Origin of the sequence: Halopiger goleimassiliensis (genome assembly GCF_000455345.1) — an archaeon.
Taxonomy (GTDB): domain Archaea; phylum Halobacteriota; class Halobacteria; order Halobacteriales; family Natrialbaceae; genus Halopiger_A; species Halopiger_A goleimassiliensis.
Window position 1 is genome coordinate 645,114 of the sequence record NZ_HG315690.1, and the last position, 174,602, is coordinate 819,715.

Genomic DNA, 174,602 nt, shown 5'->3' on the forward strand with positions numbered 1-174,602 from the left:
GTCGACCGGTTGAGTAAAATCCCTACCGGTGGTGTGTGGGACGGTAGCGCGGTCGTGCTCGGCCGGTCGCCGACGGCGGGCCGTGGGCGATCAGTCCGACGCGTACTCGCGTTTCAGCGAGAGGACCGTCCGGTCGAACTCGCAGACGAGGTCGTCGTGCTGGTTGAACACCTCGACGTGCATGGTCACGATTCCGCGTTCGCCGTCGCTGGTCTCGCGTTTGTCCGTCACCGTCGACTGGACGCGGATCGTATCGCCGTGAAAGACCGGATTCGGATGCTCGACCTCGTCGTACGAGAGGTTCGCGACGATCGTGCCGTCGGTCGTCTCGGGGATCGTGATCCCGACCGCGAGGCTCATCGTGTAGAGGCCGTTGACCAGCCGTTCGCCGAACTCCGTCTCGGCGGCGAACTCCCGATCGAGGTGCAACGGCTGCTGGTTCATCGTCATGTCGCAGAAGCGCTGGTTGTCGCTCTCCGTGATCGTCCGCCGTCGCTCGTGTTCGATCGTCTCGCCGACCTCGAACTCCTCGTAGTAGAGCCCGGTCATACCTTCAGGATCGATCAGCCGGAACAAAAGGGTGGCGGGCAATCGCTCGAGTCGGGCTGCCGGGCTGGATAGCCCACCGAACACAAGGCCCGCTCCGAAAGACGGGTTACTCGACAGACGCGGTCTCCTCGCCAGCCTTGTGCTGCACCCAGATCGTCTTGCGGTTGACGAACTCGAGGATGCCGTCGCGGGCGAGTTCGCGGCCGTAGCCCGAGTCCTTGACGCCGCCGAAGGGCAGGCGCGGGTCGGACTTGACGAGTTCGTTCACGAAGGCCATCCCGGACTCGAACCGCCGGGCGACGCGCTCGCCGCGCTCGAGGTCCTCGGTCCAGACGCTCGCGCCGAGGCCGAACCGGGTGTCGTTGGCCTTCTCGATCGCGGCCTCCTCGTCGGGGACGCGGAAGACGGTCGCCACGGGACCGAACAGTTCCTCGCAGTCCGCCGGGGCGTTTTCGGGGACGTCCGAGAGCACCGTCGGCGGGTAGAACGCGCCGTCGCGGTCGAGCGGTTCGCCACCGAGGCGGACCTCGCCACCCATCTCGACGGTCTCCTCGACCTGGTCGTGCAGTTCCCGCATGAGGTCTTCGCGCGCCTGCGGCCCGACGTCGGTCTCCTCCTCGAGTGGGTCGCCGATAACCTGGTCGGACATGGCGTCGACGAACCGGTCGACGAACTCGTCGTAGACGTCCTCGACGACGATAAAGCGCTTCGCCGCGATGCAGGACTGGCCGGAGTTGAGCAGTCGCCCCTGGACCGCCGTCTCGACGGCCCGGTCCATCGGCGCATCCTCGAGGACGACGAACGGATCGCTGCCGCCCAGTTCGAGCACGCTCTTCGTGAGTTCGCTGCCCGCGGTCTCCGCGACGGCCCGTCCCGCACCCTCGCTGCCGGTGAGGGTGACCCCCTTGACCCGATCGTCCTCGATGACCGCGTCGACCTCGTCGGAGCCGATCAGCAACGAGGTGAAGACGCCCTCGGGGTAGCCGGCCTCCCGGAAGACCTCTTCGATCGCTCGCGCACACCCGGGGACGTTGGAGGCGTGTTTCAGCAGGCCGACGTTGCCCGCCGTGAGATTGGGCGCGGCGAAGCGAAATACCTGCCAGAACGGGAAGTTCCAGGGCATGATCGCCAGGATCGGCCCGAGGGGCTGGGAGACCACTTTCGTCTCGGCGTCGGGTTCGCCCGCGAGGTGCTCGTCCTCGAGGAACTCGGCGGCGTGTTCGGCGTAGTAGTCACACACCCACGCACACTTCTCGACCTCCGAACGGGACTGGTCGATCGGCTTGCCCATCTCCCGGGTCATCAGTTCGGCGTACTCGTCGGCGTTCTCCCGCAGCACGTCACCCGCCGCCGCGATGCGTTGCTGGCGTCGCTCGATCGGTACCTCGCGCCACGCCTCGAAGGCGTCGGTCGCGCGCTCGAGGTGGGCTTCCCGTCGGTCGGAATCCGACTCGTACGTGTCGACGACCGCTCCGGTAGCCGGGTTGGTACTTTCGATGGCCATACAGGAAATCACGACGAGCACACGCTTGAAACACGGGCCCGGGTACACAGCAAGCGGGTGTGCAACTATTGCCCCAACCGGAACGTAGTAGCAAGGGCTTTACTTCGGGGGGACACAATCGAAGCCATGGACCCGCGAAGCGACGCCGCCGTCCGAACACCGTCGTCTGGCCTGCGGAGTCGTTTCGACGGGCAGCAGCTCCGATTATGACTACAGCCGACCCTACAGCCGAACCCGAGCCGGAGAGTGCCGTCGAAACGGCCCGTCGCCAGCTCGAGCGTGCCGCCGCTCACCTGGACGTCGACGACGGGATCGTAGAGCGACTGCGTCATCCGACGAGCGTCTATCGCGTGACGATTCCGGTCGAACGCGACGACGGTTCGACGGAGATGTTCACGGGCTATCGCGCCCATCACGACAGCGTGCGCGGTCCGTACAAGGGTGGGCTGCGCTACCACCCCGACGTCAGCGAGGAGGAGTCGATCGGGCTCTCGATGTGGATGACCTGGAAGTGTGCGGTGATGAACCTGCCCTTCGGCGGCGCAAAAGGTGGCATCGTGGTCGATCCAAAGGAACTCAGTTCCGACGAGAAAGAACGGCTCACCCGCCGGTTCGCCGAGGAACTGCGTCCCATCATCGGTCCGATGAAGGACATCCCAGCGCCGGACATGGGTACCGATCCGGCGACGATGGCCTGGTTCATGGACGCCTACTCGATGCAGGAAGGCGAAACGACGCCCGGCGTCGTCACCGGTAAACCGCCCGTCGTCGGCGGCTCCTACGGCCGTGAGGAGGCACCCGGTCGCAGCGTCGGGATCATCACCCGGGAGGCCGTCGACTACTACGGCTGGGACCTCGAGGACCTCACGGTCGCCGTCCAAGGGTTCGGGAGCGTCGGAGCCAACGCCGCCCGGTATCTGGACGACCGGGGTGCGTCGGTCGTCGCCGTCTCCGACGTCGACGGTGCGATCTACGATCCGGACGGCCTCGACACGAACGACGTCGAAGACCACGACGAGACGCCGGGAATGGTCTCGGGCTACGACGCCCCGGAGACGATGAGCAACGAGGAGTTGCTCGAGCTCGACGTCGACGTTCTCATCCCGGCCGCGATCGGCAACGTCCTCACCGCCGAGAACGCCGCCAACGTACAGGCCGACATGATCGTCGAGGGCGCGAACGGGCCGACGACCTCGACGGCCGGTCAGATCTTCGAAGAGCGGGACATTCCCGTCATCCCGGACATCCTCGCCAACGCGGGCGGCGTCACCGTTTCGTACTTCGAGTGGCTCCAGGACATCAACCGCCGCGCGTGGTCGCTCGAGCGCGTCAATCAGGAACTCGAGGAGGAGATGCTCGAGGCCTGGCGGGCCGTCCGGGAGGAGTACGACTCTCGCGACGTCACCTGGCGCGACGCGACCTACATCGTCGCCCTCTCGCGGATAGCCGAGGCCCACGAGGCCCGCGGTCTCTGGCCGTAACGCCGTCGCCGTCGGTCCACGCCAGCAGCCGAGTGTCGACGTTCGGACCAGAACACTTGTTATTCACACTCCGTTAGGTTCGAACGAACGATGGGATCGGAACGGGAGTCGATCGACCGCCGGACCGTCCTCGGAGCTCTCTGCGCCGGTAGCGTCGGCGCTGTCGCCGGCTGTCTGGGGGGCGACGAGAGCGAAGACGACGAGGAAGAGGAGGGAGTCGAACCCCAGCCCGTATCCGTCGATTCCGATGCGGACTGGTTGACGGCGTCGATCACCGACGTCACGACCGAGGAAGACGTGCGGATCGCCGATGCGAACCGACCGACGATGCTCCACACGTTCGCGACGGGGTGTGCGGCCTGCCAGAGCCAACACCGGCAGTTCGGTATCGCCTACGATCGGATCGGCGACGACGTGACGATCCTCGATCTGACGATCGATCCCGACGCCGATCCGGAGGACATCCGCGAGTACGCGGTCGAAGACGGCTACGAGTGGCGCTTCGGGATCAGTACGCCGGACCTCATCGGGAGTCTGGTCGACTCGTTCGGTAGCGACGTCCGAACCAGCGCGGCGTCACCGGTCGTCCTCGTCTGTTCGGACGATGAGGTATACACCCTCGACAAGGTCGTCTACGCCGACGAGTTCGAATCCGTCCTCGAGGAGGTCTGTTGACCGTCGTGGCGATGGCGTCGACGAGCGCGGCGCTCCTCGAGTTTTTCCTGCTGGGGCTCGCGACGCCGCTGACGGCGGCGTGTGTCATCCCGCTGTATCCCGGGTTCCTCGCGTATCTGACGTCGGTCGGCGGAGACGACGACGGTGGCAGATCCACTCCCGTCGCTCTGCTTGGCGTTCTCGTGGTCGCGGGTGTGCTGGCGTTCATGGCGGTCGTCGGACTGCTCTGGACCGCCGTCTTCGGGGGCGGCGTAACCGACGCGGTCGAGCGACTCTCGCCGCTGGCGTTCGCCGTGCTGGCCGTCGTCGGCCTGGTACTGGTCGTCTCGCCCGGCGGCTTCTCCCGACTGCCGACGATCGAGCCACCCCACTCGCGGTATCCGACGGCGTCAGCGTTCGCCTACGGCTTCTTCTTCGGCGCGATCGTCATCCCCTGTAATCCGGGCCTGGTCGCGCTGTTCGTCAGCCGATCGACGGTCGCGTTCCCGGCGTTCGACGCCGGGTGGGAGGTCCTGCTCGGCTTCCTCGCGTTCGGCCTGGGCATCGGCGCACCGTTGCTGGCGTTCGCACTGCTCGATCAAGCCTCCAGCCGGCGGATCACGCGAACGCTCGCGCGGCACAGCGGCGCGATCAACCGCGCCGTCGGCGTCGTATTGCTTGCCGTCTCCGCCTACTACCTGGTGTTCGTCTTCCAGGTCGTGCCCGGTACCGCCGGCCTCGAGCCACCCCTCGAGTATCCGCCGGTCTGACCGGCCGTCATCGGCGATCGATCGGCGAGAACCAACCGGCCTGAACGCCTGTCGGTTGTCTTCCGACTGACACTAGTCATTTACCGGTTGCCAGTCGAGTGTGCGTATGGTTCGCAGAAGCGTCCTGTTCACGCCGGGTGACCGGCCCGAGATGCTCCGAAAAGCACCCGGTTCGGGGGCCGACGTGATCGTCTTCGACCTGGAGGACGCCGTCGCCCCCGGCCGAAAGGACGAGGCGCGGGAGACCGTTCGCGAGGTACTGACGGCCCCGGACTTCGATCCCGACTGCGAGGTGTGCGTCCGGCTCAACGCCGATCCGGACGCGATCGCCGCCGACCTCGAGTCGGTCTTCGACGGTGGCACCGACGAACTCCGCCTCGATAGCGTGATGCTGCCGAAAGTGGCCGGCCCGGAAGACGTCGACCGACTCGCGGGCGATCTGGCGGCTTACGACGCCGACCTCCCGGTGTTGGCGCTGCTCGAGAGCGCGGCCGGGATCCTCGCAGCACCCGAGGTCGCGGCCGCCTCAGCGACCGACGCCGTCGTATTCGGCGCGGAAGACCTCGCAGCGGACGTCGGCGCTACCCGTACTGACCGGGGGACCGAAGTGCTATACGCCCGCGAGCGCGTCGTCCTCGCCGCCGCGGCCCACGACTGCGAGGCCGTCGACACCGTCTACACCGACTTCGAGGACAGAGACGGACTCGTCGAGGAGGCGTCGTTCGCCGTCCAACTGGGCTACGACGGCAAGTTGGCGATCCACCCGGCGCAGGTCGAGCCGATCAACGAGGCGTTCACGCCGTCGGCCGAGGATCGCGAGTGGGCCAGCCGCGTCCTCGCTGCGAAACGCGAGGCCGACGCCGCCGACCGGGGCGTGTTCGAGGTCGACGGCGAGATGATCGACGCGCCGTTGATCGCCCGCGCCGAGCGGATCCGCCGCCGGGCCGAGGCCGCCGGCGTGTGGACGAACGCCCAGTATAATGAGTAGTCAATGTCTCCTAGGTCTATAGATATCCGTACCCATGGTAGATATTCGCTACGCTTATCCTTGGGGTGGGTAAAGAGGCAAGTATGGCCGAGGAAGTGAACCCGTTCGACAGTTTGCAGTCCCAGATCGACGAGGCTGCGGCCCACCTCGACGTCCCCGACGACGTCATCGAGCGACTGAAACACCCCGAGCGCGTCCTCGAGACGAACCTCACCGTCGAACTCGACGACGGCTCCCTCGAGCGATTCACGGCGTTCCGCGCGCAGTTCAACGGCGACCGCGGACCCTACAAGGGCGGCATTCGCTACCACCCGCAGGTGAGCCGCGACGAAGTGAAGGCGCTGTCCGGGTGGATGACTTACAAGACGGCGATCGTCGACGTCCCCCTCGGCGGCGGAAAAGGCGGGATCGTCGTCGATCCCGCCGACTACTCCACGGCGGAACTCGAGCGACTGACCCGGGCGTTCGCGAAGGAACTCCGGCCCATGATCGGCGAAGACCGGGACATCCCCGCACCCGACGTGAACACGGGCCAGCGGGAGATGAACTGGATCAAAGACACCTACGAGACGCTCGAGAACACCACCGAACCGGGCGTCATCACGGGCAAGAACCTCGCCAGCGGCGGCAGCGAGGGACGCGTCGAGGCGACCGGCCGCTCGACCGTCATCGCAGCCCGCGAGGCGTTCGACTACCTCGACAAGGACCTCGAAGGGGCGACCGTCGCGGTCCAGGGCTACGGCAACGCCGGCTGGATCGCCGCGAAACTGATCGACGAGATGGGCGCGACCGTCGTCGCCGCCAGCGACTCCTCGGGCGGCATCTACGACCCCGACGGCTTCGATCCCGTCGCCGCGAAAGAGCACAAGAACGAGACCGGCAGCGTCGTCGGCTTCGAAGGCAGCGAGGAGGAGATCACTAACGAGGACGTGCTGACGATGGACGTCGACCTCCTCATCCCGGCCGCGCTCGAGAACGCCATCGACGCCGACCTCGCCGAGCAGGTCGAGGCCGACGTCATCTCCGAAGCGGCGAACGGGCCGCTGACCCCCGCCGCCGACGAGGTCCTCGAGGAGAAGGACGTCTTCGTGATTCCGGACATCCTCGCGAACGCCGGCGGCGTCACCGTCTCGTACTTCGAGTGGGTTCAAAATCGCAACCGCTTCTACTGGAGCGAACGGAAGGTCAACGAGGAACTCGAGAGCCACATCGTCGACGGCTTCGACGCCCTCGTCGGGACGCTCGAAGAACACGACCTCGAGAACCCTCGGACCGCCGCCTACGTGGTTGCGATCCAGCGCGTCGCTGACGCCTTCGAGGAAGCCGGAACCTTCCCCTGACCGGCCGCTCCCGTATTTTCGAACCGGTTCGCGCCGTCACGACGGTTGGATGCCGCGCCGCGACCAGTGGGCCGCTGCCGATCCAAGAGCGGAGTATTCTCGGCCCATTGTTATTAGTAACTTGTCAATATATTTGTTGTAGAAGCTACCATTGTCGGTGGTAGGGTGAGAAACCCCCTCGTTCGAGAGGTCAGTACGGCGGATAGTGTTTCGATTCGATATTAGAACGCTGTCAGACGATTCAGAATCCAACAAACACTTATGAACTGACGTCCGATTGGTTCCCTAATGAAACGACGAACAATGTTGGGTGGACTCGGTGCGGTCGGACTCGCCGGCGTCGCCGGCTGTCTCGGTGCCCTCGGACTCGATAAACACGAATCGACGCCAGGTGGGGTCGATCCGGGCGTGCTCGAGGAGACCGGCTACGAACGGTCCGGCGTCGAGGAACTCGCCATCGAAGAGACGTTCGAACTCGGGCCGTACTCGGAGGAAATCGTCGTTCGGAACTACCTGACCGAGTACGACAAGTCGGTCGGCCTCGAGCCGGTGGCCGACCAGCGGGCAGCCGTCTTCGTCGTCCTGACGACTCCGAAGGTCGACGTCCTCGGGCAGAACTTCAACCCGGTCGAGGAGATGGACGCGGCGGAACTCGTCGAACTGGTCGCCTCGAACTACGACGACATGGGGAACGTCAGTTCGGACGGCGAGGAGACGATCACCATCCTCGGCCAGGAGACGACTCGCGCCCAATTCACGGCGGAGGCCTCCTTCTCGGGGACGAACGTCGACGTTCACCTCCACGTCAGCGAGGCGGTCGAAACCGAGGACGACCTCGTCGTCACCATCGGGGTCTACCCCGAGGAACTCGCCTTCCGGGAGGAAGAACACGTCCGCCAACTGATGGGCGGCGTGACCCCCGACCTCGAGGGCGAAGCCGCCGACGGCGATGCTGGTGGCGACGGGAGCGACGAGTCAGCCGACGACGGCACAGCCGACGACTCGGATGCCGAAAACGGGGACAGTGACGCATCAGACGACGGTGACGACGGATCCGACAGCGACGGCACCGACGAAGGAACCGAGGGCGGCGATAGCGACGACGGCGACGACGAGGAGTCGGACGGCCTGCTCGGAATCGAAGTCTGAGATCGGTCGACGAAGCGTCGGTCTTCAGCCGTCCACGGTCGCGCGATCAAAGGCCGAGTTCCCGACCGATGACCATGTGCTGGATCTCGCTCGTTCCTTCGCCGATCTCCATCAGTTTGGCGTCCCGGTAGAACCGCTGGGGGGCGAAATCCGTCGTGTAGCCGTAGCCGCCCAGCACCTGCACCGCGTCCTCGGCGACCTCGCGGGCCGATTCGCTGGCCTCGAGTTTCGCCAGGGCCGACTCGCGGGTGACCGGTTCGCCGGCGTCGTACGTGCGGGCGGCCCGGTAGGTCAACAGCCGGGAGCGTTCGACCTTCCGGTGCATGTCGACGATCGTATCCCGGACGGCGTCGAACTCGCAGATCGGCTGGCCGAACTGCTCGCGCTCCTGGCTGTAGGCCTTGGCGTGGTCGTAGGCACCCTGGGCGAGCCCCGTCGAGAGTGCGGCGATGGAGATTCGCCCGCCGTCGAGCGTCTTCTTCGTCTGCTCCCAGCCGTCGCCTTCCTCGCCGAGCAGGCGATCCTCGGGCAGTCGAACGTCGTCGAACCGGATCTCGCAGGTCGGCGAGGCGTTTAGCCCCATCTTCTCCCAGACCGTCGTCACCTCGAAGCCGTCGTCCGCCTGGGGATCGACGATGAACGTGGAGATGCCGTCGTAACCCGCGTCGGGGTCGGTGACGGCCTTGACCAGGATCGAACCGGCCTCGCTCGCGTTCGTGATGAACTGTTTGGTGCCGTCGAGCACCCACTCGTCGCCGTCTTTCGTCGCGGACGTGTCCATATCGGACGCGTCGGAGCCGCTCTCGGGCTCGGTCAGCGCCCAGCCGCCCAGGTACTCGCCTTCGGCCAGCGGCCGCAGCCAGCGTTCTTTCTGGGCCTCCGTACCGAACCGTTCGATCGGCTTCGAGGCCAGCGACGTGTGTGCGACGTACGAGAGCCCGATCGATCCCGAGACGCGACCGAGTTCCTCCGCGACGAGCGCGTACATGAGCGTGTCCCCGCCGAGGCCGCCGTACTCCTCCGCGATCGGCACGCCCATCACATCCAGCTCGGCGAGTTGGTCGAAGATCTCCGCGGGGAATCGGTGCTCGTCCTCGATCTCCTGGGCGATCGGCTCGATCTCGGCCTCGCAGAAGTCCCTGACCGTCTCCCGGATCATCCGGTGTTCGTCGGGTACGGCGAAGTCCATACGCAATACTTGCCGGCATGATGAATAAACGCACCGCCGATCGGGCGACTCTGCAAGACCCGGGGCGCTACCAGCCCCTGCCGGAATCGGATTCGTCGTCCTCGGTGTCGGTTTCGGAGTCGCCCGCTTCCCGGTCGGCGTTTCGGGCGTCGTCCTCCCAGCGGCCGTCGTCCCAGTCGTTCGAGGAGCCCCAGCCGGCCCCGGACTGATCGTCGTCCCGTCGGCCCTCCGTCGATTCGTCACCGGGCGATCCGCGCTGCTCCCAGCCGCTATTCGGTCCGTCACGGGGCTCGTATCGGGGACTGGCCGACCGGCCGTTTCGCGCCCGCACGGCCGCTCGCTGGTCCGGCACGAGGTCGAGATCGGGGTTCGTATCGCCGAGAACCAACAGCGCGTAGTACTGGAAGTACGTCCGGACCGGCATCTGGACCAGCGCGACGACTAACAGCGCAAGGACGATCGCCAGCATCCCGAGAGGGAGCATGAGGACCAGTCCGAGCTGTCCGAGCGGCCACAGCAGCAAGAAGAGGATCACGAACGGAATCGCCAAGACGATGAGACCGACGGCAATGAGGAAGGCGACCCCGATGTTGATCACCAACTGGAGGATCCAGACCAGTACGAGGTAGACGGCGTACTCCACCCAGTTCGCCCGGAGCGTCGGCCAGAACCGCCGCCAGCCCCCCAGCACCGACCGGGACTCGAGCAGCATGATGGGGGCGACGAACTCGGAGGTAAACCGCATCAGGAGTGCGAACGCGAGAGCGATCGGGACGCCGACGGCCGCGATAGTCAGGAGCGTCCCGGCCGCCGCACGGAGGCTCGGGGCCGTCCAGATCGTATACAGCATCGGAATCCCGACGAGCGAGCCGACCACGAGCAAGCCGGCGAGACGGAACAGGAACAGCCGGATGCCACGTCCCAGATTCTCCCTGGCGTACCGACGAATCCGGACCTCTTCGGAGCGCAGCGACTCGACGAAGACGAACTCCATGATCGCAGCCACCAGTCGGAAGGCCAGCCAGAGGACGATCCCGATTGCGGCGACAACGAGCAGGAACGGGAGGACGTTTTCGATGAGTTCCTCCACCTCGGGCGTCGGCGCTGGGACGGGCTCGTCGGGACCAGCGTAGATAGTCGGATCGGAGACGGCGACTCCGCCGAAGCCGAAGCCGCCGACGAACAGGACGACGACGGTGAGCTTGAGCCATCGGCGTAATCGGAACGGTAACAACAGCTCCCGCGTGACGTCGATCGCATCCCCGAGGTCGTCGACAGCGTCCATTGCTAACTCGTGATTCCGATGCGACGGTGAAAACGGTACTGCTATCGGAGCCACCGAACGTCAGTGCACATCTGCCCGCAGCGTAGAACTCGTTTCATACGGAGGCTGTACCGATCTACCGGCGCACCCGCCGCCCGGGTCGCGGATGCGCCAGCTTACAGTCCTCGTATCAGTTCTGCACACGCCGGCGGCGATCGACCGGGTACCTCGTCGTCTCGCGGCTCCGACATTTCGGGATGCATTTAACCCCCGCACCCCTGACTCGGACGTATGGATATCCGCCAGCTCGCACGGGGGACCGTCGAGTGGGACCGCATCGAGCGCGTGATGCGGACGCTGGCGGACCACTACGACCGGGAGGTCGTTCGCGTCGAGTTCCTCGAGGCGAACAACTGGCTGTCGACCCCCTGCGTCGTCGACGACGACCTGTTCGTCAAACTCGTCTCCAGGCAGAACACGCTCGTCCATACGCTGTTGACGACCGGCCGGAACGTCGGCGCGGTCGCGGCCGGCACGGGACGGTTCTTCGACCGGTTCGACACGCCCCTGGAGATGGTCGAACACGAGTACGAGGCGACCCAGCGGATGCGCGAGATCGGTCTCAACGTGCCCAAACCCCTCGATGCCTTCGAGGCCAACGGTCTCGGGGTCCTCGTCATGGAGTATCTTCCCGAGTTTCGGACCCTCGAATCGGTCTCCGACGAGACGCTGGCACGGCTGGCACCGGAACTGTTCGAGATGCTCGCGACGCTGCACGACCACGACCTCGCCCACGGCGACATCAGAGCCGAGAACGTCCTCCTCTGTAACGACAGCCTCTATTTCATCGACGCGACCTGCGTGCACGAGGACCGCGTCTCGGAAACGACCGCGTACGATCTGGCCTGTGCGCTGGCCGTCCTCGAGCCGCGGATCGGTGCCCGGCAGGCCGTCGAGGCGGCGGCGTCGGTGTACGGGCCGGGGGAACTGCTCGCTGCACGGCGGTTCCTCGAGTTCGTCAGGCTGCGGCCCGACCACGAGTTCGACTCGACGCACCTTCGCAGCGAACTCGAGAAAGCGGCGGAACTCCATCGAACCTAGGGGTAGCGGTCGAAACGCGAATGCGTCGCTCGTTCGGGCTGGGACGTCGGTATCGAGCGGATCGAAGGCCGGTCGCTTGTCGCTGGGGGTCGCGACAGGGCCGTATCAGGCCCCCGTCGGCGAGGCTCGCGTGGAGCCGCTCGTCAGGTAGCTGACGACGATGATGAGCAGTCCACCGACCGGAGCCGCGACGATCACCGCGTCGAGTCCGTACGGACTGGCGAGGACGGTATCCCAGGTGATCGCCAGGATGGCACCGACGATCATCCCCGTGAGACCGCCGATCTTGGTCAGTCGACCACGCATCAGGAAGATCGCGAGCAGCGGGGGTGTGATCGCGGCTCCGTAGGCCGTATAGGAGTACATCTGGACCTCGAGGATCGTCGGGAAGTACTGGCCGAGAACGAACGCGAAGACCCCGAGGACGACGACGAAGGCACGCGTCAACCAGAAGACTCGTTTGTCAGAGGCGGCCGGGTTGATGAAACCCTTGTAAAGATCCTGCGAGAGGTTCGTGCAAGCCGACAGGAGGTAGGAACTGCCAGTGGTGATGACAAACGCCGCGGCGGCGGCCAGGAGGACGCCGCCGACCCAGGTCGGAATCTCGGTCGTCGTCGCGATCAGCGCCATTCCCGGGTCGAGTTCGGGGAACATTGCTCGCGAGGCGAACGCGATAACGGGAACGAGCGTCATCGTCGCGACGACGCCGACGAACCACGCGACCAGTCCCGCGTCGGTTCCTTCGTCGCTTTTTCCGGCGATGATCCGCTGGTACATGTTCTGGTCGGCGAGGATCAACAGCAGCGGCGGCGCCCAGAGGGCGAAGAACTCGAGCGCGGAGAGGTCGCCGAGGACCGCGAGGTGACTCTCCGGCACGCTCGCAGTGATCCCCGACCAGCCGCCGGCCTCGAGGACGACGAACGGAACTGCGATGATGAGTCCGACCAGCATCAAGAGGGCACTGATCGCGTCCGTGTACGCGACCGACATCAGGCCACCCATCGCGGCCAGCACGATGATAACGGCGGTTCCGATGAGCGTTCCCTGGGCCACCGGGATGCCAGTGGTGACGTTCAGTACGAATCCCAGGCCGATGAACTGGTAGGAGACGATACCGACGTACGCGAACGCGATGACGAGCAGGCTGATGACCCGTCCTTCCTTCCCCAGTTCCGACTCGATCATCTCGGGGATCGTCAGTTTGTCGAAGCCTCTAATTCGAGGAGCGAGTGCCTTCAGAACGCCGATGCCGATGAGCGCAGCAGTGCCGAAGAGGATCGCCGGTAGCAGTCCGTTGTCGTATGCGACCGAGTTCGCGCCACCGGTCACCGTTCCGGATCCCATCCACGTCGCAAGCAGGGTCCCGGCGATGACCGCCGTGCCGAGACTCCGCCCGGCGACCATAAAGTCCTCCGCCGTCTCCGTTTTGCCGTACGCCCAGACGCCGACGCCGAGCATCACGATCAGATACGCGGCGACGATGTACAGTAACGTTATGTCGGGTTGTACCTCCATGTGGTGCGTGTACAATACTCGGTAGTTAAATACCCTCCCGACCGATTGTTTCTGTAATGTGGTGACAAATACCAAATATGATGGGTGAGGCGACCATCGGTCGGTCCCGGTTTTAATATCGATAGTCGACTGGTGGCGCGTGATGACGAACCTCACGATCGGCGAATCGGAACACCGTGATCGCACGCGAACCCTGCTCGAGCGCGCCAGCGAGGACGGTTACGACGGCGTCGTCCTCTTCGGCGCGTTGAACATCCACTACGTGAGCGGGATGTATCACCTTCCGACCGAGCGCCCGGTCGCGCTCGGCGTCACCGACGATCGAATCGACGCCGTCGTCCCCCGACTCGAGCAGGAACACGCCTCCCGCGACGACTTCCTGATCGACGAGGTGACGACCTACTTCGAGTATCCGCAGGGGGAGCCGATGGAGCGGGTCGCGGAGATGTGCGACCGACTCGGGATCGCGGACGGGTCGATCGCCGTCGACGCCGACGGGAGTCCGCCTCGTAACGGGTACACTGGGCCGGCGCTCTCGGCGCTCGTCTCCGCAGACGTCGGCGTCGAGGACTACGTCACCGACATGCGGGAGACGAAAAGCGACGCCGAGATCGACCTCATCCGGGAGGCAAGCGTCTGGGCAAACCTCGGTCACCGGCTCCTCCAGGAGCGAATCGAGGTCGGTCGCCGACCGATCGAGGTCCGGGCGGAAGTCGAGGCCGAGGCCGTCAAGACGATGCTCGACGCGCTCGGCGACCGCTTCGAGATGCGCTCGTGGGCGAATCCGATGCAGTGTCTGTTCACGACCGGGGAGGTGACCGAACTCCCCCACAGCATGGACCAGACGACCCGGATCGAACGCGGGGACAACGTCGTCACCATCGTCAAGCCGAACGTCGGCGGCTACACGACCGAACTCGAGCGGACGATGTTCGTCGGCGAGGTCTCCGACGCGCAGCGAGATTACTTCGAGATCATGAGGGAATCACAGGAGATCGCGATCGAAACCATCGGGCCGGGCGTCGAGTACGCCGCCGTCGAGGAGGCCGTCGTCGACTACTTCGAGGAACAGGGCGTCGCGGAGTACACGCAACACCACGTCGGCCACAACATCGGCATGGAGGGCCACGAGCGGCCGTTCCTCGACGTCGATCAGGAGGGAGAGATCCGCCCAGGCGAACTGTTCACCGTCGAACCGGGGTTCTACGTTCCCGACGTAGGTGGGTTCCGACACTCCGATACGGTGGTGGTGACCGACGAGGGCACGGAGACGCTCACGTATTATCCCCGTGACCTCGAGAGCCTGATCGTTCGATAGCTCCAGCCCTGACACTCGAGATGCTGTTCTTCGGGCGTCGTCGGACGAATACGAATCGGCGATACAATTTTTCGGATCTCTGTTCCGAAATCACAACATAGAAGCCTCCCCTTGAGACACGTACCCACATGAGCTTAACGGGAGAGGTATCGAGCGTTCGATTGACCCTCGATCTGTGGCATCCGAACTGCTGGGCGATCGAGGCGACCGATCGAACGGGCGGTGGCGTGCTCGCTCACGCGGTCTACAACTCGCCGACGACCGGCGAGAGTCCCGAAACGGTCAGGGGACTGTTCACGGCGTTCGGCGAGACGTCGGCGGAGGTCGAGCAACTTCTGGACGCAATTCGCGAGTCCGAGCACTCGGGCGAGGTGTTCGAACTCCAGGAACGGTTCGGCCGTGCCCGCAACGCGCCGGGCAACGTCGTCCGCGAGTTCTTCCTCGAGTACGACCCCAGCGAGATGGTCTGTCCGACCCTGCTCGAAAACGGGTTCGTCCACAGCGCGCCGGTTCGGATCGAGGACGGCAGCGAGGAGTGGAACCTCTGTTTCGCCGGCGACCGGTCCGCGATCGAGGCGTCGCTCGACGACGTGCGCGAACAGTCCGGAGCCGAGGTGACGATCACCTCGATCACGACCGCGGACTCCCCCGACCGATCGACCAGGGAACACCGGCTCGATACCCTGACGAGTGCCCAGCGAGAGGTCTTCGAACACGCCCGCGAGGCCAGCTACTACGAGTGGCCCCGCGAGATCACGACCCGCGAACTGGCCGACGACCTCGACCTCGCGAAGTCGACGCTACTCGAGCACTTGCGACGAGCGGAGTCGAAACTGCTCGATCCCGACTAGGATAGGATCGCCCGCAGTGCGAACAACGCGTTCTCCTTTCGCTCCCGAACCCGCCGGTAGAAGTACGAGAACCACTTGGAGCCGTAAGGGACGTACTGGTAGACGTCGACGTCGTCGGCGGCCAGTTCGTACTGGGCGTCGGTGCGGACGCCCATCAGCATCTGGATCTCGTAGGGGGTGCCGTACTCGTCGTGTAACTCGCGGGCGAGGGAGACGAACGTCGGATCGTGACTGCCGACGGCGATGCCGTCGTCGAACGACTCGAACATGAACTCGATGCAGTCGTGGTACGCCTCGTCGACCCGTTCCTTGTCGGTGTAGGCGACGGATTCGGGTTCGTCGTATGCCCCTTTGACGATCCTGACCGTGCCAGGGGCGTCGGCCAGTCGCTCGAGGTCCTCGCGCGTGCGCTTGAGATTCGCCTGGAGGCAGACGCCCATGCCACCGCCATGGCGACGGACGAGGTCCTCGTAGGCGTCGAGCGTCGCGTCGGTCGTCGTGTGATCCTCCATGTCGACCCAGACGAACACGTCCTGCTCCGCGCCGCGGTCGGCGATTTCGGTCAGGTTCTCCTCGAAGGTCTCCGCACCGACGTCGAGGCCGATCTGGGACGGTTTCACCGAGATGCAGGCCTCGAGGTCCGAACTACCCACGTCGTCGATCAGCGCGAGGTAGGCCTCGGTGTCGGCTGTCGCGTCGGCCGGATCGTCGTAGTGTTCGCCGAGGAGATTCAGGATGGCCGTCACGTCGCGCTCCTCGAGCGTCCGGGCGTACTCGAGCGCTTCCGCCGGCGTTTCGCCCGCGACGAATTTGCTCGCGATTGGGGGAATCATTCGTTCGTATTCCTCGAGACGGACCCCATAAGCCACCACCCGACCAATGAGTTAGCGTCCGATCGTGGTGAAATAATCCTCTCGGGCGACCATGATCGGTGGGGATTACATGGAATCAGCGAGTAATGACGAACTATGTCGCAGCAAACCGGGACGCAACCGAACCAGCACTACATCGGCGGCGAGTGGACCGAGGGACGCGGCTCCGAGACGTTCGCGAGCGAGAATCCGGCGACGGGCGAGACGCTCGCGGAGTTCCACCGCGGCACCCAGGACGACGTCGACGCTGCGCTCGCGGCCGCCGACGAGGCGTTCGAGGAGTGGCGGGAACTCTCCTACATCGACCGCGCGGAGTACCTCTGGGACATCTACCACGAACTGCGCGACCGCCACGAGGAACTCGGCGAGATCGTCACGAAGGAGTGTGGCAAGGAGATCTCGGAGGGGAAGGCCGACGTCACCGAGGCCTGGCACATGGTCGAGTGGGCGGCGGGCAACGCCCGGCATCCTCACGGGGACGTCGTCCCGAGCGAGATCGGGAGCAAAGACGCCTACATGCGGCGCAAGCCCCGGGGCGTCGTCGGCTGTATCACCCCCTGGAACTTCCCGGTCGCCATCCCGTTCTGGCACATGGCTATCGCGCTGGTCGAGGGCAACACGGTCGTCTGGAAGCCCGCCGAACAGACGCCGTGGTGCGGTCAGATCATCGCCGAGATGATGGAAGACGCCGGCATCCCCGACGGCGTCTTCAACATGGTCCAGGGGTTCGGCGACGCCGGATCGGCCATCGTCGACGACGAACGCGTCGACACGGTCCTCTTTACGGGATCGGCGGAAGTCGGGCACGAGATCTCGAGCAAGGTCGGCGGCGAAGCCGGCAAACTCGCGGCCTGCGAGATGGGCGGCAAGAACGGGATCGTCATCACGGAGGAGGCGGACCTGGACATCGCCGTCCACTCGGCCGTGATGAGTTCGTTCAAGACGACCGGCCAGCGCTGTGTCTCCTCCGAACGGCTGATCGTCCACACCGACGTCTACGACGAGTTCAAGGAGCGGTTCGTCGAGGTCGCCGAGAGAGTCGCCGTCGGCGATCCGCTCGAGGAAGACACCTTCATGGGCCCGGCGATCGAGGCCGACCACGTCGAAAAGATCCGCAAACACAACGAACTCGCCCGCGAGGAGGGTGCGAACGTGCTGGTCGACCGGTTCGAACTCCCCGACGACGAGATTCCGGACGGACACGAGGACGGCCACTGGGTCGGCCCGTTCGTCTACGAGATCGACTACGACACCGACCTGCGCTGTCTGAAAGAGGAGTGTTTCGGCCCACACGTCGCGCTCCTCGAGTACGAGGGTGACATCGAACGCGCCCTCGAGATCCACAACGACACGCCCTACGGTCTCGCCGGGGCGGTCATCTCGGAGGACTACCGGCAGATCAACTACTTCCGCGATCACGCCGATCTCGGTCTCGCGTACGCCAACCTGCCCTGCATCGGTGCCGAGGTCCAGTTGCCCTTCGGCGGCGTCAAGAAGTCCGGCAACGGCTACCCGAGCGCCCGCGAGGCCATCGAGGCCGTCACCGAACGCACCGCCTGGACCATGAACAACTCGAAGGAGATCGAGATGGCCCAGGGCCTCTCGGCGGACATCACGACCCGGGACGACTGAGACGGGTCACTGTACCGATGTACCGGCGCAACCGCCGGGATCGCGGTCGTGCCGGAACCGAGGGACAGCAGTCCGTCTGAGAATTCTCCCCCTGTTCGACGCCAAGCGAAAATCGTCGAACGTTTATCACTGAACGGCGTCGATCCGATCAGTATGTGGCCGCTGGGACACGTCGCCGTCGCGTACCTCTGTTATACGCTCGCGACGCGCCATCGGTTCGACGCCTCGCCCGGACAACTCGCCGCAGTCGCCGTCGTCTTCGGCAGTCAGTTCCCGGATCTCGTCGACAAACCGCTGGCGTGGTACGCCGCCGTGTTACCGACCGGCCGTACGCTCGCACACACGCTGTTCGTTCTGGTCCCGCTCGCGATCGGTCTCTACGCCCTCGTCAGTCGATCCGGGCGCGGGGAGTACGCGATCGCCTTTGCCATCGGTGCGCTCTCACACAGTCTCGTCGACGCGGCCCCCGCACTCTGGGGCGAGCGCGTGGCAGCCGAACACCTCCTGTGGCCCCTCACACCCGTCACCCCCTACGAAAGTGGATCTCCGTCGATCCTCGAGTTGCTCCGTGGCTCGGCGAGCGATCCGTTCTTCCTCGCGGAGTTCGTCCTCGCGGCGCTCGCGCTCGCACTCTGGCGACGCGACGGCTATCCGGGGCTGGGGTTGCTCCGGACGACGCTCGCACGGCTTCGACCGACGCCGACAGACGGCTAACGACAGAACGGACGATCGGAAAGGGAGAGGTGTGGACGTGGACGCGGACGAGAGCGCTCGAGGTCGCTCGATTCCCGGGAATCGAGCGTGCGGCGGGCCGGCGTGGCGTGTCTGCCGGTACTGACGTGAAAAGCGTCGTTCCCGGCACCTCCTCGTACGTCGTCCGCGGACAAAAAGTCGGCGGTTGCACCCCCTTCTCAGAGCCGTCGATCCCGCAGCGCCGGGAACTCCTCGCGAACGTCGGCGACGCGCGCGGGATCGACCTCCGCCGTCACCAGTGCCGGCTCGTCGCCGCTCGAGGCGAGCGCGACGCCCCAGGGGTCGTAGACGGTCGAGCGGCCGAGGAGAGTCGCGTCGTCGAAGGTGCCGCTCCCGTTGATCGTCGCGACGTAACACTGGTTCTCGATCGCACGCGCCCGCGAGAGCGTCTCCCAGTGCTCGATCCGCGGATACGGCCACGCGCTGGGCACGAGAAGAAGTTCTGCCCCCGCGTCGACGAACCGGCGGAACAGTTCGGGAAAGCGGAGATCGTAACAGGTCGAGACGGCGACGCAGACGCCGCCGACGGTCGCCGTCTCGAGGCGCTCGCCGGGGACGAGCAGTTCCGCCTCGGCGGACTCGTAGCCGAACAGGTGGTGTTTCCGGTAGACGAGCTGCCGTTTTCCGTCGGCGTCGAACAGCACCGCGGTGTTCGCCAGTCCCTCCGCTGCGGGCGTCTCGACGGCGGTCGTCGCCGCCAGGTCTTCGACGATCGTTCCCGCGAGGACGGCGACGTCGTGGGCCGCGGCAGCCTCGCTCACCCGCGTGAGCGTCTCCCCCTCGACCGGTTCGGCGGTTCGTTCGTACAGATCGAACGCGAAGTAGCCGACGGTGAACAGTTCCGGGAGGGCAACGAGGTCGACCCCGCGGGCGGCGGCCCGCTCGATCGCCTCGAGCGCGCGGTCGACGTTGGCCGGCCGCGCACCGGGTTCGATCTCGAGTTGGGCGAGTCCGATCCGCAGGCTCTCGGTTGCGTCGGCTCGGTCCATCGGTCACCCCTCCGTCGGCGTCCGGAGGTCCCGCTGGAGCGCCCGGCGGAGGTTCTCGATCTCGGCGTCGAGGTTGCGCTTGAAGAAGGTCTCGACGCCGGGAAGCTTGCCATCGACGACGAACACGTTCTCGAGTCGCGCCCCGGTATCGGTTTCGACGATCGTGTGTTCGCCGGTGACATCGAGCACGCGGGACGTGCCGACGAACTTGACGTACTCCGGCCGCCGTCTGGTGACGTCCTCGGTCTCGACGGAGACTGTCCGTCGAACGACCGGGATCGGTAACGCGACCTCCCAGGTAACCTTTCGACCCTCCGGATCGTTCGTCGAGAAGTCGTCGACGACGCTAATCGCCCGCGCACGGTTTTCCGGATCGGCGATGAACTCCCAGATCCGTTCGGGAGCGGCCGACAGCTCGAACGACCGCTCGACCCGTACAGTCATGGCTCACAGTCAGGGGTTCACCGGTAAAAAGGCGATGGACCGTCCGCCGGAACGCGAGCGGCCGCCACTCAACTGAGGGTGACTTTCCACGTCGTCGACCGGGCACGACCCCACTTCTCGATGTCGACCTCGTCGGATTTCTCCGCGAGGTGGGGCAGTCGTGCACCGACCTGTTTCGACGAGAGGCCGATCGCGTCCGCGATGTTCTTCGCCCGGAAGTACCGCTCACCACGGGCAGCACTCTCCCGGAGATACGAGAGAATGCGCTGCTCTTCGTCGGAGTACTCGGTCATCGTCCGTACCCCCGGCTACGGTCTCGTCGGTCTTAACTTTTGTAGACACGACCCGGCGAAGCGACGGTGACACGACCCAGAGTCGGCGGGTTGAAGCGATTCGACCGGACCGTCAGAAGAGGGTGCGGCGATTCGGATCGTATCGACCTCTCCGCGAGTCGATCCGATTCGACCAGTGGGCCGTCGGCTCAGTCCCAGTAGAGGTGGATCGCCACGACCGCGAGACAACTGAAGAGGACGGCCGCGCCGAATCCCCAGGCCGCCGTGAGGTCCGGCGCGCCGACAAACATCAGTCCCGCGCCGATGACGGCGACCGCACCGAGCACCAGCGCCAGTCCAACGCCCATGTCCGTCGACGACTCCGTTTGCGTAGCCATGCTCGAGGGTTGTCAGTCAGGTCTCTTAATAGCATCCGTTTCGAACGACGTGACCGTTTCACACGGTCAGCGGGAGAGTCGTCCGTCGGGCCAGCGGCCCCGGTACCGGTCACTTGATGGTCGTGTGTTCGGACTCTTCGTTGAGCGCGAGGTTGGCCGCGATCTCGGCGTTTCGCATCGCGTACTGGGCGGTCTGCTGGAGGCTGACGAGGACCTCCCGGACCCGGAGCAGTTCCTCGTTGGGCATCTCGGGGAGGTCGGCGAGGATCTCCTGTTCCCGTTCCGAGATCTCCCGGAACAGGCCCCGGACCTGATTCGACTTGTCGTAGTCGGCCTCGACCGCCGCCTCGACGGAGATCGTGGTGATCTCGTCGACCTGTTCGTTCAGTTCCCGGATGTCACGCATGACCGAACTGTCGACGTCCAGCGAGTGACCCTGCGTCTCGATGACGATTTCGGCGATGTCCTCGGCGTTGTCGGCCGTTAGCTCGAGGTTCTTCGCGATCGAGCGGTAGCCGATCAACGGGAAGCCACTGTTCAATCCGACGGCGCGTGCGAGGTTGGGGTTCTGGTAGGCGGTGAAGATCAGCCGCAACAGGAGGACGAAGATCTTGTTGGCCTGTCGCTCCCGATTGAGCGCCCGCTGAGCGAGGTCGGGATTGCCGTGGGCAAGCGCCTTGATTCCCTCGCCGCGCATCGTCTGCCCGGTCCGTTCGAGGCGCTCGAGAAGGTTGTCGAGGGTGAAGTCCTCGGGGTCGACCGAGCACCGGATGGAGATGCTCTCCGGCGTCTCCTCGATGACGCCCAGCCCCATCAACTGCGTCTCGGCCTGATAGACCGCGTTGATGTGCTCGGAGTCCAGCGCGCCGTCCTGTCGTTCGATCCGGATGATGCGCCGGCCCAGCACGTACTGGGCGACGATGGCGCGCTCGACGGCGTCGGCGTCCAGGTCGTCCGTGTGGATGATGGCTTCCGTCTCCTCGGTGCTGGCGGATTCGGGCATCACGGTCAGCGTGCCCTTGCCGCTGGTCCGAAGCGACACCTCGTCGCCCTTCTCGACGGCGTGTTCCGAGGCCCACTCGGCGGGGAGGGTCATCGCGAGCGTCGACGGCCCCAGTCGTTGCACTTTCCGGGTTTCCATGGCCGATCGTAGGGGCGACGCGACCTTAATATTGACTATATGGCCATTACGTCATCCAGTGATAGTTATACGGTTGGCCGAATCGGCCGGTACGAACCAGACCTTAAACAACCTTCACCAGTCGCGTGGTGAACCGGCCGGTCCGAACCTGGAGCCAGCCGCGAAGCGACTCGTCGATCGCCTCGTCGTCGGTGTCGACGCGCAGAACGTCGATATCGTCCAGTTTCTCGTCGGAGGCCACTACCTCGATCTCGTCGGCCCGTCCGATGACGTCGGGGGAGAGCTGGTGGTTGCCGCGCCCGAAGACGAAGCCCTGGCCCCCGATCGGCGAGACGACGATCGTCGTCGGCTCCTCGAGCGCCGCGAGGATGTCGCGTTCGGCCCCATCACGGACGAGCACCTCCCCGTCCCGCCAGACGTCGACGCCGAGCGGCGACGGGTCGATCCCGAGTTCGCGTTCGATCGCCCCGACCGTCCCCCCTGGACCGAAGACGTAGGTCCGATCGGACTCCACCTCGCGGGCGAACCCCGACGCCAGCGAGTCGACGCTGCCGCTGGCGATCTGCTTGCTCGACTGGACGTTCGGCGCGACGGGAACGGAGACGACCGCCTCGAGTTGCGTTCGGACCTCGCCCTCCCGGTAGGCCTCCTCGTCGATGTCGTTGACTTCCCGCGAGCCGACGCGGTCGAACTCGGCCGCGATCCGGCCCGCGTCCGCCGGCGTGACGGCGAACACCGACGAGTAGATCTTCACGCCCGCGGGTACGCCCAGCATCGGCGTCTCTTCGTCCGCGGACTCGAGCACCTCGGCGACGTCGACGGCGGTCCCGTCGCCGCCGACGAACAGCACGAGGTCGACGCCGTGCTCGAGAAACGCCTCGACGGCCCCACGCGTGTCCGCGGCGGTCGTCCCGGGTGCGGCCGGATCGACACGTCCGTCCGTCGTGGCTGCTGGCTCGTACACCACCGTCGGCTCGTAGCCGGCGTCGCGGACGGCGTCTTCGCCCATTACCGTCGCCGCCGTTACCACCGTCAGCGCCGGCTCACGGCGGTGAACAGCTTCGAGGGCCTCGCGCGCCCGGTCCGGCGCGCGCGGTTCCGCACCGCGGTCGCGGGCTTCCTCGAGTTTCCCGTCGGTCCCTTTCAGTCCAACGCGACCGCCCATTCCGGCGATCGGATTGACGACGACCCCCAGCGACTCCATACTACCGGGTACGAAGCCGACACGGAAGGATGTGGCGTCATACGGTATCCCATCCGTCATCTCCGGCGTACCCGCGACCCGGGCGGCGGGTACGCCGGTAGATCGGTACAACACTCCGTATCAGCGGGGCGGGATCTGAAAAACTAAGGGGGACGGGAACCGATCGCCGATCATGAACGAACTCATCCACGTACTCGAGGCGGAGCCGGTCCTGCCGATCGGCGTCGTCGGCTGGGGGACGCTGGCGCTCGCGCTGCTGGTAACGCTCGTCTGGCTCGTCTACGTCTACCGCTGATCGGGTCCGTCGACCCGCTCGCGAAGCCACGCCGCAGCCGCAGCCGCGGTCTCCTCGTCGTCGCTCTGGATCTCGATCCGGACGGCCTCGCCCGGATAGCTGCCGATCGAGACGTCGAACCGTTCGCGGAGGTCCGCGATCCGCTCGAGCAACGCGCTTTCGGGTTCGTCGGCGACGACGACCTCTCGAGCGGCAGGCGTTCCGGTGAACTCCTCCTCGATGCGCTCGAACATCGCCCGCATCTCCGCCGGCACACCGGGAAGGACGTAGACGCCCTCGAGCGCCGCGCCGGGGGCCACCCCCACGTCGTTGTGCAACGCCTCCGCGCCGGCCGGTAGTTCCGTAGTTCCCTCCGTGAGGTCCTGTCGGGAGTAACCCTGTTCCTCGAGCCAGGCGAGGGCGTCCTCGTGTTCGACCATCGAGCGACCGAGTGCGGCGGCGACGCCCTCCATCGTCACGTCGTCGTGCGTCGGCCCGAGCCCGCCGGTGACGATCACGGCGTCGTACTCCGCCCGGTACTCGTTGACGACGCGAGCGATGTCACCGATCCGATCCGGGACGGTAGTGATCCGCTCGACGTCGACGCCCCGTTCGGTGAGCCGTTCACAGAGCCAGGTGGCGTTCGTATCCGTCGTCCGTCCCGCGAGAAGTTCGTCACCGACCGTAACGACCGCGACCTTCATATCCAGTTCTACGAGCGGGGGCCCCAAAGGCGTCCCGTTCGGTTCCTCGACAACACCGGTCAACTGTCTTCGAATTCACAGATACCACAAGATTCACTTCTGATAATTAGTAACACCCACTCGATGTCCCGTTCGGACCGAACTGACGACGACTCGACCGCAGTGCTCTCCGCGCTGGGAAACAAGTACAGCGCGGAGATTCTGTGTGCAGCTGGCACCCCGAAATCAGCGCAGACGCTGAGCGAGGACATCGAGATCCCGATCGCGACCTGTTATCGACGGATCGAAGAACTCGTTGACGCGGGGCTGTTGACCTGTGAGGGGCGGCGGGTGTCCGACGAGGGGCGTCGGACCAACATCTATCGGCGAACCCTAGACGAGATCGAGGTCGACTTCACCGGTGATGCGCCGCGATTCTCCCAGAAGCGACGTACCGAGGCGAAGAACAAACTTCAGGACCAACTGCAGGACTGAGTTTTCGATCGGCCGCTCTTCCCTCCGTCCTCCTCTGTTCGTCCTCTCCTCTTCGGACCACCGGTTGCCCCACTGGCTGTTGCTGGGAACGGTCCACCCTGAACGCCCTCTCGGACGGGAGATCCGATCCGCTGGAGAGCACTGTCTTCGTTCGACCATCTTTAAGTATTCTCGAGAGAATACCCGAGTATGACGAATTCTACCGCTCCCCGAAATCACGAGCGAACTACGGACGTGGCAACGGAAACGACTTCTCCGACCGTCGGAACGCATCGACGACTTCGAATCGGCCACGACCGTCCGATCAGGATCAGTACTGGCCATCGACTTCTGCATCACGACGGTAAATGTGCCCGTCCACACGGACACAACTACGAGATCGCCGTTACCGTCGAGGGAGAACTAACCGCTGAGGGGTGGGTCGCCGACAAAGGAGATATTACCCAGATAATCGAGGAGTGGGATCACGTGTTCCTCCTCGAGGCCGGCGATCCGCTCGTCGAGGCGTTCGAGGCCGCGGGCGACGCCGACGGCGTCGTCGTGCTCGAGGAGCCGCCGACTGCCGAGGTGATGAGCGTCGTTCTGGAGGAAAAGCTCCGGAAAGCCCTCCCCGAAACCGTCACCGAGGTTCGGGTTCAGGTCAGCGAGACCAGCGAACTCTGCGGGGGTGGCGCGATCTGAGATGCCGGTCTCCGAATCGATCGATCGGACGGACGCCGACGGCGAGACCCTCCCGATCAACGAACTGTTCTACTCGCTACAAGGGGAGGGAACCCTCGCCGGCGTTCCGTCGGTATTCGTCCGCACGAGCGGCTGTAACCTCCGATGCTGGTTCTGCGACTCCTACAACACCTCGTGGGAACCGACCCACGCCCGGATGGATCTCGAGGAGATCGTCGACGAGATCGAAGGCTACGACGCCGACCACGTCGTCCTCACCGGCGGGGAACCCCTGGTTCACGAGCGCAGCGTTGCCCTGCTCGAGACCCTCGCGGACCGCGGCTATCACGTGACCGTCGAGACCAACGGGACGATCTACCGGGATGCGCCGATCGACCTGGCGTCGATCAGCCCGAAGTTGGCCAGCAGCACGCCGACCCCCGATCGCGCGCCCGACGGCGCGGAACCCGGACAGTGGGAACGTCGCCACGAACGCGACCGGATCGACCTCGAGGCCCTCGCGAAACTGGTCGAGTCGTACCCGTTCCAGTTGAAGTTCGTCGTCACCGACGAGGCGGACGTAACGGAGATCGAGGCGCTGTTGGCGGACCTCCGGGGAGTCACCGACGAATCGATCCGAAACGAGGACGTCCTGCTGATGCCGGAAGGCGCGACGCGAGAGGCACTCGCGGAGACGCGAACGCGCGTCGCGGACCTCGCGCTGGACCGGGGGTACCGGTACACGCCACGCCTGCACGTCGACCTCTGGAACGACGCGCCGGAAACCTGATCGACCGACGATTCCCGACGACGCCACGATAAACCACTATCCGCGATACGAAACCATGACCGACGACTACGACCCCACGACGAGCGAATCGACTTCAGAACGTGCCACGCGTCCCGAAACCGGAGGATCAGATCAATCAGACAGCGCAGTCGTCCTGCTCTCCGGCGGCATGGACAGCGCGACCGCGGCCTACGAGGCACGTGACCGGGGCTACGACCTCTACGCGCTGCATACCTCCTACGGGCAGCGGACCGCCGACCGCGAACTCGAGTGTGCCCGACGACTGGCCGACGAACTCGACGTCACGGAGTTCCTGCGAATCGAAACCGACCACCTCGCGGCCATCGGAGCCTCGAGTCTCACGGAGGAGGAGATCGCCGTCGAGGACGCCGACCTCGAGAGCGACGAGGTCCCGTCGTCGTACGTCCCCTTCCGGAACGCGAACCTGCTGTCGATGGCCGTTTCATACGCGGAGGCCAACGGCTGTAACGCCGTCTTCATCGGTGCTCACAGCGAGGACTTCTCCGGCTATCCGGACTGTCGACCCGAGTTCTTCGAGGCGTTCGAACGGGTCGTCGACGTCGGCACGAAACCCGACACCGAGATTTCGATCGAAGCACCGTTCGTCGAGGCCTCGAAGACGGACATCGCCGCCCGCGGCGTCGAACTCGAGGTCCCCTACCAACACACCTGGAGCTGTTATCGCGACGAAGCCCCGGCCTGTGGCACCTGCGACGCGTGTGCGTTCCGCCTGCAGGCGTTCCAGCGCATCGGCGTCCGGGATCCGATCGAGTACGCCGAGCGACCGAGTTACGTGGAGGACTGACGACGAGGGTCGGGCGGTTGCGTGCCGCGAGCGTCCCGCTCGAGGAAACGTTCAACACACGCGTCGTCGTATCGGTCGACGATGGTCCGGTTCCCCCGCTGGTGGTTCCGCGACGCCGACGGTGAGTGGACGATCCCATCCGGTCGACGCGGGGAACTTCTCGTTCTGCTGATCGGCCTCCCGGCGTTCGCCGGGTTCGTCTCCGCCGAGAGCGGACTTCCGACCGTCGGTAATCGATGGCCGATCGTCGCCGCTGGCGTCTGGTGTGGCTTCCTGTACGCTTCCCGCATGCGGGACCGGCTCGCCGAACGCTTCCCGAACGTGGACGTCTGGACGGTCGTCTCGGTAGTGGTCGGGGGAATGGGACTCTCCGTGCTGGAGCTCCTGCCGACCTCGGGCACGACGACGATAGCGATCCTCTCGACGAGTGGGACCGTCCTCGCAATCTACCTCCTCCGGGCAGCATCGCCGCTGCACGACGGTCTCGCACCGCCGGCCCGCGGTGTCGAGCCGCCGACCGACATCGAATCCGGCCGTCGGTGAGGCTCCGGGTCGTCACCAGGCCGCTTCGAGAACGTCCTCGATCTCGTCGACGGTGGGCTCGAGTCCCGGCGGCGCGTTCGTCACGAGCCGATCGGCCAGGATCGTCTCCGCGACCTCGGTGAAGGCCGCTGGCTCGGGGCCGTCCACGTCCCGGAGACGGGTCGGTACGTCGAGCGCGTTCCGGACCTCGCGGACGCGTTCGACGATCGCTTCACCCGGATCGTCGGCCTCGCCGACTCCGAGCGCGTCGGCCAGCAGCTCTCGCCGCACGGACGCGTCGCTCCCGAGCAGATACTCGAGCACGTGCGGGACGACCACAGCGTGGGCTGCCCCCTGCTGGACGTCGTAGCCCTCGGTCAGCCCGTGCCCGAACGCGTGGACGATCGAGAGCGTCGACTCGTCGGGTCTCGAGATGCCGAACTGGACGAGGACGAGTCCCTCGAGGATCGTCGCGACCGTCTCCGCGTCGCGCTCGCCCGCACCGAAGGCCTCGAGGCCGTCGGCCAGGACGCCCAGCCCGCGGGCGGCGGTCGCGTCGGTCACCGGCGTCGCGGTGGCCGCGTAGATCGTTTCGATCCCCTTGTCGAACCCGTTCATGGCCGACCCGGCGAGGACCGGCTCCGGCGTCGTCGCGACGATATCGGGGTCGTAGAACGCGGCCGCGGGCATCAACGACGGGTGGAAGACGCCCCCGCCGACGTGAGCGTCGACGAACCCGGATTCGGGTCCGGCGGTAATCCCGGCGGCGTTCGAGAGGTCGGCCCCCGCGAGCGTGGTCGGAATCGTGACGATCGGAACTACGCCCTCCTCGGGGACGTCGATCGTCCCCGTCTCGGCGAACGCCTCGTAGATCGACTCGCGGTCGCGGTCGGTCGCTGCGAGCACGCCGGCGACCGTCGCCACGTCGAGGCTACTCCCGCCTCCCACGGCTACCAGGACGTCAGCGCCCTCGTGCTCGAGGCGCTCGCACGCGTCGAACGCCGTCGCGAGCCGTTTCTCCGGCGTCGTCTCGTCGAAGACGCCGACGAGTCGGTCGCCCAGTCCGTCCGTGACGGGATCGATGACGGCGGGCGTCGAGCCGACCGTCGACCCGCAGACGACGAGCGCGCGCTCGAGGCCGTGGCGCTCGAGTTCGGTCGCGAGGTCCGCCACACAGCCGGGACCGAACCGGATCGTCGGAACGTCGTAGGCGAATCGAAACGAGGGGTCGCGATCGCTCGAGAACGGCTGTGTCATGCCCCATCCTTCGGTCGGCCGGAAGATAAAACGAGCGTGGGCGTCGGGGCGGCCGACCGGCTCCGTCACGTCCGTCGTCCCCGCCGTGATTCCCGACCCGCGGGAACCGCTCTGGGGATTTCCAACGGTCGAGGACGTAGCCGCTAGTGGAGGTGAGACCTATGCTCGACTACTACGACGCGATCATCGTGGCCATCGCCGCCAGCCTGGCCGCCGGGATCGCGTTGGGGCGCGTGACGTCCGTGGGGGTGCAGACAGGGGTCGTACTCGGTTCCCTCGCCGCCACCGGATTCGTCTACCACGCGCTGTTTCGCAACCCGCCGCTTCCCCGGACGAATCCCCGGGCCGTCGCGGTTGCGATCGTCTGGCACGCCGGGCTGATCGGCCTGCTGGGCGCGGTCGTGCTCGGCTAACGACGGCCGAGTCGGTGAACGGTGCGACCGAGTCGGAAGTCCGACGCGAGGCGTCGATCTGATACTCGTGGACGACGAATTATCGAGACGTATGTCCGACCAGAACGCAGTGGCCACGTTCGAGCAGGTCGCGGACGTCGGAGCGACCCAACCCACGCTCATCGAGGGACTCCCCGGACACGGTCTCGTCGCGGCGATCGCCGTCGATCAGATCACCGAGCAACTCGACCTCGAGCACTACGGGAACGTCGCTGCCGACGCGTTCCCGCCGGTCGTCACGTTCGAAGACGGTCTCGTCCAGGATCTGGTCCGGGTGTACGCGGGTACCGATCCGGACGTGCTGACCCTCGAGAGCGACCTCCCGTTGCCCCAGGCGGCCCACGAACCCCTCGCGAACTGCGTGCTCGAGGACCTCGCGGACGAGTTCGAACGGGCGATCTTCCTCGCGGGCGCGCCGGCCCAGTCCGAGGAGGAAATCGGCGACGTGACCGGCGTGGCGACGACCGACGCGATCAAGGCGGAGCTCCGGGAGGCCGGCATCGAGGTCCCCGAGGAACCCGGCCTCGTCGGCGGTATCACCGGCGCTCTCGTCCGGGAGTGTTATCAGGCCGACGTTCCGGCCGCTCTGCTCATCGTCCGCTCGCATCCGTATCTCCCAGACCCACAGGCCGCGAAATCGGTCATCGAGAACGCGCTCGAGCCCCTCGTCGAGTTCGATATCGACACGACGGCTCTGGACGAACAGGCCGAGGAGATCCGACAGCGGATGCAGCAGGTCGCCCAGCAGTACCAGCAGATGGCCGAAGAGCAAAGCGAGCAACAGCAGGTCCAGACCGGCATGTTCCAGTGACAGTCGGTCCGATCCGGGCCGAGTCGGCAGTTCCGGGAGGGTTCGAGAGCGCGGTTCGTCGACCGGGTAGCGAAAGCGGATCGTCGTGCGCACGGGCCCGCTCGGATCTGCGGAGCGTCGCCAGTCGTCACGACAGTTCCGCTCGTTCTCGTAGATGGATGCCGGTCCTAGTACTATCAGTCCGTCCGTCGTTCGTCCGTCGATGCGATACCTCGAGATCACCGTCCCGTCGAACCGACGGCGGACAGTGCTGGACGTGCTCGACGGCGAGGGAATCGAGTACGTGGTCACCGACGAGGCGACCGGCTCCGGAATCGACGACGCGACAGTGGTCCGCTTCCCGTTGCCGACGCGGGCCGTCGAGTCGGTACTAGATCGGCTGGCAGACGCCGGTCTCGAGGACGCCAGAGTCGTCGTCATCGACGCCCAGACGGTCGTCTCGAAACAGTTCGACGAATTGCTCGACCAGTACAGCCACGGCGGGACGCGCGGGGCACGGACCTCGAGACAGGTGTTGCGGACGAAAGCCGACGAGTTCACCCCCTCGGTGTCGATTTACCTCGTGATGCTGTTGATTAGCGCGGTCGTCGCCACCGCGGGGTTACTGTCGGACTCGCCCGCCGTCGTCGTCGGCTCGATGGTGATCGCACCGCTTCTCGGGCCTGCACTGGCGGCGAGCGTTGGCATCGTCACCGGCGACGACGACCTCCGGGCGACGGGATTTCGGTACCAGACGATCGGCGTCGTCGTCGTGATCGTCGCTTCGATCGGACTGGCGACGCTCGCGCGACTGGGCGGGTTCGAACCCGGCGGCGTCGACATCGTCGTCGTCGCCGAACTCGAGGAACGAGTGTCGCCGAACCTGCTGTCGATTATGGTCGCGCTCGGTGCCGGCGTCGCGGGGATCCTGAGTCTCACGCGTGGCTTCTCCGAGGCCATCGTCGGCGTGATGATCGCCGCCGCGTTGATCCCGCCCGCGGCAGCCGTCGGCATCACGACGGCCTGGGGGATGTACGGCGCGGCACTGGGCGCTTTCGTCCTCGTCGTCGTCAACGTCCTCTCGATCAACTTCGCGGCGCTGCTTACGCTCTGGATCGCCGGCTACAGGCCCCAGGGGCTGTTCGACGTACCACCGACGCGGAAGCCGACCTACGCCTACGGGGCGATATTCGGCATCGTGCTCCTGTTGCTGGCCGCTCCCCTCGCGGGCGTCACTCTAGTCGAGTTCCAGGCGACGCAACTGTCGTCGACGGCCAACGAGGCGGTCGACGACGCCCTTACCGAACCCGCTTACGCCGACCTCGAGCGCGAGTCGGTCGAGGTAACGCTGGACGACGACTACCCGTTGCGGTCGATAGACCAGGTCGTCGTGACGGTTTCAGGAGCCGACCCCGGGAACGACCCGGGCCTCTCCGAACGGATCCACGACGAGCTCGCGGCGACCGCCGACGAACCGGTCGCCGTCGAGGTCCGGTACGTCCTGGCAGAGGACACCGGTCTCGACGCCGACGACGAGCCGTCGACCGCGTCGGTCGGGTCTCGAAACGTCAGACCCGGGACTGCCATCGTACCGACGCTTGAGGCGACGACCTAACTCCTGGCCTTCGCCGACGCCTGTAGGTGGCCACCAACGTGAGGACGGGTGGTAGCCGCGGACGCTTGCGCCAGTGTGGAACGAGCCCGCGAAGTTATTGCACGCGGGGCCGATCCCCACACCATGACGTTCGTCGTTCCGTTCGATGGATCCGAGCTCTCGGAGGCGGCCCTCGTCCGGGCCGTGGAGTACGGGACCGCGCTCGAGGAACCGGTGACTGCCGTAACCGTCGTTCCCGAACGGAAACGGTACGCTCGAGAGAAGGGCTGGATCGGGGCGGACGAACCGTTCGACGTCGACGCCGTCGTCGACGGGCTCCGGGAACGGGTCCACGAGCTGGCACCCGACGCCGAGTTCGACGTCGAGCGGATCCGGGAGTTCCCGCCGGAGGATCGACTCGCAGACCACGTCGAACGGCTGGCGCGACGCCACGACCCGGACGTCCTCTTTCTGGGCAGCGACAACGTCGGCCGCGTGGTGACGCCGCTGGCCAGCGTCGGCGTCCACGTCGCCGCCGAGGAGTCGTACGACGTCTTCCTCGTCCGCCAAACCGGTCCACCACGGCTCGAGGCGATCGACCCCCACGGCGAGTTTTACGGGGAGGAGTGAGCGAGTTCCTCGACCTATCTAACGACGGCGACGGGTACCGGCGACCGACGAACGACCGTTTCGGCGACGCTGCCCAAAAGCGGCCTCGAGTCGCCCGGCCGACCGTGGCTCCCGACGACGACGGCGTCGTACTCCCCGTCTTCCGCCTCGGTGACGATCCGTCGGGCCGGTTTCCCGATCGCGATCTCGCGGTCGACGTCGCGGTCGTGGCCCGAGGCGACCCGCTCGGCCTCGTCCAGCACCTCCTCGGCGTACGATCGAGCGCGATCGCTGACCGGAACCGGCAGGCTCGGACCGCCCGCGTCGAGCCAGAACGGTTCGCCGACTGGAATCACGTAGAGGACGGTGACTGCGGCATCCGGGTACGTCTCGAAACAGAACTCGAGGGCGGCCCTCGAGAGCGGCGAGTCATCGTACGGCACGAGGATCCGATCGGCCATGCCGGTGGTACTGCACCGAACGGGAAAACCATGTGCACTGTCTAGCTCCCTGACAGTAACGTGCTCCCGCTGATCGAGGTCCGGGAACCGAGACGACGATGCGCACGCTCGAGGGCGGGACCGACGATACAACGGGGCGGTTCCGACCCCCGGCGCTGACGACCGTCATTTATGGGCAATCGCTGTGTACGGGGAGTACATGTACGATCGACTCCTGGTGCCCACGGACGGCAGTAACCACGCCGACGCTGCAGCGACGAAAGCGTTCGCTCTCGCGACCGCCATCGACGCGACGGTTCACGTGCTCTGTGTCGTCGAAACCGGGCCGCTGGGCTCGATCGATCTGCCGGGCGATACCGAAAGCGCCGAATCCGTCTTCGCGGACCGCGCACGGGGGTTCGTCGATCGGATCGCCGACCGCGGCCGGGATCGCGACGTGGCGGTGGAAACCGAGATCCGCGAGGGCGTCCCCGTCCGGGAGATCCTCGACTACGCCGACGAGATAGACGCCGACGCGATCGTGATGGGGTCCCGCGGCCGTGGCGGTATCAGCCGGATGATGCTGGGCAGCGTGACCGACGCCGTCACCCGCCACAGCGATCGGGACGTCATCGTCGTCGGTCACGGTGACGACGAGCAGCGGGCCTAACGCGGACGAACTCGAGCCGGCCACGTGGTCGCGGCAACCGGATCGTCGTCGCCGTCGAACTGTTCTCGAGGTCACCGTACAGAGCCCCCGGACGGCCCTCGATCGGACGAGTTACGCCGTTCGCTGGCTACTAACCCCTGCGGGCCGTTGGGGGAGCTATGCGCGTCGCAGTCGCCGGCACCTTCGGCCCGCTCCACGACGGTCATCGACGCCTCTTCGAACACGCCCTCGAGTTCGGCGACGACGGTATCGTCGTCGCCCTCACGAGCGACGATCTCGCCGTCGAAACTCGACACGAGCCACGTCCGATTCCGGCGCTCGAGGAGCGACGAGAGCGCGTTCGCGAGACGATTACCGATCTCGATCGGTGGGATCGAGACGTCGAGATCCGGACGCTAGCGGACGAACACGACATCGCGACCACCGACGCCTCGATCGACGCGCTCGTCGTCTCACCCGAGACGGCCGACGAACTGGTCGCGATCAACCGGAAACGGCGCGACCGCGACCTCGAGCCGCTGACCGGCATCCTCGCTCCCTACGTGCTGGCCGACGACGGTGAGCGCATCTCCTCGACCCGGATCGTCGCCGGCGAAATCGACGAACACGGTCGCGTCCTCGAGTAGCACTGCACATTAGTGAGGCAACTCGCATCGTCGAAACGACGTTTGCCGAGTGAACGACGTCGGTCCTCGAGCGGGGGATGAGCGAGCACTGGCGGTTCGCGCTGCGACAGAGGAAATCGGCAGGGGAGGCCGGACTGCGCCGAACCGTCCGGTCCCGCGAACTGATCGCACTGTTTCGCTCCGTGACACGGGGTGAACCCTCGAGATGGCGAACAGCGAGCCACGAAACTTGCGTTTCTCTTCCCGGAGCGCGTTCTCGAGCAGACGTCGTCATTGCTCCCGAAATTGCTGGTCGTGTTCGGGGCCGTCCGAGCAGTTCCGGGTGGACGTCGACACACGCGACGGCAGCGGTATACCCAGCCGCATCGGTCGCTTGGGGCTGCCGGCCCGACCGGAGCCGTTTCAGGGGATTGATTACGGTCAGGTGCCAGGTGCGGACGATGAGTATCCCGTCGTTCGCTATCGGTATCGCCGGCGGCACCGGGGCCGGGAAGACGACGGTCGCGCGAAACGTCGCCGAGGCCGTCGGCGAACCTGTCACGCGCATTCCGCTGGACAACTACTACGAGGACCTCTCGCATCTCGCGTACGAGGAGCGCACGGACGTCAACTACGACCATCCCGACGCCTTCGAGTGGGACCTCCTGCGCGAGCACCTCGATGCGCTGCTGATGGGCCAACCGATCGAGATGCCCCAGTACGACTTCGAGATCCACAACCGAAAGGACGAACGCGTCACCGTCGAACCCACCGACGTGATCGTTCTCGAGGGCATCCTCGCGCTGTACGACGAGCGCATCCGCGAGATGCTCGACCTCCGGGTGTACGTGATGACCGACGCCGACGTCCGGATCCTCCGGCGGATCGAACGCGACGTCGTCGAGCGCGGGCGCGAACTCGAGGGCGTCATCGACCAGTACCTCGAGACGGTCAAACCGATGCACGAACGGTTCGTCGCCCCGACGCGCAAGAACGCCGACGTCATCATCCCCGAAGGCGCGAATCGGATGGCCGTCGACCTGCTGATCGACAAGATCGAGGCCGAACTCGAAGAGGACGGACCGCCGCTCGAGGGCGACGGGCGACCGGACCTCGAGCGCGAGGAGACCGATCGCGAGCGAACCGATCGGAAACTCTCCCCCGATTCGTCGGCGAGCGAGTGAGCGACGGCCGTGACGGCTCGTCGCCATCGATCGGAGACCGCCGGTACTGCGGTCTAAAACAACGAGAGATCGCCCGTCACCCGATCGACGCGATCGTCGGCCCCCGGACCGACGGCGAGCGCGGTGACGGTGCCGGGCTCGAGCTGGGTGTGTCCGGCGTCGCGAACGACCGCGTTCGGGAGTCCCTCGCGGTCGGCGATCGTGGCCAGTTCGTGGAGTTGCCGTTCGCTCTCGCCTTTCAGGACGACCTTCTTCTGCCCGCCCTGTTTCCACTGCGTCCGACGCTGGTCGTCGGCCTTCTCGTAGGCGGACAGCGACGCGTGGGCGACCTGTGCGGCCAGTTTGCCCTGTCCCATCCCGATATCCGTGCGGGCGACGATGGCCTGTTTCATACGCCGGTAGTTGCGGGCGATCGGTAAAGCGTCGGCGATCCGCCGGTAACGTCACGCCTTTTTACCCCGAATCGCAACTGGGAGGTATGAAATTTACGCGACGGTCGTTTCTCGGCACCGCGGCCGCTACCGGCGTCGGGGCCGCCGGTGCTGGCTGTCTGGGAGGTAGCGACGCCCCGAATCCACCCGTCAACGGTGATCCGGACGCCGACGTCACGGTGACCGTCTACGAGGACTTCGCCTGTCCGCACTGCCTGCAGTTCAAACTCGGCGTTTACCCCGTTCTCGAGGAGCAGTTCCTGAATTCGGGAGAGATCCGCTACGAGTTCCGTGACTACCCGGTTCCGGTCGACCGCACCTGGTCGTGGGCGGTGGGAAGCGCCGCGCGCGAGGTCTACGAAACCGAAGGCAACGACGCGTTCTGGTCGTTCGCATCGGAGATATACAAGTACCAGATGTCATATAACTTCGAAACCATCGCTACCGTCGCCGACGAAGTCGGCGCGGACGGGGAGTCGGTTCGCGAGGCCGCCGAGGAGGACCGCCATCGGTCGACGCTCGAAGACAACAAGTCCCACGGTCAGGGAAACGGCGTTCAGGGCACGCCGTCGGTTCTCGTCGACGGCGAACTCGTCGAGTTCGTGGGGGAGGGAAGCTACCAGCAGGTGGCCCTTCAGCGGACGGTACAGGCGATCGAAGACGCCCTCGAGTGACGCGACCGGTAGGAGTGCGTTCCAGGGCGGTCAGTGGACGATTCCGTCGAGTCCGAATTCGTGCTCCGTTCGCTGGGCCTCCGGCCCCGCCTCGACGATGGTCGGTTCCGTTGCCGGTTCCGAGAAGCGGTCCGGGTCGGGGTCGACCCGGGTAACGACGGTCGAGAAGACCGAGCCGTGGCGGCCGTAGGCCGAGGCGATACCGCCGTACTTTCGTTCGTCGAACGGGACGTCGTCGGGATCGGGGAACTCCTGCCGGAACACGTCGGCCGCGTCCTCGAGGTAGCCGGCGGCCTCCCGTTGGGTGTACTGGCTCTCCGCGTAGTAGGTCTCGGCGTAGGCGTCGTCGCAGTCGACGCTCGAGTGTTCGGGCGACTCGTAGTGGATCGCTCCCGAGGCACAGTAGTCGCTGGCAAAGCGGATGTTCAGCGTGAAGCAGTCCGGATACCGCAGGAGCAACGGCGCGTACACCATGTCCGTGACGGTCGTCCGCTGCTGGATCCGCCAGGCCCCTTCGACGAAGTAGGCCGCGATTTCGGCGATTCGATCGTCGCGCTCGCCCCGATAGTACTCCATCGCGACCGACTCGTACTCCTCGCCGGCGATATTGCGGAGCCGTCGTTCGAAGCTCTCGGCCGCGTGTTCGAGTTCGATCTCGTGGGCAGTGAGGACGGGTACGTCCGGATCGGCCAACAGCCGTGCTTTCCGCTCGAGGGCGTCCGCCAGCGTCTGGACGTTCTCGTGGAAGGCGCGTTCGGCTTCCCGGTCGGGTAGCGGGATTCGAACGGCCTGCTGGTGGAGCACGCGTGCATCCCCGTAGAATCGCTCTTTCTGCCCACCCATGCTGTCCCTTTGGATATGGGGCCTACTAATCGATTCGGGCCGATAACCGAACATGTCGCATCGGTTTCGTTGCCGGAGTGAGAGGTCCAGCGGCGGAGACCGGATGATTTAGGATGAACCCGCTGGCTCCTACTCGGTATGATCCTCTCCGACGCGGACATCCTCGATCGGCTCGAGACGGGCGACCTCGTGATCGAGCCGCTGGACGACCCGGACCTGCAGATTCAGCCGGCCAGCGTCGATCTGCGACTCGGCCGCGAGTTCCTCGAGTTCCAGCGGACGAACATCGCCTGTATCCACCCCGACTCCGAACAGGAGGTCGACGAGTACGTCACCGAGACGGTCGTCGACGAGGACGACGAGTTCGTCCTTCACCCGGGCGACTTCGTGCTGGGGACGACTCACGAGCGCGTCGAGATTCCGCCGGACCTGATCGCCCACGTCGAGGGTCGCTCCTCGCTGGGTCGCCTCGCCGTCGTGGTCCACGCCACGGCCGGGCTCTGCGATCCGGGGTACAGAGGCCAGATCACCCTCGAGCTTTCGAATCTCGGGACCGCGCCCGTGGCGCTGACGCCCGGAATGCGGATCTCACAGCTCACCTTCACGGAACTCAAGACCGAAGCCGAACGCCCCTACGGCAGTGACCGCGGCTCGAAGTACCAGGGCCAGGAGGGGCCACAGGCCTCGCGCATCCAGAGCGACGACGAGTTCGGCGGTGACCAACTCGAGCGCGACGAGTGAGCGGCCAACGCGGGGATCCTTCTCGAGGCGCGAAGTAGCAGCCGATCACGACGTGGCGATTATGGGCTGAAGTGCCTACAGTTATCCGGTGCGGTGCCGTACGGTCGGCTACCAAATGCAATTCGTCGAAGAGATCGTCGTCGACGAGTTCCTCCCGACGGTGCGGTCGATGCTGGCGGGCGAACTCCGCGAGCGCGGACTGACCCAGAGCGAGGTCGCGGACGTCCTCGGCATCAGCCAGAGCGCCGTCTCGAAGTACGCCCACGGTGACGTGGCGACCAACGACCGGATCGCCGACGACGAGCGCGTCGAAGCCGTCGTCGGGGAACTCGCCGACGGCCTCGCAGCGGGTACGATCACGCCCGTTCAGGCGTTGATCGAGATCGAAGTGCTGATCCGCGACCTCGAGTCGGCCGGCGACCTGCTGGCGCAGTTACACGAGGAAGCGATCCCCGAACTCGCCGACCACGGCGCGAGCTTTCGGGTTCACGACCCCGAGAGCGAACTGCGGACGAGCGAGCGCGTGCTGTCGTCGCTCCGGCGCGGCCTGCGGATCCTCGAGAACGCCAGCGGCTTCGCGGACCTCATCCCGGCGGTCGGCTCGAACCTGGTCGCGTGTACGCCCGACGCCGAGGGCGTCGACGACGTGGCCGGCGTCCCGGGGCGCATCTTCGACGTCAAGGGCCAGGCAACGGTCCCGGCCGACCCGGAGTTCGGCGTCTCCGAGCACGTCGCCACCGTCCTCCTCGCGGCCCGCGAGCACGGTGGCGACGCCGGGGCGGCGATCAACGTCAGGTACGATCCGAAACTACTGGCCGAGTTGACCGAGCAGGGTCACGTGAGCGCGGAGTTCGACGAATCCGGCGACATCGCCGAGAGCGTCGCCGAGGCGCTCGAGGCCGAACCCGACGCGACGGTGCTGTACCAGACCGGCGGGATGGGTATCGAGCCGCTGATCTACGTCTTGGGTCCGGACGCCGAGTCCGTCGCGGATACGACCCGATCGCTCGTCGCCCATGGCACGTGACCGTCTCCGGGATCGCGTCGACCTCGACGACGGTGCTGCCCAGGAGTTCTACGGCCGCTGGGCCGGCCTCTACGACCTGATCGCCCGCTACACGCCCGGCGTCCCCGCGTTGCGACGCCGCGCGGCGCGGGCCTGCCGGCTCGAGCCGGGCGATACGGTCGTCGAGATGGGCTGTGGCACCGGCGCGAACCTGCCGTACCTGCGGGAGGAGGTCGGCCCCGAGGGGACGGTGATCGGGATCGACTTCACGGGTCCGGTCCTCGAGCACGCCCGCAAAGCGACGGCCGAATACGACAACGTCCACGTCGTCCGTGGCGACGCGACGCACCCGCCGCTCACGGGCGAGAACGGCCCTGTCGGTGATGGGGACGCCGACGCCGTCCTCGCGACGTTCGTCGTCGGCATGCTCGAGGAGCCTGCCGGTACGGTCGACGACTGGTGCGACCTCGTCGGTCCGGGCGGCCACGTCGTCCTCGCGAACGCCGCCCGCAGCGACGAGTGGTACGCGCCGCCGGTCAACGCCGTCTTCCGGGCGATCGTCGTCCTCTCGACGCCGCCGACGACGAAACTCCGCTACGAGAACGACCCCCACCGCCGGCTGGACGCGAAGATCGACGCCGCCCACGCGCGCCTCCGGGAACGGTCGAGTGCCGTGGCCGACGAGACCCACGTCTTCGGCGTCGTCCGACTCACCGGCGGCCGACTCGAGTGACAGCACTCGACCCCCTGCGTCCCGATCGCTGAGTCGAGCAGAAATAGTAATCCGCCGTCTCGACCCGGCTTTACCGGCGGTAGGTTACGAGGGGGACGTTCGAACGGAGGTCATCCTGCTGTTCGACCAGTAGGTCGAGATGTGGGGTTAGCTCGTCGAAACGGTGGCCCTGGGTTACGAGATCGTCGTCTCGATCCCACTCGACGAAGCCGTACGCCGTCAATTTCGGGAGGTGGACGTGGTGCATACTGAGCGAGTACTCGTCCGCGCCGGCGATCGTCCGAGAACTGGAAAGGTGTCGCTGGAGGAGGTTCTCGTTCGCTTCTGCTACCGTCCGGGAAACGCCGGACGGTTGTGGAACGCGTTGCGGACCGGAACGGAGTTGGAGGAGTAACCGCCGTCGCTGGCCGTCTGCCAACGCGTCGAATACCTCGTCGTGATTGACCATCTCATCCCCTCTACTTCATTATGGTGCCTCGTACGGGTAAATACGCCTCATTTTCACGGCTCACGGTTGTGTTGATTAACCGAGTGACTGCGTCTGCTCCGTTCAGTTCGACAGTCGACGAAACGAACGACGCACCTTCGTTGGCGAACCCGAGACGAGCGTCGACGAGGAGCTACCGCGAGGCGGACGCTTCGACGCGTTCGTACTCCCGGAACCGATCGCGCACGTCGTCGGACAGCGGCGCGGGTCCCTTCGAGTCCGGATCGACGTGTACGATCGTCGTCTCCGCCGTCGCCGCGACGCCATCGTCGACGCGGATCTCGTACGTCATCGTGCAACTCGAGTCGCCGACGTGGGTGATCCAGAGGGCGACCGTCGGTTCGTGCTCGGCGAGAATCGGTCGCTCGTAGTCGATCTCGAGGTTCGCGATGACGAAGGAGATGTCGGCGGGCGGGACGCCGAGGACCTCCTCGAGGAACTGCGTGCGGGCCGCCTCGAGATAGCTGGCGTAGACGGCGTGGTTGACGTGATCGAGGGGGTCGAGATCGCGATACCGAACCGGAACGTCGACGGTAAACGGGACACTCATCGTAGGCGGTCGAAGGGGCCTGTACCAAAAGAGCGCTCCGATCGAGGCGATCGCTTCCTCGTCGATTCGTTCGACGGCCGACCTCCCTGGGCGTCCCACATTTTTCGGGCCGGGCAACGCAACCGATCAGTATGGTCGACGCCCGCGAGTACCACGAGCGCACGAAACACAGCCCCGAATCGCTCCGCCGGGACGCGTTCTCGCTCGACTGGTCGAACAAGCCGCGGCCGTTCAAGGCCTACCGCGACCGTCCGCGACGACCGCTCGAGCGGATCCGACCCCCGTGGACGCCGACGCTTTCGCTCGTCGCCGAATCGCACGCGGATCCGCTCGCCGGGACGGCCCAGTCGACGCGACCGGCGATCGATCGCGACCTCGTCGCGACGCTGTGTTACGAGGCGGCCGGCATCGTCCAGCGCGTCGAGACCGACGACGGCCGCGAGTTGCCCTTCCGCGCCGCCTCCTGTACGGGCAACCTGCATCACGTCGATCTGTACCTCGCGTGTGACGACCTGCCCGGCCTCGAGGCGGGGCTCTACCACTTCGATCCACGGGAGTTCGCGCTCGAGGTCCTGCGCGAGGGGGACGTCCGCGGTGTGGTAGCCGATGCGGTGGGTGGCCGAAGTGGAACCGACGATTGGGGCGGCGTCGCCGAGGTACCCGTGACCGTGATCGCGACGTCGACCTGGTGGCGCAACGCCTGGAAGTACCGCGACCGGACGTATCGCCACGCCTTCTGGGATTCGGGGACGATCCTCGCGAACCTGCTCGCGGCGGCCCACGGACTCGACCAGCCCGCCGAGGTGGTCGCCGGGTTCGCGGACGACCAGGTGGCCGACCTCCTGGGAATCGATCCCGAGGAAGAGGCACCCCTGGCGCTGGTCCCGATTGGGACCGGTGACCAGGTGCCGGACGCACCAGCGGTCGAGCCGATCGATCCCGCGACGGAACCGCTCTCGGACGATCCGGTCGACTACCCGTTGATCCACGAGGCCTGGCGGGCGAGTCGCCTCCCCGACGGTGCGGTGGCCCGGGAGTGGCGCGGGTCGGCTCGAGACGTCCGGAGCGTCGGGACCGTCGATTCCGGCGACGGCGATCGGGTCCCTCTCGAGCCGGTCGACCACGAGACCGCGTCGGCCCGGCCGCTCCACCCGACCGTCGTCCGGCGGGGGTCGTGTCGCGAGTTCGCCGACGAGGGACCGAGTCGCCGTCAACTCGGAACCGTCCTCGACCGCGCGACGCGCGGGGTTCCCGGGGACTGGAACGCGGGGAGGGCCGACGGCCTCGCGTTCCTCGACGCTTACGTCCTGACGACCGGCGTTCACGGCGTCCCGGACGGGACCTATCAGTACCATCCGGAGGGGGACACCCTCGAGCGACTCGGCGACGTCGACCGCGGGACCAAAACGCGGCTCGCGCTGAACCAGAAGTGGGCCGGGGACGCACACGTCAACGTCTACCTGCTGGCCGACGTGGACGCCATCGTCGACCGGCTTGGAAACCGGGGCTACCGCCTCGCGCAACTGGAAGCCGGAATCGTGCTCGGTCGACTGTATCTGTCGACGTACGCGCACCGCAATCTCGGTGGCACCGGGCTCACGTTCTTCGACGATCACGTCACTGACCACCTGTCGCCGCGAGCCGACGGCCAGACGCCGATGACGTTGTTCGCGTTCGGTCGACGGGCGGCGTGATCGGCCGCGTTCGCGTTCGGCCGGTCGAGCGATCGGCCGTTCCCGCGTGTCGCTACTCGAGCGCGTATCGCTCGGCGTGGGTCGGACAGAACGCCGGCCCGCGCAACTGGGCGTCGATCAGGTCCTCGTGGTAGTGGGCGTTGAAGAGGCGACAGCCGGCCCGCTCGCAGAAGGCCTCGCCCGTCTCGAGATAGTGGTAGGCCTGCAGGACGTACCCCTTCAGGGCGTCGGTCGTGCGCGGGTCGTCCTCGATCAGGAACTCCCCGTCGACCTGGTTCTCGAGCACCTCTCGCGGCGGCGCGTCGCCCGAGAGCAGCGCGTGGCGTTGCTTCTCCTTGTAGTACGTCTCGGGCTTGGCGGGAGCCTCGTAGAGGCCAGGCACCGACACGATGGCGGGTTGTCCGAGGACGTTAACGCGCTTGTGCCACCGGCCATCGTGGTCGCCCCAGGTACCGACCGCTCGATCGAGGACGGCCACGTGCAGCGTCTCGAGGTCGCGTTCCGCGGGCGGGAGCGCGGCGTTGAGCGCCCGCTGGACCTGCACGCCGTCGTAGAGGACGCCCCCCTCGCGGTCCGGATTCTCGAGGGCACGTTCCTCGTACCGGATCGTCCCCAGCATCGTGTTGCCGGTGTCGCTGTCGTACGGCGACGTGACCCGGGCCGCGGCGAACCGCTCGGGGAGGTCGTCGGTCCGGTGTTCGTCGAGAAAGCGGTCCCGAACGGCGACGGCGGCGTCGACGCGGGACTCGAGCCAGTCCGCGATCGCCTCGACGTCGGCCTCGGTCGAGGGTGCCCGATAACAGACGACAGTATCGACCATGTACGAACTAGTGGTACCACCTGGTGAAACAGTTGCGGTCGACTGGAGTCAACGATCGAGGCCGAGCCGGCGACGGAGTCGCGGAACGGCGGCTACGACTGTCGTGAAGCGTCCGTCGCTTGCTCGAACAAGGAGTCGTCGAACGCATCGGGTGCGGTCTCCTCGCGTGCGAAGACGTAGAGGGCGACCTTCGCGACCCCACCGAGCGTGACGCCGATCAACAGGCCGATACCGGCGAGTGCGAGGCCGATTCCGGCAGCAACGATCGCCGCGTTGCCGGAGGCAACGACGAATAATCCGACCGCGAGGAGCACACCCGGGAGGGTCAACAGGGCGGTGACGACGCTGACGCCAAACTCGGAGCCAAGCGTTTCACCCCACGTCTCCCGGACCAGACGGCCGCTCTCCTGTATCATCGACGTCGGTCGTGCGTCCTCGAAGACGATCACGGGGACGACGAAGTACGTCAATGCGAACCAGCCCATGTTGAGCACCATCGCAACGATCATCCCCCCGATGTTGCTGGATTCCTCGAGCGCACGCAGGGCGACACCGACGAACGCGCTGAGGAGAGCCCAGCACGCGAGAGCCCAGACGTGGCCCGCTGCGGCACGGAACGCATCGAACGTCCCCGGGGTCCGTCCCGCGAACGTCTCCCGTGCCGCCCAGGCGAGCGCCGCGATACAGAACGACATAACGAACATCGATCCGGCGTACACTCCGAACAGGACGGCGATCAACACGGGAAGCGAGATCGATTCCGCACTGACGATTAGCCCACCGAAAACGGCAGTGACGTACGCAACGATGGCAGCTCCGGCGACCACTGGAAACACGAGCAGTCGCGGATTGTTGCGGAGAACGGCCGCGCTCCCGCCGGCGAGTTTGAAGCCGGTTCCCAGACGACTGCGAACGCTCATCGCTCGATCACCACCGTTTGCGTTACGATGACCGTACTGCCACAGTTCGTCACCAGCGGTCGGTAGCTCCGTCTCATATCCGGACCTTGTCCCGGCGGAATCATAAGCGGAACGTAAAGTTCGAACTGATTTTGAGTCACGAGTCGTCTTCCCGGTTTCCCGCCCGCACTACCACGGGACTGTGGAGAGTATCCAGCGAACGTCTTCGGACTGTTGAACGTCGGAACGGCGGACCGAACCGGCCGGTGAACACGTCCGATCGGACGAACCGTCGACGGCAGATCCAACGGGTCCGCGATCGGTCGCTGGATCGCCAGAACGGCGAAACACGCCGTCAACGACGACGACGGTTACTCGGCGAATACTACCCACGGTTGTTGTCTTAATACAATTCTCATAACAAGGGGAATTTATGTGTCCGGTTGTGGCGTATCGGTCAGGTGATGTCACACGAGACCAACGGCCATGGACCGAACGACGGTACCGAGACCCCTGTGGATGCTCGAGCGGATCGCGGCTGTAGTGAGCCGAACCGAACTGCGATAACCGGTGACGCTGACCGGGACGACAGCCGTACGCAGCGCGGGCGGACTCCATCGACCGGGCGACGAGGGATACTCGTCGGGCTGGCCGGGCTTGTCAGCGGTGCCGCGACGGTCGGCTCCGCGAGCGCCTTCGACCACGACTCGGACGCACCGCTGCCCGAGATCGAGGGGCCGATCGAGGGCGGAAGCCAGACTGGTGGTCCCCAGACGGCCGCCGTTCACGACCTCGATCCCTACGGGTACACCGAAGAAGAGTACTTCTTCTCCGGCACGGCGCGCGAGGACACCTACTTCGGGCCGTTCGGCTGGTTCGCGGACGAAGCCGACTACAAGACCCGGGCACTGGTCTATCGACCGTCCGACCCCGATGATTTCAACGGCCACCTGCTCGTCGACTGGAGCAACGTCAGCACCGGCATCGATATGCCGGTGACGTGGATCAACGCCTACGATTACCTGATGCGGGAGGGATACGCCGTCGCCGCCGTCTCCGCCCAGGAAGTCGGCGTCGACGCGGAGCCGCCGTTCGACGGCATCGTGACGCCGGAAGGCGAGAACCTGGTCAGCTGGGACCCCGAACGGTACGGCGAGTCACACCACCCCGGCGACGACTTCGCGCTCGACATCTTCTCGCAGGTCGTCGAGGGACTGCGCCACGGCGGCGAGGACGATTCCGGCTCCCCCTGGGACGACGGGGTAACGGATCCGCTGGACGGTCTCGAGGTCGAGTACGCGCTCGCGACGGGACAGTCCCAGTCGGCCGGCTACATGGCACAGCTACTCGAGGACGTACAGGAGGAGTACGGCAACATCGACGGCTACCTCCCGGCGACCAGCGCGGTCACCGATCCGCGGGACGACCTCGTGCCGGTCGTCTGGCTCAACAGCGAGGACGAAGCCGGCGGGCTGTTCGGCGGCATCGGTTCCGAACCGCCCGCGGACAGCGGCCAGTTCAGGCTCTGGGAGGTGGCCGGCGGCTCGCACGTCAACTACTGGCTCTCCTCGTGGAACGCGGCGATAGTCGCCCGCGACTTCGAGGGGGAGGACCCCGACTGGGACCCGGGCGCAGCCGGAAACTTCGGCGAACGAGAGGACGGCGAGTACGGCGACTGTCAGGGGAATCACTTCCCGATGCGCCACGCCTACCGCGCGGCCCTCGAGGCGCTTCGCACCTGGGTCGAGGACGGCACCGCTCCCGACAGCACGGCCCGCATCGAGCGCGAGGACGGAGAGGTCGTCACCGACGAGTACGGCAACGCCGTCGGCGGCGTTCGACTCCCGCCGATCGACGTTCCCGTCGCCGAGTACGACGCCAGAAGCTGTGACCTCGAGGGACAGACGGTACGCTTCGACGCCGGCACCCTCGCGGACCTGTACGGATCGACGGACGACTATGTCGACGCGTTCGCCGCGGCCGCCGACGAGGCCGTCGCGAACGGCCACCTTCTTCCCGAGGACGCTGACGACCTCGTTGCACGGGCCGAGACAGTTACCGTGGACGACGGGGACTGGCCCTCCTGAACGAGTACCAACCGGCCGGTGGCCGAATCGCCGCCCGATCGAATCGTCCCCGTGAACGCCACCGGTTACTCTACGACGATCCGACCGGTCTGGCCGGCCGCTTCGTGTGGGATACAACAGAACTCGTGCGTTCCCTCGACCTCGAAGGTGTGGACGTAGGAGTGACCCGAAACGATCGCACCGCGGCCGTCAGCCCAGCCGTCGCGGGCCGCGTCCTCGTCCTCGAAGTCCCCCGAAGCCCAGTAGGTCGCGTCCTCGGGTAGGTCGTCCTCGTAGGCCGTGACCGTGTGGGGTTCGCCCTCGACGTGTTCGAAGGCGACGGTATCGCCCGACTGGACCGTCAGTTCCTCGGGCTCGAACGAGGCCGCGTGTATTTCGACGACGTGATCGGCGTCGTCGGGGACGCCCTCGACGACGTTCGGCCCGCCCTCGAGGTCCTCGTCGGCGTGATCATCGTGGTCGTGCTCGTGTTCGCTCTCACCCGGCGCGTCCTCGAGCGCGTCGGCGACGGCGAACTGCGCCCGGAGCGCCGCCTCGGCGAACGACTCGGCCGCTTCGTCGACCCCGTCGTCGGTCGAGAGGGACCCGACGTACGCCTCGAGTTCGTCCTCGAAGGCCTCGTAGGTAGCGTGGTCGGCGTGTTCGACCGCGTCGTGGACGCGGGCCGACTCGAACCGCTGCAGCGTCCCTCGAGCGACGTCCGCGGCCGTTTCGGGATCGACCTCGAGCGACGCCAGGGTAGCGGCGTCCCACCCCCGCGCCTGCATCCCGGAAAGTACCGACGCGTGCGCGACGACCTCGTCCTCCGCCAGGACGTACGCCGCGTCGTAGGCGGCCGTAATCGCGTTCTCTGCGGCGGTCCGGACGCCCTCGAGGTCGCCGTCGGCTGCGGTCGACTCCAGATCGGGAAGTTCCCCCTCGAAGTCCGCGTACAGTTCCCCGTCGGCGGCGCTTACCTCGTCGTGGACGATCGATTCCTCCCAGCGCTCGTCGACTTCGTCCGCGATCGTCGCCGCGGCGTCGAACGCACCCGCGGAAGCCAGCGTCGCGACGTCACCGATACGGGCCGCGAACGCCCCCATGTCGAGCGCGAGTCCGTTCCGGTAGGAGAGTACCTCCTCCTGGGCGTTCTGCAGTTGTTCGTCGGCGATCTCGGCCTCCGTCGCCGCGCGTTCGACGTCTTCCTCCTCGAGCGCGTCCATCCGGAGTTCCTCGAGCGCCTCCTCGAACTCCTCGTAGGCGTCGTGGTCGGTCTCCTCGAGCCGCTCGTGCGCGCCCCACTCGTCGGTCGCCGCCTCGAATCGGGCGAGCGTATCGCCCGCGACCGCCGCGCCGGCCGCGAACTCCTCGGCGATCCCGAGCGCGTACGCGTCGTGGACCCGGGCCCTGATCGCGTTCCACTCCGCCGCGACGCCGACGGCAGGCCCGAGCGTCGTCTCGTCGCTCCCGTCGTTGGACTGTCCGTCACCGGTATCCGCCGGAGATTCCTCGTCGTCGCTCGTGCCGTCGGTGCAACCCGCGAGTCCGGTCCCCGTTACCGCTAGGACTGCTGCCAGGACGTTTCGTCTCGTCGGCATGATTTTAGGTCAGCCTAAAACACTGATAACCCTTTCGGGACGTCCCGTCGTGCGGGCACTGGTCGCGAACGGCCGGGCGGCTACCCGTCCAAAAGCGATCGTGTCTCGACTGTGGATCTCGAGCCCGATAGTTCCGATTCCGCCGTACTGCGGGGATTGAAAAGGAACGTGAACGAAGCCGACGCTCGAGGGAGGTGAACTGTGACGGCGAGTCGTCACTCGCCGGACTGCAGAATCGAAACGGGTCGGTCGCGATTAGTCGTCGGCGGGCGTCGCGCGACTGGTGATGTCGACGGGGTCGGCGTCGACGCCGAGTTCGTCGATGGCTTCCTGGGCGGCGCGCTTGCCGGAGACGAGCATGGCACCGAAGGTCGGGCCCATCCGCGGGAGGCCGTAGGTCGTCGCCGTCGCCATCCCAGTCGCGATCAGGCCGTCGTGGACGAGGCCGGTGTGTTCGACGACGGCGTCCTCGCTCTTGCCGACCCACATCGAGTCGTGGCCGGGGGAGTCGTGGCCGGGCGCGCCGTAGCTGTCGTCATCGGTCTGGTCCATGCCGGTCGAGGACTCCTTAGCGTCGGCGATGCCAGGCGCGTCCAGCACGCCGCGCTCGTCGAGTTTCTTGACGGCCATCGCGTCGTGGCCCGTGGCGTCGATGACGAGGTCGGCCTCGACGGCGATCGGATCGACGCAGGTGATCTCGCGCGGGAGCGCGTGGACCGGCGTCCAGTTCATCACGATCCCCGAGACCTTGTGGTCCTCGCGGATGACGATGTCCGTGAACTCGGTCATGTTCTGCATCTTCGCGCCGGCGTCGCAGGCCGCTTTGATGAGGCCGGAACAGGCTTCGGGTCCGTTCGCGATGTACAGCCCCTCGCTGTCCTCGGACTGCTTGTAGGAGACGTCGAGTTCCTCGAGGATCTGCTGGGCGGGGTCGCGAACGGTGACCTTGTTCATTAGGAAGCCGCCGAGCCAGAACCCGCCGCCGAGGTAGTTGTTCTTCTCGACGACCATCGTCTTGACGCCCCGCTCGGAGAGTTCCTTCGCGGCGGTGAGTCCCGACGGACCGCCTCCGACGATGATGACGTCCGAGTCCGAGAAGTCCATGAACTCCTCGGTCCACTCCTGTCCGATTGCACGCGTAACGTCGGCTTCGCCGACCTGGCTGAACTGATCGAAGTCGGTCATACAACTAGGTGGTAGCATCCGGTGGTGAAAAGGTTGTCGCGACGGCCCGCACGGAAATCGTGATGATTCGACGGCTACAGCTACCGATCTCGAGGGAAGGGCGGACGAGTACGCCGATCGTGACTCGAGAGTACCGAAGACTAGGGAACGAGGGCCGGTGACAGAGACGGAAGCGCGTCGCCGCCGCGATTCCGTATATCGATATACGATTCACGTCGGAACGTGGCGAGTCGGGGCCGCTCGAAACGGGGGTTCACTCGGCGCAATCGGCCAGAAACCGCGCCGATCACTCGGTGACGGTGATCGTGCCGACCATGTCGCTCCGGACGTGGGGGATGCAGATGTAGTCGTACGTGCCCGGAACGTCGAACGTGTATTCGTACGTCTCCCGCGTATTGATCCGCCCGCCCTGGTGGTCGTGCCACGCGTCGCGAGCAGTCTGTTCGTCCTCGTAGCCGCCGCTCGCGAAGTAGTCGGCCTCATCCGGAATGCCGCTCTCGAGCGCCGTCACGGTGTGGACCGCCCCGCTGGTGTTCTTCCAGACGACGGTCTCGCCGACGCTCGTCTCGTACTCCCGGGGGACGAACTCGTTTCGGGTCATCCCGATGTCGCAGTCGTCGCCGGCACAGAGGTCGGCGTCGTCGAAGACGCCGAGAACGCTGGAACAGCCCGCCAGACTCGCGGAGACGGAGGTCCCGACGGCGGCGAGGTAGACGCGCCGGTTCATACGAAGGGAGTTGGGAGACGGCAGGTAAAACCGCCCCGGTTCGTTCCCACTCGGTCGGAGCCGTCGAATGACGGGTATTCGGTGGGAGCCGGCTCGTTCGGACCGGCCGGCGGTCGTGTGGCGAAACGAAAACACGTAAGGAGGCCGGACGCCGAATCCGGGAGTATGCTTCCGCGGTTCGTCGGCCGCCTCGGCGTCGCCGACGCAGTGACGGTTTCCAACGCCGCTCTCGGGTTCGTTGCCTGCGTCGTCGCCTTCGTCGACATCGAACTCGCGGCTCGACTGATCCTGCTCGCCGCGGTCGCCGACGGACTCGACGGCATCCTCGCACGACGGTACGGCGGCAGCGACGCCGGCCCGTATCTCGATTCGTTAGCCGACGTCGCCTCGTTCGGGGTCGCGCCCGCAGTCCTCGCGTTCGTCGTTGTCAGCGACGGCCTCGAGATCGGGTTCGGGTCCGTTACTCCCGAACTGCTGATTGTGACGGGCGTCTGCGCGCTGTTCGTGGCGATGGCGGTCACCCGTCTCGGGATGTATACGGCCTACGACACGGCCGACGAGTACACCGAGGGCGTCCAGACGACCCTCGCCGCGACCATCCTCGGCGCGGCGATCCTCGCCGACGTCGCCGGGCCGGAGCTCGTGCTGGCGATCACCGGTGCGTTCTGTTACCTGATGGTCTCGCGGATCCGCTATCCCGACCTGCTGGCTCGCGATGCAGGTATCATGGGCGTCGTCCACGTGCTCGCGATCCTCGTCCCCGAGTTCGCCGACCGCTCGTTTCCGTTCGCGCTGTTGATCCTCGGGCTGGCGTACATGACGCTCGGGCCGTGGTTCTACTGGAGAACCTCGAGGGAGCCGGAACCGGCCGACGTGCATGGAAACGCTTAGGGCGCTCCTGAAACGAGATTTTCGTATGCAACCAGCCACGCGTCGGTGCCGTATCACGACGAGGGTGGTACCATGAGCGAGGACGAGCCGAACGGGGACGAGGAGGCCGCTCCCGAGGAATCGACGGCCGACCTCGAGGCCATTCGGAGCGACCTGGAGTCCGTCCGGGCCGACCTCGAGCCGATCGAGGAGGGACTCGAGGCCGCCGAAACGGAGGACGACCTCGACGTCGTCGAGGCCGACATCGAGTCGGTCCGGGCCGACCTCGAGGACATCGAGATTCCGGAACCGCCGGAGGAAGACGAGGACGAGGAGGACGACGAACCCGCGCCCGAAGAGGAACTCCAGGACACCTACGACGAGATCGAAAGCGACCTCGACGACCTCGCGGACGACCTCGAGGACCAGCGCGGTCCCTACGCCGAGGACGTCGTGAGCGAGATCGACGGCGTCAGCGGAACGATCTCGGGGACGCGCTGGACGATCGAGGGCGACGAAGAACTGATCGACGCCGTGGAGGCGTTTCTCGCGGACGTGAACGACCTGCTCGGGGCCGCCCTGACGCTGCCGGCGGACCTCGAGCCCGCCGAAGCGGCCGAACTCCCCGACGACGCCGTCGAGGGAACCGTCCCCGAAGAACTCGACGCGACGCTCGACGAGGTCACCGACGCCGTCGAGGCGGCCGACCTCGATCCCGACGACGACGCAGAGACGATCGCCGGCCTGCTCGAGGCGACCGACGACCTCGAGAGCGACGTCGACGACGCCACCGAGTGGACCGACCTCGAGATCCGCGAGCGGCTCCGCCGCGAGGGCTTCTACGACGTGCTCGATCACGTCAAGGACTTCCCGCCGGAGTGGCACGCGCTGAAGGTCCACGAGAAACGCGGCAACGTCGACTACATCCTCCTGGCTTACGATCTGATGGACTCGGAGTTCATGGAGGAACACTGCCTCGAGGCCTTAGCACGCATGGGGCCCGAGGAGGCGATCGAGCCGATGCTCCAGAAGGCCAACCGTCGCGACCAGGCCGCGATGCGAATTCTCGGGAAGATCGGCGTCGCCGACGACCAGGTGGTCGACACGCTGGTCGACTACGTGGACTCGAACCCGAACCTTCAACAGCCCGCGTTCCGCGCGCTCGGCGAAATCGGTGCCGAGGACGCAGTCGAACCGATCGCCCAGCAACTGGTCGCCGACGACCCCGACGTCCGTAGCTGGGCCGCTCGCTCGCTGGGACTGATCGGCGACACCCGCACCATCGAGCCGCTCGCGGACGTCCTCGCGGACGACGACGAGGCCCGCGTCCGGGCCAGCGCCGCCTGGGCGCTCAACCAGATCGGCACGGCCGAGGCCCTCGAAATCGTCGCCGAGCACGGCGACGACCGATCGTACCTCGTCCAGGCTGAAGCCGAGAAGGTCGACCTCGAGCCCGCCGTCTGAAGCGGGCCTCGCGGTCGGTCGTCCGACAGTTTATGTACGAGCGGGCGGCCAGATCCCCCAGACGTGACCCGACGGCCCGCCGGTCGCCCCCTCCTGCTCGTCGTTTTGGTTGCAGTCGTCTCTCTCGCCACGCTCCCAGCAGCGGCTCCGGGAGGTGCGCCGACGCCATCGCTCAGCGAGACCGAGGGAAGCGAACCGACGTGCTCGGTCGACGATAGCCCCGAATCGATCCGGGCCGAGTACAGCCCAAGCAAACCGGTTCCCCAGGACGAAACAGACGACGATTCCGGTCCCCACATCGTCGAACTCTATCCCAACCCGACCACCGACGGGAACGCTGGCGAATACGCGGTCCTCGAGACGCCGCGGGAGACCTCCCTCGCAAACTGGACGATCACCGACGGCCATACGACCGCCCGGTTTCCGAACGAAACCGTCTCGGGGCGGGTCGCCCTGAGCACCGATCCGAACGTCACCGAGTCGCTCACCGACGACCCTGTGATCGAACTCAAGGGGACCGTCAGGCTCGCGGCCGACGGCGACCGCCTCGTGGTTCGGAGCGGATCGACGTTCGTCGACGCGGTCGCGTACGACGACGCGCCGGAGGGCGAACGCTGGCATCGCACGACGGCTGGTGGGGCCGAGAGGTCACCCGAGACAGCCGATACGTCGGCGAGTACCGCCGATGCGGCCGCTCGGGGCGAGTGGCACCCGCGTGCCGCGACCTGTCTGCCAGTCTCGAGCCACGACCCCGAGGAAGCGACCGCGTTCGTCCTCCCCGACGCGCCGGAAGTGCCGTGGGAGACGCTACAACGGGCCGACGACCGGGTGCTGCTGGCGGCGTATACGATTACGTCCGAGCGAATCGCGGCGGACCTCGTGAACGCCGCCGAACGCGGAGCCGACGTCGCGGTCCTGTTCGAGTCCGGCCCGGTCGGTGGCACGCCCGTAGAGAGCGACCCGGTGCTCGAGCGCCTCGAGGAGAGCGACGTCGAGGTCCGTGCGATCGGCGGTGAGGGGGCTCGCTACCGGTACCACCACCCGAAGTACGCCGTCGTGGACGACGAGGTGCTCGTAACGAGCGAGAACTGGAAACCGGGCGGCGTCGGCGGCGAATCCAGCCGTGGCTGGGGCGCGCGCGTGGCAGACGCGGACCTCGCAGACGACCTCGCGGCGGTCTTCCGGGCGGACTTCGAGGGATGGGACACCCGCTCGAGCGCCGCGTTTCGCGACCGGACGACGTTCGTCGACGAGAGCGATCCGCTCGCGCCATCGCAGGACTTCGAGACGACTCACGAACCGGCGACCGTCCCCGTCGAATCGGTCGAGCTCCTGGTCGCGCCGGACAACGCCGAACCAGCGCTACTCGACCTGCTCCGGTCTGCCGAGGACGAACTGCTGATCGAGCAGGCCTCGATCGACCGGGACGCCGCCGTGCTCGAGGAGACGCTGGCGGCCGCCCGTCGGGGCGTCGACGTCCGAATCCTGCTCGACGATAGCTGGTACAACGCGGACGAGAACGCGGCGCTCCGTGCGGACCTCGAGCGGATCGCAGAAACCGAATCGCTGTCGCTCGAGGTCCAACTGGTCGGGGAGACGGACCGGTTCGAGAAGATTCACGCGAAAGGGCTCGTCGTCGACGGCGAGACGGCCGTCGTCGGCAGCGCGAACTGGAACGAAAACGCGTTTCGAAACAACCGGGAGGTCCTCCTCGCGCTCCACGGCGAGGCCGTCGCCGACTACTACGCGTCGGTCTTCGAGGGTGACTGGTCCGACGACGGGTGGTCGTTGCCGATCGACCTCTCGCTAACGGTCGTCGCCGCGCTCGCGCTCGCCGCCCTCGTGGGCCATCGCTACGTCAGATTCGGCTCGGAGCGAGCAGTCGAGGATCGTCCACGCGAGTGAACCGAAAACCACTCAGTCGGCCCGTCCGCTGACCTCGAGGCGTTCACAGCAGTCGCGTTCCGGATCGAAACAGTCCGGACACTCCTCGGGTCGGTCGATGATCGTATCGAGTCGCTCCGCGACGGTGTCGTCGATGACGCTCTCGAGCGCGCGGGCTTCGTCGCGGAACTCCTCGACCTCGAGCACGTTCGCGAGGAACCGCTCGATGATACAGTAGGTCTGCAAGGCGTCGTGGGCGCGTTCGAGTCCTTCGTCGGTCAGGGTAGCCCCCTTGTACTTCTCGTGTTCGACGAGATCGCGATCCTCGAGTTTGCCGACCATCTCGTTGACGCTCGCGGGGCTTACCTCGAGCAGGTCGGCGAGCGTTCCAGTCGAGGCGGGACCGTTCTCGATTCGTTGTGCCAGGTAGATCGCTTTCAGGTACTGATCGGCGGTGTTCATCGCTGCCCTCCGTCGGTGGTGGCCGCATCGATTGGATGGCGATACGCTCGCGGTGGGCGCGGTCGGTCGACGCCGATTCCCGTCAGCGTCGCGTCCCGGAACCGTGCCCCGATCATGCTCTGCGCTCCATGATCTCGGTGACCTCCTCGACGCCGTCGCGTTCCTCCTCCCGAATCTCGTAGAGGGTCTCGAGCAGTCGGTCGCGGTCGATCGCGAACGTCGCGTCGGACGCTTCCACCGCCTCGATCAGGTCGTCGTAGAACTTGTAGGCGGTCTCCTCGCTGGCCAGCTGATCGTAGAGGACGCCGTCGGTGTCCTCCGGCGGCCCGTACTGCGCGTCGACGAGTGCGTTGATCTCCTCGTAGGGTACGGTCTCCGCGTCGAGGTCGTCGACCAGCGCCTCGAGTCGCTCGCGGTGATCGGCCGACTCCTCGGCGGCCTCGGCGAGCAACTCCTCCACCGCCTCGTCGATCGCTGCCCGCTCGTCCGGCGACAGCGACTCGAGGTGGTGGGCGGCGCGTGACTCGACGACCTCCTCTAACACGACCCCGATCTGGAGGAGCCGTGCGAGTTGGTGGTCGCTCGAGACGCGCTGTCCCAGACTCATACTGATTCCTGGGAGTCGACGTTACTTAACTTCCTGCATCCGCGTCCGGCGTCCACCGGACGTGTGACCCGACACTACGGTCGGCTCGTCGGGTCGACGACGTCGAAAACGAGAGCGAAGTCGATTCGAACGCTCGAGCGACCGAACAGCGACGACTCCGCGTCAGTCGCGCTGACGGAGCCGGGCTGCGATCAGTTCCTCGAGATCGTCGCGCAGTTCGTCGACCGCGATCTCCTCGAGGACGGGCACGAAGAAGCCCTCGACGAGCATGTTGCGCGCGGAGCGCGGGTCGATACCCCGGGAGGTCATGTACAGCAGGTCCTCCTGGTCGATCTGGCCGACCGTCGCGGAGTGGGAGGCCTCGGTGTCGTGGTTGTTGATGATCAGCTTCGGGGAGGCGTCGGCCTCGCTCTCGTCCGAGAGCATCAGCGTGTTCTCACGCTGGTAGGAGCTTGTGTCCCAGGCCTCGCTACCGACGTCCTGGACGCCCTCGTAGACCGAGCGGGCGACGTCGTCGGTGACGCCGCGGGTGACCAGATCCGCGGTGGTGTGCTCGGCGCGGTGCCAGACTTTCGCGTCGAGGTCGAAGTGCTGGTCGTTGTGGCCGTAGAACGCGCCGACGATCTGGGTTTCCGAGGAGTCGCCGTTGAGTTCCGTCGAGACCTCGGTCTTCGTGAGCTGCGTGCCGAGGTTGGCCTCGATCCAGTCGATCGTGGCGTAGGTGTCGGCGTCGCCGCGCTTGAGCGTGAAATTGTAGGCCTCCTCCGAGAGGTTCTGGAGGCTACCGTACTGGACCGAACTGTTCTCGCCGGCGACGACCTCGACGATGCCGCTGTAGTACTGCTCGTCGCGCTCCTCGCCGGTGGACTGGCGCTCGAGGATCGTCACGGAGGACGACTCCTCGGTGACGACGAGCGTGTAGTTAAAGAGCGAGCGAGAGTTCTGCTCGGTCCGGATCGTCACGTCCTCGGCGTCGACGCCTTCGGGGACGTAGACGACGGTTCCGGTGCTAAAGAGCGCCGTCGACAGCGCGGTGAGGTAGTTCTCCTGCGGGTCGACGACGGAGCCGAAGTGCTCCCGGATGAGCTCCTCGTGCTCCTGGACCGCCTCGGCCCACGAGAGGACGTCGGCCTCGTCGGGGCCGACCTGATCCTTGTCCTCGGCCGCGTTCAGCGGATCCACGAGCGACTCGAAGTCCAGATCGTGAAGGTTCGTCCAGCTACGGCCCGGCGTGCGGATGACGTCGGGCATCTCGAGGTCCTCGAGCGCGTCGAGAGCCTCGAGACGGGTCTCGAGGAGCCACTCGGGCTCGTCCAAGTCGGCACTGATTTCGCGGACCTGTTCTTCCGTCAGATTGGCGTGTACCTGCGTCGTGCTCATATTATCCGAGGCTTCCCTCCATCTCGAGTTCGATGAGGCGGTTGAGTTCGACCGCGTACTCGATCGGCAGTTCCTCCGTGATCGGCTCGATGAAGCCGGCGACGATCATCTTCTTGGCGTCGTCGTCGTCCAGTCCGCGGGACTGGAGGTAGAAGATGTCCTCGTCGCCGATCTTGCCGACGGTCGCCTCGTGTGCGACGTCGACCTTCGACTCCTCGATCTCCATGTACGGCATGGTGTCCGACGTGGACTCGTTGTCGAACATCAAGGCGTCACACTCGACGGCAGTGCTCGAGTTCTCGGCACCGTCGGCGATGTGGACGAGGCCGCGGTAGTTGGTGCGACCGCCGTCCTTGGAGATCGACTTGGACTCGATGGTCGAACTGGTGTCGGGCGCGTTGTGATAGACCTTCGCGCCGGTGTCGATGTCCTGGCCCTCGCCGGCGAAGGCGATGGTGATGTGGGTGTCGGTCGCGCCGCGACCCTTGAGGATCGAGCACGGGTAGAGCATGGTCGCTTTCGAGCCCATGCTGCCCGAAACCCACTCCATCGTACCGTTCTCCTCGACGATGGCGCGCTTCGTGTTGAGGTTGTAGGTGTTGCGCGACCAGTTTTGCACCGTGGAGTACTGGACGTGGGCGTCCTCCTTGACGAAGACCTCGACGCCGCCGCTGTGGAGGTTGAAGGCGGAGTACTTGGGCGCGGAACAGCCCTCGATGTAGTGGACCTCCGAACCTTCCTCGGCGATGATGAGCGTGTGCTCGAACTGGCCCATTCCCTCGGAGTTCATCCGGAAGTACGCCTGAACGGGCATCTCGACGGTGACGTCCTCGGGGACGTAGACGAACGACCCGCCGGACCAGACGGCCCCGTGCAGCGCCGCGAACTTGTTGTCCGACGGCGGCACGCAGGAGGTCATGAAGTGCTCCTTGACGAGCTCGGGGTGTTCCTGGACCGCGCGGTCCATGTTCATGAAGATGACCCCCTTCTCCTCCCACTGTTCTTGCATGTTCTGGTAGACGACCTCGGACTCGTACTGCGCGCCGACGCCCGAGAGCGCCTTCTTCTCGGCTTCCGGAATGCCGAGCTTGTCGAAGGTGTCCTTGATCTCGTCGGGGAGGTCCTCCCAGTCGTCGGTTCCCTCGCGGGTCTCGACGTCCGGTCGGATGTAGGGGACGATCTCGTCGATGTCGATCTCGGAGAGGTCCGGCTGGCCGGGCCAGTCGGTCGGCATCGGCATCTCCTTGAACAACTCGAGCGCACGGAGACGGCGCTCGAGCATCCACTCCGGTTCGTCCTTGTCCTCGGAGATGAGCCTGATCGTCTCTTCGTTCAGGCCCTTCTCCGCCGCGAGCGCCGCTTCGTGGTTATTCTTGAACTCGAAGCGCTCCTCGGTGTCAGTCTGTTTGAGGTGGTCTTGTTCGGAACTCATGATTTGTATACGGTGTTGGTTACGGTCGTAGCTTCATTACGGTTTGCCTAGGCAGATACGGTTACGCCGTGCCGTAGACTTCCTCGCGGACCCAGTCGTACCCCTTGTCCTCGAGCTGCTCGGCGAGTTCGGGACCGCCGCTTTTGGCGATCTGACCGTCGAGCATCACGTGGACGTGGTCGGGCTCGACGTAGTCGAGGATGCGCTGGTAGTGGGTGATCTGGAGGATGCCGGTGCCCTGCTCGTCGCGCAGGGCGTTGATCCCGTTGGAGACGTCCTGCAGGCGGTCGATGTCGAGCCCGGAGTCGATCTCGTCGAGGACGGCGATCGACGGCTCGAGGATGGCGGCCTGCAGCACCTCGTTTTGCTTCTTCTCGCCGCCGGAGAAGCCGGCGTTGAGGTAGCGACGAGCGAACTTCTCGTCCATGTCCAGCTGCTCCATCTTCTCCTGGAGGATCTCCTGGAACTCCGCGACGCCGACCTCGCCCTCGTCCTCGGGGCCTTCCATCGGCGACGTTTCGAACCCTTCCTCGTCCTCTTCGTCCTCGTCCTCCTCTTCCTCGAAGAGTTCCTCGCGTTCCTCGATTTTGGCGTTCAGCGCCGTGCGGAGGAAGTTCGACATCGTGACGCCTTCGATCTCGGCGGGATACTGGAAGCCGAGGAAGATGCCGAGCGCAGCGCGCTCGTTGGGTTCGAGGTCCAGCAGGTCCCAGGTGCGCTGGTCCTCGTCGATCTCGATCTCGTCACCGAACTCGTCCTCCTCGAGGTGTAGCAGGACCTCTCCATCGGTGATCTCGTAGGCCGGGTGACCGGCGATGACCTTCGCCGTCGTCGACTTCCCGGAACCGTTCGGTCCCATCAGGGCGTGGATCTCGCCCGACTCAACCTCGAGGTCGACGCCCTCGAGGATCTTCTCGTCGCCCTCGGCCACTTCCGCGTGCAGGTTGTTCAGTTCGAGACGTGCCATAGTATTTGCTCGTTTGAAGGGTGGGTCGTCTGACTGATAACGGTTTCGTATCCGATTGGATACGATTTCGAATGACGAAAATAATTTATCGAAAGAGAAATCACGCATCGCGTCCACCGGATTCATCTGGCCATCACTCATCAGTTACTGGCGGATGGCGGTTTCAAAAGACCGTCAGTCGGGGATTGGCGGTAGCGTCTGTCGGTTGTCCTGCGGAGAGCCCTACATGAAGCTGTCCAGTCCCTTCTGCTCCTGGCCGCTCTTGACCTCCTCCCAGGAGACGCCGAGCGCCTCGAGAATGCGCGAAATCGGCCCCTTCAGGGTCTTCTCGAGCATCTTGTCGTAGTCGACCTCGAACGCTTCGGGAATCTGGTCCTCGTACTCGAAGCAGATGACGTCCGGATCGCGCTTGAACGCACCGTAGAGGGGATCGGTCTGAGGGTCGAACCCTTCCTCGGCTTCCATCCGGCGGAAGAACGCGGGATCGACTCGCTCGAGGTAGAGCCGCTTTGGCTTGGACCCCCGCTGGAAATTAGTTCCGAGGAAGCGGTTGGCGTACTTCGCACCCCGGACCTGTGCGGTGTCGGTATCGTAGTTGTCCAGGCGTTTGCCGATGCCGCCGGGGATGGCGAGCTCCTCGAGGCTTACCTCGCCGGCGCGGACGTCTTCGATGACCTCGTTGACGTACTGCTTTGCGCCCTCGACGTCGCCCTCGGTGACGATCATCTCGATGACCTGGTGTTGGACCTCCTTGGTGATCGGCGCGATGTCCGAGCGCTGGTACTCGAAGCCGACGATGTCGATGTCGTCGACGTCTTTCCCTTCCTTCCAGACGATGTGGCCGGCGTAGCGTTTCTTCTTGCCCGCCTGGAAGAAGCGGCGGTAGAGCTTCTCGAACTCGATCTGGAAGCGGTGGGCCTCGGCGTTCAGATCTTCGCGCGCGAAGTCGTCGTAGCGACCGTTGATGTGCTCCTCGATCTCGAAGGACGTCTCGAGTGCCTCGTCCTTTGAGACGTCCGGTCCGAGCTCGAGCATGACCGAGTCGGTGTCACCATATGTGACCTGATAATTAAGTTCGTTTGCGGCAGTCTCCGTAAATTCGATCACTTCGCGCCCAGTAGCGGTAATCGCGGATGCTGCTTCTTTGTCATATAGACGGAACTGTTCCCAACCTGACACTCCGTAGAGCGAGTTCATGATAACCTTTACCGCACCCTGCTGGCGATCGTACTGCTCGTACTCGGGGGTGCCGGGCTCGTGTTGATCCCGCAGTTCCTTCTTCTCCTCGCGCTCGGCGAGCAGTTCTTCGATCATCGTCCGGTTGACGCCGTCGGGCTCTTTCCGGAAGTGGGTCCCCGTCGGTGCCTCGTAGGTCTCGCCGTCGTACTCGTCGGGATCGACCTTCGTCTCCGGCGAGGCGTTGATCGTCACCATGCACATCGGGTACAGGCTCTTGAGGTCGAGCACGGTGACGTTCTCCTTGACGCCCGTGATCGGTTCGAAGACGGCACCGCCCTCGTACTCCTCGCCGCCTTCCTGCTGCCCCTTCGAGGGAAGGGCGAACTCGCCGTGAGCCTGGTGGAGGACGTACATGTCGACCGCGTCGCCGGGCGTGGGCGCGTCCTCGAGTTTACAGCCGACGAACGAGCGGACCTCGTCCCAGAAGGCGATGATCTCCTGCTGGCGGTCGAGTTCGACGCAGAGTTCGACGTCCCGGAGGTTGTACTCGAGTAGTTTCGTGGGGTCGTCCTCCCAGAGATCGCCGATGTCGCCGGCGTAGCGCTCCTTGCCGACGCCCAGCTCCTCCTCGCCGACGGCGTCGAGCCGGTAGGAGTCGAGTTCGGAGAACACCATCCGCTGGTAGCCATACAGCAGGTCGAAGACGACCCGCCCCTTGACGTCCGGCCCACCCCAGTTGCTGCGCCACACTTCGTCCACGCGCGAGAGCCGGTCGGGGTTCAGGTCGTAGTCGTGGTGTGGCCCCTCGAGTTCCTCGAGGCGATCCAGGAAATAAGGAGCGTCGAAATCCTCGAAGTTCCACCCGCAGAGAACGTCTGGATCGGTTTCTTCGATGTAGTCGATGAACGCCTCGAGCATCGCTTCCTCCTCCTCGAAGGCCCGCACCTCGTGATCGATCTCGCCCTCGATCGGCTCGTACTGGTCGATCTCGGTCGGGATCTCGCCCTCGCCGATCGGGGCCTCGTAGAGCCACATGACGTACTCGTCGCGGTAGGAATCGTGGCTGGTGAGACAGACGATCGGCTCCTCGCCGTCCTCGGGGAAGCCCGAGCGGTCGTCGACCTCGATGTCGAACGTGTTGACCCGGGGCGTCGCGTCCACGTCGGCCGGTTCGACCTCGTCGTGGGGAACGACGAGCGAGTCGTCGTCGGCGCGTCGTTCCGGGACCTGAATTCCGCTCCGGATGTCCTTGTCGATCAGAAACCGGTTCGGGAACAGGATGTCGGCCTCGTAGTGCTCGAAGTCGTCGCGCACCTGCCCGACGTCGCGGGGCGTCTGGCCGAAGATCTTCGTGAGTTTCTCCCCGCGGATGCTCTCGTAGGGCTCGCCGTTCCGATCGTGTTCGCGGCTGCCCGTCAGCCGATCGTACTGCTCCTCTGGCGGCCGCTCGAGCGTGTCGGTCGGCGCGTAGAAGTAGGGCCGAAAGCCGACGACCTGGACGTGTTCCAGTTCGCCATCGGGCGTTCGGCCGAACACGTGCATGATCGGTCGCTCCTCGTCGCCGTAGCCGGCGACGGTGTAGTCGACTTGCATCACCGCGAGGTCGAGTTCGCCCTGCGCCTCGGGCAGGGTCTCCTCCAGCACGTCGATTACCTCGGCTGCATCCCTGCCGCCGTTGCCGGCGACGGCGACTGCCTCTTCGTCCGGCCTCGAGGACTCCGACTCCGTCGCGTCGTCGGACGTGGAGAACTCCGCGAGTCCGGTCTGGCCCGCCTCAGTCATGGTGTCGGGGTTGGCAGTCGGCAACCAAAAACCCCCCGTCATTCCGACTGGCGTCCACCGGCGGACGCTTGCGAGAGCAACAAGACATATAATGTGGTAACACATAACACAGACATAGGTGATCGCTGTGTCTACTCTCGACGACGACCCAGACGGCGAACGTGAATCGAACGTCGATCCCGACGGGATCGCGACGATCGAGTCCTACGAAACCGACGACGGCGTCGTCTTCTACGACGCCCAGAACCCACTCGCGTGGGTCGAAACCTCCCGGACGCTGCCGCTCGAGGAGTGCGCCTGAGTTCGCGAAATACGAATCCTTTTTTCGACTGTCGCCGACAGTCACCCTGTGGTCTTCGAACGGACCGAGCACGAGCCCGAGGAATACGATCCCGAGGACGACTTCGAGGATCCCGACAGCGACTCGCTCACGATCCCCCGCGTCGAGACCGAGGAGGCCGGGTCGGGACTGCGAAGCGACCTCGAAGCCGACCTCGAAGTCCCCGAAACCGCGATCCGTGACGAGGACGTACCGCCGGACCTCGTGCGGACCTTCTGGGCGATCGTTCTCGTGATCAACGGCGCAGTGCTGGCCGGTTCGGTCGGCGGACTCCTGCTCCTGTTCGAGGGCGATACGAGACGTGGCGTCCCGTTGCTCGCCGGCGGAATTGTCCTCCTCGGGTTCGCCTACCGCCGCTACCGAACGTACAAGCGTTCGGCGACGTCGGACGGCGACGAGTCCGCTGATTCGGCCGACGCGGACCCACCCGATCCAACCGACGCCGATCCGGACGCGGTCGACGACACAACGGACCCGGACGGGGACGACACCGACGACAACTCGATTCACGAATTCGGGTAAACTACTTCAGGCCCGCAGCCCCAGTTGCCACCACCGGACGAGCGACCATCATGAAAACCGTCCAGGACGACACCGGCAAACGATATCTGTTGTGCAAGCAATCCGAACACGCGAGCCTCGTTCGGGATCCGGTAAGCGGGAACGAGTGTTACGTACAAAACGATCGCCTCGAGTCGATCGACGAGAGTCCGCTCGAGACGGCCGCAGGGACTGTCCCCGACGCCGTTCGGACGGTGCTGACCAACGTCCACGACGAGGCGACGCTGGGATTGCTGTTCGAACTCGAGGCCCGCGGGCCACTCCCCGTGCGGTCGCTGCTCGAGGGCTACGACTTCTGTGAGAGTGACCTCCACGGTCGGCTCGGGGTGTTGACGGCCGCAGGCCTGCTCGAGGAGACCGACGTCGCCGACGAGCGCGGCTACCGAGTCACTGACACCTGCACGGACGCACTCGAGGTCCTTCGCGCATCCGACGGCGAGTCAGCGGCCGACGAAGCGACCGCAACGCAGGACGGCCAAGTGGAGACGACCGAGGACGAGACGTCGACGACGGCGGAATCCGCGCCCGCCGAAGACGGGTCGTCCACGGACGAACCGACGGAAGTCGGTTCCTGATCAATCCGACGCCAGCAGTGCCGTCTCGGGCGGTTCGCCCCGTTCCAGTTGCGAGCGGTTCGAGGTCGCGTCTTTCTCGACGCGCACGAGCGAGTCCGCCGCGCCGACGAGTTCCTCGTCGTGGCTGACGACGACGATCTGTTCGACACCCAGTTCGCGCATCGACTCGACCAGCGAGACGAGTTGCGTCACGTGACCCGAATCGAGGAACACCGTCGGCTCGTCGAGGATGAGCGGCGGCATCGGTGCCGTCCCCTCGACCCCCTCGGCGAGCAACCGATAGATCGCACACCGGAGGCTCAGGTTGAACAGCGCCCGTTCGCCGCCCGAGAGCTGTTCCGGCTCGAGCGCCTCGCCGTCCTTCTGGTAGACCGTCAGCCGGTAGTCGCCGTCGAGTTCGATCGAGGCGTAGGAGTCGTTCTGGTAGACCAGCTCGAACGTCTCGTTCAGCAGTCGCTCCAGGGTCTCGACGTTGCGCTGGCGTAGCTCCGAGCGCAACTCGCCGTAGGTCGTCTGTAGCGTCTCGGCCTCGTCGTACAGCGACTCGAGCCGGTCACAGCGCGCTCCGACCGTCTCGAGGCGCTCCCTGAGTTCCTCGAGTTCTTCGATCTCGCGCTCGACCGCGCCGATCGCGTTCTGGATCTCGGTGCGTCGTTCCTCGAGTTCCTCGAGTTTCGCGTCGACCTTCTCGATGTACTCCTCGGCGTTTCGCTTGTCCTCGCGGGCCGCCTGGACGCGGTCCTCGTCGAACTCGGCCTCGAGTTCCCGTTTGCGCTCGCGCTTGCTCGAGAGCGTCTCCCGTCGCTCGTCGTTGAGCTGTTTCCAGTCCCGGCGGCGTTCGCGGAGGGTCTGGATCTCGCTCTCGAGGTCGGCACGTTCGGCGTCGACCTCGACGACGCGCCGGAGCGATTCGAGCGTCGCCTTGATATCGCTGCGCTCGCCGTTGATCTCGCCGAGTTCCGCCCGCTTGTCGTCGACGTCTTCCTCGAGTTCCTCGGCCTCGGCGCGTTTCGCTTCGGCCTCGGCCTCGTACTCGTCGGCGTCCTCGAGCAGTCGGTCTCGCTGCTCGCGTCGGTCCGCGAGACTCTCGCGTTTCTCCGCGACTAACTGCTCGACGTTGTCGCGGTTCTCCTCGAGCCGGTCGACCCGCCGCTCCGCTTCCCGAAGCGTTTCGGCGCGCTCGATCCGCTCGTCGAGGTCGTCGCGGTCGGCCTCGAGTTCCTCGAGCCGCTTCTCGAGCGCCTCGAGTTCCTCGTGCTTGTCGTCGAGGACGTCGACGTGCGGCGAGTCCTCGACGGACTGGCCACACTCCGGACACTTCCCCTCCTCGAGGAGGCGTTCGCCCTCCTCGATGGCGTTCTCGACCGTCCGGATCTCGGCGGTGACGTCGCCGATTTCGTCGGTGAGGTCCTCGCGCTCGGCCTCGAGGTCCTCGAGGTGGTCGGCGGCCTCGCCGAACGCGACGGATGCCGAACCGAACTCCTCGCGAGCGGACTCGATTTCGCTCTCGAGTTCCTCGAGCTTTTCCTCCCGGTCGGCGATGTCTTCCTCGTCGCGTTCGACGCGCTCGGTGAGGTCCTCGGCTTCCGAACGAGCTTCCTCGGCCTCCGAGTCGAGGTCGTCGGCCGCCTCGCGGAGCCGTTCGATCTCGCCGTTGGTCTCCGTGATCGCGACGCGGACGTCCTCGAGGTCGTCTCGGAGTTCCTCGTCGCGGGCCTCGAGGTCGGCGATTCGGTCTTCGACTGCGTCCGTGTCGGCCTCGGAACCGAGGTCCTCGAGGGCCGCCTCCGCGAGCAGTTCCGCCCGTTCCTCGGCGAGGGCCTCCCGCTGGCTCTCGAGGTCGTCGATCCGGTCGTTCGCGTCCTCGCGGTCGGCTTCGGTCTCCGAGATTTTCGATCGAAGCACCTCGATCTCCTCCTCGAGGTCCGCGATCTCCGCGCGAGTCTCCTCGTGGCGCTCGAGGACGTCCGCGGCGGTGTCGAGGGTCTCTTTCGCCTGTTCGCGTTGGGTCTCGTAGTGGTCGATCTCCTCGGTGACCTCCGCGCGTCTGGATTCGAGGCCGTTCAGGCGCTCGTGGAGGTCCTTCTCCGCTTTCGCCTCGACCTGCTTGCGGACGTCCTCGAGGACCTCCCGCTGGCCGTCGAGGACGGACTTGACGCCGAGGCGGGCCTCGCTGGCCCGCTCGCGGTACTCCTCGAGCGCACCGAGCTGGAGGAGGTCGTCGATCATGTCCTGCCGGTCACTCGGCGAGGCGTGGATGAGTTTGTTGACCTCGCCCTGGCGGACGTACGCGCAGTTGACGAACGCGTCGGCGTCCATCCGCAGCAGTTCGGTCACCTCTCGGCGGACGTCGCGGGCACCCTCGATCGTCCCGGCCGGCGTCTCGAGAACACACTTCGTCGTCGTCGCCCGGTCACCGCGGAGTTTCAGGCGACGCTCGACGTGGTACTCGCGGCCGTCGTGGGTGAACCACAGTTCGACCTCGGCTTCCTCCTCGCCGGTCGTGATGACGTCGTCCAGCGTCCGGTCGTCCAGCGCCTTCGAGCCGTACAGCGCGAAGAAGACGGCCTCGAGCAGCGTCGACTTGCCGCTGCCGTTGACGCCGTGGACGACGGTGACGCCGCGCTCGAGACCGAGGTCGGCGTCGCCGTAGCACTTGAAGTTCCGCAGGCGGATCCGCTCGACCCTCACGCGAAATCACCCAGCGAAGCGGTGTCGGCGTCCACAGGTTCCTCACCGTCGGCGGATTCACCGTCGTCGGCGACGGCAGTCTCGTCGCTCCCGTCGGCGACGGACGTCTCGCCACCCTGCTCGTCGGCGGTCGTCTCATCGGCCGAATCGTCGCTCGAGGACTCGGCGTCGGCCGCTCGGTCCGAATCGGTCGACTCGGCGTCGGTCGCCGACGCCCCCGTCTCCTCGAGTTGGTCGGCGACCGTCGTCACGCCCTCGTCGCCGGGCTCCCGTTCCGGGGCGGGGTCGAACGCCGACTCGTCGTCCTCGAGCAGGTCGCGGACCCGACGCTCGACGGTCTCGCGGACGTTCGAATCGGGCAGGTCGTCGTTGCGGACCGTCTCGTCGATCTCGAGGGCGGCGTCGCTCAGCCCCAGTTGGCGGACGCGGTCGCGGACGGCCTCGTCGGGATCGGCGAAACTGACGGAGACCTCCTCGTCCTCGTCGGGCAGGTCTCGGCGGTCGTTGACCCGGGCGACGAGCGCCCCGCGGTCGATCGCCAGTTCCTCGATCGCGGCGGGGGTGATCGGTCGTCCCTCGCCCTCGATGGTGACGATGACGACCGCGTCCTCGAGGTCGTGCTGGCGAACGCGTTCCTGAACGCGGTCGATCCCCTCGCCGTCCTCGAGTTCGACGTCGACGAAGACGAACTCGCGGGTGTCGGTAAGTCCCCGCCGGGTGATGGCGACTTGTTCCTCGAAGGTGACGAGGTTGTAGCCGCGGGGGTCGCGCTCGCTGGCGCTGGCGCGCTCGGTCGACCCGCAGTAGGTGACCCAGGTGTCCTCGACTTCTGCCGTGTCCGGGGCGTGGTTGTCGCCCAGCAGGACGGCGTCGAAGTCGACGGTCGACTCCGTCAGGAGGCGTTCGGTGTCCCAGTCGGCGTGGGGGAACGGCTCGAAGAGGCCGTGGCTCACGAGGGCGGTGTGGTTTGCCGTCTCCGGCGGCGCGGCGAACTCGTACTCGAGATCCTCGCGGCGTGAGCGAGGGACGAAGTCGAGGCCGTAGATCGCCACGTCGTCGATTACCACTGGGTCGGCCTCGAGTCGGGTGGCGAGGCCGAGGTCGGCGAACAGATCGAGCCACTGGGCGTCGCGTTTCCCCTCGTGGTTGCCGACGACGGCGAGAAAGGGAATGTCGGCGTCGGCGAGCGTCCGCAGAATCTCGACGGTTCCCTGGAGATCGACGAGACTTGGCCGCCGGTCGTGAAAGAGGTCCCCCGCGTGGACGACGGCGTCGACGTCGTCGTCGACGGCGTCCTCGGCGACGCTCCGGAAGGCCTCGAGAAAGTCCCGGCGGCGCTCGGGCGAGTTGTACTGCTGGTACCCGATGTGGGTGTCGCCCGTGTGTATCACCCGTGTCATTACCCCGTCGTTGACGGGCAGGCCCTAAATGGGTTCCGCGAGCGGAGTGAAACTAAAACCGACACGTCAGTTCGGACCTACTCGAGGCCCGGACACGTAGTCCCGGCTCCGTCTCTGGAGAGCCCCCGCTGGTCGGTTCACGATCGAACCGACGCGCGCGAGGATTCGGGGCGTCCATCCCGGAATCGGCGGCCGACAAACGACCAGTACCGGGGCCACCACCGGGTACTGACCGCGGACACGTATCCTTATACAGGTATAATGCTGTATAAGTTTTTTCGCGTCTCATACTGGGACACCCACATCCGACCATGTGTAAACGGCTATGTTTATATAGTTACGTCTGGTGAACTGTTCCCGAGCGGACCCCATGATCGTAACGCAATTAGGTGGATCAGGGAACGAATCGTACAGTAACGCTGGAAGTGCCTTCAGATACGTGAACGGGGGTGAGACCGGATGATCGAGGGGAAGTACAAGAACTTGCTGCTCGCGACGGCGATGTTCAACCTCGGGTTCGTCATCTGGTTCTCCTTCGCTCCGTTCACCGGCGGCATCGCCGACGAGTTCGGACTCTCGGTGACGCAACTCGGGATCGTCTCGAGCGCGGCCGTGATCGCCGTGCCGCTGGGCCGGATCGTCATCGGGCCGCTGACCGACCGGTACGGTGCGCCCGTGACGGCGTGCGTGACGATGGGTATCGTCGGGACGTTCGCCATCGTCAGCGCGTTCGCCCAGAGTTACGAGGTGTTCATCACCTCCCGGGTGATCGCCTCGCTGTCCGGGATCACGTTCGTGATCGGCATCCAGCACGTCTCGGAGTGGTTCGAGGAAGAGGAACTGGGCACCGCCGAAGGGATCTACGCTGGGATCGGTAACGCCGGTGCCGGCCTGGGGGCGTACTTCACGCTTCCGCGCATCTTCGGCGAGGGGTACGCCGGACCGATCTTCTCGACGAACTGGCGCGCCGCGTTTTTCTACACGGGCGTGCTGGCCATCGTCGTCGGCGTCTGTTACTACCTCTTCGGAGATGCGGCGAAGAGCCGGGCGAAACGCGAGGCGACCAAACGGGGCGTCTCGTTCGAACAGTGGCTCTACGTCGCCACGCGCCACGGCGCGGTCGTCCTCTCGGCCGCCTACGTCATGACCTTCGGCCTCGAGCTGGCGATGAACGGCTGGCTCGGCACCTACTACCGCAAAGGGTTCGGCCAGGAGGATCTCGTGATCGCGGCGACGTTCGCGGCGACGTTCTCGATCGCCGCCGGCCTCCTCCGTCCGATCGGCGGCTACGTAAGCGACCTCGCGGCACGCAAGAAGCGCGATTTCCTTCCCTGGTTCCCCGGCCGCTACCGCGAGCAGTGGACGTTCACGACGCTGGTATTCGTCGTGCTGACCATGTTCGGCATGACGGCAGCGGGCTACACTGGAAACATCTACGCGGCCGTGGCCGCCGCGTTCCTCGTCGGGATCGGTTGTGCGTTCGCCGAAGGGGCCATCTTCGCACAGGTCCCGTCGATGTTCCCCGACGATTCGGGGAGCGTCGCCGGGGTCGTGGGCGGCATCGGTTCCTCCGGCGGATCGATCTATCCGCTGATCTTCGCGGCACCCTTCCTGAACCTCCACCTGGGGTACGCCGTCGTCGGGGTCACGATGGTGCCGATCGTCGCGCTGGCTGCGTGGGTCTTCCAGCCCAGGATCGCCGAACGCGCCACCGAGGACGGGTGGATCGTCGGCGAACCTCCCGAACCGAGCGGTTCCGCCGTCTCCGCCGACGATTGATAGAATACTGTACCGATGTACCGGCGCAACCGCCGCCCGAGTCGCGGTTACGCCGGACCTGGCGGACAGGAACCCGTACGAACGACCTTCGAGCGACGATCCGAACCGATTCCGTCGACGAAAAACGAAGACGAGATTCAGCCGTTGACTCGCCGGCTCAGGCCTCGATGTCCAGACTGTAGAGCCGCTTGCGGGCGTCGGAGAAGGAAAACCGTGATTCGATGACGTTCTCGTCCTCGAGTCGATTCAGGGCGTACCGGACGGTCCGCGACGGCAGCAGCGTCTCCTCGGCGATCTGCTGTTGTGTCATCGTGTCGTTGTACTCGAGGACCTTCGCGACGAGTTTAGCGCTCGGTGGCAGGTCGCGGACGTCGTCCCAGGTACCGCGCTGGTCGGCGTCCTGACGGACGGGCTCTGATGCACTCATCGTGTGTCCATAACCGAATACGACATGATAATATTTTCCCTTTCGAACTATGCCTGTCAGTTATTTTCTACCCCAGTTCACCGACCCGAAGCCTCTTATGAACCAACCCCCAACAACGGGGTGATGAGCGACACTGTGGACGACGTCGACCTCCCATACGACGAGGACGAGGCGTCCCAACAGGAGAAGATTCAGGCGCTCGAGGAACGGCTGGAGGTCCTCGAGGCGCAAAACGAGGAGATGCGTGACAAGCTCCTCGACGCGAACGCCGAGAACAACAAGTACCAGCAGAAACTCGAGCGGTTGACCCACGAGAACAAGAAGTTAAAGCAGTCCCCGCTGTTCGTCGCCACCGTCCAGGAGATCACGGACGAGGGCGTCGTCATCAAACAACACGGGAACAACCAGGAGGCCCTGACCGAGGTCACCGACGAGATGCGCGAAGGCCTCGAGCCCGACGACCGGGTGGCGGTCAACAACTCCCTCTCGATCGTCAAGAGCCTCTCGAACGAGACCGACGTCCGCGCCCGCGTGATGGAAGTCACCGAGAGCCCCGACGTCAGCTACGAGGACATTGGCGGCCTCGACGAACAGCTCCAGGAGGTCCGCGAGACCGTCGAGATGCCCCTCGAGAAACCGGACATGTTCGAGGACGTCGGGATCGACCCGCCGAGCGGCGTCCTGCTGTACGGTCCGCCCGGGACGGGCAAGACGATGCTCGCGAAGGCCGTCGCCAACCAGACCGACGCGACCTTCATCAAGATGGCCGGCTCCGAACTGGTCCACAAGTTCATCGGCGAGGGGGCGAAACTCGTCCGGGACCTGTTCGACGTCGCCCGCGAACACGAACCCGCCGTCATCTTCATCGACGAGATCGACGCCATCGCCGCGAAGCGAACGGAGTCGAAAACGTCGGGAGACGCCGAGGTCCAGCGGACGATGATGCAGCTCCTGTCGGAGATGGACGGCTTCGAGGAGCGTGGCGAGATCCGCATCATCGCCGCGACCAACCGCTTCGACATGCTCGACCGGGCGATCCTCCGACCCGGCCGGTTCGACCGTCTCATCGAGGTACCCAAGCCCGATGCGGACGGTCGCGAACTCATCTTCCAGATCCACACCCGCGACATGAACGTCGCGGACGAGGTCGACTTCGAGTCCCTCGCGGACGAAACCGAGGAGGCCTCGGGTGCGGACATCAAGGCGATCTGTACGGAAGCCGGGATGTTCGCCATCCGCGACGACCGCACCGAGATCAGGATGGAGGACTTCGAAGCCGCCTGGGACAAGGTCCAGGCCGACTCCGACACCACCGACGACGTCTCGAAGACCTTCGCCTGATCCACAGTCGGCGTCGTCCACCGTTCTCGCGTTTCTACTCGTTTTCCGACGATTCACTCCCCGTCGAAAATCGACCGAGAAAAACGCTCCGGGCCTACAGCATCGCGAAGATGAGCCACGGAACGACGAACAGCGCCAGCGTCAACACGGCGAGAATGAGGCCGTAGCCGACCACCGTTCCCACAGCACTCGCCCACGCCGGGTGTTTGAACTCGTTGAGATCGACTGCCATACTCGTACCGTCCGGTGAAACCCGTATAAACGTACCGGAACTCGAGGCGAGTAGCCGACCGTGACGGGACACAATCCGCGGACGGGGAACGGAGGTGCGCCCTCGAGCGACACGTCGGGACCGCTCGTTCTCGAGCGCGCGTTCCGGACCGTTTTTACGGAGTGACTGGCTAGGCGTTCGCAATGACGAGGATCGTCGTGGTTGACAACCACGGACAGTTCACGCACCTCGAAGGCCGGGCGCTTCGCGACCTCGGCGTCGAGACGGAGATCATCGACAACGAGACGCCACCCGAAGACGTCGACGCAGACGGCGTCGTCCTCTCGGGCGGTCCCGACATGGATCGCATCGGTCGGTCCCCCGACTACCTCGAGGCCGACGTTCCCGTCCTCGGGATCTGTCTCGGGATGCAACTGATAGCCGAGGAACTCGGGGGACGCGTCGGGGGCGGCGACTACGGCGGCTACGCCGACGTCACCGTCGAGGTCGTCGACGAGGACGACCCGCTGACCGGCTCTCTGCACCCCGAGACCCGCGTCTGGGCCAGCCACGCCGACGAGGTGAAGGAGTTACCGCCAGGGTTCGAACTGACCGCCCGCAGCGACGTCTGCGACGTCGAAGCGATGAGCGACCCCGACCGAGACGTTTACGGCGTCCAGTGGCACCCCGAAGTCGCCCACACCGAGGAAGGCGAGGAGATCTTCGAGAACTTCCTCGAGATCTGCGAGAACCGATAAGATCGGCTCGAGTCGCGCTCTGCTACTCGAGAGATCGCTTCCGAGAGACCGTCTCGATCAGGACGGGTGCTGGTGTTTGATCTTCTCCGCGACGATCGGGGGAACCCGCGTCCCACACTGTTTGCAGTTCCAGCGCGCGACGGTGCCGCCGGATTCCTTCTCGAGGTCCTGTTTGAATCGCAACTCTGCCCCACAGGGACAGGTGTGGGTGGCACGGGACATGGATGGGACGTCGAGGTCGACGGCGATAAACGTCCTGCCCGGAACGGGCCGGCAACGTGGTGATTCCGGACAGGATCTCGAGACGGCGTCCGAAACCGAACCGCGCTCTAGTCCTCGAGCAGCCCCAGATCGGTCGCGACCATGTCGGCCAGCTGCTCCGCCACGTCGGGGTCGACGCGGGCGACGTCCTCGCCGTCGTGCAGTTGGTCGTTGTGTCGGTCGATCGCCGCCGCGACGTCCGGTAGTGGCACGCGCGAGGTCGTCTCACACTCGGGGCAGGTGATCGGCACGCGGGGATCGTCGTCGGGATCGGAGGACATACGTCTGGGCTATCTCGTGGGCACCCTCAAAACGTGATTGATTCGCTCGCCGACACCCCTCTCGGGCCGGATCCCGCCGACCGGATCGTCGGTTAGTCCCGAATCCGTGCGGCCACGGCTATCGTACCCGCGACCACCGCGACGAGCGCACCGAAGCCGGGGATGCTCTCGGCTTCGTCGGCGTCGGATGCGGTGTCGTCGTTCGCGTTCGAATCGGTCCCATCGTCCCCGTCCGAGTCGTCGGACGTCGAGTTGGCAGCCGAACCGACGCCCGTCTCGGGCAGTTCGCCGTCGCGGTCGAGTTGGACGACGGCGACCACTTGGCCGTGAGAGCCGCCCTCTCGATAGGTCCACTCGCCGCCGACTGCGTCGTACGGTTCGGCGTCGTCGATCGGATCGACGTCGCTGTCCCAGTCCTCGTGAGCCTGTTCGATGTAGCCGACGACCTCGAGGTCCTCGGCGTGTTCGCCCTCGAGTTCGACCGGGCTGTACTCGACGGTCTCGTCTTCAGGGAGCCCGTGCCACTCGACGCAATGGGAGTCGAGATAGCCGTCGCCCTGCGGGAGTTCGTCCGACGTCCCGAACTGGTCGGCATCGAGGGGGCGCTCGTAGTTCTCTGGCAGCGGGTACTCGACGACGAACGGATGGCCGTGGTCCTGCCACTCCAGTTCGTCGCCGGTCTCGATCGTCGCCGTCGTGTTCGGGATCGTCTCGCCGACGATCGGTTCGCCGGCTTCGTTGACCAACGCGACGCACATCTTCCCGGAGCCCTCGCCGAGATACGGCGACCGATACCCGTCCCGCGGGTTGACGTAACTGATCCACTCCCCGTCGCTGTCCTCGGCCTCGAAGTACGCGTCGCCCGGTTCGGGAACGGGCTCTCGAGCGGCTTCTTCGGAGACGGCCGTGCCGTTCTGGGTCGCCAGGGTCGGCTGCTGGCCGGCATCCGCTGGCCCGATCGTTGCCTCGGCGTCGACGAAGAGGCCGCCAGCGGCGGCACCCATCGCAGCGATTCCGAACAATCCGACGACGAGTACGGCCACGACAACCGGATTGATCCAGCGGCCGGTCATCGGTCGATTGCCTCCGTGAACGACCGCTCGAGCGGCCGATCGGTCACTGATCGTGACTGTCTTCGATCGCTGACTGTCATCGCCACGTGCTACCGAATCCGCCCCTATAGCTAAGGGGCGCGTACCCAGGCGTAGGCACCCCGTAACGCCGTGGAATCCCCCGACGGGTTCCAGCGGGTGACTTGCGATACCATCCCGAACCACCTTCCGGATCGGAACAGTACAGGTCCCGATGGGTCTTCGATCACCAGCGTCAGATCCGAGTACGGGGGCAGCGTCGGAGTCGACCGAAGCATCTTCGAGCGGGCGACTTCGAACACTGGTGGCGTCCGCCCTGGCTCTCGTCGCGATCGCGTACGTCGTCTCGAGGTACGCCGATCGCCTCGAGTCGGTGCCGAGCGTCGGGGAGCTTCGTGAGCGAACGCCGGCGGTCGAGACGGTGCGGGAGGGGGCAACCCAGGCCGTTCCCGGCGACTTCGAGGAAATCCCGATCACCGGCAGCGACGAGTCGACCGACGAATCGACGCCGTCCGGCGGCGAGGGCGGGACCGAACCGATCACCGACGCGGAGACGACCGTCGATCTGACCGATGAAGAGCGCTCCCCTGCCGAACTCGCCGAACGGGCCGACGAGGAGGTCCCCGAACCGGGAGAGATGGCGGTCGACGAGGACGTGGTCGACGACCTCGTGGACGAAGACGGTACCGACCAGGCACAGTCGGACGAAGACGAGTCCGCGGACGCCGACGACGCGAGCGAATCCGACGCGGGGTGATGCGAATCGAGCGCCGGCGGAGCCGTCTCGAGACCGTCGCCACCCGATTCGGTGGACGTCGGGTCACGGTGGCATCGGCGTCCCGAAGCCCCCGAACGTGGCCCTTATGCGTCGCTCGTCCCTAGTCGGGAGCGATGACCGACGGGGACGTCGCGGCGTTTACCCACCTCGGATCGACGGTCCGTGGAGCCCTCTCCGAACGCGGGTTCTCGACGCCGACGGCACCGCAACGGCTGGCCATTCCGCCGCTCGCCGCCGGGCAGAACACGCTCGTGATCGCGCCCACGGGGAGTGGCAAGACCGAGACGGCGATGCTACCGGTGTTCGATCACCTCGTCGCGGACGAGGGTGAGCCGAGTACGTCGGGGCGATCCTCGTCGGAGGAGGCCTCCGACCGTGGACCACCGGACGGATTCGGCGCGCTCTACGTGACTCCATTGCGGGCGCTGAACCGCGACATGCGCGAACGCCTCGAGTGGTGGGGCGAGTACCTCGACCTCGAGGTCGACGTCCGCCACGGCGACACCACCCAGTACCAGCGGGGGAAACAGGCCGAGAACCCGCCGGACGTCCTCATCACGACGCCGGAGACCCTGCAGGCGATGCTCACCGGCGAGCGACTGCGCGAGGCCCTGCAGGACGTCTCCCACGTGGTGATCGACGAGGTTCACGAACTCGCGGCCTCGAAACGCGGCGCACAACTCGCGGTCGGACTCGAGCGGCTCCACGATCTCGCCGGACGGTTCCAGCGCATCGGACTCTCGGCGACCGTCGGCGATCCCGAGGAGGTCGGTCAGTTTCTGACCGGTGGCCGGCCCTGCGAGATCCGCGAGATCGACGTCGGGAGCAACGTCGACGTGACGGTCCGACGGCCGGAGATCACCGACGAGGACGAGGACCTGGCCGGGAAACTGATGACCGACGCCAGCACGGCGAGTCACGTCCGGTTGATCCGCGACCTCGTGGCGGAGCACGAATCGACGCTGATCTTCGTCAACACCCGCCAGACGGCGGAGGCGCTGGGCTCGCGGTTCAAAGAACTGGATCTCCCGATCGGGGTCCACCACGGCTCGCTCTCGAAGGAGGCCCGCATCGAGGTCGAGGACCGGTTCAAGGCCGGCGAACTCGACGGACTGCTCTGTACCTCCTCGATGGAGCTGGGCATCGACGTCGGCAGCGTCGACCACGTCGTCCAGTACAAGAGCCCCCGGCAGGTGACCCGGTTGCTCCAGCGCATCGGACGGGCAGGCCACCGCCAGGACGCCGTCTCGAGCGGGACCATCGTCACGACCCGGCCCGACGACACCTTCGAGGCGCTGTCGATCGCCCGCCGAGCGCGCGACGGCGAAGTCGAGCGGGCGGCGATCCACGAGGGGAGCCTCGACGTGGTCGCGAACCAGGTACCGGCGATCGTCCAGAGCCGGGGCGACACCCCCGTTCGCCAGGCCTTCGAGACGATCACCCGTGCGTACCCGTTCCGGCACCTCCCCGAGAAGACGTTCCGCGAGGTGCTCTCGGAACTCCATCGCAACCGGATCGTCTGGTTCGACGAGGGCGCAGATCGACTGGAGACGACCGGGGGCACCTGGCAGTACGTCTACTCGAATCTCTCGATGATCCCCGACGAGGAGACCTACGAGGTCCACGACATCGCCTCGAGCCAGCAGATCGGGACCCTGGACGAACGGTTCGTCGTCAACTTCGCCCAGCCGGGCGAGGTGTTCGTCCAGCGCGGCGAGATGTGGCGGATCGCCGAGATCGACGACGAGGAGGGCCGCGTGAAGGTGAGTCCGATCGAGGATCCCGCCGGCGAGGTCCCCTCGTGGATCGGCCAGGAGATTCCCGTGCCCGCCGCGGTCGCCCAGGAGGTCGGCGAGATCCGAGGCGTCGCACGACCGCAACTCGAGACGGGTGCGAGCGCGTCCGCCGTCGGGCGGGAACTCGCGGGTCGGTATCCCGCGGACGACGTCACCCTCACCGAGGCCTGTGAGCAACTCGAGCGCCAGGTCGAGAGCGAGTCGCCGATGCCGACGGCCGACCGGATCGTCCTCGAGCGCCAGGGCCGAACGATCGTGATGAACGCCTGTTACGGCCACGAGACCAACGAGACGCTCGGGAGGGTCCTCTCGGCCCTGCTGGGCCAGCGGGCCGGCTCCTCGGTCGGCCTCGAGACCGACCCCTACCGGATCGAACTCGAGGTGCCGAGTTCGATCGCGACCAGTGACGTTCTCGAGGTGCTCGAGGAGACCGATCCCGACCACGTCGAGACTATCGTCGAACTCGGCCTGAAGAACTCCGACGCGCTCGCCTTTCGGCTCGCACAGGTATCGGCGAAGTTCGGCGCGCTCAAACGGTGGCAGGGCGAGGGCTCGGGTCGGCTCTCGAACGACCGGCTCCTCGCCGCGCTCGAGGATACCCCGATGTACGAGGAGGCGATCCGGGAGGTCTTCCACGAGGACTTAGACGTCGAGCGAGCGAGCGCCGTGCTCGAGGGGATCCAGTCCGGCGAGATCGACCTCGTGACCCATCGCGGTCGGACGCCGGTCGGCCAGGGCGGGCGCTCCTCCTCGGGCAAGGAACTGCTCGCACCGGAAAACGCCGACGCGAGCGTGATCGAGACGGTCAAGGAACGACTACAGGACGATCGAGTCATCCTGCTGTGTACCCACTGCAAGGAGTGGAAGGTGACGACGAAGGTCAAACGGGTCGCCGACCAGCCGGAGTGTCCCGAGTGTGGCTCGACCCGGATCGCGTCGCTGAACCCCTGGGCCGACGAGGTCGTGCAGGCGGTCCGCGCCGACGAGAAGGACGAGGAACAGGAGGAAATGACCGAGCGCGCCTTTCAGGCGGCGAGTCTCGTCCAGAGCCACGGCAAACGCGCAGTGATCGCGATGGCGGCCCGCGGGGTCGGCCCGCACAACGCCGCCCGGATCATCAACAAACTCCGCGAGGACGAAGACGAGTTCTACCGGGACATTCTCACCCAGGAACGCGAGTACGCTCGGACCCAGTCGTTCTGGGATTGACCCCATCATATAAAATAACAAACCAATCCGGAACGGTCGTGTCGGACGTCCAATTTGTCACCACAGGCCTTATCGGGACAACTCATCTATAACGACCGATGGATTCCGGTCCCCCTACTCGCCCGGCCGAGAGCGATCGGTCCGCCGCGGCGACGACCGACCGGCTGGGGTCACTCCTCGAGGCCGCTGACATCGCCTCGTTCCGGCTCTCCCCGGACGGTACGCTCGAGGCGGTCAACGACGCGTTCACCTCGGTGACCGGCTACACGCGGGACGAACTCCTCGGGACGTCCTTTTCGCGGCTCACCGACGACGAGTCGCCGACGCCGACCTCGATCGTCGCGAGCGCGGAGACGACGCCGGTGACGAGGACGCTGTCCCTCCGGACGAAAGCCGGCACCGAACTCACGTGTGACGTTCACCTCGAGCGGGTCGACGCCGGCGACGGGACGACCGCCATCGACGGACTCGTCGATCGACGTCCGGCGGCGTCGGCGACTGTCGATGCGGCGGGGCTCACCTACGGGAAGACGTTCCAGGCGCTCGCCGACGCGCTCCCCGACGGGATTATCGTCCTCGATACGGACAGCGACGTCCAGTACGCCAACCCGGCCGTCGAACGCATCCTCGGCTACACGCCGGACGAACTGGTCGGCTCGAGCAAGGTCCGGATCATCCCGCCGCGGCTCCAGCAGGCCCACCTGGATTCGCTCCAACGGTATCTGGAGACCGGCGAGCGGAACCTCAACTGGACCTACGTCGAACTCCCCGGCCAGCACAAGGCGGGCCACGAGGTGCCGCTCGGCGTCTCGCTCAACGACTTCACCTACGAGGGGGATCGGTACTTCGTCGGTCTCTTCCGGGACATCTCGCCGCGCAAGGAGGCCGAACGAACCCTCCGGGCCAAGGTCGAGCAACTCGAGTCGGTCGCCACCCTCGGGCGACACGCCCTCGAGAACGAGGGGATCGACGACCTGTTCGACGGAACGGTCGATCTGGTGGCCTCCTCGCTCGACGCCGACCACTGCGCCGTGCTCGAAGACCGCGACGGGGAACCGGGCCTCGTGCCTCGAGCCGGTACCGGAGACGCGTTCGACGTGGCCGGCGACGCCCTCGAGGCGCTCGAGTCGGTCGCCGCCGAGGCGCTGGCCGCGAGCGAGCCGATGGTCGTCGAAGACGTCACGGGGGCCGACTGGTTCGACGAATCGAGTGGTTCCGCCGCCGTGCGAAGCGTCGCCGTCGTCCCGATCGGCGCGACGACGCCAACCGGCGTCGTGGCCGTCTGGAGCCCGACCGAGACGGCGTTTGCCGACCACGACGTGGACTTCCTCGAGAGCGTCGGCACGATCCTGACGACCGGCATCGAACGCCAGGAGTACGAACGCCGGCTCAACGAGACCGTCGACGAACTCGAGGCCTCGAACGAACGACTCGAGCAGTTCGCCTACGCCGCGTCCCACGACCTGCAGGAGCCCCTGCGGATGATCTCGAGCTACCTCCAGTTGGTCGAGCGCCGTTACGCCGACCAGTTGGACGAGGACGGCGAGGAGTTCATCGCGTACGCCGTCGACGGGGCGGAGCGACTACAGGCGATGATCGACGGCTTGCTCGAGTACTCCCGAATCGACACCCAGGGCGATCCGTTCGAACCGGTCGACCTCGAGGCCGTCCTCGCAGACGTCCGAACCGATCTGCAGGTGCTGATCGAGCAACACGATGCGACGGTCAGGGTCGAATCGCTTCCGACGGTCTCGGGCGACCCCCGGCAGTTGCGGCAACTGTTCCAGAACCTGCTGTCGAACGCGATCCAGTACAGCGGCGACGAGCCACCGCGGATCGAGGTCTGGGCCGATCGAACGGGTAGCGGCTGGGAGATTTCGGTCCAGGACGACGGGATCGGCATCGATCCCGACGAGATCCACCGGGTGTTCCAGGTGTTCCAGCGACTGCACAGCCGTGAGGAGTACGACGGGACCGGTATCGGGCTCGCGCTGTGTCAGCGCATCGCCGAACGCCACGACGGCGACGTTCACATCGACTCCGAACCTGGCGTCGGAACCACCGTGACGGTCACCCTCCCGGCAGCCGAGTGAGGACGTCGACCGCGGCCGACGGCCCACGGGAGCGACCGACACGATTCCGGCCCGTAACCCCGTCACACCGGTCAGATGGCCGAAAGCTATTATACCAAATCGTGCCGGATCTAGGACGATGCCATCTCAGACCGTGCTCCTCGTCGAGGATAGTGATTTTCTCACCGCCCACGTCAGCGAAACGCTACGATCGGAGCACGGATTCGATATCGAAACCGCCGAATCGGCGGCGGAGACGCGATCCGTTCTCGAGGACGGTGGAATCGACTGCGTGGTCACGAACTACGAACTCCCCGACGAGACGGGGATCGACCTCGCAGCGTCGCTGGCCGAGATCGGTGGCGCAAGCGACGTCCCGGTCGTCCTCTTTACGGGAAATTCGATCGAATCCCTCGCAGAGGAGGCCCTCGAGGCGGGCGTCTCGGCGTTCGTCAGCAAGAGCAGTCGGGCGTCGGGCGACATGAACGTCTTCGCCAATCGTATCCGGCTCGCGATCCAGGCCAACGAGTGACCGTTCGGGCTTCGACCGGCAGGACGACTGTTCTCGAGACGCTGGTACGGCGTTATTCGACGAATCGGTACTTCCGCTCGCCCATGCGACCCCAGCCGTCGAAGACGAACTCCTGTTCGGGGGTCGTGAACTCCTCGACGTCGACGTCCATCTCGTGGTTGTGGGCGTCGTGGATCTCCTCGTAATCCTCCCAGGACATGTCGTAACGCTCCTCGAGTTGCTCGTCGACGTTCAGGGCCTCGATCTCCTCGGCCCAGCTATCGCGGACGGTCTCGGCGTGGATCTCCGCCTGGGCACCGCTCCCGTAGGAGCCGACCAGCAGCCTCGACCCGGCCATCTCCTTGCCCGACTCGAGGGCCTCCTTGAGCGTGCTCGCGCGGGCGAGGTGGACCGATCCGGTGTACCAGTTACCGACTTCGCGGGAGATCGATAGCGTCGGCTCGATCGTCTCGGCGTACCACTCCCGGTACTGGTCAGTTTCCTTCAACGAATCCATGTAGTCCCGGAGTGCGTCGCGGTACGCCTCGTCGGAGTCGAACCCTTCGGGGCGGGGCTGGCGACCGATGTCCGCGGCGAGGTCGTCCTCGATGGACGTGTTGCGGATCACGTGGCGATAGGCCAGCAGCGCGGCCCTCCGGACCATCCCCGGGAACGGGGTGTGGAACGGTGCGTACGCGAAGTCGTCGGGGTGGACGGCCCCGGCGACGCTCTCGTAGTCCTCGAGCGCTTCGCGCATCCGGGCGAGATACACCTGGACGGAGCGCTTCCCGTCGACGGAGGGGAACTGCTGGTTGGGCTTGAGGAAGTCGGTCTCGTCGGCCGAACCGTAGCCCTGGTCGGCGGAGAGTTCGACGAGGTTCGGCTCCTCGTCGATGTACATCGCGACGGCACCGGCTCCCTGGGTCGCCTCGCCGGCGTCGCCGCGGGCGTACAGCGCCGTGTCGGTCGCGATCACCAGCGCCCCGCGGCCGCGGTTGCGCCCCGCCTTGATCCAGTTGTAGGCGTCATCGAGGCTCTGAGTCCCCGCGATGCAGGCGAACTTCCGCTCGCCCTTGTTCGCGTGGTGGAAGTCGCCCTCGAACACCTGCTCGAGGCAACCAGCGACGTACGTCGAAACCGGTTTCGAGTTGTCGAACGCGCTCTCGGTCGCGACGTCGATCCGACCGATGTCGTCCGGCTCGAGGCCCTTGCGGTCCATCAGCCGGTAGGCGGCGTTGGCCGCCATCGTGACGATGTCCTCGTAACTGTCGGGGAAGGAACTGGCGTTGAGCCCGAGCCCTTTCGTGTACTTCTCGGGATCTTCGCCCTTCTCGGGCGCGAACGTGCCGGGAAGATCGAGTTTGAGATTCCCGGTCCAGATCTCGACCGCGTCGATACCGACTGCTGTCATATGCTGTTAGTATCGACACAGCCATAAGGTATTGTCGTTTGCGGTTTCGACGATCGTCTAATACAGAGGCCGGTCTCGTCTGAGTTCGTCGTCACCCGCTCACAGTGGTCGTGAACGTTTCTCCGTCGAGCAGGATCGTCACCTCTTCGGTCGCCATATCCACGTGACCGCCGTTTCGGAACCGATCCAGCGTGATCGTCGCCGTCTCTCCAGGTGCGATGGTCGTCGGTTCGATATCGACGGGAGGTTCGTCGGAACCGATCCGAATCGTTCCATCGAAGACCTCGGTGCCGTCGATAGCGACGCTGTCCTCGACGCGATCCGCTTCCGTCGTCGTCCCCGAAATTCCGATGGTCTCGAGTACGAAGTCGGTTTCCCCCGCGTTTTGGACGTCTACCGCGACGATGCTGTGTTGATTGTTCGTCGTGCGGGCGTTCGTCAGGTCGACGTTGTCCTCGGACACCGTGACGTACGCGGCGTCCGAGGTCTCACCCAACCAGCCCGTATAGGTGACCGAAACCAGTCGTTCGCCCACGTCGCTGGATTCGGTCTCCCACGTCAACGTTACCTCCTCCTCGGCCGGTCTCGTCTCGACCGAGTCGCCGTCGACGGCGAGCGTTACGGTCTGACCGAAGCCAGTCGGTCCGTCGACTTCCGCCGTCACTTCGACGGTATCTCCGGCGACGACCGGCGAGTTCGTTTCAGTTATCGTGACGTCCACGACGGGATTCCCGTCCTCCGAAACGGCGACGCTGTCGACTTCCCCGTCCGGATCGTCTTCCGTGACGCCCCGGACGTCGATGGCCGGTTCGTCACCCGACTGGGTCGTGTACGTCAGCGTAATCGTCTCAGTGGCACCACCGGAAACGGTGGCCTCGGCACTATCGACCGGTTGATACGCCCCGTTCTGCTCGGTATCGACTTCGAGCGAAACCGTCTGGCTCTTCCGAGTCGTATCGAGATTCTCGACCTCGACGTCGACGGTGACGTCCTCACCCGTCTGTACGGAGTCGTCGTGCGGGACGACGTCGGTCACCACGAGGTCCGAGGCCGGCAGAATCTCGAGCGGTGCCGTCCGGACGTCCGCCGGATCCGTCCAGACGCCACGCGTATCCATCGCGAGCGCGCCGACGGAGTACGATCCCGCATCGACGTCCATCTCGTCGGTATCGACGACTGCAGTATCAGTACGCGACCGGTCCTCGCAGCTACTGTCGGTCGTCAAGCTACCCCACTCGATGATCCCGCTGTCGTCCTGAACGAACCAGTCGGATTCGCAGATCGGAACGCCGCCGCGTTCCCCTTCGGTGGTGGCACGTGCCGTCTCGCCCAGGTTCGTAAACTCGGCCCGCACCTCGACGGACTCCCCCGAGTAGACCTCGGAGGTGTTGAGACTCACGTCCGACTCCGGCCCGGGGAGCGTACCGCCGTTCGTCTCCGTCGAGTCGTCCTCGCCGAGTTCCTCGAATCCGTTACCGGCCGACGCACCGTCGCCGATACCGACGCGAGCGATCTCGAGATCGAACGCCTCGAGCAGTTCGATGACGACTTCGTTCTCCCCCTCGTGGACCTCGATCTCGGAGACGGACTCGGACTCGATTTCGTCCTGCCATCGTTCGACGTCCGTCGTCGGTACGGTCACCTCACTTCCGGCCTCGAGTTCGACCGTCCGTGGACCGTCGAGCGGTTCGATGGATACCGATTCCGCCCGCTGTCCCGTCGCGGAAACGTCGCCGTCGACGAGGACGAGCGTAATTCGCTCCTGCTGGACGACCTGCTGGGACCCCACGGAGACGTTTGCAGCGTCGAACTGGTTGTACACCAGCGAGTGTTCGATCAGCGTCCGCGGGCCGTCGTACTCGTGATACGCCGGTTCGTACGCCAGAAATCGCGTTTCCTCCTCCAGGGGCTCCCCGTTCGCGGGATCGATGGTCACGTTCGATGACGGCCGGACGGTCTCGAGGGTCCCGTCCGGATTCGGCGGATTCATCGCGACCGACCGCGTGGGGTACTGCGTTCCGAGGGTCACCGCCGTCGACCGGCTGCTATCGGTAAGCCCTGCAGTCAGGATGTCGTTCCGGAGTTCCTGGAGTTCGTTCTGGACCTGCTGGTTGTGGTCGTACTCGACCTGGTAGTTCTCCGTGGGGACGACGTTGACCTGGTACAACGCGAGCGCCGAAATGAGGATACCGAGCAGTAGCACGGCCCCCACCTGCACAGTGACGGCTCGCTCGCCCCCACGCCGCATCATACCGACTGCTAGGCGTACCTCCCTATACGCTTGTTGGCTCGGAAACGACGGCCAAAACGAACTCCCCTACTCGTCCTCTTCGACGACCTCCGGATCGCTCATCGCGCTCTGGAGGCTGTCCAATCCGTTGATCCACTCGGTCACGAGGCCGTACTCGAGGTCCTCGGCGATCTCCATATCGAGGTCCTCGCCGTCGATGATCAGCGTGCCGGCCTGAGCGGCGTAGCCGAGGGCGGCATCGAGGTCCTCCTCCGCTTCGGCATCGGCCGCCGCACCGAGGTAGTCGGCGACGCTGCCCTCCTCGGCGGGACCGCTGGCGATGAACTCCTCGGCGGCGAAGAAGACACAGACCAGACTCGTCTGGACGCCGTCGACGAGGATCAGTTTCTCCTCGTCCTCGATGTCGACCTCCCCGAGGACGATCTCGCGGACGTCCTCGATCTCCGAAAGCGCTTCCTCCTCACCGAGTTCTCCGTCGTCGTAGGCGGCGACGATCTTGGCGACGGCGATGGCCGTGTCGTCCTGCAGGTTCAACAGGAGCCGGGCCGAGTCCTCGTCCTCCGGATCGATGTCCTCGTCCTTGATGCGGTCGATCCAGTTCTGCCAACGTTCCTCCGAGTAGAACTCGGTCGGGGGATTGCTCATACAGACACCTACACCGGCCGCTTGAAATGCCTTTCTCTACCTTCCGATAAAGCGACGAGAGCTATTCGGACGGTTCAGGCCCGCTCGAGCGTGGATTCGGTGTCGATCTCGTACACCCGTTCGGGCGTCTCGACGTGGGCGATTCGGACCGCCTCGTCGTAGCCGTTCTCGAGCAGCCAGTCGACCCGGCGAGGAACCGTTTTCGGCCCGAGGACGGCACCCGGCCGATCCGGATCGTCCACGTAGTCGGTCTCCATCAGGAACGGCTCGCCGCGTTCGGCGGCCCGCTCGAGGCGGTCCTTGTCGCTCATCACGCTCGGGACCGGTCCCTCGAGGCGACCGGCGGCGTAGTGTTTGACCACCTTGTGGGCGGGGAGGCCGGCGTCCTCGGCCCACGCCGCCACGTCGGTCATCTCCTCGCTGGCCTCGGTGTGGAGCTGGACGGCACACTCGAGGTCAGCGCCGAGGTCGAAGGCGTGGCGCATGACGGCGTTGGAGGCCTCCCAGACGGCGTCGTCGACGTCGTAGTGGGGACGACCGGACTTGAGCGCGAGTGCGTCGCCGGAGTCGACGTACTCGGCCGCGACGTCGAGACCGGCCTGCATCAGGTCGCGGGCCTCGTCCGGATCGAACTCGCGGTCGTCGACGAGTCGGGAGATCAGACCCGGGTGGACCCCCAGGACGGGCCAGGCGCGACCCGGCAGTTCGGCCGACGCCTGTTCGACGATCTCGATAGTGCGTTCGAAGACGGACCGAAAGTCCTCGCCGGTCTCGGCCTCGACGCCCAGGTGCCAGGAGGGTTTGTTCACCACCAGCAGGTGCGTGCCGCCGACTCGAGCGAAGTCGCGGACGGCGTCGATGCCGCGGTGATTCTCCGGATCGAGGTGGAGGTGGTTGTCGAGGACCGGCGTCTCGTCGTCGATCATATCCGACTGTGAACGGGCGAGGCGTGAAAACGCTCCGACTTCGAACGGACCTGGTGGCGATATCGATCATCCGACGCGAACTGACACTATATCGTGCGTCGGTACTGACACTGCGGACAGTAGACCGTCTGCTGGTGGACGATCAACAGCGCCTTACCGCACTTGCACGGCCCGGCGATCGAGACCTCGTTCAGCTCCCGGACGACGCCGCACAACGTGTTCTCGAGCTGGTCGACCTTCCGTTCGGTGTCGTCGAGTCGCGCCTCGAGATCGCGGAGTCGCCGGGAGTGCATGTGGCGTCCTCGCATGGATGGTGGAGTGGACCGGGTGCTGTGATCCATGCCTGGATAACGACTCGTGGGCGATTAAGCGTATGGGAGGTAATAACAAGGAGCGACGATAGCCTGCGTCGGCTGGAGCGGACGGGGCGACCGAACGCGTCGTTCTCCGACCGGGTTCGTCGACGGCGCTGCCGCTTCCGATCGACGGAGGTGGCCGTGATACGGATCGCTGTACGGATGTACCGGAACACCCGCGGCCTGGGTCGCGGGTGCGCCGGAACAGACGGACGGTACCGAATCAATCGCCCAGCGTGATCGCATCGTCGGCCGCATTCCGGAGCGCATCGGAGCGCCCGTGTGACCCAGGGGCGATCGCGATCGTCTCGATGCCGACGGTTCCGGCGTGCTCGAGGACGGGTTTGAAGTCGGTATCCCGGGAGGCGATCGCGAGGCGGTCGATCGTGCCGTCCTGAGCGAGCGCGGTCGCGTCGACGGCGAGTTTGACGTCGACGTCGCCGCTGGTCACGACGACCTCGAACCCGCGGGCCTCGGCCGCCTGGATGAGTCCCGGCGTCGCGTGTTCGTCGAGGTAGAGCCGAATCACGCCGACGCGGCCGAGGTCGCGTGCGGCGTCTCGAAGGTCGTTGAGATCGACGTCGAACTCGTCACGGAAGACGTTCGGCCCGTCGACGAACAGGCCGACCGCCGGCTCTCGGTCGGGCGGCGAGGACCCGAAGCGGGCGAGACGGTCGCGAACGGCATCGAGCATGGAATCCGGTTTCGGCGGCCGAAGGATAGGTGTAGCGAAACGGGTCCGCCGCCGTTTCCCCCTTCGATCACGCCGCATGCTGGCGAAAACGCTCCACGAGTTTTCGCGTCCCGAAACGTTCCCTAAGCAGTGACGTTAATTTGTTCGTGGTTTATATGCCACTAGTGTTGTGAATGACAGGTTAAAATAGAAAATATGTCCAAATAAATTTCCTCAAGTTCGCGAAGTTTTTAATAATTTCAGGAATACCTGATTGTCGTCCTATGGCACCGAACACACCCCCGGACGACGATCGGCGATCAGTGCTCAAGGCCGCCGGCGCACTCGGCGCGTTCTTCGGCACGACCGGCGTCGCCAGCGCGGACGACGGTGGCTCTGAAGCGACCGAACTGCTAGTCGGGCTCTCCCCGACCGTCGACGACGTCGAAACCACTGTCGCGTCGGCCCTCGCAGGCGAGGGCTCTGTCGTCCACTCGAACGAGGTTCTCGGCTACGTGACGATCGAACTACCCGAAGAAACCCCCGAGACCGCCAAGGACCGACTCGAGCGGACGCTCGGGACGCTCGACGCCGTCGACTACATCGAAGAGAACGCGACCCTCGAGGCAGTCGCGACGCCGAACGACACCTACTACGGGCAACAGGACGCGCCCCAGCAGATCGGGTGCGAGGCCGCGTGGGATCGTACCTACGGCGATTCGGACGTCGTCATCGCGGTCGTGGACCAGGGCGTCCAGTACGATCACGAGGACCTCGCCGCGAACGTCGACGACCGTATCGGCGAGGATTTCACCGGCCGCGGTAGCGATCCGTATCCCGTCAACACGAACGAGGATCACGGGACCATCGTCGCCGGGATCGCCGCTGGCGAGACGAACAACGGGACCGGCCACGCCGGGATCAGCAACTGCTCGCTGCTGTGTGCTCGAGCGCTCGACGAGAGCGGGAGCGGCTCCCTCTCGGACATCGCCGACGCGATCCAGTGGGCGGTCGACCAAGGAGTCGACGTCATCAACCTCTCGCTCGGTGCCAGTAGCGGCTACTACACTCTGAAGAACGCTTGCCAGTACGCCGTCGAGCAGGGTACCCTGCCAATCGCGGCGGCGGGCAACGACGGCGGAGCCGTCTCCTATCCGGCGGCCTACGACTCCGTGCTCGCGGTGTCGGCGGTCGACTCGAACGACCGACTCACTTCGTTCTCGAACTACGGTGAGGAGATCGACGTCGCCGCACCGGGCAGCCGCGTCGTCTCGTCGGACCTGAACGACAGCTACACCCGTGCCTCGGGTACGTCGATGGCCGCCCCCGTCGTCTCCGGCGTCGCGGGACTGGTTCTGTCGCTGTATCCCGATCTCTCGGCGGACGAACTCCGGACTCACCTCCGAGAGACGGCCGAAGACGTCGGCATCTCCCGGCTCGCACAGGGATACGGGCGCATCGACGCCGATGCGGCGGTCAACACCGTTCCCGACGGCCACGAACCGGACGACGACGGGAACGAAAACGACGGAGAAGAGGACGACGAGGGCACCGAGGTCCCCGACGACCTCCTCGCGCTCGTCACCGAAGCCGACGCCGGAGCCTCCTACTACGACTTCGTCACCGACGGGCCGGTCGAGTTCGCCGAGGCACCGTACGAGAGTCCCTCCGGCGAGGAGATCAAAGGCGGTACGTGGTCCGGCGATACGATCGACGAAACCGGCGACGGCACGTGGGCCGTCAGCGGCGGCACGAGCACGGGCCACGGCGACGCGTACCGACTCGAGGGTGCCGTGACGGCGATCGATCTCGACAACCCGTCGGAGATGTGGCTCGAACTCGGCGGCGAGCGGATGACGCCCGAGGAAGTCATCGAAGCGACCGGCGGGAACGACAGCGACGACGGGGACGACCGCGACGACGACCAGCAGGACGACGAGAACGACGGGAACGACGGCTGTGGAACCGAGACGAAACGGGTACAGGTCGAGGACAGCCTCAGTAGCGGCTGGTGGGGATACAGCGACCGCTGGACCTACTCGCTCCAGACGGCCGATCCGTGTGGGGGAACGATCTCGATCGACGGTCCGTCCGACGCGGATTTCGACCTCTACGTGACGACCGACGGCAGTCGTCCGTCCCGCTCGAGCCACGACGCGGCCTCGACCGGCAGCGGCAGCGACGAGTCGGTCACGGTGGATCTCGACGACGCCGACTCGATCCGCGTCCTCGTCTACGCGGAGTCCGGGAGCGGCACCTACACGCTAACGATCGAAGAGAACGGCCGGTAACCCGGTCGGCAGGCGCGAATCGACGTTACGGTCGGCCGCACGCACGAGGCGGTTTCGACCGATCGCTATCGTTCGTCATCCGTCGTTTTTCCGAACGCTACTCGGTCGACTCGAGCGTCTCCCGAGCACGAGTCTCGGCGCGCTCGAGCACGTCCCGGACGGCGAGCGACGTCTCCGCGGCGACGGCGAGCGCGTCGTCGTACTCCGCGCTGACGTCGTAGACGTCGCCGTCGGCGTCGCTGGCGACCTTCACCGATACTTCGTAGCGGTCGCCGTCGACCTCCAGGGAGACGGTCTCGAACGCTCGGTCGGCGATCCAGCGATGGGTCACGCCGGCGTCGCGGACGCCGAGCGTGCCGGTCTCCTCGGCGAGCGCCCGGGCGACCCGCTCCCGATCCGCGGGCCGGCAGATCACCTTCACGAGGTGGCCGGGCCGGGACTTCTTCATCGTCGCCGGGAGGATGGAGACGTCTCGTGCGCCCGCGTCCGCGAGCGTCTCCTGCAGGCCGCCCAGCACCTCCGGCGTCGCGTCGTCGAGGTTCGTCTCGAGGACGGCGACGTCCTCGCGGACTAACTCGCGGCCGCCGTCGCCGACCAGCACCCGGAGGACGTTCGGGTGTGGGTCGAGATCGTAGCCGCCGGCACCGTAGCCCGAGGCCTCGAGGTCGATCGATGGGAGCGTCTCGACGCCGTCGGCGAGGTGTCCGAGGATCGCCGCGCCGGTCGGCGTCAGCAGTTCCGCATCGACTGGGCCACCTCGCAGAGACCAGTCCGCACGCTGGGCGATTTCGACGACTGCGGGCGTCGGCACGGGGTACTCGCCGTGGCTCATCCCGACCGTGCCGCCGCCGGTCGACAGCGGCGTCGTGACGATCCGATCGGGGTCGAGGTCGTGGACCAGCAGCGTCGCCCCCACGACGTCGGCGATGGCGTCGTCGGCCCCGACCTCGTGGAAGTGGATCTCCTCGAGCGACTCGCCGTGGACGGCCGCCTCGGCCTCGCCGAGCAGTTCGAAGATCGCCAGCGCGTCGCGCTCGACGGGATCGGGAAGGGCCATCCCCTCGACGATCTCGCGGACCTCGAGGTAGCTCCGGTGTGGGCCGTGTCCTTCGGCGTGGACGTGGCCCTCGTCATTGTGGTCGTGATCGTGATGGTGGTGATCGCCGTCGTGCTCGGAGTGTCCGTGCGTATGGCCGTGATCGTCTTCGGCGTGCGTATGGCCGTGATCGTCTCCGGCGTGGCTGTGCTCGTGGTCGCCATCGTCGTGATCTGCGTGGCTTTGGTCGGCACCGTCCTTCGGATGGTCGCGTTCCGCCGATCCCTCCCCGGTAAGGTAGACGTCGACCATCGTCGCCGAGATGCCACACTTGACGGTCTCGTCGACGTGGTACTCGACGGGGAGCGCGTCGGTGACGGCCTCGAGGGCGTCGGGATCCGCGCCGGCGTCGAGGAGCGCGGCCAGGATCATGTCGCCGCTCGCGCCCATGCGACCGTCGAAGGCGAGAACGTCCATATCTACCCCCGGGGCGACCAGGAGTAAAAAGCCATCCACTCCGACGCCGGACGGTCGTCATGGAGGTGCGATCGCCCGACTCGAGCGGGAACGACGCGTCGTCGGTGCCGCCAAAACGGTCCGGTGGCGACACGTCTATGTACCCTCGAGACCCTCGTTTGGAGTGCTACCACCTAGCACCGTGAGGACTAGCAAAAAACCTATCCGATCCCGAATCGGAGTGACAATCATCGTCGTCCATCCCGAATCATGAACGAAGTTCAACTGGAGGTTGCGAAGGCGTACCCGAACGACTCGGGTCGTGGTATCGCCAGACTCGACCCGGACACGCTGTTGCATCTGAAGCTGAGTCCGGGCGACATCATCGAGATCGAAGGTGCGGACACCACCGCCGCGAAGGTCTGGCGCGCCGACCGGCAGGACTGGAACACCGACACGGTCCGCATCGACGGCTTCACCCGGCAGAACGCCGACGTCGGTATCGGCGAACGGGTGACGATCCGGAAGGCGGAGGCGACGAAAGCCGAGAGCCTCGTGCTCGCGCCGCCCGAAGAGGCGTCCGTCCAGTTCGGTTCCGACGCAGCCGGGATGGTCAAACGACAGATCCTGAAACGCCCCGTCGTCGGCCGGGACATCGTCCCGGTCATGTCCTCGACGAATCACCCGTTCATGCGCTCGCCGGGCCAGGCGATCCCCCTGATCGCCGTCGAGACGGAGCCCGAAGGGGTGGTCCTCATCACCGAGGACACCGACGTCGAGTTGCGAGAGGAGCCCATCTCGGGCTTCGAGAAGACCGGCGGCGGCATCACCTACGAGGACATCGGCGGCCTGCAAAGCGAGATCCAGCGCGTGCGGGAGATGGTCGAGTTGCCGATGAAACACCCCCAGATCTTCAAGAAACTGGGGATCGAGCCCCCGCAGGGCGTCTTGCTCCACGGGCCGCCCGGCACCGGGAAGACCCTGCTCGCGAAGGCCGTCGCCAACGAGACCTCCGCGAGTTTCTTCTCCATCGCCGGGCCGGAGATCATCTCGAAGTACTACGGCGAGTCCGAACAGCAACTCCGGGAGATCTTCGAGGACGCCAGCGAGGAGTCGCCGTCGATCATCTTCATCGACGAACTCGACTCCATCGCGCCGAAACGGGAGGACGTCACGGGCGAGGTCGAACGCCGCGTCGTCGCCCAACTGCTGACGATGATGGACGGCCTCGAGGCGCGGGGCCAGGTCATCGTCATCGCCGCGACGAACCGCGTCGATAGCGTCGATCCCGCGCTCCGTCGTCCCGGCCGGTTCGACCGCGAGATCGAGATCGGCGTCCCCGACGAGACGGGCCGCGAGGAGATCCTCCAGATCCACACCCGCGGGATGCCCCTCTCGGACGACGTCAACCTCTCCCATCTGGCCGACGAGACCCACGGCTTCGTCGGGGCCGACATCGAGAGCCTGACGAAGGAGGCCGCGATGAAGGCGCTGCGGCGCTACCTGCCGGAGATCGACTTAGACGAGGAGGACATCCCGCCGAGTCTCATCGACCGGATGATCGTCAAGCGGGAGGACTTCCGCGGTGCCCTGAACGAAGTGGAGCCGTCCGCGATGCGGGAGGTCCTCGTCGAACTGCCGAAGATTTCCTGGGACGACGTCGGCGGCCTCCAGGAGGCGAAAGGGCAGGTCCAGGAGTCCGTCGAGTGGCCCCTGTCGAACCCCGAGCGGTTCGACCGGCTGGGGGTCGATCCGCCGGCCGGCGTCCTGCTGTACGGCCCGCCGGGCACCGGGAAGACGCTCATGGCGAAGGCCGTCGCCAACGAGACCAACGCGAACTTCATCTCGGTGCGCGGCCCGCAACTCCTCTCGAAGTGGGTCGGCGAGTCGGAGAAGGCGATCCGCCAGACCTTCCGCAAGGCCCGCCAGGTCTCGCCGACGGTCATATTCTTCGACGAACTGGACGCGCTGGCACCCGGCCGAGGCGGCGAAGTCGGCTCGAACGTCTCCGAACGAGTCGTCAACCAGCTGCTGACGGAACTGGACGGCCTCGAGGACATGGAGAACGTGATGGTCATCGGCGCGACCAACCGTCCGGATATGATCGACCCCGCACTGCTTCGCTCGGGTCGGTTCGATCGCCTCGTGATGATCGGCGAACCGGACGTCGAGGGTCGCGAGCGCATCCTCGAGATCCACACCGAGGAGACGCCGCTGGCAGCCGACGTCTCGCTGCGCGAAATCGCCGAGATCACGGACGGCTACGTCGGCAGCGACCTCGAGTCGATCGCCCGCGAGGCCGCCATCGAGGCGCTGCGCGAAGACGAGGAGGCGGACATCGTCGAGATGAAACACTTCCGTCAGGCGATGGAGAACGTCCGCCCGACGATCACCGACGACATCTTAGACTACTACGAGCGGATCGAAGAGGAGTTCCAGGGCGGATCGAGCGGCCCGGACCCGACCGGCCGTCGCAGCAGTCGGATCGGCTTCCAGTAGCGTCACGGCCGCGCCGTTTTCTTTCGAACCGTCGTCTTCGTCCGCTGGACAACCCGTCGTAACCCGTTCTTATCGACGTGTAGTGTGCGGTTACGCCGGGAAACTCCGCAGTTGTGACTCCTTCGTGTGGGAGAGTGACCGGTGGAGCCGTCGGTAGAACGGACAACGAGCCCGTACTCGGGTGAACCGCGATCAAGTCGGCGAAACGTTCGCCCCCGTATATGTGCCGCGGTCGCCACGTCTCCGATCGGTACCAGGTGTTTCGATGTCCGACTCCTCGACTGCCCGTGACCGATCGTCCTCGTCGATGACCGACGCGACGGCCTCGAGTCCGACCGCGACGGACGAGCGTCGGGACGAGGACCCCGACCGACGCTGGCTCGAGCGAACCCTGCCACACGTCGCCGGGGAGATTCGAAAAGCCGGCTTCTGGGCGGCGATCGTCCTCCCGTTTCTGTACCTGCCGCTACTGGTGTTCGGGTTGAACACGTGGCTCCACTCGACGGCCTTTCTCGTCCTGTTGGTCGTCAATCTCGGGGCGTTGTACGTGGGTCACTACCACCGGCAGTAACTCTCGTCATACGGAATGCTGTAACGGGTTACCGGTGGGACCGCAGGAGAGGTCACAGTCGCGCCGGACACGACTCACAGCGGTCCGTCTCAGTCGCCCGAACGGGGGCTGTCGGTCCCGCGGTAGCTAAGTTCCTCGCGGATCGCCCGCCGTTTGACCAGCAGGAATCCGACGACGATGAGACCGAAGCCGACGAGCGTCGCCCGGTCGACGACCTCGTCGAGGTAGAGCCAGCCGACGACCGCCGAGAAGATCGGCGCGACGTACGAGACCATGTTGATCTCGACGGCACCGAGGCGCTCGAGCAGGTCGAAGTACAGCAGGAAGCCGACGGCGCTCGCCACGAGCGCCAGGTAGGCGAGCGCCCCGAGCGCCTCGGCGTGGAGCCAGGACGACGGGTCGATCGGTTCGCCGAGTGCGAGGCTACCGACGTGCGGACAGAGCACGCCGCCGACCATCGACCAGGCTTCCATCGTCTCGATCGGGAGGCCAGCGTCGATCCGACGGGTAAAGACGCTCCCGAGGGCGAAGGCCGTCGCCGCACAGAAAACCAACAGCGACGCGACGAAGTCGGTCGCCAGCAGGTTCTCGGGATCGGGTTGGGAGATCACCGCGACGCCGACGAGTCCGACGAGGACGCCCACGACGCCGACGGGCGAGAGTGCGTCCGACGGTAGCCAGAGACGGGCGAAGCCGGTCGTCAGCACGGGCGAGAGGCTGACGAGGATCGCCGCCGCTGCGGCCGTCGTATGCTGTTGTCCGACGAAGAGAAAGGCGTGGTAGGCCCCGATCAGCAGGACGGCACCGATCGTGACGGCTGCCCATTCCTGACGGTCGCAGGGACGCCAGCGATCGACCGTAAGCGCCGCGTACGCAAGCATGACGACGCCAGCGACGTCGTAGCGTAACGCCGCGAACAACACCGGCGGGAAGTACGCGAGGCCGGCGCTAATGGCGACGAAGGCCGAGCCCCAGATCGCCGCGAGCGCGAGAAACAGCGCCAGATGTCGATAGTTGGCCACGGCGGTGGTCGCCGTGGCTCCTACCTATACGTTTCGTTCCGAAACAGGCGTCGGATCGACGAATCTCGAGCGGCTGGAGGCCGGTTCCGGGGCCGACGTCAGGCTGATCGCCTCAGCTGAGCGCGGGTCGTCGGCGGATCTCGGGCACCGCTTCCGTCTGCCGGAACTGCTCGAGCAGGGGGCGGATGTCCTCGAACCCTTCCGCCAGGACGACGTCACCGCTGCGCAGGTCGTAGTCGACGATGTCGTAGTCGGCGAGTCGGGGGAGGTGGTTGTGAACCAGCGAGACGTAGACGCGCTGTCGCGTGTCTTTCTCGATGCTGGCGACCGGTTCGTCGCGCTCCCAGGCGGCGACCTGCGTGACGACGTCCTCGATGTGGACCTCTTCCTGTTCGACGAGTTGGTAGAGGAGATAGCGGCGTTCGGACTGGGCAAGCAACGTGCAGGCGGCCTCCATACGGTCGGTCCGGCTCATACCCGATCCAGGCACCGGACCATATTACACCTGCTGCCAATACAGATTGGGTCGATTCGGGGCACTCGCGAACCCGCCGCGAAAACCGCCCGACAGCGACGCGGTACTTAAATACGTCACGCGGCCTGAGACTCACGTCGACCGATCCGTCCGCGACCGGTCGGCGTCGGACTCGTCGCTCGCGTAGACCGAGTCGTCGTAGAGGTGACAGGCGGCCGGATGGTCCTCGTCCCCCAGATCCGGGTGTCGGCGTTCGCAGACGCTCTCGTAGTGGTCGCGAAGCACCTCGGCGGCACCGTCCCAGTCCGACGACGCCAACCGCGCGAGCGCCTCCTCGAGGAGTCGGTCGTGGCGGGCCGGCAACTCTCGGTCGAGCAACCGCCCTTTGAGGGCCGCGACGAAGTCGTCGACGTCCCGTTCGGGGATCGATCCGTCCTCGAACGCGAACGCCTCGCCGCCGACGGACTCGAGGGTAACGTCCCGGGATTCGATTCGCTGGCGGACGTCCATGATCGCGCGGTAGTCGTCCTGCTCGATCTCCAGGTCCTCGGGCGGGATCACCTTCGGACAGCGGGTGCGGAACCGACAGCCGCTGGGGGGATCCCGCGGCGACGGGACGTCGCCGGTGAGCGTCTCCCGGTCGCGGTCGCGTTCGGCCGTCGAGGCCCGCGGGACGCTCTCGAGCAACGCCTCGGTGTAGGGGTGTTTGGGTTCTTCGAAGATCTCGTCGACGGGACCGATCTCGACGATCTCGCCCAGGTACATCACGGCGACCCGGTCACAGACGTGCCGGATGACCGAGAGGTCGTGGCTGATCAGCAGGTAGGTGAGGTTGAACTCCGCCTGGAGGTCGTCGAGCAGGTTCAACACCTGGGCCTGGACCGAGACGTCCAGGGCCGACGTCGGTTCGTCCAGGACCAGGAAGTCCGGCTCCAGCGCGAGCGCGCGGGCGATGGCGATGCGCTGGCGCTGGCCGCCGGAGAACTCGTGGGGATACCGATCCAGCTGGTCGACCGAGAGGCCCACCCGCTCGAGCAGGTCCCGGACGCGCTCGCGCCGTTCGGCCGCGGTGCCGACGCCGTGGACGTCGAGCGGCTGCTGGACGACGTCGCCGATCGTCATCCGCGGATCGAGGCTCGAGAAGGGGTCCTGGAAGACGACCTGGGCGTTCGTCCGGAAGTCGGTCAGCGCGTCACCGGCGAGGTCGTAGACGTTCCGGCCCTCGAACTCGACCCGACCGTCCGTCGGGTCCTGGAGTCGCAGGAGGGTTTCACCGGTCGTCGACTTCCCACACCCGGACTCGCCGACGAGGCCCAGCGTCTCCCCCTCGTAGATGTCGAAACTGACGCCGTCGACGGCGCGGACGGCGACCGGCTCCTCGCCGAGCAGTCGATCGACGAGCGAGTCGTTCTCCCAGAAGTACTTCTCGAGGTTCCGTACCCGGACGAGCGGGTCGCCATCCGCGTGGCTGGCCGCGACGTCGCCGTCGGACTCCGTCCGGCCCGATCGGTCCGTGCTCACGTTCGATCACCTCCGGTCTCTTCGACGGACCGTCCCTGCGTGGCTTCCGCGGCCGACTCCGAGCCGGGACCGGCCGCGTCCGGATCGGCGTGTTTGTCCGCGGCCGGTCGCTCGTCCTCCCCGAAGTACCCCTCCGGTAACGCCTGTGCCTCGTCGTACGCTCGCTCGGCGAGGACACAGCGTGCGGTGTGGTGGTCGCTCCCCTCGGCGTCGTACTCCGGCGGGTGCTCGAGACAGTCCGTCATCGCCTTCGGACACCGGTCAGCGAAGTGACACCGATCCCCCATCTCCTCGTCGAGGAGGCTAGGGACGTTTCCGGGGATCGGCTCGAGCCGCCCGCGTGCCCCCTCCAGATCGGGGATGGAGCCGAGCAACCCCTCGGTGTAGGGGTGGACGTGGTCGTCGAAGACGTCCGCTAACTGGCCGCGCTCGACGATTTCGCCGGCGTACATGACCCCGACGCGGTCGCACATCCGTGCGACGACGCCGAGGTTGTGGGTGATCAGCAGGATCGTCATGTCCAGTTCGTCCTGGAGGTCGTCGAGGAGATCCAGGATCTGGGCCTGGATCGTCACGTCGAGCGCGGTCGTCGGCTCGTCGGCGATCAACACGTCGGGTTCGCCGGCCAGCGCCTGCGCGATCATCGCCCGCTGGAGCATCCCCCCGGAGTACTCGTGGGGGTACTCGTCGGCCCGTTCGACCGGATCGGGGATGCCGACCAGCTCGAGCAGCTCCACCGCGCGCTCGCGGCTCTCCGGGCTCACGTACCGTCGCGACGAGAAGACCGATCCCAGGACCATGGAGGTCAGCGAATACCCCTCGGTACGGGCCCGCGTCGACCGGGGGGTGGCGCTCGCACGCCGCTGGACCTCCACCGCCTCGGCGATCTGTTCGCCGACGGTGATGGTCGGGTTGAAGCTGCTCTGGGGGTCCTGGAAGATCATGCTGAAGTTCGATCCACGGAGCGTCCGTCTGATCGACTTCGGGATCCGGCGGATATCGACCCGATCGCCGTCGACGGCGTCCGGGTGATCGTCGGCGATCGCCTCGGCGAGGGACGGCTCGCGGTACCAGATTTCGCCGGCGGTGATTTCGCCGGGTGGCTCGATCAGGTCGATGATCGAGCGGGCGGTCACGCTCTTGCCGCTGCCGCTCTCGCCGACGATGCCGTAGGTCTCCCCGCGGTCGATCGCGAGGTCGATCCCGTCGACCGCGTTCACCTGTCCCTCGTCGGTGAAGAACCTGGTCTTCAGGCCCTCGATGCGGAGGAGTTCGGCGCTCATCTCAGCCGACACCTCCGGCACCTTCGCCCTCGATGTTCGGGTCGAGGGCGTCCCGTAACCAATCGCCGAGCAAGTTGACGCCGATCACCGTGAGGACGATTCCGATTCCCGGGACGGTGGCGACCCACCACTGGTTGCGCATCACGTCCTGTCCCCGCTGGATCTCGTACCCCCACGAGAGCGTCGTTCCCGAGAAGCCGAGATAGGAGAGGGAACTCTCGAGGAGGATGATCGCCGCGACCTGGATCGTCGCGAGCACGATGATCGGCGTGATGCTGTTGGGCAGGACGTGCTTGCGCATGATCGTCGCGTGGCTCGCCCCGAGCGACCGCGCCGCTTTGACGTACTCCTCGTTGCGTATCGTCATCGCCTCGCCGCGGGCGACGCGTGCGAACCAGACCCAGGTCACGAGCGCGACGACGACCGTGACCATGCCGGGGAACGTGATCGTCTCGGGCATGCCGTCTGCGAAACCGGCCGCCACGATCGGATCGGGAATGCTGACCGTTCCCCGGCCGAAGGCACCCATCAGCGCCAGTGCCAGGACGAGTGAGGGGAACGCCAGCATGACGTCGGCGATTCGCATGAGTCCGTCGTCGACTCGGCCGCCGAAGTAGCCCGCGGTGAGTCCGATCGGAACGCCGATCGCGGTCGCGAGCAACGTTCCCGAGAGTCCAACCAGCAGCGACGTCCGAGCGCCGTACACGAACCGGGAGTAAATGTCCTGGCCGATGTTGTTCGTCCCGAGAACGTGTTCGCTGGTTCCCTCGACGGTATGGCTCACTCGTTCGCCGTCCTGTGCGATCGTTATCTCGTCGGTTAGCCCGACCGGAGGATACGACGCACCCATTTCGTCGCTGTATCCCTGATCGTGTGGGTTGTGCGTTGCCAGTACCGGAGCGAACAACCCCATGAGGAGGATCGAAACGAAGATGACGATCCCGAGTTTCGCCAACAGACTCCGGCGCAGTTCCTTCGTCAGGTTCGATTTGATTCGATCCGAAATCATTCGTCTGTCACCTGCGGATTCAACCGCGCGTAGAGCGCGTCGACCAGAATGTTGATCAGGACGAACGCGATCGCGATGAAGAGGACGATCCCCTGGACGACCGGCCAGTCACCGTTCCGGAGCGACGTGATGAACGTCTGTCCCAGTCCCGGCCAGTTGAAGACCTCTTCGGTGATCACCGCGCCGCCCATCAGCGTTCCGAGCTGGAGCCCGAGGACGGTGATGATCGGAATCAACGTGTTTCTGAGGACGTGCTTGTACCTGATCAGGGTCCCCGGCAACCCCTTGGCTCTCGTCGCAGTCACGTACGGTTTGCCGAGTTCGTCGACCATCCCGCTGCGGGTCAGGCGCGTAATCAGCGCCGTGAAGTACGTGCCCAGGGTGATCGCCGGTAAAGCGATGTAGCTGAGCCACGAGAGGAGATCGCCGACGTAGCCGTACCGGAAGAGGTGATACACCGCCTCGTGGAACGCAACGCCCCGTCCGGAGGTGGGGAACACGCCGACGTGCATGGCCACGACGAGGATCAGCATGATCCCGAGCCAGAAGTTCGGCGTGCTGATCCCGACGAGCGAGCCGAGCGTCGCCGCGTAGTCGGCGGGCTGATCGCGTCGCGTCGCGCTGACGACGCCGAGCGGAATCGCGATGACGATCGCGACGATCGTCGCGGCCACGGCGAGTTCGACGGTGGCCGCGAAGTGTTGGGCGATGATATCGGTGACCGCCCGTCGCTGGTTGTACGAGTATCCCAGATTCCCGGTCACGAGCTCGCCGAGATAGTCGAAGTACTGGACGTAGATGGGCTGATCGAGCCCGAGGTCCTGCCGAATCTGATCCCGGGTCGCCTGATCGGGGACCTGTCCCGCGATGAGGTTGACCGGATCGCCGGGAGAGAGTGCCCGCAGGGCGAACGTGACCGTCACGACGCCCCAGACGACGAACACCCCCTGTACGAGCCGTCGTATCAGGAATTTGGCGGAAGCCATTCAGTTCAGGTCCTGGTGATTTTCGGTTCGAACGCAGTCGTTTCACACACCATTCTCGATGTCGAAATCGGGCCGTCGACTAGCTCATCTCCCAGACGAAGACGCTCTCGTCCTCGCGGGCATCCCACTCGATGTCCGCGTCGAGCCCGTAGATGCTCTGTTGCTGGTGGAGGAAGACCCACGGGGCCTTCTCACGGGCCATCTCGTTGACGTCCTGGAGCATCTCCTCACGCGTCTCGGGGTCGTCCTCGACCTGCGTCTCCTCGAGGGCTTGCTGTAGCTCCTCGTCGCGGAAGTTCTGGACGCCCCCGTCGTCGTGGAAGAAGCCGAACATTCCGTAGTCGGCGTCGCCCGTGATGACCCCCCAGCCGATCAGGAAGAAGGGGATCTCTTCGTAGTCGACGCCGGCGGAACTGGCGTCCGAGACCACGTCGAACGGAACGGTCTCGAAGTCGCAGTCGACGTTGGGGAGCTGGTCGATATCGTCGGCCGCGCGTTCACCCACATCGGCGTCGTTGAGGTATCGGCCTTCGGGGACGGTAAGCGTGATGTCGGCGGGGTCGTCCGCCGTGTAGCCCGCCTCTTCGACGAGCGCTTCGGCTTCCTCGAGGTCGTGTTCGTACGGCTCGAGGTCCGGATTGTAGCCGTTGACCTCCGGTGGCGTCGGCTGGGACATGGGTGAGCCGAAGCCTTGCAGGATGTCGTTGATGATCGCCTCGTTGTCGACGGCGTAGTTCATCGCCTGGCGGAACTCGAGACTGTCGAACGGTTCGACCTCGTTTTTCATCGGCAGGAAGATGTTGCGGAACGAGGTCACCTCCTCGATTCGTACGCCGTCGGCGTCTTCGACGTTCCCGACGTCGCTCGGCTGGACGTTGTCGATGAAGTCGGTCTCGTCGGCCAACAGCGAACTGACGCGACCCCCGTCGTCGGTCTCCCCTTCGAAGATCAGTTCGCCGACCTCCGGGACCTCGCCCCAGTAGTCGTCGAACGGCTCCAGGACGATCCGGTTCTGGCCCGGATTGTACTCGGTGACCTGGAACGGTCCGGTGCCGTTGAACGCCGCCGCGTCCTGACCGGAGATGACGCCGTCCTCGGTCGTCGGCGCGTCGTTCTCGTACCACTCCCGGCTGACCGCCCGGAGGTAGTTCCCGAACTCGAACTCCGCGAGCTGTGCTGCGCCACTGTAGGAGAGTTCGACCGTCGTGTCGTCGATCGGTTCGGCTCCCTCGATCGACCCGAGGCCGGCCACCTGATCCGACACCGGCGGCACGTCCGGGTCGATCTGGCGCTCGAGCGTGAACGCGATGTCCTCGGCGGTGAGTTCCTGGCCCTCGTGGAAGACGACGTCGTCGCGGATCGACAACTCGACGGTTCGGTCGTCGCCGTGTTCCCACTCCTCGACGACGCGGGGTTCCGGTTCTTCACCCGGCGTCACGTCGAACAGCGGTTCGTAGACGTGGTCGTAGACGTTGAAGTACGGTCCCGTGATGTGGTCGTTGGGGTCCTCTACGTCCGGAAACTCTCCCTGGGTAATCGTGAGCGTCTCGACGTCGAGTCCTTCCCCCTCGTTCGGATTGCCCAGACAACCGGCGATCGATCCGAGGCCGGTCGTCACACCGGCGGCACCGGTGAGTTTCAGTAACGTCCGCCGATCGATGCGGGGATGATTAGCACCCTTCATACCAGATAGATACACAGGTGTATTTTTTATAAATGTTAGTGATCCAGAAAACAGTTGGTATTTGTGAACTATAACTGGAAATAACATTCCGGTCTACAACACTGCCGGCGAAGCGCCCACAAACTTAAGTCCGACTCGGCACGTAATACGCCCATGGCCGCTCACGGCCGGTCAGCACTGCGGGACCTGTTCGACGAGTCGCCGACGCCCCACATCGCCCATCCCCCGCGGACCCATCATCGTGACTTCTACGTCGCTACCGACGGGTCCTTCCGGAACGCCGGCGGCGGACTGGGTGCCGTCATCGAGACGCGCGACGGGACTCGCGTCGCACGGATCGCGACGCCCGATACGCCGCCGGACAACAACGTCGCCGAGTATCGGGCGCTCCACCTGGGGCTCGACGTCCTGGCGGCACGGGCACCCACCGACGCCAGCGTCGGCGTCCTCGTCGATCACGATTCACTCGCCAGCAACGTCAACAGCACCGTCCTCGCGACGGACCATCCCGACGGCAGACCCCCACGACCGATCTCCGTCCCGCACGCGACGCGGTATCACTGGCGGGGGATCCAGGCGCGACTCAACGGCTTCGGCGAGGTCCGGGCCGCCCGGATCGACAGCGACCAGAATCCCGCGCACCCGCTCGCGAACGCGCCGGAGCAGTACCGCCACGTCAACCGCGAACCCGAGCGGTGCGTGCTTCCCGACCCACCGGAGTCGACCCCAAGCGAGTTCCCGCCACCGTCGCGCGCCGATCGCAACACCGGCGGCCGGGCCTCCGACTGACTCCGATCGTCACCGTTTTGCTCCCCCTCGAGCGAGTCGTCTACGATGAGTCTCCGGGTCGCCGCCGCCGCGCCGTTCGTGCAACACGGGACCACCAGTCTCGAGGAAAGCGAGTTCGTCGTCGCGCTCTCGCTGGATCGCGACTGGTTCTCCCCGGACCAGGCCAAACGCCTGATCGACCTCGCGACCCAGGAGGGACTGCTCGAGCACGACGACGGCGACCTCGAGGCGACGTTCGATCCCGCCGAGGTCACCATCCCCGAGGATTTCGTCCCGGACGAGGACCTGCTACGGGAACGGTCGGCGTTCGAACGCGTCCTCGAGTCGCTCGTCGCCGAGGGAGCCGAGAAACACGAGGCCGTGGGTGCGATCAACCAGCTCCAGGCCGACCTCGGCGTCACCATCGAGACCGCGGCCGTCGTCTACGCCCGCCGCGAGGGCCTCGAGGTGGACGACCTGGTTCCGGTCGCCCGCGATGCGATCGTCGAAGACGAGTAGCGAGGCCCTCTGCTGTGGCCCTCTCGGCCGCGACCGACCCGAAGGACGGAAGGCACGTCCGCCCGGACGGTCTCGCATGGTCGAGGAGCGGATCACCGACGGCACCCGGATCGCGCAGTTGCTCTCCTCCGAACTCGACGGACGCGAGGACGGTGGTCTCGAGCACGTCGCAGTGACGAACGCCGACAGGGACGTCGAACCGACGGCCGACGGCGCTCGGGCGTACGACGTCGAGCTCGAACGAGGCGACGACGGCACGGAGAGCGACACCGACAGCGAGCGGTTCGCACGGGTGTTCGTCCACGAGGACCGGGCGCGCCTCGAGTTCGAGGACGGCCAGGACGTCGCGGCCGAGGCGGCAACCGACGCGGAGTTGCGCGTCAGGCCGAAAGCGGTCGAACCGCCCCGTACGCTCGTCTTCGTCGAGAGCGGTGCCGCGGTCAAACGCGCGACTGATGTGGTACAGGACGTGGTGACGCGGTTGACGGACGTCGACGAAGAACGAGGCTGACGGCTCGTGGTGATCACTCGAGGTCCGCGACGACCTCGGGAACCGCCGTCGCGAGCGACGACTGCTCGACGTGGGCGACGGCCCGCGGATCCGGGTCGGGACCGTCCTCGAGCAGGACCTGGATCGCGTCCATCCCGGCGTTGGTCGCGCCGTAGACGTCGGCCTCGGGGTCGTCGCCGACGTAGACCGCGTCGGCCGGATCGACTTCGAGGGCGGCCGCGATCGCTTCGAACGCCGCCGGGGCGGGTTTGCCGGCCTCGAGTTCGCCGGTGACCAGCGCCGCGTCGAAGGCGTCCTCCCACCCCAGCGTGGCGAGTTTGTCCCGCTGGGCGCGGACGGGACCGTTGGTGAGCAGACCGACCAGATACTCCCCACGCAGGTCGGCGAGCATCCCCTCGACGCCCGGGAGCGGCTCGAGCGCGTCCGCGATCGCCTCGCGGTAGGCCCGCGCGAGAGCGGCCGGATCGGCGTCGGTCTCGCGCTCGGCGAGCAGGTCCGCGAAGATCGGTTCGCGCGTCTCCCGGGTGAGGTTGCGGCCGTGTGCCTCGAGGTACGCCTCGCGGGACAGCGGCGGCGCGTCGGCCGTTTCGACGGCCTCCGCGAGGATCGTCTCGCGATCCCGAGTGGGGACCGCCAGCGTGTAATCGAGGTCGAAGACGACCGCCCGTACCATGGCCGGGAGAGGGGACTCGAGGGGGTTGAAGCTATCCCTTCCGGCCCGTCCCAGGGAACGACGCGCCGCTGGCGATCAGTCGTCGGTCGGTCGCACCGTCGGCGCACCGACGGCCTCGAGGCGGGGAACGACGATCTCCTCGATCCGGTCCGAGTACTGCATGAGCGTGGTCCCGAGGACGCTCATCGCGAGGACGTAGCCGACGGCGAAGGCGTAGATGTCCGCGGCGACGCCCTCCGCGAGCGCGGAGCCGGCACCCGACAGCGCGAGGGTCGCGATGATCAGCGAGAACTCCCCACGGGTGGTCATACCCAGACCGACCCGAACGGAGCGGCGCTCGCTCAGGTCGTAGATCCGGCCGCCGAGGTAGCCGCTTAGCAGTTTCGTCGGCGTCGTGGCGAGCACCGCGACCGCGATCAGTCCGGCGACGGCGGGGAACAGCGTCGGATCGGTGCGGAGGCCGATCCAGAAGAAGAAGATCGCCGCGAAGGCGTCGCGAAGGGGCTCGAGCAGGTTCTCGAGGTCGTGGACGTGGTCGGTTCCGGAGAAGGCCATCCCGACGAAGAAGGCCGCGACGGCCTCGCTGACCCCGAGCGAGAGCGCCGCCCCCGAGATCAACACGGTGATTCCCAGCGCCCGGAGGACGACGAACTCGTGGGAGTCGGTCTCGAGGCTGCGCTGGAACCACTCGGTGCCCAGATAGACCAGCAACAGGAGCACGAGGATGAACCCGACCGCGATCCCGATCTGTCCCAGCGCCTCGCCGACGTCGCCGCCGCCGAGTACCAGCGCGGTCGCGACGGCCAGGTAGACGGCGATGAACAGATCCTCGAAGACCAGCGTGCCGAGCATCGGGTCGGACTCGTCGTTGGCGATCCAGCCGAGGTCGATCAACGACTTCGTGATGATCGCCGACGAGGAGATGTAGACGATCCCGGCTGTGAGAAAAGCGGGGAGGAACGAGCCGAAGATCGCGTATCCGAGCACGAGGCCAGCGCCGAAATTGATCGCGAGGTCGACGACGCCCGCCTTCCCGATGCGGTCTTTCGAGGCGACGAGTCGGTCGAGGTTGAACTCGAGGCCGAGGAAAAAGAGCAGCAGAACGATCCCGATCTCGGCACCGACGTAGACGAAGTCGGTCTCCGCGAGGGACATGGCCGCGAGTTCGGCGACGAGATCGGTTCCCGCGACCGAAACCGTCGATCCGACCGATACGTCGGCACCGACGAGCGCGGCCGCGCCCTCGATACTCGCGGCGATCCAGTCGGCGATTGCCGGGAGATTCCCGAGCACGTGCTCGCTCAGTACCATCCCGACGAGGATGTAAAACGGGATCACCGACTGGTTAATCCGATTGGCGACGAGGCCGGCCAGTCCGGCGGCCGCGAAGAGCACCCCGACGTCGATCAGCGCGGTCGATTCAGCGGTCGCCACTCGCGGTCACCTCCGACGGCACGAACGCGGTCATCGATGGCTTAGACCTCGTCCCCCAACAGCGTCTCGAATTCGGCACACTCCTCGCGCTCGCCGATGACGACCAGCGTGTCGTCGACCCGGAGGACGGTCTCGGGCGTCGGCGGCGAGATCAGGTCGTCGCCGCGCTGGATCGCGATGACCGAGACGCCGGTTCGATCACGAATGTCCGCCTGCTCGAGGGTTTGCCCCGCGATTTCGGCGGTCTCGGAGACGTTGTACCACTCGAGGTACGTGTCGTCGGAGAGCATCGTTTCGACCGCCTCCGCCTGTACGGGCTGGAAGTAGGCCCCTTCCAGGATCGTTCCGATCTTCCGGGCGAGGCGGTCCGAGACCTCGAACAGCTTGTCGCCGTCGGCGTCCGGGTTCGCCTTCAGGTACACCTCCCGCTTCCCCGTGTTGTGGGTGACGATGACGAGGCGCTGGCCGTCCTCGAGTTCGACCTCGAACTTCTTCCCGACGCCGGGGAGGTCGCTCTCGTAGATGGTCATACCGAATACCGCGGCCGCACGGGTATTAAATGACCTGACCCGGCCACGACACCTCGCTCGACGTCGACGCGGGCACCGAACTCGTCCCGCTCGAGGGCGTCGGGACGCTCGGCGTGTTCGCTTCGCGACGCTCGGGGTGATCGTTCCCCGCCCCGAGGGGCGTCGACGATCCCGACCTCCCGGTCACCGGCGAGCGGTTCAGTCGGACAGCCCCTCGATGAGAAACTCCGCGGACGAGCGGTTCGTCGCCAGCGCGACGTCGCGGACGTCGCAGATCCGCAACAGCGCCGAGATGTCGGGCTCGTGGGGCTGGGCCTCGAGCGGATCCCGGAGGAAGACGACGCCGTCGAGAGCCTCCCGCGCGACCTCCGCGCCGATCATCAGGTCGCCGCCCAGCGACCCCGACGCCATCCGTTCGACCTCGAGGTCAGTCTCCTCGCGGACCCGTTTGCCCGTCGTCCCGGTCGCGATCAGCTCGTACGTCCGGAGCTGGTCCTCGTGTGCCTGTGCGAACTCGACGAGATCGGGCTTCGTCTCGTCGTGGGCGATCAGCGCGACGCGCGTCATACCGAACGATCGACGGCGACGCGGAAAACGCTGGGCCGGCGATCGACTGCCGTTCAGAACTCCTCGACGTGCGGTCGCAGGTCCAACTCGAGCGTCCACGACGAACGGTCCTGCGTGACCAGATACCAGTAGGAGTCGGCGATGGCGTCAGGGTCGAGGTACTCCGCCGTGTTGGGATCGGTGATATCCGTCGGGGCGGCGACGGCGTCCGAACCGAGGGCGTCCGCCAGCTCCTCGAGGTAGTCTTCCGATCGGGCGAACAGGCCGATCTGACAGCCCTCGTCGACGAATGTTCGAGCGAGCGATTCTCCGAGGCCGGGACCGACGCCGGCGATGACGGCCGTACACGTCATGAATCGTCAAACGACGGACCGTGGTTTAGAATCCGGGGCGGAACGATCACCTACTGGTCCGCCCGTCTCCGACCTACCGCCGACCGCTCGGAATCGGCGGAACGGTCTTGCCGATCGAGCGGGAATCCACGGACATGGAACGCCGAACCATCTCCGTCAGCGGAATGTCCTGTGACGGCTGCGAACGAAACGTCGAGAGCGGGCTGACGAACCTCGAGGGCGTCTCGAAGGTCGAGGCCGACTACGAGGGCGACGCCGTCGAGGTGGTCGTCGAAGACGACGTGACGGAGGACGACCTCCATGCCGCCATTCGAGAGGCCGGCTACGAGGTCGCCGGCACCGCGTAGCGTCCGACGGGACCGGCTCGAGTCCCCGTCCCCATCCACCGCGGTTCTCGGGTTCTCGTTTTTCGCCTCGATCCCGTCGTCCGGATCGACGAGAGCCTACTTCGTCGCCGGCTCGCCGCTCGAGGCATCCGCCGTTCCGCCCTCTCGAAGGGCGAACTCGGTGTTGATCCCTTCACCCGAGAGCAGCTGGCCGGCGAAGCTATTGGCGAGGACGGCCGAGACCGACAGCACCATCGCGATCATCGCGAACACCGGGTGGACGAGACCGGTCGTCGCCGCGGCGACGCCGACGCCGTTGAACGCGAAGGCCGCCAGCAGATTCTGTCGCGTCTTGTGGTAGCTCTTCGCGCCGATCTCGTATGCGTCGACGACGCCACCGAGGCGCTCGCCGACGAGGACGACGTCGGCCGACTCGATCGCGATGTCGGTGCCGGCCCCGATCGCGATCCCGACGTCGGCCTGCGTGAGCCCCGGCGCGTCGTTGATCCCGTCGCCGACCATCGCGACGCGGTGGTCCGCTTCCTGCAGCCGGCGGATCTCCGCGCGCTTCTCCTCGGGGAGGACGTCGGCCAGCACCCGATCGATACCGACCACGTCCGCGACCGCGCGGGCCGTCCGCTCGTCGTCACCGGTGATCATCACGGGCGTAATACCTGCGTCCCGAAGTCGCCGGACAGTCGCTTCGGCGTCGGCCTTGATCTCGTCGCCGATTCCGACCAGCCCGAGCAGGTCGCCGTCGCAGGCGACGCCGACTGCCGTGAGGCCGCGATTCCGGAGGGCATCGAGGTCGTCCGTTGCCCTCGAGACGTCGACGCCTGCGGCCGCGAGCCAGTCGGGTTTCCCGACCAACAGTTCGTCGCCGTCGACCGTCGCGCGGACGCCCTTCCCGGTCACCGACTCGAACGCCTCGGGATCGTCGTACTCGAGGCCGTGCTCGTCGGCGCGCTCGAGGACGGCGTCGGCCAGCGGGTGGCCGCTGAACGCCTCGGCGGTCGCTGCGGTCGCGAGAATGTCGAATTCGGTCCGCCCCGCGCCGAACGCGACGGTCTCCACGACGCTCGGTTCGCCCACTGTGATCGTTCCGGTCTTGTCGAGGACGACGCGATCGATGTCGGGGAGGACCTGGAAGGCGTCGGCCGACCGCAGCAGGACGCCGCGTCTCGCCGCGGCGCCGCCACCGCGGATGAGTGCCAGCGGCGTCGCCATCCCGAGCGCGCACGGATAACCCAGGACGAGGACCGCGAGCGCTGCGAAGGCGGCCCGCTGGACGTTCGGTCCCGTTCCGAACGGCCCGCCCTGCCAGACGGCGGGAGCGACCAGCCAAAACAGGAACGCGAGCGCGGCGATCAGGAGGACGCCGGGGACGAAATATCGCAGGACGCTGTCGGCGAGTCTGACGATACCGGGCTTGGTCGCGCGGGCCGCCTCGATCTCGCGGGCGACCCGGTTCAGGAACGCGTCGTCGCCGGTCGCGATCACCTCGACGAGCAGCGTCCCGGTCCGATTGACGCTGCCGCCAATCACTTCGTCATCAGGGATCTTCTCCTCGGGGATCGACTCGCCGGTCGCCACCGACTCGTCGACGGCCGACTCGCCCTCGCGGACCGTCCCGTCGACCGGCACGTGCTCGCCGGGTTTGACGCGGACACGGTCACCCACCTCGAGATCGTCGACTGGGACCTCTTCGACGCCCTCGTCGGTCACGCGACGAGCGGTGTCGGGCCGCAGCTCGAGCAGATCCTGCACGGCCCGCGAGGTGCGGGTCCGGACGAGCAGACTGGTGTACTCCGAGAGGACGTGGTAGGTGGTGACGAACACCGAGACCGCGAAGAAGTGGACCGTCGGGAACCCGGGAAAGACCGTCAGCCCGAGTAGTCCACCGAGCAGGCCAGCAAACGCGCCAGCCTCGAGCAGGACGTGCTGGTTGAAGATGCCACGTCGGAGGCTCTGAATCGCCTTCTCGAGGATGTATCGGCCGGGCCCGAACATCGTCCCCAGCGCGAGGCCCAGCGTAACGAGATCCATTGCCATCGATTCCGATTCGAATCGGCTGACGACGAAGATCATCCACAGCATCAACGCGGCGGTGACGAGCGAGCCCGCGCCGGCCAGCGCGAACCGACGCTTGCCGGCCTCGAGTTCCGCCTGTTGCTCCCGGAACCGCTCGCGCTTGTCCGGATCGCGGATGGTGTAGCCGAGGTCCCGCAGGGTGTCCTTCAGCTCGACCTCGCTCACCCGGTCGTCGTCGTACCGGACGCGGACCTCCTCGTGGGCGAGGCCCACGTCGACGTCTTCGACGCCGTCGGTGCGATCGTACGCTTTCCGAATGCTCTCGGCGCAAAACGAGCAACTCATCCCGCCGACGGCGAACTGTTCGGAGACGGTCTTCATCGGCTCTCGTACCGATACGGACTCGAGCGACAAAAGCGACCGCTCGGCTCGGTTGGAATCCCGACCCTCGGTTTTTGTCCGTGGCGACCGCAATCGGCGTATGAGCGACTCGAGCGAGAGCGGCCCCGACGACCGAACGTCGCGCTTCCCGACGGTGCGTTCGACGACGTCCCCTCGAACTTCGGTCACGTGTTCGCGCCCGTCTCGACGGCGACCGGCGCGGAACTGCGCCGGGCCGCGACGTCCAGGGGTCGCGTCTGTTTCACGGGGTGGTCGCCCAACGGCGTCGTCGGCGACCTCACCGAGGTCTTGACCGGCCACGTCGACGAACCGCCGAGCGATCCGTGGTCGCATCTGCGGTGGGGCGACCCCGCGTTCGTCCGTGAGGAGTTTTCCGACACCGACCCCTCGTTCCAACGCCGACCCCTCGAGTTCCGGTACGCGACGCCCCATCACTTCTGGCGGAAACTCGCCGAGGAGTCGGGCCCGCTCTCGCCGGTCCAGCAGCGGATGAACGACGACGAGGCCCGGGTTGCGCGCCGTCGAGACGGGGTCGCGGCTCTGGAGGAGTGGCTCGGGGACAACGTGATCAGGGTGGAGTACCTCCAGGTGCGGGCCGTGATCACGTGATCGGCGATCGGTGAAACCGCCGCTCTAAGATCGACTGCGGGCCAAGCTCTTTCGCCCTCGACGGAGTAGACCGACCGTCATGACGTTCGATCCCGACGCCGTCAAGACGCTCGCGTTCGACTCCTACGGGACGCTCGTGGACGTCTCCGGCGTCGCCGAGTCGCTCTCGGAGCACCTCGACGATCACGATCCGTCGCTGGTTGCGAGGATCTGGCGTCAGCGGTCGCTGGCCAACGCGATGGTCGGCAACGCGATCGGCGAGTACGACGCGTTCTACGAGATGAACCGCCAGGCGTTGCGGGCCACCCTCGAGACGGTCGGCCTCGACCTCCCCGAGGACGAACGCGAGGAGATCCTCGCAACCTACCACGAGCTGCCGGTATTCGACGACGTCCGCGAGGGAATGGAACGGTTCGGCGAGCTAGGATATGACTGCTACGTCGTCTCGAACGGGAACGAGGAGATGCTCGAGTCGCTGGTCGGGGTCGCCGATCTCGAAGGCCTGCTCGAGGACGCGATCAGTGCAGACGAGATCGAGCAGTTCAAACCCCAGCCCGAGCTGTACCGCCACGCCGCAGACGAGATCGGGACGCCGATCGGGGAGATCGCGTTCGTCGGTGCGGGCTGGTGGGACGTACCGGGCGCGATGAACGCGGGGATGCAGGGAGTCTGGATCAACCGATCGAACGCGCGCTGGGGACCCTACGAGGTCGATCCCGACCTGACGATCGACAGCTTCCACGAGTTGGCGGACACACTCGAAACCGCGTGATTCGACGGCGTCGACTCGTAGGACGCGAGAGAAGTCAGTCGTCGTATGTGTGCGTGGCGATGGCTTGCTCGAGCAGTTCGTCCGGAATGCCGGGCACCTCCTCATCGCGGACGGTCTCGGCAGTCTCCGGCTCCTCGACCTCCCGGGGAAACTCGCGTAGCGCCCAGTGGATCGCGATGCCGGCTTTCGCACCCTCGCCGAGCGCGACGGGGACCTGATTGTGACCCGGTGTGACGTCGCCGACCGCGAAGACGCCGTCGACGCTCGTCCGCCCGTGGTCGTCGACCGCGACCGTCCCGTCGTCGTTGCGTTCACAGCCTAGCTCGGCCGCTAACTCGTTGTGATAGTTCGAGCCGTACATCGCGAACCCGCCCCGGTACTCGCGGATCGTGCCGTCGTCGAACTCCAGGGCCTCGAGCCAGCCGTCGTCGCCGTTGCGGACGCCGGTGATCTCCGGGGTGACGACGTCGATCGGGTGACGCTCGAGCATCGCCGCCGTCTCGTCGCTCCAGTCGGGGTCCTCGCCCCGCGTCAACAGGTCCACGTCGCCGGTGAAGTTCAGCATGATCGCGGCGACGTGGGCCGCGCTCTCGCTCGCCCCCATCACGTAGACCGGCTCGTCGACGAACATGTAGGCGTCACAATGGAGGCAGTAGTGCAGCCCGCGGCCGGTCCGCGGGAGCGGCGGCGCAGGGCGCACGTCGTCGAACCCGGTCGCGACGACGAGACAGTCCGCGAGGTAGTCGGCGTCGTTCCCGCAGACGCGGAACCGCCCGTCGTCGGTTTCGACAGCCGAAGAGACGAAATCCCGAACCACGTCGCAGCCGTACGATTCGAGCTGTTCGCGCCCGGTCGCGAGGAACTCGTTGCCGCTCGTCTCCGCCGGGACCCCGACGAGGTTGTGCACGTCCCGCATCATCGCCGCGCGGCCGCCACCACGCTCGACGACGGCCGTCGCGTGGCCGAGCCGAGTCGTGTACAGCCCGGCGGTCAGCCCCGCCGGCCCGCCGCCGATCACGACGACGTCGTACTCGCGCCGGTCGGTCGCATTCTCGGACATGGGCGTGCGCGTACACCGACAGGGGCCGAAAAGCCTCACCACGTCATCGCAACGGTTCCTCCCACAGCCACGAGAGGCCCGCGGACTACCCCCTCGAGGTACCGAGACTGCCGAGGGGCGGAACCGTTTTTTGGTGCGGTCACCCGGGACACAGTATGAGCGAACTCGCGACCCACCACGTCGGACTCACTGTCAGCGACCTCGAGACGACGCTGCCGTTCTACCGGGACGTCCTCGGCCTCGATGTGGTCGACCGGTTCGAAGTCGGCGGCGAGGCCTTCTCCGACGCGGTGGGCGTCGAGGACGCCACCGCCCGGTTCGCCCACCTCGCCGCCGACGGCGTCCGGATCGAACTCGTCGAGTACGACCCGGAGGCGCGGGGATCGCCGGCGGCCGGGCTCAACCAGCCCGGAGCGTCCCACGTCGGACTCGCCGTCGAGGATCTCGAGTCGTTTTACGCATCCCTCCCGGAGGACGTCGAGACGATCAGCGAGCCCCGAACGACCGAGAGCGGATCGACGATCCTCTTTCTCCGCGATCCGGAGGAGAACCTGGTCGAACTGCTCGAGACCGACTAGCGGTTCGCGAGCGTCGAGCGGACCTGTTCGACGTCGCCGTCGCACTGCGAGCAACGGCCCTTCTCCGCGGCGATGTAGACGAGTCCGCAGCGCGGACAGTGGAAGAGGTTCCCGGGTGCGTCGGGATTCGACTCCTCCGCGTTCGCAGCGTCGGACTGTCCGTCGCTCGTCGCGCCGTCGGGGGTCGAGGTACCGCCGAGCGCGGACTCCAGTCGGTTTCGCAGGCGATCGAGCCGGGAAGACGACGTCGTCGTCGAGAAACGCTGCATGTCCGCCCCCTCCACGACGTCCGCGAAGTAGCCACCGCCAAACGACTTAGGCACGCGAGTGAGTATCAGTCGCGGCGACCAGTCAGGACGACGGATAGCAACCTTTTCGACCGGCGCGCCGTCACTCGGGGGTATGAACTTCTTCGACCGGTTGCACGACCGCATCCGCACGGTCGACAGCGTCGTCAGCGTCGGCCTCGATCCCGACCCCGACCGCATTCCGGACCACCTCGAGGAGTACGACCTCCCGCGGTGGGCGTTCAACCGCCGGATCATCGACGCGACGCACGAACACGCCGCCGTCTTCAAACCCAACGCCGCCTTCTACGAGGACCCCGACGGCTGGCGCGCCCTGGAGGAAACCATCGCGTACGCGCACGGCAAGGACGTGCCCGTGTTGCTCGACGCCAAGCGAGCCGACATCGGCAACACGACTCGCCAGTACGCGAAACTCCTCGAGAACGTCGACGCGATCACCGTCAACCCCTACATGGGCCGTGACTCGCTGCAGCCGTTCCTGGCCGACGAGGAGTCGGGCGTCTTCGTCCTCTGTCGGACCTCGAACCCCGGGGGAGAGGACCTCCAGGACCTCGAACTCGAGAGCGGCGAGGCCGTGTACGAACGCGTCGCCGCACTCGCGGACCTGTGGAACGAGAACGACAACGTCGGCCTCGTGGTGGGCGCGACCAAGCCCGAGGAACTCGAGGAGTTGCGCGAGCAGGTGCCGGATTTGCCCTTCCTCGTACCGGGCATCGGCGCACAGGGCGGCGACGCCGAGGCCGCGGTCGAGTACGGCCTCGCGGACGGCGTCGGCCTGGTCAACTCCTCGCGAGGGATCATCTTCGCGGGCGAAAACCAGGGCGAGGAGTTCGCGAAGGCGAGTGAACAGGCCGCAAAGCGGCTCAAACAGCGGCTAAACCAGTACCGGGAGTAACTCCGGTCACCCGAACGCCACGTCGACGACTCGAGCCGCGACCCGGTCGTCGACTAGCCGATCGAGGATTTCTACCTCGGCCGTGACGGACCGATCGTCGGGCGACGGTACCCCGGAATCGTTCGCGAACTGCTCCTCGAGCAGGTCCGTATTCTCCACGACGACGATGTCGAAGGGACTGGTTTCCCGCGGATGATCGGCGAGTAGCTGTCCACGTCGGCGCGTTACGGACACCGTGACCGTCTCGCCGACCCCGACCGTCTCCGCCAGCAGGTCGCGAACGGAAGTCACGGGTTAGAACCGATTGACGTCCACGTCCCGGTGGTCGGTGGGATCCGCCCGGGCCGCGCAGTCGGCGCACAGGCCTCGATCGCGCTCGTAGTGGGCCTCGCAGGCGAGCGTCCCACAGTTGTCACACCGCTCCTGGGCCGGGCGCGATTCACAGATCTGACAGAGACCGCTGACGCTCATAGCGCTCGTAGGTGCTCGAGCGCCTTGAAACCGGGCCCGGATCCGGCAGCCGAACGTCGGCCTCCCCAATTCGCCCCTGCCTCCGGATTTATGTCGGTCCCCTCCCACGGGCGAACTATGTCACGCAGATCAGTCGTCAGTCGCCGGCGGGCGCTCGCCGCCGCCGGGTCGGCGCTATCGGTCGCGGTAGCCGGCTGTACCGGTAGCAGTGACGAGAACACGAATAGCGACGATCGACAGCAACTCCGCCCGGAGGACTGGGAAGACGTCGAGGAAATTCGACTCCAGGCCCACATGCGCGGCTTTTACGGCGTCGAGCCGGCGATGATCGAGGACGTCCGAAACCCTGCACTCTTGCTGTTCGAGGGGAACGAGTACGAGATCACGTGGGAGAACGGCGACGGCGTCCCCCACAACTTCGCCGTTCGGGACGAAAGCGGAGCGACCGTCGACGGCATCAGCACGCGACGGATGCGCGAGCGGGGACAGACGCAGTCCGTGACCGTGACGGCCACCGGCGAGATGCACCGGTATCTCTGCGAACCGCACCCGGGGACGATGACCGGGTACGTACACGTTCGGGACTGACCGCGGCCCCCGTCGCGTGGACGCGACTCTCGGGACCGTCGACGCGTACCGGCCGATATGTCGCGTGTTAGCGTGTAACGAGAAAGCTTTTGCCGTGTGGCACGCTACCGGGGAGTATGAGCCGTGACCGGGCCCTCCTCGAGCGGGCCCTGGACCGTGGCGAACAGGACGGTGGCAACGTCGAATTCAAGGAACGACTCTCCCGGGACGTCCACCTCGAGGGTGGCCGACGCGAGAGCCTGGCCGCACAGCTTCGACATCGATTGCTTTCGGGCGACGGCGAGGCGACCTACGTGGTCGGCGTCACGGACGACGGCGGCCTCGCCGGGATCGATCCCGACACCTTCTCCGAGACGATGGACGTCCTCTCCTTGCTGGCCGAGGAGGCCGACGCCCACATCGACGACGTCCAGACGTGGGGCGTCGACGACGGCCTCGTGGGGGTCGCCTTGCTCCAGGAAGGTAGCGTCCTCGAGACCGACGACGAACACGTCGTCGTGGGCACCGCGGGTCACGTCGATCACGGCAAGAGTACGCTCGTGGGCTCGCTCGTGACGGGCACGCCCGACGACGGTGACGGCGCGACCCGGGCGTACCTGGACGTCCAGCCCCACGAGGTCGAACGCGGTCTCTCGGCGGACCTCTCCTACGCCGTCTACGGCTTCGACGACGAGGGACCGATCCGCGTGCGCAACCCCAACCGCAAATCGGACCGCGCGGCGGTCGTCGAGGAGGCAGACCGCCTGGTCTCGTTCGTCGACACCGTCGGCCACGAACCGTGGCTCCGCACGACGATCCGCGGTCTCGTCGGTCAGAAACTCGACTACGGCCTGCTTGTCGTCGCCGCCGACGACGGCCCCACGCGCACCACGCGCGAACACCTCGGGGTCCTGCTGGCGACCGACCTCCCGACCATCGTCGCGATCACGAAGACCGACGCCGTCTCCGAAGAGCGCGTCGAAGAGGTCGAACGCGAGGTCGAACGGCTCCTCCGCGAGGTGGACAAATCGCCGCTGCGGGTCGCCCGCCACGGCGTCGACGCCGCCGTCGAGGAGATCAACGAGCGCGTCGTCCCCATCGTCGAGACCAGCGCGATCACGATGGAGGGCCTCGAGACGCTCGACGAGTTGTTCGATCGGCTCCCGAAGACCGCCCAGGACACCGGCGAGTTCCGGATGTACGTCGATCGCAGCTACTCGGTCACGGGCGTCGGTGCGGTCGCCTCCGGCACCGTCCAGTCGGGCGAGGTCGAAACGGGTGACGAACTGCTGATCGGCCCCATGTCCGACGGTCGCTTCCAGGAGGTCGAGGTGCGCTCGATCGAGATGCACTACCACCGCGTCGACGAGGCCCGGGCCGGCCGCATCGTCGGCATCGCCCTGAAGGGGATCAAGGAGAGCGCCATCGAACGCGGCATGGTCCTGTTGCCGCGTGACGCCGACCCCGAACCTGTCCGGGAGTTCGAGGCCGAGGTGATGGTACTCAACCACCCCACGCGGATCGGCGACGGCTACGAACCCGTCGTCCACCTCGAGACGATCGGCGAGGCCGCCGCCTTCTATCCCGAGAACGGTCGCTTGCTCCCGGGCGATAAAGGGAACGCCACGGTCCGGTTCAAGTTCCGGCCGTACCTGATCGAGGAGGGACAGAAGTTCGTCTTCCGCGAGGGCCGCAGCAAGGGCGTCGGGACGGTAACTGCCGTTCATCCCATGGAGTAGGGTTCGGACCAGCCCCCGCTGTCCTCGTTCGCTACCTCGAGTGTCCCCGCAAACCGTCACGAATCGCGACCGGCGGGACCGGAAGAGCTATCCATCATCCGTATGACGTATCCCCAATGCCCTCCGACGACTCTTCCTCGAGCGTGACGCGGCGTCTCCTCCTCGCGGCCGGTATCGCGGGTAGCGCCGGCGTCGTCGGCCTGGCCGGCGTTCACGCTACGACACCGGACACCGATAGCGTCGAGACCACTCGCACCCTGTCGGTAGCGGACGAAACCGACGTCGACGAGATGTACCTGGAGCCGGCCGGTACGGACGGTCCCGACGGCGGCGAGATCTCCCAGCGGTGCGATCCCGATCCGGGCCGAATCGAGTCGCGTAGCCACATCGCGCATCTCTCGTTCGTCGAGGCGTGGAACGAGCGGTACAGGCTCTGGAGCGAGGACGAGGGGAGCGAGACCGGTGTCTCCGTCCAGAACTCCCTGGTCGTCGAGAAGGCACCCGAGCGCGTCGACGGCCAGTTGGTGTACGGCGTTCGACTGCACTCGCTGAGTCACGTCACCGATCCACGGTTCGCCAGTCTGGGGCTCCGGGGGATGGAACAGGAACTGACGGTCGATCCGGCCGTCGACCTGCGGACGGTGCTCCCGTCGAACGCCGTCGATCCGAGGAAGGGCGTCTGTACCCTGACGCTCCTGGTCGAACTCCCGAGCGGGTGGAACGCGGGCTACGAACAAACGGCGTGGGTGAACGAGGAGAACGAGGGACGGTTCGCCGCCGAACGTGGGACCGACGGAACGACGCTGTCGTACGAGGGTGACGCCGCCGGGGCCGCCTCGATGGAGGCCTACCTCGAACTCCGGAGCGATCGGCCGCTGTCGACCATCGACGACGTCTTCGAGTGGACGGTTCGCGGCGACGCCGAGCGCCGGGGGTTGTAACGCCCGCTCGAGTCGAGGACGGAACGGTTACTCCGCCGTCGTAACGTACCGATACCCCTCCGGCGATCGGTCGGCGACGCCGAGCAGCACGGCCCACTCGAGCAGGCGCTCGATCCGGCCCTCGCGGTCGTCCGTCCGCCCCGCCCGAGCGCGCGCGGACGAATCTCGCCGAACCGCGTCGGCGACCGCGGCTGCCGACAGTGGGTCGTCCGAATCCGCGAGCGTCTCGAGAACGGCCTCGGCACCGTAGATCCGCTCGCGGAACGATCGCCGCCACGCCGCGGGATCGACCGTCGGATCCGCCTCGAGGCGACGGTAGCCTGCCGGCTCCTCGGTCACGACCTCGAGCGCCCGGAGGAAGACGAGCCACGTCGCGGCCGCGTCGCGATCGGTCAGCCGGGTTTCGGCGAGCAGGTGGGCACAGCAGTCGTCGACCGCCTCCGCCTGCGTCGGGACGGCGCGAGCGGTCCGAACGACGGTCTCGAGGTCGGCGGGCGGTTCGGGGACGGGTTTGAACTTCACGGGAGTTCGAACGGGATTAGAGGTCGAACGATTCGACGAGGAGCTCCTCGTTCGTCTCGCCGTGGACGTAGGTGGGGCCGCCGAGCACGTCGATGGTGACCTTCGCGGGGGCGAACAGATCCGAGGGGACCTCCTCGAACTCCCAGTCGAGCTCGTCGAAGACCTCCCGGAACGGCCGTCCGTGCTCGTCGGCAGCCGTCGACGGAACGGCGTCGAAGACGTCGTCGTCCTGGCGGACGGTCAGGTGCGCCGTTCCGCCGTAGGCGATGGCGTCGTTCGTCCGGGCGATGGCCGTTCGCTCGTCTTCGGGGACCGGCGGAACCGGCGCGCGACCTGTGGCGGAGACGATCGCCGCCGGATCGTAGCCCAGTTCGGCGAGGCGGAACGTCGCGAGTTCCGCGGCTCGAGCGGCGTTGGTGACGCTGCCGACGACACTCGCGGTCGGGTAGACGAGCAGGAAGACGCCGCTCGGTTCGACCTCCGCGAGGTCGGCGACCTGCTCGGCGGCCGACGCAGTGGGCTCGTCGGTCGTCTCCACCGCGAGGGCCGTCAGGTCGAACGCGTCCGTGTAGCCGATGCGGCGAAACTCCTCCTCGCGGGCGACGAGCGCGCGGGCCGGGCCGCTGCCCAGCCCCTCGAAGTCCTCGGTCGCGAGTTCCCAGCCGGCTTTCTGGGAACAGAGCAACGAAAGTGCGGGCTGGTCGGTCGCCAGTTCGACGTACTGGATCGGGGCGTCGCCGACCGTTCCCAGGTCGCGACTCGGCGTCGCCAGCCCGGCGGTCTGGATCTCCGTCAACAGCAGGCCCGCCTCGATCCCGCCGTCGAACTCGAGCCCGAAGTCGAGTACCGTCGCCTCGTTGTCCAGATCGTAGCCGCCGACGTTCAGCTCCTCGGCGTACTCGAGGGCCTCGTCGACGAGCTCGATCGCCATGCGATTGAGACTTTCCATGGGACCCGCTTCAGGCTCCGGGGGAAAATAAATTGCCAGTCGTCGTCGGACGCCCGTCGGACGGTCGCTCGACGGGATTTCGACGGCCCCGCCCGCCGACGGAACCGCACCCACAGCTCAAACGGCCGGTTCGTAGCCGGCGTCCTCGATCGCTCCGGCGATGGTCGTCTCGTCGACGGTCGTCTCGTCGTGTTCGACGCGGACCTCGTCGTCCTCGTGGCTCGCCGTCACCGAGGCGACGCCATCGAGGGCCTCGAGCGCGTCGGTCACGTTCTGTTCACAACCCTCGCAGGACATTCCGCTAACGTCGACGGTCGTCTGCTCCATATCCGACCGTTCGTCGCCAGCGAGTTGAGCGTTCCGCTCCCAGTGTGGCCGCCCCGCCCTCAGTCGTCGGCGACCAGACAGTACGCCCGTCCCGGTTCCTCGAGCGTCGTCTCCTGGTCGTCGTCGTAGTAGCCCGTGAGGACGCCCCGTTCGGCGTAGTAGATCCGCCCGTCGTGGGGGATGGCCCCGCTTGTCACGTGACCGCGGTTTTCGACCCGCCACCGTCGGTCGCCGGTCTCCCGGTCGAGCGCGTAGAGATGACTATCGTACGAGCCGACGAGGATCGTCTCGGCGGTCGCCGTGAGCGAGCCGATGACGTGGCCGTAGACGCTGGTCGACCACAGTTCCTCGCCGGTGTCCGCATCGAGCGCGTAGACGTGGCGGTCGTCGCTGCCGACGTAAACGACGCCCTCGTCGGGGTCGATCGCGGGGTTCGACATGACGATCTCTCCGATGTCGAACGACCACTCCTCCGTGCCGTCCTCGAGGTCGAGCCGGTAGAAGTGGCCGTCCCAGGAGCCGACGAACGCCGCACCGTCGTAGGTCGGGATCGTCCCCTTGATCTGGGCACCCAGCGAGAACGGACCGTCAGCCTCGGCGTCGCTCTGGTGGCCGTTCTCCACGTCCGCCTGGAACGACCAGGCGAGTTCGAGGGAGGGGTACTCCCAGCAGTAGACGACGCCGTCGTTCGACCCGGACACGAGCCGGCCCGTCTCGCAGTCGATCGCCGGCGAGGGGTGGGGCATTCCCCAGAGGCGGTCGTCGCTCCAGACCGGGTCCCCCGTAGCGGCATTGACCGCCCACAGCGCGCCGCTGGCCGGGTTGCTATACTCCGCGAGAAGGTACAGGGTGCCGTCGTGGTAGGCCGGACTCGAGCCGATCGCGATGGCCCCGCCGAACTGGTGGGGCGAGGTTCGCCAGTGTAGCTCGCCGTTGGGAACGTCGATCGCGTAGAGTGCGCCGTCGTACCCTCCGATGTAGGCGGTGTCGCCCACGATCGCCGGCGTCCCGTGAAAGCCGAGGCTGGTTCCGGCAGCCGTCTCGAGTTCCCACAGTCGGTCGCCGGTCGGCGTGACGGCGTGGACGCGACCGTCGTCACCGGCGATCAGAATCGTCTCGCCGTCGGGGGTCGGCCGCGGCGTCGATTTGGCCGCCGTGTGGCCGATGCGATTGACCGGTATCGACCAGTCGACCGTGACGGAGTCGGGAACGGTCACGTCGGGATAGTAGCCGTACCGACGGAGGCCGCGCCGGAACATCGAGACGTCGTCGTCCGGCGGGAGCGGAGCGTAGCCGTCCGACGAGTCGAGGGCCTCGGAAATAGCAGTACAGTCCGGATCGCGTCTGTACGCGCGGCCGGAACCGCCGACGAGACCCACGGCACCAACCGTTCCCGCGATCGAGAGCAACTCCCGTCTGGCGAGTCCATTGCCATCGATACCGTCGGACACAGCTACGATGGGCTGGGGCGGCTGGCGATATTACTCTTGCTGTGCGTCGACGACCGCCACGCCCGCCAGGTTCACGATGTCTTTGACCTCGTCGCCGCGCTGGAGGACGTGGACCGGCTTGTCCATCCCGACCAGCATCGGGCCGATGGCGTCGGCCCCACCCAGCCGCTGGAGCAGTTTGTAGCCGATGTTGCCGGCCTCGAGGTTCGGGAAGACGAGCACGTTCGCAGGCTCCTCGAGTTCGGAGAAGCCGTACGTCCCTTCGAGGATGTCCTCGACGACGGCCGTATCAGCCTGCATCTCGCCGTCGACCGGGAAATCGACCTCGGGATCGTCCTGGAGCATGCTCGCGGCGCGACGGGGCTTGCGGGTGCCCTCGTTGTCGACGCTGCCGAAGTTCGAGTACGAGAGCAAGGCCGCGCGCGGTTCGATGTTGAACCGCCGTGCGAGTTTGCCGGTCTGTTTCGTGACCTCGGCGAGGACCTCCTCGTCGGGCGACTGGTTGACCGTCGCGTCGGCGACGAACACGACGCGGTTCTTGAACGCCAGCATGTAGACGCCGGCGGCGTGATCGACGTCATCGGCCGTGCCGATCACCTGCAGCGGCGGCCGCAGCGCCGAGGGGTAGTGGTGGGACAGTCCCGTCAGCAGGGCGTCGGCGTCGTCCTGTTCGACCATCACGCTGCCGAAGTAGTTGGAGTCGCGCTCGATGAGTTCGCCGGCCTCGGTCCGGGTGATCCCCTTCCGGGCGCGGAGTTCGTGAAGTCGGTCGGCGTAGTGTTCGTAGTCGCCGACCGACGGATCCGCTACGGTGGGGTCGAAGTCGAGGCCGAGGTTAGCGGCGGTCTGGCGGATCTCGCTCTCGTCGCCGATCAGGATCGGCAGGGCGATCCCCTGCTCCTGGATCTGGTAGGCCGCCCGAATCATCTTCTCGTTCTCGCCTTCGGACAGCGCGACCGTCTTGGGGTCGCTCTTGGCCTTGTTGAGGACGACGCGCATCATCTCGCGGGACTTGCCGAGGCGGGCCTCGAGTTCCTCCTCGTAGGCCTCGAGGTCGATCTCGGTCCGGGCGGCACCGGACTCCATCGCGGCCTCGGCGATCGAGGGTGCGACCCGGAAGAGGACGCGCGGATCGACCGGCTTCGGGATGATGTAGTCGGGACCGAACTGCAGCGGTTCGTCGCCGTAGGCCTTGACGACGGCGTCCGGGACGTCCTCGCGGGCGAGTTCGGCCAGCGCCTCGGCGCAGGCGACTTTCATCTCCTCGTTGATCTCGGTCGCGCGGACGTCCAGCGCGCCGCGGAAGATAAAGGGGAACCCGAGGACGTTGTTGACCTGATTGGGGTAGTCCGAGCGGCCGGTCGCCATGATGACCGTGTCGTCACGGGCCGCCTTGGCTTCCTCGTAGCCGATTTCGGGGTCGGGGTTGGCCATCGCGAAGACGATCGGATCGTCGGCCATCGACCGGACCATCTCCTGGTCGACGATGCCGCCGATCGAGAGGCCGACGAAGACGTCCGCCCCCGCCATCGCGTCCGCCAGATCGCCCTCCGGCACGTCGCGGGCGAACTGGCGTTTGTACTCGTTGACGTCGCCGCGGCGGGCGCGCTCCTCGGTGATGATCCCCGAGGAGTCACACATCGTGATGTTCCCCTTCTCGCAGCCGAGCGAGACGTAAAAGCGGGCGGTCGCGATCGCGCTCGCGCCGGCCCCCGAGAAGACGATCTCGAGGTCCTCGAGGTCCTTGCCGGCGATGTCGGCGGCGTTGAGCAGGGCCGCACCGGAGATGATCGCTGTCCCGTGCTGGTCGTCGTGGAAGACGGGGATGTCGATCTCCTCGCGCAGTCGCTCCTCGACGGTGAAACACTCCGGGGCCTTGATGTCCTCGAGATTGACTCCCCCCGAAGGTCGGTTCCATCATCTTGACGGCCTCGACGATCTTGTCGGGATCTGCCTCGTCGAGTTCCACGTCGAAGACGTCGATGTCCGCGAACCGCTTGAAGAGGACGCCTTTCCCCTCCATGACGGGCTTGGAGGCTTGAGCACCGATATCGCCGAGTCCCAGCACGGCCGATCCGTTCGAGACGACCCCGACGAGGTTGCCCTTCGCCGTGTACGTGTAGGCCTCCGTCTCGTCTGCATCGATGGCCGTACAGGGCGCAGCGACGCCCGGCGAGTACGCCAGCGAGAGATCGCGCTGCGTGTTCGTCGGTTTCGTCGTCGAAATCTCTATCTTTCCCGGTGGATCGGTCCGGTGGTAGTCGAGCGCGTCCTCGTCTAATCCCATACAGGGACCACTATGGGCGATCACTAAAAAGGATGCGAAGGGGTGTATCGACAATTGTCGATCTCACTGCTAATCCGCTGCTGGAGCGTTCGTGGTTTCGGCTATCGGATCACGTCACGGTCGACGATTCGACCGTTTTATACGAACCGCGGGAGTGACGTGGGGTATGGACGTCGCGCTTGGTGGGACGTTCGACCCCGTTCACGACGGTCACCGAAAACTGTTCGAACGGGCGTTCGAACTCGGGGACGTGACGGTCGGACTGACGAGCGACGACCTCGCACCCGAGACGCGATCCGTCGATCGACCGATCCGTCCCTTCGACGAACGGCGGCAGGCCCTCGAGGACGAACTCGAATCGATCGCCCCAGACTACGACCGAACGTTCGAGGTTCGAAAACTCGAGTCGCCGACGGGCATCGCGACCGAGCCGCAGTTCGACTATCTGGTCGTCTCACCGGAGACCAAAGACGGCGGAGAACGGATCAACGAGATCCGCCAGGAGCGCGGCCACGACCCGCTCGAGATCGTCGTCGTCCCCCACGTGCTCGCCGACGACGGCGACATCATCTCGAGCACGCGGATCGTTCAGGGCGAAATCGACGAACACGGGAACGTCGTCGACGACGAATAACTCCCTTCGGCGGTCGCCCGTACACGCCGCGAACATGTCGGCTATTACCGATACGTACGTCCTACCGGTCGTTTTCGATATTGAACACTTACGGTAGCCCTTCCAGAAATCAGGGTCACCGTGACCGACGAAACGGTCGCCGGCGTGGCCTTACCACTTCGGCGGCTCGAGTCCCGCGGCCTCGAGTCGGTCCTTCCAGCGGCTCTGAATCGAGAGCCGAGAGACCTCGGCGGCTTCGGCGACCGTACCCTGAGTCCGACCGTCGCCGGCGATCAACGACCCCGCATAGAGGGAGGCTGCGAGGACTGCACGCTTGGATCTGTCCGACTCGGGGACGTCCGTGAGGAAGAGATCGACCGCACAGGTGCGGGCCTCCGTCGAGAGATCGAGCCGATCGGCGACGTCCTCGAGTTCCTCGAGCCAGGGTTCGTAGGCGACTCGATCCCGTGCGCTGTGCATGGGGCACGGTAGTCGGGCGATCGAAATAAACGTCCGGAATAGGCGTGCTAACAATCCGCACCCTAAACCCCAACATCCTGCTACTCGCTCCAAGGACCGGCTACGAATCGAACGACACCGTCGGGTTCCTGCAGTGTCTCGACTAGGAGACGACTACTTAAGCCCCGGAGCCACCAACCGGGAGACGACGCCAGTCGCCCGCCACGTTCGGGCCCGCGTCCGCCATGAAGGAGCCAACCTGCAAGCTGGTCTGTACCGGTTGCGGCCTCGAGATGCCGTATCGGGATCGATCGCTGGCCGAACAGGCTGCGGAACTCCATCAGCTTCGGGACCCGGAACACGTGACGTTCATCGTTCCCCCCGACTGGTCGCCCGAGGAGCCAGTGAAACACACGTAGTGCGGATCGACAGGTTCTTACTCGGTTCGTGAAAATCCGTGTGTGAGCGCGGGTAGCCAAGCTAGGCCAACGGCGCAGCGCTTAGGACGCTGTCCCGTAGGGGTCCGCCGGTTCGAATCCGGTCCCGCGCATTCTCCGCGAACAACTCCGTGAGCGGAGAATGCGATCAGCGGATTCGAACCAGACGAGTCGCAGCGGCCGAACGAAGTGAGGCCGACCGTCTCGGCGAGGTTCGAATCCGGTCCCGGTCCCGCGCACGCTCCACGAACTCGTGAGAGACCAACCAGGCGTACTACCGAGTACTCGAGCGACCGGTGAAAGAAGCCAGTTTTAGCTGCGTCCGTCTGATCGGGATGAGTGGAGAGTAGTCACGCTGGCGTCGGGCGCTCGCTGGCACCCCTTCCGATCGAACGGAAAGTTGATAGATCGGCAGGGCCACGTCCGGACGTATGGGACGATACGGGAATCTCGAGTACGCGTTTCTGACCAAGACCGGTTTCCTGGTCGGGGCCGGAATGTTCGCCCTGGGTGCGCTCGGCGAGATCGTCGGCCGGTTCGTGTTCCACGGCCTCCCCGGCTGGGAACACCTCCTCTTTATGTACGCCGAAGGCCTCGGAATTCTCGTCGGGTTGTTCTCGGTCCTGCTGTTCGGGATCGTCCTGCCGCTGACGGAGTAACCGCAGCCTTCGGCGTCCGGATCCGACGAGACGTGGCTCGATCGAAGCTGGCAGCTTCGTTCACGAACGGTTCACGTTCGATACACTCGAGTGAATCCGGAACAAGCGGCGGACGTGTGGCAGACGCTCCAAAACGCTTATTCAAGCGCGCACGACTTGTATGAGCAATGGCCGGAGTAGACGACGTGTTCGGGGACCTCGTCTCGGGTGTCGACGCAGTATTACTCTTCGGACCGAGCGGGTCGTACTACGAACGGTTCACGGATCTCGAGGAGCTGGACGTGATCGTCGTCGGGACCGAAAACGACGTCGGCGCGGAGACGTTCGTCGAACTCCCGCTCGAGTTCGCGGAAGTCGCCGAACGGGTTCGCTTCGGTCTCGAAGGAGCGCTGGAACAGGGCGTCATCGAGGACGGCGACGAACTGGCGTGCGCGACGAGCGTCTTCGAGGACGAGATCGATACGGTCTCGCGGGTGCGGGCGAACGCCGACGCCCACACCGGCATCTACGACCTGTTCGCGAAATCCCGGCCCGAGCCCGAGGTCATCAAGTCGGTGCTCGAGCTGGCGATCGAACTCGGGAAGAAGGGCCAGAAGGGCAAACCCGTCGGCGCGCTGTTCGTCGTCGGCGACGCCGGCAAGGTGATGAACAAGTCCCGCCCGCTGTCGTACAACCCCTTCGAGAAGTCCCACGTCCACGTCGGCGATCCGATCGTGAACGTGATGCTGAAGGAGTTCTCGCGGCTCGACGGCGCGTTCGTCATCTCCGACGCGGGCAAGATCGTCTCGGCGTACCGCTACCTCGAGCCGTCCGCGGAGGGCGTCGACATTCCGAAAGGACTCGGCGCGAGGCACATGGCCGGCGGCGCGATCACGCGGGATACGAACGCGATCGCGATCGTCCTCTCGGAGAGCGACGGCCTCGTGCGGGCGTTCAAAGGCGGCGAACTCATCCTGGAGGTCGACCCGGAGGCGTACTGATATGGACTGGCAGACGTTGATCGACGAACCGGCCGTCATCGCGGCCGCGGTCCTCGTGTTGGGGCTGGTCGTCGGCTACCTCGTCGGCCGCCTCAACAAGGAGTTGCTCTCGGCCTCGGGCGTCCCCGAGGCGGTCGAGGGAACCCCCTTCGAGCGGACGGCCCAGTCGCTGGGCACCTCGACGGTCGAGATCGTCGCCCGCCTGAGTTCGTGGTTCATCTACGGGATCGCCGTCCTGACGGCGATCCACATCGCCCAGTTGCTCGACACCGACGCCTTCTGGTTTCGGGTCACGCAGTTCGTCCCGCAGGTGTTCATCGCCGTCCTCGTGCTCATTCTCGGGTTCATCGTCGCGGACAAGTGCGAACTGATCGTCAGCGAGTACCTCCGGGGCGTCAAACTCCCCGAGGTCTCGGTCATCCCCAGACTCGTCAAGTACGCCGTCCTCTACGTGACCTTTTTGATCGCGCTGGGCCAGATCGGCGTCTACATCTTCCCGCTGGTGATCCTGCTCGCGATCATCGCCGCCGGTGCCGTCGTCGTCGGCGCGTTCGCGTTCAAGGACTTCCTCGTCTCGAGCGCCGCGGGGATCTACCTGCTGCTCAACCAGCCCTACGGGATCGGCGACGAGATCAGGATCGGCGACCAGTCAGGAATCGTCCAGGAGGTCGACCTCTTCGTGACGAAGATCGAGGACGAGTCCGAGGAGTACATCGTTCCCAACCGAAAGGTGTTCGAGGACGAGATCGTCCGCATCCGGGAGTAGCCGCTCACTCGAGCGAGAGGCCCGCGTGCCAGCGGTCAGCACCGACCTCGCGTTTCTTGGCGTCCATCTTCGCGAGCAGGTGGGTCGCGAGCGTCGCGGTCTCGGCGGCCTTCGACTCGCCCTCCGTGGCGAACTCGCCGGTCTCCCGGTTCGCGTAGACGGTACAGACGGCCCCCGCACGGAGGCCGTAGAGGTTCGCGAGCGTGAAGATGGCGCTCGCTTCCATCTCGATGTTCTTGACGTTGGCCTCCTTCAGCTGGGCGACCAACTCCTCGGAGCCGGCGGCCTCGAAACCCTCGTAGCCAGGCCGTCCCTGACCGGCGTAGAAGGAGTCGGCGCTCATCGTGATACCGGTGTGGTAGTCGTAGCCGAGCCGTTCGGCGGCCGCGATCAGCGCCGAGACGACCTCGTGGTCCGCCGTAGCGGGGTAATCCTCGCGGACGTACTCGTCGCTGGTGCCCTCCTGTCGGACCGCGCCCGTGCTGATCACGAGGTCGCCGACGTCCATCTCGGCCTGGAGCGCGCCACACGAGCCCACGCGGATGAACGTCTCGACCCCGACGCGGGCCAGTTCCTCGACCGCGATCGCCGCGGACGGGCTGCCGATCCCCGTCGACGTGACCGAGATGGGCGTCCCCTCGGTCGTCCCCGTCGCCGTCCGGTACTCGCGGTGGTGGGCTCGCTCCTCGTGATCGTCCCAGTGGGCGACGATCTTCTCGAGGCGCTCGGGATTGCCCGGCAACAGCACGGTTTCGGCCACGTCGTCGGGCGCGACCTCGAGGTGGTACTGTACGTCCGCGTTGGGATCTTCGCTGTCGCGTGCCATCGAATATCGGCGATTCGAACCGACGCCGAATATAACTGCTGGACGCGCCTACGGTCGGTATGGACCGCGGACGGCTGACCGACACGTATCTCGCAGCACTCCAGCACGACCTGGCGGACCTGCCGGCGGGGACGACGCTCGTCGGCGTCGTTCGCAAACCCGCGCCGTGGTTCCACGGCACCGTCGACGAGAATCACCCCGAACTCGGGCCGCCCGAAGCCCTGCTCGAGTCCTTCCGCGAGACCGAGGAGGACCTGAAGCTGCGCGGCCTCTGCGAGGAGGGCGCACACAACGCCGCCTGGGATGAGCTCGAGTTCGAAGCCGCGTATCGCGACCACCTCGAGTCGTCCGCGGATGCGAGGGCGGCGCTCGCGGACCTCGAGAATCGACTCGAGTCGGGCGAGCCGCTGACGCTCGTCTGTTACGAGAACACGGCGAAGAAACGGTGTCACCGGACGATTCTGCGGGACGTGCTCGAGCAGCGCCGTTCCTAATTTCCCGCCAGTGACGGCGGTCGCGGCCGGCTCAGCCCCCTCGATCGACCAGGTTCGCCAGTCGGTCCTCCGCTTCGGCGACGACGTCCGTAACGACGGTTTCGGCAGACGGGGCGTCGTCGACCAGGCCGACGCTCTGTCCGGCGAACAGCGCCATCTCCGCGATGTCGCCGTCGACGTCCGGCGTCGCCAGCGCTTCGTCGTACCGTTCGATCGGCGTGCCGTCGGCGGTCGTCGCGACGACGTCCTCCTCGCCCGGTCGCTCCCCCGGCGCGGGTTCGCCCGCGTCGGCCCAGCGCTCGAGCGTCTCGTTCTCGAGGACGCGGTGGGGCGTGCCGGGCCACCCCTTGTCGAACGCCGTCGTGTAGGCGGTGTCGGTCTCGTCGCTCTCGAGCAATCGTTGTCGGTAGGTCTCGTGAATACGGGCCTCCCGCGTCGCGGCGAATCGGGTCCCGAGCCAGGCTCCATCAGCGCCGAGCGCGAGCGCGGCCACGACGCCGCGACCGTCGCCGATCCCGCCCACGGCGACGATGGGAGCCTCCTCGCCGACCGCATCGGTGACGCGGGGGACCAGCGCCGTCGTCGCCACCTCGCTCTGGACGTGGCCGCCCGCCTCGCGGCCCTGTGCGACGACGACGTCGACGCCCGCCGCGACCGCCGCACGGGCCTCGTCGGCGCTGCCGACCGTCTGCAGGACGGTCGCCCCGGCGTCGCGCGCCCGCTCGACGAACGGTTCGGCGTCGCCGAAGGAGAACGATACGACGTCCGCGCCCGCCTCGAGCACGACCTCGAGGTGCGCCTCGGTGTCGACGACGGTCGTCGCCTCGTCGAGCACGAGGTTGACGGCGAACGGACGATCGGTCCGATCACGGGTGTCGCGGACGACGCGCTCGGTCTCGTCGATATCGCGCCAGGTCACGGCGAGGTGGCCGAGTCCGCCGGCGTTCGAGACCGCCGCGGCCAGGGCCGGGTTCGTGGCGCTGCCGATCGGGGCCTGCACGATCGGGTAGTCGACGCCGAGTACCTCACAGAGGGGCGTCTCGAGGCTCATTCGTCGGGTTCCGGCCGTCGTTTCTCCTTCTCGAGCACCCGCACGTTCTCGATGGCCGTCTCGGGGTACTGCCCGTCCTGGTCTTTTTCCACCGCTTTGACCATGTCCCAGACGACGTTCAGGCCGGTCGTGACCCCCTCGAGAGCCTCCATCTCGCAGCCCGTCTTCCCGGTGGTCTCGACGGCGACCCGGAGTTCCACGCGGTCCGCCTCGAGCGAGAACTCGGTGTCGACGTTCGTGATCGGAATTTGGTGACACATCGGGATCGTCTCCCAGGTGTGTTTCACCGCCTGGATCGCGCCGACGCGGGCCGTCGCGAGGACGTCGCCCTTCCCGATCTCGTCCGCGCGGATCGCTTCGACGGTCGAGGGGCGCAGGCGAATCTCGCCGGCGGCGACCGCACGTCGCTCGCTGTCGGGTTTGTCGCCGACGTCGACCATCTGCACGTCGCCCTCGTCGGTGGTGTGGGTAAGCCCGTCGGCGCTCGAGTCCGCCGCCGACTCCTCCTCAGGCATCGCTCTCACCCCACAGCACTCGGGGAATCTCTTCGAGGAGCTCGGAGGCGAGGAAGCCGTGTGCGTCGGCCTCGGCGAGGCGTTCGCCCGCGAGACCGTTGACGTGAGCGGCCGCCGCGGCGGCGTCCATCGGCTCCGCGCCCTCGAGCAGTCCGGCGACGATTCCCGCCAGCGTGTCGCCGGTACCGCCGACCTTCATGCCGACGGCCCCGGAGCGACTGATCCGCGTGCGCTCGCCGTCGGTGATCACGTCGTTCGCCCCCTTCGCGAGGACGATATGACCGAGGTCGGCCGCGAACGCCTCGATCTCGTCGGCGGCCGCCGCGAGGTCGTCCGCGTCGGGGCCGCCCATCCGCGCGAGTTCCCGCCGGTTGGGCGTACAGACCAGCGTCGCGTCGGTCTCGACCTCGGGCACGACCTCGAGCGCGTCCGCGTCGACGACGGCCCGCCCGGCGTACGCCGAGAGGAACTGGCGGGTCGCCTCGAGGGTCTCGTCGGCGGTCCCGAGACCGGGACCGATGACGACGACGTTGTCGTACTGCTGGGCCGTCTCGAGAAGGTCGTCGGCTACCTCGGGGGTGAGGACGTCCTCCTCGTAGGGCTGGACGATCAGGTCCTCGCCGTACCCCTGGATCTCGCCGCCGACCGACTCGGGTGCGGCGACGAAGGAGAGTTCCGCGCCGGCCCGCAAGGCGGCCTGGGCAGCCAGCGCGGGCGCGCCGGTGTACGGACCGCCGCCGATGACGTAGGGGCGGCCGTCGCGGTCGTCGGGCCGAGCGAGGCGAACGTCGCCCGGACCGACGAACCGCTCGGCGGCGGCCGGGATGCCGATGTCGGCGACCGTGACCTCGCAGTCGAGGGCCTCGAGTCCGGGCTTCGTATCGTGGAACGTGACGACCCGATCGGCCGCCACCCCGTTGTTGGCGTGGTCGCCTCCGTCGGCGTCGAAGCCCGAGGGGACGTCGACAGAGACGACCGTGGCGTCCGCCGCGTTGATCGCTTCGGCCGCGGTCGCGGCGGGTTCCCGGAGGTCGCCGCTGATCCCCGTTCCCAACATCGCGTCGACGACCACGTCGCAGTCCGGAAGGTCGAACCCGCTCGAGTCCGTCACCTCGCGGGCGTCGTAGCCCGCTCGCTGCAAGGCGTCCCAGTTCTCGCGGGCGATCTCGGTCCCGATGGTCTCGGAGCGGCCCAGCAGGAGTGTGGTGACGTCGTACGCGTCCAGAAAGCGGGCAGCGACGAACGCGTCGCCGCCGTTGTTCCCGCGTCCGGCGACGATCACGACCGTCGCGCCCGGGTCGGCGACCTCGCGAACGACGCTGGCGACGGCGTTCCCGCTCGACTCCATCAACTGCTTGCGCGGCACGCCCAGCGCCGCGGCGTTCTCGTCGACGGCGGCCATCCGCTCGCCTGTAATCATACCTGCAGGTTCGACCGGACAACCGTTCAACGTTGCGGACCCCACGACGGCGCGGACCCATCTCTGTTAGGCAATACGACCAACCCGATCGCGTCCCTCTCTCCGGCGTGAACGTCTTCTGGCTCGACGAGGATCCGCGGCTCGCCGCGCGCTATCACTGCGATCAGCACGTCAACAAACTGCTGCTCGAGGCCGCACAGGTGCTCTGTACGGCGGCCCGGGAGAACGGCTACGACGCGGACTTTCTCTATCGATCCACTCACGTCGATCATCCCGTCACGCAGTGGGCGATCGAATCGCGGGCGAACTGGCTGCGCCTGCGGGACCACGCCGAGGCGCTCAACGCCGAGTTCGTCGAGCGCTACGGGAAGGACGACGACCACGCGAGCTGGCAGGTGATCGACCGTATCGACCCCGACGCGATCGAGTTCCCGAGCGAGGAGCCGACGCCCCGACCGCAGACGATGCCCGACGAGTACAAACGCCCCGGCGATCCGGTCGCCGCCTACCGCGCCTACTACGCAGGCGAGAAGGCTGAGATGGCCGAGTGGCGGTACTGCGAGGAACCGCCCTGGCTCGAGGAGTACCGGTCCGACCCCGCGTGACCGATCGCGGGTCCCACAGCGCGACCGAAGGCCACGCTACCATCGCGTTCGACCGACATGTCGGCGACAGTACATTCATGGCACCGGCCGACGTCGTAGTACCTACCGATGTTTCCGCCGATGGTCTCCCCGGAGTCGATCGTTCCGGACGACGTGAGCGCCGACGACGTGAACCCGTTCACGCAGGTCTACGAGGACGTCGTCGTCTACGACGAGCGAGACGCGGACGAGCCGCTCTACGAGGGTCCGATCGTCGTCCACGCGAACGGGTGGCTCGAACTCGAGGGGAACCGCCTCCTCTCACCGCACGCGGTCCACCACGTCGACGTCTACGACGACGACCGCGGCGAGTGGGCGGGCGAAGCGGACGGCGACAGCCGGGGCGGCGACGGAGGCGGTGACGACGGAACTCCGAGCGACGGCGTTCGAACGAATCGGTTCAGCCCACAATAGCCGCCGTCAGTTCGCCGTCCGCCCTCAGTACCGGATCTCGAAGCCGTCCTCGCCTCGCGGTTCCTCGTACTCGACTGCGACGTCCTCGACGTCCGCCGCGGGGCTGCCCGTGTGACACCACTCGATCATCGCCTCGACGTCCGCTTTCGGCCCCTCGAACACCGCCTCGACGCGGCCGTCCTCGAGGTTCTTCACCCAGCCGTCGACGCCGTTCTCGCGTGCGGTATCCCGGGTGTTCGCGCGGTAGTAGACGCCCTGTACCGTCCCCGAGACGAACACGTGTGCGCGGGTTCGCTCCGCCATGTCCGGATCATCGACCGCGGCCGCCAAAAATCCCGTTCGTCCGACGCGTGGCGTGCGCCCGGCTGACGAGCGGCGTGCGAAAGTTACACACGCGACGGTACCCCCGTCTCAGGTCGCGAGGGAGCGATACCCCCAGGTGGCTCGAGCCCGTATCCCCTCGCAGTGACCGTACGCCACCGGGACGGCATCCACTTCGAGTTCGGCGACGGCCGCCGGATCGTCGCCGACGCCAGGAGTGCGGCGGGCGACGTCAACGTGGTGAGCCACGCCCACGCCGATCACACGTTTCGGTCGACCCCCGGAACCGTGGTCTGCGCGGCCGAAACCGCGGCAATCGCCGAGGCGCGGACCGGCGTCGGCTTCGAGTTCGTCGAGCGCGTCCCCGGGATCGACCTCGTGCCTGCGGGCCACGTAGTCGGTTCGCGAGCGGCGATCGTCGACCGCGACCGGCTCTCGCTCGGAGAGTCGCTCGAGCCCCAGCCTGAACGGGGAGACGCCGACCACCGTCGCTACTGTTACACGGGCGACTTCTCGATCCGGGATCGGTGCTACCTCGAGGGGTTCGACCCCACAGCGGTCGAGACCGACGTCCTCGTGATGGAGACCACGTACGGCCGGCCCGCCTACCGGTTCCCGCCGCAGGAGGAACTCGAGGCTGCCATCGTCGACTGGATCCGTGACAACGACGAGCGGCCGCTGTTCCTCTTCGGCTACTCGCTCGGCCGCGCCCAGAAACTCCAGTGGCTCGCCCGCGCGGCAACCGGCGGCGTCGACGACGGTAGCGACGCCGAACGGGACGTCCTCGTCGCCGACTCGATCCACGAGGTGAACCGCGCGATCGAAGCCGCGACCGACCTCTCGTTTCCCGGTCGGCCGTACGACTCGCTTCGGGGACTCGAGGACGAGATCGTCGTCCTCCCGTCGAATCAGGCCCGCGCCGACTGGGTGGAACGCGCGGTCGATCGCGAGGACGGGCTGAAAGCCGGCTTCTCGGGCTGGGCCGTCGACGACGGCTTCCGCTACCGCGGGAACTACGACGTCACCTTCCCGTTGACCGACCACTGCGACTTCGACGACCTCGTCGCCACCGTCGAGGCGATCGACCCCGCCGTCGTCTACACCCACCACGGCTTCGACGCGGCGTTCGCGACCACCCTCGAGACGGAGTACGGCTACCGGGCGCGCCCGCTGAAACGGGACCAGCGAACGCTCGCGGAGTTCTCCTGATGGGCATCATCGAGCGACTCGCGGACGAGTACGTCGACGTCTCGACCAGCCGCGCGACGGTCAGGGAACTGCTCGAGTTGCTCGTCGGATCGATCCTCTTCGTCCTCGTCGCCAGCGGGCTCACCGCCGTCGCGCTCGGCCGCACCGCGGCGCTCGTCGTCGGCGGGGGGCTGGCCGTCGCGTTCGCGATCACGCTCGTCTCGCAGGCCTACTGGGCCGTCACCGGGCGGAGCGACTACAGAGAGTGACCGGAACGACCGGAGAGCGCCACGCCACCGGATACACCGACGCGGTTCGCACGGACCGCTGTACGCTGGTTGCGGCACGATGGCGAGTGTGGCTGCGGGTCCGTCGGGACCCCTTACGGCGTTCCATCCGGGGCGTCGGCTTGGTACCGGCGAGCCCCGGTGAGCATTCGGACCCCGATCACGAGAACGACGCCCGCGAACGCGACCCACAGCAGCGAGACGAGGGTTTCGTCGACCGGCTCGGCGTACTCGAGCCCGGCGAGGACGAACAACAGCCCGGCGACGTAGAGGGCGTTCGTCCCGATGAAGTTCGCGAGCCCTTCCTCGTCCGTGACGCGGTCGGGATCGTAGCCGGCGATCAGCCACGTCTGTCCGGCGTACTTGACGAGCGCGCCGAGGAGACCCACGAACGCCGCCGCAGCGAGAAGCGAGAGGACGGTTCCCCGAACCATGTCCGACCGATGTCACCGCGTTCACAAATAGGTGCGGGCCGGAACGACCCCTCCGGCCGAGAACGGGGCGATTCTCACGCTCTCGTTCGCAGGTGATGGAAGACGTAGGTCTGGGCGTAGCCCGCGTACTCCCCGCCGAAGCGCTCCCGGATCGCTCGCGAGGTGTCGGCGTAGGAGCCCCGGTCGCAGTCGGGGTAGTACTCTTCGATGGCCGTCCTGATCCACGTATCGAGCGGGACGGCCTCGTCGAACCCCAGCGAGAACAGCAACACGCAGTCGGCCACCTTGTCGCCGACGCCGACGAACTGCGTCAGATAGTCGCGGGCGGCCTCGTACTCGAGGTCGCGGGCCTCCGCTGGATGCGCCTCGCCGTCGGCGACCATCTCGGCCGTGCGGACGACGTACGGCGCACGATACCCGAGTCCAAGCTCCCGGAGTTCGGCCTCGGTCGCCACGGCGAGCTGGTCGGGCGTGGGGAAGGCGTAGTAGGTCCGACCGTCGAACGAGACCGGCGTCCCGTACTCGCGAGCCAGCGTCGAGACCATCCCGTGGATGCGGCTCACCCGCATCTGCGCCGAGCAGATGAAGGAGATCAGACAGCCGAAGGGCGGATCCTGGACGAGTCGCATGCCGCGGTGGGCCTCGTAGGCCTCCCGGAGCAACGGATCGTCGGGGGCGGCCGCGACGATTTCCTCGAGGTCGTCCTCGAGGCGCAACAGCCGACGAACGAGGGGGTCGGCGTCGGTCGTCGACTCCCACTCGAGGACGTCGCCCTGCGTCCGGACGCGGATCACTTCGCCGTCGACGACCGTCGAGTACCACGTGCCCGGGGCCGGGCCGCCGCGATACATCTCGCCGTCGGCGCGTCGCCACAGGTAGCTCTGGCCGCTCTCGAGGGTCCGATAGAGGTCGAGGCCGCCGCCGAGATCGTCGATCGGGATCGTACCCGTTGCCATTCGTGAGTGGGTTCCCGAGGGACGGCTTGGGCCTTTCGAACCTGCGGGCCATCCCGAGCGGCCGACTGCCAGTCCCCGGCGTCGACTGGTCAGTCAGTTACGTTCTCCGTTCGAGGGGCGATACGATCGACGTCGTCGTTCGTGTGAGCCGAACCTTGATACTGGAGGCGGTACAATATCCACGTATGAACTGCAGGGTTGTCGTCGAAGCAGCCGTGCCGGTCTTCGACGTTGAGACGGAAGACGAGGCGATTCGTATCGCCATCTCGAAGACGGGAGAGATGTTGAACCCTGACCTGAACTACGTCGAGATCAACATGGGCGAGCGCACGTCCCCATCCGGGGAGGAGCTGCCGCCGGCGTTCATCGCCGCGGACGAGGCGCTCGTCGCCCTCGAGTTGGAGATGACCGTCTTCAACGTCGAGCGGGAGGAACACGCCTCCCGGATCGCGCGCAAGGAAATCGGCCAGCGGCTCGAGAACATCCCGCTCGAGGTCAAACGGGTCGAAGTCATCGAAGACGAGGAACTCGAAGACGAAGAGGAAGAAGAGGCCACGACGGACGAGTCCGTTCCGGCGAACGACGGAGAGGCCTCCGAGTCGGGTGACGCCGACGAAGACGACGATGAAATCCTTCCCGAATTCGAGGACCTCGTCGAGTAATCGGCGCTTACGAACCGTTTCGCCCAGTTAGACTCGATTTTGTCGGTGGCACCAACGAGTCCGATAGCGAGAACGGAGATACGCCTCGTAGGTCGGGCAGCGACGTCCGAGGATACTGCGTGTCGTTCAGTCGGCAGTGGCGGCGACGGCTTCCTGCTCACCCTCGCGCATGTTCGCCGTGATGCCGCCAGCCAGCGCAAAAACGGCCGCTTTGTGATCGGTCTTCGATTTGTGAATCGATGTCGGTCGAATACCGAGCGACTCGTACTCCTCGAGGTCGATCTGACAGTCTTCCCACTCCGAACACTGGTTGGATACTTCGGCGAGAAGGCCGTGGAGGTGAATGAGCTCCTGTTTCTTCATAGGCATCCAGTCATACCCACTGCAGGGTTATATTATTATCTTGAGTCGCGTTACCATACGACCCGTTTTTTCAGCGGAGAGTGTCCTGATTTCCGGACGGTCGAAGAGGTTGAATTAGTAGCGTGAAACGGTTTACAGGCTGTGCGTGTCCTCGAGTACGGACTGCGTAGTTACTGTTATGTACCCGTCACGTCTGCGGTAAAATCGGCTTTCGAGATCGAAAGTAGAACGTACCGATCGTTTGGCGAAATCGACGACTCTCGACACGGACCAAGCCCCGTTGCTTGCGGAACTGGCCCGACGATTCATCCTCAACTCGAGCCCCCTCTCCAAAAATCGACGGTGACGGGGAGAGACCGCCAGAACAGTGCTCGACGACGGGTTCGAAACCGTCGCCTAACCGAGTTGTTTCAGCGTCTGGAGGTCGCGATCGGTCCGCATGAATTCCGCCGTCCGCCGCGACGCGTGACAGTTCGGACAATGGAACATTTCGGTCGAACCTGGGAGTTCATCCGGCGACGTCTGCCAGTTTTTGGCACACTCCGGACACAACAGTCGGACGGTCGTTTCATCCATGTTACTGGCTTGCACGCCACAGGTGAAAAACCTTGTCGCGATCACAGTCGGATCGATAGAACGAGCCACAAACGTCGCGCCGTGCCGCCTGGGTACTCGAGGGGGCCACAACGAGCGTCCGACGGCGTCCACCGATGACAGCTATCCGCTCGACTAACCGGCGATTACGCCGGGGCAGCCGTATCGGAGGCCTCGAGCAGTTCCTTGTAGCGGTTGCGGATGGTGACCTCGGAGATGTTCGCGACGTCGCTGACCTCGTTCTGGGTCACCTTCTCGTTGGTCAGCAGGGCCGCGGCGTAGACGCCAGCGGCCGCGAGGCCGACGGGCGACTTGCCGCTGTGGACGCCCTCCTTGCGGGCCGACTCGAGCAGTTCGCGCGCCATGCGCTCGGTCTCGTCCGAGAGGTCGAGGTCGCTGACGAACCGCGGCACGTAGTGTTCGGGGTCCGCGGGTTTGACCTCGAGACCGAGTTCCCGGATGATGTACCGGTAGGTCCGGGTCAGTTCCATCTTCTCGACGCGGCTGACAGCCGAAATCTCGTCGAGGCTGCGCGGGGTGCCGGCCTGGCGGGCGGCGGCGTACAGCGCAGCCGTGGCGACGCCCTCGATCGATCGTCCGGGGAGGAGGTCCTCCTCGAGGGCGCGGCGGTAGATCACGCTGGCCGTTTCGCGGACGTTCTCCGGCAGACCCAGCGCGGAGGCCATCCGGTCGATCTCGCCCAGCGCCTGCTTGAGGTTCCGTTCCTTGGAGTCGCGGGTACGGAACCGCTCGTTCCAGGTGCGCAGGCGCTGCATCTTCTGGCGCTGACGGCTCGAGAGGGACTTCCCGTAGGCGTCTTTGTCCTGCCAGCCGATGTTCGTCGACAGGCCCTGGTCGTGCATCATGTTGGTCGTCGGGGCACCTACACGCGACTTCTGGTCCTTCTCGGCGGCGTCGAACGCGCGCCACTCGGGGCCGCGGTCGATCTCGTCCTCCTCGACGACGAGGCCACAGTCCTCACAGACCGTCTCGGCGTGTTCCGCGTCCGAGATGAGACGGCCGCCACACTCCGGGCACTCCTCGCGCTCGTCCGTGCGGTTCGATTCCTCCTCCTGTTCCGTCGTCCGCTCGCTCGTATAGGTTCGAATGTTGGAGTCTGTCATGGTGTATCGGGATGGTTACTCGGGGCTCCCGGGTGGGGGAACCAGAAGAAACCCGGTCGCCTCGGCTAACGTATAGTAAGGCCGAAATCCATATAAATGTTTCGCCTTCTTTATAAGCGCCTCGGGAGTAGATTCATATGAGTTTCGGTTACATGGTGATTAATCGCTGAGGTTTTCGAGCGAGAGATCGTGGATATCCGTTCTAGTGGTCCCGTAGGAATGAGTCGGACGCTTTCGATGTCAACGGGGGGCACGAGTCGAACCCTTTTCGAATCGGCCCGTCGAACGGGCGGACATGACTGTCCGGTTCGGTGCGGTAACGGTCGACTGGTTCGGCCTCGCGAGCATCCGGCTCGAGGGGCGAACCGGGGTCGTCATCTACGTCGACCCTGGCCCGGAGCACTACGGGATACTCGAGGGCGAGGAGCCACGCGACGGCGACCTCGTTCTGGTCTCACACGGCCACCACTACGATCCCGACTCGATCCGGCGGGTCGCCCACGAGGACGCCATCGTGGTCGTCCACGAGGCCGTCGACGCCCGCGACGTAGAGCACGCGGACGAACAGCCGGAGTCGCTCCCCTACGAGGTCGAACGCGTCCGTGACGACGAATCGTTCGTCCTCGGGCCGCTCGACCTCTACACCACGCCGGCGTACAACGATCCTGACGGGTCACACACCGACGCGGACGGGACGCCATACCACCCGGAGGGCGAGGGCTGTGGCTTCGGCGTCACCGTCGACGGGGTCACGGCGTTCTGGCCCGGCGACACGGATCCGCTGCCGGTCCACGACGAACTGGTCGTCGACCTCCTCTGTCCCCCGATCGGTGGCACCTACACGATGGATCGTCACGAGGCCGCCGACCTCGCCGACCGGATGGTTCCCGGACTCGTGTTGCCCGTCCACTACGACGCGTTCGACGCCATCGACGCCGACGCAGACGCGTTCGTCGTCGACGTCGCGAATCGGGGCCACCCGGTCGTCCTCGACGAGGGATAACCGGTCCGATCGCCCGATGCGTATCAGTGTCCCAATCAGTCGCAACCGTTTTCCTCCTCCCTCGTGTTGGTCGGGTTATGGGACGTGGCTTCGAGGACGGCGGGACGGGGACCACTAGCTGTGATCGGTGCGGATCCCCGGTCGCCGAATCGATGCGATACTGTCCGTCCTGCGGAGCCAGCCAGGAATCGACGGACGAACCCGAGCAGCGACGAGACCGGATCGACGAGTCCGAGCCGAGGGACCACCGAACCGGCTGGCCGAACCGCGACGACCGAGCACAGGACCGCCACTCCGAACCCCGCTCGCGAGAGCCACGCTACCGAGAGGAACCCCCGCGCGACGGTTCACGACGCCGGGACCGCTCGAGCCCGACTCGCGAGTCGGGAGGGTCCTCGCACCGATCGACGGCCCACGACGCCGACCGACGAATACTCGAGGACCGCATCGCGGCCCACCTCGAGAACGGCTGGGAACTCGAACACGACTTCGGCGATCACGCCGTCCTGATACGGCGCTCGCTGGGATCGTCTACCAACCACCTCCTCATCGCGTTTCTCACTATCTGGTGGACGATGGGGATGGGTAACGTCGTCTACGGGGCCTACCACTACTTCGGCAACGTCGAGCGAAAGGTGGTGCGAGCCGATGGCCCCGCACAAACCCACGCGGGAACCGTCCGGTCGCCGTCGCAGGATCGCGCGAGTCGAGAATCAAGTTCGAGTTCCGGTTCCAGTTCGCCGGCGCTCCTGCTGTTTATGGTCGGTCTGCTGTGGCTGCTCGGATTGGCGTTCCTGCTCGAGCTGTCGGCGCTGGCGAGCGGGTTCGGACTCCTGTTGCTCCTCGTCGGCGCGGCCTTGATACCGTCCGTGCGACGACGGTTCCGCGACCGGGACCCGATCACGACGAACGGCCGGACCCGCTCGGTCGAGGAGCGACGTGCCGACGATCCGGAACGCCCGTGTACCATCTGCCGACAGCCGGTCGAGGACGGAATCACGCGGACCTACAAGGAAGAATTCGCGGTGTTGGGCGTCCCCGTCGTGACCCTCGACAGCGGCGAGAACCACTACTGTCCGGAGTGTACGGGCCTCGAGGCCGTCAAGGACGGCCCGGAACACGGGGCCGGAGTGGAGCCGTCGACCGCGGACGACGCCGAACGGGAACCCTCGCTCGAGCGCTGATCGCAGTCGGCGCGATGGCCGCTAGATGACGTTCTTCTCGTCGAACCGTTCGAGAAACAGGTATCGGTTCCGCTGTTCGATGGGCGTCTAAACGACGCCCATCTCGTCGAGCCGTTCGGTCGTCATCTCCCCGAACGACGGCTCGATGTGCGTCTAGACGACACCCATCTCGTCGAGCCGTTCGGGCAGATACGTATCCGTCACGAAGTCCAGCCCGTGGGAGGCCAGCGCCTGCTGTTCGGACTTCTTCTCGATCTCGAGTTGGAGTTCGATCTGTTCCTCCCAGTAGTCGGTCTGGAAGCGCGGGTCGGTGAGTTCGTTCTCGAGCGCGTTGACGTCCGAATCGCTGAGCGGGTCGTTCGGCAGGTCGTACTCGACGATGTCGGCGGGCTGGATGCCGATGAACTTGGCCTCCGGCGTCGCGAGGTACTCCGAGAGGTGGGCCGATTTGATCGACCCGTAGGCGACCGAGCCGTAGATGCGGTACGACCACGGGTCACCGTCCGTGAAGACCGTGACCGGCAGGTTGAGTTCGTTGTGCATCCGCTTGGTGATCCGGCGGGTCGCGCGGGCCGGCTGGCCCTTGAGGTGGACGATGAGGGCGTTGTACTCGTCGTCGAACCCGTTCTCGACCAGCCGGTCGCGCATACCGCCGGTCTCCACGGCGAGAATGAAGTCGGCGTCGCAGTCGAGGAACTCGATCGTGTCGGGGTTGTTCGGGATCTGGTAGCCCCCTTCGCCGACGTCCTCCTGGCAGTGGATCTCGCGCTCCCCGCGGCGGGTCTGCTCGCGAAGGTGGAGAGGACCCATGATCGTCGCCCCCGACTCCTCGGGGCGCATGTGGAAGTCCTCGCGAGTGACGCCCGAGACGATCTCGAGGTCCTCGATCAGGTTGTTCGACTCGTCCTGGCTCGTGAACTGGGCCTCCTCGTTGTCCCAGCTTTCGGAGAGGTAGTACAGCTCACGCAGGGTGGACGAGCGATCCTGATCGAGCTGATCCGCGAGGAACTCGATCGTGTAGACCGCCTTGAGGAGCTTTCGCGCCCCGCGGACCGAGTTGGCCGACCGGGTCGACTCGCGGTCGCCGTAGACCCAGACTTTCTCGTCTTCGTCGTACTCGATGTTGTTCTTCGTCCGCGTCGGGACGGACATGTTGGGGATCTCCCCCCGCTCGAACTGGTCGTAGAACTCCGCCGCGAGGTCGATCAGCTGTTCTCGGGCCTGCTGGTTGTCGTCTGCGCTCATTGTTTCACCGTGATTTCGCTTCGCTCATCACGAGCCATCAGTCGCGCGCTCATGATGACACCGTAAGTTTCTCGTCTTCGACGCCTTTCACGTCGAGGTCGAACTCGGCGTCCTCGGGCACCTCGTACTCGAGGGTGGCCTCGTCGTCACTCGAGACCTCGGACTCCCACTTGACGAACCACTCGCCGTCCATCTCGACGACGGTCGCACCGTCCGAAAGGTTCGTCGGTTCGGCCGACACGATGTCGGTGATCTCGAGCGACTCGTTCGTCCCCGAGTTGTTCTCGACGACGACCGAGACCGCCTTGCCGTCGCCGTTGTCCTCGACCCGGCGTTCGACGAGGACGTTGTTCATGATCCGGGCCAGCGCGTCGCCGATCTCGGGTTCGTCCCGATCGGTGACCTCGGCGACCTTCTCGGCCATCTCGGGGAGGATCTTCCCGAGGACGTTCTGTTTCTTGCGGCGCTGTTCCATCGAGCGGCGCTTGTTCAGGTAACTCTTGAGTTCGCGCGCCGCTTCGCGGATCGCGAGTTCGATCTCGTCTTCGATCTCGGGGACGTTCGCGACGGCGTCTTTCGACTCGCTCGTGAACGGGACGTTCGTCGAGGCGACGTGGACCATGATGACCGCCGGTCCGTGGGGAAGCCCGGAGCCGCCCGGCTGGTCGAGCCCGTAGTTGCGCCAGCCGATCGACTTGACGACGTCGGTCGTCGCACACGCGCCGCGCTGGTAGACCAGCGGCACCCGGTTCGCGAACCGGAGCACGTCGGCGGTGCCGTCGGCCTCGAGTTCACCGCCGTAGGCGATACCGGCCTCTACGACGAACGGGTCGCCGCCGTGGACCTCGGCGTCGCGGGTCGCGGAGGCGTAGAAGTCGGCGTCGAACTCCTTCTCGAGGCCGGCCTCGATGAGGTCGGCGGTGATCGGCGAGAGACACCGCGTCGGCGGAGCCATGATGTCGGTCGCGCGCATGGCGTCGACCAGGTCGCTGGCGGCGTCCCGGTCGTCGGCGAGTTCCCGCACGAGCGGCGGATCGTCGGGGACGGTGGCCATCACGTCCCAGAACGCCTCGACGACGTTCTCGCGGGCGGTGTCCCCGAACGCGACGTCGTCGTACTCCTCGGTGAGGTCCGCAGCGCGGTCGACGTACTCGCGGAGCGTCGTGCGGGTCAGCCGGTGCCGGACGTCCTCCTCGGTCGCGTCGGCGAACGTCCCGGCCAGCCGCTGCGCGAAGGCGTGGACGACCTCGTCGTCCTTGCGGGTGCTCGTCGCCTCGTCGGCCAGCTCGTAGACGTCCGCGACGAGCCGCGACTCCTCGCCCTCGGCGTCCTCGTCCGCGTCGATCAGCGCGAGCCAGACCGCTTCGACGGCGTTCTCGCGGACGGTGTCGCCGAACGTCGTTCCGTGCTCGTCTTCGACGGTTTCGGCGGCCTCCTCGACCGCCTCGAGCAGTTCGTGGTGGGCGATCCGGTCGTGGTCGTCGACGGCCGCGGCGATGGCGTCGGCGAAGGCTGCCGTCGCATCGGCTCCCTTGTTCGCCGTAGCATCGGTGACGACCGCCTCGAGGTCGACGTCCTCTCGCGGGCGAGGCCCGCTCGAGTTATCCGCGGAGCGTGGCTCCGCGCTCTCGCGCGCTGCAGGCGGCTGCCAGCGCATCTCGCGGCCGTAGTGGCGGTCGCGGAACGCGTCGATGATCGAGTCGGCCGTCTTCTTCCCGACGCGGGTGAACTCCTCCTGGACGAACCCCGAGACGCTGTGGGAGTCCGTCGCGGTGAGCATCTTCATGACCGTCCCGAGTTCGACCCCGTGCGGGTGGGGCCGGATCTCCTCGGTCTCCTCGGGAAGCTGGTCGGTCGCGCGCTCGAACTTGAAGTGAGCCTGGGGCTCGCGCAACTCGAGACGGGCGTGCGGGTTGACGACTGCCGTGTGCTTGACGTAGTCGTGGAGTTGCTGGCGAGCGCGCATGTTGGCCTCCATCTCGAGTTCGATGCGCGTCCCGTGGGGGCGGTCCCAGGAGGTGGTCTCTTCGACGCTGATCTCGGGTTCGTTCTCGTCGGTGTCGACGATCAACTCGAAGTACTGGGCCTCGGCGGCGTCCTGGGTGCGGCTGGTGATCTTCGCGGGTTTCCCGCTCGTCAGTTGCGAGTAGAGGACGGCCGCGGAGATGCCGATCCCCTGCTGGCCGCGGTTCTGCTCGCGGACGTGAAACCGCGATCCGTAGAGGAGTTTCCCGAAGACCTTCGGGAGCGATTCCTTCGTCAGCCCCGGCCCGTTGTCCTCGACGATCAGCGTGTAGTAGTCGCCCGATTCCTGGATCTCGACGTAGATGTCCGGGAGAATACCGGCTTCCTCGGCGGCGTCCAGGGCGTTGTCGACGGCCTCCTTGACGGCCGTGACGAGGCCTCGAGCGCCGCTGTCGAAGCCGAGCATGTGCTTGTTCTTCTCGAAGAACTCGGCGATGGAGATCGCCTGCTGGTTCTCGGCCAGCTCCTCGGCGATCCCCGGCTCGTCACCGAGTGTCGACTGGAACGACGTCATCACCCTCCAGTATTCACGGCGGGGCTAAAAGGTGTGCGCTACCGCGGTGAAAGTGATCCCATGGCCGATCCGGATCCCGTGGACGTCACGTGCAGCGGCCGCACCCGACGCGCAAAGGTTTAACCGCGCGCGAAAGCTTCCTCCCAAACGAGAACGTATGGCTCGAGACGACACCGACCACCCGGGAGACGAGGGGGATGCGCTACCGTTGGATGGCGATGCGCAGTCCGAGGACGGCGTCGACGACGGGATCACGACGACGGCGGTCGAGGAGGTCGACCAGCGGATCGTCGATCTGCTGTCCTGGATCCTCGATACGGAGACGCGGGCGAAGATCTACGTCTACCTGCTGGCCAACCCTGGTAGCACCTCCGAGGAGGTCGCCACCGGCACGGGTCTGTACCCGAGTACGGTCCGGGAGGCACTCGCGGAACTCCACGAGGAAGACCGGGTCAGCCGCGAGAAACGGGCCAGCGAGGGCGCGGGCAACAACCCCTACGAGTACACGGCGATCCAGCCCAGCGAACTCGTCGGCGGCGTCGTCGACCAGGTCCAGCAGGAACTGAACACCATCTTCACGCTCGATCGGGTCCTCGACCGGGAGAGCGACCCCGACGGAGACGTCGACGACGAGGTCGAACCCGTGACGATCACGGTCGACGACGTCGACTCGAGCGAGCACGCTGCCGCGACTGACGGCGACGACGGGCCGGACGCGGACGCCGACGCCGAGTCGGAGCCTACACCGAGCGCCGAAGATTCGACCGCCGAGCGCTCGGATACCGACGAGGACGAGTCCTAGGCGTCAGCGGTCGTCCCCAATGTGTCAACGGTCGTCCTCGAGTTCGAGCACCGCGGGTCGCTCGAGTTCGAGGTCGGCCTCGATCGCCGAGACGCGGGTCGTCGGCCAGTCGTCGGTCGTCGTCAGGACCTCCCAATCGTCGTCGGTGACCAGCACGGTATCCTCGCTTTTCGCACCCGCGACCGTCGGGTTCCACGCGTAGGCCATCGGCGTCTCGACGGGCGCGTCGCCGTCGGGCGTGGCGATCCACTCCCGGCCGGCGAAGCCGGCCGCACCGCCCTGATGGTGGCGCTTCCACTCGTCTTCGTGACCGATCGCCTCGTAGGCCGCCTGCATGCGCGCGAAGACGTCACCAGCAGTGCCACCCTCCGGATCGCGAGCGGCCGCCCGCGTCGCCGCGAGGGCCGTCGTCTCGACGCGGGCGGCGGCTTCGTGGCGCGTCTCGAGCCAGGACGGCGGGTCGAACGCGACGGTTCGGGTACAACTGGCGTGCAAGCCTGCGCGTTCGGTCGTCACCGAGACGAGGGCGTAGTCGCCGAGTTCGGTCTCCCGTGGCGTGTAGTGGCGGTACTGCTGGGCGCGTTCGGCCCCGCCAACGAGGACGACGGGGGTCTCGATGTTCTGCGCCGAGAGGGCGACCCGCAGCGCCGAGGCGACCTCGTGTTCCGTGTCGCCGGGTTTGAGTTCCCGACAGACCGACTCGACGGCGACCGCCGTCTCCCGACCGAGTCGGCGGTAGCGCTCGCGGTCCCGCTCGGTCAGGGGTTGGCGGAACGCCGCGGGATCTACCTGCTCGAGGCCGGGAACGTCCACGTCCGCGGCCGCGCGTTCGTCTTCGTCGACCCGGTCCGCGATGGCTTCCTCGATGGAGCCCTCGTACCATGGGAACGCCTCGACGTCGACGTCTGCCTCGAGGTCGGGGAGTTCTTCGGCCGCGATGCGATCGCGTTCGATGTTCGTCGTCACGACGCGCAGGTCGTCGCCGTCGTACCCGACCGCGGCGATGCCGACGGGGTTCTCGCGGTCGACGACGTTCGAGCCACCGGTCAGCCAGGCGAAGGAGTTGGGCCGCACGAGCCAGATCGAATCGAGGTCGCGGGCCTCGAGAACGCGTGCGAGTCGCTCGCGTTTGTCCATGCCGGGTGCTGGCCGGGGTCCGCCTTGAGAGTATCGGAGACGCTTCCGGATGGCCGCCGGAAAGACGGGAGCGGTCGCGGGAAAAAGTCAACTAACCTACACTATGCATATAAAACACCCCCCTCCGCATCGAGGGTTTTGATGGTTCCGACGAGGCGAGAACGACTCGGGAAGCCTAAATACAGCTAGTCCCAACCCCACGTCGAACGACCGTGTCGACCGACAGTCACCCCCGTCCGAGGCTTCGCTCGCCCATCGATCGGTTCGGCTTTCCCCACCTGCTGGCGGGGACACTCGCGTTAGTCTCCGCGACGATTCTGCTCGGCGTCGCTGCCAAGGCGACGGGGTCGGGGCTTGCCTGCGAGGCGAACTGGCCTCAGTGTGACGCCGGCCCGTACAATCTGTTTCCCGCGAACCTTCCGAGTTTCTACGAGTGGATCCACCGGTTCGTAGCGATGTTCGCCGGCTTCGCGATCGTCGGGTCGGCTGTCGCCGCCTGGCGGTTGCCCTCCGTCGATCGCCGGGTCGCCTCGCTCGTCGTCCTCGGGATGGTCCTGACGCCGATCCAGGTGCTTCTCGGCCGAGAGACGGTCACCCAGTACACGATGGACATCCTCTCGTTGCACTTCTGGACGGCAATCCTGATCTTCTCGACGTTCGTCGTCGCGACGGTGCTGGTCTGGCGATCGGCGTTTTCCGCACGGACCGTGACCGGTGCCCTGGGCGTCGGCCTCCTCTCGCTGCCGCTGCACGTCGCGCTCAGCCCGACCGATCTCGGCGTCGTGACCAGCTACACCCCGACCGTGCAACTGCTCCAGTACGCCGTCACCCTCTCCCTGCTCGCGTCGGTCGTCGTCGCGACGATGGTCGGCCGCTGGCGGACGCCGGACCGGACCCTGCTCGGCCTGATCTACGGCGCGACGGGCGTAGCGATCGTCGTCGCCTACCTCGGACGCCGGGCCGTGATGGCCTACAGCGCGACCCTCGACTGGCTGTACGTCGGTCTCGCCGTGTTGCTGGCCCTGACCTTCGCCGTCGCGATCTACCGGAGTCGACGCGTCGGATCGGGAACCGACGACCCACACGCGACGTAACGCTCGGTTCGTCGTAGTTCAGGGTCTCGTTCCGGTTCGATTAGCCGGCGTATTCGACGACCAGTGCCGCGAACGCCGTCCCGGCGAGGCCGAGCCCGAACAGCACGTAGTTCGCGATCGGATTCGCCGCTCGCGTCACCTCGAGCGTGTACCGCCGGCGGGAGAGCGGCCAGAACGGGCGGATCCCCATCGGGGTGAGCGCGTCGGCGAGCAGGTGCGAACCGATCGAAAGGGTGCCGACGAGGAAGGCGAAGCCGACGATCGCGGCGTCGACGGCGAGCGTCGAGGCATCGATGAGGATGGCTGTCGCTGCCGCCACCCCAGCGCCGACCAGGATCGCGAAGCCGACGGTGTGTGTCACCCCGCGGTGGTCGACCAGCGGGAGTCGGTGATCCACGTCGGGCAACGTCGACAGGGAGACGCAGACGACGCCGCCGAGAATCGCAACCGTCTCCGCTCCGCCGAGGGCGACCGCTGCCCCCACGGGAGCGTAGAGCAATAACGCGGCCCCGTAGTGGCCGAACTGGTACATCTACGTCGATGGACGGAACGATCGATCAAATGCGTTCGGTCCTCCCTCGAGCGACGCTTCGCCGGGACCGTCGATCTTTTTTCCCACCGGTCGAACGGGTGGGTATGCGAACGAGCCTCAACGTTCCCGAGGAAACCTTAGCGGAGTTCGATCGAACGTGGAAAGCCGAGGGCCTGGAGTCCCGATCGCGCGCGTTGCGGGAAGCGATCCAGGAGTACGTCGAATCCCACCACCGACTCGAGGAGGCCCGCGGCACCGTCGCCGCGACGGTCGTCTTCGATTACGTCCACGAGGAGGTCATCGAGGACCTCCACGAGATCCAGCACCGGTTCCAGGGCGCGATAGATACCACCTGCCACGTCCATCACGGCCAGTGGTGTCTCGAGGCGGTCTTCTGTCACGGCGACGCCGACGAGATCCGATCGCTCGTCTACCGACTGAAGGATTTCGACGCCGTCGGCCGGGTTTCCGTCACGTTGCTTCGATCCGAGGAGTGACCGACCAGTCGGCGTCGTGGCGACGACTGGCCCGCGGACATCGGTCGACCCCTACTTAAACGGATTCGATATCTAACCCTGCGATTCTTGTAACTGCACGTGAATATACTGTATCGGTATGAGTCGTGCCGGACCGACCGTTCGACCACGGACATCGGGAGTAGCGCCGCGTACGGACCGGACCAGCCCTCGCTACCCGATCGACGGGCTTTACCAATGAGCGTCATCGCGACGGTCGCGGTGCCGGCCACCGCGTTCAGACTCGGATCGTTGCTCGACTGGGACGCAGACGCCACGGTATCCGTCGAGACGACGGTGCCGACGAGCGAACACATCGTCCCGTACCTGTGGGTCCCCGCTGACGCCGTCGACGACGTCGTCGACACCCTCGAGGCCGACCGGACCGTCGCATCGGCGTCGATCGTCGACGAAATCGACGACAGCGCCCTCGTCAAAGTCGAGTGGACTGGCGCGGTCAACGGCCTCCTCGAGGCGATCCGCCGAAACGAGGCCATCGTCACCAGCGCCGTCGGCACGCCGTCCCGCTGGACGTTTCGGCTCCGCTTTCCCTCCGACGAGGACCTCTCGGCGTTCTACGCGGACTGTGCGGACCGCGACATCCGCGTCGAACTCGTCGAATTACACCAGGCGGTCAGCGCGGATCGGGACCGCCGGTTCGGGCTGACGAACGCCCAGCGCGAACTCGTCCTCGCCGCCTACGACGCGGGCTACTTCGACGTCCCCCGGCGGACGACCCTCGTCGAACTCGGGGACCGCCTCGACATCTCCGACTCCGCGGTCTCGCAACGACTGCGCCGGGGCCTCGCCGCGCTCATCGGATCGACGTTGGTCACAGACTCCCCGACGGTGGCCAAACAGTCCTCCAGCGAGGCCGACTCTCCGCCGTCCGAACGGTGACTGCACGGTTTCGATCGAACCGCGACCGTTTTACGGGACTCGGTCCTTTACTGGCCCGTGAAGAACGTCACCGAGAGAACGAGCAATCCGTTCGGGTTTCGACCGCCGTTCGATCGGACCGCCGCCGACGAGCGGACGGCCGTCTTCGGCTACGGTGACGCCAACGCCGACTTTCACGTGATCGGCGACCACCCGGGCGTCCACGGCGGGAAAGGTACCGGCGTCCCGTTCACCGAAACCCCGGCCGAACGGGTCCAGGACGTCCTCCGGACGGTCGGCTTCGCGGACGGCCCGCGGGACGCGCCTGACCTCGAGAACTGCTATCTGAGCTACCTCCACATGTGTGCCCTCCCCGACGGCCACGAACCGACCGCGGCTGACTACGCGACGCTCGAGCGGTTTTTCGACGCCGAACTGCGGGCGATCAACGCCCACATCCTGCTCCCGGTCGGCGAGCGAGCCACCGATCACGTCCTCCGCGAGTACACGACGCAGCGACACAAACTCGACCTCGACATGGACGGGCTGCACGCCCGCGAGATCCGGGGCCGGGGCTTTCTCGTCGTCCCGATCGAAGAGCCCGCCGCGTGGGCGGACGGCGAGTTCGACGCCATCGTCTCTCGGCTCGAGGCGATCCTCGGACGGGACTACCGGCAGACGAAAGGCGTCGCGACGACGGTCGGCTGAACCCGCGTCCGATCGCTACCGACCGAACCGCTTCTTGACGACGGCCCGAACGGGCAGCACGAGCCCGCCCAGCACCGGCACCACGACGAACGCGACCAGATCGATCGGCAACGACGAGACGCCGGCGACGCCGGCAGCCAGCCCGGCCGCCGGCGCGAGGACGGGGACGACGTAGAGGTACGACGGCGTCCAGCCCGAGCCTCGCCGGGTGTGATGGACCACGACCCCGAAGAGGAACGGCATCAGCGCCGCACCGGCCAGGAGCGGTCCGCCGAGCAGTCCCGTCGAGAGCCCCAGTGCGGCGGCGACCAGCACCGTCTCGTCGAGCGTGATCGGTCCCCAGGTTTCTTCACGCCTGAGCAGTCGATCGAGACCGACGACGACCAGCGCGAACGCGACGATGCCGCCCAGCGCGGCGTACCACTGCATCGGCTCGAGCGGAACCGTCACGGGTTCGACGCCGGCGACGAACGCGACAGACGTCTGGATGCCGTGGCGGCCCGTCGAAAGGGTCTCCCACAGCGCCTCCGGGGCCGGTCCGACCGCGAGCAGGTCGTCGAACAGGTCCACGACGGCCGACTCGTTCGCGAGGGCGAACTGCGCGAGGCCGGCGAGATAGGTCACCAGCGAGAGCCACAACAGCGGCATAGCGAGGTTTCGTCGCCGCCACCACCGAACGAGACGGGAGTCCGACGTCTCGCGGGATCGAGTCCGACTGTTCGTCCGTCCGGTTCCCGTCCCGGTGGAGACGTGGCCAGTCGCCGTCCCGCCGTCGGTGCCGGTCGCAGCACCCGACGCGCTCGCAGCGGTCCCGGACGCGCTCGCGGTCCGGGCCGTGGTACTGCTGGTCGCCGATCCGCCGCTCGAGCCCGTTGCCGTCCCCGAACTCGTCGTCGTAGACGAGCGCCGCGAGGACGACGTGGACGAGTCGCTCGATCCGCTCGTGGACGAGCGCGAGGAACTGGTCGACGTCGAACCCGTCGATCGGCTCGAACGCGACGTCCTCGACGACCCCGAGGAACTGGACGCGCTCGACGATCGACTCGAGTTCGACGACTCCGACGACCGACTCGAACTCGACGACGACCCCGAGGATCGACTCGATCCGGACGACTGTGACGTCCCGCTCGAATCGGAGGTACTGGTACGCCGACCGGACGACTGTGACGTCCGCGACGACCTCGAACTCGAACTCGAGCCCGAACTCGACCGTCGGCTCGATCCGGAACTGCTCGAGGTGCGGTTCGAGGTCGACGAGGTCGTCCGACTCGAGGACGAGGCGCTGGACGTTCGGTTCGAGGTCGAGGAACCGGCGGTTCGACTCGACGTCGACGAGCCACCGGATCGGCTCGAACTCGACGAACTCGACGAGCGATTCGAACTCGACGAACGGGACGGTCGACTCGAGGTCGACGAAGTCGTCCGGTTCGAGGTGGACGACCGGGAGGAGGACGTCTGTGACGTGCTTCCGGTGGTCGACCTGCCGGTCGATGAGCCGCCGGAACCGGAACTCGAACCGCTCGAATTCGAGTCGTCGGACGAGTCGTCGCTGGCCCACACCTCGGGGGAGGGAATGCCGCTGGTACGTTTGGCGACGTAATCCTCGTGACCGAGTCGGTCGTAGGCCTGTCGCTCGACCGGATCGGTGAGGATCTCGTTGGCCTTGTTGATCGCCGTAAACTGCGCGCGGGCCCGATCGTCGTCGTTGACGTCGGGATGGTAGGTACGGACTTTCTCGCGGTAAGCCTCCTTGATCTCGTCCTGGGAGGCGTCGGGAGAAACGTCGAGAAGGTCGTAGAAGTCGTCAGTCATGGGACGGGGACACCGATCGTTGTACAGTAGTTAGGAGCGATATCCTATAGTTCCGATGTTTCGTTCGGACCACGGGACCTTCTTCAGTCTGTGAGTACTCGAGCCGGGTAGTCGTTTCGGCCCAAGCGGTGTTCCGCACCCCTGCCATCACGAGAAGTCGGTCAGCGACGACTGTCCGCTCGAGCGAGTCTCGGTCGTTGGCTCGGACCCGCTCTCGTCCGTCGTCGCCGCAGCGCTCGAGTCGGCGGGTTCCCAGCTATCGAGGCTGGCCTGGTCCGCCGCCGCGAACTCGAGGTTCGCCACGCGGACGCCGACTTTCCGGACCGGTTCGGCCTCGAACTCCGCGAACAGCTCGCGCGCGATCCGATCGACGAGTTCGGGGTCGTCCACGGGACCGGGAAGCGACCGCTCGCGCGTGTTGACGTCGTACGGCGGCAGGACGGCCTTCACGCCGACGGTCCGGTAGAGCGCTCCCTCGCGCTGGGCGCGGTCGGCGACCGCCGCCCCGAGGGTCTCGATCTGGTCGTACTTCGGCTCCGGTTCCGACACGGGGTCCGCGAAGGCCGACTCCCGCGAGAAGCTCTTGGGTTCGCCCTTCGGTTCGACGCGGCGGTCGTCGTCGCCCCGGGCGCGGTCGTACAGTTCTCGACCGCGCTCGCCGAAGCGCTCCACGAGTGGCTCCGGATCGGCCGCGGCGACGTCGCCCGCGGTCTCGAGGCCCATTTCCCGCAACTCGCGGGCCGTCACCGGGCCGACGCCGTGCAGCAGGTCGACCTCGAGCGGCGCGAGAAAGTCGCGGATCTCGCCGGGTTTGACGACGGTGAGACCGTCGGGTTTGTCGAAGTCGCTGGCGATCTTGGCGGCGCTCATCGTCGGCGAGACACCGACGCTGACAGTGACGCCGACCTCCCGCCGGATGCGGTCCTTGATGTGGCGGGCGAAGCCCTCGGCGACCTCCCAGGCGGTTCGTTCGGTGACGTCGAGGTAGGCCTCGTCGATGCTCACCTCGCGGACGACGTCGGCGCAGTCGTGGAGGATCTCCCGGACCTCGCCCGCGATCGACTCGTAGTAATCCATGTCGACGGGCCGGTAGAAGCCGGTCTCCTCGCGGGAGAGGTCCGGATCGTAGTCGTCGGCGTCCGGGTCCAGGGCCGCGCGGCGGGGCAAACGCTCGAGGGCGGTCGAAATCGCCTGCGCGCTCTCGACGCCGAACTCGCGGGCCTCGTAGCTGGCCGTCGCGACAGCGCCGACGGTCTCGCCGGGTTCGTAGCCCATGCCGACGACGACGGGTTCGCCCCGCAGTTTTGGCTCGCGCAGCCGTTCGCAGGAGGCGTAGAAGCAGTCGGCGTCGACGTGACAGACGATCCGCTCCTCGTCCTCGTCGTCCGTCTCGACGCCCGGCAACCGCGGCCCGTCGGACATTCGTCTACTGATCGGTTCGTCCGAACGACCGTCAACGTTGCGTCCGATGGGAGCGTCGAATCGTTCGTAGAGTTCGGTACGACGGTTCGACTGATCAGTAAGCGGGAACGCTGTTCGGTCGAGGTACTGCGGTGGCGCGCGCTGTTGATCGCCCGAGTGATAACGAGGGCGGTCGACGAAGCCGCGCGAGGGATGAACGAGCGACCGACGGGAGCGAGTGAATCGGCTGGGGAGGGCGTGGCAACTCCTCATGTCCACGATAGCAGGACGCTTCAGTTCACCGTCCTCTTCACCAATAGCAGGACGCTTCAGTTCATCCCACTCTCCACAAACAGCAGGACGCTTCAGTTCATCCCACTCTCCACAAGCACGCCGTTTGACACTTCAGACCGATCACAGCGACCGAAACACAGATTTATTCGGGCCTCGGAGTTCGAGACGAACTCATGTCGACCGTCGTCGCCGCACCGCCCTCCACCGTCGCGACGCGGCCACCGAACGGGGTGAGCGCGGCGTGACCGACGTCGCGATCGACGACGCCATCGACGTCTACCTCGAGCGCAAGGCCGTCGCCGATCCCGACGGCTCGGGTGCCGGCGCATACGCGTCGAACGCCGAATCGATCCTCCGGCGGTTCGCGACCTGGCTCGAGCGCAGCCACGGCGTGACCGCCATCGACGCGCTCGAGGCCGAACACATGCGCGCCTACGCGGTGGAACTCCGCGACCGGACCGACCGCGGCGAGTACACCGCCTCGAGCGCGAGCACCTACTACGCGGTCGTCCGCGCGTTTTGCTCCTGGTGCGTAAGCGGCGGCCTCATCCCGACGAATCCGGCCGCCGCCGACGAGGCGATGGCGGCGGTTCCGAGCCCCGAATCGGGCGAGGACGACCGGCGCTGGCCCGACGACGAGCGTCGCCGCCTCGAGGCCTACGTGCGCGAACGAGCGATGGCCACGAGTGCGGACGACGACCGCGACGAGCGACTGACGCGGCTGCGCGAGTACGCGCTTGTCGCCGTCCTCGCCCACTCGGGGGCCCGCGGGTCGGAACTGTTCCGCGTCCCCGAGGACGACCGCCGGACGGGCGCGACCTGGGACGACGTCGACTTCTACGACGGGACGATCCGCGTCCTCGGTCGCTCCCAGCGCCTCGAGGAGGCCCCCCTTCGCGGACCCGCTCGAACGGCGCTGCGGCGGTACCGGGTGGTCCTCGATCCGCCGACGAACGAGTGGCCGCTGTTCCCGACCCGCCACGCCCCCTCCATCGCGAGCCACGTCCGCTCGGTGCTGGACGAGCGCGGTCACGACGAGGCGGAGATCGAACGCCTGCTCGAGGGGACGACCGCGATCGAACTCGCCCGGAAGCGCTCGATCGCGCCGCCGGCGATCACGACGGAAGGCGCGCGGTCGGTCCTCCGACGGCTCTGTTCGGACGCGGGCGTCGACGTCGACGCGTTGACGCCGCGGGACGTCGGTGCCGGCAGCGGCCTCGAGCGCGAGCGACGGGACGCGACGCCCTCGACCCCCGCGCTCCGCGCCTCGGTCGGCGAGGGGACCATCGCCGTTCCCGAACGCGTCCCGCCGCTCGAGGTCGACCTCGAGCCGGTCCCGCCGGAGGAGGGTTCCGACGGGAATCGGCCGAGAAACGAGGTCGAGTGAGGACGGGACGGCGACGCGGTTTTTCGGTTCCGGCGCGCACTCGAGCGAACGAAGCGAGCAGCCGTCGCTCAGCCGACCAGCAACCAGAGGACGACCGTGAGAACGATCGTCAACAGGAGGATCGCGGTTCCGATACTCGTCCGGAGGTGGATCGTCGAGGGACGGCCACCGTCGGCCGGCCGTCGATCCTCGACGTCGACCACCGGCAGCCGTCGCGCGGCCGCGTCGACGGCCAGCACGGGGTTGTCGCCGACCCAGTAGCACCGTTTGACGAGGCCGACGACGATCCGGTCGACCGCGGCGTACAGTTCGGTCGTCGCGAGCATCGACCAGCGGCCGACGTAGTAGCCGGCCGGGTAGAGGACCGTCGCCGGATCCGGCAGGTCGAGTTTCGACAGCGGCTTGCGGACGACGACGAAGGTGACGGCCGCGACGCCGGTGAGGATGGCCGCCGTCTCGAGGTGACTGAAGCTGTAGGGGAAGAGGTGCGTCTCGCCGCCGGGATAGATGGTCTCGATCACGCCGTCGTGGACCTCGGCCAGCGGCGCGAGGTCGGCCAGCCCCTGCCACCAGACGCCGAACAGGAGACAGGCACCGCCGAGGCCGAGCATCGCGACGGTCTGGCCGGGTTTGGCGTCCGCGACTTCGATATCGCTCTCGCCGTGGAAGAAGACGTAGTAGCCGAGTTTGATGAACGAGAGGAGCGTGCCGATCGCGCCGAGCCAGAGCAGGTAGTACAGGACCTGGAACTCCTCGACCCCGTAGTAGTGGGGGTCGGCGGCGTCGAAGATCATCCCCTTGCTGACGTAGCCGTTGAAGCCCGGAATCGCGGTGATCGAGAGCGCGCCGAGGCCGAAGGCGACGGCAGTCAGGGGCATCTCGCGCCAGAGGCCGCCCAGTTTGTAGAGGTCCTCCTCGCCGGTGCGGAAGATGACGACGCCGACGGCCATGAACAGCAGGCTCTTGAACAGCACGTTGTTGAACGTGTGCGCCATCGCGCCGGCGGCCGCGAGTTCGGAGGCCGCCGCCGCGGCGATCCCGATCCCGGCGACCACGTAGCCGATCTGGGCCTGGATGTGGTAGGAGAGCAGCGCCCGCATGTCGTGCTGGAGCAAGGCGAACGTCGCGCCGTAGACCGACATCAGGCCACCCATGTACGCGATGTAGATGGCGAGATCGCTGCCGGCGTCGACGGGGAACGCCCGGTAGAGGACAAAGGCGCTCGTCTTCGTCGTGTAGACCGAGAGGAACACCGACGCTGCGAAGTGTGGCCGCGGGTAGGTGTCGGGGAGCCAGACGTGGAGGCCGATGAAGCCGACGTTGACGCCCATCCCGACGACCGCCAGCAACGCGGGGAGTCCGTTGGCGATGCCGCCCGGGCCGTAGACGAAGGTGCCAGCCTCGACGTAGTGGGCCGCGACCGCGAAGAGGACGATCACGCCGCCGGTGCCGTGCAGCAGGGCGTAGCGGAAGCCCGCGCGAACGGCGTCGCCGCCGTAGTGCCAGACCAGGACGGTGCTCGTCAGCGCCATCAGTTCCCACATGAACACCAGCACGAGCCAGTCGCCGGCGAAGACCGCCCCGACCGACGAGCCGACGTACGACAGCGCGATGGCCGTCATCGCGCGGCTGGCATCGCTCGAGTAGGCGTAGAGGACGGCACAGACCCCCAAAAAGCCCAGCCCGATGCCGAGCAGTCGGGAGAAGTCGTCGACGTAGAACGGCACGACCTCGAAGTGCCCGAGGAACGACTCCATCGCCAGGTGCTGGCCCTCGGGGGCGAGCATGGAGATGCCCAGCACGGCCGCCAGCGAGAGCGCGCCGATGGCGTAGCCGGCGATCCGTGGAAGGACGAGCACGAGCAACGCGGCCGCGAACACCAGCAGCGGCGGGTACGCGACCGTCAACAGTTCGGACTCGATCATCCGTCGATCACCTCCAGGACCTCGGCCAGCGACGCGCCGGTCAGTTCACCGAAGGAGTCGACGCCGAAGACGCCCTCGACGATGGTCGTCGCTAGCTCGAGGAAGACGGCGGTGTCGGGAACGATCCCGAGGACGACCGCGCCGGTGGCGATGACGGCGATCGGCGCGAGCATGAGCCACGTGCTCTCGGCGAACGGGGAGCGACGCTCCCAGCCCGCGGCCGGCGGGCCGCCGGTGAGGTGGTCCTCGTGGTCGCCGTGGTGATCGACCGTGCCGACGCGTTCGCCGCCGGTGTCGGTCTCCTCGGGGACCGTGTGGTCGCTCGGGTACTTGTCGACGGCGTACTCGTACTCCTCGTCCTCGGCGGTCTCCTCGCTCGAGTGGGCGTCGGCCGCCGCAGTCTCGTCGCCCGACTCGGGGTCGGCCGAGTCGGCGTTCGCCGCCTCCGAATCGCCGTCGGACCGGGGCTCCCCGCCGTCGGTCGCGACGTGGTCGGCGTCCCCGAAGTAGGACTCGAAGACGCCGCCGCGGGGGAACTCGAGGACGGGTTTGGCGTCGTGGCGGTCCTCGCTCTCGAAGAAGGCGGTGTAGACGACCGGCCAGAAGTACGCGATGTTGAGCACGCCCGAGATGAGCAACGCGGCGGCGAAGAGCCAGTAGCCGCCGCCGACGTAGCCCGAGCCGAGCAGCATGTAGAACTTGCTGACGAAGCCGGCGATCAGCGGCATGCCGGCCATCCCCGCGGCACCGATCGTGAACGCCGACATGGTCAGGGGCATCCGCTTGCCGATGCCGGCCATCTCGCTGACGTAGTCGGTGTGGGTCTCGACGTGGATCGCCCCGGCACAGAAGAACAGGGTGAGTTTCGCGAACGCGTGGGCAGGGATGTGGAACAGTGCCCCGAGGATCGCGTAGGGATGGAGCAGCGACAGCCCCAGGACGATGTAGGATAGCTGGGCCGTCGTCGAGTACGCGAGCCGTCGCTTGAGGTGATCCTTGCGCATCGCGATGATGCTCGCGGCGGTCAGCGTGAAGGCCGCGAGGATGGCGACCGGGACGTTCAGCCCCACCTCGCCGATGCCGGGCACCGACAGCGGGAGGTCGTGGATGAGGCCCGGGCCGTAGACGTCGAGGATGACCCTGGCGACGCCGAACGCGCCGGACTTGACGACCGCGACCGCGTGGAGCAGCCCGGAAACGGGCGTCGGCGCGACCATCGCGTCCGCGAGCCACGAGTGGAGCGGCATCACCGCCGCCTTGACGCCGAAGCCCGCGATCAGCAGGAAGAAGGCGGCCTGCGCGTAGACCGGGTCGGTCTGGGCGGCTTCGGCCAGCATCTCGATGCCGCCGGACTCGAACGCCAGATGGGGCTGGCCGGCGGCGCTGTTGGTCAGCCAGTAGACCATCGCGGTGCCGGCCAGCAGGAAGACCCCGCCGCCGAAGAACGTGTACGCGAGGTACTTCCGGCCGGCGACGCGGGCCTCGTGGTCCTCGTTGTGGGCGACCAGCGGGTAGGTCACCAGCGACAGCAACTCGTAGAAGACGAAGATGGTCACCAGGTTACCCGCGAAGGCGATCCCCATCGCGGTCGAGAGGCTGGCCGCGAACGCGGCGAAAAAGCGCGTCTGTGAGTGCTCGGAGAGGCCGCGCATGTAGCCCGTTGCGTAAAACGACGTGAAGATCCAGAGGAAACTCGCCAGCATGGCGAAGAAGGTCCCGAGCGGATCGGCCCGCAGGACGAAGTCGACGCCGGCGATGAACTCGACGCCCAGCGACTCCTGGAGGCTCCACTCGTAGACCGTCCCCGACATGACCCCGGGAACCATGCTGGCGACGATGCCGAACTTCGTCAGTGCGGCCAGCACCGACCAGCCCTCGCGGACGTTCGGACGTCGATGCGACGCGACGATCAGCAACACTGCGACCGCCGACACCAACACGGCGGCCAGCGGACGAACGCTCTCGACCATCAGTTGAACACCTCCGTCACGAACGGCTCGAGTAGCTCGGCGAACACGCCGCCCCCGAAGCCGAGGACGACGACGGTGATCGCGGCGAGGACGGCGACCGCGAGCATCCCGGCCGAGACCGCGTCGGGCGAGCCACGGCCGCGCTCAGTCGGATCGAACGCGCCGGCAAGCGCGTTGTCGACGTCGTCGGGTTCGTCGTCGGCCCCGCCGTCGGTCGCGACCGTGCCGTGGGCCGCGGTCGGGGTCGATTCGGCCGGCGTGGCCGGCGTGAAGTACATCTTCTCGAGGAGTCGAGCGGCGTAGGCGAGGGTAAGCATCGTACTGAGGAAGATCACGGCCGCGACGGGCCAGAGCTGGGCTTCGACGGCACCGATGGCGATGTACCACTTGCCGACGAAGCCGACCGACGGCGGAATGCCGATGAGCGAGATCAACAGGACCGCGAGAGCCGCGGCGACGACCGGGCGGTCGTCCGCCAGCCCGGCGTACTCGTCGACGGTGCGAGCGCCGTAGCTGACGGCGATCACGCCCGCGGCGAGGAAGAGTCCGGCCTTCATCACGCCGTGGCCGACGAGGTGGATCGCGGCCCCGGTCAGGGCCCGCTCCGTGGCTCCGGAGATGGCGACGCCGTAGGCGGCCACGACGAGGCCGAACTGCGAGACCGACGAGTAGGCGAACATGCGCTTGACCTCGCGCTGGACGACCGCGAGCGTCGTTCCCGCGAGTACGCTGAGACAGCCGACGGTCACGATGATCTCGGCGGCGTACGGAATCGACGCGAGGTAGTCGACCCCGAAGACCGTGAACAACACGCGGCCGAACGCGTAGGCCGAGGCGGTCGAGACCAGCGCGGCGATCAGCGGCGTGACGCCGTCGGGTGCCCGGTTGTAGGCGTCGGGCTGCCAGACGTGCAGCGGCCACTGGGCGACCTTGGTCGCGAAGCCGACGATCATGAACGCCAGTCCGGCGTGAAGCAGCGTCGGTCGCTCGACCGTCGGAATCGTCTCGGCGAGGACGGCCATGTTGAGCGTCCCCGTCGCCATGAAGACGAACGCGACGCCGATGAGGTACATCGACGCGGCGACGGTGCCGAGGATCAGGTACTTCAGCGCGGCCACCGCCGCCTCCGGTCCGTCGCCGCTGGCGATCAGCGCGTACGTCGCCAGGCTCGAGATCTCGAGGAAGACGAACAGGTTGAACACGTCGCCGGTCAGCGAGATGCCCAGCAGTCCGCCGGTCAGCAGCAGATAGCCGCTGTAGAACGTGTTCCCGCGCGGACCGCCGCGACGCGTGTACGCGAGGACGGCGAGGGCGACGCCGGTCACGAGCAGGACGATCAGCGTCGAGAACTCGTCGGCGACGAGTTCGATGCCGTAGGTCCGGTCGTAGCCGCCGAGTTCGTGTCGCACGTCGATACCGGCGTAGACGTCCCTCGCGACGGTGACGGCCCCGGCGAACAGCCCGAGCGTCGTGAGGACGGCGATCGGCCACCCCGTCCGATCGGTCCACAGGCCGAACGCGACGGGCAGCGCCGCGGCGACGATCGGCGCGACGATCAGCAGGGGCAGGAGGAGGTCGCTACTCATCGGCACGCACCTCCCTGAGGGTATCCTCCCGGAGCGTTCCGTACTCCGAGTAGATGCGGATGATCAGCGCCAGCCCCACTGCCGTCAGCGCGATGCCGACGACGATGGCGGTCAGGACGATGACCTGTGGTAGGGGGCTCGCGACGTCGCCCTCGGCCGGAACGATGGGCGCGGCCCCGCCCTCGACGTAGGCCGTCGAGATGAAAAACAGGAAGATCGCCGTCTGGAAGAGGTTGACGCCGATCAGCTTCTTCACGAGGTTCTCGTTGGCGATCATCATGTAGATCCCGATACCGAGCAACACGAACAGCAGGGCGTAGGTGTACTTGCTCGCGAGCAGTTCAATCATCGTCGCTCACCTCCGCGTCAGCGCTCGTCGAGTCGGCGGGCGACTCCGTCTGCTCGAGCCCGCCGGTACCGCTCCGGTCCTGCGGGGAAAAGCCCGCAGCCATCGCGAAAAACAGCGTGATGATGACGCTCGAGACGATCAGCGAGACGCCACCGATCTCGATCGCCTCGAGGCCCCACTTCTGTTTCTCGCCGAAGACGTCGTAGATGCGGTCGAACTCGAGGAAGTTGCCGCCAAGCGCCATCATCGCGAGGCCGACGCCGGCGAAGATGACGACGCCGCCGGTCGCGAGTCCCACGAGGACGCCCTTGCGCAGCCAGCGTCGGGTCGGATCGATCCCGAAGGCGAACGCGAGCATGAGGATCGTGACCCCGACGACGGTGCCGCCCTGGAAGCTGCCGCCGGGCGTATCGGCACCGTGGAAGATCAGGAACATGCCGTAGGTGAAGGTAAACGGGGCGAGGATTTTGACGGCGGTCATGATCACCTGGCTCTCGGTGTAGGTGTCGTCGACGGAATCGGCGTCCGACATCAGGCGAACACCTCGCGTTTCAGGACCAGCAGCGTGGAGATGCCGGCGGCGAAGACGACGACCGCCTCGCCGAAGGTGTCGAACCCACGGTAGGCGGCCAGCACCGCGGAGACGGCGTTGTGGACGTGGGTCTCCTCGTAGGTCCGCTCCACGTAGTGCTGGGTCGCCTGTCCGTCCGCCCAGATGGGGGCGCTCTGACTGCCGAGGTCGTACATCTCCGGCAACACGGTGGTACAGATGACGAGCACGAGCGCCCCGACCGCGACGACGGCCGGCAGGTGGATCCGCTCTAACAGCCGATCGGTCGACGGCCGGGTCGTCCGCGCGATGGTCAGCAACAGCAGGATCGTCGTCACGCCGGCCCCGATGGCGGCCTCGGTCATCGCGACGTCGGGAGCCAGCAGGAACGTATAGAGGATCGCCATCCCGAGGCTGTAGGCACCGAAGACGATGATCGCCGACAACACGTCCCGGAACAGCGCCGTCGCGACGGCAGTAACGAGGATGAAGACGGCGAGGGCGTACGCGAACGCGCTCATCGGGACTCACCTCCGTCGATCCCGGCGGTACCGCCGTCAGTCGTGGCGTTCGGGTCGGCCTCGGAGTCGTCGGCGTCGGTTCCCTCCTCGGCGAGCAACGGCTCGACGCCCGTTTCGGCCGCGGAGCGGGCGATCGCGTGGGCTGCGGTCGGGTTCGTGATGAAGATGAAAAACAGCAGCAAGACGGTGTAGACCGCCGCGTGCTGCCAGCCGAAGGCGACGGCGACGGCTGCGAGGGCAAAGCCCGCCCCGAGCGTGTCCGTCTGGGAGGCGGTGTGAGCGCGCGAGTAGATGTCCGGCAGGCGGAGCACGCCGACCGTCGAGACGAACGTGAAGAACACGCCCAGCCCCAGCAGGACGACGATGGTCCAGAACCGCAGCGTCTCGAGCGACGCCTGCAGCGGAACGGGATCGATCACAGCACACCACCCCGATCGACGGTGAACTTCGAGATGGCGATCGACATCAGGAAGTTCAACAGGGCGTAGATCAGCGCCACGTCGAGGAACCACGCCTGGTCGAGACCCGCCGCCAGCAGCGCGAGGATGACGACCGTGTTCGTCCCGAGCACGTTGACCGCGAGCAGCCGGTCCTGGGTGGTCGGTCCAGCCACGGCGCGGTAGAACATCGCGATCGCCATCACGACGAACAGCGCCGCGGCGGCGAGGAACACGTCCTCGAGCGCGAGCGACTCGATCACAGCTCGTCACCTCCGACGATCTCGGCGTCGTCGCGTTCGCGGGGCGAGGGGATCGCGGCCGATTCGCGGCCGTAGAAGACGAACCGGATCGCCTTCTCGAGACCGCCGTCGAAGAGGTCCTCGCGGGCCGACGGGATCAGCGTGTGGACCAGTAGCTGCTGGTCGTTGGCCCGGACGGTCAGCGTGCCGGGCGTGAGCGTGATGCTGTTGGCCAGCGCGGTCAGCGGCAGCCCGCTGCGAACGCGGGCGTTGACGCGCGTCAGCGTCGGTTCGATCGGCATCGACGGCCGAAGAATGACCGCCGAGACCGCGAGGTTGGCCTTGACGATCTCCCAGAGCAGGTAGGGGACGTAGCACGCGAATCGAACGACCCGGATCGGCGAGTGGAGCCGATCGAGCGGGAACGAGAACGTGACGTGGGCGAGCGTCACCGAGACGATTCCGGCCACGGCGACCCCGGTCACGAGATCGAACCAGTAGAACGGATCGCCCAACAGCAGGTAGAAGCCAAAGGAGATCCAGAACGTCGCGAACAGTTGATCGAAGCGCTGGCCGCCGGTGACCAGCCGCTCGTGGCGGGCCGGTCGTTCGACGGGGGCTTCGTCGTAGGAGACGCCCAGGCGGTCGAGCTCGCGCTCGAGCGGTTGGAGCATCTGGGCGGTGACGCCGGGCTGGTACTCCGGATCGAGGACGACCCGGTCGATCCCGTGGTCGTCGACGTAGCCGGCGAACGTCTCCGCGTAATCGCGCGGCCCGAAGAGGTACTCGTCGGCACCGAGTGCCGTTCGTGTGACGGTCACGTCGGCGTCGCCGGCGTCCTCCTCGGCCCAGTTTTCCGCCCGTGAGAGCAGTTCGTCGGCCCGTTCGGCCTGGGCACGTCCTTCGGGCATCTCCTCGTCGTAGGGGAGTGCGACGACGAGATGACACTCGAGCGCGTCGGCGACCTCGAGCCCGGACTGAACTGCGTAGGCAACCGTCTGTCTGACGGTTACCGTTTCCGACAGCGGTACGAGGACGCGTTCAGCCGCCACGGCTCACACCTCCACCCGACCGTCGTTGGGCACTCATGGCTCTTGTCGTTAGTCGAGGTAAGCGCGAGCCGTGGGAAAACGATTTCGTTATCCAGTATCGAACCTGTTTCCGGCGAGTTTTCGCGGATCGACCATGATGGTTTTGGAGGCGGTTCGGCGAGCGACGGCGAGTGAGAGGAGGTCGCGAGCACCGGAAGCGGGCGGACTCCTGATCGTTCGGGAGCGACAGACACACACGCCACCGAAACCATCAACACGCTCGTTTTCGAGGTCCCCGTATGGTCGACAGGGAGCGGATCCGGCAGGGGTACGACGACGTCGCATCGGCCTACGCCGCCGAACGCGTATCGAGCGACGGGGAACGGGAGATTCTCGACGGCTTTCTCGAGTCCCTTCCCGCGTCGCCCCGAGTGCTCGACGCCGGCTGTGGGTCCGGAACGGGGGTTCCCGAGCGGCTGGACGACGGCGCGGTGTGTCTCGGCATCGACCTCTCACGGGAACAGTTACGGCGGGCCGTCGAACGCGTCCCCGAACACGAGTTCGCCCAGGGAGATCTGGCGTTCCTTCCGGCTCCCGACGGGTGGGCCGACGCCGTGACCGCGTTGCACTCGCTGATCCACGTACCGCCGGCCGTCCACCGCGAGGCGATCGCGGAGTTCGCCCGCGTGCTCGAGCCGGGCGGACGGGTCCTCCTGACGGACGGGAGCGCACCTTGGGAGGGAACGAATCCCGACTGGCTCGACAGCGGCGCTGAGATGGCCTGGCACGTCGCCGGCCTCGAGACGACCCGCGAAACGCTTCGAAACGAGGGGTTCGCGATTCGATGGGAGCGAGAGGCGGTCGACGAACTCGCCGACGACGAGGCGACGTGGGTGTACGTCGCGGCCGAACTCGAGACGGACGCCGATCGACCGGACCGATGACGCCGGCTCGACGGCGACGGTCGCGAGAGCCAGGCGGGATCGTCACTCGCGTTCCGAGTACGTCACGGTCTCGCCCCCATCGTTCGTGGAGTCGCCACCGTCCGCGTCGCCGTCAGCCCCCTCGATCCCGTCGGAGATTCGAACGTGACCGCCCGCGCGATCGGAGAGTTCCCGCTGCGGGAACGGGATGGCGATCCCCTCCCGATCGAAGGCCGTCTTGAGTTCGTGGACGACCGCCCGGATCGTCGTCCACTTCTTGTGCGCGTTGGGACCGCGAATCCAGAAGCGACACTCGAGGGTGATCGCCGAGTCGTCGAAGGCCGTCGGGATCACCTGGGGTTTCGGCGCAGTCGCGACGTCCTCCACGGCTTCCATCGCCTCGATAGCGGTTTCCTCCGCCCCCTCGAGGTCGGTCTCGTAGTCGACTCCCACCTCGAGACGGAGCCGCAGCCGGTCGCGTTTGCTCCGGTTGACGACCGTCTCGCTCGAGACGTTGTCGTTCGGGAGGATCACCGTCTCGCCGTCGAAGCTCCGCAGGCGCGTGTTGATGATCGTGATGTCCGTGACCATCCCCTCGTGGTCGCCGATGACGACCCAGTCGCCGATCTCGAACGGTCGGGAGAACATCAAGACGAAGCCGGCGATCAGCGAACCCAGCGTCTGCCGGGCGGCCATACCGAAGACGATTCCGAGGAAGCCGGCCCCGACCAGCAGCCCCCCGAGGTCGACCCGCCACAGCGAGAGCGTCGCCAGCCCGACCGCCACGAAGATGGTCACCTGGAGCACGCGGAAGACGACCCCCTCCTGGTGGGCCGTCACGTAGTTCGCGTCGGCGAGCCACTCGTCGAGTTGCCGCTCGAGGTAGCGCGTGCCGACGATCGCACCCGCCAGCAGCCCGACGGTCAAGAGGATCTTCGCGAGGTACGGGAACGCCGCCCGCAGCACGGAGAGCACGACCACCGCGTGCGAGGCGTACCCCCAGACGACCAGCAACGTCAGGCCGGTGACCAGGAGGACGACCGACTGTAGCGTTCGGACGACGGCACGCATCGGAAACGGGACGTTGAGAAGGTCGTCGACGGTCTCGAGGGCTGATTCGGCCTCGCTCTCGCGGAGCCGTCGGCCGGCGTACGTGACGAGTACGCGGACGACGCGTGGCGCGACGACGAACCCCAGCACGATCGCTGCGAGGACGATAGCGACGCTGGCCGCCAGCCGCGCTTCCGTCGTGGTGATCGTCTCGAGGATCGTCCGAATCGACTCGAGGCGTTCGATCGTCGCCACTGTCTGTCCCCAGTCGGTGGATCAGCGCCAAGAAACTGCTGGCCAACCGGCGGTTCGGCTCCCGGAACCGAGCGAATCGCCGCTGGCTCCGCGAAGCGAGTGGCACCGTTCGAACGGCGAGACGGACTCGAAAATTGAAGCGGCTCGACGTAGTCGTCGGTCGTATGTCAGTTCACGACAGCGATTCGATCGTCGTCCTGGAAGGTACCCGAACGCCACACGGGACCCTCCTCGGGTCGCTCGCCGACGTCGACGCGGTGTCGCTGGCCGAGACGGCGATCGACGGCCTGCTCGAGCGAACGCCGCTCGAGGGAACGGCGATCGACTGGGTGAGCCTCGGTAACGCCATCCAGGCGGGTATCGGACAGGTCCCCGGTCGTCAGGCCGTCGTCGAGTCCGACCTGCCCAACGAGACGCCGGCGACGACCGTCAACGAGGCGTCGGGGTCGGGCCTCCGTGCGATCACCCTCGCAGCGGACCGCATCGCCGCCGGCCGGGCCGATCTCACGATCGGCGGCGGCTTCGAGTCGATGACGAACGCGCCCTGGATCCTCCCCGATTACCGCACCGGGCGACGACACGGCGACGTCACGATCAAAGACTCGATGATCCTCGACTCGCTGTGGGACCGAAACCTCGACGTCCACATGGGCGAGATCACCGAGCGACTGGTCGACCGCGAGGACATCTCCCGCGAGGCACAGGACGAGTACGCCCTCGAGAGCCACCGTCGGGCGGCCGAAGCCATCGAATCCGGGGCGTTCGACGAGGAGATCGTCCCCGTCGACACCGGCGGGGAGACCGTCGAGCGCGACGAAGGTCCACGACCTGATTCGACGCTCGAGGACCTCGCCGAACTACCGCCCTCGTTCCGCGATGACGGCACCATCACGCCGGGCAACGCCTCGAAGCTCAGCGACGGTGCCGGCGTCGTCCTCCTGGCCAGCGAATCGGTCGCCGCCGACCGCGACTGCGAGCCGATGGCGCGACTGGTCGACTACGACCTCGCCTATCGCGATCCGGACGAGTTCAACGAAGCCGTCGGCGACGTCGTCGAGGCGTTGCTGGCCGACAACGGCCTCGCGGTCGAGGACGTCGACGCCTACTGGATCAACGAGGCCTTCGCGGCCCAGTCGGTCTACGTCATGGAGCGACTCGGCATCCCGCGCGACCGGCTGAACCCCCAGGGTGGGGCGGTCGCGTTCGGCCACCCCATCGGTGGCTCCGGGGGAATGCTCGCCGCAAGTCTCGCGTACCAGTTACGGGACGATCCGGACGTCGACCGCGGCCTCGTCGGCATGAGCGTCGGCGGCGGCGGCGCGATCATGGCGCTGCTCGAGTCGGTCTGAGAGCGACGGTCGCCGTCAGCACCCGATCAGTCCGCCGTCGGTTCCGTCGCGAGGTCGAAACACTTCTCGGCGAAGCCGACGATCGACACCGGTAACTCCACCTCCGTCGAGACGACCAGTCCGCTGGATTCGGTAACGGGCACGAAGATCAACAGCGCTTCCTCGAACCGGCGGACGGAGTACCGGAACTCGCCCACGTCGTACAGTTGTTCGAAGAAGTTGACGTTGAGCAGGTTCGACATGCGTTCGACGCTCATCCGCTCGAACTGCGACTCGGTGTAGAGGCCGGCGACGTCCTCGCGGATGTACAGCGACTCGTACTCCGTACTGTCGAAGTAATCGATCGCGCGCAGGTCGTCGCCGAGTTCCTCGCGGGCGTACGCGACGACGTCGGCGAACTGCGATTCGATGTCGGTCATACGGTGATCTGTGCGGGGAACGACCATTACGTTGGTGCCTCCGACTACGGAAGCAAAAGAACGGAACCCCACGGAGCACCCACTGTGCGGTTAATCCTCCCCGGAGATGCCGACCTGGGCGTTCGCGTTCACCTGGCTGATAGACTGGGTAACGTCGTCGGCGGCGTCGAGGTCGCCGTCGTCGACGACCGCGTTGACGCCGACGTTCACCTGACCAACCGACTGGTTCTGAGTCACGTCACCCGCGTCGGTCGAGACGCCGGCCTGTGCGTTCAGGTTCGCCTGTTCGATCGTCTGGTCGATCGAAGCGTCCTCGAGGTCCGCATCAGTCGCGACTACGTTCGCGCCGGCGTTTCCCTGCAGGACATCCTGTTCTTGCTCGACGTCGGCCGCCGCCGTGCCCGCAACGCCGGCCATCAGTACCGTGCCGATCAGCGCTACCGAAACCAGGATTGCTGTTGCTCGCTCCATAGTTTTGTGCTCCGGGCACGTACGCGAACCACGGCGTCGCCACTGGCTTCGACCCCCGGTGGGACGCCCCGTTGCCGGGACGCTGACGCCGTCTTCCGTGTCCGTGCCCGCTCGAGTGTGATACCGGACCGCGTATTAAACAGGAGCCACAGTTACACGGTGACATCCGAAATTTGTCACGGGAACGGCGCTCCGAGCGGCTGGGACGGAGGGCTACGTCGCGTTACGATCCGTGTGCCAAACGTTACCTCCAGACAGTGCGCCCGGGCTATCGTGACCGAACAGGTCAATCGGATTTGATATACAATGGATCCCTCAACGTTCGGATTCCCGATCCTTCGGGACGAACACCGATCACCGACTCGAGGAGTAACCGACGGTATCGCGCCGGAAACGGGGGTTACTCCAGGCCCGCGTCGATCGATGTCCGGAGGCGTCTCTCGAGCGGGTCCAACAGGGAAAACATACGGTCGAGCGTTACCGATCGTGGGTACTCGAGGCTGTCACGTGGGTCGACTGTCAGAGGCAGGTGACCCGCCGATCGTTCGGACAGTTCCGATTTCGATACCGTCCCAACTCCCGGTTATCGACGACGGGACGGCCCCCACGGTCACAGCGAGACGAACTGTCGCCGACGGCCGAACGTCGGCGGACCTATCTCTCACGCGGTAGTTCGGTTCGCAGTTCACGGGCGAGTGTGCGGTCCAGTCCGGCGTCACTCCGCGCGAGTGATGTGGAACGGCAGCCCTTCGACGCCGTCGCGCTGGAAGGAGTCGATCGCGTCGTTGACCTCGTGGTACTCGAGGATGTTCTCCTGGATCATCCGCTCGATGATGTCCGCGCGGAACTGCAGGTCGTCGTAGATGTCGCGCGTGTCGGCGTATCCGAGCAAGGTTGCGATCTGTTCCTCGAGCACGTAGGAGTTGTTCATCCCCTGGAAGATGATCTCGTCCTCGACGGGGTCCCAGTAGAAGACCTGGCGGGTGACGACGCCCTCCATCTCCTCGGAGTAGCCCTCGATCTCCTGGACCGAGGTGACGCGACGGAGGACGTCGTCGCCCTGCTTGACGCGGTTCTGGAACAGCGCCACGTCGGCGTTGTCCATGAACGTCTCGGGGACGTTGATCGGGTCCCCGGTGAAGCGCTGGATCATCGAGACGATGTCGCTCGCGTGGAAGGTCAGCATGACCGGGTGGCCGGTCTGGGCCGCCTGGAACGCCATGCGACCCTCCTCACCACGAACCTCACCCACGACGATGTACTCGGGACGGGAACGCAGCGCGGCCTCGACCAGGTTGAACATGTCGACGTCCGCGCTGTCCTCGTTGCGGCTCTCGCGGGTGAGCAGTTGCTGCCACGTGTCGTGGGGCGGCAGCACCTCGGCGGTGTCCTCCGCGGTGTAGATCTTCGAGTCCCGCGGGATGAACGACATGATGGAGTTCAGCGTCGTCGTCTTCCCCGACGCCGTCTCCCCGACGACGAACACCGTCCGTTCGTTCTCGAGGCAGAGCCAGAGGTACGCCGCCAGTTCCGGCGAGAGCGTCCCCCAGTTGGTAATCTGGGTGACCGACAGCGGCACCTCGTCGCCCTGACGGATCGTCAGCGAGGGCCCCTTCACGCTCACGTCGTCGCTGTAGATGACGTTCAGACGGGAGCCGTCCGGCAGCGTCGAGTCGACGATCGGTTCGGCGTCGGTCATCGGGTTGCCGATCCGTTCGCCCATGTTCGAGAGCCAGTTGTCGAACTCCTCGGGCGTCCCGAAGTCGACCGTCGTCTCGACCATCCCGTAGGTGCCGTGGTCCACGTAACACTCGTTGGGGCCGATGACGTGAATGTCCTCGTTCGCGGGGTCGCGCATGACCGGCTCGAGCGGTCCGAGACCGACGATGTCGCGGTTGAGCCGATAGCGGATGTTCTCGTAGGTCTCCTGGGGGACCTCCTGGATGCCGGGATGGAGCTTCGTCTTGAGCTGCTCCATGAGGCCTTCGAACTCCTCGCCTTTGATGTGTGTCGACTCGCTCAACAACTCCTCGATCCGGTCGCCGTACTCCGCGTCCCCCTCCGGGGCCTTCTTGGTCGCGCTGCGTCGGAGCAGGGAGTCTTTCACCGCCTCGAAGACGTCCTGCTCCTCGTCCGAAAGGGTCGGCTCGACGGCGAAGTACTGCATCTTCGTCCCGACGTCGCCGTAGATGTGGCTGAAAATCGGCCCCCCGACGGGGTAGATGACGTTCGGGTGATCGGACTCGTACTCCGCAGAGGGCTCGTCGATCAGGATCGGGAACTCGCCGGTAATCTGTCTGAACTTCTTCAGGTGTTCCCGAAGATGGGGACGACGGGCTGCCAGTTCTTTCAGCTCCTCCGACGGCTTCGGCGTTCCCATTTCGGTCATCGCTCGACCACCGTCCTAGGCGACGCTACGGTTCTCGATGACGATTCCGACGCCGGATCGAACGGAGTAGCCGATCCGGTCGCCGACCTGTTCCCCCATCCCGGCGAAACGCTTGATGAACAGCTGTCGCCGAACGTCGTTGCCGACCTCGATCATCTCGAGTTCCATGTAGACGTCGGCGATCGACCGGAACGGACCGATCGCCTCCTCGCCGACCGTCGACGGGTCGACGGTCAGGATGATGACCTTCCCCTGGGAGATGATGTCCCGGAAGAAGGAGATGATCTCGAGGGCGGCCTGTCGCTCCTCGTTCTGGCGCACGAGCGCCTCGAACTTCGGATCGTTACGCAAGATCGCGTCGAACGTGTCGATGATGATGATGTCGGCCGACCAGAGCGTCTCTTCCTCCATCAGATCCGTCAGCAGATCCTGTCTGTTGTCCTCTTGCTCGCCCGAGGAGAACACGCCCCCGCTGTCGAGGTCGCCGTGGAGGAACAACAGGTTCTCGAACAGCAGGTGTTCCTCGACGTTGTAGTTCAGCGAGTCCATCTGGTCGAGAAAACCACGGACCTCGAGTTCCGTCGAGAGGAACGTGACGGACTTGCCGGTCTCGCAGAGTCCGTAGGTGAACCGCTGGGAGAGGGCACTCTTCCCGGCCCCGTAGTCACCTTCCATCAGGACGATGCTGCCGGTCGGAATGCCGCCACCGAGTTCCTTGTTGAGTCGGTCTCTGTCGTCTAACCCGATCGAGAAGATGTTTTTGAGCGAGCTCATGTGATCACCTCCCCGAATCGTCGTCGGGTGCGAGCACCGAGCGAATCAGATCGATCTGCCAGGGCTCGAGGTCGGAGTCGTCCTCGGGCACTACGACCGGTTTGACGTGACTCTCCTCGTCCGTACCGGAGGAGTTCGTCTCCTCGAGCAGCGACGTCACGTACTCCGCGCGGTCGCGGCGGTCGTAGCCGCCCCGGGTGTCGCGCAGTTCCACACCCGACGCCGAGAGGACGACGTCCGAATCGACCCAGATCATCCGACCACCCTCCGTCTCGAGTTCGGCCTCCGGGGCGGGCGGCGCGTCCTGGACCTGCGTCTCCGCCGAGACAGCGACGTCGTCGCCCGAATCGTCGATCACGATCCTGTGGGCGTCGCCGTCCCCGGCTTCGGTCCCCTCGTCCGACGGTCCGGCGTCGGACTGGTGTTCGTCGCCGACGTCGTCAGCCTCGACCGTGGAGGTCGGGGCGTCGTCCCCGGCCGTCGCGGTCGTCTCCGCGCCGGTGGGTTCGGTGTAGCGTAACTCCTCGCCCGCGTCGGCAGTCCCCAGTTCGGGGTCGGTGCCGACGTCGATGGTCTCGGGCGACTCCTCGCCCGCGGTCGACCCGACGTCACCAGCCACGTCGTCCGCTTCCTCCATCTCGTCCGATTCGAGCGTCCCGTCGATGGTCAGTTCCTCTTGCTCGAGCCACTCCTCGTACTCCGGCGACTCCTTCTCGGGCGTCGCGATCCGGCTGATCCACCAGAGGCTCCGTTTGTGGTCGACGCCGAGCGCGGATCGCGGCTCGGGGTCCTCGACGTCGGGACCGCCGTGGAAGCCCTGGAGGATGGCCTGCAGATACTCCTCGACCGGGTCGCTGATCCAGTGGATCGAGCCGTAGAACCGGATCGTCTCCGCAGTACCGTCGAGTCCGGCTCGATCGACCAGGTACTCGAGCCAGTCCATGACGACGAACTCCGTGTCGTACTCCGACGGCACCGCCTCGAGGTACGGACGCCCGCCGTCGTCCCACGGAATGAGCGCCGCTTCGTCGGCTGCGTCCGTCGTCTCGTCCGCCTCGAGCGGCTCGGACTCGAAGCCTTCATCCGCCTCGAGGGAGTCTGCGCCCTCGTCGAGTCCAGTCGCGTCGTCCTCGAGGCCGAGGTCGTCGTCCGCCTCGAGGGACGCGTCGTCGTCGAACTCGTCCAGTTCGTCGCCGTCGTCGTCGAACTCGTCGTCCGCCTCGGCGAACGGCTCCTCGTCGGACGCGAACTCGTCGTCGGCTTCGGCGAACGCCTCTTCCTCGGGTTCGTCCCCGGAACCGGCCTCGCCGTGCTCTTCGTCCCAGTCGGCGTCGCCCGACTCGTACTCGGATTTCAGTTCGTCGAACGAGAGGTCTTCGTCGGCGGCGTCGCCGCCCCCGTCCTCTGCGTCGTCGAACTCGTCGTCCTCGAAGCTCTCGTCAGCGAACTCGTCGTCCGCCTCGCCTAAGTCGTCGAGGTCGTCCTCTTCGTCGTCGATGATGCTCTCGTCGAGGAACTCCTCGGCGTCGGCGTTCGCGATGTCCTCGTCGACGTCTTCCTCCTCGTCTTCGGTATCGGCGTCGAAGAGGCTCTGTCCGCCGAAGTTGCCGCTACCTTCGGCCTGCCCGGCACCCGGCCCGAACGTGTCGTTCAGCGAGTCGTCCTCGACGAAGGGGTTGACCCCCTGTGTCACCATCTCGTAGACCTCGAGGAGCTTCCGGATGTTCTCCTCGATGTCCTCGAGCGATTCGGAGATCTTCTCGTTCTCGCTCTGGACGGTGTTGACGGTCGAGGAGAGCGATCCGACCTCGTTTTCCATCTCCTCGACGCGGGCTTCGACCTCGCTCGAGACGGCGCTACCGCCACCGCCGCCGCCGTCCATCGCGTCCATGGACATGTCGCCGCCGTCGCTCATCTGCGCGCCGTCGCCGCCGAGCAGATCGTCGTCGCCACCGTCGTCGCCGAGGAAGTCGTCACCGCCGTCGTCCTCGAGGAAGTCGTCGCCGCCCCCGGAGTCCCCGAAGACGTCGTCCTCGCTCTCGGTGCTGCCACCGGACGATGCACCTGGAAGCAACTCCTCTTCGCTCATGCTTCCGGCAAGTTCGCCATCGAGCGATTCACTGCTTCCGCCCGCGGAATCGCCGTCCTCGTCCTCACGTCCGAGTATGTCGCCGATTATGGATAGTAGCATGGTGACCTCGTCACGATTGGCCGCGTTCGCACTCGATCGTAGCCCGCCGACACCGGACGTCGTCGGATCGTCGATCGATGGGGGTGGACCGTCCGGGTGGACTACGAGTAGTCATCTGTGCTGACTATGAGAATCTACGTATTAAGAAATTGTGGCCGGATATTCGGCGGCACACGTCGGTCATCTCAACGATTCTGCACGCGCCCGTGGAAACAGGCAACAGTTTCTTCTCGCCTCGCGTGTAACTCCCGCGTATCGGACAGTCCATGACGAACAGTAACGAGGGAAACGATCCCAAAGATCACGCCGACGTTCCGCCCGTCCTGCCGAACGAACAGCCCACGGCGTCGGACGCGGGCGGTGTACTTTCACCCGACGAACTCGACTTCACCGAAAGCCCTCACGTCGCGGAGGTGTCCGACGGCAGGTACGTCGTCTCCGCGGACAAAAGTCCACCCTCCGTCCCCAAGCGCAAGGAGGAGCCGACGACGACCCAGAACGCGGGCGGTTCTCCGGCACGACCGACCCGGAGCCAGGAGTCGGCTCCCGAACCGGACCCCGAGCCAGCCGAGACCAGTCCCGCTCCCCAGAAGGGAGCGATGCGGAGCCCGGAAGCCGCACGGTCGTTGCTGGCCAGCGAACTCGAGCGGACCGAGGCCCGGTACGCGATGGACATCGTCTCCCGGCTGGACGGCTCGACGGTTCGCCACCGGACTACCTCGGACGACGTCGTGGGAACCTTCGACAGTCTCGTGCTCTGGTACGCACAGCACGTCGCGAAAAACACCGGCACGCAGCGAACGGCGTCGCTGCTGCTCGAGAAGTCCGAGTTCTCGCCGGTAGTCTCCCCCGAAGCCGTCCGCCGCGCCGCGAAAGAAAACGGCCTCTCCCGGTCGAGTACGATCGGGGACCTGCTCGACGCGCTCGAGTAACTCCGGCGGCGATCAGTGGCCGTTCAGGAACATCACGGCGGCCATAAACAGCGTCAGCATGATCGTGTACCCGAACAGCAATACGCCGCTGTGGACCGATTCGATGGCGCGGGTCGTCGGGTCGAATCGAGGCGTGTCGGGTAGCATCGTCGTCTCGACGTTTCGATGGTGCGATAATCGTTCTTTTGGCCCTCGCAGTCCTCACCCGGAGCGACGGGGATAGCGGGAGTCCTCGCTCTCGAGTCGTTCACCTGGCGTGGTACGACGCGCAGTAGCGAGCGTCCGGAACGGCCGACCGTCGTTCACAGATCGACCGTGATGATCATGTCGACGAGTCGTTCGGTGATCGTCCCGGTGATCGCCCCGATCCACAGCAACGCCGTGAAGTGGAGATAGGAGTTGCCGAAGTGGCCGCCGTCGGCCACCCGCAACACCAGCGACGAGATGAAGGCGTTGAAGATCAACACCACCGTGATCAGGAACCGCAACACCGGAACGTCGTACTGGTCGGTGTGGATCAGGTTTCCGCCCATCACCTGTCCTTCCAGGTCGATGTCGAAACTCGAGAGCATCACCGCCAGCTCGAGACCGATGAAGAACGCGAACGCCGACGCGGCAGTGATGCCGTAGAGGACGCCGATGAGCGTCGTCGTCTGCTGGCGTCGCTCCTGGCGGAGGTTATTGATCTGGCTCATGTTGTCGCTGATGAGTTCGCCCAGGCGCTTGGGCGCGCCACCCATGTCGCGACCGATCAGGTACATCTCGCTGAACTTCTGGATCAGGTACGAGTGACAGTCGCCGGTGAAGTACCGCCAGGACTTTTCGGTGCTCAGCCGCATGTTCAGTCGCCTGTAAAGGTCGTCCACGTCCGGCGTCAGCGGACCGAAGTTCTTCGAGCGCAGCGTCGCCAGCACCTCGGACGTGGTGGACTGTTTCGCGCTCTCGCTGGTCCCGAGCGCCCGAACGAAGTTCGGGAACGCCTCGTCGCGATCCACCACGCGTCGTTCCTCGTGCCAGAAGAC

At 66.3% G+C, this 174,602-nt stretch carries 177 protein-coding genes, 1 tRNA gene and 4 pseudogenes; 81 read left to right on the forward strand and 101 right to left on the reverse strand.

Going from position 1 to position 174,602, the window contains the following annotated elements:
- Nucleotides 1–90: 90 nt before the first annotated feature.
- The gene (locus TX79_RS03175) at nucleotides 91–549 is read right to left on the reverse strand and encodes a MaoC family dehydratase (RefSeq protein WP_049925707.1); all 459 of its coding nucleotides are present in this window, start codon (nucleotides 547–549) and stop codon (nucleotides 91–93) included.
- Nucleotides 550–655: 106 nt separating this feature from the next.
- Entirely contained in the window at nucleotides 656–2,053 is a 1,398-nt protein-coding gene (locus TX79_RS03180; RefSeq protein ID WP_049925708.1) for an NAD-dependent succinate-semialdehyde dehydrogenase, read from the reverse strand.
- Between the two features lie 206 nt (nucleotides 2,054–2,259).
- Between TX79_RS03180 and gdhB the strand changes: the two genes are divergently transcribed.
- The 6 genes from gdhB to TX79_RS03210 all read left to right on the forward strand — a co-directional run bounded on the left by gdhB (nucleotide 2,260) and on the right by TX79_RS03210 (nucleotide 8,435).
- Nucleotides 2,260–3,534: a glutamate dehydrogenase GdhB gene (gdhB, locus tag TX79_RS03185; RefSeq protein WP_049925709.1), complete on the forward strand. Its 1,275-nt coding sequence runs from the start codon at nucleotides 2,260–2,262 to the stop codon at nucleotides 3,532–3,534.
- Nucleotides 3,535–3,624: 90 nt separating this feature from the next.
- Entirely contained in the window at nucleotides 3,625–4,209 is a 585-nt protein-coding gene (locus tag TX79_RS03190; RefSeq protein WP_049925710.1) for a hypothetical protein, read from the forward strand.
- Between the two features lie 11 nt (nucleotides 4,210–4,220).
- Nucleotides 4,221–4,958: a cytochrome c biogenesis protein CcdA gene (locus tag TX79_RS03195; protein WP_049928256.1), complete on the forward strand. Its 738-nt coding sequence runs from the start codon at nucleotides 4,221–4,223 to the stop codon at nucleotides 4,956–4,958.
- Between the two features lie 106 nt (nucleotides 4,959–5,064).
- Nucleotides 5,065–5,946, forward strand: coding sequence for an HpcH/HpaI aldolase/citrate lyase family protein (locus TX79_RS03200; RefSeq protein WP_049925711.1), 882 nt, complete (start codon nucleotides 5,065–5,067; stop codon nucleotides 5,944–5,946).
- Nucleotides 5,947–6,029: 83 nt separating this feature from the next.
- Entirely contained in the window at nucleotides 6,030–7,286 is a 1,257-nt protein-coding gene (locus TX79_RS03205; RefSeq protein ID WP_049925712.1) for a Glu/Leu/Phe/Val family dehydrogenase, read from the forward strand.
- 288 nt (nucleotides 7,287–7,574) lie between these two features.
- Nucleotides 7,575–8,435, forward strand: a complete 861-nt coding sequence (locus tag TX79_RS03210) for a DUF6517 family protein (RefSeq protein ID WP_049925713.1) — start codon at nucleotides 7,575–7,577, stop codon at nucleotides 8,433–8,435.
- Nucleotides 8,436–8,481: 46 nt separating this feature from the next.
- On the opposite strand, the gene TX79_RS03215 is transcribed toward TX79_RS03210, so the two are convergent.
- Together TX79_RS03215 and TX79_RS03220 are read right to left on the reverse strand one after the other, a co-directional pair.
- Nucleotides 8,482–9,624: an acyl-CoA dehydrogenase family protein gene (locus TX79_RS03215; RefSeq protein ID WP_049925714.1), complete on the reverse strand. Its 1,143-nt coding sequence runs from the start codon at nucleotides 9,622–9,624 to the stop codon at nucleotides 8,482–8,484.
- Nucleotides 9,625–9,691: 67 nt separating this feature from the next.
- Nucleotides 9,692–10,909: a DUF7544 domain-containing protein gene (locus TX79_RS03220; protein ID WP_049925715.1), complete on the reverse strand. Its 1,218-nt coding sequence runs from the start codon at nucleotides 10,907–10,909 to the stop codon at nucleotides 9,692–9,694.
- 270 nt (nucleotides 10,910–11,179) lie between these two features.
- On the opposite strand from TX79_RS03220, the gene TX79_RS03225 reads away from it, so the two are divergent.
- Nucleotides 11,180–11,989: an RIO1 family regulatory kinase/ATPase domain-containing protein gene (locus TX79_RS03225; RefSeq protein WP_049925716.1), complete on the forward strand. Its 810-nt coding sequence runs from the start codon at nucleotides 11,180–11,182 to the stop codon at nucleotides 11,987–11,989.
- Nucleotides 11,990–12,094: 105 nt separating this feature from the next.
- On the opposite strand, the gene TX79_RS03230 is transcribed toward TX79_RS03225, so the two are convergent.
- On the reverse strand, nucleotides 12,095–13,504 hold the full coding sequence (locus tag TX79_RS03230) for a sodium:solute symporter family protein (protein ID WP_049925717.1): 1,410 nt from the start codon (nucleotides 13,502–13,504) through the stop codon (nucleotides 12,095–12,097).
- Nucleotides 13,505–13,646: 142 nt separating this feature from the next.
- On the opposite strand from TX79_RS03230, the gene TX79_RS03235 reads away from it, so the two are divergent.
- Nucleotides 13,647–14,822: a M24 family metallopeptidase gene (locus TX79_RS03235; RefSeq protein ID WP_049925718.1), complete on the forward strand. Its 1,176-nt coding sequence runs from the start codon at nucleotides 13,647–13,649 to the stop codon at nucleotides 14,820–14,822.
- 128 nt (nucleotides 14,823–14,950) lie between these two features.
- Complete coding sequence (locus tag TX79_RS03240; RefSeq protein ID WP_049925719.1) at nucleotides 14,951–15,673, forward strand: helix-turn-helix domain-containing protein; 723 nt, start codon at nucleotides 14,951–14,953, stop codon at nucleotides 15,671–15,673.
- Here the strand turns inward: TX79_RS03240 and TX79_RS03245 are convergent.
- Complete coding sequence (locus tag TX79_RS03245) at nucleotides 15,670–16,506, reverse strand: proline dehydrogenase family protein (RefSeq protein WP_049925720.1); 837 nt, start codon at nucleotides 16,504–16,506, stop codon at nucleotides 15,670–15,672. The two genes, TX79_RS03240 and TX79_RS03245, sit on opposite strands and share 4 nt — an antisense overlap.
- Nucleotides 16,507–16,641: 135 nt before the next feature.
- On the opposite strand from TX79_RS03245, the gene TX79_RS03250 reads away from it, so the two are divergent.
- On the forward strand, nucleotides 16,642–18,177 hold the full coding sequence (locus TX79_RS03250; RefSeq protein WP_049925721.1) for an aldehyde dehydrogenase family protein: 1,536 nt from the start codon (nucleotides 16,642–16,644) through the stop codon (nucleotides 18,175–18,177).
- A 153-nt stretch (nucleotides 18,178–18,330) separates the two neighbouring features.
- Nucleotides 18,331–18,891 carry a metal-dependent hydrolase gene (locus tag TX79_RS03255; RefSeq protein WP_049925722.1) on the forward strand — a complete coding sequence of 187 codons (561 nt, stop codon included), beginning with the start codon at nucleotides 18,331–18,333 and terminating at the stop codon, nucleotides 18,889–18,891.
- A gap of 197 nt (nucleotides 18,892–19,088) precedes the next feature.
- On the opposite strand, the gene TX79_RS03260 is transcribed toward TX79_RS03255, so the two are convergent.
- The 6 genes from TX79_RS03260 to TX79_RS03285 all read right to left on the reverse strand — a co-directional run bounded on the left by TX79_RS03260 (nucleotide 19,089) and on the right by TX79_RS03285 (nucleotide 23,378).
- A complete protein-coding gene (locus TX79_RS03260; RefSeq protein WP_049925723.1) occupies nucleotides 19,089–19,919 on the reverse strand; it encodes a carbon-nitrogen family hydrolase in 831 nt (276 codons plus the stop codon).
- A 3-nt stretch (nucleotides 19,920–19,922) separates the two neighbouring features.
- Nucleotides 19,923–20,363, reverse strand: coding sequence for an SRPBCC family protein (locus TX79_RS03265; protein ID WP_049925724.1), 441 nt, complete (start codon nucleotides 20,361–20,363; stop codon nucleotides 19,923–19,925).
- Nucleotides 20,364–20,431: 68 nt separating this feature from the next.
- Complete coding sequence (locus tag TX79_RS03270) at nucleotides 20,432–20,656, reverse strand: DUF7123 family protein (protein ID WP_049925725.1); 225 nt, start codon at nucleotides 20,654–20,656, stop codon at nucleotides 20,432–20,434.
- A 188-nt stretch (nucleotides 20,657–20,844) separates the two neighbouring features.
- On the reverse strand, nucleotides 20,845–21,033 hold the full coding sequence (locus TX79_RS03275) for a DUF7525 family protein (protein WP_049925726.1): 189 nt from the start codon (nucleotides 21,031–21,033) through the stop codon (nucleotides 20,845–20,847).
- A 109-nt stretch (nucleotides 21,034–21,142) separates the two neighbouring features.
- A complete protein-coding gene (locus TX79_RS03280) occupies nucleotides 21,143–22,174 on the reverse strand; it encodes a phosphate signaling complex PhoU family protein (RefSeq protein ID WP_049925727.1) in 1,032 nt (343 codons plus the stop codon).
- Nucleotides 22,175–22,277: 103 nt separating this feature from the next.
- The gene (locus TX79_RS03285; protein WP_049925728.1) at nucleotides 22,278–23,378 is read right to left on the reverse strand and encodes an ATP-NAD kinase family protein; all 1,101 of its coding nucleotides are present in this window, start codon (nucleotides 23,376–23,378) and stop codon (nucleotides 22,278–22,280) included.
- Between the two features lie 172 nt (nucleotides 23,379–23,550).
- Between TX79_RS03285 and TX79_RS19965 the strand changes: the two genes are divergently transcribed.
- On the forward strand, nucleotides 23,551–23,673 hold the full coding sequence (locus TX79_RS19965; protein WP_268257975.1) for a hypothetical protein: 123 nt from the start codon (nucleotides 23,551–23,553) through the stop codon (nucleotides 23,671–23,673).
- Here TX79_RS19965 and TX79_RS03290 read toward each other — a convergent pair.
- Nucleotides 23,664–24,356, reverse strand: coding sequence for a competence/damage-inducible protein A (locus TX79_RS03290; RefSeq protein ID WP_049925729.1), 693 nt, complete (start codon nucleotides 24,354–24,356; stop codon nucleotides 23,664–23,666). The two genes, TX79_RS19965 and TX79_RS03290, sit on opposite strands and share 10 nt — an antisense overlap.
- Before the next feature lie 123 nt (nucleotides 24,357–24,479).
- On the opposite strand from TX79_RS03290, the gene TX79_RS03295 reads away from it, so the two are divergent.
- The 5 genes from TX79_RS03295 to TX79_RS03315 all read left to right on the forward strand — a co-directional run bounded on the left by TX79_RS03295 (nucleotide 24,480) and on the right by TX79_RS03315 (nucleotide 27,649).
- On the forward strand, nucleotides 24,480–24,830 hold the full coding sequence (locus TX79_RS03295; protein ID WP_049925730.1) for a winged helix-turn-helix domain-containing protein: 351 nt from the start codon (nucleotides 24,480–24,482) through the stop codon (nucleotides 24,828–24,830).
- 189 nt (nucleotides 24,831–25,019) lie between these two features.
- Complete coding sequence (locus TX79_RS03300; RefSeq protein WP_049925731.1) at nucleotides 25,020–25,511, forward strand: 6-pyruvoyl trahydropterin synthase family protein; 492 nt, start codon at nucleotides 25,020–25,022, stop codon at nucleotides 25,509–25,511.
- Nucleotide 25,512: 1 nt separating this feature from the next.
- Nucleotides 25,513–26,280: a 7-carboxy-7-deazaguanine synthase QueE gene (locus TX79_RS03305; protein ID WP_049925732.1), complete on the forward strand. Its 768-nt coding sequence runs from the start codon at nucleotides 25,513–25,515 to the stop codon at nucleotides 26,278–26,280.
- 55 nt (nucleotides 26,281–26,335) lie between these two features.
- The gene (gene queC / locus TX79_RS03310; protein ID WP_049925733.1) at nucleotides 26,336–27,106 is read left to right on the forward strand and encodes a 7-cyano-7-deazaguanine synthase QueC; all 771 of its coding nucleotides are present in this window, start codon (nucleotides 26,336–26,338) and stop codon (nucleotides 27,104–27,106) included.
- Nucleotides 27,107–27,187: 81 nt separating this feature from the next.
- Nucleotides 27,188–27,649 (forward strand): hypothetical protein, encoded by a 462-nt coding sequence (locus tag TX79_RS03315; protein ID WP_049925734.1) that lies wholly within the window; start codon nucleotides 27,188–27,190, stop codon nucleotides 27,647–27,649.
- A gap of 12 nt (nucleotides 27,650–27,661) precedes the next feature.
- On the opposite strand, the gene TX79_RS03320 is transcribed toward TX79_RS03315, so the two are convergent.
- Nucleotides 27,662–28,885, reverse strand: coding sequence for an iron-containing alcohol dehydrogenase family protein (locus TX79_RS03320; RefSeq protein ID WP_049925735.1), 1,224 nt, complete (start codon nucleotides 28,883–28,885; stop codon nucleotides 27,662–27,664).
- A 161-nt stretch (nucleotides 28,886–29,046) separates the two neighbouring features.
- Here TX79_RS03320 and TX79_RS03325 point away from each other — a divergent pair, with 161 nt between their 5' ends.
- The 4 genes from TX79_RS03325 (at nucleotide 29,047) to TX79_RS03340 (ending at nucleotide 32,351) form a co-directional block, all read left to right on the forward strand.
- Nucleotides 29,047–29,298 (forward strand): hypothetical protein, encoded by a 252-nt coding sequence (locus TX79_RS03325; protein WP_049925736.1) that lies wholly within the window; start codon nucleotides 29,047–29,049, stop codon nucleotides 29,296–29,298.
- Between the two features lie 91 nt (nucleotides 29,299–29,389).
- Nucleotides 29,390–30,148 carry a proteasome assembly chaperone family protein gene (locus TX79_RS03330; RefSeq protein ID WP_049925737.1) on the forward strand — a complete coding sequence of 253 codons (759 nt, stop codon included), beginning with the start codon at nucleotides 29,390–29,392 and terminating at the stop codon, nucleotides 30,146–30,148.
- Between the two features lie 202 nt (nucleotides 30,149–30,350).
- The gene (locus TX79_RS03335; RefSeq protein WP_081655476.1) at nucleotides 30,351–31,742 is read left to right on the forward strand and encodes a TIGR00341 family protein; all 1,392 of its coding nucleotides are present in this window, start codon (nucleotides 30,351–30,353) and stop codon (nucleotides 31,740–31,742) included.
- A 123-nt stretch (nucleotides 31,743–31,865) separates the two neighbouring features.
- Entirely contained in the window at nucleotides 31,866–32,351 is a 486-nt protein-coding gene (locus TX79_RS03340) for a universal stress protein (protein ID WP_049925738.1), read from the forward strand.
- Between the two features lie 14 nt (nucleotides 32,352–32,365).
- Here the strand turns inward: TX79_RS03340 and TX79_RS03345 are convergent, their stop codons facing one another.
- Entirely contained in the window at nucleotides 32,366–32,791 is a 426-nt protein-coding gene (locus TX79_RS03345; protein WP_049925739.1) for a universal stress protein, read from the reverse strand.
- A 199-nt stretch (nucleotides 32,792–32,990) separates the two neighbouring features.
- Between TX79_RS03345 and TX79_RS03350 the strand changes: the two genes are divergently transcribed.
- The 3 genes from TX79_RS03350 to udk all read left to right on the forward strand — a co-directional run bounded on the left by TX79_RS03350 (nucleotide 32,991) and on the right by udk (nucleotide 35,229).
- Nucleotides 32,991–33,440, forward strand: coding sequence for a universal stress protein (locus tag TX79_RS03350; RefSeq protein WP_049928257.1), 450 nt, complete (start codon nucleotides 32,991–32,993; stop codon nucleotides 33,438–33,440).
- A gap of 158 nt (nucleotides 33,441–33,598) precedes the next feature.
- On the forward strand, nucleotides 33,599–34,066 hold the full coding sequence (locus TX79_RS03355) for a phosphopantetheine adenylyltransferase (protein WP_049925740.1): 468 nt from the start codon (nucleotides 33,599–33,601) through the stop codon (nucleotides 34,064–34,066).
- A gap of 440 nt (nucleotides 34,067–34,506) precedes the next feature.
- Nucleotides 34,507–35,229, forward strand: a complete 723-nt coding sequence (udk, locus tag TX79_RS03360; protein WP_049925741.1) for a uridine kinase — start codon at nucleotides 34,507–34,509, stop codon at nucleotides 35,227–35,229.
- Between the two features lie 53 nt (nucleotides 35,230–35,282).
- Here udk and pth2 read toward each other — a convergent pair whose 3' ends face one another.
- Nucleotides 35,283–35,621 carry a peptidyl-tRNA hydrolase Pth2 gene (gene pth2, locus TX79_RS03365; RefSeq protein ID WP_049925742.1) on the reverse strand — a complete coding sequence of 113 codons (339 nt, stop codon included), beginning with the start codon at nucleotides 35,619–35,621 and terminating at the stop codon, nucleotides 35,283–35,285.
- 86 nt (nucleotides 35,622–35,707) lie between these two features.
- Here pth2 and TX79_RS03370 point away from each other — a divergent pair, with 86 nt between their 5' ends.
- Nucleotides 35,708–36,334 (forward strand): DsbA family protein, encoded by a 627-nt coding sequence (locus TX79_RS03370; RefSeq protein ID WP_049925743.1) that lies wholly within the window; start codon nucleotides 35,708–35,710, stop codon nucleotides 36,332–36,334.
- Between the two features lie 30 nt (nucleotides 36,335–36,364).
- Here TX79_RS03370 and TX79_RS03375 read toward each other — a convergent pair whose 3' ends face one another.
- Nucleotides 36,365–37,177, reverse strand: coding sequence for a hypothetical protein (locus TX79_RS03375; RefSeq protein ID WP_049925744.1), 813 nt, complete (start codon nucleotides 37,175–37,177; stop codon nucleotides 36,365–36,367).
- Nucleotides 37,178–37,315: 138 nt separating this feature from the next.
- Between TX79_RS03375 and dcd the strand changes: the two genes are divergently transcribed.
- The 3 genes from dcd to TX79_RS03390 all read left to right on the forward strand — a co-directional run bounded on the left by dcd (nucleotide 37,316) and on the right by TX79_RS03390 (nucleotide 39,657).
- Entirely contained in the window at nucleotides 37,316–37,918 is a 603-nt protein-coding gene (gene dcd, locus TX79_RS03380) for a dCTP deaminase (RefSeq protein ID WP_049925745.1), read from the forward strand.
- A gap of 115 nt (nucleotides 37,919–38,033) precedes the next feature.
- Nucleotides 38,034–38,945 carry a thiamine-phosphate synthase family protein gene (locus TX79_RS03385; protein WP_049925746.1) on the forward strand — a complete coding sequence of 304 codons (912 nt, stop codon included), beginning with the start codon at nucleotides 38,034–38,036 and terminating at the stop codon, nucleotides 38,943–38,945.
- The gene (locus TX79_RS03390; protein WP_049925747.1) at nucleotides 38,935–39,657 is read left to right on the forward strand and encodes a class I SAM-dependent methyltransferase; all 723 of its coding nucleotides are present in this window, start codon (nucleotides 38,935–38,937) and stop codon (nucleotides 39,655–39,657) included. The genes TX79_RS03385 and TX79_RS03390 overlap by 11 nt, the downstream gene beginning before the upstream one ends.
- 70 nt (nucleotides 39,658–39,727) lie before the next feature.
- On the opposite strand, the gene TX79_RS03395 is transcribed toward TX79_RS03390, so the two are convergent.
- Together TX79_RS03395 and TX79_RS03400 are read right to left on the reverse strand one after the other, a co-directional pair.
- Entirely contained in the window at nucleotides 39,728–40,105 is a 378-nt protein-coding gene (locus TX79_RS03395; RefSeq protein ID WP_049925748.1) for a DUF7344 domain-containing protein, read from the reverse strand.
- A gap of 172 nt (nucleotides 40,106–40,277) precedes the next feature.
- Nucleotides 40,278–40,694: an acyl-CoA thioesterase gene (locus tag TX79_RS03400; RefSeq protein WP_049925749.1), complete on the reverse strand. Its 417-nt coding sequence runs from the start codon at nucleotides 40,692–40,694 to the stop codon at nucleotides 40,278–40,280.
- A gap of 131 nt (nucleotides 40,695–40,825) precedes the next feature.
- Here TX79_RS03400 and TX79_RS03405 point away from each other — a divergent pair, with 131 nt between their 5' ends.
- The gene (locus tag TX79_RS03405) at nucleotides 40,826–42,388 is read left to right on the forward strand and encodes a SagB/ThcOx family dehydrogenase (protein ID WP_049925750.1); all 1,563 of its coding nucleotides are present in this window, start codon (nucleotides 40,826–40,828) and stop codon (nucleotides 42,386–42,388) included.
- Between the two features lie 52 nt (nucleotides 42,389–42,440).
- On the opposite strand, the gene TX79_RS03410 is transcribed toward TX79_RS03405, so the two are convergent.
- Both TX79_RS03410 and TX79_RS03415 read right to left on the reverse strand, forming a co-directional pair.
- Nucleotides 42,441–43,208: a DUF7001 family protein gene (locus TX79_RS03410; protein WP_049925751.1), complete on the reverse strand. Its 768-nt coding sequence runs from the start codon at nucleotides 43,206–43,208 to the stop codon at nucleotides 42,441–42,443.
- A gap of 92 nt (nucleotides 43,209–43,300) precedes the next feature.
- Nucleotides 43,301–44,128, reverse strand: a complete 828-nt coding sequence (locus TX79_RS03415) for a DUF6159 family protein (protein ID WP_049925752.1) — start codon at nucleotides 44,126–44,128, stop codon at nucleotides 43,301–43,303.
- A gap of 443 nt (nucleotides 44,129–44,571) precedes the next feature.
- Between TX79_RS03415 and TX79_RS03420 the strand changes: the two genes are divergently transcribed.
- Nucleotides 44,572–46,194 (forward strand): alpha/beta hydrolase domain-containing protein, encoded by a 1,623-nt coding sequence (locus tag TX79_RS03420; protein WP_049925753.1) that lies wholly within the window; start codon nucleotides 44,572–44,574, stop codon nucleotides 46,192–46,194.
- 65 nt (nucleotides 46,195–46,259) lie between these two features.
- On the opposite strand, the gene TX79_RS03425 is transcribed toward TX79_RS03420, so the two are convergent.
- The 3 genes from TX79_RS03425 to TX79_RS03435 all read right to left on the reverse strand — a co-directional run bounded on the left by TX79_RS03425 (nucleotide 46,260) and on the right by TX79_RS03435 (nucleotide 49,683).
- Nucleotides 46,260–47,771 carry a DUF5059 domain-containing protein gene (locus tag TX79_RS03425; protein ID WP_049925754.1) on the reverse strand — a complete coding sequence of 504 codons (1,512 nt, stop codon included), beginning with the start codon at nucleotides 47,769–47,771 and terminating at the stop codon, nucleotides 46,260–46,262.
- Between the two features lie 255 nt (nucleotides 47,772–48,026).
- Nucleotides 48,027–48,956 carry a sulfide-dependent adenosine diphosphate thiazole synthase gene (locus tag TX79_RS03430; protein ID WP_049925755.1) on the reverse strand — a complete coding sequence of 310 codons (930 nt, stop codon included), beginning with the start codon at nucleotides 48,954–48,956 and terminating at the stop codon, nucleotides 48,027–48,029.
- 286 nt (nucleotides 48,957–49,242) lie between these two features.
- Nucleotides 49,243–49,683 carry a cupredoxin domain-containing protein gene (locus TX79_RS03435; protein ID WP_049925756.1) on the reverse strand — a complete coding sequence of 147 codons (441 nt, stop codon included), beginning with the start codon at nucleotides 49,681–49,683 and terminating at the stop codon, nucleotides 49,243–49,245.
- Nucleotides 49,684–49,848: 165 nt separating this feature from the next.
- Between TX79_RS03435 and TX79_RS03440 the strand changes: the two genes are divergently transcribed.
- The 3 genes from TX79_RS03440 (at nucleotide 49,849) to TX79_RS03450 (ending at nucleotide 53,922) form a co-directional block, all read left to right on the forward strand.
- The gene (locus TX79_RS03440; RefSeq protein ID WP_049925757.1) at nucleotides 49,849–50,574 is read left to right on the forward strand and encodes a protein sorting system archaetidylserine synthase; all 726 of its coding nucleotides are present in this window, start codon (nucleotides 49,849–49,851) and stop codon (nucleotides 50,572–50,574) included.
- A 72-nt stretch (nucleotides 50,575–50,646) separates the two neighbouring features.
- Complete coding sequence (locus tag TX79_RS03445) at nucleotides 50,647–52,017, forward strand: HEAT repeat domain-containing protein (RefSeq protein ID WP_049928258.1); 1,371 nt, start codon at nucleotides 50,647–50,649, stop codon at nucleotides 52,015–52,017.
- Nucleotides 52,018–52,080: 63 nt separating this feature from the next.
- Nucleotides 52,081–53,922 (forward strand): phospholipase D-like domain-containing protein, encoded by a 1,842-nt coding sequence (locus TX79_RS03450; protein ID WP_081655477.1) that lies wholly within the window; start codon nucleotides 52,081–52,083, stop codon nucleotides 53,920–53,922.
- A 12-nt stretch (nucleotides 53,923–53,934) separates the two neighbouring features.
- Here the strand turns inward: TX79_RS03450 and TX79_RS03455 are convergent, their stop codons facing one another.
- The 6 genes from TX79_RS03455 to TX79_RS03480 form a co-directional block, all read right to left on the reverse strand.
- Nucleotides 53,935–54,363, reverse strand: coding sequence for a metal-dependent transcriptional regulator (locus TX79_RS03455; RefSeq protein WP_049925758.1), 429 nt, complete (start codon nucleotides 54,361–54,363; stop codon nucleotides 53,935–53,937).
- Between the two features lie 112 nt (nucleotides 54,364–54,475).
- Nucleotides 54,476–54,970 carry a rubrerythrin gene (locus TX79_RS03460; RefSeq protein ID WP_049925759.1) on the reverse strand — a complete coding sequence of 165 codons (495 nt, stop codon included), beginning with the start codon at nucleotides 54,968–54,970 and terminating at the stop codon, nucleotides 54,476–54,478.
- Nucleotides 54,971–55,132: 162 nt separating this feature from the next.
- The gene (gene sufD, locus TX79_RS03465) at nucleotides 55,133–56,350 is read right to left on the reverse strand and encodes a Fe-S cluster assembly protein SufD (protein ID WP_049925760.1); all 1,218 of its coding nucleotides are present in this window, start codon (nucleotides 56,348–56,350) and stop codon (nucleotides 55,133–55,135) included.
- 1 nt (nucleotide 56,351) lies between these two features.
- Nucleotides 56,352–57,782 (reverse strand): Fe-S cluster assembly protein SufB, encoded by a 1,431-nt coding sequence (gene sufB, locus TX79_RS03470; RefSeq protein ID WP_049925761.1) that lies wholly within the window; start codon nucleotides 57,780–57,782, stop codon nucleotides 56,352–56,354.
- Nucleotides 57,783–57,843: 61 nt separating this feature from the next.
- On the reverse strand, nucleotides 57,844–58,749 hold the full coding sequence (locus tag TX79_RS03475) for an ABC transporter ATP-binding protein (RefSeq protein WP_049925762.1): 906 nt from the start codon (nucleotides 58,747–58,749) through the stop codon (nucleotides 57,844–57,846).
- 222 nt (nucleotides 58,750–58,971) lie between these two features.
- Nucleotides 58,972–61,710, reverse strand: coding sequence for a DNA-directed DNA polymerase (locus tag TX79_RS03480; protein WP_049925763.1), 2,739 nt, complete (start codon nucleotides 61,708–61,710; stop codon nucleotides 58,972–58,974).
- A gap of 118 nt (nucleotides 61,711–61,828) precedes the next feature.
- Here TX79_RS03480 and TX79_RS03485 point away from each other — a divergent pair, with 118 nt between their 5' ends.
- The 3 genes from TX79_RS03485 to TX79_RS03495 are packed head-to-tail and all read left to right on the forward strand — an operon-like array spanning nucleotide 61,829 to nucleotide 63,186.
- Complete coding sequence (locus TX79_RS03485) at nucleotides 61,829–62,011, forward strand: DUF7331 family protein (RefSeq protein ID WP_049925764.1); 183 nt, start codon at nucleotides 61,829–61,831, stop codon at nucleotides 62,009–62,011.
- Between the two features lie 48 nt (nucleotides 62,012–62,059).
- Complete coding sequence (locus TX79_RS03490) at nucleotides 62,060–62,572, forward strand: DUF7322 domain-containing protein (protein ID WP_049925765.1); 513 nt, start codon at nucleotides 62,060–62,062, stop codon at nucleotides 62,570–62,572.
- Between the two features lie 50 nt (nucleotides 62,573–62,622).
- A complete protein-coding gene (locus TX79_RS03495) occupies nucleotides 62,623–63,186 on the forward strand; it encodes a DUF7346 family protein (RefSeq protein WP_081655478.1) in 564 nt (187 codons plus the stop codon).
- Here TX79_RS03495 and rad50 read toward each other — a convergent pair whose 3' ends face one another.
- Nucleotides 63,187–65,877: a DNA double-strand break repair ATPase Rad50 gene (rad50, locus tag TX79_RS03500; protein WP_049925766.1), complete on the reverse strand. Its 2,691-nt coding sequence runs from the start codon at nucleotides 65,875–65,877 to the stop codon at nucleotides 63,187–63,189. It lies immediately after the preceding gene.
- Entirely contained in the window at nucleotides 65,874–67,277 is a 1,404-nt protein-coding gene (mre11, locus tag TX79_RS03505) for a DNA double-strand break repair protein Mre11 (protein ID WP_049925767.1), read from the reverse strand. Before mre11 ends, rad50 begins: the two co-directional genes overlap by 4 nt.
- 459 nt (nucleotides 67,278–67,736) lie before the next feature.
- Between mre11 and TX79_RS03510 the strand changes: the two genes are divergently transcribed.
- Entirely contained in the window at nucleotides 67,737–69,056 is a 1,320-nt protein-coding gene (locus tag TX79_RS03510) for an MFS transporter (protein WP_049925768.1), read from the forward strand.
- Between the two features lie 157 nt (nucleotides 69,057–69,213).
- Here the strand turns inward: TX79_RS03510 and TX79_RS03515 are convergent, their stop codons facing one another.
- Complete coding sequence (locus TX79_RS03515) at nucleotides 69,214–69,483, reverse strand: MarR family transcriptional regulator (RefSeq protein WP_049925769.1); 270 nt, start codon at nucleotides 69,481–69,483, stop codon at nucleotides 69,214–69,216.
- 123 nt (nucleotides 69,484–69,606) lie between these two features.
- On the opposite strand from TX79_RS03515, the gene pan1 reads away from it, so the two are divergent.
- Nucleotides 69,607–70,824, forward strand: coding sequence for a proteasome-activating nucleotidase Pan1 (pan1, locus tag TX79_RS03520; protein WP_049925770.1), 1,218 nt, complete (start codon nucleotides 69,607–69,609; stop codon nucleotides 70,822–70,824).
- Between the two features lie 94 nt (nucleotides 70,825–70,918).
- Here pan1 and TX79_RS19545 read toward each other — a convergent pair whose 3' ends face one another.
- Nucleotides 70,919–71,056, reverse strand: a complete 138-nt coding sequence (locus TX79_RS19545) for a hypothetical protein (protein ID WP_195892447.1) — start codon at nucleotides 71,054–71,056, stop codon at nucleotides 70,919–70,921.
- Between the two features lie 182 nt (nucleotides 71,057–71,238).
- Between TX79_RS19545 and TX79_RS03525 the strand changes: the two genes are divergently transcribed.
- Nucleotides 71,239–71,793: a GMP synthase subunit A gene (locus TX79_RS03525; RefSeq protein WP_049925771.1), complete on the forward strand. Its 555-nt coding sequence runs from the start codon at nucleotides 71,239–71,241 to the stop codon at nucleotides 71,791–71,793.
- Between the two features lie 57 nt (nucleotides 71,794–71,850).
- Here TX79_RS03525 and TX79_RS19550 read toward each other — a convergent pair whose 3' ends face one another.
- The 3 genes from TX79_RS19550 to TX79_RS03535 all read right to left on the reverse strand — a co-directional run bounded on the left by TX79_RS19550 (nucleotide 71,851) and on the right by TX79_RS03535 (nucleotide 73,408).
- On the reverse strand, nucleotides 71,851–72,015 hold the full coding sequence (locus TX79_RS19550; protein WP_195892448.1) for a hypothetical protein: 165 nt from the start codon (nucleotides 72,013–72,015) through the stop codon (nucleotides 71,851–71,853).
- A gap of 107 nt (nucleotides 72,016–72,122) precedes the next feature.
- Nucleotides 72,123–72,335 carry a hypothetical protein gene (locus TX79_RS03530; RefSeq protein ID WP_049925772.1) on the reverse strand — a complete coding sequence of 71 codons (213 nt, stop codon included), beginning with the start codon at nucleotides 72,333–72,335 and terminating at the stop codon, nucleotides 72,123–72,125.
- A 92-nt stretch (nucleotides 72,336–72,427) separates the two neighbouring features.
- Nucleotides 72,428–73,408: a hypothetical protein gene (locus TX79_RS03535; RefSeq protein WP_049925773.1), complete on the reverse strand. Its 981-nt coding sequence runs from the start codon at nucleotides 73,406–73,408 to the stop codon at nucleotides 72,428–72,430.
- 322 nt (nucleotides 73,409–73,730) lie between these two features.
- Between TX79_RS03535 and TX79_RS03540 the strand changes: the two genes are divergently transcribed.
- The 4 genes from TX79_RS03540 (at nucleotide 73,731) to TX79_RS03555 (ending at nucleotide 79,813) form a co-directional block, all read left to right on the forward strand.
- Nucleotides 73,731–74,183: a hypothetical protein gene (locus tag TX79_RS03540; RefSeq protein ID WP_195892449.1), complete on the forward strand. Its 453-nt coding sequence runs from the start codon at nucleotides 73,731–73,733 to the stop codon at nucleotides 74,181–74,183.
- A gap of 134 nt (nucleotides 74,184–74,317) precedes the next feature.
- Entirely contained in the window at nucleotides 74,318–77,209 is a 2,892-nt protein-coding gene (locus tag TX79_RS03545; protein ID WP_049925774.1) for a DEAD/DEAH box helicase, read from the forward strand.
- Nucleotides 77,210–77,307: 98 nt separating this feature from the next.
- Entirely contained in the window at nucleotides 77,308–79,302 is a 1,995-nt protein-coding gene (locus TX79_RS03550; RefSeq protein WP_049925775.1) for a PAS domain-containing sensor histidine kinase, read from the forward strand.
- A gap of 118 nt (nucleotides 79,303–79,420) precedes the next feature.
- A complete protein-coding gene (locus TX79_RS03555; RefSeq protein ID WP_049925776.1) occupies nucleotides 79,421–79,813 on the forward strand; it encodes a response regulator in 393 nt (130 codons plus the stop codon).
- Between the two features lie 52 nt (nucleotides 79,814–79,865).
- Here the strand turns inward: TX79_RS03555 and hmgB are convergent, their stop codons facing one another.
- From hmgB to TX79_RS03585, 6 genes are all read right to left on the reverse strand, one after another.
- Nucleotides 79,866–81,203 (reverse strand): hydroxymethylglutaryl-CoA synthase, encoded by a 1,338-nt coding sequence (hmgB, locus tag TX79_RS03560; RefSeq protein ID WP_049925777.1) that lies wholly within the window; start codon nucleotides 81,201–81,203, stop codon nucleotides 79,866–79,868.
- Nucleotides 81,204–81,294: 91 nt separating this feature from the next.
- A complete protein-coding gene (locus TX79_RS03565) occupies nucleotides 81,295–83,454 on the reverse strand; it encodes a hypothetical protein (RefSeq protein WP_154660450.1) in 2,160 nt (719 codons plus the stop codon).
- A 66-nt stretch (nucleotides 83,455–83,520) separates the two neighbouring features.
- Complete coding sequence (locus TX79_RS03570) at nucleotides 83,521–84,099, reverse strand: DUF2150 family protein (RefSeq protein WP_049925779.1); 579 nt, start codon at nucleotides 84,097–84,099, stop codon at nucleotides 83,521–83,523.
- A gap of 74 nt (nucleotides 84,100–84,173) precedes the next feature.
- The gene (locus TX79_RS03575) at nucleotides 84,174–85,025 is read right to left on the reverse strand and encodes a TatD family hydrolase (protein ID WP_049925780.1); all 852 of its coding nucleotides are present in this window, start codon (nucleotides 85,023–85,025) and stop codon (nucleotides 84,174–84,176) included.
- Between the two features lie 86 nt (nucleotides 85,026–85,111).
- Complete coding sequence (locus tag TX79_RS03580; protein ID WP_230198534.1) at nucleotides 85,112–85,318, reverse strand: hypothetical protein; 207 nt, start codon at nucleotides 85,316–85,318, stop codon at nucleotides 85,112–85,114.
- 286 nt (nucleotides 85,319–85,604) lie between these two features.
- Nucleotides 85,605–86,075, reverse strand: coding sequence for an NYN domain-containing protein (locus TX79_RS03585; protein WP_049925782.1), 471 nt, complete (start codon nucleotides 86,073–86,075; stop codon nucleotides 85,605–85,607).
- A gap of 263 nt (nucleotides 86,076–86,338) precedes the next feature.
- Between TX79_RS03585 and TX79_RS03590 the strand changes: the two genes are divergently transcribed.
- A complete protein-coding gene (locus tag TX79_RS03590) occupies nucleotides 86,339–88,345 on the forward strand; it encodes a S8 family peptidase (RefSeq protein WP_049925783.1) in 2,007 nt (668 codons plus the stop codon).
- Nucleotides 88,346–88,442: 97 nt separating this feature from the next.
- Here TX79_RS03590 and larC read toward each other — a convergent pair whose 3' ends face one another.
- Entirely contained in the window at nucleotides 88,443–89,858 is a 1,416-nt protein-coding gene (gene larC, locus TX79_RS03595; protein ID WP_049925784.1) for a nickel pincer cofactor biosynthesis protein LarC, read from the reverse strand.
- Nucleotides 89,859–90,107: 249 nt separating this feature from the next.
- On the opposite strand from larC, the gene TX79_RS03600 reads away from it, so the two are divergent.
- Both TX79_RS03600 and TX79_RS03605 read left to right on the forward strand, forming a co-directional pair.
- Nucleotides 90,108–92,336 (forward strand): CDC48 family AAA ATPase, encoded by a 2,229-nt coding sequence (locus TX79_RS03600; RefSeq protein ID WP_049925785.1) that lies wholly within the window; start codon nucleotides 90,108–90,110, stop codon nucleotides 92,334–92,336.
- Between the two features lie 265 nt (nucleotides 92,337–92,601).
- The gene (locus TX79_RS03605) at nucleotides 92,602–92,907 is read left to right on the forward strand and encodes a hypothetical protein (RefSeq protein ID WP_049925786.1); all 306 of its coding nucleotides are present in this window, start codon (nucleotides 92,602–92,604) and stop codon (nucleotides 92,905–92,907) included.
- Nucleotides 92,908–92,996: 89 nt separating this feature from the next.
- Here TX79_RS03605 and TX79_RS03610 read toward each other — a convergent pair whose 3' ends face one another.
- The 7 genes from TX79_RS03610 to TX79_RS03640 form a co-directional block, all read right to left on the reverse strand.
- Nucleotides 92,997–93,929 carry a DMT family transporter gene (locus TX79_RS03610; RefSeq protein ID WP_049925787.1) on the reverse strand — a complete coding sequence of 311 codons (933 nt, stop codon included), beginning with the start codon at nucleotides 93,927–93,929 and terminating at the stop codon, nucleotides 92,997–92,999.
- A 112-nt stretch (nucleotides 93,930–94,041) separates the two neighbouring features.
- Nucleotides 94,042–94,404, reverse strand: coding sequence for a DUF7344 domain-containing protein (locus TX79_RS03615; RefSeq protein WP_049925788.1), 363 nt, complete (start codon nucleotides 94,402–94,404; stop codon nucleotides 94,042–94,044).
- 132 nt (nucleotides 94,405–94,536) lie between these two features.
- The gene (locus TX79_RS03620) at nucleotides 94,537–95,925 is read right to left on the reverse strand and encodes an ABC transporter ATP-binding protein (RefSeq protein WP_049925789.1); all 1,389 of its coding nucleotides are present in this window, start codon (nucleotides 95,923–95,925) and stop codon (nucleotides 94,537–94,539) included.
- A complete protein-coding gene (locus TX79_RS03625) occupies nucleotides 95,922–97,208 on the reverse strand; it encodes an ABC transporter ATP-binding protein (RefSeq protein ID WP_049925790.1) in 1,287 nt (428 codons plus the stop codon). The genes TX79_RS03620 and TX79_RS03625 overlap by 4 nt, the downstream gene beginning before the upstream one ends.
- 1 nt (nucleotide 97,209) lies before the next feature.
- Entirely contained in the window at nucleotides 97,210–98,217 is a 1,008-nt protein-coding gene (locus TX79_RS03630; RefSeq protein WP_049925791.1) for an ABC transporter permease, read from the reverse strand.
- On the reverse strand, nucleotides 98,214–99,203 hold the full coding sequence (locus TX79_RS03635; RefSeq protein WP_049925792.1) for an ABC transporter permease: 990 nt from the start codon (nucleotides 99,201–99,203) through the stop codon (nucleotides 98,214–98,216). The genes TX79_RS03630 and TX79_RS03635 overlap by 4 nt, the downstream gene beginning before the upstream one ends.
- Nucleotides 99,204–99,282: 79 nt before the next feature.
- Entirely contained in the window at nucleotides 99,283–100,887 is a 1,605-nt protein-coding gene (locus tag TX79_RS03640) for an ABC transporter substrate-binding protein (protein WP_049925793.1), read from the reverse strand.
- Between the two features lie 153 nt (nucleotides 100,888–101,040).
- Between TX79_RS03640 and TX79_RS03645 the strand changes: the two genes are divergently transcribed.
- The 3 genes from TX79_RS03645 to TX79_RS03655 all read left to right on the forward strand — a co-directional run bounded on the left by TX79_RS03645 (nucleotide 101,041) and on the right by TX79_RS03655 (nucleotide 102,685).
- Nucleotides 101,041–101,676: a reverse transcriptase-like protein gene (locus TX79_RS03645; protein WP_049925794.1), complete on the forward strand. Its 636-nt coding sequence runs from the start codon at nucleotides 101,041–101,043 to the stop codon at nucleotides 101,674–101,676.
- A 45-nt stretch (nucleotides 101,677–101,721) separates the two neighbouring features.
- Nucleotides 101,722–102,174 carry a DUF2240 family protein gene (locus TX79_RS03650; protein WP_049925795.1) on the forward strand — a complete coding sequence of 151 codons (453 nt, stop codon included), beginning with the start codon at nucleotides 101,722–101,724 and terminating at the stop codon, nucleotides 102,172–102,174.
- 76 nt (nucleotides 102,175–102,250) lie between these two features.
- Entirely contained in the window at nucleotides 102,251–102,685 is a 435-nt protein-coding gene (locus TX79_RS03655; protein ID WP_049925796.1) for a hypothetical protein, read from the forward strand.
- A 13-nt stretch (nucleotides 102,686–102,698) separates the two neighbouring features.
- On the opposite strand, the gene TX79_RS03660 is transcribed toward TX79_RS03655, so the two are convergent.
- The 5 genes from TX79_RS03660 to TX79_RS03680 form a co-directional block, all read right to left on the reverse strand.
- Nucleotides 102,699–103,358 (reverse strand): HAD family hydrolase, encoded by a 660-nt coding sequence (locus TX79_RS03660; RefSeq protein ID WP_049925797.1) that lies wholly within the window; start codon nucleotides 103,356–103,358, stop codon nucleotides 102,699–102,701.
- A 75-nt stretch (nucleotides 103,359–103,433) separates the two neighbouring features.
- Nucleotides 103,434–104,792, reverse strand: coding sequence for a cation:proton antiporter (locus TX79_RS03665; protein WP_049925798.1), 1,359 nt, complete (start codon nucleotides 104,790–104,792; stop codon nucleotides 103,434–103,436).
- 41 nt (nucleotides 104,793–104,833) lie between these two features.
- Nucleotides 104,834–105,322, reverse strand: coding sequence for a cation:proton antiporter regulatory subunit (locus TX79_RS03670; RefSeq protein WP_049925799.1), 489 nt, complete (start codon nucleotides 105,320–105,322; stop codon nucleotides 104,834–104,836).
- Nucleotides 105,323–105,520: 198 nt separating this feature from the next.
- On the reverse strand, nucleotides 105,521–105,889 hold the full coding sequence (locus TX79_RS03675; RefSeq protein WP_049925800.1) for a methylglyoxal synthase: 369 nt from the start codon (nucleotides 105,887–105,889) through the stop codon (nucleotides 105,521–105,523).
- 53 nt (nucleotides 105,890–105,942) lie between these two features.
- The gene (locus tag TX79_RS03680; protein ID WP_049925801.1) at nucleotides 105,943–106,242 is read right to left on the reverse strand and encodes an SDR family NAD(P)-dependent oxidoreductase; all 300 of its coding nucleotides are present in this window, start codon (nucleotides 106,240–106,242) and stop codon (nucleotides 105,943–105,945) included.
- A 134-nt stretch (nucleotides 106,243–106,376) separates the two neighbouring features.
- On the opposite strand from TX79_RS03680, the gene TX79_RS03685 reads away from it, so the two are divergent.
- A complete protein-coding gene (locus TX79_RS03685) occupies nucleotides 106,377–106,589 on the forward strand; it encodes a heavy-metal-associated domain-containing protein (protein ID WP_049925802.1) in 213 nt (70 codons plus the stop codon).
- Between the two features lie 96 nt (nucleotides 106,590–106,685).
- Here the strand turns inward: TX79_RS03685 and TX79_RS03690 are convergent, their stop codons facing one another.
- Complete coding sequence (locus TX79_RS03690) at nucleotides 106,686–108,980, reverse strand: heavy metal translocating P-type ATPase (protein WP_049928260.1); 2,295 nt, start codon at nucleotides 108,978–108,980, stop codon at nucleotides 106,686–106,688.
- 144 nt (nucleotides 108,981–109,124) lie between these two features.
- Here TX79_RS03690 and TX79_RS03695 point away from each other — a divergent pair.
- Both TX79_RS03695 and TX79_RS03700 read left to right on the forward strand, forming a co-directional pair.
- Nucleotides 109,125–109,610: pseudogene (locus TX79_RS03695) on the forward strand (class I SAM-dependent methyltransferase); the annotation flags it as partial.
- Nucleotides 109,611–109,689: 79 nt separating this feature from the next.
- Entirely contained in the window at nucleotides 109,690–110,382 is a 693-nt protein-coding gene (locus TX79_RS03700) for a haloacid dehalogenase type II (protein WP_049925803.1), read from the forward strand.
- 34 nt (nucleotides 110,383–110,416) lie between these two features.
- On the opposite strand, the gene TX79_RS03705 is transcribed toward TX79_RS03700, so the two are convergent.
- Nucleotides 110,417–111,442: an NAD(P)/FAD-dependent oxidoreductase gene (locus tag TX79_RS03705; RefSeq protein ID WP_049925804.1), complete on the reverse strand. Its 1,026-nt coding sequence runs from the start codon at nucleotides 111,440–111,442 to the stop codon at nucleotides 110,417–110,419.
- 155 nt (nucleotides 111,443–111,597) lie between these two features.
- Here TX79_RS03705 and TX79_RS03710 point away from each other — a divergent pair, with 155 nt between their 5' ends.
- Nucleotides 111,598–112,020 (forward strand): VOC family protein, encoded by a 423-nt coding sequence (locus TX79_RS03710; protein ID WP_049925805.1) that lies wholly within the window; start codon nucleotides 111,598–111,600, stop codon nucleotides 112,018–112,020.
- Here the strand turns inward: TX79_RS03710 and TX79_RS03715 are convergent.
- Entirely contained in the window at nucleotides 112,017–112,289 is a 273-nt protein-coding gene (locus TX79_RS03715) for a hypothetical protein (RefSeq protein WP_049925806.1), read from the reverse strand. The two genes, TX79_RS03710 and TX79_RS03715, sit on opposite strands and share 4 nt — an antisense overlap.
- Before the next feature lie 133 nt (nucleotides 112,290–112,422).
- Between TX79_RS03715 and pyrF the strand changes: the two genes are divergently transcribed.
- The gene (pyrF, locus tag TX79_RS03720) at nucleotides 112,423–113,223 is read left to right on the forward strand and encodes an orotidine-5'-phosphate decarboxylase (RefSeq protein WP_049925807.1); all 801 of its coding nucleotides are present in this window, start codon (nucleotides 112,423–112,425) and stop codon (nucleotides 113,221–113,223) included.
- Between the two features lie 6 nt (nucleotides 113,224–113,229).
- Here the strand turns inward: pyrF and TX79_RS03725 are convergent, their stop codons facing one another.
- Both TX79_RS03725 and TX79_RS19555 read right to left on the reverse strand, forming a co-directional pair.
- Nucleotides 113,230–113,514 carry a hypothetical protein gene (locus TX79_RS03725; RefSeq protein ID WP_049925808.1) on the reverse strand — a complete coding sequence of 95 codons (285 nt, stop codon included), beginning with the start codon at nucleotides 113,512–113,514 and terminating at the stop codon, nucleotides 113,230–113,232.
- 3 nt (nucleotides 113,515–113,517) lie between these two features.
- Nucleotides 113,518–113,694 (reverse strand): hypothetical protein, encoded by a 177-nt coding sequence (locus TX79_RS19555; RefSeq protein WP_195892450.1) that lies wholly within the window; start codon nucleotides 113,692–113,694, stop codon nucleotides 113,518–113,520.
- A 117-nt stretch (nucleotides 113,695–113,811) separates the two neighbouring features.
- Here TX79_RS19555 and TX79_RS03730 point away from each other — a divergent pair, with 117 nt between their 5' ends.
- From TX79_RS03730 to TX79_RS03740, 3 genes are all read left to right on the forward strand, one after another.
- Complete coding sequence (locus TX79_RS03730) at nucleotides 113,812–114,282, forward strand: cupredoxin domain-containing protein (protein ID WP_049925809.1); 471 nt, start codon at nucleotides 113,812–113,814, stop codon at nucleotides 114,280–114,282.
- Between the two features lie 116 nt (nucleotides 114,283–114,398).
- Nucleotides 114,399–116,000 (forward strand): GTPBP1 family GTP-binding protein, encoded by a 1,602-nt coding sequence (locus TX79_RS03735; protein ID WP_049925810.1) that lies wholly within the window; start codon nucleotides 114,399–114,401, stop codon nucleotides 115,998–116,000.
- A gap of 116 nt (nucleotides 116,001–116,116) precedes the next feature.
- Nucleotides 116,117–116,941, forward strand: coding sequence for a hypothetical protein (locus TX79_RS03740; protein ID WP_049925811.1), 825 nt, complete (start codon nucleotides 116,117–116,119; stop codon nucleotides 116,939–116,941).
- A gap of 27 nt (nucleotides 116,942–116,968) precedes the next feature.
- On the opposite strand, the gene TX79_RS03745 is transcribed toward TX79_RS03740, so the two are convergent.
- The 5 genes and pseudogenes from TX79_RS03745 to TX79_RS03765 all read right to left on the reverse strand — a co-directional run bounded on the left by TX79_RS03745 (nucleotide 116,969) and on the right by TX79_RS03765 (nucleotide 122,477).
- Entirely contained in the window at nucleotides 116,969–117,463 is a 495-nt protein-coding gene (locus TX79_RS03745; protein WP_049925812.1) for a hypothetical protein, read from the reverse strand.
- Between the two features lie 16 nt (nucleotides 117,464–117,479).
- Complete coding sequence (gene mch, locus TX79_RS03750) at nucleotides 117,480–118,412, reverse strand: methenyltetrahydromethanopterin cyclohydrolase (protein ID WP_049925813.1); 933 nt, start codon at nucleotides 118,410–118,412, stop codon at nucleotides 117,480–117,482.
- A 117-nt stretch (nucleotides 118,413–118,529) separates the two neighbouring features.
- On the reverse strand, nucleotides 118,530–118,739 hold the full coding sequence (locus TX79_RS03755) for a heavy-metal-associated domain-containing protein (RefSeq protein WP_049925814.1): 210 nt from the start codon (nucleotides 118,737–118,739) through the stop codon (nucleotides 118,530–118,532).
- Nucleotides 118,740–118,798: 59 nt separating this feature from the next.
- Nucleotides 118,799–120,190, reverse strand: a complete 1,392-nt coding sequence (locus TX79_RS03760) for an outer membrane protein assembly factor BamB family protein (RefSeq protein WP_230198536.1) — start codon at nucleotides 120,188–120,190, stop codon at nucleotides 118,799–118,801.
- A 30-nt stretch (nucleotides 120,191–120,220) separates the two neighbouring features.
- Nucleotides 120,221–122,477, reverse strand: a pseudogene (locus TX79_RS03765) (NADP-dependent malic enzyme).
- Between the two features lie 166 nt (nucleotides 122,478–122,643).
- Here TX79_RS03765 and TX79_RS03770 point away from each other — a divergent pair.
- Nucleotides 122,644–123,111: a phosphopantetheine adenylyltransferase gene (locus TX79_RS03770; RefSeq protein ID WP_049925816.1), complete on the forward strand. Its 468-nt coding sequence runs from the start codon at nucleotides 122,644–122,646 to the stop codon at nucleotides 123,109–123,111.
- A 150-nt stretch (nucleotides 123,112–123,261) separates the two neighbouring features.
- Here the strand turns inward: TX79_RS03770 and TX79_RS03775 are convergent, their stop codons facing one another.
- Nucleotides 123,262–123,570 carry a cyclin gene (locus TX79_RS03775; protein WP_049925817.1) on the reverse strand — a complete coding sequence of 103 codons (309 nt, stop codon included), beginning with the start codon at nucleotides 123,568–123,570 and terminating at the stop codon, nucleotides 123,262–123,264.
- A gap of 224 nt (nucleotides 123,571–123,794) precedes the next feature.
- Between TX79_RS03775 and TX79_RS19560 the strand changes: the two genes are divergently transcribed.
- From TX79_RS19560 to TX79_RS03795, 5 genes are all read left to right on the forward strand, one after another.
- A complete protein-coding gene (locus TX79_RS19560; protein WP_195892451.1) occupies nucleotides 123,795–123,968 on the forward strand; it encodes a hypothetical protein in 174 nt (57 codons plus the stop codon).
- A gap of 46 nt (nucleotides 123,969–124,014) precedes the next feature.
- Nucleotides 124,015–124,099 (forward strand) — tRNA-Leu (locus TX79_RS03780).
- A gap of 318 nt (nucleotides 124,100–124,417) precedes the next feature.
- Nucleotides 124,418–124,645 carry a DUF7860 family protein gene (locus TX79_RS03785; RefSeq protein ID WP_049925818.1) on the forward strand — a complete coding sequence of 76 codons (228 nt, stop codon included), beginning with the start codon at nucleotides 124,418–124,420 and terminating at the stop codon, nucleotides 124,643–124,645.
- Between the two features lie 167 nt (nucleotides 124,646–124,812).
- Nucleotides 124,813–125,625: a diadenylate cyclase DacZ gene (dacZ, locus tag TX79_RS03790; protein ID WP_049925819.1), complete on the forward strand. Its 813-nt coding sequence runs from the start codon at nucleotides 124,813–124,815 to the stop codon at nucleotides 125,623–125,625.
- Nucleotide 125,626: 1 nt separating this feature from the next.
- Nucleotides 125,627–126,391: a mechanosensitive ion channel family protein gene (locus tag TX79_RS03795; RefSeq protein ID WP_049925820.1), complete on the forward strand. Its 765-nt coding sequence runs from the start codon at nucleotides 125,627–125,629 to the stop codon at nucleotides 126,389–126,391.
- Between the two features lie 4 nt (nucleotides 126,392–126,395).
- On the opposite strand, the gene TX79_RS03800 is transcribed toward TX79_RS03795, so the two are convergent.
- Entirely contained in the window at nucleotides 126,396–127,217 is an 822-nt protein-coding gene (locus tag TX79_RS03800; protein WP_049925821.1) for a nucleoside phosphorylase, read from the reverse strand.
- A gap of 59 nt (nucleotides 127,218–127,276) precedes the next feature.
- Here TX79_RS03800 and TX79_RS03805 point away from each other — a divergent pair, with 59 nt between their 5' ends.
- Nucleotides 127,277–127,711, forward strand: a complete 435-nt coding sequence (locus TX79_RS03805) for a DUF488 family protein, N3 subclade (RefSeq protein ID WP_049925822.1) — start codon at nucleotides 127,277–127,279, stop codon at nucleotides 127,709–127,711.
- A 31-nt stretch (nucleotides 127,712–127,742) separates the two neighbouring features.
- Here the strand turns inward: TX79_RS03805 and TX79_RS03810 are convergent, their stop codons facing one another.
- Genes TX79_RS03810 through TX79_RS03820 form a run of 3 tightly spaced genes read right to left on the reverse strand, consistent with a single transcriptional unit; the run spans nucleotide 127,743 to nucleotide 130,697 of the window.
- A complete protein-coding gene (locus tag TX79_RS03810; RefSeq protein ID WP_049925823.1) occupies nucleotides 127,743–128,762 on the reverse strand; it encodes an NAD(P)H-dependent flavin oxidoreductase in 1,020 nt (339 codons plus the stop codon).
- Entirely contained in the window at nucleotides 128,759–129,277 is a 519-nt protein-coding gene (gene moaC / locus TX79_RS03815) for a cyclic pyranopterin monophosphate synthase MoaC (RefSeq protein ID WP_049925824.1), read from the reverse strand. The genes TX79_RS03810 and moaC overlap by 4 nt, the downstream gene beginning before the upstream one ends.
- Nucleotides 129,270–130,697, reverse strand: coding sequence for a bifunctional ADP-dependent NAD(P)H-hydrate dehydratase/NAD(P)H-hydrate epimerase (locus TX79_RS03820; protein ID WP_049925825.1), 1,428 nt, complete (start codon nucleotides 130,695–130,697; stop codon nucleotides 129,270–129,272). Before TX79_RS03820 ends, moaC begins: the two co-directional genes overlap by 8 nt.
- Nucleotides 130,698–130,804: 107 nt before the next feature.
- Between TX79_RS03820 and TX79_RS03825 the strand changes: the two genes are divergently transcribed.
- Both TX79_RS03825 and TX79_RS03830 read left to right on the forward strand, forming a co-directional pair.
- A complete protein-coding gene (locus tag TX79_RS03825; RefSeq protein ID WP_049925826.1) occupies nucleotides 130,805–131,302 on the forward strand; it encodes a hypothetical protein in 498 nt (165 codons plus the stop codon).
- A gap of 108 nt (nucleotides 131,303–131,410) precedes the next feature.
- Nucleotides 131,411–131,755 carry a hypothetical protein gene (locus TX79_RS03830; protein ID WP_049925827.1) on the forward strand — a complete coding sequence of 115 codons (345 nt, stop codon included), beginning with the start codon at nucleotides 131,411–131,413 and terminating at the stop codon, nucleotides 131,753–131,755.
- 24 nt (nucleotides 131,756–131,779) lie between these two features.
- On the opposite strand, the gene TX79_RS03835 is transcribed toward TX79_RS03830, so the two are convergent.
- Complete coding sequence (locus TX79_RS03835) at nucleotides 131,780–132,058, reverse strand: acylphosphatase (protein ID WP_049925828.1); 279 nt, start codon at nucleotides 132,056–132,058, stop codon at nucleotides 131,780–131,782.
- Between the two features lie 162 nt (nucleotides 132,059–132,220).
- On the opposite strand from TX79_RS03835, the gene TX79_RS03840 reads away from it, so the two are divergent.
- Together TX79_RS03840 and TX79_RS03845 are read left to right on the forward strand one after the other, a co-directional pair.
- Entirely contained in the window at nucleotides 132,221–133,285 is a 1,065-nt protein-coding gene (locus TX79_RS03840) for an mRNA cleavage and polyadenylation specificity factor-like protein (RefSeq protein WP_230198537.1), read from the forward strand.
- Nucleotides 133,285–133,533, forward strand: a complete 249-nt coding sequence (locus tag TX79_RS03845) for a hypothetical protein (protein WP_049925830.1) — start codon at nucleotides 133,285–133,287, stop codon at nucleotides 133,531–133,533. Before TX79_RS03840 ends, TX79_RS03845 begins: the two co-directional genes overlap by 1 nt.
- Nucleotides 133,534–133,646: 113 nt before the next feature.
- On the opposite strand, the gene TX79_RS03850 is transcribed toward TX79_RS03845, so the two are convergent.
- The gene (locus tag TX79_RS03850) at nucleotides 133,647–133,985 is read right to left on the reverse strand and encodes a DUF3784 domain-containing protein (protein WP_049925831.1); all 339 of its coding nucleotides are present in this window, start codon (nucleotides 133,983–133,985) and stop codon (nucleotides 133,647–133,649) included.
- Nucleotides 133,986–134,059: 74 nt separating this feature from the next.
- Nucleotides 134,060–134,941, reverse strand: a complete 882-nt coding sequence (locus TX79_RS03855; protein ID WP_049925832.1) for a DNA-3-methyladenine glycosylase family protein — start codon at nucleotides 134,939–134,941, stop codon at nucleotides 134,060–134,062.
- Between the two features lie 185 nt (nucleotides 134,942–135,126).
- Here TX79_RS03855 and TX79_RS03860 point away from each other — a divergent pair, with 185 nt between their 5' ends.
- The gene (locus tag TX79_RS03860; protein ID WP_049925833.1) at nucleotides 135,127–135,603 is read left to right on the forward strand and encodes a DUF555 domain-containing protein; all 477 of its coding nucleotides are present in this window, start codon (nucleotides 135,127–135,129) and stop codon (nucleotides 135,601–135,603) included.
- 126 nt (nucleotides 135,604–135,729) lie between these two features.
- On the opposite strand, the gene TX79_RS03865 is transcribed toward TX79_RS03860, so the two are convergent.
- From TX79_RS03865 to TX79_RS03875, 3 genes are all read right to left on the reverse strand, one after another.
- Nucleotides 135,730–135,966 (reverse strand): UPF0058 family protein, encoded by a 237-nt coding sequence (locus TX79_RS03865; protein WP_049925834.1) that lies wholly within the window; start codon nucleotides 135,964–135,966, stop codon nucleotides 135,730–135,732.
- Nucleotides 135,967–136,362: 396 nt separating this feature from the next.
- Nucleotides 136,363–136,542, reverse strand: coding sequence for a DUF7836 family putative zinc-binding protein (locus TX79_RS19815; protein WP_049925835.1), 180 nt, complete (start codon nucleotides 136,540–136,542; stop codon nucleotides 136,363–136,365).
- A gap of 164 nt (nucleotides 136,543–136,706) precedes the next feature.
- Entirely contained in the window at nucleotides 136,707–137,684 is a 978-nt protein-coding gene (locus TX79_RS03875) for a transcription initiation factor IIB (protein WP_049925836.1), read from the reverse strand.
- Nucleotides 137,685–137,979: 295 nt separating this feature from the next.
- On the opposite strand from TX79_RS03875, the gene TX79_RS03880 reads away from it, so the two are divergent.
- Both TX79_RS03880 and TX79_RS03885 read left to right on the forward strand, forming a co-directional pair.
- Nucleotides 137,980–138,687 carry an MBL fold metallo-hydrolase gene (locus tag TX79_RS03880; RefSeq protein WP_049925837.1) on the forward strand — a complete coding sequence of 236 codons (708 nt, stop codon included), beginning with the start codon at nucleotides 137,980–137,982 and terminating at the stop codon, nucleotides 138,685–138,687.
- Nucleotides 138,688–138,764: 77 nt separating this feature from the next.
- Complete coding sequence (locus tag TX79_RS03885; protein ID WP_049925838.1) at nucleotides 138,765–139,871, forward strand: zinc ribbon domain-containing protein; 1,107 nt, start codon at nucleotides 138,765–138,767, stop codon at nucleotides 139,869–139,871.
- Between the two features lie 153 nt (nucleotides 139,872–140,024).
- Here the strand turns inward: TX79_RS03885 and TX79_RS03890 are convergent, their stop codons facing one another.
- Both TX79_RS03890 and TX79_RS03895 read right to left on the reverse strand, forming a co-directional pair.
- A complete protein-coding gene (locus TX79_RS03890; protein WP_049925839.1) occupies nucleotides 140,025–141,116 on the reverse strand; it encodes a DNA topoisomerase IV subunit A in 1,092 nt (363 codons plus the stop codon).
- 49 nt (nucleotides 141,117–141,165) lie between these two features.
- The gene (locus TX79_RS03895; protein ID WP_049925840.1) at nucleotides 141,166–143,655 is read right to left on the reverse strand and encodes a DNA topoisomerase VI subunit B; all 2,490 of its coding nucleotides are present in this window, start codon (nucleotides 143,653–143,655) and stop codon (nucleotides 141,166–141,168) included.
- Between the two features lie 157 nt (nucleotides 143,656–143,812).
- Between TX79_RS03895 and TX79_RS03900 the strand changes: the two genes are divergently transcribed.
- Nucleotides 143,813–144,457, forward strand: a complete 645-nt coding sequence (locus TX79_RS03900) for a helix-turn-helix domain-containing protein (RefSeq protein ID WP_049925841.1) — start codon at nucleotides 143,813–143,815, stop codon at nucleotides 144,455–144,457.
- A gap of 24 nt (nucleotides 144,458–144,481) precedes the next feature.
- Here the strand turns inward: TX79_RS03900 and TX79_RS03905 are convergent, their stop codons facing one another.
- Nucleotides 144,482–145,594 (reverse strand): M24 family metallopeptidase, encoded by a 1,113-nt coding sequence (locus TX79_RS03905; protein WP_049925842.1) that lies wholly within the window; start codon nucleotides 145,592–145,594, stop codon nucleotides 144,482–144,484.
- A gap of 212 nt (nucleotides 145,595–145,806) precedes the next feature.
- Between TX79_RS03905 and TX79_RS03910 the strand changes: the two genes are divergently transcribed.
- On the forward strand, nucleotides 145,807–146,688 hold the full coding sequence (locus tag TX79_RS03910) for a cytochrome oxidase assembly protein (RefSeq protein WP_049925843.1): 882 nt from the start codon (nucleotides 145,807–145,809) through the stop codon (nucleotides 146,686–146,688).
- 40 nt (nucleotides 146,689–146,728) lie between these two features.
- On the opposite strand, the gene TX79_RS03915 is transcribed toward TX79_RS03910, so the two are convergent.
- Nucleotides 146,729–147,220, reverse strand: a complete 492-nt coding sequence (locus tag TX79_RS03915) for a metal-dependent hydrolase (protein ID WP_049925844.1) — start codon at nucleotides 147,218–147,220, stop codon at nucleotides 146,729–146,731.
- Between the two features lie 104 nt (nucleotides 147,221–147,324).
- Here TX79_RS03915 and TX79_RS03920 point away from each other — a divergent pair, with 104 nt between their 5' ends.
- The 3 genes from TX79_RS03920 (at nucleotide 147,325) to TX79_RS03930 (ending at nucleotide 149,322) form a co-directional block, all read left to right on the forward strand.
- Nucleotides 147,325–147,717: a CopG family ribbon-helix-helix protein gene (locus TX79_RS03920; RefSeq protein ID WP_049925845.1), complete on the forward strand. Its 393-nt coding sequence runs from the start codon at nucleotides 147,325–147,327 to the stop codon at nucleotides 147,715–147,717.
- 216 nt (nucleotides 147,718–147,933) lie between these two features.
- Nucleotides 147,934–148,635 (forward strand): helix-turn-helix domain-containing protein, encoded by a 702-nt coding sequence (locus TX79_RS03925; RefSeq protein WP_049925846.1) that lies wholly within the window; start codon nucleotides 147,934–147,936, stop codon nucleotides 148,633–148,635.
- 57 nt (nucleotides 148,636–148,692) lie between these two features.
- Nucleotides 148,693–149,322: a uracil-DNA glycosylase family protein gene (locus tag TX79_RS03930; protein ID WP_049925847.1), complete on the forward strand. Its 630-nt coding sequence runs from the start codon at nucleotides 148,693–148,695 to the stop codon at nucleotides 149,320–149,322.
- Nucleotides 149,323–149,337: 15 nt separating this feature from the next.
- Here TX79_RS03930 and TX79_RS19820 read toward each other — a convergent pair whose 3' ends face one another.
- Entirely contained in the window at nucleotides 149,338–149,970 is a 633-nt protein-coding gene (locus TX79_RS19820) for a molecular chaperone DnaJ (protein WP_230198538.1), read from the reverse strand.
- Nucleotides 149,971–150,064: 94 nt separating this feature from the next.
- On the opposite strand from TX79_RS19820, the gene TX79_RS19825 reads away from it, so the two are divergent.
- Nucleotides 150,065–150,922 (forward strand): hypothetical protein, encoded by an 858-nt coding sequence (locus TX79_RS19825; RefSeq protein ID WP_049925848.1) that lies wholly within the window; start codon nucleotides 150,065–150,067, stop codon nucleotides 150,920–150,922.
- A 77-nt stretch (nucleotides 150,923–150,999) separates the two neighbouring features.
- Here TX79_RS19825 and TX79_RS20075 read toward each other — a convergent pair.
- Nucleotides 151,000–151,134, reverse strand: a pseudogene (locus tag TX79_RS20075) (DnaJ domain-containing protein); the annotation flags it as partial.
- A 147-nt stretch (nucleotides 151,135–151,281) separates the two neighbouring features.
- Entirely contained in the window at nucleotides 151,282–152,556 is a 1,275-nt protein-coding gene (gene dinB / locus TX79_RS03950; protein WP_049925850.1) for a DNA polymerase IV, read from the reverse strand.
- A gap of 514 nt (nucleotides 152,557–153,070) precedes the next feature.
- Between dinB and TX79_RS03955 the strand changes: the two genes are divergently transcribed.
- Nucleotides 153,071–154,216, forward strand: coding sequence for a tyrosine-type recombinase/integrase (locus tag TX79_RS03955; RefSeq protein WP_049925851.1), 1,146 nt, complete (start codon nucleotides 153,071–153,073; stop codon nucleotides 154,214–154,216).
- Nucleotides 154,217–154,284: 68 nt separating this feature from the next.
- Here TX79_RS03955 and TX79_RS03960 read toward each other — a convergent pair whose 3' ends face one another.
- From TX79_RS03960 to TX79_RS04000, 9 genes are read right to left on the reverse strand one after another with little or no spacing between them, the layout of a single operon-like run.
- Nucleotides 154,285–156,141, reverse strand: coding sequence for a Na(+)/H(+) antiporter subunit D (locus TX79_RS03960; RefSeq protein ID WP_049925852.1), 1,857 nt, complete (start codon nucleotides 156,139–156,141; stop codon nucleotides 154,285–154,287).
- The gene (locus tag TX79_RS03965) at nucleotides 156,138–158,111 is read right to left on the reverse strand and encodes a proton-conducting transporter transmembrane domain-containing protein (RefSeq protein ID WP_049925853.1); all 1,974 of its coding nucleotides are present in this window, start codon (nucleotides 158,109–158,111) and stop codon (nucleotides 156,138–156,140) included. The genes TX79_RS03960 and TX79_RS03965 overlap by 4 nt, the downstream gene beginning before the upstream one ends.
- Nucleotides 158,111–159,697: a proton-conducting transporter transmembrane domain-containing protein gene (locus TX79_RS03970; RefSeq protein WP_049925854.1), complete on the reverse strand. Its 1,587-nt coding sequence runs from the start codon at nucleotides 159,695–159,697 to the stop codon at nucleotides 158,111–158,113. The genes TX79_RS03965 and TX79_RS03970 overlap by 1 nt, the downstream gene beginning before the upstream one ends.
- On the reverse strand, nucleotides 159,690–160,046 hold the full coding sequence (locus TX79_RS03975; protein WP_049925855.1) for a cation:proton antiporter subunit C: 357 nt from the start codon (nucleotides 160,044–160,046) through the stop codon (nucleotides 159,690–159,692). The genes TX79_RS03970 and TX79_RS03975 overlap by 8 nt, the downstream gene beginning before the upstream one ends.
- Nucleotides 160,039–160,578 (reverse strand): MnhB domain-containing protein, encoded by a 540-nt coding sequence (locus tag TX79_RS03980; protein WP_049925856.1) that lies wholly within the window; start codon nucleotides 160,576–160,578, stop codon nucleotides 160,039–160,041. Before TX79_RS03980 ends, TX79_RS03975 begins: the two co-directional genes overlap by 8 nt.
- Nucleotides 160,578–161,117: a DUF4040 domain-containing protein gene (locus TX79_RS03985; RefSeq protein WP_049925857.1), complete on the reverse strand. Its 540-nt coding sequence runs from the start codon at nucleotides 161,115–161,117 to the stop codon at nucleotides 160,578–160,580. The genes TX79_RS03980 and TX79_RS03985 overlap by 1 nt, the downstream gene beginning before the upstream one ends.
- Entirely contained in the window at nucleotides 161,114–161,536 is a 423-nt protein-coding gene (gene mnhG, locus TX79_RS03990; RefSeq protein WP_049925858.1) for a monovalent cation/H(+) antiporter subunit G, read from the reverse strand. Before mnhG ends, TX79_RS03985 begins: the two co-directional genes overlap by 4 nt.
- Entirely contained in the window at nucleotides 161,533–161,757 is a 225-nt protein-coding gene (locus tag TX79_RS03995; RefSeq protein ID WP_394324997.1) for a cation:proton antiporter, read from the reverse strand. Before TX79_RS03995 ends, mnhG begins: the two co-directional genes overlap by 4 nt.
- Nucleotides 161,758–161,813: 56 nt before the next feature.
- Complete coding sequence (locus tag TX79_RS04000) at nucleotides 161,814–162,848, reverse strand: monovalent cation/H+ antiporter subunit E (protein WP_049925859.1); 1,035 nt, start codon at nucleotides 162,846–162,848, stop codon at nucleotides 161,814–161,816.
- Nucleotides 162,849–163,126: 278 nt separating this feature from the next.
- Here TX79_RS04000 and TX79_RS04005 point away from each other — a divergent pair, with 278 nt between their 5' ends.
- Complete coding sequence (locus TX79_RS04005) at nucleotides 163,127–163,771, forward strand: class I SAM-dependent methyltransferase (protein WP_049925860.1); 645 nt, start codon at nucleotides 163,127–163,129, stop codon at nucleotides 163,769–163,771.
- A gap of 42 nt (nucleotides 163,772–163,813) precedes the next feature.
- Here TX79_RS04005 and TX79_RS04010 read toward each other — a convergent pair whose 3' ends face one another.
- The gene (locus TX79_RS04010) at nucleotides 163,814–165,055 is read right to left on the reverse strand and encodes a mechanosensitive ion channel family protein (RefSeq protein WP_049925861.1); all 1,242 of its coding nucleotides are present in this window, start codon (nucleotides 165,053–165,055) and stop codon (nucleotides 163,814–163,816) included.
- Nucleotides 165,056–165,219: 164 nt separating this feature from the next.
- Between TX79_RS04010 and TX79_RS04015 the strand changes: the two genes are divergently transcribed.
- Nucleotides 165,220–166,404 carry a thiolase family protein gene (locus TX79_RS04015; RefSeq protein ID WP_049925862.1) on the forward strand — a complete coding sequence of 395 codons (1,185 nt, stop codon included), beginning with the start codon at nucleotides 165,220–165,222 and terminating at the stop codon, nucleotides 166,402–166,404.
- 26 nt (nucleotides 166,405–166,430) lie between these two features.
- Here the strand turns inward: TX79_RS04015 and TX79_RS04020 are convergent, their stop codons facing one another.
- The 5 genes from TX79_RS04020 to TX79_RS04040 form a co-directional block, all read right to left on the reverse strand.
- Complete coding sequence (locus TX79_RS04020) at nucleotides 166,431–166,823, reverse strand: DUF7522 family protein (protein WP_049925863.1); 393 nt, start codon at nucleotides 166,821–166,823, stop codon at nucleotides 166,431–166,433.
- Nucleotides 166,824–166,913: 90 nt separating this feature from the next.
- Nucleotides 166,914–167,294: a hypothetical protein gene (locus TX79_RS04025; protein ID WP_154660451.1), complete on the reverse strand. Its 381-nt coding sequence runs from the start codon at nucleotides 167,292–167,294 to the stop codon at nucleotides 166,914–166,916.
- A 715-nt stretch (nucleotides 167,295–168,009) separates the two neighbouring features.
- Nucleotides 168,010–169,683, reverse strand: coding sequence for a type II/IV secretion system ATPase subunit (locus TX79_RS04030; RefSeq protein WP_049925865.1), 1,674 nt, complete (start codon nucleotides 169,681–169,683; stop codon nucleotides 168,010–168,012).
- Nucleotides 169,684–169,698: 15 nt separating this feature from the next.
- A complete protein-coding gene (locus TX79_RS04035) occupies nucleotides 169,699–170,457 on the reverse strand; it encodes an ATPase domain-containing protein (protein ID WP_049925866.1) in 759 nt (252 codons plus the stop codon).
- Between the two features lie 4 nt (nucleotides 170,458–170,461).
- A complete protein-coding gene (locus TX79_RS04040) occupies nucleotides 170,462–172,546 on the reverse strand; it encodes a FlaD/FlaE family flagellar protein (protein ID WP_230198539.1) in 2,085 nt (694 codons plus the stop codon).
- 368 nt (nucleotides 172,547–172,914) lie between these two features.
- Between TX79_RS04040 and TX79_RS04045 the strand changes: the two genes are divergently transcribed.
- Nucleotides 172,915–173,580 (forward strand): DUF7500 family protein, encoded by a 666-nt coding sequence (locus tag TX79_RS04045; protein ID WP_049925868.1) that lies wholly within the window; start codon nucleotides 172,915–172,917, stop codon nucleotides 173,578–173,580.
- 12 nt (nucleotides 173,581–173,592) lie between these two features.
- On the opposite strand, the gene TX79_RS19970 is transcribed toward TX79_RS04045, so the two are convergent.
- Nucleotides 173,593–173,727 carry a hypothetical protein gene (locus TX79_RS19970; RefSeq protein ID WP_268257976.1) on the reverse strand — a complete coding sequence of 45 codons (135 nt, stop codon included), beginning with the start codon at nucleotides 173,725–173,727 and terminating at the stop codon, nucleotides 173,593–173,595.
- 155 nt (nucleotides 173,728–173,882) lie between these two features.
- A pseudogene (locus tag TX79_RS04050) lies at nucleotides 173,883–174,602 on the reverse strand (type II secretion system F family protein); the annotation flags it as partial.

Coding starts and splice junctions, on each gene's coding strand:
- TX79_RS03480 (WP_049925763.1), bottom strand. CDS start 61,710: ATGACTGAGGCGGGCCAGACCGGACTCGCGGAGTTCTCCACGTCCGAC.
- TX79_RS03730 (WP_049925809.1), top strand. CDS start 113,812: ATGTCACGCAGATCAGTCGTCAGTCGCCGGCGGGCGCTCGCCGCCGCC.
- TX79_RS03345 (WP_049925739.1), bottom strand. CDS start 32,791: ATGGCCGATCGGATCCTCGTGCCGTACGATGACTCGCCGCTCTCGAGG.
- TX79_RS03190 (WP_049925710.1), top strand. CDS start 3,625: ATGGGATCGGAACGGGAGTCGATCGACCGCCGGACCGTCCTCGGAGCT.
- TX79_RS03715 (WP_049925806.1), bottom strand. CDS start 112,289: ATGCAGCGTTTCTCGACGACGACGTCGTCTTCCCGGCTCGATCGCCTG.
- TX79_RS03675 (WP_049925800.1), bottom strand. CDS start 105,889: ATGACGCGCGTCGCGCTGATCGCCCACGACGAGACGAAGCCCGATCTC.
- TX79_RS03455 (WP_049925758.1), bottom strand. CDS start 54,363: ATGAACACCGCCGATCAGTACCTGAAAGCGATCTACCTGGCACAACGA.
- TX79_RS03415 (WP_049925752.1), bottom strand. CDS start 44,128: ATGAGCGTTCGCAGTCGTCTGGGAACCGGCTTCAAACTCGCCGGCGGG.
- TX79_RS03240 (WP_049925719.1), top strand. CDS start 14,951: ATGAGCTTAACGGGAGAGGTATCGAGCGTTCGATTGACCCTCGATCTG.
- TX79_RS03740 (WP_049925811.1), top strand. CDS start 116,117: ATGCCCTCCGACGACTCTTCCTCGAGCGTGACGCGGCGTCTCCTCCTC.
- TX79_RS03270 (WP_049925725.1), bottom strand. CDS start 20,656: ATGACCGAGTACTCCGACGAAGAGCAGCGCATTCTCTCGTATCTCCGG.
- TX79_RS19550 (WP_195892448.1), bottom strand. CDS start 72,015: ATGTCCCGTGCCACCCACACCTGTCCCTGTGGGGCAGAGTTGCGATTC.
- TX79_RS03375 (WP_049925744.1), bottom strand. CDS start 37,177: ATGGGTGGGCAGAAAGAGCGATTCTACGGGGATGCACGCGTGCTCCAC.
- TX79_RS03820 (WP_049925825.1), bottom strand. CDS start 130,697: ATGATTACAGGCGAGCGGATGGCCGCCGTCGACGAGAACGCCGCGGCG.
- TX79_RS03425 (WP_049925754.1), bottom strand. CDS start 47,771: ATGCCGACGAGACGAAACGTCCTGGCAGCAGTCCTAGCGGTAACGGGG.
- dacZ (WP_049925819.1), top strand. CDS start 124,813: ATGGCCGGAGTAGACGACGTGTTCGGGGACCTCGTCTCGGGTGTCGAC.
- hmgB (WP_049925777.1), bottom strand. CDS start 81,203: ATGACAGCAGTCGGTATCGACGCGGTCGAGATCTGGACCGGGAATCTC.
- moaC (WP_049925824.1), bottom strand. CDS start 129,277: ATGCCTGAGGAGGAGTCGGCGGCGGACTCGAGCGCCGACGGGCTTACC.
- TX79_RS03335 (WP_081655476.1), top strand. CDS start 30,351: ATGCGATACCTCGAGATCACCGTCCCGTCGAACCGACGGCGGACAGTG.
- TX79_RS03440 (WP_049925757.1), top strand. CDS start 49,849: ATGCTTCCGCGGTTCGTCGGCCGCCTCGGCGTCGCCGACGCAGTGACG.
- TX79_RS03830 (WP_049925827.1), top strand. CDS start 131,411: ATGTTTCCGCCGATGGTCTCCCCGGAGTCGATCGTTCCGGACGACGTG.
- TX79_RS03260 (WP_049925723.1), bottom strand. CDS start 19,919: ATGGACCGAGCCGACGCAACCGAGAGCCTGCGGATCGGACTCGCCCAA.
- TX79_RS03430 (WP_049925755.1), bottom strand. CDS start 48,956: ATGACCGACTTCGATCAGTTCAGCCAGGTCGGCGAAGCCGACGTTACG.
- TX79_RS03880 (WP_049925837.1), top strand. CDS start 137,980: ATGACTGTCCGGTTCGGTGCGGTAACGGTCGACTGGTTCGGCCTCGCG.
- TX79_RS03985 (WP_049925857.1), bottom strand. CDS start 161,117: ATGAGCGCGTTCGCGTACGCCCTCGCCGTCTTCATCCTCGTTACTGCC.
- TX79_RS03655 (WP_049925796.1), top strand. CDS start 102,251: ATGGTCGAGGAGCGGATCACCGACGGCACCCGGATCGCGCAGTTGCTC.
- TX79_RS03255 (WP_049925722.1), top strand. CDS start 18,331: ATGTGGCCGCTGGGACACGTCGCCGTCGCGTACCTCTGTTATACGCTC.
- TX79_RS03975 (WP_049925855.1), bottom strand. CDS start 160,046: ATGATTGAACTGCTCGCGAGCAAGTACACCTACGCCCTGCTGTTCGTG.
- udk (WP_049925741.1), top strand. CDS start 34,507: ATGAGTATCCCGTCGTTCGCTATCGGTATCGCCGGCGGCACCGGGGCC.
- TX79_RS03315 (WP_049925734.1), top strand. CDS start 27,188: ATGGTCCGGTTCCCCCGCTGGTGGTTCCGCGACGCCGACGGTGAGTGG.
- TX79_RS03585 (WP_049925782.1), bottom strand. CDS start 86,075: ATGCTCGATGCCGTTCGCGACCGTCTCGCCCGCTTCGGGTCCTCGCCG.
- TX79_RS03205 (WP_049925712.1), top strand. CDS start 6,030: ATGGCCGAGGAAGTGAACCCGTTCGACAGTTTGCAGTCCCAGATCGAC.
- TX79_RS03850 (WP_049925831.1), bottom strand. CDS start 133,985: ATGGTTCGGGGAACCGTCCTCTCGCTTCTCGCTGCGGCGGCGTTCGTG.
- TX79_RS03575 (WP_049925780.1), bottom strand. CDS start 85,025: ATGATCGACGACGAGACGCCGGTCCTCGACAACCACCTCCACCTCGAT.
- TX79_RS03795 (WP_049925820.1), top strand. CDS start 125,627: ATGGACTGGCAGACGTTGATCGACGAACCGGCCGTCATCGCGGCCGCG.
- TX79_RS03835 (WP_049925828.1), bottom strand. CDS start 132,058: ATGGCGGAGCGAACCCGCGCACACGTGTTCGTCTCGGGGACGGTACAG.
- TX79_RS03960 (WP_049925852.1), bottom strand. CDS start 156,141: ATGATCGAGTCCGAACTGTTGACGGTCGCGTACCCGCCGCTGCTGGTG.
- TX79_RS03230 (WP_049925717.1), bottom strand. CDS start 13,504: ATGGAGGTACAACCCGACATAACGTTACTGTACATCGTCGCCGCGTAT.
- TX79_RS03275 (WP_049925726.1), bottom strand. CDS start 21,033: ATGGCTACGCAAACGGAGTCGTCGACGGACATGGGCGTTGGACTGGCG.
- TX79_RS03390 (WP_049925747.1), top strand. CDS start 38,935: ATGGCACGTGACCGTCTCCGGGATCGCGTCGACCTCGACGACGGTGCT.
- TX79_RS03645 (WP_049925794.1), top strand. CDS start 101,041: ATGGCCGCTCACGGCCGGTCAGCACTGCGGGACCTGTTCGACGAGTCG.
- TX79_RS03250 (WP_049925721.1), top strand. CDS start 16,642: ATGTCGCAGCAAACCGGGACGCAACCGAACCAGCACTACATCGGCGGC.
- TX79_RS03570 (WP_049925779.1), bottom strand. CDS start 84,099: ATGAGCAATCCCCCGACCGAGTTCTACTCGGAGGAACGTTGGCAGAAC.
- TX79_RS03690 (WP_049928260.1), bottom strand. CDS start 108,980: ATGAAGACCGTCTCCGAACAGTTCGCCGTCGGCGGGATGAGTTGCTCG.
- TX79_RS03735 (WP_049925810.1), top strand. CDS start 114,399: ATGAGCCGTGACCGGGCCCTCCTCGAGCGGGCCCTGGACCGTGGCGAA.
- TX79_RS03175 (WP_049925707.1), bottom strand. CDS start 549: ATGACCGGGCTCTACTACGAGGAGTTCGAGGTCGGCGAGACGATCGAA.
- TX79_RS19965 (WP_268257975.1), top strand. CDS start 23,551: ATGAACGAACTCATCCACGTACTCGAGGCGGAGCCGGTCCTGCCGATC.
- mre11 (WP_049925767.1), bottom strand. CDS start 67,277: ATGACACGGGTGATACACACGGGCGACACCCACATCGGGTACCAGCAG.
- TX79_RS03565 (WP_154660450.1), bottom strand. CDS start 83,454: ATGATGCGGCGTGGGGGCGAGCGAGCCGTCACTGTGCAGGTGGGGGCC.
- TX79_RS03300 (WP_049925731.1), top strand. CDS start 25,020: ATGACGAATTCTACCGCTCCCCGAAATCACGAGCGAACTACGGACGTG.
- TX79_RS03225 (WP_049925716.1), top strand. CDS start 11,180: ATGGATATCCGCCAGCTCGCACGGGGGACCGTCGAGTGGGACCGCATC.
- TX79_RS04040 (WP_230198539.1), bottom strand. CDS start 172,546: ATGAGCGAAGAGGAGTTGCTTCCAGGTGCATCGTCCGGTGGCAGCACC.
- TX79_RS03245 (WP_049925720.1), bottom strand. CDS start 16,506: ATGATTCCCCCAATCGCGAGCAAATTCGTCGCGGGCGAAACGCCGGCG.
- TX79_RS03545 (WP_049925774.1), top strand. CDS start 74,318: ATGACCGACGGGGACGTCGCGGCGTTTACCCACCTCGGATCGACGGTC.
- TX79_RS04015 (WP_049925862.1), top strand. CDS start 165,220: ATGTCAGTTCACGACAGCGATTCGATCGTCGTCCTGGAAGGTACCCGA.
- TX79_RS03860 (WP_049925833.1), top strand. CDS start 135,127: ATGAACTGCAGGGTTGTCGTCGAAGCAGCCGTGCCGGTCTTCGACGTT.
- TX79_RS03775 (WP_049925817.1), bottom strand. CDS start 123,570: ATGCACAGCGCACGGGATCGAGTCGCCTACGAACCCTGGCTCGAGGAA.
- TX79_RS03895 (WP_049925840.1), bottom strand. CDS start 143,655: ATGACGTCGTTCCAGTCGACACTCGGTGACGAGCCGGGGATCGCCGAG.
- TX79_RS03855 (WP_049925832.1), bottom strand. CDS start 134,941: ATGGCAACGGGTACGATCCCGATCGACGATCTCGGCGGCGGCCTCGAC.
- TX79_RS19545 (WP_195892447.1), bottom strand. CDS start 71,056: ATGGCAGTCGATCTCAACGAGTTCAAACACCCGGCGTGGGCGAGTGCT.
- TX79_RS03195 (WP_049928256.1), top strand. CDS start 4,221: ATGGCGTCGACGAGCGCGGCGCTCCTCGAGTTTTTCCTGCTGGGGCTC.
- TX79_RS03755 (WP_049925814.1), bottom strand. CDS start 118,739: ATGGAGCAGACGACCGTCGACGTTAGCGGAATGTCCTGCGAGGGTTGT.
- queC (WP_049925733.1), top strand. CDS start 26,336: ATGACCGACGACTACGACCCCACGACGAGCGAATCGACTTCAGAACGT.
- TX79_RS03650 (WP_049925795.1), top strand. CDS start 101,722: ATGAGTCTCCGGGTCGCCGCCGCCGCGCCGTTCGTGCAACACGGGACC.
- TX79_RS03350 (WP_049928257.1), top strand. CDS start 32,991: ATGTACGATCGACTCCTGGTGCCCACGGACGGCAGTAACCACGCCGAC.
- TX79_RS03515 (WP_049925769.1), bottom strand. CDS start 69,483: ATGAGTGCATCAGAGCCCGTCCGTCAGGACGCCGACCAGCGCGGTACC.
- TX79_RS03220 (WP_049925715.1), bottom strand. CDS start 10,909: ATGGACGCTGTCGACGACCTCGGGGATGCGATCGACGTCACGCGGGAG.
- TX79_RS03445 (WP_049928258.1), top strand. CDS start 50,647: ATGAGCGAGGACGAGCCGAACGGGGACGAGGAGGCCGCTCCCGAGGAA.
- TX79_RS03410 (WP_049925751.1), bottom strand. CDS start 43,208: ATGGTCGATACTGTCGTCTGTTATCGGGCACCCTCGACCGAGGCCGAC.
- TX79_RS03810 (WP_049925823.1), bottom strand. CDS start 128,762: ATGAGCCTCGAGACGCCCCTCTGTGAGGTACTCGGCGTCGACTACCCG.
- dcd (WP_049925745.1), top strand. CDS start 37,316: ATGATCCTCTCCGACGCGGACATCCTCGATCGGCTCGAGACGGGCGAC.
- TX79_RS03530 (WP_049925772.1), bottom strand. CDS start 72,335: ATGTCCTCCGATCCCGACGACGATCCCCGCGTGCCGATCACCTGCCCC.
- TX79_RS03600 (WP_049925785.1), top strand. CDS start 90,108: ATGAACGAAGTTCAACTGGAGGTTGCGAAGGCGTACCCGAACGACTCG.
- TX79_RS03845 (WP_049925830.1), top strand. CDS start 133,285: ATGGGCATCATCGAGCGACTCGCGGACGAGTACGTCGACGTCTCGACC.
- TX79_RS03580 (WP_230198534.1), bottom strand. CDS start 85,318: ATGCACTCCCGGCGACTCCGCGATCTCGAGGCGCGACTCGACGACACC.
- TX79_RS03660 (WP_049925797.1), bottom strand. CDS start 103,358: ATGGTACGGGCGGTCGTCTTCGACCTCGATTACACGCTGGCGGTCCCC.
- pth2 (WP_049925742.1), bottom strand. CDS start 35,621: ATGAAACAGGCCATCGTCGCCCGCACGGATATCGGGATGGGACAGGGC.
- TX79_RS04005 (WP_049925860.1), top strand. CDS start 163,127: ATGGTCGACAGGGAGCGGATCCGGCAGGGGTACGACGACGTCGCATCG.
- TX79_RS03605 (WP_049925786.1), top strand. CDS start 92,602: ATGTCCGACTCCTCGACTGCCCGTGACCGATCGTCCTCGTCGATGACC.
- TX79_RS04030 (WP_049925865.1), bottom strand. CDS start 169,683: ATGACCGAAATGGGAACGCCGAAGCCGTCGGAGGAGCTGAAAGAACTG.
- TX79_RS03385 (WP_049925746.1), top strand. CDS start 38,034: ATGCAATTCGTCGAAGAGATCGTCGTCGACGAGTTCCTCCCGACGGTG.
- mch (WP_049925813.1), bottom strand. CDS start 118,412: ATGGAAAGTCTCAATCGCATGGCGATCGAGCTCGTCGACGAGGCCCTC.
- TX79_RS04020 (WP_049925863.1), bottom strand. CDS start 166,823: ATGACCGACATCGAATCGCAGTTCGCCGACGTCGTCGCGTACGCCCGC.
- TX79_RS03800 (WP_049925821.1), bottom strand. CDS start 127,217: ATGGCACGCGACAGCGAAGATCCCAACGCGGACGTACAGTACCACCTC.
- TX79_RS19815 (WP_049925835.1), bottom strand. CDS start 136,542: ATGGATGAAACGACCGTCCGACTGTTGTGTCCGGAGTGTGCCAAAAAC.
- TX79_RS03305 (WP_049925732.1), top strand. CDS start 25,513: ATGCCGGTCTCCGAATCGATCGATCGGACGGACGCCGACGGCGAGACC.
- TX79_RS03210 (WP_049925713.1), top strand. CDS start 7,575: ATGAAACGACGAACAATGTTGGGTGGACTCGGTGCGGTCGGACTCGCC.
- TX79_RS03320 (WP_049925735.1), bottom strand. CDS start 28,885: ATGACACAGCCGTTCTCGAGCGATCGCGACCCCTCGTTTCGATTCGCC.
- TX79_RS03200 (WP_049925711.1), top strand. CDS start 5,065: ATGGTTCGCAGAAGCGTCCTGTTCACGCCGGGTGACCGGCCCGAGATG.
- TX79_RS03710 (WP_049925805.1), top strand. CDS start 111,598: ATGAGCGAACTCGCGACCCACCACGTCGGACTCACTGTCAGCGACCTC.
- TX79_RS03680 (WP_049925801.1), bottom strand. CDS start 106,242: ATGACGTGTACGGCCGTCATCGCCGGCGTCGGTCCCGGCCTCGGAGAA.
- TX79_RS03885 (WP_049925838.1), top strand. CDS start 138,765: ATGGGACGTGGCTTCGAGGACGGCGGGACGGGGACCACTAGCTGTGAT.
- TX79_RS03770 (WP_049925816.1), top strand. CDS start 122,644: ATGGACGTCGCGCTTGGTGGGACGTTCGACCCCGTTCACGACGGTCAC.
- TX79_RS03400 (WP_049925749.1), bottom strand. CDS start 40,694: ATGAGTGTCCCGTTTACCGTCGACGTTCCGGTTCGGTATCGCGATCTC.
- TX79_RS03640 (WP_049925793.1), bottom strand. CDS start 100,887: ATGAAGGGTGCTAATCATCCCCGCATCGATCGGCGGACGTTACTGAAA.
- TX79_RS03890 (WP_049925839.1), bottom strand. CDS start 141,116: ATGAGCGCAGACGACAACCAGCAGGCCCGAGAACAGCTGATCGACCTC.
- TX79_RS03915 (WP_049925844.1), bottom strand. CDS start 147,220: ATGTACCAGTTCGGCCACTACGGGGCCGCGTTATTGCTCTACGCTCCC.
- TX79_RS03970 (WP_049925854.1), bottom strand. CDS start 159,697: ATGAGTAGCGACCTCCTCCTGCCCCTGCTGATCGTCGCGCCGATCGTC.
- larC (WP_049925784.1), bottom strand. CDS start 89,858: ATGGACGTTCTCGCCTTCGACGGTCGCATGGGCGCGAGCGGCGACATG.
- TX79_RS04025 (WP_154660451.1), bottom strand. CDS start 167,294: ATGGAGCGAGCAACAGCAATCCTGGTTTCGGTAGCGCTGATCGGCACG.
- TX79_RS03235 (WP_049925718.1), top strand. CDS start 13,647: ATGACGAACCTCACGATCGGCGAATCGGAACACCGTGATCGCACGCGA.
- TX79_RS03705 (WP_049925804.1), bottom strand. CDS start 111,442: ATGTCCGAGAATGCGACCGACCGGCGCGAGTACGACGTCGTCGTGATC.
- TX79_RS04035 (WP_049925866.1), bottom strand. CDS start 170,457: ATGAGCTCGCTCAAAAACATCTTCTCGATCGGGTTAGACGACAGAGAC.
- TX79_RS03280 (WP_049925727.1), bottom strand. CDS start 22,174: ATGGAAACCCGGAAAGTGCAACGACTGGGGCCGTCGACGCTCGCGATG.
- TX79_RS03980 (WP_049925856.1), bottom strand. CDS start 160,578: ATGTCGGACGCCGATTCCGTCGACGACACCTACACCGAGAGCCAGGTG.
- TX79_RS03285 (WP_049925728.1), bottom strand. CDS start 23,378: ATGGAGTCGCTGGGGGTCGTCGTCAATCCGATCGCCGGAATGGGCGGT.
- TX79_RS03265 (WP_049925724.1), bottom strand. CDS start 20,363: ATGACTGTACGGGTCGAGCGGTCGTTCGAGCTGTCGGCCGCTCCCGAA.
- TX79_RS03590 (WP_049925783.1), top strand. CDS start 86,339: ATGGCACCGAACACACCCCCGGACGACGATCGGCGATCAGTGCTCAAG.
- sufB (WP_049925761.1), bottom strand. CDS start 57,782: ATGAGTTCCGAACAAGACCACCTCAAACAGACTGACACCGAGGAGCGC.
- TX79_RS03670 (WP_049925799.1), bottom strand. CDS start 105,322: ATGACCATCTACGAGAGCGACCTCCCCGGCGTCGGGAAGAAGTTCGAG.
- TX79_RS03900 (WP_049925841.1), top strand. CDS start 143,813: ATGGCTCGAGACGACACCGACCACCCGGGAGACGAGGGGGATGCGCTA.
- dinB (WP_049925850.1), bottom strand. CDS start 152,556: ATGTCCGACGGGCCGCGGTTGCCGGGCGTCGAGACGGACGACGAGGAC.
- pyrF (WP_049925807.1), top strand. CDS start 112,423: ATGAACTTCTTCGACCGGTTGCACGACCGCATCCGCACGGTCGACAGC.
- TX79_RS03330 (WP_049925737.1), top strand. CDS start 29,390: ATGTCCGACCAGAACGCAGTGGCCACGTTCGAGCAGGTCGCGGACGTC.
- TX79_RS03535 (WP_049925773.1), bottom strand. CDS start 73,408: ATGACCGGCCGCTGGATCAATCCGGTTGTCGTGGCCGTACTCGTCGTC.
- gdhB (WP_049925709.1), top strand. CDS start 2,260: ATGACTACAGCCGACCCTACAGCCGAACCCGAGCCGGAGAGTGCCGTC.
- TX79_RS19560 (WP_195892451.1), top strand. CDS start 123,795: ATGAAGGAGCCAACCTGCAAGCTGGTCTGTACCGGTTGCGGCCTCGAG.
- TX79_RS03615 (WP_049925788.1), bottom strand. CDS start 94,404: ATGAGCCGGACCGACCGTATGGAGGCCGCCTGCACGTTGCTTGCCCAG.
- TX79_RS03355 (WP_049925740.1), top strand. CDS start 33,599: ATGCGCGTCGCAGTCGCCGGCACCTTCGGCCCGCTCCACGACGGTCAT.
- TX79_RS03995 (WP_394324997.1), bottom strand. CDS start 161,757: ATGGCGATCGCGATGTTCTACCGCGCCGTGGCTGGACCGACCACCCAG.
- TX79_RS03635 (WP_049925792.1), bottom strand. CDS start 99,203: ATGGCTTCCGCCAAATTCCTGATACGACGGCTCGTACAGGGGGTGTTC.
- TX79_RS03290 (WP_049925729.1), bottom strand. CDS start 24,356: ATGAAGGTCGCGGTCGTTACGGTCGGTGACGAACTTCTCGCGGGACGG.
- TX79_RS03805 (WP_049925822.1), top strand. CDS start 127,277: ATGGACCGCGGACGGCTGACCGACACGTATCTCGCAGCACTCCAGCAC.
- TX79_RS03525 (WP_049925771.1), top strand. CDS start 71,239: ATGACGAGGATCGTCGTGGTTGACAACCACGGACAGTTCACGCACCTC.
- TX79_RS03340 (WP_049925738.1), top strand. CDS start 31,866: ATGACGTTCGTCGTTCCGTTCGATGGATCCGAGCTCTCGGAGGCGGCC.
- TX79_RS19555 (WP_195892450.1), bottom strand. CDS start 113,694: ATGAGCGTCAGCGGTCTCTGTCAGATCTGTGAATCGCGCCCGGCCCAG.
- pan1 (WP_049925770.1), top strand. CDS start 69,607: ATGAGCGACACTGTGGACGACGTCGACCTCCCATACGACGAGGACGAG.
- TX79_RS03555 (WP_049925776.1), top strand. CDS start 79,421: ATGCCATCTCAGACCGTGCTCCTCGTCGAGGATAGTGATTTTCTCACC.
- TX79_RS03325 (WP_049925736.1), top strand. CDS start 29,047: ATGCTCGACTACTACGACGCGATCATCGTGGCCATCGCCGCCAGCCTG.
- TX79_RS03370 (WP_049925743.1), top strand. CDS start 35,708: ATGAAATTTACGCGACGGTCGTTTCTCGGCACCGCGGCCGCTACCGGC.
- TX79_RS03435 (WP_049925756.1), bottom strand. CDS start 49,683: ATGAACCGGCGCGTCTACCTCGCCGCCGTCGGGACCTCCGTCTCCGCG.
- TX79_RS04045 (WP_049925868.1), top strand. CDS start 172,915: ATGACGAACAGTAACGAGGGAAACGATCCCAAAGATCACGCCGACGTT.
- TX79_RS03460 (WP_049925759.1), bottom strand. CDS start 54,970: ATGAGTCTGGGACAGCGCGTCTCGAGCGACCACCAACTCGCACGGCTC.
- TX79_RS03420 (WP_049925753.1), top strand. CDS start 44,572: ATGTCACACGAGACCAACGGCCATGGACCGAACGACGGTACCGAGACC.
- TX79_RS03215 (WP_049925714.1), bottom strand. CDS start 9,624: ATGGACTTCGCCGTACCCGACGAACACCGGATGATCCGGGAGACGGTC.
- sufD (WP_049925760.1), bottom strand. CDS start 56,350: ATGAGCACGACGCAGGTACACGCCAATCTGACGGAAGAACAGGTCCGC.
- TX79_RS03920 (WP_049925845.1), top strand. CDS start 147,325: ATGCGAACGAGCCTCAACGTTCCCGAGGAAACCTTAGCGGAGTTCGAT.
- TX79_RS03510 (WP_049925768.1), top strand. CDS start 67,737: ATGATCGAGGGGAAGTACAAGAACTTGCTGCTCGCGACGGCGATGTTC.
- TX79_RS19820 (WP_230198538.1), bottom strand. CDS start 149,970: ATGCCGCTGTTGTGGCTCTCGCTGGTGACCTATCTCGCCGGCCTCGCG.
- TX79_RS03965 (WP_049925853.1), bottom strand. CDS start 158,111: ATGGTCGAGAGCGTTCGTCCGCTGGCCGCCGTGTTGGTGTCGGCGGTC.
- TX79_RS03685 (WP_049925802.1), top strand. CDS start 106,377: ATGGAACGCCGAACCATCTCCGTCAGCGGAATGTCCTGTGACGGCTGC.
- TX79_RS03700 (WP_049925803.1), top strand. CDS start 109,690: ATGACGTTCGATCCCGACGCCGTCAAGACGCTCGCGTTCGACTCCTAC.
- TX79_RS03875 (WP_049925836.1), bottom strand. CDS start 137,684: ATGACAGACTCCAACATTCGAACCTATACGAGCGAGCGGACGACGGAA.
- TX79_RS03405 (WP_049925750.1), top strand. CDS start 40,826: ATGGTCGACGCCCGCGAGTACCACGAGCGCACGAAACACAGCCCCGAA.
- TX79_RS03785 (WP_049925818.1), top strand. CDS start 124,418: ATGGGACGATACGGGAATCTCGAGTACGCGTTTCTGACCAAGACCGGT.
- TX79_RS03925 (WP_049925846.1), top strand. CDS start 147,934: ATGAGCGTCATCGCGACGGTCGCGGTGCCGGCCACCGCGTTCAGACTC.
- TX79_RS03180 (WP_049925708.1), bottom strand. CDS start 2,053: ATGGCCATCGAAAGTACCAACCCGGCTACCGGAGCGGTCGTCGACACG.
- TX79_RS03295 (WP_049925730.1), top strand. CDS start 24,480: ATGTCCCGTTCGGACCGAACTGACGACGACTCGACCGCAGTGCTCTCC.
- TX79_RS19970 (WP_268257976.1), bottom strand. CDS start 173,727: ATGCTACCCGACACGCCTCGATTCGACCCGACGACCCGCGCCATCGAA.
- TX79_RS03495 (WP_081655478.1), top strand. CDS start 62,623: ATGAAAACCGTCCAGGACGACACCGGCAAACGATATCTGTTGTGCAAG.
- TX79_RS03905 (WP_049925842.1), bottom strand. CDS start 145,594: ATGGACAAACGCGAGCGACTCGCACGCGTTCTCGAGGCCCGCGACCTC.
- TX79_RS03395 (WP_049925748.1), bottom strand. CDS start 40,105: ATGGTCAATCACGACGAGGTATTCGACGCGTTGGCAGACGGCCAGCGA.
- TX79_RS03865 (WP_049925834.1), bottom strand. CDS start 135,966: ATGAAGAAACAGGAGCTCATTCACCTCCACGGCCTTCTCGCCGAAGTA.
- TX79_RS03550 (WP_049925775.1), top strand. CDS start 77,308: ATGGATTCCGGTCCCCCTACTCGCCCGGCCGAGAGCGATCGGTCCGCC.
- TX79_RS03475 (WP_049925762.1), bottom strand. CDS start 58,749: ATGGCACGTCTCGAACTGAACAACCTGCACGCGGAAGTGGCCGAGGGC.
- TX79_RS03630 (WP_049925791.1), bottom strand. CDS start 98,217: ATGATTTCGGATCGAATCAAATCGAACCTGACGAAGGAACTGCGCCGG.
- TX79_RS03625 (WP_049925790.1), bottom strand. CDS start 97,208: ATGAGCGCCGAACTCCTCCGCATCGAGGGCCTGAAGACCAGGTTCTTC.